This is a genomic window from Pseudoalteromonas sp. SG43-3, from assembly GCF_014164385.1.
Lineage (GTDB): Bacteria > Pseudomonadota > Gammaproteobacteria > Enterobacterales > Alteromonadaceae > Pseudoalteromonas > Pseudoalteromonas distincta.
This window is the reverse complement of record NZ_JACJFC010000002.1, coordinates 173,015-351,042: the sequence shown is the minus strand read 5'-3', so window position 1 is coordinate 351,042 and position 178,028 is coordinate 173,015. Positions and strand designations below refer to the sequence as shown.

Here is a 178,028-nt window from a genome sequence, read left to right as displayed (position 1 = left end):
GAGGAGCCTTCAATCAATCGAACTACTGTATAAAAGGCTTTGGTTGCAGCCAAAGCTTGGGCCTCACATTACCCGAACTTGGTTAAAGTATTAATTAATTTATGGGTTTATTATCCATACAAGCAATTCAACAAGGACTAAAAACAGCGGGCTGTTTCGCTTCGCTTACATTTTAGCCCACTATTTTTAGCCTGTTAATATGGGCGTTAGTTGCCAAAAGGAATTGAGTATATGGAAATATTTCACGCCACAATAGAAGATGCAGAATGTTTACTAGAACTTCAGCGCGTAGCTTATCAATCAGAAGCTGAACTGCATAATGACTTTAATATCCCGCCTTTAACTCAAACGCTTGATGAACTGAAAGCAGACTTTGAGAAGAAAATCATTTTGAAAGTTGTTGATAACGGTAAGTTATTGGCAAGCGGTCAAGCTCGCTTAGAAGCTGGTAGTTGTCATATTGGACGCATGGCGGTATGGCCTGAACTGCATGGCCAGGGTGTTGGCTCTAAGTTGCTTTCTTCACTTGAAACTGTATTTCCAGAAGCTAATCGTGTCGAGCTTTTTACAGGGGAGTTTAGTGCTTCTAATTTAGCGATGTATAAACGCCGTGGTTATTCTGAGTTTAAAACGGCAAAGCTGGGTAAAACGAGAGTTGTATTCTTAGAACGCAATCTAAAAAGCAGCTAACAAGCTTTTATTAATGCCGAATATTTTCCCTTCATTCTATCTAGCCGGTATTTAGAATTAACAACCATCAGGTTTAATACCATTAGCATTAAACCTGACAGCTCAAACTCAACCAATCAACGTTAATTAGTCGGCATTAAATAAATCTCACGTACGCTGTTGCGCTGGTTTGCTTCAATAGCAAACAGTACAGCGTCGGCTACATCTTGTGGGTCGAGTTTATCGGGTTTTGCCTCATCAAAAAATGGGGTGTTTACCATGCCTGGTGCTATGGTTGTGCAGCGGCCATTCCATTCGCTCATTTCCTCAGCTAAGTTTTGTCCAAAGCCATAAGCAAACCATTTAGTTGCACCGTAAATCGAGCCGCCAATTGGCTTACGGCCAGCGGCAGAGCTGGTTAATATAAAGTGACCTTTGTTTTGGCGTAAATGCGGCAGGGTTAATTTTGCAGTCCACAGTAGGGCTTTAATGTTTATATCAATCATGGTTGACCACTCATCCGGCTCACCTTTTTCGGTGCCCGCGGTTGAAACGCCCATGCCTGCGTTAGCAAAGGCTACATCCAAACGGCCAAACTTTTCAATGCCTTTTGTTACTACGTTTTCAAGTGCGGTAAAGTCTGTGGCATCTGCAGCTACGCTAAGTGCGTTATTTGAGCCTAATGATTCAACTAATTTAGTTAATTTGTCTTCGCTTCTGGCGGTTAAAATGACTTTGTGGCCATTGTTAATCAGCGTTTTTGCGGTTGCTTCGCCAATACCGCTTGAAGCACCTGTAATGAGGACTATTTTTTCTTTCGCCATGATTATTTCTCCTATGTTTACATATTCAAAATTATGAGAATAGTTTTACTAATGAGTGGGTCTTAAATGTATTTCTCTGATGTTATTACGCTGATTTGCCTCAATGGCAAATAGCACAGCATCGGCAACATCTTGCGGGTATAACTTGTCAGGTCTTGCTTCATCAGTAAAAGGGGTATTTACAGCGCCAGGGGTGATGGTTGTACAACGCCCATCCCATTCACTAATTTCTTGTGCTAGGTTTTGAGAAAAACCGTAAGTAAACCACTTGCTTGCACCGTATATAGAGCCTTTAACAGCTCTGCGACCAGTTGCTGAGCTAGTAATAATAAAGTGTCCTTTGCTTTGGCGTAAATGCGGCATTGTTAGTTTTGCAGTCCACAGTAGGGCTTTAATGTTTATGTCGATCATGGTTGACCACTCATTGGGGTCGCCTTCTTCAACCCCTAAAGTGTCTAGCCCTTTACCTGCATTAGCAAAGGCAACATCTAAACGACCAAATTTTTCAATGCCTTTAGCAACTACGTTTTCAAGCGCGGTAAAGTAGGTTGCATCTGCGGCTACGCTAATGGCGTTATCTGAGCCCAATGACTCTACTAATTCAGTTAATTTATCTTCGCGTCTAGCGGTAAGTATTACTTTATGACCATTGTTAACCAGCATTTTTGCGGTTGCTTCACCAATACCACTTGAAGCGCCGGTTATGAGTACTATTTTCTCTTTTCCCATAGATAACCTCTTTTGTGAACCTTGAAAGCTTAAAATAACCATACCAATAAACGATTAACCTATATTGAATAGGCGCTATAAATTAGCCGTAAATAGGTGGGCTCTACGTATCAAAAACCATAGTTTTAACGGTATTTTTAAAGTTGAAATAAGTGATTAAAAAAGATAGGTTTAAATTTTTTATTCTATATACTCGCGCCACTTCTTTTGAAGTCGGTTTTTATTAGATTTAACCATTATTTTGCTGAGTTTCAGCCACATTTATCGGAACAAACATGAAAGATAAGCTTTTAGCGTTTTGGCAAAGCCATTCAGAAACAATCATCACTTTAGGGTACAAAGTGATTTTAGCGTTGGTGATTTTAGTTGCGAGTGCCTTAATTGCACGCTCGGTTAAAAAAGCGATTAAAAACTCTAAATCGCCATTAAAAAGAGTAGATAGTACGCTACTCCCGCTTTTATCGAGTATTGCTGGTTATTTAGTTTATATAATTGGCGGGCTATTTATTTTAGATATTTTTGGCGTTAATACGGCAAGCTTAATTGCGCTAATGGGCGCTGCGGGTTTAGCGATTGGTTTAGCCCTTAAAAATACGCTGAGCAATATTGCTGCGGGTATTATGCTGCTAATACTCAGACCTTTTAAAATAGGCGACTTTGTTGATGCCAGTGGCACACTTGGTACTGTGAGTGAAATAAACCTATTTACCACTATTTTTAAAACCACCGACGGTCTTTATATAGCATCGCCTAACGGCAAAGTGTGGGGTGGTAATATTAAAAACTTTACCCGTAACGGCAAAAGACGAATGGACATAGTGGTGGGTATTTCGTATGCCGACTCTATTGATGTTGGCTTAAATGTGCTTAAAGAATTAGCCGCATCAGAGAGCCGATTACTTGCAGAACCTGCTCCTAAAGTAATGGTGACATCAATAGGCGAAAGCGCAGTAAACATTCAATTACGTGCGTGGGCTGTTAATGGTGATTATTGGCAAACCGTGTGGGATTTAAATAAACGTGTTAAAGAAGCAATTGAAGGCGCTGGGCTGAGTATTCCGTTTCCGCAGCGTACGCTGCATATATCTGAGTCTATGGCATCGGCCATAACTGTTAACAAAGATACTTAAATATGTATTAACATAAACACAAATAAAAATAGCGAGTCTTGGCTCGCTATTTTTGTATTCGTCTTTGTGTAGGCTGAGGTATTAACCTTCTAATTGAAAGTCGTACACTGAACCTAAATTAAGTAATTGCGTTAGCTCATCAAGTGCTTGGTAGCTTTCGGTGAGTAGGGCTGAGTCTGCAAAGTCACTTGCGCCTAATTTGTCGCGGTAGTTACGTTTTGCCCAGTCACACAGTTGTGTGTATTTAGTATCAGTTAAAATAACCTCTGGGTTTACTGCTGCAAGTTCTTGTTCGTTAAGGGCTACACGTAAACGCAAGCAAGCTGGGCCGCCGCCATTTTGCATACTTTGGCGTAAATCAAAAAACTGTACTTGGTTTACTGGGTTATCAGCCATGATCATTTCTTCAATGTAGGCGTTAACTGCGCTGTTGCGTTTACACTCTTGTGGTGCCACTAACAGCATTGAACCATCTTCAAGGCTCACTAACTGGCTATTAAATAAGTAACTACTTACAGCATCGGTAATGCTTACTTTATCGGTAGGTACTTCAATAATATAAAATTCTTTATTGCCCACATACGCTTCGCGAATATCTTGCAGTGCCAAAGCTTGGTTTAAAAATGCTTGCTGGTGGCACAGTAATACGTTGGCGTTACCTACTGCAATTACATCGTTATGAAACACGCCTTGATCTATTACGTCTGGATTTTGCTGTAGTAAAATTTGGCTTGAATCTTTTAAGTTATGTAAGCGACAAATTGCTTCTGAGGCTTCGAGTGTTTGCCTTGCAGGAAATTTAGCTGGTTTTGGTAATTGGCTGTTAAACGCGCTGGCACCAAATACAAACATTTCAAGGCCTTGCTCGCCGTGGCTGTCACAAAAACGAGTATGGTTTGCTGCACCTTCGTCGCCAAAAAAGCCTTGGTCGGGTAAATGGGTATGATGCGCAAAGTATTTGTCGTTATTAAACATCGCTTTTAATAAGCGCGTAGTGGTTGCAGGCTCTAATGAACGATGAAACTTATTATTTAAATTAGCTGAAGTAAAATGTACTTTGCCGTCGGTTGTATCAGGAGATGGCGATACCGTAGCTGCATTTGCTGTCCACATTGCTGACGCTGAATAACACGCGCGTAATAAAATAGGATCAGCTTTAAATGCTTTGTGAATTACTTGTGCATCATTACCGGTAAAGCCTAAGCGGCGCAGTACGTTTAAGTCGGGGCGCGCATGAGGGGCAAATACACCTTGAGTTAGGCCTTTGTCGTGCATGGCTTTCATTTTTTCAAGGCCTTGAAGCACTGCCTCTTGAGGATTTGAAAAGCTTGCTGCGTTATTTAACGAGGCAACATTACCATACGATAAACCAGCGTAGTTGTGAGTAGGGCCAACTAAGCCATCAAAATTAACTTCCAAAGCGTGCATACACGTTCCAACTAAAAATTTTCAATAGGATGCAACAATACAACGCATTAGGGCTGCTTGCAAAGTTATAAACGCAGTGTTTTTACTAATTTTTTCGACGTTTTTAAATGTGGAGTTTATTACAAGGGGGTTGTTTTAATATTGAACGATTAATTTGAAGTTTAAATAAAATGTACACATAAATTTCATAGTGTGCAAAAGCTTAGCCTAAAGTAGGTTTATACATTTAAGCTTTATGCCAAGCCTTTACACAATACGATGTTACTTAACATAGACGCGCTCTTTATCAGCGGTGGTATGGGTATTTGTTGGATCATTAACTTGCCAAACGCTAATATCTAAACGCCATAAAAGGTAAAGGGTATGGTATAAGTTGAACATGGTTTTTCCTTGGTATTTTCACTGAACACATCAGTTTATTGGAAGAAGTATGCCAACATTAACTTGAATATTTTATGAATAGAAATCAGGTATTTAGTATTTAAGTGTAAATACGTACTAAAGGATTAGCACCAAAGCGGTGAAGTATTTTTAAAATATGCACCAGTGTGGTGTGTTTTTAACAAAAAGCCCTGCAACTATTAGGTCACTTAAATGTGCAAGGCTTTTTAAAAAATACAGTCACTCAAAAAGCAAATTAGCGGCCTACTTTTCCTTTTACTAAAGGCTCGAACGACATTACTTTAAACTTACCGTGGCTTTGATTTTTGCCATTATTAAGTACAGGCGAATTATGTAAGTCGTCAACGGTAAAGTATATTTTATTATCGGCTCCGTAGCTAAAGCCATCAGGCCAGCTCAAACGTTCGTCTTTAAATAATACTTCGTAGTCGCCAGTGGGTTTAACTACGCCAATTGCGCCATTGGTTATGTCGGTTACATATATGTTACCGCCGCCATCAACAATAATACCATCTGAAATTGGCTTAGTGCCGTAACGCGTAACTTTGTCTTCAAGCGCTTTAGCCGAAAGGCTCTCGTTATTTATATCGCTGGTGGCAATGCGGTAAACCGACGTACCCGACATTGAGCCAAAGTAAAGCCAGTCTTCGTTAGGGTCAAGCGTAATAGGGTTAACACCTAAGCGGGCTGGTTGTCCGCCAAGGCTCATTATGCGCCCATCAATAACCATATCGATATTTTCGGCGGTGGTGTAATGGCTATTTTGTAACACTCTGCGTGCGACACCTGTTTTAAGGTTTACCGTAATAATAGCGGCTTGGCTGCCTTGGGCTGTGTCGGCAATGTATACAACGCCATGTTTATTATCGATGACTAAATCGTTTAAAAACGAGGTGTCGGTAATGGTTGGTTTAGCCAGATAAATGATTTTATGTAGTTGCTCTTTGTTTGTATCCCAACCTACTAAGCGCCCAGCGTGATCGGGCCCTGAGGTGTCGAGCATCCATAATACACCATCGCTTGATACGTTTATGCCAAGTACGTCGTAAAAACCTTTACCGTTATTGTACGCGTATGCCCACTCTTCATTAGGATAGGGCTTAGTTGTACCATCGCTTAAAAGCTCCATAATTTTTTGCTTTTGGCCAAAAAAGCCATGCACAGATAAAAACTTTCTGCCCGATGGGGTAATAGCAATGTTGCCCGGAGGGTGCTGCGCATCAAATGTGGCTACTGTTTTTAAATCAGCATTTTGATTATCGGTATTAGCAGATACGGCGTTGCTACCTAAAAGAGCCGTGCTACACGCCGCTGCTAATAGTAGTTTTTTAATATGAGTCATTTTTAAAACCTTTTAAAACACGTTTATTGTTTAAAAATTAAGAGCCTAATCGGCTAAGTCGTTTACTACTAAATCGAGCAGCTGCATCAACTGTTTCGCTTGTGTTGCATCTACACTATCAAATTTACATAAAATATTTTTAGGAATATCGGCTGCTTTTAACTTAAGTGATTGGCCATGCTTGGTTAGCTGAACTAGGCGTTTGCGTTTGTCGTGCTCATCTTTAATAACAGCCAGTAATGATTTGTCGCTCATTTTTTTGAGTATTTGGGTCATTGCACCGCCATCTATCGCGGTTTTATCTATTAGCTCTGCAATTGTTATTTCGTCTTGCTCCCACAGCGCCATCATTACTACGTATTGCGGATAAGTTAAATTTAGCTCGTTTAAAGGCTCGCGATACGCACGCGCAATGCTGTTAGATGCCATGTATAACCGATGACATAACTGATTCTTTAACTTTAATTGCTCAAACGACATAACTTTATCCTTCATTTCGATACATGGCATTTTAATTTGCATGCAAAGTATTTGCAATCTCTAATTACTTGCTCTATTATTTTGCACACAAACTAAATTGATTGATATTTTTAAACTTTGGAGTTCATTATGAATGTATTACAAAACGTAGCTTACACAGCAAAAGCAACTGCAACTGGCGGCCGTGAAGGCGTAGCTAAATCTGATGATGGTCGTTTAGATGTAAATTTATCAACACCTAAAGGTTTAGGCGGAGACGACGGACAAGGCACTAACCCAGAGCAATTATTTGCCGCAGGGTATGCAGCATGTTTTATTGGCGCACTTAAATTTGTTGCAGGTAGCGAAAAAATAGAATTACCAAGCGACACGCATATTAACTCACAAGTGTCTATTGGTGCTATTGAAGGCGGTTTTGGTATTGCAGTAAAACTTGCTGTATCACTAGGTGATATGGATAAAGCTGCAGCGCAGGAGCTTGTAGATAAAGCGCACCAAGTATGTCCATATTCAAACGCAACACGTGGCAATATTGAAGTAGAGCTTTCAGTTATTTAATTAATTGCTAAGTTAACTAATACTGTAATAGCCCAGTGGTTTTGCCACTGGGCTTTTTTGTGCGTGGAGTTTAATAAAAATGAGTCGTTAAATAAACATACAAAAAATCATATATTCACTATTCCATATATTCTGTTTTTGTTTTATTGTATGTGCAATAAAACTGCGAGGACAATATGGAACAATTCAACCCACTTCAATTTTATAAATGCCTAGCGGACGATACGCGTTTAAAAGCAATGCTGCTCATTAGCCATCAAGAAGAGCTATGTGTATGCGAACTGGTTACTGCACTTGAGCTAAGCCAGCCTAAAGTGTCTCGACATTTAGCGCAGTTAAGACAATGCGGATTGTTGAGCGACCGTAAACAAAATCAATGGGTTTATTACAGTATTAATAAAGCCCTACCAGAGTGGGCTAAAAATGTATTAATGCAAACGCTTACTGCTAACCCTTCATTTTATGAAAACGATTTAACGCGCTTAAATGTTATGGGTAATCGCCCTGAACGTATTACTAGCTGCTGTAACTAACTTATTAAAGGTATTTAATTATGACTATTAAAGTAGGTATTAACGGTTTTGGCCGTATGGGACGTTTAACACTGCGTGCAGCAGTTGATTGGCCAGAAATAGAGTTTATTAAAGTAAATGATGTAGCGGGTGATGCTAAAACCCACGCACATTTAATTGAGTTTGACTCAGTACACGGGCGCTTAGCACAACAGGTTTCTAGTGATGATAATAGCTTTAGTGTGGGTAAACACACTATTGCAGTTACCAACAACAAAACCATAAACGAAACTGATTGGTCAGATTGCGATGTAGTAATAGAAGCCAGCGGTAAAATGAAAACCACAGAGCTGTTAAATCAATATTTAGCACAAGGTGTTAAGCGTGTTGTGGTAACAGCACCTGTAAAAGAAGACGGTATTTTAAATGTAGTTATGGGTGTAAACGATGATCTTTATAACCCAAGTGAGCATAAAATTGTTACAGCCGCCTCGTGTACTACTAACTGTTTAGCGCCAATAGTAAAAGTACTGCAAGAAAAAGTGGGTATTAAGCACGGCTCAATGACAACGATTCACGACATTACTAATACTCAAACGATTATTGATGCCCCTCATAAAGATTTACGCCGTGCGCGTTCATGCGGTACAAGTTTAATACCTACTACAACCGGTAGTGCAACGGCTATTACTCATATTTTCCCTGAGCTAAAAGGTAAATTAAACGGCCATGCTGTACGTGTACCGTTAACTAATGCATCCATTACTGACTGTGTTTTTGAGCTGGAGCGAGGTGTTACACAAAGTGAAGTAAACACGTGGTTTAAAGATGCTGCAAATAATGAGCTAAAAGACATTCTAGGCTACGAAGAAAGACCGCTTGTATCTATAGATTACAAAACAGATCCGCGCAGCTGCACCATAGATGCCCTTTCTACTATGGTAATTAACAACACTCAACTTAAATTATACGCTTGGTATGATAACGAGTGGGGTTATGCAAACCGTACTGCTGAGCTAATGCTTAAAGTTGCAAAAAGTGATTTAGTTTAATCTCATTTAAAAGGTTTAACGCTATGTTTGCGCAGTTGGCTAACTTACCGAGCTCTATAAAACAATATTTAATAATTACTGGTAACTATTGGGCATTTACTTTAACCGACGGTGCACTACGCATGTTGGTGGTGCTGTATTTTCATCAGTTAGGTTATGGTGCATTTGCAATAGCCATGTTGTTTTTGTTTTATGAAATTTTTGGTGTGATCACTAATTTAGTCGGAGGTTGGCTTGGCGCGCATTTAGGGTTGAACAAAACCATGAATGTAGGGCTTGGGCTACAACTTGTCGCTTTAGCTATGCTTTGCGTGCCAGGGGATTGGCTAACCGTTGCCTATGTTATGGCAGCGCAAGCACTGAGTGGCATAGCAAAAGACTTAAATAAAATGAGTGCAAAGAGCGCCATTAAGTATTTAGTACCACAAAACGATGCAGGGCAAAGCCAATTATATAAATGGATTGCCATACTTACCGGCTCTAAAAATGCTTTAAAAGGGGTGGGCTTTTTTTTAGGCGGCTTATTACTAACTGTATTTGGTTTTGTGGGGGCATTAATAAGTCTAATTATTTTACTTAGTGTTGCGTGGGTTATTAGTTTAATTTTTTTAAAAGGCGATATTGGTAAAGCTAAAAACAAACCTAAGTTTAAAGAATTATTTTCTAAATCGCGGGCAATTAACTTACTTAGCGCAGCGCGTTTATGCTTGTTTGCAGCGCGCGATGTATGGTTTGTAGTTGCACTACCTGTTTACTTAGCCGCTCAGTTTAACTGGGATCATTGGTGGGTCAGCGGTTTTATGGCTTCGTGGGTAATTGCTTATGGGCTGGTGCAATCGCAAGCACCGCGAATAACTGGGCAAGGTGATTCAACTTCACATTCGGTCAAAAAAGCATACTGGTGGGTTGCTTTATTAAGTGGTGTAACTGGCATTTTGGCGTTGTTGATGCAATTGGATATAGCGGTACATTTTACGCTTGTAATAGGCTTACTTATTTTTGGTGGAGTATTTGCTGTAAATTCATCGCTGCATAGTTACTTAATAGTAAGTTTTGCTAAAAATGATGGGGTGTCACTAGACGTTGGCTTTTATTATATGGCCAATGCGATAGGGCGTTTGCTTGGTACGGTGCTTTCTGGTTGGGTTTTTCAAGTATATGGGCTTAGTGCGTGTTTATGGGTAAGTGTGTGTTTATTAGTTTTAGCCGCAATTACAACAGCACGGTTAGCTAAACTTTAAAAAACCCAACGTATTGTATTAAATTCAATTTGTTTAACGATATTCATAGCTTCGTTGGTTAGATCTACTAAACTGTATCAGTAGTTTTAATTTAAAGGGTGTAATGAATGCGAGAAATATCGTTAGCAAAAAAGTTACTCTGGCTTAGTGTCGGTAGTATATTTATAACTGTACTAGTGTTATCAGGCGTTTTGTGGTGGCAGTTATCATCAAGTAATAAGCAGTTAGCGACTAAATCTGAAGAGTACATTACTGTAGAAGTAGAAGAAAAGCTTAATGCTCATGCAGCTGGATACGGAGAAAAAATTGCAGGCTTTATTAATGAAGCTTACCGCATTCCTTATTCATTAGCGGCTTTATTAGGTGACGCAGCCAAAAGCGAAACCCTGAGCCGCGATACAGTAGTAAGTATTAACCGCTCGATGTTAGAGCAAAATACTCTGCTTTCTTCTATATATTCGCAATTTGAGCCTAATGCTTTTGATGGGCAAGATTCGAGCTTTAAACAAGGTTACAAACATTCGGTTAATGGTAATGGCACCTTAGAGGTGTATATTACTCGCGACCAAAACGGCGTAATTGAACAGCAAAAAGTAGCTAATGCTGCCGATAAATATATTACCTCTTTAAATGAATTTGGTATTCGTGAAGCGCATTGGTATTTGTGTGCAAAAGACACGCTTAAGCCTTGTATTATGGAACCGTATTTATACGAAATCCCATCGGGCGACTCAGTAATGCTAACTTCGTTAACTGTGCCTATTTTAAAGTCAGGTCAGTTTATTGGTTTAGCTGGCGTTGATTTAACGCTCCCAACTTTTCAAGGCTTAACCGAAAAGCTGTCGAGCGAGCTTTACAACGGCCAAGCAAAAGTAACACTTTTAAGTGATATAGGTTTAATTGTAGGCAGCAGTCACTATAAATCTAAATTAGGCCGCCCATTTAAAGAAGCGGTTAGTAGCAACACTTACAGTGAGCTGGTTAAATTTAAAGGCCAACATGGTCTCTTTAAAACGCCTAGGGAGTATTTAGTTAACTACCCAATTAATATAAAACTAGCTAACACTCAGTGGTCATTAATCATAGAAGTACCTACAGAACTAGCACTTGCAGGGCCTGAAGCGCTAGAAAAAAACATGCAAGAAACAGCAACATCACTCAGATTTATTATTTTAATAACAGGCTTAGTAATTGCTGTGGTTGCTTTTGTTATTATGAAATTAGTAATAGCAGGTGTAATAGCGCCGCTACAACAAATTCAACAGCGGGTTGATAACCTCGCAAGTTCTGAAGGTGATTTAACACATACATTGCATGTTGATAGTCACGCAGAGCTTATTGCATTAGCTGGTGGGTTTAATCGATTTTTAGCAAAGCTACGTGATTTAATTTCTGAGCTTAAAACGGTGTCTGATCAAACCAAGCAGCAAGGCGAAATAGCACAACACATAGCTATTGATACAAAGCATAATGTGCAATCTCAATTTCAAGAAATTGAAAGTGTGGTAACGGCTATGAACGAAATGAGCGCAACAGCACTTGAAGTCGCCAGAGCATCAGAGCAATCAGCCCAACAAGCCGATGAAATAAATAGCTTGGTAGTAAGCAGTGAGTCGAGCTTGTCATCAGCGATGACGCAAGTTAAAACGATGTCTGAAGAAATTAAAGAAGCTAACCAAGCCGTTGAAAAAGTTGCTTCGCGTAGTAAAGACATTACGCAAATATTAGATGTAATTCGTACTATTTCAGAACAAACAAATTTACTTGCACTTAACGCTGCTATTGAAGCTGCGCGCGCTGGTGAACATGGGCGCGGCTTTGCCGTTGTTGCCGATGAAGTACGTGCACTTGCTTCTAAAACGCGTTCATCAACAGATGACATAAGCCAACTAATTGATAGTTTATTATCTGAAGTAGGTAACGCATCTACCGTTATTGAAAAAGGCGTAGTACGTGCACAAAATGCCGTTGATGAAACATCAGTAGCTTTTGATGCTCTGCACAGTGTTGTTGTTAAAGTTGATGAAATAACCAATCAAATTACACATATTGCCACCGCTGCTGAAGAGCAAAGTTTAGTAACTGAAGAAATAAACCGTAATTTAACGCTTATCTCTGATGCCGCATCGCAACTTGCTGACTTATCTACACAAGCAGGGGATAGCAGCGAAGCGCTTAATGCACTCGTTGCCCAGCAAGATAATGAACTTAATAAGCTTAAAACGTAACTTACAAATTAAGTTTTAAGCACAAAAAAATGGCCAGTTAATACTGGCCATTTTTATTTAGTAGAATAAATGTAACTTGTTGAGAATGCTCGATAACTGCTATTTATAACTTTTTAATCAACATAAACATTTGGTTGATCATTGGCTCAGCAAATTGCTCTACATTAGGACGATTAAAATAACCGCGTAAACCTGTAAATTGCACTTGAAAAAAGCGCGCATATTCAACAGCGGTCAACGTGTTACTTAACTCACCTTTGTTTATTGCCTGGTTAAATAATTGCGTTAAATAAGCTTCAAATTGAGCCGTTAAATCTAAGCTTAGCTCATACAGGTTTGAATCTTTTTCTGCAAACTCGCTGTTTGCTTTAACTAGCATACAAATAGCGCTTGGGCTGCAATCTTTTGTTTTAATTACCACGTTTTCAACAAACGCACGTAATCCACCAAGTACTGTATCGGCACTTGATAAAAACCCTTCTATTTGGGTTTTCATTTGTACGGTGTAATCTTTCAGCGATTCGCAATATAGACCTTCTTTAGAGCCAAACGCAGAGTAAATACTACCTGGGCGCATATTAACGGCTTCTTGTAAGTCACGCGTTGAGGTTGCATGAAAACCTTTTTGCCAAAATAGCTGACTAGCAACGCGAACTACATTCTCGCGTTCAAATTTAACCTTATTAGCCATATCATTCTCAATCAATTTGAACATTTGCTCAATTTTAACTTGAACGGTCGCTCAAAATCAAATACTATGTGTCTCGAAGTTACTTAAAACTATTAATTATTAGGAGCTAACCATGGCCGAATTTACTTTATACACTCAAGAAAACGCACCAGAAGAAGCAAAACCGTTACTAGCTGATTCAGTAGCAGCATTTGGTATGCTTCCTAACTTACATGCAGTAATGGCTGAAGCACCAACATTACTTAAAGGTTACCAAGTACTGCATGAGTTGTTTCAAAAAACATCATTCAATGCAGAAGAGCTAACAGTAGTATGGCAATCAATTAACGTAGAGCACGACTGTCATTACTGTGTTCCTGCTCACAGTGGTATTGCAGCGGCAATGAAGGTTGATCAAGGTATTGTTGACGCACTTGTTAACAAAACACCACTTGAAAACCCTAAGCTAGAAACTCTTCGTGAAACTACACTCGCAATGACACGTGAACGTGGCGTGATCAGCGATGAGCAAATCGAAAAATTCTTTGCCGCAGGTTACGCTAAGCAGCAACTACTTGAAATTATTGTAGGCTTGTCTCAAAAAGTAATGAGCAACTACACTAATCACCTTGCTGATACACCAGTAGACGCTGCATTTAAAAAATACGTAAAATAAATACGGTTTTATAAATGACAAAAGGCAGCCTAGGCTGCCTTTTTTGTACTTTTAAATCACAGCTATTTAAACTTAACCGTTTTTGTACTGCGTGTATAAATACGTTGTTCGGGCTTTGTCCACTCACCCTTTTTTAAATAAGAGGTCGATACAATAAATTTATCGTCTTTTAGTTCACTCATCGATTTAACCTTTGTAATACCATCTTGGCTACCAGTTACATCTTCATAAGCTACAAATTGAGTGGGGCTGAGGACTTTCATAGTCCCTTTTGTATAAAACCCTGCTGTTGTGAAATAGTAAAATACCAAAGACTCTTTTTTACTGTCGTAAAAAATCATCGACTCGCCGCCATACTCACCTTCATTAATAGAGTGCTTGGTATGTATCGCTTTACCGTTTAAAGCACGCTCCCAACGGCCAACATCTTGTATTCTTTTAGCACCTTCAGGTACTTTAAAGTCAGCCTGCCAAGTTCCTAAATAGGGCTTAAATACGGCAAGTTCTTTATCAAGGTTGGTGGATGTATCGGATGCATAGCTACTAAATGTTAATAAGCATAAGACTAAGAATATCGCTTTAAAATATGTCATAATTTGGCTCTTGTTTTTGTAATACCAATGCCAAGTATAGGCGATAATTAATTGATAAAGAAAATATTAATCACATTCTCATTACTTTATTTAGCCGCCATTTGGCAGGCTTACCTACTGCAATACTTACCTGTTTATATACCTATATATGTACCTGGTTATATAAGTGTATTAAGTGCTATAACCTTTTTTATGTACGCGTGGGATAAGCGACAAGCTAAACGCTCTTCACATACAAAAGTAAACCGCACACCAGAGCGCACACTGCAACTACTTGCATTATTTGGAGGATGGCCGGGGGCATTACTTGCTCAACAATTACTTCGTCATAAATCGCAAAAGCGGCGTTTTATAGTGGTGTTGTGGTTATGTATTTTAATAAATGTAGGGGCTGTGGGGAGTTTATTATATTATTTGGGGTAGTTTAAAATTATGCCTTTAATACATGTGAAATGTTTAAAGGCATAATTAAAGTTTAGATACTGGACTAGTTAGCCGCTTCAGTTGCTGCTACTTCATCTAAATTTACTGTTAAAATTGTCTTTTTATCGACTACAACCCACTTGCGGTAAGTTAAGTAACCTGGCTTGCTTACTTCAACGTCGTACTTACCTTCTTTAAGTTCAATGGCATCTTGGTACACAGGCGCAATGTTCATAATGCGTACGCGTGCATCACTAGGGTTAGTGATTACAGTTAATGAAATAGGTGCTACAGCTTCGACAATTTCTTCTTGTACTTGAACTGCTTCTTCTTTTGCAAGTTGCTGCGTTTCATCTACAGACGATGTAGTTGAACAACCACTTAGTATTAGTAATGCCGCTAGTGCGCTTATCTTTTTCATAGGTACTCCATAAACTCATTTAAATAGTGATAATTACGAAAAATCTTGGAGGAGTTTATGCAAAATGATCGCTCAACCCGTCGTCCTTGACCTTCGTTTGTTAAAACAAAACGTTTGTTAGTTTAATATATTTTTAGTTATTTGGTGATGCTCTCGCAATAAATAGTTTTTAAAGCATTACATTATCAAGAGACTGAGTAATAGCTTCGCTTCTTTCAACTAGTTGCTCTGCTGTACGGTACATCTTTCTTTTCATTAACGTATTTGCCATAGTGATATAACGTCTAGATAATTCTTGTTTTAAAGAAACGAGTAATGAAAAGTCTTTAGGTAATGTTGCAGACTCGGTATTGATTAATTCTTCAAAATCTAATAAATCTCTGTACTCTTCAATCGTCTCTAGTTTTTGTGTGTATCTATCAAATCTAGGACCGTAAAATACGACGGCATCTTCAGTAGGAAAATCAGCTGGTTCACCTAGGTTTACTTTCTTTTGGTAAAGCGTTAAAGCATCTATCGCCGACTCTCTTTTTAGAAGGTCTGCAAAGCCAAGTTCATTTTTTTGATTATTGGTGAAAATAGCTTTACCAACATTAAGTAAAGATTTTTGCGTGATAACATCATCTTCTTCAATCGCTTTATCTAAGGCAAGTTTATAGTTATCAAAATGCACTTCAGACGGGCGATAAACGTAGGTGCTATCGACTACACTTAAATCATTGATTAATTGTGGAATACTATTATTGTCCAGTTCACTATAGCGAGATTGCTCAAGTAACAAATCAATACGAGAAGTAATATCTGAGATTATTGATTGACGCTCTCTTAAAATGCTTTCGAGTTGTACCGATAGCTTTTCTGAATCTGGGTAATACTCCAAGGCTTTACTATAAACATTAATTGTTTCATCAAAGTCTTTAAACTTGTTAGCGCTTGTATTGATTTGATTCGCTCTGTAATCAAAACTTTGTAGAATATTAGCTTGATTAGATCTTAATAATCCCTGTTTTAATACCTCGTATTGAGGTGGAATTTCTGCAAGCTTGTTTAGAATCTCCGGCCCATCCCAAGACATCCATGTTTCTACTTGTTGGTTAATTGCTTTTGCATTATCTAATTTTGCTTCAAGCTGCTTTATATTATTTGTATTTGATAGATAGTACTGACCAGCCAAAAGGGCTAACACAACAGTACTGGCTGCAAGTGCTATTGCCGGTTTAAAGTTACTTTGAAGCTTATCTAAAACAGGCTTTAACGAATCAGTTCTTTTTGCTGCATCTAAAGAAATTGCTTTATTAAGTGTGCCCCATAACCATAAAGGGCAGTTACTAGGACGTTTTGCCGATGTATCTTTAGGGAGTGTGTCTGCTGCAACACGATTATATGGATGTTTGCTACTTAATAACTCTAGGGCAATACACGCATAAGAAAAAACGTCATCTTTAACGGATGCTGCAGCACCTTTTAATTGTTCAGGACTTGCATAGGTTGGCGTATAACCACCTACAGTGCCTAGGCTTGATTCACTATTAACTGCATAGGCATCTTCAATGGTTTTGTGTTTAGCAATACCAAAGTCAAGTACCTTGAGGCTACCATTTGAATCGAAGATTATATTCGATGGCTTTAAATCGTTATGAATGACGCCACGAGAATGGGCATAAATTAAAGCATCGGCAAGTTGATTAAGAATCACGCTCGCTTTTTTGAAAACCATTCCAGAGGGTTTGTTGCGTTTAATTATTTGCTCTAGCGTTTCGCCTTCTACTAATTCCATGGTTACGTAATGTAAACCGTTATCAGAACCTGCAGAATATACTTTTACAATATTTGGATGGGAGAGCTGTTGTGTTTTAGTTGTTTCATCCTTAAGAAGTGAAATAGCTTCTTCAGAATGAGAAAACTCTTCTAATAATACTTTAATCGCTACGAAAACTTCAGGACGACTCGCACTTTCTAAAAATAAATCTCTGGCTCGGTAAATGTAACACATGCCACCTTGGCCAATAAGTTCTTCAACTAAGTAGCGATCCGAAACTTTTTTACCAATAAGGTTTAATTTATTTATTGCTTTTGACGTGCGAAGATTTGAGTCAAGCGAAGCTATCTGCGTTTTATCATTAGAACTGTTGACACCGCTCATTATAAATCCTTTTATTGTGTATATTAAAATAATCGCAAAGGTGAGTTTTTTATTTTTATCAATTCTCCCTTTGATAAGCGTTGTATTTTTACAAAAATTAGCCAACTTAGCAATGTTTCTAAAGCAGAACTTTCGTACAAAACTTTAAAAAATTAAGGGCTTTTATATTAATTATTGAAATATCGTTTATTTACTGTTTATTTTTATAAACAGTGTAAGCCTACAGGCATTGTTTTATAACACTTCTAGGGGCTTAAAATGAATAAAATGTAATGCTAATTATTAAATAGCAATTTTTTAAATGGGAACATACAAAATATCTTTTGTAAGCTTTGAAAGGGCTTTTTTATAGAGGTTTTGTTTAATTTAATTTATTTAAATTTGAGCTTTTGTATGGTTGAGTATATTTTTATATATTAATTTCAATGTTGACAATAGTTTCTCTTCTACTTTATCCTAATGAGAATGTAGATTTATGGGACTAACTTATCAAATGGAACTGATACTAAACATCACTAGTTATCATAGACTCTCTCCAGAAATTGAAGCAACTAAAACAGTAAAAGACTCTCTAATATTTGGCCGTTCAGAAGCATGTGATTGGCATTTTCCTGATCCTGAAAAAATCATTTCTAGTAAGCACGGACGCATAGTTAAAGAGGGCGACTCTTTTTATGTTTACGATACATCTACAAATGGTACTTTTGTAAATTTTGGTGTAGCTCCATTAGGTCAAGGCAATAAACAACGCTTGTCAAATAGTGATACGATCACTGTGGGTGATTTTCAGATAGAGGTAAAATTAGCTACTAATGAAAAAACAGCTGACACCGATTATGGTAATTTAAGCGCTGCAGCTAGTATTAGCAAAGAGCCAGAAAGCTCTTATCAGCATCCTACGGAGCATTTTTCTGAGCCAGAACAGTACTTTAATGAATCAATAATGGATGAGTCTATGCCTGCAGTTTCTATGACTCAGGCCAGTGACCTTAATTCAGCTAACCAAATACCGGAAAACTGGGATGAGCTTGCTCACTTAATGAACCCAGAAGCTGTAACTCAACAAGCACCCGTTGTAAGTAAACCACAACAAAAACCAACTGTTGAGCAGCAAACTTCAGTTAATACACCAGTACTAGATACGCCTGTAACTAAACCTCAAGCAGTAAAACCTCTTCATAAACCAGTAGTGCAAAAAAATCCAACATCGCTTAGTGAAGATACCGCTTTAACTGATGCCTTTTTAAACGGACTGGGGGTTAAAGCTGAGTTACAAAACTCATTAAACTCACAAGAACTTTGGTTTGAAATGGGCCAAGGGTTAAATCTATTACTGACCGAGTTGATGGAGTCTCTTCGCCAAAGAGCGCTTGTAAAAAACCAATTGCGTTTAAACCAAACGATGTTTCAAACTCAACAAAATAACCCAATTAAGTTTTCGGCAGATATTGATGACGTTATTCAGAATTTATTCATCAGAAATAGTGCAAGCTTCCTGTCGTCTCAAGAATCAATCAAAGAAAGCTTTGTTGATACGCGAAGACATGAACATGCTTTATTAGCAGGAGCTGACGGCGTATTAAAAGGGATGTTAGAGCAAGTTTCTCCCCAACATATAAATCAACAAATAAATGATAATTCTAACGTATTAAAAATCATCCCTGGTCAAACAGAGGCTAAGTGCTGGAAGCTATACAAAAATTTATATGATGAGTTATCTCATGATGTAAATAGTAAGGGAGCTATGGCGTTGTCAGATGATTTCTTAAAAGCATACAACGATAGAATTAAAGAATCGTTCTAGAAAGGAAAGTAGATAATGAACAAATTTAAGCTCTTTTTAATGAGTTTCAGTTTACTGTTTTTAGCCATGGGTTGTTCAACTGTTAATAAGTTTGTGCCTCCTTCTACGGATCTAAAAATTAATGTGTCTAAAAATGTAAATCCAGACACGTCAGATAGACCTTCACCGGTAGTAATGAAAATTTTTGAGCTTAGCTCGAGAACAATTTTTGATACTCAGGATTTCTTTAGCCTGTATGAAACACCTGAAAAACTATTAGGCCCAGACTTATTAAAAAAAGATGAATTAGAATTACAGCCAAACTCTGTTCAAGAATATAAAATGAGCTTAAACCGCAATACACGATATGTTGGTGTTGTTGTCGCGTACAGAAATATCGATCAAGCACGATGGAGAGCTGTAATCGAAGTTGACCCAACTGGCTATGACGATATAGATGTAAATGTTGAAGCAATTGCTACATACATGAGAGAGCAGTAAAAAAGGATTTGTACAATGAGTGATAACACTCGTGTTGCCTGGACCGAAGGAATGTTCTTAAGGCCGCAACACTTTCAGCAGTCAGATAAGCATTTTTCGCATTTAATTAAGCAAATTTGTAATGGGAATTTAGCAGATCCTTGGGGCATACTTGATATAAGTATCGATACTCAGCTATTAAGCTCAGGCCAATTTGCTATTGAGTCATTGTCAGCTATTACCCCTGATTTGCTACCTATCGATATGCCTCAATCTACCTCTTTGCCTGAGCCTTTAGTGGTGGGCAAAGATGTTTATGATGAAATAATTTATTTAGCGGTTCCTGCACTAAAAGCCAGTGGTATTAATATTTCATCTTTAGATGAGGATATTGTTACGCGTTATAAACTAAACGACTTATCTGTAAGTGATGACTCTTTAGGTGCACAAGCTCAAGAAATTATTCAAGTAGCTAAGGTATTTAGTAAGCTAGTATTGTCATCAGACGACCATGCAGGCTATATATTATTGCCACTTGCACGCATTGTTGAAGTTAGCAGTGAAGGTCAAATTAAGCTCGATCCAAAGTATATACCAGCATCGTTAAAAGTCGGTCAGTGTAAGCCATTACTTGGTTTAGTGAGAGAGATTGGCTCAATGATCAAGCAGCGCTCAGAGAGTATTGCTGTTAGATTGTGCCAAGGTTATGCGGGAAGTACCTCTGTAGCTGATTTTATTATGCTGCAAACATTAAACAAGTATGACGCTGTTTTTGAAAACTTATTATCAGTTAATAATCTTCATCCAAGCGTTCTTTATACTCGCCTAATAGAGCTTGCTGGTGAGTTATCTACTTTTAGTACAGTAAACAAAAGAGTGCCTAAATTACCTAAGTACGATCATAAAAACTTAGGCCCGGTATTTAGTGAAGTAATAAACTTTTTATACCAATCTTTAAGTCATGTAATTGAGCAAACTGCTACGGAAATAAAGTTAGAGCAAAGCAAGTTTGGTATTTCTTTTGGTGCGCTCAAAGACAAATCAGTACTTAGCTCAGGTCAATTTGTATTGGCTATTAAAGCCAGTGTTCCTCACGAGGAGCTTCGTAAGATATTACCTTCTCAAATTAAAATTGGTAGTGTTGAGACAATCCGAGATTTAGTAAATAATCAAATCCCAGGTATTACAATCAGTAACTTACCAACGGCACCGCGTCAAATTCCTTACCATGCAGGTTTTCATTATTTTGAATTAAATAAACATGGCGAGCATTGGGCAAAACTTCATTCAAGTGGTGGTATTGCTATTCACTTGTCAGGAAATTACCCCGAGTTACAACTAAGCCTGTGGGCAATAAGAACTTAACTTTTAAAAGGAAGAGTTTCAATGGACGAAACCATTATAAAACCACGTCCTGGTCGATTAGGGCGTGATGCCTCAAATAATCCTCAAGTAGATAATGATCCAGACAAAACAGTCATGTCTGTTGAGCCTGTTGCAAGTAGTATTCCTAGTAATGCAAAGGTTTCTATATTTAGAAACCCATTAATGGAAGCCGCAACAGACTGTTTCTCTTTGGTTATTTCAATTAGAAAATCAGTTGAGATGACTAACTTAGCTGCGTTAAAGCATCGATGTGTAGAGGCTATCAAACGTTTTGAAGTCGAACTACGTAATCAAAATTTATCAAAAGATGTAATCAAAAACTCTCGTTATTGTTTATGTGCAATTTTAGATGAATCAGTTTTAAACTCTAAATGGAGTTCTATGGAATGGGCTGACGAAAGCTTGCTTTCGACATTTCATAAAGAAACTTTTGGCGGTGAGTACTTTTATACTTTACTTGATAATGCATTGGCCCAGCCTGAGCAACACAAAGCCTTTTTAGAGCTGCAATACCACTGTTTAAATTTAGGTTTTAAAGGTAAGTACAGACTAGATACTGTGGGTGACAATAAAGTAGAAGAATACCGCTCACAAATGTACCACTTATTAAATCAATTAGATGGGCCAATCAATAATAAGCTTTCTCCTAACTGGAAACAAAGAGTAGCCGCTGGCGTAGAATTAAGAAATCAGGTGCCATTGTGGGTTATTTTTTCTGTTTTAGGCTTACTTTTACTTACCGTTTATTTATTTATAAATATGAAGCTAAATGATGATGTTATGGCTGTTAGTGACAAGCTTGCTATCATTCATCCTGTAGCTGAAGACCAAGCAGTAGATAAAAAAGATCAGCAGTTACTTGTACTAGAGCAGCTATTACAAACTGAGATTCAAATGGGGATTGTGACGATAAAGAAAAATATCGATAGGATCAGAATCTCTATTAATAGTGAGAGCCTTTTTAATCAAGGTGACTCTAAATTATTACCTTCATTTCAGCCTATTTTAGAAAAACTAGCGTTAAGCCTTGAAGGAACTAAAGGACGTATTTTAATAACCGGCCATACAGATGACACACCAATTAGAACTGATAAGTACCCTTCTAATTGGCACCTTTCTTTAGCGCGCGCAACTCAAGTTGCAAACTCTATGGCTAAAAGTACAAACCTCAGTGGGCGTTTATGGCCCGAAGGTAAGGGCGCAGCAGAGCCTATTGCCAGTAATTCAGATTCAGCTTCTCGGTCATTAAACCGACGAATTGAAATCGATTTATTATTTTAAGAGGCTGAAATGAGTTTTTCACAAAAAATAAAAAAAGTGACCTACGCACTTACATCTCGTACGGCAATGCTAATTATCGGCTTTTTAGCTTTATCATTATTAATTTGGTTTGGCGGCCCATTAATCGCGATAGCTGACTATGTACCACTACAAAGTATTGCAGCAAGACTGTTTACTATTATATTGGTTTTATTGGTTTTCTCTGTGTCTAAAATTTATCGTCTTGTGCAACAAAGCAAACGAGACGAAAAAATGGCTGATGAGTTAATTGATAGTAATAACGATACAAATAGCTCTGAAGTAAATGAAGAAATTACTACGCTTAAAACGCGAATGAACGAAGCTATCGATCTTTTAAAAGACGTAAAGCTGTTCAAAGGTAAAAATATTTACCAGTTGCCATGGTACATAATGATAGGCCCACCAGGGGCTGGTAAAACTACCGTTATTCATAACTCAGGACTTGATTACCCGCTAAAAGACAAGCTAGGTGTTGACTTGGTTCATGGTGTTGGCGGTACTCGTAATTGTGATTGGTGGTTTACCAATAAAGCAGTTTTAATTGATACAGCTGGGCGCTACACAACGCAAAGCAGCCATGCAAAGCATGATTCACGTGCATGGGAAGGCTTTTTAGGATTACTTCGTAAGTACCGTCCACTTAGGCCTATTAATGGTGTAATGATCAGTATGGGTATTTCTGAGCTTATGAGCCAGACCAAAACTGAGAGAAACCTACATGCTCGCGCTATCAAACAGCGCTTACAAGAGCTGCAAAGCCAATTAGGTATGACCTTTCCTGTTTACGTTATTTTTTCTAAAGTTGATTTAATTGAAGGTTTTAGAGAGTTTTTTGGCGAATTAACAGAAGAAGAGTGTGAGCAGGTTTGGGGCGTAACCTTTGAACTTGATTTAGATAAAGACACACAAGTAGATGCTTTCAACAAAGAATTTCACTCATTAATTTCTAAATTAACTGAAATGTTAAATCGTAGATTAATTAATGAAAGAAACGAAGAAATTCGCGCTAAGATATTTGAATTCCCTAGGCAGCTTCGTGTTTTACAAGGTGTAGGAGATGCTTTTTTAAAAGAAATATTCACTCCTAATGCATACGAAGAACTACCAATGTTTCGTGGTGTTTACCTCACAAGTGCAACGCAAGAAGGTACGCCATCTAGTTTTTTAAACGAAGCAAACGCAGGCGAATCTGGATACATTAACCAATCTAAAAGCTTTTTTATAAAGAATGTATTAGAAGGTGTAATTTTTCCAGAGCAAAACTTAGCAAGTACTAACAAACATCATGACAAGCAAAATAAATGGCTTCGTGTTGGTAGCATAACGCTTGCATGCATAGCTTTACTTGGTTTTTCAACATCGTGGTACTTTAGTTTTGCTTGGAATAGTAACTTAATTTCAGAGACTGAAGATGCGATTGCAACGTACCAAGAGCTTGATACAGCCTCATTTGACCGTAATAACTTACTAGTACTAAACGATAGATTAAAGGCTCTTAGAAACTTACCTGCAAGCAACCCTGAACTTGTTAATACACAAGAGTCTAAATCAATTGGGTTTGATAAACTAAATGAAATAAAAATGGCTTCTACACAAGCCTACGACCGTTCATTACAAACGTATTTAGAACCGTTTATTGCAAGTACCTTAATTAAAGAAATGGAAGCTCATCCTGAGCACTTAAGTTATTTATACGAAACACTGAAGTGTTACCTCATGTTGTTTCAGCCTGAATACTTTGAAAGTGAAGATATAACGGTTTGGTTTAACGCTTATTTAGAGCGTAACTTACCAGGCGATAAAAATATGCAAACCAGAGTAGAGCTGATGGAGCATGTAGCTACATTACTTGAAAATGGTGTAAGCCAAATTGAAATTGATAATCAAGCAGTGCGTGTTGCGCGAGCTGAGCTAACTAAGCTACCAATTGCTGAGCGAGCATATCAAAGATTACAAGCCGACTTCCTAGATAGTAGTATTCCGCCATTTAGGCTTACAGACATTATTAGTTTTGAAAGTGCGCAAAAATTTACTTTTAGAAATGACGGTGAGCTTACGCGAAGTATCCCTGGCTTATATACATTTAATGGTTTTCACGGCATTTTTAATGTTGAGAAAAGTAAAATGCTTGGCAATTTAATGGCAAGTAGCTGGGTGTATGGTGAAGAGGCAACGGGCACTTACGATATTTCTAAAGATGAGATTGAGAAGAAACTAGAGCAGCGATACTTTCAAGATTATATCTATTATTGGCAATCATTTATTGATGATCTGAGCCTGAATCAATATAGCTCTCCGGCTGAGGGAGTTAATATTACTGATGCCTTAGCAGGCTCTGAAGCGCCTATTAAAAATATTATCACTGCAGTACAAAAAAATGTGCAGCTAACTAAATTACCAGTATCTGATAACCAAAAGGCTGCAGGTAAAGTTGCAGCAAATGCTGCTGAAATAGCTATGCAAACCAAAGCTAATCGTATCAAGCGATTTTTACCTGACGAAGCCCCTAAATTTGATATTAAATTACCGGGTCACCAAGTTGAAGAAGCCTTTGAAGATGTAATAAAAATTGATGCTCAACAATTAGATAATATTCAGAAAAACCTAAGAGAGTTAAACGTTTACTTAACCAAACTTGATAGAGGCGATCAGTTAAAGTCGTCAATTAAAGACCAAATTAGCGGTAAAAGTAAGCCTAGCTTTATTCGTCAGCTTGAGTTTCAAAGTCGAGATTTACCTTACCCGTTTAATAGTTGGCTGTTAGATATAAGTAGAGATACTAGTAACATAACTAAAAATAGTGCCAACAGACATTTAAACGAGATGTGGAAAAGTAAGGTGCTACGCGAATATAACGCTGCAATTGTTGGCCGTTATCCGTTTTCTCCATACGCAGATAAAGAAGTGAATATGAAAGATTTCACTCGATTTTTCGGCCCAGGTGGAACAATTGATAGCTTTTTCACCAACTATATTGCGCCAAGTGTAGATATGAGTTCAACGCCATGGAAATTTGAAAAAGATATAGGTATTAGCCGAGATACATTAGCGATGTTTGAACTGGCAAATCAAATTCAAACAGTCTTTTTTGATGGCGGAAGTGCAACACCAAGAATTGAGTTTGGCTTAAAACCATTAGAATTAGACCGTACCATCTCTAGCTTTATGCTGGAAATTGATGGTCAGTCAATGACTTACAGGCATGGTCCACTTAGGGTAACAAATTTTGTATGGCCTGGAGCAAGTGGCCAGAGTAAAACACGAGTTGTATTTACTCCTCCAAATGGTGGTCGTTCTATAAATACAACTTACCAAGGTGAATGGTCGCTATATCGCATGTTAGACGAGTTAAGTGCTAAAAGATCAAAAACACGTGAAGACTTAGAGTTACATTTTTCACTCATGGGAAACAATGCGAAAGTCGAGTTATTGCCTAAATCAATCAGGCATCCATTTTGGAATAAAAGTGTAGAGAAGTTTTCATGTCCGACCCGATTATAAATATTGGTTATCTTGGCAAGGTACCTAGTTTAGGTGATTTTGTACAAGATAGCGTTTCGAAAGAATTTTCAGAGCATTGGGAGCAGTGGCTGCAAGCAGCCATTGCAGTGAGTAAAGAACAGCTAGGTGAAGTATGGCAAGATAATTACTTAATTGGACCAGTATGGCACTTTGCATTATCGCCAAACATTGTTGGTGACAAAGGCGTTATGGGGACTCTATTACCGAGTATGGACGCAGTAGGTAGGCACTATCCCTTCACAGTTGCTAGCACATTAGAATTTGCACCTATTGATGTTTTAAACTCAGGTGTGTTTTCTTTAGAGTATGAAGACACTGTACTAAAAGTGCTTGATAGTTCGGTTGATTTATTTTCTTGGCGTAAAGAGGTTGCTAAGTCTCTAAGCTCTATAGCAGGAGTTAAAAAGCAGGTTAGTTTTTTAAATTCTGTAGATAAAAATAAAAGTGCAGAAGCATTTGAGTTCTCAGGTGATGAGTTATCAAGTCAAGCCCTCCAAGATGCAATGCATGCTCTTTTGTTAAAAAAACACGGTGATTACAGCGTTTGGTGGACACATGGCTCTTATAATATAAAACCTATGGTACTCATAACGCCTGGCTTGCCTGCGGTAAATCAAGTTGCAGCAATGTTAGATGGAAGGTGGAAACACTGGGAATGGAACTTTACACAGGTAAAAAATAGTGATTAGCAAGTTTAGTACAAGTTATGCAATTACCCACCGAGGCGCTGTGAGGCAGCTTAACGAAGATGCGCATGTAGAGATAAATAACCATAACTTATGGGTTGTCGCAGATGGGATGGGAGGTCACGAAGCAGGTGAAGTTGCCAGTCAGCTTGTTGTAGATGTAATAAGAGCAAAAGTTGAAGAGCTACCACTTGAGAAGCTTGAAGTATCTCACATAGTTGAAGCCATTGAAGATGCGAATAGGCAATTAAACGAATATAGTGCCCAATATTTAGGTAGCAAAACCGCAGGAAGTACAGTTACTGCCTTATTTCTTAAAAATAATAAGTACTATGTTTTGTGGGTTGGTGATAGCCGAGCTTATATGCTTCGAGATGGTCAACTTAAGCAGATATCGAGAGATCACAGTCAAGTAAACGATTTAATTGATGAAGGTATTATTTCAGTAGAAGAAGCCAAGACACATCCATTATCAAATGTAATCACAAGAGCTGTGGGTGTAACTGCGGATGTAAAAGTAGACGTTATTCAAAATGAAGTAAAAACGGGCGATATATTTTTACTTTGTTCAGATGGGCTCACCGGAGAGTTGTCTGATGAGGACATATGTTTATCGCTAGAGCCTAGTAGCATTATTGATTCTGGTATGGCGCTTATGCATTCATCATTAGTTAGAGGTGCAAGAGATAATGTGACCTGTATCTTAATTAAGTACGATGAAGGATACGCTGGTCATAAATCAGAAACATTCAACATTCAAGATGAAGCTACTATCCCGCTTTTTTCTAAATAACGATTTTAAGTTAAAAAATTTGGTTTGTATTTTATATTTGAGTTTTTACTTTAATTACATCTATTAATTAATAAGTATATTAAATTTTAATTGTTTATATAAAGGCAATAATTAAGGTTTAAACTCAATTGTAACTAGGCTTGTAATTTATTATAAAGAATGTAATATGAAATCCGCTCCGCTTTATTGGAGTTTTATGGATAATTATTAGGACGACGGAATGTTTTTATTTGAAGAGTATATTTCCCCTATTTCAGACACCGAGGTTGCAGGTATTGATCCTCGCTCAGATGTCTCGCCTACGTCGACTTATTACGCCTTAAAAGATTTAAGAAACCAGCTTCGCGCAGCAGAAAGAAATGCATTAGTGGATGAAGAAGGTATTTCCTCACTAGCAAGAGATTGGCTTCCTTTATTAGAGCAATGTAGCAAAGCAATAAAAACACAAAGCAAAGATATCGAATATTTAGCTTGGTTTATTGAAGCACTTTGTCGAATTCATGGCTTCAAAGGCTTAGCTTTTGGTTTTAAAGTTGCTCATAACTTGCTCGACAATTATTTTGATGAATTATACCCGTCACTCGATGACGATGATGAAGTGTCAGACAAAGTATCTGCATTGGTTGGCCTTAATGGTTCAGCAGGCGAAGGTACATTAATAATCCCGATAAAAAGTATCTATCTGACCGATAGCGCCAGTATGGAGTCATATTCTTTTTGGGAATATCAGCAAGGCTATGATATTTCTCGTTTAACAGATGAGAAAAGAGAGAAAAAGCTTAATTTAGGTGCTGTTGACTATGAGCTCATTGAAAGAAGTGCTGCAGAAACAAGTACTGAATTCTTTGTTACTTTAAAACAAGACATTGAAAACGCGATTGAGCAATTTGCTTTATTAAGCGAAGTATTGGATAGAGTAACTGGACAGCCACAGCCAACATCAAATATAAAACAAGCATTAGCAGTTAGTCTTGCTGCTGTTGAGCATGTTGCTGCAGATAAGCTTGAAGCTGCTGATAAGGCAAAAGCTGCATTAAACGAAGTGCAAGAAGTGGTTCAAAGTGAAGACGACGACGGTCAAAGTGTTACAGAGCAAGTTGTAAAAGTTAATCACGAAATTAACTCAAGAGAAAGTGCGATTAATAAACTCAAAGAAATCGCTACTTTTTTTAGAAAAACAGAGCCGCACTCACCTATGTCGTACACCATAGAACAAGTAATTCGATGGAGCGAATTGTCGCTGCCTGAATTATTAAATGAATTAATTACAGATAGTGATGCTAGAACTGGGTACTTTAAGTTGTCTGGCATTAAAATCAGCGAAACTGAAACATAAGTAAAAGGAGTTCTCTATGAGTATCCATGATAAATTAAAACGAGTTCGTAAGCCTCGCGTACACATCACTTATGATGTGGAAACTGAAGGCACTGCAGTAAAAAAAGAATTACCATTTGTTGTTGGTGTTATGGGCGACTTCTCTGGTGATAACACAGAAGCATTAAAACCACTTAAAGATAGACGATTTGTGCAAATAGATCGTGAAAACTTTAATGACGTTTTAAAGCGCATGAGCCCTTCACTAAAATTATTAGTTGATAATACGCTTAATGATGATGGTTCTGAATTTGAAGTAAAACTTAACTTTAAATCGATTGATGACTTTGAACCAGCAGCTGTTGTAAATCAGGTTGAGCCATTACGTAAATTAATGGAAACACGTAACAAGTTACGCGATTTAATGACTAAGATTGACCGCTCTGAAGAATTAGAAAACGTGCTTGAAGAAGTACTAAGCAACACAGCAAGCTTAGATACAATCGCAAAAGAGCTTAAAATAGAGGAGACTGAAAAATGAGTACAGAGCAACTAAGTACTGAATTAGAGTCTACCTCAGAAGCAACGTCTTCACTATTAGAGCAAGCTATTGGCGCAACTAAGCAAACCGATGCAAGCCGTGCAGAAGAGTTACTTAAAACACTGACAGAAGAAGCCTTAAAAGGGACTGTTCAGTGGAACAAAAACATGACAGTGACGTTTAATGAAGCAATTCAATTAATCGATCAAAAGATCTCAAAACAGCTAAGTGTAGTAATGCACAGCGAAGAGTTTCAAAAGTTAGAAGGCTCTTGGCGTGGATTGCACCATTTAGTAATGAATTCTGAGACAAGCTCTACACTTAAAATTCGTATGCTAAATATGAAGAAAAAAGAACTTCATAAAGATTTGAGCAAAGCTGTTGAGTTTGACCAAAGCCAAACATTCAAAAAAATCTATGAGTCTGAGTTTGGTACTCCAGGTGGCGAACCATACGGTACTATCGTTGGTGACTTTGAGTTTACTAACCACCCTGAAGATGTTGAAACATTAAGCCTAATGTCTAATGTTGCAGCCGCTGGTTTCTGTCCATTTATTTCAGCTTCATCGCCATCATTATTTGGTTTTGATAACTGGGAAGAGCTAACCAAACCACGTGATTTAGAAAAAGTATTTGAATCTCTAGAGTACACTAAGTGGCGTTCATTCAGAGACAGCGATGATTCGCGTTTTGTTTCATTAACTATGCCTCGTTTCTTATCTCGCCTACCTTATGGTGCGGCTTCTAAACCAGTTGAAGAATTTAACTATGAAGAGTTTGAAGTTGAACCAAAAGATGGCCGTTCAGTAAGTACTGATAACAGTGATTACTGTTGGAGTAATGCAGCCTACGCTATGGCAACAAATATGACCAAAGCATTTGCTCAATACGGTTTCTGTACTGCAATACGTGGTGCTGAAGGCGGCGGTAAAGTAGAAGGTCTTCCTACGCATATCTTCACAAGTGATGATGGCGATCCAGATCTTAAATGCCCAACTGAAATTGGCATTACAGATCGTCGTGAAGCTGAATTAAGCAAGTTAGGTTTCTTGCCTCTTTGTCATTACAAAAATACAGATTATGCAGTATTTTTTGGTGGACAAAGCTGTCAAAAACCACAAATTTATTCAACTCCAGATGCCACAGCTAATGCGGCAATATCTGCACGTCTACCTTACCTTATGGCAACGTCTCGCTTTGCTCATTACCTAAAAGTAATGGCGCGTGATAAAATTGGTAGCTTTATGGAAGCTGAAGACGTTGAGTCTTGGTTAAACCGCTGGATCCTTTCGTATGTAAATGCGACTGAGGGTGGTGGTCAAGATATCAGAGCACGTTATCCTCTAGCAGATGCAAAAGTATCAGTTAAGGAAATTCCAGGTCAACCAGGTGCATATAATGCAGTTGCATGGTTACGACCTTGGCTACAAATGGAAGAGCTTACTTCTTCTTTACGCCTTGTAGCTAAAATTCCAGAGATCGGTTAATTAACTGATCTTTAGCGTTAAGGATAATGCAGTAGAATGAATCACGAAGAGTTTTCATTTATAAATCAAGACTTCGCTTTTGTACAAAAAGCGCAGTCTAGAATAAGTGATAATGAGGCTTTACTCGATAGGTTTTTAAACGAAAAAAACCCAGATAAAGCCTTGTTGTTATGGCTTGAAGGCTCTTCAGATTCACCTATATCTTGGACTAAAGAATCACTTGGTCCTTATTTACAGCGCGTAATTGTTGAACTCGATCAACTCATTTCAGAACAATTAAACCTCATAATTCATAATGATAGATTTCAAAAGTTAGAAGCCAGTTGGCGTAATCTTTGGTGGCTGATACTTCAAAGCGAACAATACGACAAAGAAAATAAAGTAAAAATAAAAGTATTGAACTGCGATTGGGCAACACTCTCTAAAGATGTAAACAAAGCTATTGATTTTGACCAAAGCCTATTTTTTCAACTACTTTATCAAAGTGAGTTTGATAGCGCAGGTGGCGAGCCATTTGGTGTAGTAGTGGGTGATTATGAAATTAGTAACATGTGCTCAGCAGGCACAATTTATAATGACATAGACACAATAAAAGAAATATCTAGAACCGCTGCCGCTGCTTTCTCTCCATTTATTTGCTCAGCTTCTCCTAACTTATTTGGTGCAGATAACTTTTCTGATTTAGGCTATTACGCAGACTTATTTGACCAGTTTGAACAACCCGAATACGCTAAATGGCAGAGCTTTCGAGCGATGGAAGAATCTCGTTTTATTGGGCTTACGCTTCCTCATGTATTAGTTAGACCGCCATATAGCAATGATGGAAAACGTCATCAAGATTTTTACTTTAAAGAACAAATTAAAGACCCTGAAAGCGATATGCTTTGGGGCAATGCAGCATATCAATTTGTATCTACCTTAATAAGAGCATATTGCGATAGTGGCTGGTTTGGGCACATTCGCGGTATTGAGCCGGGTAAAATTTCAAAGGGTCTGGTTACAGGGCTTGCGAGAGACAGTTTTGCAAACGACACTTATCAAAAAGAAGCAAAGCCACCGCTAAACTTATTAGTAACAAGCAAATTTGAAAAGCAATTTTCTGAACTTGGCTTTATTCCAGCATCATCAGTGACTAATACAGAACACATTGTTTTTTATAGTAATGCATCGGTTCAAAAAACCAAAAACTATGAATCAAGCGCCGCTAATATTAATGCGCGCTTATCTTCAATGCTGCAATATATTTTGTGTGTATCTCGTTTTGCTCACTATTTAAAGCTATTAGCTCGAGACCGTGTCGGCTCTTATAACACGGCACAAGCTTGTGAGCGAGACCTACAAGCGTGGATAAATAATTATACAACGGCTTCAGATTCCTCCTCCGAGCATATAAGAAGTAAGTACCCGTTAAGTAATGCCAGAATAAAAGTCAGTGAAAATAAAGCCAATCCAGGGCATTACTTTTCTGTTTTACAATTACAGCCACATTTTCAATTAGATCAGATGATCTCCAGTATTAAATTAATTACAGAGCTCAGTCCTCATCATAAAATAAAGGAATAGTCATGAAAAAAATACATAGCTTAATTCGCGAGGGGAAACTTACTGATGCATTATCTTGTTGTGCTACAGAGCTTCAAGATGAGCCATTAAACTTTGATATCAGGAGTATTTACGCCGAATTACTTTGCATAAATGGTGAACTTGAAAAAGCCGATAAACAGCTAGATTTCATGGTACAAAAAAATCCAGAATTTGCAGTAGGTGCAGTAAATTTAAGGCACTTAATTCGTGCTCAGCAATCTCGTGTAGATTTTTATCAAGGTAAAGGCATTCCTAAGTTATTTCATGATGCGAATGAGTTAGACACACTATTTTTGAAAATGCATGTTGCTCTGTTAGAAGGCTCAACTGACGAAGCAGCTCAGTTAGCTCAAGAGATGGAGTCTTTAAGAGTTAGCACAGACGAGGCATCAACAAGAGATCTTGATGATTGCTTAAACCCGTACCTAGAGGTTTTAGGTACTAATGGTGAGTTTTATCTAGCAAACTTTAACGAAATTGAATCGTTAAAAATGGAGCCAGTAGAATCTTTATTAGAAAGTATTTGGTTACGTGTTGAAATTACAATTAAAGATGGTCCATCAGGTACAGCTCATTTACCACTTGTTTATATTAACTCTGAATCGGAGCTTGAAAAGCTAGGTCAAGTGTCTGACTGGGTTGAGTTAAAAGATGAATTTATTATCGGTAAGGGCATGAAAATGCTGTTTGTTGATGATGAGGCTATCACCATCCCAAATTTAAAAATAAGCTCACTTGAAACAGCATAATTTAAGCTTAAGCAACCATGATAGAGCATAAACAGCAGCTTCAAGCATCCATTATAGATAGGCTCATTGACGATGAGCCCGACTTCCAGGATGCGCCATCACGTACCGAAGGCATCACTATTAGTGAGCTTAGAAAAAACGTGCGCAGAGATATTGAAGCTTTGCTAAATGCTCGAATTCAATGGCATACATGGCCAACTCAATACACCGAGCTGGCTACTTCATGTTTGTCTTATGGTTTACCTGACTTTTCGAGTATGTCTGTAAGCTCTCACGAAGGGCGCGCATTACTGTGCGAAACCGTCAGAAATACAATTTTAAAGTTTGAGCCACGGTTTCTTGAAGTAGAAGTGTTTACAGATGAAGAAGTACCTTTAAACAGAGTATTAAATTTAAGAATAAATGCGCTTTTATACGCCGACCCTGAGCCAGAGTTTATTAGTTTTGATTCAGAAGTAGAGCCCGTGAACTTGGGTATGAAAATTATTGAGGCATCATTATGAACGATGAGTTATTGAAGTATTACAATCGTGAATTAGCATTTGTGCGTCATTTAGGTAAAGACTTTGCTGAAAAATATCCAAAAGTTGCAGGGCGTTTAAAGTTAAGTGAAGATCATATTGAAGACCCTCATGTCTCAAGATTAATAGAATCTTTTGCATTTTTAACTGCCAATATTAGGCAAAAGCTCGACGATAGTTTCCCGGAGTTAACGGATGCTTTGCTAGGGCAAATGCTACCAGATTACCAAGCGCCAATCCCATCAATGTCAGTTGTTAAGCTCGAAGCTGAGAACTTATCTACGGCAGGGGTGGTTATACCAAAGGCAAGTGAAGTAGAAACTAACGTTGACTCAATGAAGCAATGTAAATTTCAAACGTGTTATGAAACCTACCTTTGGCCTGTTGAAATAACAAATGTGCAATTTGATAATAGCCCATTTGTAGCGCCGAAGCCTCGCTGGCAAGAAAAAGCAAAATCTATTTTCAAAATAGAATTAACAGGTGAGTATAAAGGGGTTTCGCTTGCAGAAACTGGCCTTGAAAAATTACGGATTTTTATCAATGGCCAATGGCATCATACACTTAAAGTTTACGAACTACTGTTCAAACATAGTATTGGTATTGCTATAGACAATGGCGATGAAGGTATTAGATATCTGTCAAAAAACCAATTAAAAGCAGTGGGCTTTGATTCTAACGAGGCTGTGGTTCCTTATTCGCAGCGCTCATCTGCAGGATATCGTTTGCTCGTCGAAAATTTTACTTTTCCTGAGAAGTTTAGGTTTTTTGAGCTTGAAGGCATTCTTTCATCACTGCCTAAGCAATCTAATAAATGTAGTATTTATATTTACCTAGATACTGAATCTACTGAGCTTGAAAAGCAAGTAGATAAAGATATGTTCTTATTAGGCTGTACACCAATAATAAACTTATTTGAACAAGAGCTTGAGCCAATACGACCTGAGATCAGTGAATATGAATATCAGTTAACACCGCGTTATATGGACTCGGAAATATCAGAAGTAATTGGTATATCAGAAGTTATTGCATTTGATCATAAAGGCAATAAACAAATTGTTTCGCCTTTTTATGGTCAAACACATCCTAAATATCATGGACATGATGATTTGTTTTGGCATATTCGTCGAGAAACTGCTTCTTGGGCTGGCGGTTATGTAGAGTCAGGAACCGAAACATTTTTATCGTTAGTTGATGCTACTTTTGAAAATAGTGCGATGGAATATGGTGACGGAAACTCTGTACTTACTGTGCGCGCAAATTGTAGTAATCGCAACCTACCAGCAAGCATGCCATTTGGTGATGACGAACTTGGTTTATTAATGCCTGAGCGCGGCGATGTAATTAAAAAAATTAGATGTTTAACGCCATTTACTCATGCAGTGAGACCTGTATTAGCTGATGCAACACGGTGGCAGTTAGTTAATCATTTAACGCTTGATACCTTTAGTGGTGAAGACGCATGTAATAAGCTTAAAGAAGTTTTGCGTTTATACGATTTTAGAGCATCACCACAAACTAAAGGCATGATAGATAATATTTATAGAGTGGTAATAGAGCCTTCAACTGCCCGTGTGATTCAAAAAGGTAAAGTAAGCTTTGCAACAGGCAGCGAAATTGAAATTACATTTGCTAACGATGATTTTTCTGGCAGCGGCATGTTCTTCTTTGCATCAATACTTGATCACTTTTTTGCTCAATTTGCAGCAATAAATAGCTACACGCGTTTAAGTTTAAGGCTTAAAGAGCAAGAACAAATTTATTATCAATGGCCTGCAAGAGTGGGTGACTGTCCGTTATTATGATAAAGCAAATAATCTCACAAGCTTCTCAAATTGACTTTTACAAAGCTGTTTTCATAATTGAAAATCAGCTAAAAAAGCGTGGCTTAGATTATCGACATGTCGGTTACGACAGTAATCCAAAGCAAGAGTTGATTAAGTTTACAGCTACCCAAAAGTTTGGTTATCCAGGTAATGCAATTACCAAATTAGAAGAAACTGGTTTTGAAGACGGTATGCATAAAGTAACTATGCAGGTTTCTTTTATGGGGCTGACGGGTTGTTCAGGCGCTTTACCCCAGTTTTATAGTGAACTTGTGATGCAGCGTTTACGCTATAAAGATACAACCATGCGTGACTTTTACGACATGTTTAATCATCGTTTAGTCTCACTGTATTACCGCGCTTGGAAAAAATATAAGCCTTCACTTAATCACGTTAATAAAGAAAAAAACAAAGACCCATACACACAAATACTCGGTTTATTAAGTGGTGGCTATAACGAGCACCAACTGCATTTTTCAGGTTTATATAGCCGTAAAATTAGAAATGCATTTGATTTAAAAAATGTACTTTCGTCATACCTAGGTTGTGATGTATCAATCAAACAAATGGTTGGCCAATGGCACGAGTTAAAAGAGCAAGAACAAACCCGTTTAGCCAGCCAGGCATTATATGAAGGCCAGCACGCCCGTTTAGGTGTTGATACCATGATTGGAAATAAAGTATGGGACGTATCTTCTAATATCGAAATCCACATAAAATCAGATGATCCAGATAAAGCAAAACAACTTTTGCCCAAAGGTCCGCTTTTCGAAATAGCTAATCAAATAACAAAAGACTATGTAGGAAATGCTATTAACTTTCGCTTGGTCATTGAGTCAAATTTTCAAAATTTAGGTGCCGCTAAACTTTCAAAAAATGAGTGTCAGTTAGGCGCTAATAGCTTCTTATCTGTACAAGATAACAAATTAAAATCTAACCCTACTAAGTTATCGTTTAAGGGATAATTAAAATTAAAAGGAAAAAAGTATGTCTTCGATGACACTGAATAAACTAGTTGAAAAACTGAGTCCTGATTGCAGAAAAAGCCTAGAAGGTGCTGTTGCTATATGTAATAGTCGCAGTCATTTCACGGTTGAACTTGAGCATTGGTTACTTGCAATGATTGAGCAGCAATTAGATGATGTTAGACTAATTTTTGGCTCGTTCGATATAGATATTGATAAAGTTCAACAGGATTTAAATCAATCATTAGAGTCGTTTAAAACGGGTAGTGAGTCATCTCCTAGTTTGTCAGTGCATGTTACGAGTCTTCTTAAGCAATCTTGGTTAAGTACCAGCATTGAGTTTACAGATAATCAAATTCGTAGTGCATACGTTATTTATACCCTTACTAAAGACGATACATTATCTAGCTTAGTAACACGTTGTAGTAAGTTATTTAATAAAATAGAGCCTGGTCAATTGCTTCATGCATGGCCTGAAATAGTTGCGCAATCTCAAGAGCGCAACCATTCAGTACAAAATGCGTCAACTCAAGCAAATGTTGGTTCTAAAACTCCAAGTTTAGATCAATTTACTGTTGATTTAACTGCCCAAGCACTCGCTGGAAAAATAGACCCTATTCTTGGTCGTGATTTCGAAATTCGTCAAATGGTTGATATTTTAACCAGACGCCGCCAAAACAACCCAATTTTAACTGGTGAAGCGGGCGTAGGTAAAACAGCTGTTGTTGAAGGGCTAGCATTAAGAATTGCTCAAAAAGACGTACCTGCTGTATTACAAAATGTAAAAATTCACAGCTTAGATTTAGCACTATTACAAGCTGGTGCAGGTATGAAAGGGGAATTTGAAAATCGCCTTAAATCGCTTATCAATGAAGTAAAAAATGCGGTAAATCCGGTTATTTTATTTATTGATGAAGCACATACCATGATTGGTAGCGGTGGTGCAGCGGGTCAAAATGATGCGGCAAATCTATTAAAGCCTGCTTTAGCGCGTGGTGAATTACGCACAATAGCTGCAACTACTTGGGCTGAATACAAAAAGTTTTTTGAGAAAGACGCCGCATTAACACGCCGATTCCAAGTTGTAAAAGTTGAAGAGCCAACCCCTGAAAAAGCGGTGGCAATGTTACGAGGCTTAGTGCCTGTAATGGAAAAACACCACAAAGTGTTTATATCTGAGCAAGCACTTGAAGGCGCGGTGCATTTATCACATCGTTACATTACTGCAAGGCAGCTCCCAGACAAAGCCGTTGCATTACTAGATACAGCTTGTGCACGTGTTGCAATGAGCCAAGCATCTACTCCAAATACTATAGAGCAGCTTGTAAATCGCTTAAGCGAAATAGAAACACAAGTAAAAATGCTTAACAGAGAGCAAAAAACGGGCTTAGATCATTCACAGCAACTAGACACATTAAAAGCAGAGCTAATTACAATTGAAGAGCGATTAGCGCCGTTAAATGAGCAATTTAGTACTGAAAAAGAAATTGTGGCTGAGCTTAATCTAGCTTTAGAGCTTATTAACTCTCAAGATGAAGAGTCATCACAAGAGATACTCGATAAGCTAAGACTTAGTAAAGAGAAGCTAGCCTCTTTTGAACATAATATGGTTCATTGGCAGGTTAACGAAGAGCTTATAGCGCAAGTTATTTCAGATTGGACAGGGATACCTGTTGGCAAAATGCATGAAGATGAAATACATGGCATTTTAAATTTAGCACAGCAAATGAAGCAACGAGTTGTAGGGCAAGACCACTCTCTTGATTTAATAGCTAAAGTTGTTCAAACATCTCGTGCTCAGCTAGCAGATGAAAGCCGTCCTAACGGTATATTTATGTTAGCAGGGCCAAGCGGTGTGGGTAAAACAGAAACTGCACTTTCGCTAGCCCAAGAAGTGTATGGTAGTGAAGAAAACGTCACGGTAATTAACATGTCAGAGTTTAAAGAAGAACATAAAGTTTCTTTATTACTTGGCTCTCCTCCAGGGTATGTAGGTTACGGTGAAGGAGGAATATTAACCGAGGCAGTAAGAAGAAAGCCATATAGTGTTGTACTTTTGGATGAGATGGAAAAAGCACACCCAGGCGTACAAGATATTTTTTATCAAGTGTTTGATAAAGGTACAATTAAAGACGGTGAAGGCCGCGATATCGACTTTAAAAACACAATCATTATTATGACCTCAAACGTGGGCACAGATACCACAATGAGCTTGTTTGAAGACGAAGAAAGTAAACCAAGCATCAAAGGTTTATTAAAGGCATTACAAGATGATTTACTTGCTTCATTTAAACCGGCATTTTTAGGTCGTATTAATGTAATACCTTACATTCCGTTAAGTGACGATATTCTTACTGAAATTGCCGCTATTCAAATAAATAAAATAATTAAACGTGTTAAAAAACACTACAATGCCGAGTTAATTTATAATGACGATGTAATTGAATATATTATTGCTAATTGCCAAAATGCAGGCTCAGGTGCACGTAATATTCACACTATACTTCAAAATAGAGTGCTGCCATTGTTGTCTGAGGTTTTACTTTCTAGCATGATTGACGACAAAGAAATTAATAGTATATCGCTATTAGTAAAAGATAATGAATTTGAACTAGAGCTGAATTAAAGGTTAATTAAAGTTAATTTGAAATAACTTGTTATTAAGGTTGTTTCTTTAGTTTGAGGGCATTATAATTTTGGTGCCTGATATCACTACATGGAATTTTTGAGACATTGTCTTCATCTAAGGAAAGGAATCAGAAGGCCTTTTCATTGCTGTATTAAAGATAATGGTTTCAAAGGAATTTTGGTATATACCAAAGTAAAGAATCCAGTATTAATGGATAACATTGTTTAATAAAAAGGAGCATTATCAAATGCAAGCAAATACATATTTAAAATACGGTTCAATCAAAGGCGAAACTACTGCTGAGTCTTTCAAAGATTTAATTACAGTTTTATCTCTTGATTGGAATGTAAGTCGCGAAATTAGCTCAGCTACTGGTACAGCGATGGACCGTGAGTCAAGCTCTACTCGCCTTGGTGACGTAACAATCACTAAACTTCAAGATAAAGCATCTCCGGATCTTTTCAAAGAAGCGACAATCGGTAAAGGTTTACCAGCTGTTTTCCATATCACTAAGCAAGGTGATAAGGTTGAAGAAATCATGAAAATCGAACTTACAGATGCAATGATTTCTAGCTACTCAGTTTCAGTACAAAATGATCGTCCAATCGAAACAATCACTATCAGCTACACAGAAATGATGATGACTGTTACTCCAACAGACGACAAAAATAACATTACTGCTCCTCTTGTATACGGTTACAGCGGTGTTAAAGGTCAACAAATGTAATATTTGTTACCTTATAATGGCTCTGGGCATTGCTCAGAGCTTTTTTTGATCTTTAGGACGGGAAAAGCAAGGAATGCAAAAAGCAACACAAGATAAAAACGTAATTCAAATTAGCACCCCTGTTGGTAAAGATGCCCTCTATTTAACTCGCTTTGTTGCCCAAGAGGCAATGTCTGATTTGTTTGTTATGTCGGCCAATATGTACACTATTGGTAAACAAATCGCGCACGAAGACTTAGTGGGTAAACCTGTATCTATTAAAGTAAAAAATGCAGATGGCGGTGGTGAGCGTTACTACCACGGCATTGTTAGTCATTTGGTTTCAAATGGCAGCCGTACGGCTGATGTTGACGAGCAAAAAAATTATATAGATTATCAAGCGACGATAGTTCCATTCGCAGCTTCAATGCGCAATCGTAAAAATAGCCGCATTTTTCAAAAGAAAACAATTAAAGAAATTTTTGCTGATTTATTTGGCCAACACAATGTTGCCTTTAGCGATAAAACCAGTAAAACCTACCCTAAATATGAATATTGTGTTCAGTATCAAGAGTCTGATTTTGATTTTATTCAGCGCTTATTCCAACAAGAAGGTATATTTTACTTTTTTGAACACTCAAACAGTAACCATACGCTTGTATTAGCTGATGATATTACGGCTTACGAAGTATGTAATGAAGGCAAAGTTGTATTTTCAACTGGCCATTTAAGCGAATCACACGTATCGCGCTGGCAAGGTGGCTTAAGCATTGCCCCTGGTAGTTTTAAACGTGTTGGTTACGATTTTAAACAGCCATCACGATACCCAGATGGCGAGCAAGCAAACGCTGAACTTCCTACTCAATCGGTCTCTGAAATTTTTGAATACACGGGCGAGCAAGAGTGCCACCCGCGCGCTGCTAATCTAGCGTCTGTGCAGCTAGAGTCATTGCAAAGAGACATGAAGCTTTCTAGTGGGCGCAGTGATTGCCGCTCATTTACTGTAGGTAAGTTATTTAGTTTTAAAAAGCACGAAGACCCTCGTCTTGAAGGTAAAACATTTGTTATTACCTCTATGATGACTTCAATTACAGTACCCAACCAATCAGGTTCGCAGCAGTCATCGGTAGAAGAAGTTTATTCAAATCACTTTGAATGTGTCCCAAAAGAAATCCCTTACAGAGCACAAATAAATAAGAAAAAGCCTGTAATAAACGGGGTCCAAACGGCAATCGTAACTGGCGATAGCGCTGATGAAATTATGATTGACCAATATGGTCGTGTAAAAGTGCAATTTGATTGGGACAGAGAAGGCAAAAAAGATTCTAAAAGTTCGTGTTGGATCCGCGTTGCCCAAAACTGGGCTGGTAAAAAGTGGGGGGCTTTTTTCTTCCCTCGCGTTGGCCAAGAAGTACTTGTGGATTTTATAAATGGCGACCCAGATCAACCTATAATAAGTGGGGCCGTGTATAACGCAGACTTAATGCCTCCGTATGCATTACCGGCAGAAAAAACGCAAAGCGGCATAAAAACGCGTTCTACAAAAGAAGGCGGAGCAGATAATTTTAACGAGCTTAGGTTTGAAGATAAAAAAGGCAGTGAGCTGGTTTATCTTCAAGCAGAAAAAGACAAGCAGCTCTATGTTAAAAACGATCAAAACGATAAGACAGATCACGACCACAACATTGAAATTGGCAACGACAGAAAAACAGATATTGCTAACAACGACACCCTTAATGTTGCTAAAAATCGTATTGCCGAAATGGGTAAAAACGATACTTTAAAAGTAGGTAAAACATTAAATATAGAAGCGGGTGATGAAATAGTTATTAAAACAGGCTCTGCACAAATAAAAATGAGCAGTAATGGTAATATAACTATTGAAGGCACTAATATAAATATTAAAGGTAGTAATGTTAAAGTTGACGGCAGTGCTATTACTTTATCAGCTGGAATGATTAAATTAAATTAGTGCAAATATGGAAATAATAAATAGCTTTCATTCAGGACTTAGAAACGGCATTAATAATAACGGATATGTTGTATATTGCCGTTATGGGCTTGCGCATTTAATATGTTTGCCAATTAATAGGCCAGACGATCCATTGCTAAATCCAGCATTAAGTCACCTAAAAGCAATGAATGGTTATTACGCTGGCCAGTTTTTAAATAATTTACACCCAGTATTAAATAGTGAAGATGTTGTGTCGGGATTATACCAATATGCTATGCAAAGCCCTGTTGCACTTTCAGATTATTCTCAAAGTGAATTAATAGAGTGTTTATCTCTATTAGTGGCGCACAGCAAGTTATTAATTATCCCTTTATTTGATTAGTTTTATTTAAAAATATAAACAGACAAGGAGTCTTTATGGGCAAGCCCGCAGCTACAATTGGTCACATGCATGTGTGTCCCAAAACAACCGGCACAGTGCCGCATGTAGGCGGCCCTGTAGTTATTGGTTCAACTAATGTCTTAATTGGTGGAATGCCTGCTGCGCGCAAAGGCGACATGATGGTGTGTATTGGCCCACCAGATAGTATTAAATCGGGTTCTGGCTCGGTTAAAATTAACGGTAAGCCTGCAGCTAGAATGGGCGATGACAGCTCCCACGGCGGTAAAATTGTTGTTGGCAACCCTACAGTATTAATAGGTGGCTAACCTTGCTATCTACATACCTAAGTAATCATAAAGCGCAACTGCTAGCAATTAGTGAAGCACAATATTGCCCTTTTACATGCGTAGGTTTTATTAAAACGCTTAAAACAAAGCTATTAGAAGCATGTTGGTTAACGGCTAAGAAAAATAACGTCCCACAAAAATTTAGCCAGCCAGATTTAGTGCAATTAATCACTTTTTTACAAAGTGACCCCAATATTGATTCCACTGCACAAGCATGCGTTGAGGTAATGGCTAATTTGCCTCAAAACATTAACTTAGCGTTTATTAACGCTTTAATGAACGAGCCTACCTTACATAGCCTAACTAAATTAATTATTTATAAAGTTCTGTTACAGCAACACAGCTTGAATTTAATCGCTTATATTGACTTAAAAACTTTGTGCTTTGCATTAACCACTGACAAAGAGTCACTTGAGCATTTACAGCCAGCGTTGGAGCAAAATTTATTAATAAGTAGCCAAGCCAAAAATACCGAAGTAATAAATACGTTTAAACACTTATGCAATGCTGGGCTTATTAATTCTCCGTTAATGTCGCTTTTTTTATTATCACTCAGTTGGGAACAGGTGAATGTAGTTGGCAACCATGCAAGCAACACTTTAACGGTTGACCAAACTATGCAGGTATTACTGCAAAGTAGCTTTGCAAAATTAATTCCATTAGCTAATACTTTTTTAAATAAAGTTGAAGAACCACATACCATTATTGCTTTAATAAGGCGCTTGCTCGGCGATAAGCTTGATTTATTAGTGAGCTTTGAAACACAACTGCAAGCATGGCAAGGTGATGAGTTATCGTGTAGTGAATTTAAGCGTCAGTTACACACTAACTGGCCAAAGTTTGAGGGCGAGCTTTCATCTTCGCGCTTAGTAGCAGGTAAAGCGCTAAATACTAAGTTAAATGCTATAGAAATGTCTGCTATGGATAGCTATAGCCAAGCTGTATTTAACTTATATAACTACTACCAACACGCTAATGCTAAAAAGTTAGCTGCGGAGGCCGTGTTGTGAGTGCTTTTAATATTAATATGGAGTGTTTTTTAGCGCCATTTTCTCAAGACATAGATGAGCTTTTATACGGCGAAGAGTCTGCATCAAATGAGTTTAAAGAATGGCAATCGTGGAATGCATGCATTTACGATTGCATATTAAAAGCAAAAGAATTATTTGCAAAAGTTGAAGACTTACAAGCACCTTTAGTTTGGTTGCTTCCTGCGCTTGAATACCAAGGCGAGCTTAAGCAACTTTTGGCAAATAGTTTAAAACAGTTATTTCCACAGCATGTAAGTCATATTTTGTTTTATGGTGCTACAGGCGCTAATACAATGATCGAACTTGTGCAAAAAAATCAGTGGAAAAAGGTTAACGTACTTGCAGTAGACGCTACACACAAAGCAAATATAAACGGTGAATATGCCTATCAAGGTGTTGGTGGTGCATTTGCAACTGTTACAGCGGTTAAAACTGGTTGGATGCAACAAAGCCACGAACTGGCTCCATCTGTAGATTTTATAAAGCATAACCAATTAAGTGGGATTTTTTCTAACATTGCGCTTAATAGTAAAAAACAAATAGATTTTATATGTGCGCCAGGTAATGGCGTAAACCACGAAAGCGATGTGTGGTTAACAAATTTACAATTGCTCAGTAATTTAATTAGTGAGCATACACATTATGAATTACCTAATTACAAATTAGGTAAAATTGGTGCGCTTGAAGGACTCGTTAATTTATATCAATTGACCTCAAGCCCGGCTATTGTAAATCACTTTAAACATGCGTTAGTGATTTCTCAAGAACAATCAAAATACCAGGCCGCAGCATCATACTTATGGATAAGTGAGGAAGTACACAACTAATGCAAAGTAATACAGTTGTTTTACAAGGAACAAGTTACCCCATTTGCCTCGTTGCTGGTAAAGGCCAAACGCCCTCTGGCTATGCACCTGCAGTAGCAAACACGGCACAAAGTGCTAAACAGCAAATAGCTGAAATTGGTGGTGCGCTAACTGGCGATGCTGCCAAACGCCTCGACGTAATTAACTTATTAAATAGCGCAGGCGTTAGCTGCCCACGCAGCGCCTCTGCCCGCGAAACCGCAAGTGCACTTACCCAAGCTTTAATAGCTGGCGCTGTAACGTGTTATCACCAAAAAGCAAAGTCATCTATTCAAGTTAGTGATAACACCAATAGTGGAGCAGCTGGCAAAAAGTCGAGCAAAAAATCAAGCTCAACAGCATCAGGGAAAAGCGCATCGCAAGCACCCGCTAAAAACACTGGCGGTGCAAGTAATAACACCGCAAGCGAAGAGCCCATTACAAATCAAGAGTGCCGTTCAGATCCGGTATCAATGCTGTCGGGCGAAGAAATCCTCCCGCTTATCGACTTTACATTGGCGGGCAGCCGCCAATTAGTGTGGCGACGTTTGTATCGCTCATCTCATGCTGATGTATGCACAACAATGGGTAATGGATGGCGCCATGACTTTATGGCAAGCCTTACTGAGCATTACTTGCCGCCGCCAAAAGTGGGCCCTAAGCAAAAAGGCACCTACTGGTTAGAGTACCAAGACGAGCATGGCGCTAAACATAAATTTGAAAAGGTAAAACCTGGCCAATCGAGCTATCAGTTAAGTAGTAACCTTGCGCTACATTACCAAACAAATGGTAAGCAAGTACTTGTAACGCCAGACGACCAACACCTTACCTTTAAACCAGGCGAAAGCGCATGGTTGCTTGAAAAAATAATTAACGAAAAAGGCCAAAGCATCGCGTTTTATTACGATGCGAAAGAGCGCCTACACCGTATAGAAGTAAACAAAGTACGTGGCTGTATAATTAGCTACAACGCGCAAGGTTTATTAAGCAAAATAGCAGCGTACTGCACCGATAAGAACAACAAACAGCAATTGCTATCGCCATTGCTTGCAAGCTATGAGTACGACGAAAACAAAAACCTTGTTCAGTCTACTAATCAGCAAAACGAAACTGAGCGCTACGCGTATAACGCCGCTAATTTATTAACAAAGCGTACCCGAGCCAGTGGCTTTAGCCATCATTTTGAGTGGGATAGCTACTCACCCAGCGCTAAATGTATAAAGCAGTGGGGCGATAACAACACCTATACTTACCAGTTTGAATACAACCTTGAGCGCGGTGAAACAACCTGTATAGACTCTCGCGGCCACAAAGAGCACTTTGTACATAACGCACAAGGTAAATTGGTAAAACATACCGACCCTAACGGCAATGTTTGGCAATATACATACAATGCACAAGGCCAAAAACTCAGTGAAATAAAGCCCGATAGCAGCACAACGCGCTATAGCTACACACCTTTCGGCCAATTAGAAACAATAACGCAGCCAGATGGTAGCCAAACCCATTTTGCTTACAACCAACTTGGGCAACGTGTATTAACTACCCTACCTGATGGCCAAACCATTACGCGTAAATACAGTGTGGCTGGCTTATTACAAAGCGAAACCTTTGGCGATGGCCGCACCACATTATACAGCTACGATAAGCTCGGCCAGTTAACCCAGCATATTAATAAAAATGGTCAAATCACCAAATTTATTTGGAACGAGCAAGGCGAGCTTTTAGCAAAACACCATAACGATGAGTTAATACGTTACAGCTACGACAGCCTAGGCCGCGTAAATGCCACACTTAACAACGCAGGCTTACTCACTCAATATAAATACAATGAGCACGGCCAGCTTACGCAAACCATTGCCTTTGATGAAAAAGAGCCTGAAAATAAACAGCATCAAAATTTTAGCTACGACGAAGCAGGGCGATTAATTAGCTCGCAAAACAGCAAAGGCGATACCACAGAGCAACATTTTGAAGGGCTAAGCCAACCGCATTGTGTTATTCAGCCCGATGGCAGCGCATTGCATTTAACGTACGACAAAGAGCGGAACTTAACAGCCATCGAGCGAAGCGACGGCCACGTATACCGCATAAGTTACGACGCGAACGAAAATCCAACACAAATAACCGGGTTTGATGGCACGCTACAGCAATATAAATACGATGCCTGTAACCGCTTAACTTCAGTAACGCAAAGCAACAAACGCCACGTAAAAATAGAGCGCGACAGCCTAGGCCGTGTAACTGCGCAGCATGCAAGCCTTGCCAGTGACTCACATATCATTAATAACGCCAATTACTACAGCTACACAAAGCAAGGTAAAATTGCGCGTGCACATAATGCGCAATCAACACTTAAACAAACGTTTGATAAAGGCGGGCGATTATTGTGTGCTGAGCAAGTTAATAACCAGCAACAAGCGCATACCTTAAAGTACAGTTACGACGAATACGGCAGAAGACAAACCCTTACGCTGCCAGACTCAACCACGCTTAAATATAGCTACAACCAGTTTGGCCAGCTAAGCGGCATTAACTTATTGCAAACCAACAACAAAGAGGTTGAACTTGCAAAGCCGCTTGTAACATTAAGCTACGACAGCCAAGGTAATATTAAAACCCAGCAGTTTGGTAACAGTATTACCCTTACTCAACAGTGTGATGTATTCAACCGTTTAACGCAGCAACAGCTTACACAACCAGCGCAAGCATTATTTGATACCTGTACGTACAAATACGATAGCGTCAACCAGCTGATTGCCCGTAAAAACGAAGGCGTAAGCAGCCAAAATATCAATTTTGAATACAACAGCTTGGGGCAATTAATACAACAAACTTTAGCAAGCTCACGTACTGATACAACCACACACTACCAGTGGGATAGCTTTGGTAACCCTCAAAGCCAAACAGTAAAATCAAACACAAGCGATACAGACACTAAAGATACAAGCACGTGTGATAAAGAAGCTAGCGATATAGCTAGCGGCAACCAAGGTGCAAAACATAAGGCTGCCAGTAATGAGCATACAGCCAGCTTTTCTATTGATTTAACACGCGCCACGCATAGCGAATACAAAGAGTTAGCGCCAAATAATAGTAAAAATAGTAGCAACGCTGACTCAGTAATAAACAATGAAGGCAATAACAACACCACAATAAACAGTGCCACCGACGCAGACCGCCTAACACAATTTGGCGACAGCGACTTTTACTACGACGAGTTTGGTAACCAAATACGCGAAACCGGCAAAGGCATTAAAACCCGCCGTGAATACAATGCGTTTAATCAGTTAAGCTGTTTTAACAACAACGGCACGCTCACCCAATACGACTACGACCCACTGGGGCGTCGTATCGCCAAGCACACCGAGCACGGTAAAATTGACTACATTTGGGATAACGACCAGTTAATCGGCGAATGCCAACACGGTGAATATACCTGGTACATTAACCTGCCAAATCAATTTCACCCAGTTGCGCTGATTAAACAAGGCGAGGTGTACTACTACCACCTAGACCAACTTAACACCCCACGCTTTGTAACCAATAACAAAGCAGAAGTCGTATGGAAAAACCAAGCCGATGTGTATGGTTATGAAGAGCCAGAAGCCGAGCCTGACACTAATAAAGAAAACACCTTCACCCAGCCAATCTGTTTTCAAGGGCAATATTTAGATGAAGAGAGTGGCCTGCATTATAACCGTTATCGCTACTACAGCCCCAAACAGCAACGTTTTATAAACCAAGACCCAATTGGCTTAGTGGGTGGTATAAATCACTATCAATATGCACCAAATCCGGTGAATTGGGTGGATCCGTTTGGGTTGTTGTGTAAAGAGGGTGAAGAAAGGCTTGATAGAATGCTTTCTAATTTAGTTTCTTCAGGTGGTATTGATGAAGCTACAAAAAATAAAATTCTAGAAATTGCGATTGCAAGTGCAGTTATTAACGACCTACAAAAATCGACTCTTAAATATACAGCAGAGGGTGCTAAATATAGAAAAGAGCATGTATATGATATTGCAGGCCTTGATGAAGATAATGGCTTAATTAAACTCAATAAAATGAGTACATCAGGTGAAGTTATTAGTACAGAGGTTATAAGCACAGCACAATTTGCTGAACAGCATATTATTAACAGTGAGCGCGTAAAGCTCAACCCGGATTCAAAACCAACTAAATATCACAAACGTACTGTGGGTGAAGTTGAGATGGCTAGGAAAGCTTTTCCGCCTAAAAGAAGTGAATATATTCGGAAGTACGCATCAGAAGCTCTGAATGATGATAATCACGAGGCACATAATCATTTTGAAGAGACGACTCTTAAAAAAATGGCATTTTCAGGTAAAGTTCCTCCAGGGTATAATGTACATCATAAAAAGCCTATATTCAGGTGCGAAGCGGCAGAAAACCCAAATGATTTAAATAATTTGCAAATATTATCAGATAGTTATCACACTGAAAATAATAAAGAGTTACATTGGTATGCTGATGGCCAGAGTCCATATGATTCTAGTGGGAATGGTCCAAATCTATCGAATACAGACTAATAGGAATTACTATGTTTAAAGATCTTACAGCCATTATGGATAAAGCTGCAAAAAAAGAAAATTTCACAAGTCGTCAAGGCGGGGCTGAGGAGTTTGAAGTCAAAGAGTTAGAAGACACTTTTAATATTACTTTACCTGCAGACTATAAATTTTATCTATTAAAGTATGGTTATACAGTCTGGTTTGGTGAAATTATTTGTGGATTTGTCGATAAAGGGGCGCTGTTTGAGGGAGATGCCGATGTTATACCTACTACGCAACATTATAAAAAGTTATACAATGATGATAACAACTATATCTCCGTTTCACCTACAGGAGTAGTGATTGGTTCATATGACGGTGGTGGTTATTATTTTTTATTTTCGCAAGAATCTGAGCGTGCTGGTGAAGTTGGGCTATTTCTAACTGAGACATATGGACAAGAAGTGTCTAAGTTTAAGAGCTTTACAGATTACCTATCTTTTCTTGTAACTGGCACCCCTGAACCTGAATCTGTTGAAGTGGATTACGATGAAATAATGAACATAATTGAAGACTAATTATGGTACTCAATTATAAAAGCAGAGGTTTAGAACCACTATGTTTGGTTTAATAAAAAAATACAGTGTGCACATGTGCTCTGAAGTTAAAGGGATTATTACTTTAAACGGCAATCCCGTTGAAGGTGTTTTAATTAATCGTAGCCTCAAATTTGCACATAAAATTGAAAAAGAAGATCAGGTTATTACAGCTTCCGATGGCGCGTTTAATATGCCAGAAGTTGTTGTTGAGTCAAAAATACCCGGTGATATGTTTTCCCATGAAGTTACTTATCAACTTATTACTGCAATTCATGGCGGTGAAGAGTATGAGCTTTGGAATAGTGAGCTACGTGGAATTGATGAGCCCGACGAGTACAAACAAAAGCTAAGCAGTCTAAACGCTGATTTAGTATCACCTAATGTAGATTTTATATTTCCTAACCATGCTCATGAAAATTTAGATTTTTATGGCTCGACTATTTGTAGATGGGAAAGTGACTTTGAAATCTATGAAACTGAAGACGACGATACGGATTACTTTAAAGATTTTAAATAATAAAAGGATTTTACATGAAAATTTTATCTCCTAGCATAGCGGCACAACTGGCTGATTTTGCGTACAAAAGCATTGCGGTTTCGGCGGCTGGTGAACAGTCAAAAAAAATAAAATCGAATCCAATTATTAGTAAGCATTTTGCATTTGATTCAAAAACATCAACACTAACAGGTGTAAGTGGCACAACAGCAGAGCATGTATTGAACCAATCTACTGGTTTTGGCTTTTTTGGTGTAGGCAAAGGTACTGGTAACCATGGGGGCGAGATTGTCATAGCAATACGCGGTACTGCTGGGCTTGCTGATGCGTTAACAGATTTACACTGTGGTGTTACCGTTGGTCCAAACTGGACTCCGGTGCATTCTGGATTTAATCGTACTTTTGAAACTATTAAACCGCAGCTAGCAGCAATATTGAGTAAGGCAGGTGGGCGCCCTGTTCACTGTATTGGCCATAGCCTTGGTGGTGCTTTAGCAACGTTAGCAGCAAATTGGATTAAAGCTCAATATAAGGTGCCTGTAAAACTTTATACTTTTGGATCTCCAAGGGTGGGTCTTAACCCTTTCGCAATTAAAACAGAGACAAGATTAGATGGCATTTATAGGGCTGTTCATCGTAGCGACCCTGTAGCTATGGTTCCTGTTTGGCCGTTTGTACATGCGGGGAGCGAATATAGGCTAAGTACGTGTGTTTCATTAACGGGTGCGGCGCATAAAATGGCAGGTAATGCGCCAGGTTATATTAACACTGCAGCTAGTTACCCTGACTATAAAAGTATGCAGAAAGGCTCTATATCTAACTTAACGATGACACGTCTAAAGTACTATAACCGCCATCATGCTTCTTTTAATGCACATTGGTCTGAAAAAATCACAAGTGCCCTTATCACTTTATTACGTGAGAGCGGTAAGTTAGCAAGTATTATGGGTCAAATAGGCACATCAGGTGTTTTAACTATTTATGATTTATTAGCTCGGTCAATTGTAGAGATTTCTCAAATGTCGATTAAGTTTGCTGAAGATAGTAAAGGGCTAATTGGGCATATACTTAACTTTGTAGGAAAGCCATTTGTTGCCGTTGATATAACTTATGCAGGTGTAAAAAAAGCTTTAACTTGGATGTTAGAAAAACTCAAAACACTAGTAATTGCTGCGGTAAAAGTTTCACCTCATATCGCACTGGGTTAGTAATTAAATTAAGGCTCAGGTAACTACTGAGCCATTTTTATAAAAACCAGTAACAGTCAGTAAATGTAAAATATCTAGTTTAAAAGCCCTTTGAAGTTATTAAACATAAGGAAATACAGTGAATAAAATAAACACGGATGTAAATTATAAAACAATGGCCGGTAATGCACGCTTAGTGATGCTCGGTGAATCAAGCCATAGCACTGCTGGTTATAAGTATGAAGCAATAAAGGCAATCAAACAGCTAAAAGCTGCTGGTTTTACGCATTTTGCAATCGAAATGCTACCAAGAGCTATGCAAGAGAAAATAGACTTTTATCAGCGCACAGGTAAAGGCTTTGATGTTATACAGCAGTATTTTAATAAGTATTGGACCCATGGCTATTTAACACCTCATGCGTATGGTGAACTTGTTAAGGCTGCGCGCGATATTGGAATGAAAATAGTCGCGCTCGACGTGTTAGTTGAAACAATGGATATAATGGATAGTGTATGCTCTTCACAGAAGGGTATAGGAGGCGATTGCTTTGATACTCATACTTATAGAAACGCACTTTGGGCAGTTAATTTAGCTACTATATTAAACCGTTCAAGTCAGAATAGAGTTGTTGCTTTTATGCATCGTTTTCATGCTGTACTAAATGCAGCAGACCAGCCTGGTGTAGATGTATTTCTTAAAGATCACAATATTTTCAATGTACGCTTTATCGACTTTATTGGAGGGTTAAGTTGCATAAGTGATAGACGTTGCTCAGGTGACTCGAATCAGGATAACCCCCTAAAAGAGCTTTATTTTTATCGAGAAGGCTACCCGTACGAATCATCTGTTAAATCTTTTCAAGTGCACATACCTGAAAAGCGTGTGAATAGTGATGGTTCACTACAATGGTAAAAATAATATCAATAATTATCTTTACTTGGTGTTTTGTATTTTCTTCGGTTTTGAGAGCATCACTTTTTCCTAATATAGATATTAACTCCCCAAACCTAACTGTAGAGAAGGCCGCTAAGCAATGCCAAAAAAGCTTAATGCATGCACCTGAACAATTAGAAGCATGGTGTGAAAAAGCATATAGTCTTGGTGATTGGGAGGCTTTATATTACATAGGCGTACACACCGGAGATGGTACTCGTTATTTGGAGGAACTTAATTCTCGTATTGCAAATAACGAGTATAGTGCTTTAAAAAAACTTGCTTGGATATACCGAAGTGGCCACTTCGTAAAAAAGGATTTAAGAGAATCTGCACGATTATATGAATTGTATTTACTGCATGATAATGAAATAAACTTTCAAACTGTTTCGGCACATTTTGAACTATCCACTATTTACCAAAGACTTGGTATGTGGAATAAAGTAATTACCCATACTGATTACGTTATAAATTATGCAAACAGAGCTGATTGGGAGCATCGCGCTAAATATATACAAAAGCAAGCCAAAGCCTCGTTAGCTGAAAATTAAACTTTAAATGTATTTATCTAGAAATATAAAGGAGCTATGAACGCCTAAGCTAAGGCGCTATAGAAATGATATGGAACAACAAAACCAACAAACATTAACTAACCTTGTTTACGATATATATGAAGACCCAACTTTAATAGAAGAGCATCAAGTGCTTATAAACCCTTTGTTGAGCGATTTAGTTGCCACTGCGCCAGCTGGGTTTGAGGGTATGGCGACGATGATTAATACCCATATTTCTAATGGGTTTAAATTCAAAAATCCTAAAATACAAAAATTTGAACTTGAGTCAGGACTTTTAAAACTTAAAACGTATTTTCAAAAAATAAACCTTTAATACCTACCTCTCTTTATTATTGAACACCCACATTATAATGCAGCACAAGTGCTGCATTAATTCTTTCTCATCAAGGATGATCTATGAGCCTTATCACCACGAGTATTTTAATGCTGTTTTTACAGCCTTTATTTGTATATTTAGCTCTTTTTAAAGAGTCAGATCGGAGTACTCCAAGCCGTTCATTAGATAACGAAGATGCTATGTATCTTTTTATAGCACCAGGGTTAGCTATATTTTATTCTGATAACTTTTGGCAGGCGTTACTTTATTTAGGAAGTGTATGCCTGTTAGGTTTAATGCTTGCCATTATTGTAAAAAGCAAAGCTAAAAAACGATTAACAAGAGATGACGCTATCGGGTTTACTATTGCCAGCTTTTTATTTTTTTGGATTATAAAATTAATTATTGGTGGGTTAGGATATTTTTTTAGCGAAAATGCCGCGAATGCTTCAGCGCCTGTCATAGGTGAACAAACTTATTCATCAACTACAGGTGAGCTTTTAAACTGGGGGTATTTATATTATCAGTTTTGGCCAACGCTATACTTTTTACTCTTTATGTTAGCCACATTAGTTATAAAAATAATAGAGAGCCGATTTAATAAACATTCATTTTCAGGCTTGCTCTTAATATTGGGCGCAGTTTTGGCAGGTGTATCACCGTTATTTGGGCATGCTTTTATTTTAGGCGTTATCGCAAACTTTTTTATATTTTTTGTTGTGTGCACGGCATGTATAGAAATTGATAAAAGGAGCGATCCTTCAGCGGGTGCTATTAGTTTTATATATGGTTTTTTGCTTGTGGGCGGTATCGCGTTTAGTAGTATTGGCAAATTAATATATACGCTATTTTATAATTAAATTAGGATTGTTTTTTGATTAAAAAACATGCAATATAATTGTACCTAATTAGTATGTTCCCCTACTTTTTTTTAATATAAATATGGTTGGTGTAATTAATTGGCCATAAACATTAAGTAGCTTATAGCTAGGTCTTGGGAGAGTGTTTGCTTTGTTTTTATCGCGTTTAAAAATTTTTGTGTTGGTAATAGCCTCTATTGCCGTTGTTTTTTTTACTACATCACAGGCTTGTGCGGATATGTTTGGTTTTTTTAATAAACAAGAATTTTATTTATCGGCTCCAGTAAAGGGGCAGTTATTAGATAATGGGCAGCCAGTTGCAAACACTAAAGTAATGCGCTCACTCACCTATGGCGATGAATACGTTGACGAAACCACAACAGACGAACACGGTTATTTTACTTTTACAGAAAAAACAATAAAGACAGGTAAGCCCTCTAATATGTTTGATAACGACTCGTTGGTTCAACATATTTATTTAGAAAACGGCACGCCAGAAGGAATTGTTTTATGGTACACGCTTGTTTCAATTCATGAAAAAAGTGACACACTTAAAGAGCTTCTTGCACACTTGAAGTGCGATATTTCTAAAGAGCCGCAAACATACGATATTCCAATTAAAGAAGATACCAGCCACGCTTTTGCGATTTACACATCATGTAAACTTTAACTATTAATTTAAAGGGAACTTATATGAATACTTTGACACCCACTCAAGCCGTACAATTAGCTAACCTTGCTTATAAAGCAAAAAGCATTAAAACCACTAACTTACTTCATCGTTCACTTCATGCATCTTTGCGCGACAATTTTAACTTTTCAGTTAACCCTGGCGCAGTACAAGGTGTAACGGGAGGTTTTTTCTCCCATTTATTTAATTTAAGTACGGGTTTTGCTTTAGTAGGGCATGGGCTTGGCGATTATCAGGGGGATTCAGTTATAACAATTCGAGGTACTAACTCGCTAAGAGATGGCTTAACTGATGGCCATTTTGGTTTAAGTGGAGGCTCAAATGGCAGTATGGTGCATGCTGGATTTAATAAGACCTTTTACAGTATGAAGCCCGCGTTACAGGAGTTTGTTGAAGCTAATATTAAAGATAAAGTAACCGATTGTATTCATTTAGTTGGCCACAGCTTAGGTGGTGCATTAGCGACGCTTTCTGCCGATTGGATTAGAGCTGAATATTCAATACCTGTAAAGCTATATACGTTTGGCTCACCGCGCGTTGGGCTTGAAAACTTCTCTCGGGCTGCTACATCAAGAATTGATAAAATTTATCGCTGTACTCATGGTGCAGACCCAGTTGCTAAGGTACCTTTGTGGCCGTTCTCGCATGCGCCTTATAGCGGTCAAGAAATACGCTTAGATAATGGGCAAGGTTTAAAAGGTGCTGCGCATACCCTCAATGGTACGCCTGGCTATATAAACACAGCCAATAGTAATAATTGGAACAACTTAACCATTCAAGCTAATCATTTTTTGAGTACCCCTGTACGTTTGAAGTTTGAAGACAGAAATCAAGCATCATTTACCTCACATTGGGCAGATAAACTAGGGGCTGCGTTAGTCACACTTTTAAAAGATGCCGGCTATTACAGTGCAGTTGCTGCCCAAGCTGCTATTGGTACTGGCCTCACTTTTTACGATATGTTGGCGCGTACTTTAGATAAAATAGCTAAAGCGTCAGCCTCGTTTGCAACACAAACCTTAGGTTTATTAGGGCATATGTTAGTGTTTGCAGGCAAAGTAATTAGTAAAGCGGTGGAGCTTACATATAGCTTTATAAAATCTGTATTCGACTCAACCCTAGGCGCTTTATACCGAGCGGCGAGAGAGGGGCTAAGTGGCTTAGATTAATTCTAATCTAGCCTTCAATCTCGCTCTAACAAAATAGCACCACTTTGGTTTTCGCCTAAGTGGTCGTTTTTGTTATAAATAGGGCATTTACTCATAGATAAGCACCCACAGCCAATACATCCATCAACGCGATCGCGCAAACGCTGCATATACGCTATTCGCTCGTCCAGCTGTGCTTGCCATTGCTTTGAAAGGGCTGCCCAGTCTTTTTGCGTAGGTGTGCGCTGATCAGGTAATGTTGCCAGTGTTTGTTTAATTTCATCAAGGGTTATTCCCATTGCTTGTGCGGCTTTTATTACCGCTATACGGCGCAGTACATCTTTTTTATAGCGGCGTTGATTGCCGCCATTTCGCCAGCTACGTATTAGTCCTTTTGTTTCGTAAAAATGTAGGGTTGATACTTTTACGCCGCTACGCTTTGCTACATAACCCACGGTTAAGTTGGCCTCAGTTAGTTTTTTTTGATCTATTGGCATTATTTTTAATTTCCGTTTGACCTCAATATAACTTGAGGTTTTAAGCTTCTTTCAACATTAAAAAAGGAGCTAACTAAATGCAACAAAAACTTGAGCGTAGCACTGTTATTATTTATTCAAGCGCACGCAAAAATGGTAATACACAGGCGCACGTTAATGGATTTGCAGAGCAAAATAATGTGTGTGTAATATGCTTAGATGATTATAAAATTGCGCCGTATTGCTATAACAAAAACTATAAAAATGATGATTTTTACGCTGTGTTTGAAGCACTTTTAAAATACGATCATTGGGTGTTCGCGTCGCCTGTTTATTGGTATAGCATTACGGTACAAATGAAATTATTTATCGATAGAATAACCGATTATATGGACGATGAAGTATTAAAACCTAAGCTTCGTAATTTACGCAGTAAGCATTTTTCAGTGCTTTCTAATGCGTCATCAAGTGAAGCCCCCGCCTGTTTTGTAGAGCAGTTTAAAAATACGTTTAGTTATTTAGGTATGCAGTTTATTAACCACAGCCATAAAAGTACCCAAAAGGTTGCTTAAATTGCAGCCTTTTTTGGTTGTCTCTGGTAGTTTAGTAATAATCTTAAAAAACACAGGATTGTTTTATGAAATATTTACTATTGTTAGTGCTGCTTTTTAGCCCTTTAATATATGCAACAGAGCAACCAATTAAGGGGTATGGTAATTATTACAATGTCCCCGAGCATGATGAAATTAATGACGCTACGGTATTTAAAATAGCATTTGATGTTGCTGATGGCGCTGAAAAAGGCGCGCAAAATAATTCAATAAATTCGCTAGCGCGTTTTATTAACATGCATGTGGCGCATGGCGTAAAGCCTGAAAACATACAACTTGCATTAGTTGTGCACGGTAGCGCAAGTGTTGATGTGTTAGCTAATAGCGAATATAAAAAACGCTTTAACGCTGACAATAAAAACCAAGCGTTAATTGATCAGCTACTAGCAAACAACACTAAAGTGTATGTTTGCGGGCAATCTGCTACTCACTTTAAAGTAACGCCAGCGCTTTTAATTGAGGGTGTAAAAATGTCGCTTTCAGCTATGACCGCTCACGCACAACTTCAACAGCAAGGCTATACGCTCAACCCATTTTAATGACTCAAATAATAAAAAATATTCTCTGCTTTGGGGATTCAAATACATGGGGCTTAAACCCTGTAACGGGTAAACGTTTTGATGAAAATACCCGTTGGACATCACTTTTAAATAAAAACTTAGGGTGTGGTTTTAACGTAATAGAGGCAGGGCAACCTAATCGTACGTTAGTGCATAATCCCCCGTTTGACGGTGTGCTTAATGGTGTTAGCTATTTAAAGCCTTATTTGGATAAGCATGATCTCGACTTTATTATTATAGCTCTTGGTACAAACGATCTTAAAAAACGTTTTAATTTAACACCTACTTTAATAGCAGATGGCTTGAATGATTTAATTAACTCAATACACATTTATTATCAGCAAGGTAGTACTTTAAAATCTCCTAAGATTATTATTGCTAGCCCACCTAAAATAAGAATTACCGAGCAGTATTCACGTATTTATGAAGAGGCTGATACAAAAGTAACAAAGCTCTCTAGTGCATTTAAAAGCGTTGCAGCTAATAATAAGTGCGCTTTTATTGATTTTAACTCGTTCATTAACATAACAGATGGTGATGGGATTCATTTTGATGATATCCAACATTTGGCAATAGGCTTTAAAATAGCGCAATTGGTTCAAAACTCACTCAATAATTGTTAAATCTATCTGTGTGAATTTAATGCGACTTATGCAATCATCTAATAAAGTAGTGATATAAATTAACAACTTCGAGATGCTATGAAAAAGTACCAACAAAGATCTATTATAGCCGTTCTAACCGGAGTGTTAGTTTTTATAACTGGCTGTATTATTTTACTCAATTTTGCAGCGCAGCAATTAACAGCACAAACAAAGTCAGATGCTGAGTATATTCTCACTCATGTAGAAGGTGCAATTGCAGAGAGGCGTCGAATACTTACCCCATTAAATAAGCTTGCGTTTAAACAGTGTGACAACACAACTCTTCTTGAGATGCGCCGCGCTTTATTTGACGCAAAATATGTAATTGATATAGGTTTTTTTAAAGATAATCAGCTAGTTTGTACTACGGGTGCAGGCTTATTAAGTAAACCAATTAACGACAAACAGCCTGACTTTATTCGAGATGATGAACAGGTGAGGGTTCGTTTTGAGCCAGAGCTTTATCTATTATTATTTAGTGAGCGCCCTATGGAGGTAATTATAGTCAGACAAGGGGACTATAATTTAATTATGCAGAGTACTCCCTTTACCAACATTGGCATTACTGTGCCAGATTGGGAAGTTGTTTATAAAACACCAAATACTTTGCATCATTTAGCAGGTAAAGAGGATCTCTACCTTCAAGTAAAAAACAATGTTTTCTTTCCTTACGAAACTAATTTAGTTTGCAGTTCTGCAAGTAGCCAATATTGTGTGGTAGTGCACTTACCTTGGAGTCTGTTTTTTTCTAATAACCACTTATTATTAATAATTTCGTTAATTTTAACCTGTTTAGCGGGAATATCGAGTGCGTTAATAGTTGATGCAAGAATTGCTGCACGTCGCTCTATTAATCAGCGTATTCGTAAAGGACTCAAAAAGGGATCATTTTATTGGACTTACCAGCCTATTATTTGTTTGCAAAGTGGCAAGCTGATTGGTTGCGAGGTACTTGCACGTTTTGAAGATAAGTACGGTGTTTTATTTCCAGATGAGTTTATTCCGGTTATTAGAAAAAACAATTTAACCTGGACTTTTACTGAGGCCATGATTGCCACCACAATCAAAGAGTTAACTTCTATAGAGGTATTGCCTGAAGGCTTTAAAGTGTCGCTTAATATATTTCCGTGTGATGTAGAGCTGGGTAACGTGTCGTTGCTGCCACAAATTAAAGAGCTTACCAATTCACGCTTTATTATTTGTTTAGAGATAACGGAAGACGAATACCTTGATACAAGCATCGCGCATGCTCATTTTAGAACCTTGGTTGAATCGGGATTTAACTTATCATTAGATGACTTTGGTACGGGTTATTCAAATTTAAGAAACTTACAAAATTTGAGCTTTCATCAACTTAAAATTGATCGTACGTTTGTTCAAGATATAACAACTGAGGGCTTAAAAGCCTCTATGATCCCAAATATTATGGAACTTGTGCATAAGTTTAATTATACCTGTGTAGCAGAAGGTATTGAAACCACTGAGCAAGAAGCCATTTTAAAAACAGCGGGTGTGCATTACGGACAAGGCTGGAAATACGGTAAGCCCATGGCTGCGTCTAAATTTAAAAATTATATAACTAATCAGCATTTTTAGATCTCAGCTGCCATACTAAACGTATCGGTATGAAATTTATAAATATTAGGTTTATTATGATCAAATTAATATTAAGTGCTTTTGCACTTTTACTACTTAGCGCATGTACAACACAGTACCCAAACCAGCAATTAACAGGTAAGCAGTTCCCAAGCATTAGTGGCGAAAGCTTAGAGCAAACTATGGTGACTATACCAAGTGATTTTAAAGCAGATAAAACACTACTGCTCATTGGGTACAAGCAAGACAGCCAGTTTGATATAGACCGTTGGTTAATTGGTTTAGATATGGCGGGCGTAACGCTCCCTACATACGAACTACCAACCATTGCCGGCATGGCACCACGTATGTTTAGCACATTTATAGACAGCGGTATGCGCAAAGGCATCCCTAAAGAATTATGGGGTGGGGTAATCACTATTTATAAAGATGGCGAGACAGTTCAAAAGTTTACAGGTAATCAAAGCCCAAATAACTCTCGTGTGGTACTTATAAATAGCAGCGGCGAAATTTTATATTTTTATGATCGAGGTTTTTCGGTTGATGCGTTAAATAAATTAAAAGCGAATATTGAGTAGCCTTTAAATTTATTTGTTGAGGTTAATTAAAGTGAAAGGGAGCGAATGCTCCCTTTATATTGTATTTTATTTAAAACGCGTAACTTACACTAAAGCGCGTTGTACGAGGCATAATGTAACGACCATTTGGTGCATCAGCATTACGTGGATCGCCTTCTGTAATGCCTTGCTCATCCGTTAAGTTATCTATTGCTACTTGAAGCTTGATGCCTTCCATTGGTTCTAATATTAAACCTAAATCAACTTTTTCGTAGCCATCGAGTGTTACAGTGTTTTCGTTATTGCCAAAGCGATCATCAACCGCTGAAAGCGTACCGTATAAAGTTGCATACATACCTTGTAGCTCAAAATCGTAACTTGGCGTTATACGTACTTGCCATTTTGGTTGGCGCTGCGACTGGTTACCATCGTTTGTTGGGCTCTCTGTAATTTCAGCATTTTGTAATGTCGTATTTAAATTAACAGAAAAACCAGAATCATGATTAAAGTTGTAATCAAGCTCTATACCGTATGCTTCGTTTGTTAAAATTTCTGCTGGTACGCCAGGTCGTCTTACAAATGTGTCGCCTTTAACTTCATTTACAAATACGGTTGCATAAAAGTCGGTTGATTCAGTAATTAACTTATAGCCAAGCTCGCCTTGAGTTATTTCTTTAATAAGCTTTTCGCCGCCTTCGTAAGCATCAAAGTTATCTCTAAAGTCATCAAAGTAAGGCATTTTATAACCACGGTTAACACGGGCAAACACACCCATATCATCATTAATTGAATAGTTTAACCCTGTAGTCCACGATGTTTTACTTTCATCATAGCTAACGGTTTTAGTAATAATACCGTCAAGGCCCTCATCTACACTGTATTCTACTTCGTGGTTTTCTTGACGTACGCCAACATCAAGTGTAAACGCATCAGCAAATTTGTATTCACCGGTGACATAAAACGCGTTAGTGCGCGCATCACCTGTTGAGCTTATGTCGTAGTTAAAATCACAACCATCGGTGTTTTGATTACATTCAATCCCAGCCAATGCTTCGCCACCTGATTCAAGTACATGGTATGCAGTGTTACCTAAGCTCCACCAATCTTTTGCTGAAGTACTTGCAGTGTAATATCCAAAGGTTGTTGATAGGTCGCCAAATTTTTTCGAAAAAGCTAAATCATTAGTAAATGAGCTGATTTCTTTAAGTACTACCCATCGACCAAGTTGTTGGACTGGGGTATCGCTTGCGTATTCAGTGTTTGTAACTGCTCCAAATGCAGTTTGGCCGTTATCAGCAACTGCTCCAACCGTTGTTGCTGAGCCACTAGGTACTAAACCGTAGGTATTTGCATCGCCTTTGGTAATGTTAAAGCGATCTGAAAAATGCCAACCACCTTTTAGCTCTAGCTTAATACTACCGCCCGAAACATGGCCGTCCCATCCTCGGCCATCACCTAGGTCAATATCAAGTGCTTGTGCATCGGGGCCTGTAAATATTGTTGCTTGACGATTTAGCGTACCAAGTTGCGTATATTCTGCGTCAATACCATCAACATTAAGGGGGGTTGGTAAGTACCATGCACCGTGATCGTCTGTTTGGCGGGTATAAAAGTTAAGCTCACCGTTGTCTAAATCTTTAGTAATGTTGATTGTAAATTGGCTACCCTTTTCAGAAGTAAAGCCCGCATCACGAATACCCGGTGAGCTTTTTACGTAACCGCCAACCATAAAGTATAAATCGTCAGTAATTTCACCACTCATCACAGCATCAACTCGCTGTAAGTCGTAATCAGAAGTTGTGTATTTAAATAAGCCTTCTGTTTCTTCGCCACCACGTTTTAATCTAAAATTGGTTGTTAATCCTGGTTGTCCGTTAGATAAAACAGGATTAGGTCCACCACGCAGGGCTTCTACTGTCTCAATGGTTTCATCAATACGAAACATTGATGAGTTCTCTAAAAATGACAATGTTGAAGCAGGATAAATAGGTGAGCCTTCAATACTGAGTGTTAAAAATGGGGCATCACCACCACCAGGAAAACCACGAACAAATACATTAGCGCCCGATTCACCACCTGAGCTTTCTACCCAAACACCAGGTATTGCTTTAAACAAGTCAGCGGTGCTTTTTGGAGACAGTTTAATAATTTGTTCACTATCGATATTAGTTACCGCATAGCTGGCATCAATTTTTCTAACTCCAACACCCGTAGGTGTTCCCGATACCACAATGCGCTCAACTTTCTGTTTTTCTTGTGTTTGCTCTGCTGCAAATGCGCATTGAGTGCTAAGCGCTAAAGTAATTGCACACGCTAATGTACTTTTTGCTTTATTGATTTTCATGTGTGTGATCCCGTTTTTAGTGTATTAAACAGTGTATTTCAGCAGCCTTTTTACTAAAAATCATTGTAAATAGGCTGTGTATATTGAAACCTTAGAGATAAATGCAAACGTTTGCAATATTTATTTGTAAATTATTTATGAATTTATATAGTTTATTTATTGAGCTTATTTATATGTTAAACACTTTTTAGGTCGTTGTTCGCGCCAGCAAAAAATAATAATGCTATATTGTCAGCGAGTTAGATAATTGTATTGATCAGTGGTAAGCGACTATTTAGGAAGATCATGAATAACAAAAAAATTAAATTAACTGATTTAGCGAAACTAGCAGGCGTGTCTACCTCTACAGTTTCGCGTGCGCTTAATGATAACCCGCTAATTAAGCAAGAAACCCGCGATAAACTTCAGCGCTTAGCTAAAGAGCATAATTTTAGCCTTAATACGGCTGCAAGTCGGTTGCGGACACAAAAAACCAATGTAGTTGCGGTTATAATTAACCTTGACGAACAAACAGAGCAGTCGATTAGCGATCCGTTTTTACTTAAAGTAGTGAGCGAAATTAATCTTGCACTTAATCAGCAAGGGTTAGAGCTTTTACTATCTAATTCAATCATGGCGCAAGACGATTGGGCTAATTATTTTATTAATAGCCGCCGTGCAGACGGTATTATTGTTGTAGGTCAAGGTAAAAACCAAATCAATATAGAAAATGCAGCTAACGCAGGTATTCCGCTGGTGGTATGGGGAGACCCTAAAACACCTAGCAACTACCCCATTGTAGGAAGTGACAATTACTTGGGAGGCTTGCAAGCAACAACGCATTTAATAGAGCACGGAGCTAAAAACATTGTATTTTTAGGCGACCCAGAACATGGTGAAATTAGTGAGCGTCATAGAGGGTACTCTGCCGCATTAGCATCCCATAAATTAGAGCAACATGTTGTATCTATTGATATTACAAGTAGCTCAGCATATCAATCAATTAACCAATTACTGCGTGAAAAAGGCCTTTATTTTGATGCTATAGTTGCATGTAGTGATATGGTTGCCTTAGGTGCCATGAAAGCCTTAAAAGAGCGTTATGTAAGCATTCCTAATGATGTCGCTCTAGTAGGTTTTGATGATATTGCTATGGCCGACATTAGCCACCCTTCATTATCAACTATCCGACAAAACACACAGTACGCAGCCACGCTATTAGTTCAAAAATTGATGCAGCAACTAGCTGGTGAAAAAGTTGAATCACAAGTAATTGATATTGAACTGATTACCCGCCAATCAAGTAAAAGATAGTTTATAAATCATGTTGAGTTAATGTTAAATTTAAAATGCAAACGATTGCATTAGGGGCTATTCTAAACTAAACTCAAACCTCACTGATATAAACACACACTGTGTATGCACTCGTTATGTGCATACAATAAAGGTCGTTATAGCGTTTAAATAACGCTGTAAAGCGAGGACAATTATGAGTAAAACAAAAGTCACACTGGCAATTGCAGCAAGTTACTTTATTTTCGCTATTTTGTTAAATAGCGTGGGCACCGTTATTTTGCAGGCAATAAATACCCTTGGGGTAAGTAAAACAGAAGCTTCAGTGCTTGAGGGGTTTAAAGATTTATCCATTGCGATAATGTCATTTGTAGTGGCTTCGTTTATTCCTCGCCTAGGCTATAAACTGGCTATGCTTGGGGCACTTACTGTTGTTGCCCTTGCTTGTGTAAGTACGGCTTTAATTAGTGACTTTTATGCGTTTAAAATTTTATTTGCCGCCATTGGTTGTGGCTTTGCTGTGGTTAAAGTGTCGGTTTACTCTATTATCGGCCAAGTGACAGATGATGCAAATAGCCACTCTTCATTGTTAAACACCATTGAGGGCATTTTCATGGTTGGTGTGTTAAGTGGCTATTGGATTTTTACTGCTTTTATAGATCCAAACGATTCAACCGCGTGGCTCAACGTTTATTACTTACTAGCAGCTCTAGCCCTAATCGTTATAGCGAGCGTAATTGCTGCGCCTATAAAGCCCGCCATTATAAGTAAAACTAAACGCTCTGGTTGGTTCGATTTTATCGCCATGCTTAAGCTAACATATCAACCGTTGGTACTCATATTTATAATTAGTGCTTTTTTATACGTATTAATTGAGCAGGGCGTCGGTACTTGGCTACCCACATTCAATAATGAAGTTTTAAAACTTCCTATAGCTATTAGTATTCAGCTGGCCAGTATTTTTGCTGCGGCACTTGCATTTGGGCGCTTAGTAGCAGGGCAAGTACTTAAACACATTCACTGGTTTGTTGTATTGAGCAGTTGTTTAATTGCGATGGCCGGCCTCATACTTATTACCCTACCGCTTACTGAGAATGTTACTGAAAATACAGTAATTAGCTTATTTGATGCACCACTTGCTGCATTTATTTTACCGTTAATTGGCTTTTTCATGGCGCCTATTTATCCGGTACTTAACTCAGTTATTCTCAGCGCTCTTGAAAAACATCGTCATGCCGCTATGACTGGTTTAATTGTAGTTTTTTCAGCACTTGGTGGAACAACAGGCTCAATAATAACTGGTTATGTATTTGAGCACTTTAGTGGCCAGCATGCGTTTTACCTTTCTTTGGTTCCCATTAGTTTGATTTTTATTAGCGTGATTTTTTTCAAAAAACGAACCGACGCTATCTCACAACACGCAACAACAGCTTAACAGTAAGGAAAGTTATGAGTTTTTTTGACAGCCAATTATTTAAAGATGTTCAAATGCAGCATGTATTTAGCGACTGTAAAACATTCGCAGATGCAATTGCGCGTGTTAATTGGCAAAGTGCATGTAAAAGCTATGAACAATTAGCGCCTTTAACTAATACGCAGCTTAGTGAGTTTGTAAACGCACACTTTATTACTTCCCCAGTGCTAGCAATGGGCACTGAGGCTGATACGTCATCGGTTAAACATTATATAGACTCGTTATGGAGTGGCCTTAGAAGAGAGGCGGATACCCCGAAGCAAGATTCATTACTAGCACTAAAGCACAGCTATATTGTGCCTGGCGGGCGCTTTCAAGAGATTTACTATTGGGATAGTTATTTTACAGCATTGGGCTTAATCGATGCAGATAAAGGTGATGTAGTTGAAGATATGCTACTTAACTTTGTAGATTTAATTAACGATTATGGTTGTATTCCAAATGGTAACCGTCGCTATTATTTATCACGCTCGCAGCCACCGGTTTTAGCACTCATGGTCGAGTTATTATGGGAACATACGCATAGCAAATCACTCAATACGCAATGGCTTGCTATGTGTGTTGCAGCACTTGAAAAAGAATATATATTTTGGATGCAAGACGCGCAGTTGCTTTCGAGTGATTTATTGGGCTCAAAGCGGGTAGTAAGAATGCCTTGTGGTGGTGTTTTAAATCGTTATTGGGACGATGTAAGTGAGCCAAGAGCAGAGTCATTGCGTGAAGATTTAGCGCTAGCGGAAGGGTTGGCGAAGGAGAAAAAATCTGATTTTTATCGTAATATTCGCGCTGCATGTGAGTCGGGTTGGGACTTTAGTTCTCGTTGGCTTGGTGAGTCTAATTTACTAAGCTCTATTCAAACAACTGATATTGTTCCTATAGATTTAAACTGCCTTATGTATAACTTAGAGAATCAATTAAGCAAATTCTTTCAATTGCTCGGCAATAGTGAACAAGCAGAGCATTACCAATTACTTGCCAGCAATCGCAAGGCACTTATTAATGCTTACCTTTGGAATGAACCAACCGGTTTTTTTGTTGATTATAACTGCCGTATAACGACTCAATCTCCAATACTTAGTGCGGCGGCAACTACTGCTTTATTTGTTAATTTAGCCAGTAATGAGCAAGCAATCAAGGTAGCTACAATATTAGCCAATGAATTTTTAAAAGAGGGTGGCATTGTTACAACTATTACTCAAACGCCTCAGCAGTGGGATAGTCCAAATGGTTGGGCTCCACTCCAATGGCTTGCGGTAAAAGGGCTTAATAACTACGGTATTACTCAATTGAGTATACATATAATGCAAAATTGGGTAAATATGGTTGAGCAAAATTTTGCAGTAAATAAGTGCTTACTCGAAAAATACAATGTGTGCACACCAGCGGTTTTAGCCGGTGGTGGTGAATATCAAGTACAGCAGGGTTTTGGTTGGACTAATGGCGTAACGACTCGATTTTATAAATTACTAAACTACTAATCCGATCTGTTATTTATCTTACAAAATCAATTGTAAAATAAAAGTAATGCAGGTTATGTATTGATTTAATAGGTTTTTATCTGTTTTAGGATGAGAAACGATAACTTTATTTTAATACCAAAATCTCATTGTAAGTTGTATTTGATTTAGGTAATGTAGTGTAAATGTTTCAAGGACGAAATTTATGCCCCATAAAAACTCAGTATTCGTAAAAACTACATTTCAATCATCTTTTCATTCACACAACTACACAGCTATTTTAAGAACACTACAGGCCTTGTTTGGTGATATTAAAATGGACGATGTTATTCCTAAAGCTGAGCAGCGTGCAAATTATGATTTGTTTTTAATAGATGGTGCTAAAAGCAAATGGCAAGATCTCATTCCCGCAGACCTTATTTGTTTAGCTAAACACCATAGTGTTGTTATCTTTAATGTTGATAAAGAAGATGTGTGCGAGCAAAACTTATTGCTTAACCATTTTAATGGCGTTTTTTATAAATCTGATGCGCCAGAAGATATTTTTAAAGGGTTAGTTCGTGTTGATACTGGCGAGCTTTGGTTTACGCGTAAAGTAATTTCAAAAGCTTTTAACGATATTTTAGCCGTGGCATCATCATTTAATAACCTACATGACGACATTGAATTAAAGCAGGACGATTACGAGCATTTAACAAAGCGAGAAAAGTCCGTTATTCATTTAATTGCACAAGGTGCGAGTAACAATACAATTGCTGATAAGCTCAATATTAGCGACCACACTGTAAAAACACATTTGTACAGTGCGTTTAAAAAAACTAACTCACGTAACAGGGTGGAGCTTGCGAATTGGGCTCAGCGCTACGTTTCTGTTTTATTACCAATGGCTAAATAAATAGCATATATAATCTCAATTTCTCCCATAAAAAAGGCTACTGTTAGTAGCCTTTTTTATTTGTTATGACGGCCTGTGTAATTAGCTCACTTTTTTAGCCCATAAGCCTTTATCAATGCCTTTTGTTATAAGGTCTGTCAGTGCTTTTTCTATTGCCTGAGTTACACAAATACTCATAGGTTCGTTGTCACTAAAGCCGGCTTCAGCTTCAGCTAGACGTTTGTAGCTTACGTATCTAAAAAAGCCTGCACGCATCTCTTGGCTTAATACTTTTTTGCTGGTGGCCACACTAAGCAACACTTGACCTGTACGAACATCCACAGCGCGTAGATAAATTGAAATAGCATCTTCACGGTAAAGCTCAGATGCGCCTATACCAAAGTATTCCATACCTAACCCACCCGTTTTCACATTGGTGTCATAGCTTATAATACCGCCCTCTAAAATGATTTTAGCTGTGGTAAGTGGAGGTAACTCAGCCTGGTTAGGGTTATCAGTTTGGCCTGCACGAATGATTTTTCGCTCAGTTAAAATGTTTTGTAAACCTTCACGCTCAACAGGTGTAAACCAATCAGATTCATGCAGTGCTTGTACGAGTATTGAATTAGCACCTTGAGTAACGGCAGTCGAAAACGAACTAACGTTAGTTTGTGGTTTATATTGACCTGTTTGGTCTCTAAATGAGTAGACCGATACCGGAATGCTGCCAACAGGTTTTGGTAAGTTTTTTAAGTCTGCAAATAATTCAGTTGGCTCTAGGCTAATTGCTTTTTGCTGTGATGGTGGAATAAGCTTACCTAAACTTGTACAGCCGCTCAAACTCAGTAATGTTATTGTTATTAGTAGTTTATACATTATCCAAACCTCGGTACTTCAATGATCACAACAGAGTCATCTAATATGTTTGTTATTTTTACTGTAATAGAATCGGTTGTGCTGGTTATAACTTCAATTTGATAATCGCCACTCATAAAAATTGAGTCTTGGTCAAAAAGACTGTCTTCAATGTCTTCACCAAACGCCATATCTGTAATTTCTCTTACCATGCGGTTTAAGTAAGTGCGCTCTAAAGAGTCTTGAAATTGTTCAGCATAACCTTTTTCGATTACCGGAGCCTTGTGCTTATTTTGAGCCTGTGCTTTGCTCAGCAGCATATTAGCATTGAGTGGATTACCACCAAAGCTTGGATTTATTGGGGTGTAAATTATTTCAGTCGCGGAAGCTGAAAAGCTTAATATTGTTATTATTATAAGGGCTATTTTTTTCATTTTACCATCCATCTTTAGCCATATCTGGTGTTGATGCAGCCATGTTTGAGCGAGCCATTGCATCTATTACTGTATAAACAGCTTGCTCAACACGTTCATCGAGGGGTTCTAATCTGCGACCTAAATAAGTCGCGTAAACGAGTTGATTATTCATTATTAAAGAAAGTTGTGTACCCGCTTTTGGTATTACGGTTTCTTTTATTTCAATATTAAAACCAGCTGTTGAAGGGAGATCTCGCCAGTAGTTTGAAAATTCATAATAAAATTGATGACCAAAGCGGCTAATACTTCTATCAAGTAATAAGCCATCTATTTCTAGTTCATCCGCAGCATGAGTTGCCCCAGAAAAACATAGGAAAAGTGTGAGTAGGTAACGATTAAAGTTAATATTTTTTTTCATAATTTAAAAAGGGGAGAGGATCGCTCTCCCCACCTCAACAATTACATTTGAGTAATTGTTGCTGCGTTTCCATCACCAATTTGGGTAACAGATACAGTGCTGTCAAAGCCAATTACTGAGCCTTCAACAATATTGTCGTTACCAATTTGAGTAACACTAAACGATACGTTTTCACCACCAACTAAAAATGCTGATTGTTCAACGCCAGTAACCCAGTTACCTTCACCTGTTTGTGAAATATCAATGCTGTGGTTATTGCCTTCAACCATCATATCAATAAGGTTTAACGTGCCACTTTGTGCAATATCAATTTGGTTATTATTACTATCTAAAATGCCAGCAAGGGTAACAATTGCTTCATTTTGAGAGCCGTCTTGAGCAATATCGATGTCATTATCGTTAGATGTAAGCGTTACATCTGGGTATGAAGATTGAACAAGTACGGCATTTTCATCGCCAGCTTGTACTAAATCAACATCATTGCCAGAGCCGTTAAAGTTAGCTAAGTGAATCGAGTTTAAATCACCTATTTGGGCTGATGTAAATTCATTGTCTGAACCAATTACACCCATGTAGGCTTCGTTTAAATCACCGTTTTGCATTGAAGTTAGTTCGTTGTTGTCACCAATTAAATCGGCTGTCATTAAGTTTTCAGCGCCAACTTGTGTTGCTGAAACCTCATTATTAGAACCTTCAAATAAGTTTGATTCAATTGTGTTAAGTGAACCTTCTTGATCTAAATCTATTTGGTTGTCGTCCCCAATTACAGTTGCAAACGTTACCGCATTAGTTAAGCCATCTTGCTCAATTTCAATTTCATTTGCATCACCAGAAATTGCACTAAATGCTACAGCATTACGATCACCTACTTGTTCAACTTCAAGCTCGTTGTCATTGCCTTGTAAACTACTTACTTTAAAGGTACTCCAATAACCGTCTTGAACTAAATCAAGAGTATTTTCGTCGCCTGTAAGCATCGTAATTTCTGCTTCATGCCATTCACCGGTTTGCAGTGAGGTAATTTCATTTGCGTTACCTTGCATATCCATGTTGTAGAACCAGTGACCACCAGTGCCTTGTTCAACATCAATGATATTATCATCACCAGTTACAATATTAATCGCTTCATTATTTACAAAAAAGCCTTGGCCAAATTGTGAAACAAATAACATATTATTATTACCAGTCACTTCAGAGATAAAACCATTAGCAACGCCATCTTGGCTGTATACTTGTAAGTTGTTGTCACCTGTGGTGATTACTTCAGCATAATTACCAAATTGGCTCTGCACAACTTCAGTTTCGTTATTATTACCGGTTGTTGTTACAAGCATGGTGTTGCTATCACCATCTTGTGTAAGTAGTGCAGTATTTTCATTAAAAGTTTGGATAAGAGTCATTGAGTTTTCAACACTTGCTACAGAAACGTTGGTAGCAAGTTCTGAGCTTGATGCTGATTTGTTGTTAGTATCTGCATAAGAAGCAAAGCTAGTACCCATTGCAATTGCAACTGCGCAGCTTAAAAGTGATTTGTTCAACTTCATTATTTTCTCCTTGAAATATTAAAACCAAACACCTTAAATTTTATAGGTTTTATAAGGTATTTGCTGTGTCAGCATGCCGTGCCGATATAATGTTTTGTGATCCGCTTGAAAAGCTCTTAAAGTAAAATTTTTCGATGTAGTTAATAATTATCACTAAACGCTTTGTCATTATTTTTAACTTACGTTTAATAACTGTTAATTATTAAGTACCCAATTACTGTATTCCTCAAATGTATTTTCTGAAATCATCATTTTTTACCAATTTTTTAATTTTTATTTTTCAGTGGGTTATGGTGCGGTTGTTGAGGTTTTTTATTAATTCAATCTAAAAGCAGTAAAAATCTCCGACCCTTTATTAGGTAAATGGCTTTGCGTGAATTTCATTAAAAGGTCTGTCTTTAGTGTTTTTTTTATACTTTAACTGGTCAAAATTGTTGGTTTTAACAACGTTTTTATTTTTTAACTTGTTAAATGATTAGTTTGGTTGTTTCCTTAGGGTATGCCATGTGATCCCTTGTACTCGAAATAGTGAAAGAACGTGCTTAGAGCATCTAAGCTAACCCAAAAAAAACTATGGATAGAACAATGAAAACAAAATTATCTATTATTACTCTTGCCTTACTTCCGTGCTTAGCAGCTGCAAAAGTTCCTGATGTGGGTGTAAAGCAATCTGTAACTGCTAGCAGTGATTCTATAATTGTTAAATATAAAAGTAATGCAACGAAAGAAATGCGTAAGCAGGCTCGTTCATTAGTTAAAGCTAAAATTACTGATCTAAATAAAGATGAACTTGATGACAGCTATACGTCTTTACTTTCAGGTCGCTTAGCTAAGTTTAAAGTGTCGGGAATGAGCACTAAAGACGCAATTGCGCTTTTAAAGTCTCATCAAGCTATTGAATATGTAGAGCCTGATTACCAAGTAAGCATTGCACGTACGCCAGATGATCCTCGTTTTGATGAGCTTTGGGGTTTGAACAACGAGGGTCAAACGGGTGGTACAGCAGACGCTGATATTGATGCAGTAGAAGCATGGGATATTTCGACAGGTAGCCGCGATGTAGTGGTAGGTGTAATCGATACGGGTATTGATTACAGCCACAGTGATTTAGCTAGCAATATGTGGGTAAATAGCAGCGAAATACCAGGAGATGGTATTGATAATGATGGTAACGGTTTTATAGATGACGTGCATGGTATAAATGCCATTACTGACAGTGGCGACCCTATGGATGACGAAGGCCATGGTACACACGTTTCAGGTACTATTGGCGCAAGTGGTGGCAATGGTATTGGTGTTGTAGGTGTTAACCATGAAGTATCACTTGTTGGTTGTAAGTTTTTAGATGCTGCGGGTAATGGCTCAACATCAGACGCTATTAAGTGTATTGATTACATGGTTAGCCTTAAAAACTCAGGCGTTAACTTACGCGTATTAAATAATAGCTGGGGTGGTGGCGGTTACAGCCAAGCACTAGCAGATGCAATTGCATCAAGCGAAGCGGCGGATTTACTCTTTGTAGCCGCAGCTGGTAACGATACTATTGATAACGATGTTAACCCGCATTACCCATCTAACTACGAAAACGCAAGTGTATTATCGGTTGCAAGTACGGATCAAACCGATGGTATTTCATGGTTTTCACATTATGGTTTAACAAGCGTTGATATGGGCGCGCCGGGTAGTGCTATTTTATCAACTACACCAGGTGAGAGCTATGCATCTTACTCAGGCACATCTATGGCAACGCCACATGTAGCAGGTGCTGCAGCGTTAGTATTGTCAATTAATCCTGAGCTTAGCACTCAAGAGCTGAAAGATTTACTAATGAACTCTGGCGATGCAAATGCTGCGCTACAAGGTGTAACGGTTGCAGGTACTCGTCTTAATGTTAACCAAGCGCTTATTGATGCAGACCCTACACCTGGCTTTAAAATATCAGCCGATCCACTTACGCAACAAATTGAAGCAGGCCAAGCTACTAACTACACATTTACAATTGGTTCAATTGCCGAATGGGATGAAGAAGTAACGCTTGAGTTATCAACAACATTAGGCGGCGCTTATTTATCATCGCTTACAGCGCGCCCAGGCGATGAAGTAATGCTAAATGTTGAAACCGATACTAACACTCAGTGGGGCGAATACGAGCTTACTGTAACAGCTACAGCTGGTGATATTGTTAAAGAGCAGTCAGTTAAATTAATGGTTCAACCTGTTGGCTTAAACGACTTTACTTACAGCAGTAACACAAGTGTTGATATTCCTGATAACTCGCCAGTAGGTGCAGTGTCAGTAATTAATGTTCCTGATGACTTAACAGTATTTGGTACTACTGCTGATGTAGATATTTCGCATACTTACTCAGGCGACTTAGTGGTTAAGTTAGTATCTGCTCAAGGCACACAAGTAACGCTACAAAGCAATGTGGGTGGTTCAAACGACGACATAGTTAGAAGCTTTACTTCTGAATCATTTAACGGCGAAGTTGCTACAGGCGATTGGACACTACAAGTAGAAGATACTGCTGCAGCCGATACCGGCACAATTAATGGCTGGTCATTAACGCTAAGCGCTATTGGCGAAGTTAGCCCACAACCACCACGTGCTAGTTTTGACGTTGAGACACAAGGCTTAACAGTTAACTTTATTGATTCAAGCACTGATTCAAATAACGATATTACACAGTGGAGCTGGAGCTTTGGCGATGGTGCAACATCATCTGATCAAAACCCTATGCATGTGTATGCAGCATCAGGTAATTACGATGTAGAACTAACGGTAACAGACAGTGAAGGCAATACAAGTACATCAACTCAAACGGTTGTTGTAAGTGATGTAGAGCTAGAAATCACCTTAAAACGTGCTAATAAGTCTCGCCTCGATACTATGCGTGTAGAGCTTAGTTGGGAAAGTGTTGGCGCTGAATCACTAAGTGTTTACCGTAATGGTGAGCTTGTAGATACTACTGCTGACCGAGGTCGTTACCGCGACTACGTACGTGGTGCTACATTACCATCGTACGATTACCAATTATGTGTAACTGAAAATGTATGTTCTAACATCATTACGGTTTCATTTAACTAACTACTCCTAAAGTGACTTTAAGCCCAGCATTGCTGGGCTTTTTTTATGTTTTAAAAAAATATAAACTATGCTTTTTTATACGGATGGGTTTTAAGCCAGTGCTCGGCTATTTGCTCACGTGTGGCAAACCAAACCTGATCATGCGAGCGAGCATATTCTAAAAACCGTGCTAATGCTTTTATTCTTCCTGGTCTGCCAATTAGGCGGCAATGCAAACCTATCGACATCATCTTTGGGGCGTTTTCACCTTGTGGGTCGCCTTCCTCGTATAGTGTATCGAATGCATCTTTTAAGTAATTATAAAACTGATCCCCCGCATTAAAACCCTGCACGGCAGCAAAGCGCATGTCGTTTACATCAAGCGTGTAGGGCACTATTAACTGTGGTTTACCTTCTTTAATACTGTAAAAAGGTAGGTCGTCGCTGTAATCGTCGGCATCATATAAAAACGAGCCATTTTCTACCACAAGGGCTGCTGTGTTAGGGCTTGTGCGCCCTGTGTACCAGCCTTTGGGCTTTTTACCGGTAAGCGTTTGAATGATCTCAATGGCTTGTTGCATATGCTCGCGTTCGGTTTGCTTATCTATATTTTGATAATTAATCCAGCGCAGGCCATGGCTTGCAATCTCGTGGCCCGCTTTAACAAAGGCTTTAGCTACATCGGGGTGGCGCTCAAGGGCCATCGCCACTGCAAAAATGGTGACCGGTATATCGTATTTTTTAAATAAACGCAGTAGCCTCCACACGCCAGCGCGTGAGCCATATTCGTAAATAGACTCCATGCTTATATGGCGGTCTTCAACATGCGGGGCACTGACTATTTCTGATAAAAAAGTTTCGGCCGCTGCATCACCATGTAATACACAATTTTCGCCGCCTTCTTCGTAATTTAATACCACTTGCACGGCAATACGTGCTTTATTGGGCCAATTTGCATGGGGTACATCTGGACCATAACCAATTAAATTGCGCGGGTAGTTTTTAAATTGCTCGCTCATTTTATTGCTCCTTTTTAAGTGCTGAGAGCCAAGCGCCTAGCGTTTCGCGCTCTGTGTCTGTCATTTTGGTCATATTGGCCAGTGGCATATCTTTGGTTATAACCGCGCGGGTATGAATAAGCGTGCTGGATTTTTTTACATCACTAATAGAGTCGAGTTTAAAGCCTAGCGGCGCGGTTTGAAAAAGCTCAGAGGTGGGTGTTTCGCTGTGACACTGTGTACAGTGCTTGCTAATTATATCCCACGTTTGTGCGTCGGTAATACTTGTTTGTAAAGGCGCGCTTTCGCCTGCATTTGTTGGTGTACTGGGCCAAGGGGCTATGGCGAGCATAAGAGCAAAAAAAGCTGCAATACCGCTTACAAGTACTGAGGGTTTATTAATACCTTGATGTTTTAAGTTAAAATAATGGCGTATCCACATACCAATACCAAACAGCGCAATTAAAATAAGCCAGCCAAAGTTGTGGCTGTAGGTATAAGGAAAGTGGTTGCTCAGCATTATAAATACCACAGGTAACGTGGCGTAGTTATTATGAATAGAACACAGCTTTGCCTTTAAACCTGGCGCTGAATCAGGGATTCTACCAGCTTCTACTTCACTTACCATATAGCGTTGGCCTGGCATAATAATGTGATACACATTGCCAACCATACAAGTACCAATAAGTGCACCTACATGAATATACACAGCGCGGTCGCTAAATAATTGATCAACCCCAAAAGTCCACAGAGCTAATAAACCAATAACTACAGCAATAAACACTTTGCCGTTTTCGACCAGTGAGGTTTTACACAATAAACGATAAACACCATAACCTAAGCCAATAAAACCAAGGGATGCGCCAATAGCTGCAAATTTACTTAGCTCACTTTTACTGTTATCAATTAAATACACATCGGCGCCAACATAATAAAGTAAGCTAAATAGTAATATACCGGTGATCCACGTTGTGTAGGCTTCCCACTTAAACCAGTGCAAAGTATGCGGCATTTGTTCAGGGCCATTTTGATACTTAGCCACTTCGTAAAAGCCACCACCATGCACGGCCCATAAATCGCCTTTTATGCCTTTATCTATTTTCCACTGCGGTGGTGCTTGTAGGTTGTTATCAAGCCATGCAAAATAAAATGAAGCGCCAATCCATGCTATACCAGCAATAACATGAAAATAACGCAGTACTAAATGAGCAAGCTCAAATAAATAGTTTTCCATAACGGTTAAGCCTCTTCTAATACCGGTGAGCGGGTGTCTGAAAATTGATTGTTATCATCGCGCTTATACACACTTTTACCCATAATGTAGGTCTGCTCAACGCAGCGGTCGTCGCCTAACATCATCATTGCAAATAATTTTTCATGCAGGGTTTTGGCATGCTGTATTCTAAATTTTAAAAATGGGGTTGCTGAACAATCCATTACAATAAAATCGGCTTCACAACCGGCTTCAAAATTACCAATTGTCCCTTCTAAATCGAGCGTTCTAGCACCGCCGAGTGTTGCTAAATACAACCCTTTAAATGCTGAAAACTTTTGACCTTGTAATTGCTGAATTTTGTACGCTTCGTTACCTGTTTGTAGCATAGAAAAGCTTGTTCCCGCGCCTACATCGGTACCCATGCCTACGTTTATGCCGTGCTCTTCACAGGCTTTTAAATTTAAAAGTCCTGATCCTAAAAATAGGTTTGAGGTAGGGCAGTGCGATATTGCCGCATTGTTATCTGCAAGGCAGCATAGCTCGCGCTCAGATAAATGAATACTATGGGCAAATACTGAGCGTTTACGTACCATTTTTGCTTGCTCGTACACGCCTAAGTAATCTTCGGCTTCTGGAAATAGTCCTTTTACCCATTCGCACTCGTCTTTGTTTTCAGATAAGTGTGTATGCAGGTAGGTGTCTGGGTATTCTTCAAGCAACTGAGTACATTTTTGAAGTTGCTCAGGGGTTGATGTGGGGGCAAAACGCGGTGTAACTGCGTAGCTTAACCTATCAATATTGTGCCATTTTTCGATGAGGGCTTTAGATTCGTCATAACTTGTTTGCGCGCAATCAGATAAGTCGTCAGGGCAGTTACGGTCCATCATTACTTTACCGGCAATCATGCGTAAATTGCGTTTTTGTGATTCTTTAAAAAACGCATCAACCGATTGCGGATGCACAGTGCCAAATACAAGGGCAGTGGTTGTGCCATTGCGCAGCAGCTCGTCTAAAAAGCGGTTAGATATCTCTTTTGAATAATGCTCACAGGTAAACTTTTTTTCGGTTGGGAAGGCGTATTCGGTGAGCCAACTTAAAAGCTGCTCGCCATACGCGCCTACCATTTCGGTTTGCGGCAAATGTATGTGTGTGTCAATCATACCAGGCATAACGAGCTTACCATCGTGGCGGATAACACGCGCTGATTTATCAATTGTAGGCAGTATGTCTTGCTCATAGCCAAGCTTAACTACTTTGCCGTGCTTGATAACTAATGCGCCTTTTTCAAAAAAACGATGGGCGTTTTCGCCAGCAATGGCAGGGTCGTCAACAAAGTCGAGTATATCGGCACAAACTACTGTTAAGTTATTATTGTTTTGCGTGCTCATTATTAGCTACCTCTGTATGTAGAGTAGCCAAACGGGCTAAGCAACAACGGAATATGGTGATGTTTAGTATCTTGTAATCTAAACGTTATTTGCGCCTCTGGGTAAAACGCAGGGGTAGGTTGGTTTTGGTAATAACTATCTAAATCAAATACTAGCTTATAGGTTGCAAATTCTACTTCTGTATTTAGCCAATCGGTAATTCGCCCATCGGAATCGGTTTTGCCTTGGGTTAGTTGTACCCATTCGTTATTTGTAAGTTTAAATAGCTTAACAGCAACATTTGCTGCTGGTTTTCCGGTGCTTGTATCAAGTATATGGGTAGTTATAGGGCTTTTGCTCATAGCAGTGACTCCAATCTTATTTTTGTTATTTTGGCTTGTTCGCCCGCGGCTATATTTAGCTCTGTACTGCGGGTGTTGTGTATGCGCTGCTCTATGAGTTCGAGCATTTGTTCGGCCGTTTTACCGGTGGCGCACACAATAAAAATAAAGCCAAACTTGTTCAGGTACTCTTTATTGAGGGCAATCATTTTGGTAAGTACGGCTTCGTTTGCTTTGCTCATACCCGATTGCTCATGCCCCGCTTTTTGTGCGGTAGCAGCGTATTTTTTGCTAAGGGTTGATAAGTCGCCTATTTGCGGGTGGCCTTCAAAGGCAGCTAAATAGTCGCTTTCGCCAAGGTTATCCCATGTGCTTTGTGCGCATTCAAACAGCTGCTGAGCACTTTTAAATGGCATTGCTTTTACCATGCCCGCCACCCAGTTAGGGGCCGCGCAGCAATGCTCAAGTGCTTGTTTTACTTGTGCATCATTTAGCGTATTTATTTGTAAACTACTCATGCGTTTACTTCCTCTTGCGTGGTGCTAATTAAGGCATTTTTTAGTGTGCGCCATTGCAAGCCTTGGCGTTTTGGCTCTTGGGTTTGCATAGCCTGATAAAGGCCAATTAGCTGTCCACTAATCGAAATAGCCACTTCCATTGGTAATTTGCCCGAAATGTTATTAAGCCCAACAGGGCAGGTCATTTGCTGTATTTGAACGGCTGTAAAATCGCGATGTGCTAGGCGTTGCTTAAAGCGTTTGGCTTTAGTGTCAGAGCCAATTACACCAAGCCAATTGGCATCGGCGCGTTTAATAATGGCTTGGGTGAGTGCAAAGTCGAGCTGGTGGTTATGGGTCAATATTAAGTAGTTGTTAGCTTTAGGCGCACGTTTTACTTGCTCTGTTGGTTCTTCATCAACCACTTTTACTACGTTATTTGGAATAGCCTGTGGGAATACATCGGCGCGGCTATCTATCCAGCGTATGCGCATAGGTAGTTGTGCCAATATACCAATAAGCGCCTGTGCTACGTGGCCTGCGCCATAAATGTCTAAGGTAAAGCGCTCGCATTGCATGCATTCAAGCATAACGGTGGCAACCCCGCCGCAGCACTGGCCTAAATTTGCACCTAGGTTAAATTGCTCAATTACTTGGGCGGCTTCGCCTTTGGAAAGTAGTTCGCGGGCTTTTTCTATTACTACGTACTCAAGATGGCCACCGCCAAGGGTGTCGTAAATATGCTCGCCGCTTATTACCATTTTAGAGCCTGTGCCGCGTGGGGTTGAGCCATTGGTGCCAAGTACCGTGGCAATTACATAGTTAGTGCCGCTTTGTTCGTGCTCGTTTATAGCCTGCGCCCAATTTTGCGTATGAAAACCCTGAAACGACTCATTTAAATTAGTCATGTTGATGCTCCTTAAACCAGCTAGCGGTTTGCTCAATTGCACTCAATACTCGCTCTGGGGTTGCGGGTGTATCCAGTGGGGCGGTGTATTTATAATCAGCCACACTACTTATTGCATTACGAATAGCGCTCCATACACTAAAGGCCAGCATAAATGGCGGCTCGCCTACGGCTTTTGATCTAAACACGGTGGTTTCTGGATTTGCTGAGTTATAAAGATTGACGTTAAACTCGGCAGGGGTATCGCCAATGGCTGGTATTTTGTAGTTGGCTGGGCCAAAGCTTGCAAGCTGGCCTTTATCATTCCATTGTAAGTCTTCGGTTGTTAGCCAGCCCATACCTTGCACAAAGGCGCCTTCAATTTGCCCTATATCAAGTGCTGGGTTAATTGAGCTGCCTACATCATGCAGTATATCAACGCGAGTTACCGTGTTTTCGCCCGTAAGCGTATCTACTTCTACTTCACTCAGTGCAACGCCGTGTGCGTAGTAAAAAAATGGGCGGCCTTCGCCTTTGGCTCTGTCGTAATGAATTTTGGGTGTGGCGTAATAACCGGTAGATGAAAGCGATATACGATTCATGTAAGCAAGATTTGCAAGTTCGCTAAAGCTAATTTCCCCTTTACTAAAAGTAATGAGGTTATCTTTAAATGTAATACTTTGGCTGTCTACTTCAAAGTGCTCGGTAATAAAATCAATTAAGCGCTCTTTTATTGTGTTTACTGCATTTAGCGCCGCCATGCCGTTTAAGTCGGTACCACTTGAGGCCGCTGTTGGTGAAGTGTTTGGCACCTTGTCGGTACGCGTAGCACTAATACTTACCGCGTTAAAATCGACCCCAAAGCCATGGGCTACAATTTGCGCAATTTTGGTATTCAGCCCTTGGCCCATTTCGGTGCCGCCGTGGTTTAAATGTATAGAGCCATCGCTATATACATGCACTAATGCACCGGCTTGGTTTAAGTGTTGTACAGTAAACGATATACCGTATTTAACCGGCGTCATCGCAAGGCCTTTTTTTATAATAGGTGACGATACGTTAAATGCTTTAATAGCCTCTTTACGTGCCCAGTAGTCACCCGACTCCTCAAGCTGAGCAATCATATCTATTAAAATATGTTGCTCTACGGTTTGATGGTACGGCGTGGTATCGCGGCCTTTTTTGTATAAATTAAGTTTTCGGATCTCAAGTGGATCTTTACCTAATTTGGCGGCTATATCGTCCATTATTAGCTCGCCCATAATCATGCCTTGCGGGCCACCAAATCCTCTAAATGCGGTATGGCTTACGGTATTTACTTTACAGCGATTACCCTTAATTGTGGCGGCTGGGTAGTAGTAGGCGTTATCGACATGAAACATGGCGCGGTCTACAATTGCATCTGATAAATCAGGCGAGTAGCCACAAAATCCGTTTACGGTAATGTCGGCACCTTCTATTAAACCATTTTCGTCAAAACCAACATGATAGTGATTATAAAACGGGTGGCGCTTACCGGTTAATTTAAAATCGTCGCTACGGGCTAGGCGCATTTTTACTGCGCAGCCAAGGTGGTAAACCGCAAGAGCTGCAAGGCATGCCCATGGTGCGCCTTGGGTTTCTTTGCCGCCAAAAGCACCGCCCATACGGCGGGTTTCTACGTTTACAAAGCTAAATGGCTTTTTTAAAATTTTAGCGACTAAGTGTTGCACCTCAGTAGGGTGTTGCGTAGAGCACTGAACATGAATGCCCCCGTCATTATCAGGTTGCGCCAGCGCAATTTGGCCTTCTAAATAAAAGTGTTCTTGCCCGCCTATGCTTATTTCGCCTTTAAGCTGGTGGGTTGCGTCATTAATGGCGTTTTCGCTGTTACCACGGTTAAGTGAATGGGGCGGCCTTACCCAATGCTCTTTGCTAATGGCTTCTTTAATATCAAGTATTGGCGTAGTTTGCTCGCACTCTATAACCACCAAGCGTGCCGCGCGGCGCGCTATTTCATAGGTGTCGGCAACGACAATTAATACAGGTTGCCCGTGGTATTGAATTTCATGGCTGGTCAGCAGTACATCACCAGGAAATACCGGGCCAATATCTAATTTACCCGGAACATCTTCGGCCGATAAAATACGTTTAACGCCTTCAACTGCCAGTGCGAGACTGGTATCTATTGATTTAATAAAGCCGCTTGTAACAGGGGCGAGCACTGGGTAGGCATGCAGGCAACCGTAAGGCTCAGGGTTATCGTCGGCAAAATTTGCACTGCCACAAACTTGTTTAATAGCGCTTTCGTGATATTTAGATTCTCCAACGCTACCACCTTGCGCTTTTAGTTTATCCATTTCAAAGTGACGCATGTGAGATCCTCGTAATGGCAATGTTGTTATTGTTGCGTGCTTGTGGCTCACAAAACTCAATACCAATGCGTTGTAATAAGTTTTTGCTTACCGTGGTGCGGTAATGCGCACTGCTTCTTACATCGCTCATGGGCGTAAAGTCATCGTTAATAGCCGTTGCTGCGTCTATAAAACTACTTACTTGTAATGATTGAGATATCAGCTTTTGCTCAATATGCTGCGCGCGCTTAGGAATAGCAGCCATACCGCCCATAGCGCAGCGGGCTTGAGTAATCATGTTTTGTGAATGCTCTATAGCAAGCACCAAACAAACGGTAGATATATCGTCTTCAAAGCGTTTTGATATTTTATGACATGCCAGTTTTAGCGACTCTGGGCGCTTTGGAATGGTGAACTTACTAATTACTTCATCGCTTTTAAGAACCGTTTTTTTGTAATCAATGAAGTAGTCGGCAACTTTAATAGTGCGCGTACCAGCGCTGCTTAATAAATCCATTGATGCATTAAGAGCGATTAAAAGGGGAGCGGGATCGCCAATAGGAGAGGCATTCCCTATGCTGCCACCAAGCGTGCCGCTGTTACGTACTTGGCTTGATCCTAAGCGTTCAAATAGCTCTTTTGACTCTGGGTAATGGTTATAAAATACTTCAACAAATTGGCTATAAGGTAGTGCTGCACCAATGTGTAACTCACCGTTATTATCTGCCAAGGTGCAAAGGTCCTTTACTTGGCTAAGGGAGATAATTACATCTGGTAAGAGCATGTTTTGGCTAAGCTCAATGGCAAAGTCGGTGCCACCAGCAACTAAATGTGCATAAGGATAAAGCGCTTTTAGCTCAACAAGTTGCTGGGCAGTTTGTGGTAAGTAAAATTTACGAGGACCATTTTTTAAAAATGGAATATCGTCATCATATTGCGTATTAAGTGATGCTTTAAATTGAGCGGCCATTGCTGAGTACGGTTCAGCTTTACGCTCATAGCTATAGGCTTTTTCGGCTGCAAGTAATATAGGGCTATAACCTGTACAACGGCATAAGTTACCGCCAAGTGCATGAATAACCGCTTTTTTACCAGGGTACGTTGGCTCATTAATATAAAGAGCCAACAAACTCATTATTATACCAGGCGTACAAAAACCACACTGCGAACCATGGCACTCCACCAGTGCACGTTGTACGGGGTGTAAATCGGTTAAGTTTGGGTATAAGCCAGTAGTCACAGCCTCTACCGTTACTATATGTTTTGCATGCGCATTACCTAATAACAATAAACAGCTGTTCATTGTTTTGTATTGCCAACTAGTTTGCCCGTTTGCATTTATATGCTCTTCACCCACTAAAATTGTGCACGCGCCACAGTCGCCAGTTGCACACCCTTCTTTGGTGCCCACTTTCCCTTTTTTGGTGCGTAGCCAGTCCAAAATGGTGAGACTTGGCGAACATTCTTGTACTTCAATTGGCGTGTTATTTAATAAAAATTGAATCACACAGACCCCCTTAATTTTTATAAAGCCCTGATACATAAAGGCTTGGCGTATGTTTTTTCTTGTTGTTTGCGCACGGGTAAGAAAAATACTTTTTCATCTTGGTAAGTATATTGCAGTTACCATGCCATTGTTGACCGGTTGGTCAGTTGGTGTTTTGAGTAGGCTAAATTGCTCATTAAGTACAAATAGGCCCTAATAATGAATAATAAATACCGCCTTACTATGCAGGGAATGACAAAGCAGTATCCCGGATGTATAGCCAATAATGACGTAACCTTAAAAATTAAGCATGGTGAAGTGCATGCCTTATTAGGTGAAAACGGTGCGGGTAAAAGCACATTAATGAAAATGCTTTATGGTGTGATTAAACCTGACCAAGGGGACATGTTTTTTAATGGCCGTATAATGAATATAAAAGAGCCTGCTGATGCGCGTGATTTAGGCATTGGAATGGTGTTTCAGCACTTTTCGTTATTTGAAACACTTACGGTCGCCCAAAATATTGAACTAGCGTTAGGTGATTTAGCTGGGCATAGCAGCACGCTTGCGGGTCGAATTACGAAAACATCAACACGTTATGGTATGCCATTAGACCCCCATAGACTGGTATCAACACTTTCAACTGGCGAGCGCCAACGAGTAGAAATTGTTAGATGCTTATTATTAGATATTCAGTTACTTATTTTAGACGAACCCACTTCAGTACTTACTCCACAAGAAGTCGATGCATTATTTAAAACCCTAAAGTCACTTAAAAAAGAAGGCTGCTCTGTGCTGTTTATTAGCCATAAACTGCACGAAGTGATTGAGCTATGTGACAGTGCGACCATTTTGAGAGGCGGGAAAGTAAGCGGGCATTTTATTCCTAAAAACGAAACTAGTGAGTCAATTGCTAAGCTGATGGTAGGCGACAACACGCCAATTAGTAACCAAACTCGCAGAGCTTTGGGTACTGCGGATTTTTTAACCGTTAATAATCTAACCACCGCCGCACAAGCATTATTTGAAACACCCCTTAAAAACATTAACTTTGCAGTACAGCAAGGCGAAATAGTGGGGATTGCGGGTGTTGCAGGCAACGGACAAGAAGAGTTATTAAAAGTGCTTTCGGGGGAACAAATTCAAGCTAGTAGTAGCGCCATTAAATTTAAAAATACCGTAGTTGATGCACTGTGCCCGCTAAAAAGGCGCCGCCTTGGGCTTGCATGTGTGCCAGAGGATAGGCTTGGGCGAGGAGCCGTGCCCACTATGGATTTGGCACAAAATGCATTGCTTACTAGTTTTGATAGTGGACTAGTTAAAAATGGCTTTTTAGTAAAACAAAAAATTACTGAGCTTGCTAATAAAATCATTACAAAATACAAGGTTAAAACGCCAAGTTTTCGCACTCATGCAGCTAGCCTTTCAGGTGGTAATTTACAAAAATTTATTATTGGTCGCGAGGTAGAGCAAAATCCAAAACTACTCGTTATGTCGCACCCTACTTGGGGTGTAGATATAGGTGCACAGGTGGCGATACATGAAGCTATTTTAAAGCTTCGCGACGAAGGGTGTGCGGTACTCGTTATTTCAGAAGATTTAGACGAACTTTATAAAATTTGCGACCGCATTGGCGCAATTTGTGATGGCAAACTGTCTCCTATTTTAAATACCGATACCGTACCGCTTGTGCAGTTAGGGCAGTGGATGGCTGGCGACTTTAGCGATGTTTTTAATAACCAGCCTAAAGTACACACACCACAAGGGGCACTCGTATGATTAAGTTAGAACCACGTGTTGAACGCTCACCAGCGTGGAGCTATCTCTCTCCTGTTTTAGCTATTTTACTCACATTAATAACCAGTTACGTGGTGTTTGCCTTATTAGGGCATGATCCTCTAAATGCCCTGTATACATTGCTTATAGCACCTGTTGCCGATTGGTATGGTGTAACAGAGCTACTTGTAATGACCATTCCTATTTTGCTATGCGCCTATGGCTTAGCGCTTTGTTATAGAGCATCGGTTTGGAATATAGGCGCAGAAGGGCAACTGCTTATTGGTGGTGTATGTGCAAGTGCTGTAGCCGTTAACTTTGTTGACTCAACAAGTGCTTTTGCAATGCCACTTACATTATTCGCTGGTATTGCTGGTGGCATGTTGTGGGCGGGGCTTGCTGCTTTTATGAAGCTGCGTTTAAACACCAATGAAATTTTAGTCACCATAATGCTCAACTACATAGCAGTAAATGTATTGCTGTGGGCTGTTCATGGGCCACTCAAAGATCCTCACGGTTATAACTTTCCTGAAAGTGCATTGTTTGGCGATAGCACGTTATTGCCTGTTTTATTCGACGGTACTCGATTGCACTTAGGCCTGGCGTTTGCGTTATTAGCGCTATGCGCCACATGGGTTTTTATTAGTAAAACCTTTATAGGCTTTCAAATACAAGTACTTGGGCTTGATGCATCCGCGGCCAAAATGGCGGGTTACAAGCGAGCATTATTAATTGCCGGAGTGCTAGTTATTAGCGGGGGCTTGGCGGGGCTTGCTGGAGCGGGCGAAGTAGCTGGGCCTATTGGGCAGCTGGTTCCGCAAATATCACCCGGTTATGGCTATGCCGCCATTATTGTTGCTTTTTTAGGGCGACTGCACCCATTAGGAATTACGTTTGCGGGTTTATTAATGGGGCTTATTTATATGGGAGGTGAGCTTGCGCAAATTAACATGGGATTACCTAACGCTATAACCGGTATTTTTCAGGGGTTAATGCTGTTTTATTTACTCTCGTGCGATGTGCTTATTACTTATCGCCTTAGATTTTCGCTGCCATTTAAACAACAAAAAGCGCAGCCAATACATATTGCACAGGAGTCTTAAATCATGGAATTAGATGTAATTACTAATATTTTATACGCCACTATTCGTACAGGCACCCCCTTATTGCTGGTGGCGCTGGGTGAAATGGTATGCGAAAAAAGCGGCACCTTAAATTTAGGGCAAGAAGGCATGATGCTCTTAGGCGCGGTGGCAGGGTTTATAACTATGTACCAATGCGACAACCTATTTATTGGTTTTACTGTAGCAGCTTTGGTCGGGGTTATGGCCTCACTTATTTTTGCTTTTGTAGCACTTAATTTAAATGCTAGCCAAGTAGCGGCAGGTTTAGCGCTGACTATTTTTGGTACAGGCCTTTCGGCATTTTTAGGTGCTGACTATGAGGGAAAAACCATTAACGCGTTACCTACTTTAGCAATTGCAGGGTTTGAGCATATTCCGGTTTTAGGCAAAGCGCTATTTTCGCAAGACGCCATTGTGTATTTAAGTTGGGGTTTAGTGCTTGGTGCGTATTTGTTTTTTAAATACCACAGAGCAGGGCTTGCAGTACGAGCTATTGGCGAAAACCCAAGTGTGGGTAATAACTTAGGATTACCTGTAATGCGTACACGTTATTTAGCCGTAATGTTTGGCGGCGCACTGGCTGGCATTGCGGGCGCATATTTGTCGTTGGCTTATACACCACTTTGGACTCAAAACATGACGGCAGGGCGAGGTTGGATAGCCCTTGCTTTAGTGGTGTTTGCAAGCTGGCGTATTGAGCGCGTAATGCTTGGCGCTTATTTATTTGGCTTTGCCAGCATTATGCACTTAGTGGCACAGGCTTTTGGGTGGGCTGTGGAGTCTAACTTACTGGCCATGTTGCCTTATGGTGCAACGCTTATAGTACTGATTATGCTCAGCAAAAATAAACAAAAATTAAAAATGTACGAACCCATGTGGCTAGGTAAGCCTTGGCACAAGGGTCATTAAATTAATTACAAAATCAATAAGGTAAATCACCTGCTTCAACAGGATATTAAAAATATAACACGGAGAATAACAATGAAAAAACTTATAACAGCACTCGGGGTTGCATTGAGCTTAGGCATAAGCGCATCTGCTATTGCAAAAGATAGCGTAAAAGTTGGCTTTGTATATGTAAGCCCCATAGGTGAGGCCGGTTGGACGTATACACACGATGTAAGCCGCCACTACCTTGAAGAAAAGTTTGGCGACAAAATAGAAACCACTTTTGTCGAAAGCGTACCAGAAGGGGCGGATGCAGAGCGTGTTATTACGCAACTGGCTAAAAGCGGGCACGATTTAATATTTACCACGTCGTTTGGCTACATGAACCCAACACTTAAAGTGGCTAAACGATTTCCTAATGTAAAGTTTGAGCATGCCACAGGCTATAAACGCGCAAAAAACGTAAGCACTTACTTTGATCGCATTTACGAAGGACGCTACCTAACAGGTGTTATTGCAGGGCACATGAGTAAAACCGACAGTATTGGTTATATTGCTGCGTTTCCTATTCCGGAGGTAATACGCGGTATAAATGCATTTACGCTTGGCTTGCGCTCAGTAAAGCCGAATGCAAAAGTAAAAGTAGTGTGGGTTAATAGCTGGTTTGATCCGGGTAAAGAGCGTGAAGCTGCCGATAGCCTAATAGATCAAGGCGTTGATATTATTACTCAACATACTGATTCGCCTGCACCACTTCAAGCAGCGCAAGCCGCTGGTATTTACGCTATTGGCTATCACTCAGATATGAGCGGATACGGTAAAAAAGCACATTTAACGGCAGCGGTTCATCACTGGGATGAATTTTATGCAGATCGCGTACAGCAAGTACTTGACGATAAGTGGCAATCGCAAGATATATGGAAAGGGATAGGCTCAGGGATGACTCGCTTGGCGCCGCTAAGTAAAGATATTCCAAGTGATGTAGTGAGTGAAGTAAATGCTATTTCAGAGAAAATTGGTAAAGGTGAATTTCATCCATTTACTGGCCCTATAAAAAATCAGCAAGGTGAGCTGATTATTGATGCGGGTAAAACAATAGACGACAAAACGTTGTTGGGTATGGATTTTTATGTTGAGGGCGTTGAAGGGCAGCTTAAATAAGCGGTTAACGCAATAACAATGAGTTAATCACTTAGACAAATACAGTGGCTAACTCGCAAAACGTAGAGGTTTATATGTCAATAAATACAAGCTCGTCTGACGATATTATATATGCAGTTGATGACAAACCAGGCGTAACTGAATCATTTTTTGCCGCACTACAGCACGTACTCGCAAGCTTTGTAGGTATTATTACACCCACGCTTATTATTGGCGGTGTGCTTGGTTTAGCTGCTGAAATACCTTATTTAATTAGTATGGCATTATTTGTATCTGGTGTGGGCACGGTTATACAAGCGCGGCGTGTTGGCCCTGTGGGTTCAGGATTAATATGTGTGCAAGGTACAAGCTTTGCCTTTTTAGGGACTATTTTAGCAACAGGCTTTACCGTTAAAGCCACCGGAGGCAATAACGACGAGGTCCTTGCCACTATATTTGCAGTGTGCTTTTTGGCCGCTTTTGTTGAAGTATTTATTAGTTTTTTTATTAGTAAATTAGGCAAAATAATTAAGCCAGTAGTTACTGGTGTGGTCATCACTACTATTGGTATTTACCTAATTAAAGTAGGTATGACTGATATAGGTGGTGGGCAATGGCTACTTACTAATATGCCTGAAAAATTTGCTTCAACGAGCAACTTAATTGTTGGTTTTTCGGTTGTGGCTTTAGTGGTGCTGCTCAATGCAAGTAAAAACCAATGGGTGAGGCTAACGGCTGTGGTAGTTGCAATGATACTTGGCTGGTTACTTGCGTTTGTATTAGGTATCGCTAATTTTAAATTAGGTGAATTTGATTTAATTGCCATCCCACTGCCCTTTAAATACGGCTTTAATGTTGATTTTGGTGCACTCATAGCCTTTGGTTTTTTATACCTTATTACTGCAATTGAATCGACAGGCGATATTACTGCCAATTGTGCGGTTTCTAAGTTACCTGTTAGAGGGCCTAGCTACTTAGCACGTATTCGCGGCGGTATTTTAGGTGATGGCGTTAACTCGATGATCGCCGCCTTATTTAATACTTTTCCTAATACTACTTTTAGTCAAAACAACGGCGTTATTCAGCTAACTGGAGTTGCCAGCAGGCATATAGGCCTGTGGATAGGCAGTATTTTAATCATTCTTGGTTTGTTTCCTGTGATTGGTGCTGTATTACAAAATATACCTAAACCTGTTTTGGGCGGTGCAACGCTTGTAATGTTTGGCACCGTTGCCGCCGCGGGCGTAAAAATACTCGCAAGCGAAAAAATAAATCGCAGAAGTTTACTTATTATTGCGGTGAGTTTGGGGCTCGGGCTAGGTGTTAGTTTTGTACCGGAGTTGTTTGCAAACGCACCTAAGTTAGTTACTGCCATATTTGGTAGTGCAGTGACGGTGTCGGGTATCACCGCAATAATAATGACGTTGGTACTACCAGAAAATTACTCAGCAAGTACGGATCATCTTAACTAAACTAATAAAAATCATAAAAGGGATTAACAATGAAAATCAAAACAATAAAAAAATTAGCATTAGTAACTGCAATTGCAATGTGCTCTACAGGTGTATCGGCTAAAGAGCTTTGGTCTGATTTTAGTATTACCGCAATGACAGGAGCCGACTACCTAGAGCCGTTTTCAGGTACTGAAGATGATAGAAGTGTTGTTACTATAGAGCATGCATCGGGACATACTTGGGGCAGTACGTTCTTCTTTATGGATAGGCTAAGTAATCCCGATGAAGTGTACGGTGAGCTAAACATAAACCCTACTCTTTACAAGCCACAAAATAGCTTTGTTAAAGAGGTGTTTTTAGGCCTACAAACAGAGTATGGCTCGGGAGATACGGATCAAAATAACTATTTATTAGGGGGCGGTGTATCACTTGATGTACCTGGCTTTCAATATTTTAATGTGGCTTATTATCGTCGTTTTCAAGATGATATAGGTATTCAACGTGAAGATAATAACCAAATAACAGTCACGTGGGGCTACAACAAAGGTAACTTTAGATACGATGGCTTTTTAGATATTGTAGATAGCACCGACACAATGTTTGGTAAAAGTGAAGGTGGCTTTAACTTTACCTCGCAGATTAAATACAATATTGCCCCTATGCTCGGCTTAGATACAGGCCGCCTTGATGTGGGTATTGAGTATGTTTATTGGAAAAATAAATTTGGTGTAGATGGGCAAACCGAACATAATCCAAACTTGCTAGTTAAATGGCATTTTTAACAGCAAATTGAATGGTATTTAATTAATAATTAAAGGCTACTTTTTAGTAGCTTTTTTATTTGATTATTTTAAATAATTGAATAGCTTAAATTAGTTGTGTTAAATTACTTTTTAATAACACTATATGGATTTTTTGCATGGATTCTGAAATTGATTTTTCTACCTACACTTTAGATGAGCTTTACTCATCAGCGAGAGCTATAGATCGCGAAGCCTACCCAGAACGAGCAAAAGAAATAGACGACTTAATTAAAACGCGAGAAGCACAGAGCCCATCTGAAATTATTGTATCAAAATTAGCAGGAGAAAAAGCAACGCGCTCAGATAGGCTAGTGGCTGCTATTGTTGATGGCGTTTTAGGTGTTGTTTGTTTTATACCTGTATTCATGCTCGTAGGGTTTGATAATTTAAGCCAACCAACACTTACTTTATCTGCAGGTTTGCTAGGTTATGGCATATTAAGCACGTTAGTGCTTCATGGTTACCTTATGTACCAACGCGGACAAACAATTGGTAAATCTTTAATGTCTATCCGTATTGAAAATTTAGATGGTACACAAGCAAGCTTTACTACAATTTACTTTAAACGCATGCTTTGTATGCAACTATTATCACTTGTCCCTTCGGTAGGTCAGTTTATAGCTGGTTTTGTTAATCCATTATTTATATTTGGAAAAGATAAACGATGTTTACATGATCATTTAGCGGGAACAAAAGTGAGTTATGTAGATTAATCAGGATATTAATTATGGCAGCTTTGCCCGGATTTAAGTTTGATTAGCAAAAGTTACAAAATGGCGTATTTCACTAAATTGGTAATATAATTAAAAAACCTTACCGATTTTTTTGACTAGTAACCAAGGATGATTATGAAAAACAACACACAACTAATTTTAGCACTAGCGGCCTCTTTAATTTGTTACTCAACATATATTGTATTGATAGATAAACCTTTTAGTTTGCAAGCGCTTAACCTGTTTTTATTTCCCGTTATTTTATATTTTGTGTTTATTCGTTCGCGTAATGTTGAGCAAAGCCCGTTAAAGGCTGTACGCGTTGAGGGGCAAATATTATACGTTTATAAGCAAGTGTTTAATATTAACGATATTAACAAAGTCGTCATCGACAAAACTAAGAGGCACGGTGTATTTGCACTACCGTATAATCAAGTTGATGGTAAAACAACTGAGTTTATTTTCAATAAAGATGCGTTTGAATCTTTAAAATCCTACCTTTTACAAAACATTCCAAATGTAAAAATTATTGAATAAAGTAAAGAAGTAACAATGAATTTAAAGAGCATATATTATTCATTGGGTTTCTTACTGCGGCGAAAATCAATGAGGTGATAAATGAGAATATTTAGGAAAACAAACGAGTTTGATAAACTGTCGAGGCGTTACGCATGTATTAAATGTGGTACTTGGGTGAGCATAAAAGCCCAAAACTGTATGCAGTGCCAGCATAGTTTTACCAATAATGATAAAAGCTCAATGCAAACACTCTATAATCAAAATAAAGAACAAAACTGGCAACATGCAATATTGCCTATTATTTTTGTAATATTGGTAATAGCTTTATTGTTCATTTAATTTCTGCTTAAAATTTAAAAGTGCTCGACTGCAACTCTGTAACAAAATCCCTCTGTACTTTCACGTGTAAAAACTACCCATAATTAAAATAATTACTCTTGTTAATCCTTCACTAAATATCACATAGCTAACGTTTTTTAATAAATGAAATAAGCTTATAAATTTCAGTCACTTAAATTGTGGGTTTATTTATATTTACTCAGTTTTTTGGCACGTAAGTTGATACAGCTCCTAATAAACTTTAAAAAGGAATTACCATGACTGCTGAATACTTTATGGTACTAGGGTTACTCGGTGTTGCATTTTTTGCTGTTGCAGGGGCATTGCTTGGGTATGAAAAAAACATTAGTGGCTTTGGCGTCGTAGTGGTTGCAACCGTTACTGCACTAGGGGGCGGTACCCTCAGAGATATACTTTTAAACAAACCAGTATTTTGGATTGCTACCCCAGAGTATTTATATTCAACCTATGGGGCCGTTATAGCAACAATTGCATTTATTCGATATTTACCGCGCGTTAATAATTACTACTTTTTATTAGTAGACGCTGTGGGTATGGCGTTATTTAATATTATGGGGATAGAAAAAGCACTCATTAATGGCTCTGGTATGGTGGTCGCAATTACCATGGGTATCACTACAGGTATATTTGGTGGTTTAATACGTGACGTAATTTGCCGTGAGGTACCAACTGTTATGCGCAGCGAACCATACGCCTCTGCGTGTTTAGCGGGTGGTGCAGTCTATGCTGCTTTATTTAGCCTTAATGTAGATTACATTTGGTGTATTTTAGGCTCATTTTTCACGACTATCTTTTTAAGATTAGGCTCTTTGCATTGGGGTTGGCATTTAACTATTTTCAGAAAAAAAGACTTCAGAGATCAAAGCGACTAATTTTAGCTACGAGTAGCTCGCGTTTGCATGTGGTACTCGTAATTATCCTCATCCGTTATAGTAAAACCCAGCCGCTTATAAAGTCCTAATGCTGGGTTGTTTTTAAGCACGGTGAGTTTAATGGGTTTTGACTGCGTATTTGTAATAACTTGTTCAATAACCGCTTTCCCATACCCTTTATTTTGGTGCAATGGATGTATTTGTAATTGCATTATTTCAACGTATTGAGCGTGTGTTTGGTATTTTAAAGTACCAATTGGTACCTCATTTATAACTATAAGATGGGAGCAGTCATATTGATCATTAAGCCTTAAAACATGCTGTTGATCTGTTAAAAATAACCCGGCATTTTCTAAGTGTTCAACCATAGTCAGCTTTCTGAGGCTTAATAAGTAGTCTCGGTCTGAATATGCTGCCTTTATGAATTTAAAAACCATAGTGCTCCCTTGCAACAGCCTCAATGTTTATATTTGTAGAACTAACTAAAATAAGTGCGCAGTATTAAATGTGCAAGCCAAACTAACAAAGGCAACACTACCAATACCCAAGTGCTTTCCACCAAAGCCCGCCAATAATTCCCCATACACTTAAATTAATAACGCTCATTATAAGGCCCATTACCCACCAGTCTTTTAACGATACATAGCCTGAGCCAAACACTATGGGTGATGTGCCTGTTGCGTAATGCGTTAACGACATCATGAGTGATGAGGCGCCAGCTAACAGTAAACCTAAAAATAAAGGCGGAGCGCCAAGCGCTAAACCTGCGGCGTAAAATGCGGCAAACATAGCAGTAATATGTGCAGTAGTACTCGCAAAAAAGTAATGAGCGTAAAAATACACAGCTACCAATATAATAGCCGATACAATCCAGTCAAAGCCCAGTTGCGCAATATTGCTCTCAACAAGTGTTGAAAACCACGTTACCAAACCTAGTTTATTTAAAAAAGTGGCCATCATTACTAATGCTGAAAACCAAACAACGGTATCCCACGCAGACTTTTCTTTAAGTACATCGTCCCAGCTTAATACACCAGTCACTAATAAAACCGACAGACCCAAAAAAGCCACTGCGGTTGTATTAACTGCGTAGTCAGCCCCTAAAATCATTGCAGGTACGCCGGCCCATAAAACAAGCAGCATAGCAAAAACACCCACCATTATTTTTTCGCCATAACTCATTGGGCCCATTTCAGTTAATTTAGATTCTGCGTAGGTTTTAGCGTCGGGCGTACTTTTAACTTCAGGTGGGTAAATGGCATAAACAACCAAAGGCACAAGGGCAATACATAGCAAACCAGGAACAAGCGCTGCGAGCGCCCATGTACTCCAAGTAATACTAATATTTGCACCAGTAGCATCTGCAATAAGTTTTACAATTAGCGGGTTAGGAGCCGTGGCGGTAATAAACATAGCTGATGTAATAGGGTTTATATGGTAACTCACTAAAGCAAGGTAGTGGCCAATTTTACGAGAGGTGCCTTCCTCAGGGGATGAGCCAAAGCTTGTTGCTATAGACTTCATTATTGGGTGAATAATAGCGCCGCCTCGCGCGGTATTACTTGGCGTCACAGGCGCTATAACAAGTTCAGAAAGTGCGAGTGCATAGCCAATACCAACTGTTTTTTTACCAAAAAAAGAAATAAAATTATAGCCAATACGATTTCCCAAACCGGTTTTAGCTAACCCCCGAGAAATAATAATAGCAATACCAATCAGCCAAATTAATGAGTTAGAAAAACCACTTAATGCATCTTTAATAGCACCAGATGGACTGTCATTAGTTACGCCAGTTAACGCAACAGAGGTTATAGCTAAAATAGCAATAGCGCCGATAGGCATTGCTTTACCAATAATGGCAACTACAGTACCAATAAATAAAGCGAGCAAATGCCATGCGTTTTCTGTAACACCTTGCGGAGGCGGTACAGCAAACCAAAGTAATAAAACAATGGCTATAGAAATCAGTCCAGAGGTAATTCGAATATCAGTACCTTTCATTAAAATGTCCCTAAGTTTTAGAAATGCATGCATTCAGTGTATTGAAAAGGCAACGTTATTCTACTCCATTTAATAATAAAAAAGATGACGCACATCATATGAAAATTAAACTTATTTAATTTTATTAATAAAGAGGTAATAAACCATAAACTAAATGAATAATTAAGTTACCCGATGAGAGCTTACGTTGTGCTTAATCAACTCTTATATTTTTAAGAGTTAGCTTGAATTGTTTTATCGACTAGCAAGGTCTTTGTAAGTCTTAACGAATACTTGGAAATACAATGAACTTAAAATTAACCAACAACGTGATTACTTTTTTATTAGCGAGTAGCTTTTTGTTACTTGGCTTATCGTTTGCGTTAGGAGCAAACCCTAATACGTTAACGGCTACATTTAGCTTTTACGGCGTTGATTCGCTAATGTCTGTATCTGCGTTAGGTTTAATTAGTGGCTCATTTATGATTGCCTTAGCGTTTGCCACCGTGCTCGCTCGCCTTAAATTAATGAAACCTACACCAGCACTTTTACTTGCAGCAATTATAAGTTTAGTTGCATTACTTACCTTGTTTGCCAGTAACCGTTGGATGGCTCAACTTGGCGGCTTTCCAATCATTGGTAGTGGGCAGGGCATAATTAAATACTTTGCTGTAGTGCCTTTGTATTTGTTTTTATTTTATAAAGACAAACTTACCGACAAACAACACGTACTTTTAAACTTTATACCTGTTGCCATGGTTTTATTGTGGATTGGCGGCATGAAGTTTTATGAGTTTGAAGCAAAAGGCATTGTAAGTTTAGTAGAAACTTCACCGTTTATGTCGTGGTTATACACGGTATTTAGCGTACAAGGCGCGTCTAACATGATTGGCGGGTTTGATGTATTATTTGCTGTGTTATTGGGCTTAGGGCTATTTTTAAATAATAAAAAGCTAATTATTATAAGTGGCTTAGCGTGTTTAAGTGTATTTATGATGACCCAAACATTCTTAATTACCGCCACCGGTGCATTTAGTTCTTCCACTTTATTGGAGCGTTTAGGGCAATTTGTAATTAAAGATTTGTGGTATATAGCCAACCTTGTTGTTATTGCTTTTTTAATGATTTTTAAGCCGACTAAATAAAGAGAGCGTTATGATCAGTTGCAACCAATACGACTACATCGAAATTGCTTGTATGCACCATTTAAGCATTAAGCTTATATTAAAAAATGGTGATGGTGTATGCGGGATAGCAACTGACACAAAACGCAATGCTAATAGAGACGAATGCATAGTTGTTAATGTAAATAGCGAGTTGAAACTCATTGTGCTAACTACAATCAGCGTACTTAAAGCGCATGAGAAAAACCCATACTTTGACCATGTGAATTTTGAAGTAAATGCCTCACTCATTCGTTTTTATCATAAATAAAGCTCTATTTTTGTTTTGTCCAATAACATTATTAAACACCGTTTTGGCGAAAAATTACAAAGGGTTTTTTGTAACATATTTAATTACTTGTTTACACTGAAGTTGTTTAGTGGAATTATTGAACACTGTAATATACGCCGTTTTGGGGTGCTATAAATCCCCAAAGTGGTGCTCAATAAGCTGTTAGGTGTTTAAGGATAAGCATGAAAAAGTATCTACCTTTAATCATATTAATAATCTCTGGTTGTGTTGGTATGAAAACTTATAAAGGTGTCATAGTCCAATATAGCGATGTAAGCAAAAACTCTGATGGGACGTATTCAATTGAGGTTCTTGGTCATACCGATCTTAATGAAACAGATATGGTCGAATTGGTAGAGCTCAAAGGAAAAGAGTTATGCAAATCTAGTGATATATACGTAAAAAAATATAAAATGGGTACTTATGGCTCGCATAGTCAGTTTGGTTCTGTCTACCCACCAAAGATTAACGCAACAATTGACTGTAGTGTAAACAATGCATAACAGGCTGTTAAACAAGGATAAAAATAGTTGGCTTTGTTCCTTTGTTGCTAATTTAACTAACTATTTTCTGCCTGTTAACAGGCTCTTTATATAACTACGTGAGGAGAGATGATGAACAAGGAAACTATAGGGAAATACGTCGCAGTTTTGGGATTATTGCTTTTCTGGGCACCTCTTTGGGGAATTGTTGATTCGTATTTAATTATGTCCTCTTCATTTCAAGAGATAACGCTGTTTGGAAGTAATGAACCTAAAATATCACAAGAAGAAATGTCATCAACAGCTTTGTCTACAGTAACAGGGTTCATCTTATTTTTAGTTGCACTTTGCTTTTTAACATTTTCCGTTGTGGGCTTAAACTATCGAACTGAGTGGCTTTTTTGGGCACTAATAATCTATTCAACATTGTTACTCTTCATGTTCCCTGTTGGTACAGTGTTAGGTGTAACTCTGCTGGCAGCGCTAGTTTTGAACAGGAAAAAATTTGGACTTGACGGTGACCTTACATAACAAAACCATTAACCGGATTTGTGCAAGAGCGCCACAAATCTGGTTATGGCAGGCGTTAGCTTTCTAAGAGGGTTTCGAGTTGAGAACAATATTTAGCTTTATTTTAGCCTCTTTAGTTGTTGCATTTTTAGCGCCAATGGCAATTGAAATGAAATTTACTATTATTCCTTTTGGTATATTTATTTGGACGATAATAGTTGTTCTAATTTTAGTTCCAGTAACAGCATTTCCAATTTATAAATTTATCACTAAAAGTTGTGGTTATTCGCTAAATACAGTGCTCAAATCTTCAGTTATATCTACTTGCTTAGTTTCTTTCTTTTTTGTTTTCCCTTCAGGTTTAGATAGCTCAATTATTAATGGTAAGGTATTGGTCGAAAATGGTTCAATTACGTTAATAGGTTATGGATATAGCTTTTTACAATTGTTTTTATTTTCTATAGTAGGCCTTGTTGCTGGTATTGTATTTTACGTTTCAAAAATAGAGTTAAACAAAAGCTAAAGAATTAGGATGAAATTCATTCTAACTTTTACATAAATAATAAATTAAAGCAGCGGGTTAAGTGAGTTTTATAAAAATGAATCACGCAAAAAGCTGAGCTACAATGAAAGAAAGAGTAAAAAGACACTCACACTAAATTATCCAGTAATAGCCTCCAAAACATCAATTAAAACAACAGTTAACAATTTTTTATATTCCACGTGAAATACAGTAATAGATTGAACCTAAATAGGAACTCAGCTATGGTTTGTTTACCAATAAAAACAAATAAAAAACGAGTTGATCTACAGGCTTGTTATATTTCACGGAGGATTTAGGTTGTCATTTCCGACTTTAGAGACAAATCGCTTAAGGTTAGATCAATTATCAAAAGAAGATTCAAATAGTTTGTTTGAGTTGTTCTCGGACAATTCAGTTGTAGAATATTATGATTTAGAGGCGTTTACTGAACTGTCACAAGCCAGCCATTTAATTGAGTTTTTTAACGCTCGTTTTAAAGAAAACTCAGGTATTCGTTGGGCTATTCGCCTAAAAGAAACAGATCAACTTATAGGTACTTGCGGCTTTAATACTTGGAGCCCTAAAATGAAAAATGCTGTTATTGGATATGATTTACTGCCTAAATATTGGGGTAAGGGTTTTTCCACTGAAGCAGTTCATCGAATAGTTAAAGCCGCATTTTCAGGTGACCTATCTTGCGGTAAACTTAATCGTATTCAAGGCGATACTGTTCTTGGAAACTCTGCATCTGAGTCACTCCTTTTAAAAGTTGGGTTCAAAGAGGAAGGTATAAGGCGTCAAAGTGGTTACTGGAAAAATCAGTTTCACGATCTTAAATGCTTTGGGTTAATTCAGTCCGAGTACTCTGAAATACGCCAAGTTAGGATAATAACAAACAGTTAGCACACCAAATTTCCAGTAATACCTTCCAAAACGTCAATTAAAGCAACAGCTAACAATTTTTTATATTCCACGTGAAATACAGTAACGATTGAACCAAAATAGGAACTCAGCTATGGTTTGTTTATCAAAAAAATAAAAAACGAGTTAATCTACAGGCTCGTTAAGATTAAAGAAACTAATTAATTGAATCTGACTGTTAGAGCTATTCTACAGCCTCGTTGTATTGCTAAAGGATTATCGTGAAATATTCTAGGATTGTACTCTTTTCAGTAGGCTTGTATTTATTGCTAGTTGCTTTATCAACAATAGCAACAAAGATTGTTGGCTTTGATGAAATGACTCAAAGTACCTCATTAACTTTTACTTATTACGTCCTCGGGTTTGTAACCTCTTTAATCGTTTATTGTTACCTAGGCTATAAGCAAACAGTGAGTCCGTATAAACAAGCCTTTTTAGTTGCGGCGGTTTATTGGTTTATTGATCTAAGTGTCGGTGCCTTACTATACATTTTATTAGAAATATCAATGGATCCTCTGATATATTTAATTTCAGCTTTGCTGCATGTTATTGCTGTTTTATTAGGTACATTACTTGGTATTCAATTACGTCGAAAATAGTTGAGCGTAAATAAACAAATCGTAAAGCAGAGCAAAAACAGCTGGTTTTTGCTTTTTCGCCCTAACCTTAGATAACAACCTTACGGCCTATTTATTCGGCATAAGTAAAAAAGGAATTTAAATTTGCTATTCGATTGGTTTAGCTCTGAAAAGCCAAATGTTTATTTGGGATCGTTAGCTGTAGCTAATAACAGCCATTTTTCTAAGGTAGAGTCGTTTTTTTATATAACGGGCGATTCACTACAAGATCATATGCACAAGAAGCTTGAAGATATTTTTTGTCTTCACAGTATTTCGTCTATTAAAGAGCCTAAAAAGTCAGATATTGGTTTAGATGTTGTTATAGTTACTTTGCATGGTGGTGATGCATTCACTATAGATTTTGATACAGCTATTATTCCGCTATTTTGGCGACCAAAAGTTAAGTTAGTATCGCGTTTGTATAATATTAAACACAATAAGACGATTAAAACGTTCAGCGTTTCTAAATCTGTTACGTGGCGCGAATTCATAGCTAAAAAATTTAGCTTAAGAGGCTTTTTTCGTTGGGGTCCTTTGTACCATAACGAAGACATGGAAATACTGTTGTATAAAGCATGCTACGAGTTATTAAATAAAATGCGAAAGGCTATTTAACCAGTAGCCAATAAGAATAATTAAAATAAGATAAAATAAAAATACATTTTGCTCTTGGTGAACATTATTACAAACAAAAGAGGAACTCAGCTATGGTTTGTTTATCAATAAAAATAAATAAAAAACGAGTTAACCTACAGGCTCATTATTTTTCGAACATCGAGGATATTTATGGAAATTGAATATATTTGGGGTGTTTTAGCGGTTATTGCAGTTTTATTTATATTAATATTTGGTAACTCAATACCTAAGCATGGCAGCGTAACCGAAGGTGATGTTATTGTTGCTTTAAAATCAGGTCATAAAGTTAGAGCAATAAAATATTATAGATCTGTTCATGGTGTAAGTTTGAAAGAAGCTAAAGATGCTATTGAAAAATTAACTTCAAAAACATAAAAACATGCCCTGAAGTGAGGGCCAAATAAAACTCAGCCATTAATTGCAAGTTTTAAAAGGGGTGAGCCTCTTCGTTTTCCACCACCTAAATACAACCCTTATCCATTTGAATACCAGCGATCTAATAATAAATTGGGCTATCCCACTTATTTTCACTTCAGCGATATCATCAAACGCGCGCGAATCCCTTAAAACCAATTCTCGTAAAAACAAATTAATTATGGGAGGTTCTGTAGTCAAATAACGATACTTTAGTAAACGCTAGTTCATATTACGTCACGTAATATCCATACAGAACTTTAAGTTAAACATACGCTCGTGCAGCATTCCCATTTTTATTTGACTCAATTTATTGGATATTCTTTTTATGAAATTAAAGTTATTTATCGCAATTATTTTTAGCACTTCGATGTCGTCTTACGCGACAGAAGCAGTAGATAAAACGGAGTTTTCATTCGAAGACTTAAAAGCCCTAGCAAAAGCCTCAGCCGAAAAGCCCTATACGCCAACTAAGGTGCCAGCGCCGGAGTTAATCGATAAAATTACGTATGACGAACACTGGAAAATACGCTTTAAAGAAGATGAAACCTTATACCCAAGTGGAAAAAAGGCGCCCGTACAATTATTTTACCCTGGTCGATATTTTCCTGAGCCAGTAAGTATTTACATCAGAGACGATAAAAATCAGGTTCAAAATGTACCTTTTAGTAATGATATTTTTGATATGCCTGATGACAGCCCAGCTCACGATCTCCCAGAAGGGTTTGGATTTGCAGGCTTTAGAATAATGCGCCCAGATATGAAACCCGATTGGATATCTTTTTTAGGCGCGTCTTATTTTCGTACCGACGGGCCAGAGGGGCAATATGGACTGTCGGCTCGAGGTATTGCAATTAATACGGGTATGAATCAGCCAGAAGAATTTCCGCGCTTTTCTGCATTTTGGATTGGCCCCGCAGAGAAAAAAGGTGAAAGTGTGTCTGTTTGGGCATTGCTTGAAGGGCCTTCTATCACTGGTGCTTATCGATTTGGTTTAAGTAAAGATAACAAAGAAGCCAAAGGCCATATTACCTCTGTAACGGCTAATTTGTATATGCGCGCCGATGTTGAACGCTTAGGCGTAGCACCGTTAACCAGTATGTATTGGTACTCACAAAAAGATAAAACAGAAGCTAAAGATTGGCGCCCAGAAATTCACGATAGCGATGGCCTTGCGATTCACACAGGATCGGGTCAATACGTTTGGCGCCCATTAAATAATCCTCAGTCGGTGTCAACCAATAGCTTTATTGATGAGAACCCAAAAGGGTTTGGTTTAATCCAAAGAGATCGTGACTTTAATAACTACCAAGACGACGGCGTATTTTACAATAAGCGTTCATCAGCGTGGATTAAACCTACTGGCGATTGGGGCAAAGGCGCAGTTCAGTTAATCGAAATTCCTACAAAAGATGAAACGTTCGACAATATTGTTGCCTACTGGGTGCCCGAAAAAGAGACGCGCAAAGGCGACGAGTTTACCTTTTCTTATGATATTGAATGGCGTCCACTCGATCCAAAATCAAAAACGCTTGCAAGCGTTGTAAATACTCGCCAAGGCTTAGGCGGAATTCCCGGCCAGCCTATTCCTGAAGGCGTTAACAAGATGGTGATTGATTTTGAAGGTCCAGTATTTAAAGGCTTAGATAACAAAAGTGGTATAAAGCCGATTGTTGAAGCCAGCAACGGTGAAATATTAGAACCTATTGGAGTTTATCCGGTAGTTGGTACAAACCAATGGCGATTAGCGTTTGACTACAAACAAGCTAACAACAATCCGGTGAACATACGCGCGTATTTAGTTGATAAAAATGATGAAGCTATAACTGAAACATGGGTAAGTGATGCAAAGGTAACGATTAAATAAGACCTTAAATAAGCATTAAAGTAAAACGGGTGGCTATATTTTGATTTTCTGTCAATTATAGCCACCATAATGTCTATTAAAACGCCAATCAAAACACCATTAAAACTCCCTTTTATATCCCACGTAAAATATAGTAATCGATTGAATCAAAATATGAACTCGGCTATGGTTTGTTTATCAATAAATATAAAAAAACGAGTTAACCTGCAGCTTATTAGCTGTTTCGAGGGATTGTATGTTTTTTTTGAGTAAATTATTTTGTTGGGAGCGAGGCCGACAAAAATCAGGCTACGATAAAATGTTGATTTGTGGTGCTACGTGGCCAATTAAATTTGATACATATTTGCTTAAATTCCCACAAGGAAGTGAAATAGCACCACACACAGACAAAGTTGAATCTGGTAAACACTATCGGTTGAATATAGTGCTTAAAAAAGCAGATTTGGGTGGTGAGTTTATTTGTAGTAATCCGATATTTGAAACAAAGCGGGTTAAGCTATTCCGCCCTGATGTAAGTGAGCATCAGGTATCAAAAGTTATAAAAGGTAATAGATATTTACTCAGCATTGGGTGGATAAAAGGGAGCGCTAAATGCTAGATTTAAGACCTAATTGTGAATGTTGTGATAAGAATCTACCTGCAAAGTCCACAGAGGCTTTTATTTGTTCATTTGAATGCACATTTTGTTCTGGCTGTGCTCAAACGTTATTAAATAACGTGTGCCCAAACTGCTCAGGTAATTTGGTTCAGCGGCCAATTCGCCCTTTGGCTGCACTAAAAAATTACCCAGCATCGACTAAACGGGTATTAAAAAAAAGTGTTTGTGCGCCAAGCACATAAGAACACAAAGTATAATAATTACATTTCTGGGTATGGAGATCTGATGAGAAAATCCTTTGAATTTACTATTAAGTCAATCAAAGTTAAAATAATTAACACTTGGTTTAGTGGTGCTAAATTATATGTGAATGGTGACTTACGAGATACTGACAAAACTTTGTTAGCTATTAGGAATAATACTTTACTATCTGCAAATTTAGGTGAGTTGGGTGTTCTAGAAATCAAGCCATTATCGGGTTTAATTACCGTCGAAATGGATGCATATTTGGTTAATGGTACAAACATTCAACATGTATATAGCTCACATAAACGCCTTAGCCTAAAAGAGCAAAGGACAGCCCGATAAAGCTACTTTAAATAACGTATATTCCTGCATTTACCTGCCTTCAGTAATAACCTCCAAATGACTTTGAGGAGGTTTAAGCCCCTAAGCATACCAAGTTAATATACTTGGTTTACTCGATTACCTTAAATCACTCACACTCTTTCACATAAAGTAAAAGCGCGCTGTACATTACACTGAGTGCCTTTGTTACATCGCTGTCGATAACCGCTTCTGCTGGGTGATGGCTTATACCGCCAGGGCTGCGTATAAACAACATGCCAACGGGGCAAATTGGAGCGATTGCCATTGCATCGTGCCCTGCGCCTGAGGCAAGTGAAGGCGATGCTTGGTTATTGAGTTTACATGCGCTTGAAAACAAATGCTGAATAGTGGTGTCGCACGCTACGGCATCGGCGGCATGCGTCCATTGCCAATCAAGCGTTAAATTGCGTTTGCTTGCTATAGATTGAGCGCTGTTTTGTATGACGCTTAGTAAGTTAGCGAGATCGGTGTCGCTTTGTGCGCGTGCGTCTAGGCTTATGGTTGTTTTGCCTGCAATCACGTTTGTAGCCCCAGGGCGAGACTGTATTTGCCCTACGGTGGCTACTTCGCCATTACTCGCACTTTTTGCTAGTTTTTCAATTTCGGTTACTAATTCAGCGCAGCCTGCTAGTGAATCCTGCCTCAAGTTCATTGGCGTTGTACCCGCATGACCGCTTTGCCCTGTTAGGGTAAGCATGGCGCGTTTTGCTCCTGCGATTGCAGTTACAACCCCTAACGCCTGATTAACCGATTCGAGTACAGGACCTTGTTCAATATGAGTTTCCCAGTAACCTAGTAATTCGTTTTTGTTTAGTGCGGCCTTTGCGTAGTCGTTAGGGTTTAGGCCAAAGTCGAGCATGGCTTGGCGCATAGTTATGCCGTTTGTGTCTTCAATGTTTAGCCACTGTGGGTCAAATTCGTTAGCGAGGGCTTTTGAGCCAATTAAAGTGGTGGCAAAGCGGGTGCCTTCTTCATCGCAAAAGCCCACTACATCTAAATGAAAGGGCAGGTCGAGCTTTAACTTATGTGCAAGCGCTGCAATTTCTATCCCCAGTAGTACACCTAAAATACCATCAAACGCACCTGCATTTGGAACGGTGTCGAGGTGCGATCCTATAATTAAACGTTTAGCATGGGGGTTTGATGATTTTAGTCGCCCCCAAAGGTTGCCCACTTCGTCTTGCCACGATTGCATGCCTGCCTCAACCATCCACGATGCAGTAACGGCGTTACACTCTTTGTGCTCTTTTGATAAGTACACGCGGTGAATACCGCCTTGCATTTGCGATAGTGCGCTGAGGGTTTTACAGCGAGATAAAGCGCGTGTTGCGTATTCATCAGCAAGTTCTTTGTCTAATAAAGGGCTGTGTTGTGGGCTTACAATCGTCATGCTAAATCCTTTTTTTATTTATAGTGAGCAAGGGCGGCAATGGCGGCTTCGCCTTTAGGGCCTTTGTAACCGTTGGCATGTAAGCAGGCATCTAGGCTTGCCAATGTTTGTAATACGGCATCTTTACGGGCGTTGTAACCCATGGTGCCAATACGCCAAATTTTGCCATGCAGCGGGCCAAACGAGGTGCCAATTTCTATTCCAAAATCGGTTAGCATTTGCCCGCGTACGTGATCGGCATTAATGCCCTCGGGTATATACACACCCAGTACGTTGTTCATTTTATGCGTTAAATCGCCAAATACATTTAAGCCCAGTGCTTGAATGCCTGTTAGCATGGCATCGCCATGTAATTTGTGGCGCGCTACGCAGTTATCCACGCCTTCTTCAATAACAATGCGGGCGCATTCTGAGGCGCAATACAGCATGCTGGTGGCTTCGGTATGATGATTAAGGCGCTCTTCCCCCCAGTAATTCATGATCATACCTAAATCAAAGTAGTTTGAGCGTACAAAGGGCTCGGTGCCGTCGGTATGCTCCGCTGTACGAATACCCGCCTCTACTTTTTTACGTTTTTGGATCCAATCAGCGCATTTGTCGCTCAGTGTTAATGGCGCTGATCCAGAAGGTCCGCCTAAACACTTTTGCAGACCTACAGAAAGTGCATCGAGTTTCCATTCATCGGCAGGAAGTTCGTTACCCACAATGGAGGCGGTAGCATCACAATAAAATAGTACATCGTGCTTTTGGCAAATATCGCCAATATGCTCAAGAGGTTGGTTCATGGTGGTGGATGTATCGCCTTGTACCATAGCAAGTACATGGGGTTTTACATCAACAATGGCTTTTTCGATTTGTTCTGGCGTAAACACTTCGCCCCACGGTACTTCTATTGTGTGCACCTTTGCGCCAACGCGTTCTGCTATTTCAGCAAGTAGGTGGCCAAAGCGCCCCATAATTGGCACAAGGACTTTATCGCCTGGGCGTAAAATTGAGCATAATACGGCTTCAATCCCTGCGCGCGATGTGCCATCTATTAGCATGGTCCATTCGTTTTTGGTTTTAAAAATTTCGCGGTAACGTGCCATGGTTTCGTTCATAAAACCGGTCATTACTGGGTCGTATTGGCCTATAAGCTGCGCCGACATAGCACGTAAAACACGAGGGTCGGCATTAATTGGGCCTGGTCCCATTAATAAACGCTGTGGTGGGTTTAAGGTTTGAACTTGCGTGTTATTAAACATATTTTAGGCTCCCAGAGTCTGAATAAGCATGCGTATGCCGGTTATCATTAAGACAACGGCAAAGGCGCGTTTTAGTTGTTTTTGATCCAGCTTGCTACCAATTTTTACGCCAATAGGCGCAAATAAAATAGTCAACGGAATAATAAGAAAAAAGGCAGGGAGGTTAACCAACCCCCACGTACCTAGGGGAGCATCGGTTGGCGTTGTGCCAATACTTAATAAGGTAATAACGCCTGGTAGTGCAATCAATAAACCAAAAACGGCCGCAGTACCTACTGCAACATGGGCGCGTACATTAAATGCGTTTAGCATAGGTACGCCAATAGTGCCGCCACCTATGCCAATCATTACCGACAAACCACCTACAAGACTTGCCATAACGCCTTGACCAAATTTTCCTGGCAGTTGTTTTACAAGCGCGGGTGCGCCGGCTCTAAATAGCATGTTTAAACTGACTAAAATAGCAATACAGGCAAACATAAGTACCAGTGCATTACCGCGTATTGAGTGCGCTAAGTAGCTGCCTACAACGGCCATAACTAAAATAAATGGTGCCCAGTATTTTATTAGCGCAAGGTCAATATTCCCTTTGCTATGATGCGAGCGAATAGATGAAAGCGAAGTAGGTACTATGGTTGCAAGTGATGTAGCGGTGGCTATCATCATTGCCGACTCTGGGCTTACGCCAAAACCTTGCAGTAAAAAATACAGCACAGGGACGATAACAATACCGCCGCCTACACCAAAAAGTCCTGCTAAAATACCGGCAAAAATACCGGTTGCTATTAAGGCTACTATAATTGGCCATTGATTTATTATTTCTGACATTGTGTTCCTGCTGTAGTTACTGTTGCACGTCCATCTGAACGAGGATCTGTTGCAGCTTCAAGGCTTGTAGGTGTATCTAAAATAGCCCCAGCGTGCCCCATCATTTCGTTATTATTATCAACGCTTACCCAATCGTGGTCACGTTGATTTAATTCATGTTCTATATGAAAAACTAACTCTTTTTCAATTTTTAAATTTGTACTCGTATCGCCCCATGTGCGTCCAAGTAACCAACGAGGGTCGCTAATTGCTTGTTTTATTGATTTATTTCGCCACGCGTAGCCTGCAAAAACAGCGGCTTGAGTTTGTGGCTGCCCTTCACCGCCCATTGTTCCGTAAGCAAGTCGACGACCATCGCTAAACTTTGCCAGTGCTGGGTTAAGTGTATGAGCGGGCTTTTTATTTGGCGCAAGGGCGTTGGTATTATTACTCGCATCAATATCTTCATTGTTTAAACTAAAGCTTAAACCACGGTTATTCCACACAAAGCCGCCTTCACTCATTAATATTCCGCTGCCAAATTCCCAGTAAATACTTTGGATAAAGCTGACTAATTGCCCGTTTTTATCTCTGGCTGCCATCCATACAGTATCGCCAGGCTCTGCGTTAAATGGCCATTTTTTGGCTTTACTCATATCAATATTATTAGCAAGTTCGCTTAAGCGATTATCGGTTAGTGCGTTTTTATAATCGTCTCCTAATTCTTCAGGGTCAGCCCAAAGGGTAGGGCGATGGGTAAAGCTTTGTTTAGTTGCTTCAACAATTAAATGTGTCCAGTCGGCATCGGTTTTAGCTAAATGCTTTAACTTATTTACGGCACCAATTATTTGTAGTGAATGCACGCCTTGTGTTGGCGCGGGTAAGTTGTAGCAATTAATACCACTGAGGTTTGCATTTAGCGCAGTAACTACCTCGGCTTTAGTATTTGCAATGTCACCTGCGGTAATTGTGCTGCCTGCTTTTGCTAAGTCGGCGGCAAATGAGTTGGCAAGTGCGCCTTCATAAAATGCGTTTAAACCATGCTTTGCTAGGTATTCAAACGTTGCTGCAAGTTTAGGGTTTTTAAAATGCTGGCCTTCTTGTAAGGGCTTGCCATTGGGTATGTAGAGGTTTTTAAACGCGTCATTGGTATTGTTAGCAGTGGCTAGCTTTTCGCAGCCTGCTTGCAAGCTTTTTGTAACTGTAAAGCCCTCGCGCGCAAGCTCAATAGCGGGTGCTAAAATTTGTGACAGTGGTAGTGCTGCGTGCTCATCTAGTTCAAGCGCCTTTTGCCAACCGCGAATTGTACCCGCTTGAGTCAGTGCGCTTAACCCGCCGCGCTCTGGTATTTGCGCGAGCGAGTTATAGGGCGTTGTATTAGTTGCTGCACGGCCGCAGGCGTCAATAGCGGTAGGCGTTTTTTGGTTTGGGTTATCGATAAGCCAAAAGCTGTCGCCACCAATTGAGTTCATATGTGGATATACAACGCTAATAGCAGCGGCAGCCGCTACCATAGCCTCGGTAGCTGTACCGCCTTGTTTTAGTATATTTATACCCGCCTCAGTGGCCGAAAAATGAGACGCGGTAAATGCAATGTTGTGTGTGGTCATGCCGGTGTGTCCTGTTTAAAGTGTGCAGCTAGGTGCTTAACGCAAGCAAGTAGGCTTTTATCGTTACCGTGGCTCATCATTAATGAAAAACCATACGGATGATCATTTGCTAAATCAGCCAGCGGTAAATGCACTTGCGCTGAGCCACTAAGCCCTGCAATTGCCGAAAGCGTAATAATTTGCATGCGTAAGGCGCTTGTGTCGGCGCCTAATTTAGGTGCGGTTGTGGGGGTGGTTGGCAAAAATAAACAGCTGTTTGTATTTAGGTTTTTAGCTATTAGTGTTTGCCATTGGGTTTGTACTTTTAGTGCTTCTTGTTCTTCTTGAACAGTTAGGGCAAGCGCCATATTAAAACGTGCCGCAATTGCTGGAGCAAACTGGGGAAGTTGCCCCGGCAATTGAAGCCAGTCTTTATGCGTTTTTGCGATTGCTCGCCCTTGCAGTACTCTAAAACTATCAGCAAGTTCATTTAATAAGCTGCTGTTAGGTAGTTCAAATTCTTTATGGTGCTTAAAATTAGGCTTGGTTTTTTCAAGCAATTGTTTAAGTGGGGCTTGTAAAACAGGGTCAACGAGTTCAAATAACGGCTCGCAAATAACTAAGGTATCAACGTTATTAATAGCTTGATTTGGTAGCAGTACATTACCTACATCGCTTAATAGCTCGGCGCTTTGGGTAAGCCAACCTATGGTATCAAAAGGCGGAGCCAACGGTATTAGGCCGTCTTTTTCAATCACGTTATGGCTTGGCCTTATGCCATATAAACCACAATAGCTGGCGGGTATTCTAATTGAGCCGCCGGTGTCGGTGCCTAAGCCAATATCAGCTAAGTTAGCAGCAACTGCAGCAGCAGACCCCATACTCGAACCACCGCAAGCATGCCCTTTTAATTTAGGATTTTGCGCAGCGCCATAATGTATATTATTACCCTCTAAGCTATAAGCCAGCTCGTCAGTATGGGTAAAGCCTATAAAGTTACAACCAGCGGTCATGAGCTTATTAACCGAGCTTGCCGTATTTTGAGCCGGTTTAGCTGTTTTAAACCAGTGTGGGTTGCCTGCGCTGTTACGCTCGCCCTTTACTGCAAATACATCTTTTACAGCTAAGCGATTGTTTGCAAGCACGCCAGACTGGCTTGTTTGCCACAGGGTAGGACCGTGATTGCAAAATATACCTTTGTTGTTTTTTTTATCACTCATTTGCAGCTCATTATTATAAAACTGACCAAGTACTTACTTATTAAGTTAAGAGTGATTAAAAAGCGGGCTGGTTATTATTATTATGAATACCAATTTTATTAAATCATGATCATTTTATCGGATTAAATAGCGCACTCACTGCGTCATTTTCTTCGCGTTATAATAGATCACTTATTTAATGCAATTGCTAAAGCTCCGCTTTTTAATCGGTAGTTTTGATTTTATAGTACTTAGACTAAGCAAGAGGAATGCCATAAATTAAAATCCTGTCCAACTGGTCAGGTTTTGTTGGATTGTATGAGATTTGCAAATGTGGGCTGTAGAAATAGTGAGATTAAAATGAGCTAAAACAAACCAACTTGGTGCGTAGGTGCACCAAGTTGGTCTCTATTTATATGGTTTTGAGTGCTAAATAAGGGGCGTTTTACTGATGATTAAACCGTTAATATCGGCGTAAACCCAATTGTTAGGTTCAATAGTGGTGCTAAGCATGGTAACAGCTTGGTTTTTATCACCAAAGCCGCGCTTTAAGGTACTACGCGGTGTAGAGCCTAGCGCCATTACAGGTAAGTTCATCGTGGCGAGTATTTCTATATCTCGGCAACAGCCATTTATTATTACGCCTTCCCAGCCATTATTTAGGGCACGCTCAGCCATAATATCGCCTATAAACGCAAAGCGTTTGCTCGCAAACCCGTTTATAACCAATACTTTACCTTCACCATTTTCATGCAATATATCGGCGGCAAAAGAGTTGTCTTCTGGGCAGGTAACGGTAACTACTTTGCCATAAAACGTGGTTTTTTTACCAAAGTGATAAAGGCCGCTGTCTGCTACTTGCACGTTATCGCGATGATCGTCAAATAAATCGGGTGTAGTAAAGGATGTCATGGGTTAAGTCTCACTTTGCTCAGGTATTTTAAGACCAATACCTTTTAAAATTATGTGGGCAATTGATTGCGTAATTTGTGCCACATCGGTTTCGTCGTACTCTAATTTGTTCATTACGAGTAAAACCTCAGCCTGAAAGTCGGCGTAATATTGCGTGGTAGACCAAATAGTAAAGAGCAAATGGTAGGGATCAACCTTATCCATTTTATCAGCGTCCATCCATGCTTGAAGTACATCAACCTTTTGTTTAACCCAAGGGCGGGTATTGGTTCTAAAGTAGTTTTGTAAATAGGGTGCACCGCGCAGTATTTCACTGGCAAATAAGCGAGATTGCATTGGCTGATTTACGGCCAGTATTACTTTGCTTTTAATATAGTTATAAAGCACGGTAGCTGGATCGTCGTTAATTGTGACGTTATCGAGCCCTAAGTTCCAATTAGCTATTATGCGGTCAATCACAGACTCGTACAGACCATCCTTACTTTTAAAGTAATACAAAATATTAGCTTTTGGCACCTGCGCTTCTTTAGCAACCATGCTCATACTTGCTCCGTCGTAACCTAATTGCGAAAACAATTGCTCGGCGGCATCTAAAATTAGTTTTTGGTTTTTCTCGCGTGTGACTTCTTTTTTATTTGGCTTTATTTGTGTGGTCATTATAAAGTTTGCGTGTTTAACGTATTGATTGATTGTAGCTTTACTGACCAAAAGGTCAATTACTAAAAAGGGTGAATGCTAAAAACAAATGAGAGGTTTAAGCTATTAACTTTAGGGTCTGTTGATCTTTGCGGATTAAAATTTGTTCAAACTAGGGGCTATTTAATCGCGGCGCGAGATTTGTAACCTAGTGGGCTAAGTAAAAACCGAGCAACAAAGAGTAAGTAGCCCCTAGGAAGAACCCTTTGGGCAGCGCCTGTTTGGCATTAATGCTACGTTATCGCCCATTAATGGGGAATAACCACACTATATAGGCTCTGCCTTGCCTAAATACCAAACAGACTGCTGCAAATTCAACCTTGAAAGAACAACAGACCCTTATTGTTTAATTAAATAATTACTGTTAGTTTAGTTTCAAATTTACGAGTAGTACTTTTGGATTGGCAAATGGATTTTATAAGCAAAAATAAATACACGCTTTATGGAGTCGCGGCCATATTACTGTGGAGTTGCTTAGTTGCATTACTACGGGATATTTCTGAGTTGTTTAGCCCCATTGGTGGTGCGGCGGCTATGTATTCTGTCAGTGCGATATTTTTAATTTTGGTTATGGGAGTGCCCAAGTTTAGTGGTTTTTCGAAACGTTACTTGGTAATAGGTACTTTATTATTTGTATCGTACGAAATTTGCTTGGCGCTTTCTATTGGTATGGCAAATAGCCGTCATCAGGCAATGGAAATGGCGGTTATTAATTATTTATGGCCCACGCTGACTATACTGCTCTCTATTATTATTGGTCGTAAAAAAGTAAGTTTCTGGGTTTACCCAAGCATGATCATTGCTTTTTTAGGCGTTGCTTGGTGTATTACGGGCGATCAAAAAATGTCGGTCGATACGCTTGTTACTAACTTTGCTGATAATCCTGCTACTTATTTAATGGCATTAGCTGCAGCGTTTATATGGGCTATTTATTGCGTAGTTACGCAAAAGCTGAGTAATGGTAAAAATGCTATTACGTTATTTTTTACTGTCACGGCAATGAGTTTGTGGGCGCAATATGGTTTTAGTAATGAAGCGCCATTAACGTTTTCACTGGGCTCAAGCATAACGTTGCTATTAGCTGGTGTAGTAGTGGGGAGCGGTTATGCACTGTGGAATCAAGCTATTATTGGCGGTAACTTAATGCTTTTGGGAACACTTTCGTACTTTACACCGGTGTTTTCTACTATTATTTCGGCGTTGTATTTATCTATTACGCTGAGTGCTTCGTTTTGGCAGGGGGTTGTACTGGTAACAGTGGGCTCGCTAATTTGCTACTTTGTAACGCGAGAAAAGCCTAAACAACCTCAAATAGCGTCTGCAACATAAGACTAATTTTATTAAAAATAAGCCCTATTATTTTAGGGCTTTTTGTTGCGTGCAGATTATTTTGCATTATTTACCTGCGCTAGTAACTCTATAACTTTTTGTTGACCAAATGTTTGTGCAAATTGCTCTGCTGTTTGACCGGCTTTGTTTTGATGCGCGTTGTCGCAATCAAGTGATACGAGTGTTTTAGCTATACTAAATTCACCTCTAAAAATAGCGGCCATTAGCGCTGTGTTGCCACGGTTATCTTCTAGACAGGCATTAGCGCCTAAGTGTAAAAGTGTGTTAACCGTGTTTTTATTACCATGGTAAGTAGCAATCATTAACGCGGTGTAGCCTTTATTGTTGTAGCTGTCGATAGGAATACCGGCATCTACAAATTGCTCTATTACAGCTGTGTCGTTTGTGCGTGCTGCGGCAAAGTAATAAGCAAATAAACTATCGTATTGAGTTTTTGCAGAATGTTGGGTTTCAGATTGAGTACTGGGTGTTTGTGTATCTGATGTATTTTGAGCGTAAACGCTACTGGTAAAGCTCAGAAATAGAGCGACTATAATTAATAAATTACGCATAACAATTGTCTCTTATAAAAGAGGAAGGGTTTATTCCTTCCTCATGATTGTGGTTTAAATAGCTATTTAGTTGGGACTAATTGCTTTTAACTAGTTGCCTATAAGTTAGCGGCTAGTTGTTTAACCATTTTAAGGTCGCCGTTTACAGCTTTAGTTAAGCGTGTACCGTACTCACTATCAGCTTTGTAAAAGTGGCTAAGCATTTTGTGTTTAACACTGCTGTTTTGCACTTTGCCTAAATCGCCTGCTAGGTTATTAATTAGGTTTGTACGTTCTTGCTTGCTAAAACCACGGTATATAACACCAGCTTGCGCGAAGTTTTGCTGCTTTTTAATCGCAGCTTGTTGTACAAAGCCTTTTAGCTCTGTGTTACTTCTACGTGCAATTGGGTTTTCAGCTACGTTTTCTTGGCTTGGCTGGTAGTTCACATTGCTTGTAGTGTTACCAATATTCATTGCGCCGTCTTGGTTGTAGTTAACCACTTCAACTTTTGCACGGTTAATTGGCAGTTGCTGGTGGTTAGCACCTAGGCGGTACATTTGTGTATCAGCGTAAGAAAACATACGACCTTGTAATAGTCTGTCTTCTGATGGCTCAATACCTGGAATAATGTTTGCCGGTGCCATTGCTACTTGTTCCGTAGATTGGAAGAAGTTAGTTGGCATACGGTTTAGGGTCATTGTTCCTACTTTAGTTTCTTTAATGTCTAACCACATTTTTGTTGCATCTAACGGGTTGTAATCAAAGTCATCAAGCTGCGATGGATCAAGCGTTTTAATGTACAGATCCCATTTAGGGAAATTGCCTTTGCCAATTTCGCTGTAAAGGTCGCGTGTTAAGTGTTGGAAGTCTTGGCTTTGCACTTTAGCTACTTCTTTTGCGTCAAGGTTATCAATACCTTGTTGGCTTACCCAATGAAACTTAACGTATTTAACATCGCCCGATTTGTTAATCATTTTGTATGCATGTACACCCCAACCGTCCATTTTACGAAGACTTGCTGGTGTACCGTAGTCGCTGTAAACCCACGTTAGCATTTGTGTAGAACCTGGTTCGTGCGAGAAAAAGTCAAATACGCGGTTAGGATCTTGAATATTATCAACCGGAGATGGTTTTAAAGAGTGAACCATGTCTGGAAATTTAATCGCATCGCGAATAAAGAACACCGGTAAGTTGTTACCTACTAAATCCCAGTTACCTTGGTCTGTGTAAAACTTAGTTGCAAAGCCACGTGGGTCACGCAGTGTTTCTGGGCTGCCTTTTGAGTGAATTACCGATGAAAAACGAACAAATACGTCTGTTTCTTTACCAGCTTTTGCAAACGGTGCTGCAATTGTTAAATCATCTAGCTCTTTTGATGCTACAAACACACCGTGTGCGCCAGTACCACGAGCATGCACAACACGCTCAGGAATACGCTCACGTGCAAAGCGTTGCAGTTTTTGAATTAGTTGCACGTCTTCTAGTAATACACTGCCACGTTCGCCAGCAGTAATTGAATTTTGGTTATCGCCAACAGCTGCGCCGTTATCTTTAGTAAGAGTTGTTGCTGCGCTTGCCGGTAATGCCATTGCAAGTGCCAGTGCAGTTAGTGTTAATTTTGTTTTGTTTATTTGAGTATTCATTGTCGACCTCATCTATTTAAAAGTGCCGGCAGTGGTGCAGGCTGTTAATCTGTTAACGATAGTATTAATTTTATTAACTTCGGTAAAACTGATTAATTAGATTGATGTAATTTGTAAAACAGATGAGATGAATTTGCAGATACACTTTTTACATTAATGTAATTTTTTTACTACGACCTTAGTCGCAATATGCTTTTATAAAATTTATTAAATACAAAGGTTTTTAGTTTTATCTGGCGGTATTTTCACCAAGCTGGTGCGTTTTATACTTACAGTGTGTTGACATATTCGCACAATAAAGGGAATATGCTCAACCAGTGAGCTTATGCCCATTACTGAGTTGCACTAAAAAGTTGCACAATATTAATCGCGCTTAACTCGTTATACTTAAATTAGCTAAACCAAACAGTGTTAATAAGGTGACAAGATGAATACTAATATTGAGCTAGTGATATTTGATTGTGATGGCGTTGTTATTGATAGCGAAATTTTAAGCGCACAAGTACTCATTAATATGCTTGTTGAAAAAGGCGTTGAGATTGACCGCGCTTATGTACAGCAACACTTTTTAGGCTGCAACTTTAAAACAGTAAGCCAAAAAATAGCGGATGCATTTAATGTCACTCTTCCTGAAAGCTTTGAAGGTGACTACCGCGAGGCACTATTAAACGAATTTGAAACCGGACTAACCACGACTGATGGTATAGAAGACGTACTTAACAATTTAGCTGTGCCTATTTGTATAGCTACAAGCAGTAGCCCAGCACGCACCGCAAAAGCGTTGAGCGTAGTGAGTTTAAGTAAGTACTTTAGCGATACGGTTTTTACCAGCAGCGAAGTTAAGCGTGGTAAACCGGCGCCTGATTTATTTTTACATGCAGCTAAGCAAATGGGTGTAAAGCCAGAGCATTGCTTAGTAATTGAAGACAGTAAAGCCGGCGTAAATGCAGGAATTGACGCCAATATGCAAGTACTGCATTACAGCGGTGGGCAACATATGCAAGGCTCTGTTAATCATGTACACAGTGCTTACCCAAATGTTGATCATTTAACGCATTGGCAAGATTTTTTTAGTGCATACCCTGCACTTAAAAAGCAGTAAACACGCAGCTTTTTAAATAAACAAAGTTTTAAACGCGATTTGCTCGCCTTACACACTGACAGGCAAGCAAACGCAAAATATAAATGTAGATGGTTTTGCTTTACTAAAAATAAAACAAAACATGGCAAAAGATCATGCGTTTATAAGCCAAATTATAAAAGGCAAAGTATGTAGGTACTATGCCAATCTGCTTAAATATAGAGTGATTTAACTTGTTAAATTATTCAAATAGTTATGCAGATTGGTATCAAATGCTTTGCTGTTAACAATAGGAAATACCATGGCAACGAGTCCACACACACAAACATTTAAAGATGTAAACGAAGAGCAACTTCCTGTTGCTAATAATAAGCTTCACGGCTGGAAGCATTTTGCAGGGCTATACGCCGGCGAACATGTTGCGGCTACTGAATTTGTTATTGGTGCAACGTTTGTTGCATTAGGCGCTTCAACCATCGACATTCTACTGGGTTTATTAATAGGTAACCTGTTAGCAATGTGTTCTTGGTGGCTGATTACTGCACCCATTGCAGTAGAAACCCGCTTAAGTTTATATAACTACTTAAACAAAATTGCTGGTAACTCAATGACCAAGCTCTATAACTGGGCTAACGTGGTTATTTTTAGTGTTATATCGGCCGCGATGATCACGGTATCCTCCACCGCCGTGCGGTTTTTGTTTGATATACCTGCGCAACTTGATTGGTATCCAAATAGCTTTTGGTTTGTAGCCATTGTTTTAGCTGTTGGCTCCATTGTTGTATTTGTTGCGATGTATGGCTTTTCTACGGTTGCTGACTTTTCAAAGCTGTGTGCGCCGTGGCTATTTGTTATATTTATTGCAGGCTCGTTTGCGTTATTCCCAGAGCTTTCAAATCACGTATTAGGTTCTACCTCTTTAACTAGCTTTAGCGACTTTATGACCATAGGTGACTCCTCCATATGGACGGGCACCAATGCCGATGGTGAAAAGGGCATTGGCCTATTAGAAGTGATTGGCTTTGCATGGGCTGCTAACTCAATAACTCACTTTGGTTTAATCGACATGGCTATTTTTAGATTTGCTAAACGCAAAAGCTATGGTTTGTTTTCTGGTGTGGGCATGTTTTTTGGTCATTACTTAGCGTGGATCTCTGCCGGTATTATGGGCGCAGGTGTTGCGGTATTACTTAAAACAACTATTTCATCACTTGATCCGGGCGATGTTGCATACCATGCATTAGGTTGGACTGGTTTTGTTATTGTAATTATTGCCGGTTGGACTACAGCTAACGCAAACCTTTACCGTGCAGGCCTTGCAGCGCAATCTATATTTGTTAATCAATCACGTGAACGCACCACCGCTATTGTAGGTGTTGTAACCGTAATTATTGCGTGTTTCCCGTTTGTATTTTCTCAAATGCTTCCGCTACTTACATACGCAGGCTTATTAGTTGTACCAGTAGGCGGCATTGTGTTTGCTGAGCATGTGTTATTTCCTAAAATTGGCCTAACACGTTACTGGGCTAAATATAAAAATATTACCCGCAGCGTACCGGCTATAGCATCTTGGGCGTTAGCACTTGTGTTTGGCTTTGGCTTAAACGCAATTGATGTAATGTCGTTTTACTACTTGTTTATTCCTACATGGATTTTCACCATTGTTGTTTACACGCTTTTAGCTAAAAAATACGGCGCTGGTGACGACTACACACAAGAAATTGCAGCAGAAAAACAAGAGCAACGTGATATTAAAGAATATCAAGCAGCTGAGGCTAAAGACATTCCAAAGCCAGTAATTGACAGCTCTGTATTTACAAAAGTACTTAACGCAGTTTCTACGGTTTCACTGGTTATTATTTTCATATTTGCCAGCCAAGTGATGTTTTTCAGTGAAACTATGAGTATGTACAGCGCTAATAAATCGCAATTCGAAATAGCCTGTTTTATTTGTACTGTTATTTATTTTGTTACTGCGTACTGGTCGTTAAAACGCCATAAAGTACTCAACACAGCATCGTAATACAGTATCGTAATTTATATTTTATTTTTGTTTAGTAAGGTCGCACCATGACGCAACATCAACACACTGACGCTCTAGTTACAGGGCTAAACCAACAAAGCTTGGCTCAATTACCAAGCCATGTTGATACACCAACCTACGACCGTAGCGCAGTTAAAGCCGGTATTGTTCATATTGGCGTGGGCGGTTTTCATCGTGCTCATCAAGCGGTATATGTTAACGAGCTTTTAAAAACCCCAGGCTCTGAGCAATGGGGCATATGTGGTGTTGGTCTTTTAGAGGGTAACCGTGGTCTGCGTGATATTTTAAAGCAGCAAGATTACCTTTATACGCTTACTGTTAGACACCCAGACGGTACAATAGATAACAAAGTAATTGGCTCAATGATCGACTTTTTGTTTGCTCCAGAGGACAAACAAGCGGTAATTAATAAGTTAGCGCACAGCGATACTAAAATTGTGTCGCTTACTATTACCGAAGGCGGCTACAACTTTAACCCTGCAACGGGTGAGTTTGATTACAGTAATCCAGATATTATTAACGACATTAATAACCCGAACGACCCAATTACAGCGTTTGGTTACATTACTGCTGCGTTAAAACTGCGTAAAGAGCAAGGTTTAGGCGCATTTACAGTGCAGTCGTGCGATAACATTCAGCACAACGGTAACGTAACACGCAAAATGCTTTTAGCCTTTGCTACAGAGCAAGACAAAAACCTAAGTGAGTGGATTGAGCAAAACGTATCGTTTCCAAATGCGATGGTTGACCGTATTACACCGGTATCTAAAAAGAGTGATATTGATTACGTGGTTGATGCATATGGTGTTAGCGACGAGTGGCCAATTACCTGTGAGTCGTTTACACAATGGGTAATAGAGGACACATTTAGTGACTCTCGTCCAAATTGGGATGTTGTTGGTGCACAGTTTGTTACTGATGTAACGCCTTATGAAACCATGAAAATACGTTTACTTAATGCAGGGCATTCTGTGCTTGGTTTATTAGGTTCAATCCATGGCTATGGCACTATTGACGAAACGGTATCGGATGAATTATTTGCCACATACCTACGTGCTTTTATGGATAAAGAAGTAACCCCAAATCTTGAACCACTTGAAGGCATTGACCTTGAAAGTTACAAAGATACGTTAATAGAGCGTTTTGCTAATCCTAATATTAAAGACAGCCTAGCGCGTATCTGTAGTGAAAGCTCAGCTAAACTGCCTAAGTTTTTAATTGCCACAATTAACGAAAACCTAGTACAAGGTCGCGATGTGTCACTGGCAACGCTTGTTATTGCAACTTGGTGTTTATACAGCGATAAAGGTTTAAGTGAAAACGGCGAAAAGCTTGAAATTCAAGATGCGATGCACAAAGAGCTTAATTCTTACGCGCAAGAGACTCAAACTAGCCCGATTGCATTTTTAAAGTTAACGAGCTTGTTTGGCAAGCTTGAGCATAACGAAACGTTTACTGCTGAATATAAAAAGTCGATTGCTGCGTTGTATGCACCTAATAGTAAAATTAAAGCCATTATGCAGGCTGTACTTGATCAAAAGAGTAACTAATTATGAGCATTTTAATTAATCATAAATCAGGCGAAAACGTAAGTGTTAGCTGCTTTGGCGAAGTGCTGTGGGATTGTTTTGATTCAGGTAAGCGCTTAGGTGGCGCGCCACTTAACATGTGTGTACGTATTAACTCACTAGGCATTAAAGCCGATATGATCAGCGCTGTTGGTAACGACGAGTTAGGCGCTGAGTTACTTGGCGAAATTACTAGCAAAGGCGTAAGCTGCGAATACATTGCTATCAATAGTGATAAAAAAACTAGCACGGTTGAGGTAACGCTCGACAGTGGTGGCTCTGCAAGTTATGAAATAGTGGCAGATACTGCGTGGGATAATATAGCGCTTACCGATGAGTTACTTAGTAAAGTTAAAAGTAGCGATGTATTTGTATTTGGCAGCCTAATTGGGCGAAGCGAAGCGTCTTTAGCAACGTTAAATCAACTCGTTGATGTAGCAAACTTTAAAGTATTTGACGTAAACCTACGTGCACCGCATTACAAGCTAGAAACACTTGTAGATTTAATGAATAAAGCAGACTTTATTAAATTAAACGATGAAGAGCTATACGAAATAGCAAAAGCGATGGGTTGTAAGTTTCATTCGCTTGAACAAAATTTAGCGTTTATAGCACAGCAAACAAATACCGATTACTTATGTGTAACTAAAGGCAGCCACGGTGCTTTATTAACAATCAAAGGCGAAAATTTTTATAATTCAGGTTATTTAATTAGCGTAATTGACACTGTTGGCGCAGGGGATTCGTTTTTAGGTTCGTTAATTTATCAGCTTTGTAGCAACGACGACGCGCAATATGCCGTTGACTTTGCATGTGCCGTTGGAGCAATGGTCGCCGAAAGTTCTGGTGCAACACCTACTTTAACGCATCAACAAATTAGTGAGTTTATGAACCCACTTTAAAAAAACATTGTGTGTGAAAGCGGTTATACGTAAAAGTTTAACCGCTTTTTTTGTGCCTAAAATAAGACATAGGCGATAAGTGAGTGTTAAGTGCGCAGGTTGCGTAAATAGTGGCTTATATCGATTATTGTATTAGCTAAACGTCTTATTGTTTGAGGGTTAAAGCTTTGTTATCGTTCGTCGATTATTCACGGATTGAAAAGGCGGGGCGACACACAATGCGCTCTATAACTAAAATACAAAAAGAGAAACGTGCTTTATGATCATCTTTTTTATCTGCCTCACTATTTTAATACTGGGCTATAAGTTTTACAGCCCATTTGTTGAAAAACAAGCCGGTTTGGATTCAACTGCTGACACACCACAAAAACGCTTTAGCGAAGGTGTTGATTACGTAGCTATTCACCCTGTACGAGCATTTTTAATTCAGTTTTTAAACATTGCTGGCGTAGGTCCAATATTTGGCCCAATTTTAGGTGCTTTATACGGACCAGTTGCACTAGTATGGATTGTACTTGGTAATGTTTTAGGTGGCGCTGTACACGACTTCTTCTCAGGTGTAATGAGTATAAAAGAAGACGGTAAAAGCCTACCAGAAATCGCAGGCCATTATTACAACGTCGTATTTAAAGGCTTTATGCTTGTATTTACTGCCATGCTACTGTTTTTTGTAGGTGTAGTATTTATTATGAGCCCTGCAGGTTTGCTAAGTAACCTTGATTTTTTTGAAGGTACAATACTGGCAAACAACACCTTTTGGGTACTTGCTATTTTAGCGTATTACTTTTTAGCTACCTTGCTACCAATTGATAAAATTATCACTAAGTTTTACCCAATTTTTGGTGCGCTAATGATTGTAATGACAGTGGCAATTGCTATTTCATTACTTATTAATGCGCCGCACTTACCTGTACCAAGTGACTTTTTAGCTTACTTTGAAGCTGATCACGCACATGACTTTTTAGAGCCAAACCCAGATGGATTACCAACATGGCCATTGTTATTTATAACAATTACCTGTGGTGCTATTAGTGGTTTTCACTCTACTCAAGCGCCTATTATTGCGCGCTGTTTAACTAACGAAAAATACGTACGTCCAGTTTATTACGGCGCTATGATGTGTGAAGGTATTGTAGGTTGTGTATGGGCACTTGCTGGTATTGCAGCGTTCCCAGATGGTTACGCAGGCTTAAAAGCATTGCTTGACCAAGGTGGTCCAGGCTTAGTTGTTAACCATGTAGCTAACAGTTACTTAGGCGTATTTGGCGGTATAATGGCAATTATTGCAGTAGCCGTATTCCCAATTACTTCTGGTGATACAGCGTTCCGCTCATTACGTTTAACTGTTGTTGATGCGTTTAATATTCCACAAAGCTTACGTAATCGCTTACTAGTGGCGGTGCCTATACTTGCTATAGCGTACTTTATGACGAAGCTCGATTTCTCATTAATTTGGCGCTACTTTGCATTTTCAAACATGCTGCTTTCTACAAGCGTATTATGGCTTGCCACTAAGTACTTGTTTGACCGTGGTACATTCCATTGGATTGCCAGTGTTCCTGCTGTTATAGCAACAGCGGTAACGGTTTCTTATATTGGCACTGCAGCAATTGGTCTTAACTTATCAAGCGATTTAGGTAAACCTATTGGCGCTGTAGTAACAGTGATTGGCTTAATTGTTTTAGCAATTGTGCACTCTAAGCATAAAGTTAAACCAACAGCGGTTTAATAATCACATAAGTTATTTCAAGCATTAAAAAAGCGAGCTATTGATAATCAATAGCTCGCTTTTTTTGTGTACTAAATTTAGGTATTACTGAGTTGCAAGTTCAAAGTAACTATTATCGTCGAGCGTTTTGCTTATCATCATAGCGCCCTCAAGCAGGCTCACTGTTTGAATAGCTGCTTGAGCGGGGTTAGGCTCACCATTAGTTAAGTGTGCAGCGCTAAGCCATGTTAGGTTTTGATTAAAAAAGCGTTTTACTTCAAGGCGTACTTTATCTGGAAGGCTATCGCTTTCGGCTCCTAGTAACCCACATAAACACATTTTTTTATCGGTTACTAATGCACGTCTAAAAAGCTGAGTGTACACATCAATAGGATTTTTACCGCTTGCTTTAAGCTCGCTTGGCTCGCCTAACGCAGCTAAAAAAGAATTAGTATATTGATGAGCAAGCTCAGCACCTAAATCGGCCTTAGTCGCAAAGTGATAGTGCACACTGGCGCTTTTAATGCCGACTTCGCAGGCTAGCTCTCTAAAACTAAAATTACTGTACCCGCCAAGTCGCACCTTGTTTTCAGCGGCTTTTAATAAAGCTTCTTTTTTACTCATTTTTAATATTTCCTATCTGCAGTAATACCAGTTTTATTAAAAACATGATCATTGTATCGCATTAAATAACTCACTAACTGCGTTAAAAATATTCATACAGAATAACTGCATATCATAATTTTCGCCTTGTTATTGCGCTATTTTCCTAGCGCAATAATGGATCACTTATTTAATGCAATTGGTACAGCAAAATTATCGACCAGTAGGTAGTTATTTACAAGCGTTTTTACTTTTAAGCAACCCCCTAATTTTATTATGAATTAAGTTAAATCCTATAAATCAGAAAAATTTAAACGTTGACTTAAATTTAGTTTAATATTATAAATTACCTATCGATAGGTAGATTCCGCCATTGGCTCACTTTTAAACAATAAAGATAGAGATTGCTATGAAAATTTATGATGTAGAAAACTTTCCAAATCCACTTCGTGTTCGTATCGCTTTAGCTGAAAAAAATGCCACTTCAAATGTTGAGTTTGTACCTGTTGATTTATTAAATGGTGAACACAGAACAAAAGCCTTTTTAGCTAAAAATCCATTAGCAGGTGTACCCGTATTAGAGCTAGATGACGGCACGTTTATATCAGAAAGTACCGCTATTACTGAGTATATTGATACCGCATTTGAAGGCCCATCTTTAATGGGTGAAACCGCAAAAGAGCGTGCAGTAATTAACATGATGCAAAAGCGTGCAGAATCTATGGTTCTTGACGCTGTGGCAACTTACTTTCATCATGCAACTGATGGCTTAGGTCCTGAGCTTGAAACATATCAAAATGTGGCTTGGGGTGAAAAACAAGGCGAAAAAGCGCGCCAAGGGTTTAGCTATTTTAATGATGTACTAGCGCAATCGGCGTTTGTTGGCGGCGAGCAGTTTAGTATTGCTGATATTACATTGTATGCTGGGATGGTATTTGCTGGATTTGCACAAATAGCAATCCCGAATGAGTTAACCCATTTAGTTGCATGGCAAGAAAAAGTAGCAAAACGCCCAAGTGTTGCAGCTTAATTAGGTTATTAGTTTAAAATTTAAGTGAAGTTACGCTTAGGAGCCAAATATGAAAATAGCTGCCGATTTTAGTAAACGAGTTGTGGTACATAGCGAATCACTTCCGTGGGTTGCATCGCCAATGGCGGGCGTTGATAGGCGAGCGCTCGATAGAGTGGGCGACGAAGTTGCTCGCGCAACGACCATTGTTCGTTATGCACCTGGGAGTGAATTTTCGCCGCATGTACATACAGGCGGTGAAGAGTTTGTTGTGCTTGAAGGGGTATTTCAAGATGAGCATGGTGACTTTGCGGCAGGTTCTTATATCCGTAATCCACCGCAATCAAAGCATAAGCCGGGGTCTGAAAATGGCTGCGTTATATTTGTAAAGTTATGGCAGTTTCAACCAGATGACCGAACGCACGTGCGTTTACAAACAAACTTGATGCAAAGTACGGTGCATCCTAGTTTTAAAAATGTTGCCGTAACCCCTTTATACAAAGACGACTTTGAAGAGGTAAGCTTGTTTCACTTTAAGCCCAACGCCTGCATGGTTATAAACGCAAAAGGCGGAGCTGAGCTGCTAGTACTTGAAGGCTCATTTGATGAGCAAGCAGATACCCTTATAAAAAACAGTTGGTTAAGAGTGCCTATTAATAGCTCCGTTAACGTTAAAGCGGGAAGTAATGGTGCAAAAGTATGGCTTAAAACGGGTCATTTGACTGACGTAGAAAACCAGATATCTCGCGTACAAAATGCGTAATTGAGTCGTTTATTTGAGACTATTTAATGATCTAGCTCAGGACTATTTATTGATTTAGTTCAGGACTAATTAATTTTAGAAGGTGTACTTTTACCACTCAGCCTATTTAAGGAGAGCAGTAATGGTACACACAACACATGGTTTATCGATTGGTCTTGAACGTGCAGGAAGAGAGTTTTTTTTAAAACTTAAAGCCGTTGGTACGCTTACTCACGACGACTACAAAATAATTACCCCAATGATAAACTCAGCTCTTGGCGAAGTTAAGCATCCAGTGGTGAATGCATTAATAGACGGTAGTGAACTTGAAGGTTGGGAATTACGTGCAGCGTGGGACGACCTCAAGCTAGGTGTTAAACACTCTGAAGAATTTAAAAAAGTAGCTATTTACGGTAATAAAGAGTGGCAAGCTCGAATGGCCAAAATCGGTAACTGGTTTATATCGGGTGAGGTTCAATACTTTGAAAATGCTACCGCAGCTATAGATTGGCTAGACGAATAATAAATCTCTTCTTTCAAAAAAATAGCGCTTACAAAGCGCTATTTCAACTCTTAAATAAAGGACTTATAGCGAACGTTTAATAGTTTTCGCTTATTGTTAAGTATCAATTTTATCAAAATACGTTACTAAGCTATCAATAAATGAACGAAGTGCAAGTGACTGATGTTTCCTAGAGCGGTAAATACCGTATATGCTCAAAGTTTGTGGTTTAAGGTGTGGTAGTAAATGTATTAACTTTCCATTATTTATATATTTCTGCGCAGCAAACTTAGGTTGTAGAGTTATTCCTTGATTATTAAGAGCAGCTTTTAACAGTAAGCTCGAATCATTAGCACTGAAGTTACCAGCAATCGCTACAGATACGGGTTTTTCAGGGTGTGAAAAATGCCACATACTTTTTTCAAACCGTGAATAGTTTAAACAGTTATGGCGACTCAAATCATCCGTAGTTATAGGCTTAGAGTTTTTTTCTAAATATTCTGGGCTTGCACATAATACTGAATGGCATTTCCCAAGTGGGCGAGCAATTATATTAGGATCTAAGTCATTGGTAATTCTAACTGCTAAATCTATTCGCTCTTCTACCAAATTTGTAACGTGATTACTAATTTGTACATCAATACTGACTTCGGGATGAGCGTGCAAGAATTGTTGCAACATATTTGGTAGTACATCATGTGCTAAAAAAGGCGAGCACGACAACCTAATTTGCCCGTTTAATCTGTTATTACTTTCTATTGGCGCACTGATGTTTTGGGCGATGGCAATGAGCTCTCGGCTATGATTAAGTACTTTTTCACCCTCTGACGTGAGTGTTATTTTTCTTGTTGACCGATGGAGTAGTTGGGTATTTGCCCCCTTTTCCATTTGATTCAAATACCGTGTAACCATAGATCTAGACATATCTAAAGCACGGGCAGCACCGGCTAGACTTTTCTGCTCTACAATTTTTATAAATACATCAGCTGCAATAATTCTATCCATTCACTTTGCCTATATGTTCGATTTATGCAACAGATAGTTGCATTCTGCCTAGTTTTTAATTCTTAAATTGCAACATACAATAGCCTCATCTTAACGAAATAACAAACAGGCTACTGAGAATGAAAAAAGTTAAACACGTATTAGCAGCAACAGCTTTATTAGCAAGCACATTAATGCAACCGGTATTAGCGCAAAGTGAATTAGTTGTTGATGTATATAACCCACAAGACAAAAGTATTTTTGCTGTTTCATCAAGCATTATAAGTGGTGATAACGAAGTGTTATTAGTGGATGCCCAATTTCAGCGTAATGATGCACAAGCATTGGTTGAAAAAATAAAAGCGAGCGGTAAAACATTAACAGCTGTTTATATTAGTCACAGCGACCCTGATTTTTACTTTGGTTTAGATGTAATTAAAGCTGCTTTTCCAAAAGCAAAGTTATTAGCGACTAAATCAACAGTAGAGAATATTAAACGCTCAATGCAAGGAAAGTTAAATTATTGGGGGCCTATTTTAAAGAGCAATGCACCTAAAGAACTTATTTTGCCAGAAGTAATGCTATCAAATAGCCTAACTATAGATGGGAAAGAAATTATTATTAAAAATTTACAGCATGATCCAAAGCATACTTACCTTTGGATCCCTTCTATAAAAACAGTGCTGGGTGGGGTTGTAGTATTTGATCAAATGCATGTGTGGTTGGCCGATTCGAGTACTGCTGCAGAGCGTCAAACTTGGCAGTCAACATTAGATAACATCGAGAATTTAAAACCACAGACTGTTATTCCAGGTCATTTTTTACAGGGCAGTAAACAAGACCTTTCTGGTGTGTCATTCATGAAAGGATACTTAAATAAAGCGGATAGCGCTGCAAAAAATGCAAAAAACTCAACTGAATTTGTAGAGATAATGACTCAAGCTTACCCTGATTTAGGTGCAAGAAGCATCTTAGAGTTGGGCTCAAAAGTGGTTATGGGTGAGATGCAATGGCACTAAGTGCCCTTGCGTTAAGCAATTATTTAGATAGGAAATATTAATGAAAAACGTAACGTTACATATAATTGTTGACCCTTTATGTGGTTGGACTTACGGCAGCGTGCCCTTGATCACCGCTGCTGAAAATATTGATGGTTTAATTGTAAAAGTACACAGTGGAGGTATGCTAACAGGTGATAATGTCAAACCTGTGACTCCTGCATGGCGTGAATTTGCACTTAAAAACGACAGTGTCATAGCGAAGAAAACCGGTCAGGTATTTGGTAGTAACTATACTGATGGGCTTTTAAAAACCAACGATATTATACTCAACTCGGCTCCGGCTATTACCGCTATATTGGCAGCGCAAGAGCTTGGTATATCAGGTGGGGAAATGCTTAATAGTATTCAACATGCTTATTATGCTCAGGGTAAAAACATTATGCAGCTGCATGTACTGACTGATATTGCATTGGAGCTGGGTTTAAACAAGGCCTTATTTGAAACCCACTTTAATGCGCTAGAAGGCGGTGCAACAGATCAACATATAGCACAAAGCCGAGGCTTATTGCACGATATTCATGGGCAAGGCTTTCCTAGTGCAGCATTTGAATTTAACACAGGTAAGTGGCAAAAAGCCGATATAGCCCATTATTATGGAAAAACTGAGCAGTGGGTTACCTACTTACAGCAATCAGTTGCGCTAGTATAGTGTGATGAAATTTCTAAATAATAAAGCTGTTTATATTACAGCTTTATTGAGCTTCCTTTTTATAGTGCAAGGGTGTGCAAAAATGAACAACATAGACATAATTAAAAGTACGTATGAAGGCAAAACATCACAAGAGAATGGGCAAAATTTAGTTGCTCATGCAAGTGATACTATTACTTGGAAAGAGGCTGACGGTTTTGCTTATGCTGGTACATACCATGGTATGAATGACATTACTGAACATGTTTTTCAAAAGCTTGCAAGCGAGTGGTATAACTACACGTTTACGCCACAAAACTACTTATCCCAAGATGATACTGTTGTAGTGTATGGCACGTACTCTGGTACTTATATTAAAACGGGTAAAAAAATGCAAGCTAGGGTCGCGCATATTTGGCAGCTTAAAAATCAAAAAATAACGCACTTTGAACAAATAGTGGATAGTAAAATGGTGTTTGATGCTATGCAGTAACTACGCGTTACTGCATATATTTGAACTTAAAAAACATTAGGTCTATTAAAGTACATCAGCCAGCACAGGTAATGCCGGAAATGCCCCTTTAGCTAAACACGCTTTAGAGCCACATTTAAGAGCAAAGTGCAGAGCGCCTTTTACGCTCGCTTTATCATTTAGTTTATCTGCTAGTGGTAAATCACTTCCTAAGTTATTTAAGTAGTATAAAACCCCCGCTATAAATGCATCACCTGCGCTTGTTGTATCTACGGCGTTTATTTTTGGTGCCGATTCGTTAAGTGTAAATGCGCTGTGGTAAACCGTGGCAGGCTCTGGTCCATCGGTTAAAAACACCAGTTTTACTCCGGTATTTAATAGCATTTGAATGTAATCATCGCTCGTTGTATCGCTATGCTGAGCTAAAAAATTAAGTTCGTCACGCGAGAGTTTTACTATGTCACAATAGGTGTAACAGGCTTTTACATTGCTTGCTATATCGTTTGTGTTTTCCCACAAGCTGTAGCGTAAATTCACATCAAAACTGACGAGCTTATTATTCGCTTTTGCAAGTTCTAGCGCTTTAACCGTTGTGTTGGCAATTGCTGATTCGGTTAATGTGTTTGAACAAAAGTGTAGTGTGCTTATTTCTTGCCAATTTATATGCGCTAAATGCGCCTGCGTTAATAGTACATCGGCTGTGTTATGGCGATAAAAGCCAAAACTACGCTCGCCGGTTTCATCAAGGCTTACTATAACCATGGCGGTTTGTGAGCCTGCAATGGTAAATAAATAGTCTGTATTTACATTGTATTGCGCTAATGCATTACTTAATTGATTGGCAAAATGATCGTCCCCTTTACCACCACAAAATGCAGCCTCTGCGCCGAGTTTTGCGTAGCCAACAGCTACATTGGCAGGCGCGCCACCTGGTATAGGTAAATAGGCTGAGTTATTAGCATCTTGTGGCAGCATATCAATTAATAGCTCGCCTAAGCACAGGAGTTTAGTCATTTGGAATATCCTAAAAAGCCTAGCAAGGCTAGGCTAAAAAACGTGAAGGGTGTTATTTATTCATACTTTAAAAGGCGCTACAGTGACTACTCACCGCAGCGCAATACACACATTTAGTTAAAAGCGTATTTTAAAGTTACCGACGTTGTGCGGCCGTTAATAGTACGGGCACGAATAATGTTATTTTCAGGTACTGAACCTTCTTCGGCTTCTGTAATACCTACTGTATCGAAGAGGTTATTCACATTAAGCGCAATATTAAGGTTTTCAGATAAGTCATAGCTTACAAAGCCATTTACCTGTGTGTAGCCGTCAAATTGTAGATCGTTATTATCTTGAGCGTATGCATCGGTAGTACCAATGAAACTTACCCCTGCAGCGCCTTTTTCATAGTTGTAACGTGCCATTAATGAGTAAATTAAATCGGCTTGACGACGTGGCGTATTACCTACAACATCTGGGTTAAGCGCATCTTTTGCTATTTCTGCATCGGTCCAAGTTAAATTACCGCGAAAATCCCATGCATCAATAAAGTAAGTAGATTCTATTTCAATCCCTTTTGCTTCGTATTCACGGTCAAAAAACGTTTGTGATGTTGCTTCAAAATTTTGCTCTTCAGTTTCGGCAAAAAACGCAGTAGCAAACACTGATAATGAATCAAAGCGCTTTTTAACACCAAACTCAAACTGGTTTACTTCATCAACAGCGTCTTCTTTTGCAACAGAGCCGTCGGCGCGTACTTTACCAAATAAAAGACGGTCAGCATTTGCACGCCCACCTTTACTAATACGTGCAAACGTAGCAAGGCTTGGGTCAATTTGATAATTAGCACCAATTGAATAAGAAGAATAGTTCCAGTCATAGTTTACTGGACTTGCGTTGGCAATATCAATACCTGCAACGTTTTGCTCAGGGATTGATATTTCTCCGTCGCGGTTCATATCTACAGTTGATGTTACGGCACCTGCATAGTTACCGCGAGCTTCGCCACTGTCGTAACGGGCACTTGCATCAATGCTTACGTCGCCTAATTTAGTAGAGAATGCAACGTATGGTGCACGGGTGTCGTACTCTGTGTCGTAATCACGTTGGCAACAGTTTCCCCAGTAAGGTGTGCCATATGCATATAAACCATTTTCTGAAAATTCAGTACCGTCAGCTGCAGTAACATTTAATAATGCAGCATTGTCGCCTTTAAGCTCCATAAGGTATGAATTCCATAACCACGACATAGCAATGTTTTGTGTTGACGCGTAATAACCAAAGGTAATGCTGGTGTCATCATCAAACGATTTAGTTAGTTTAAAGTCGTTAACTAATGAATCGAAGTCGTTCATTGTTACGTCAAACGTATGAATTCGCATAGCAAGGTCGTCGTTAAATGCAGCGCCCGTGTTTGCGTTACTGAGTGTTGCGCCTACACCACCAATGCTCTGTGCAATAGATGATGCGCTGCCAACCTCTGCAGGAATAAGCGAGTTAAAGTTGCCGCTTATTGATGATTTACGAAAACGGTTTTCGATACGCCAATCGTTATCTAAATCAAATACAGCTTCAAAACCAACAGAGTCAACCTTTGGATTCATACCATCGCGAATATCGCCGCTACTGATTTGGTTTTCACCATTTAAACGTACTGTTTTAGTAAATAACGCTGAGTGAGGTGTGTCTGATTGCGCATCAAAGCCAGCAATAGAGTCACCATTTGAGTACATTGGCATAGGAAGGTAGCCAACACTCTTATCGTCTAAGTGTTTGTAATAAAGGCGAACGTAACCGTTGTCGAAATCTTTAGTAAGATTAGCTTTTATTTGGCCACCTTTATTAGACGTGTAACCTGTTTCGCGCGGGCCTTCGCCTTGTCGAACAAAGCCACCAACATGAAAACGCACGCTATCGGTTAAGTAAGTGCCGTATTCAAAGTCTGTACGAACGCTGTCGTAATCTAAGCCAAGTGTTGTAGATACACTGCCAGATTCGTTTTCGCCATTTTTAGAGATAAAGTTAATAATGCCACCAGGTGCATTACTTGCGGCAGTAGATGCTGAGCCACCACGAATCGATTCGATAGTTTGCACAGTGTTATCTAATCGCATAAAAATATCTGAATTACCAAAAGCGATATCACCGTATTGCAGTACAGGTAAACCATCTTCTTGTAATTGTAAAAATTTTGCACCGCCTGAAGCAACTGGCAGGCCACGAACAGCAATATTTGCATTACCTTCGCCACCTGTCGATTCTGCTCGGATACCAGGAATGATTCTAAAAGCCTCGGCTGTTGAGCGAGGAGTAGACACCTGAACTTGTTCAAGTGATACGCTACTAACTGAAACGCTTGAAGCCATGATTGTTGTTCGACGTGGTACGCCGGTTACAACTATTGTTTCAAGACCTTTGTTTTGTGATGCTTCAGGTTTTGCTTGGTCTGTTTCTTGTGCGTTAACGCCTTGACTTACGGCAAGTGCTAAAGCGCTGAGTAAATATAAAGGTGTATTGTGTGTTGTCATGTGAACGCCTCGTTGTGTTGATCCCAGTAGGATTTGTTATTTTCACTTAATCGATTAAGTAAAAATAACAAATATTTTACAATAAGCAAATTATTTTGTGTTTAATTTGCTCTTTTATTATTCATATGTTGATTTTAAAAGTATTTTTTATTGTATTGAGATACAAATTTATTAAGCTGTTGGGTTATTTTCTTGTAAAGCACTCATTGATGGGTCGCGTAAATAATTGAACAACATAGCTACAAATAAAATCACGGCAAACCCTGTTGCTAAGTAAAAGCCATAGCGCACATGGCCAAAGTAATCGCTGATCATACCCATAAATAAAGGAGCTAAAGCAGCCGATAATGCGGTAAAAAATAATATAACGCCGGCTACGGCTCCATGGCGCTCAGCAGGAAAACACGATATACCTTTAGAGTTTAAAGTTGGATAAACCATAGACATAAATAAACCTGAAAGAGGTAGTAACCCTACAGCCCAGTCAACGCCACCAATAAGTGTACCCACATAACAAAGCGCAATACCTAAGCTTAAATAAGCCATAACACCTTGCCAGCTATAACGATTTAGTAACCATACGGCAATAAAACGACCTGCAGCACGTAGTATAAAAAATATAGTAAGTGCATAAGTGGCAAGGAGTGGCCAAGAGCCTGTGTAGTCCTTTAATAGCGTTGGCATCCATACATAAATAGCCACTTCAGTCGCTACATAAAGTGCAATAGCTAAAGAAAAGCCAAGTGCATAAGGGTTTTTTACCATTTTCATGGTCGTGGCCAAAGAGGCTGGCTTTTCAGTTGTTTTAACTACGTCAGGGTAGTCTGCGCGCCATGCTAATAAAGCAAGGATTAAACACATTACGCCCGCGGTAATATACAGGTATGTCCAACTAACGTTTTGCACTAATAAAACACCAACTAGGGCAGGGCCTACAATAGCGCCAATGCCAAAAAAGCCCTCAACCTTGTTCATAGTTTTAGTATGGTCGTCGTTACTATGTGAAATATCGCCAAGCAATGCCAGTGCGCCGGTTTTAAATAAACCAATGGCCAGGCCTATGCAGCAAAGCAATACTAAAAAGAAAGTAAAACTGGTGCTAAATGCAAATAAAAAACAACTCGCGGAAAATATTAATAGACCTAGCATAATGGTTTTTTTACGGCCAAGGCTGTCAGCTAAAAAGCCTAAAAATAATCCACTAAAGGCAATGAGTGCCATAGGAGCGTAATGAAATGCACTAGCTTGAGTCATGCTCAAACCGAAATCTTTTATAAGTTCGGGGATTATCATGCCGACTGCGTCAGAGGTCATGGCAAACATAAAAAACATCATGTATGTAAGCCAGCGTATTTGTTGCAGTGGGTCGCTGCTTACGTGAGTGTGTGATTTTGTCATGTGTTTATTCCTCGTTAAATTCTCTATTAATACTTCGTAAGTCAGTCAGTTGCTTACTGTAGTATTACGTGAGACACGAAATTTGTATGTAAAATTATTAAAAATTACTTGTAAATTCTTACTCGCTAGTTAAAGATATATCTTAATCGATTAAGTTTCAACACGGTAATCACACAATGATGAAGAATAAAGTTCAATTGATCACATATGCTGATCGAATCACTGGCCAAAATATAGGCGCGCTAACCACACTTTTAAACGGCCCTTTAAAAGGCGTATTTGGTGGTGTGCACTTATTGCCATTTTACAATCCTATTGATGGCAGCGATGCTGGCTTTGACCCTATTGATCATAGTGAAGTTGATTCTAGAATAGGCACTTGGGAAGACATACAAGTATTAGGTAAAGATCTCGACTTAATGGCTGACCTAATTGTTAACCATGTATCGGCGCAGTCTTTTCAGTTTCAAGATGTATTAGCTAAAGGTAAGCAATCAGAATTTTGGGATTTGTTTTTAACCAAAGATGATGTATTTCCAAATGGTATGAGCGAAGCTGAGCAAAAAGCAATTTACCGCCCACGCCCAGGTAGTTGCTTTACGCCAATGCAGTGCGGCGACGGCCAAACGTACGACTTTTGGACCACTTTTACCGATAACCAAATTGATATAAACGTAAAAGTAGAAGCCGGTGTTGCGTATTTAAATAACGTACTTACTAAATTTTCGGCTAACAATGTAAATATTATTCGTTTAGATGCGGCGGGTTACGCCATTAAGCAAGCTGGCACTAACTGCTTTATGCTTGATGAAACGTTTGGCTACCTAGATAACTTATCTAAGCAAGCAAACGATTTAGGCATGGAAACCATTGCAGAAATTCATAGCCATTATCAAACTCAGGTAGAAGTGGCAAAACGCGTAAATATGGTTTACGACTTTGCGTTACCACCGCTTATTTTACACAGCTTATTTAACAACGATGTAGATGCACTACTCAAATGGTTACAAATTTCGCCACGTAATTGCTTAACCGTACTTGATACACACGACGGTATTGGCATTATTGACGCAGGTCCAATGGGCGACAAACCAGGGCTATTAAATGCACAGCAGATTGATAACCTAGTAGAAACTATGCACGCCAACAGCAACAACCAAAGCCGCCAAGCTACGGGCGCTGCAGCGAGTAATGTCGACTTATATCAAGTTAACTGTACGTACTACAACGCATTAGGTGCTAAAGACTTTGATTACTTACTGTCGCGTGCAATTCAATTTTTTGCTCCAGGTGTACCACAAGTGTATTACGGCGGCTTATTTGCCTGTGAAAATGATATGGAGCTATTAGCTAATACAAATGTTGGCCGTGATATTAACCGCCCATATTTAGATGCAAATATAATCGACAAAGCCTTAAATAAGCCTGTAGTAAAAGGTTTAATTGAATTAATTAAAATTCGCAATTCACACCCTGCATTTGCAGGTGAATTTAGCGCCCAAGGTGAAGGCAGTATGTGTTGTTTATCGTGGCAACTAGATGAGCAAACTATTTCACTTACTGTTGATTTTAAATTACGCCATGCACTTATTACGCAGGTAAATGGTGATGAAGAAACAACGATTAACTTAAATTCATTTTTAGCTTAATGTTATAAAAGTAATTTACAAACGCCATGTAAAGCAAAAGCCAAGCTTAAGTAGCTTGGCTTTTTAACACATAAAACTATTACAAGGTTTGTAAGCTAACTACTCGCACCAATCTCTAATTCGTAACTGACTTCCTGAGTTTTTTCTTCTTTAGAAATAAATAATTCAGCGGCTATAACGCCTTTTTCTTGGCTGTTTTGATGAATGGTGGTGAGGCGAGGCACAAACCGGGCTGCTTCATCAATACCATCAAAGCCCACAATACGCAGTTCTTCACCTATTTTTATGCCTTGTTTTATTGCTTCTCGCATTGTGGCAAGGGCAATTAAATCACTCATACAAATAATAACGTTAGGGCGAGGGGAGGCACTTAAAACCTCTTTAGCAGCAATATTAGCAAAACGCTCGCTGCTTTCAGGAATGTTCCAAATACGATCGTCAGCCACCGTAATATTTGCCTCGCTTAAAGCGCGTTGATAACCACGTAAACGTTGATGCGAAATAGATTGTCCGGTTTCAAATTCGTGATGCTCATACACGCGGCATAATACGTTTTCATCAAGTAACCTAAGCCCTAATATAGCCACTTTATCGTTTTGATTATGTAGTACGTGTTTAGCAATTTCGTAACTTGCTTGCTCGTTATTAATATTTACAGAGGCATTGCGAGCAATATCAAAATCAATTGTCACTACATGTTTAGACACTGTTTTTAACTGCTCTACTAACGCGTTATTACGAGGGCGGCCATAACAAATAAAGCCATCTACAAAGTCGACCACGTTGTTAAGGTTATCGCTATTACCTGAAAACAATAAAACATTAATGCCATTTTTTTCAAGCACCGAGGTAACACCGCGCATAAAGCTGCTAGCTACAGGGTCCGACACCATGTATTCCACACTATCGGGCAGCACTAAAGCGACAATATTAAATGTGCCGTTACGCAATGATTGCGCGGCCTTATTAGGCCCGTAATAGCCCAAAGTTTTACACGCTGCAAGAATATCGTCTCGGCGTTTAGCCGATAGCTGATCAGGGCGATTAAACGCATTAGATACTGTCGCGTTAGAAACACCTAACTCTTTAGCAATACTTTTTAGGGTCCAGCGGGTTTGCTTACTCATACCAATTCTTTACTCAATACTCATGTTAATAAACTAACATATTCAGGGCGTTAGCAAAGTAAAAAAATAAGATTTTAGGGCTAATGTCGGCATTCTTTAGGCGCAATGCCAAAGGTTTGTTTAAATAGGCGACTAAAGTGGCTCGCGCTATTAAATCCAACATCAAAGCACACTTGGCTAATTGCATGGCCTTGTAGTAATTGAGTACGCGCTTTTTTTAGTCTTAACTGTTGCTGCCAAAGGGCTGGGGTAGTGCCAAATGCGAGTTTAAATTGATGATAAAACTTACTTCGGCTCATACATGCTATTTTGCATAAGGTATTTATGTCGAGCGTTTCACTTAAGTGTTCTTCAATATAAAGCAGGGCATCGCTCACTTTTGTTTTAAGGCGTGGCTTATCGCAGCTAGCTAGCAATAGCTCGCGGCTTTGTTGTTGTAATAAACGGGTGATCAATTCGTTCAACGACAAATCAATCAAGTAATGTCGCTGTGCGCCTTGCTCACTAAATAAATGCACCATGCGCTCTAATAATTGCTGCGTTTGAATATTATGTTGGGTATGCACTAACTGAGGTACATATTCAAATAAGCCATCGTGTGCAAAATTTTGCTGCATGTTTAGTGCATTCGCCACGCTCGTTATTTTATCTGTGCTAATTTCAATGGCTAAACAGGTGGTTGGGGCGTGCATTGATGCTTGTGGAAAATCAATTAAAACACCTTGCTCTGGCGCTAATACAAACGACTCGTGTGGTAAAAATACTTTATGGTATTGGCTCCTTTCTACGTGCATTACCTTTTTGCCGCTTAGCATGGCACAAAACAGCAGCTCGTTTGAGTGCAGTGCTACCTTTTGCGCGCTTTGATACGTGTCGTAAATACTCAACTCACTGCTATCTGCAGCGAATGTGACTTTATTTTCTATTAATACATCAAGTTGTTGGCGTTTTTTGTTTAACTGAGATGTGTGCATATCAATCCTTTAGGTTTTATTAGTTTGGACTCACAGACAACTTTTGTGGACAGCTAATCAAGTTTTTAGGTACTTGTTAGTTTAATGTCAATCAACATTGATTAAATATAAAGCATTTTGTTTTATATAAATGTTCGACCTTTAGCTAACAACAATAAAGAGAGCACACACATGATATATGCAAATCCAGGTAGCGATGGCGCACTCGTAAACTTTAAACAACAATACGGGAACTACATTGGCGGAGAGTGGGTGAAGCCAGTAAATGGCCAATACTTTGATAATATAAGCCCAGTAAACGGTAAGGTATTTTGCCAAATACCGCGTTCAGACAAAGACGACATAGAGCTGGCTCTCGATAAAGCGCATGCAGTGCGAGAGCAATGGGGCACAACGTCGGTGACCGACCGAAGTAACATACTGCTAAAAATAGCCGACCGAATTGAGCAAAACCTAGAGTTACTAGCTGTTGCCGAAACATGGGATAACGGTAAAGCAATTCGTGAAACACTCGCTGCTGATATTCCGCTAGCGGCAGATCACTTTCGCTACTTTGCAGGGTGCCTACGATCGCAAGACGGCACTATAGGTGAAATAGACGCAACCACCGTTGCGTATCATTTTCACGAGCCACTAGGTGTGGTTGGGCAAATTATTCCGTGGAATTTCCCTATTTTAATGGCCGCCTGGAAACTAGCGCCAGCACTTGCTGCAGGTAACTGTGTAATTTTAAAACCGGCTGAGCAAACACCAGCTTCTATTTTAGTTTTAATGGAGATAATTGGCGATTTACTCCCTGCGGGCGTATTAAATATAGTAAACGGCTTTGGTAAAGAAGCGGGTGAAGCACTGGCAACAAGCAAGCGTATCGCTAAAATTGCATTTACGGGTTCAACGCCTGTGGGCTCACATATTTTGAAATGCGCTGCTGAAAATATTATTCCTTCAACGGTCGAGCTCGGTGGTAAATCGCCCAATATATTTTTTAATGATGTAATGGAAAAAGACGATGCTTTTTTATCAAAAGCTATAGAAGGCGCCGTACTTGCTTACTTTAACCAGGGCGAAGTATGTACCTGTCCATCAAGATTATTTATTCAAGAAGATATATACGAGCAGTTTATTGAGCGGATACTCGAACGTACCCAACAAATTAAACGCGGCAATCCACTCGACAGCGAAACCATGGTGGGCGCTCAAGCTTCAAAAGCACAGTTTGATAAAATACTTAGTTACATAGACATAGGCAAAAAAGAAGGCGCTGAAGTACTCACCGGCGGCAACGTAGAGCAGCTAAATGACGATTTAAACGGCGGTTATTACATACAACCTACACTGCTTAAAGGTACAAACGACATGCGTGTATTCCAAGAAGAGATTTTTGGCCCTGTTATTTCTATGTCGACCTTTAAAGATGAAGCCGAAGCACTTGAACTTGCCAACAGCTCAGAATTTGGCTTAGGCGCAGGGGTGTGGAGTAGAAACATGAACCGTGCTTATCGCATGGGTCGTAAAATAGAAGCAGGGCGAGTGTGGACCAACTGCTATCACATGTACCCAGCACATGCTGCATTCGGTGGTTATAAAAAATCAGGAATAGGGCGCGAAACGCACAAACTGGCACTTGATCACTACCAACAAACTAAAAATTTATTAGTGAGCTACAGCGAAGACCCGCTCGGCTTTTTCTAATAAAGCAATTCAAACTTAAACACAACAACCATTAAGTAATGAGGGCGCTGCATATTTGCAGCGCTTTTATTCACATTGCTCACAACGCTACTTTAAGCGTGTTGTAATATATAAGTACAATACCAGCCGGGTTCAAAACGTTAAAACCTAAGCGTTTTAATAACTCATTACCTGCGTTAAAAACGATTTTACGATATTAACTTTTTATAAAAGTTGCTCTAAAAATGTGCAGTGATTTATGCATTGTCGGATATTACTGCTCTCCCCCATTTTGGTGTGTTACAGCATTAACGGAGATTTCTTTGTAGTTAACTAATTGTTTACAGGTGGTTATTTGCTGGCTAAGATAAATGCATTGTAATATAGGGACATTTGTCGGTTTATAAAACGACAAATGTCGTAGACAAAGTTGTTATATTTTAAGGAAACAAATTTGAATTCTGAAAACAGTGAGCTTCTCTATCCGATTGAGTCTAGAAAAGATGGAAATAAAATCATCTATGATGTTATCGATGTAGATGGAAAAGTTATGAAATCGTTTAGCACCAAGGATGAAGCTAAATCTTACTCGATAAAGCAGCAAGATATCGCTCAAAAAAATGAAATAGAGCGTATTGAAGAATTTATCAAAGGAAAGACGGACTCAAAAAAACAGGTTAAAAAAAGCCGCTCAGAGAAGCTTGGTAAAAAAATATAACAATCACTTTAAGCCGCTCGCAGGCTCGCTGGGACAGTAACGCATGGGCTCTGTCGCTTCGCTCGGATTCTAGCCCATGCGTTACTGCCCCTTATGTGGGTGTTAGGCAATACAATCTGGAGAGCACTGGATGCCGGAAAATAAAATAGCCAGAAAGGAAAGCGAAATATTTAAAGAACTAGAAGTTCTTTGCCAATCTACCGGTTACATCCACGCAATCGCATATTTCTGTTTTCGAGATAACACCATCAGATACGCTGATGAAGTGAAGCCTGAAGATGTATTGCAACAATTCTCAATGGAGCGTTTGGTAAGAACAGAAATATCTACACTAATTGGACTGGCAAGTAAAAAGAATATAGATGCAACAATACCTTCGCCAGAAGTGATGCAAGAATATATTAGCGGAACAGATGCTTTACTTCAGGAGTTGCATCATTCCATGATGCCACCAATGCAAGAGATATTTGACCCAAATAAAATTGGTGATGCTGACTTTAACCCTTTCAATTCTGGCGCTGTATTAAGAGAGTCAATTTTTTATGGGGGTGAATCAGCATACCACTTTCAGTATAGAGATCTAGCTGAAGATAAGTACAGAAAAGATAACGCATGGCTAATTGAAAACAAAGGCTATTCACTTGAGCAAGTCATGTCTGTTGTATCAGCAATTCAGGTGTTGCAGAACGACAAGATTAATGATGCTCTTGTTGGTTTAGCAAATAAACATCCAAACGAATGGACTTTCTTTGAAGCTTATACCTTTTCCTTGAGAGAAATAGCCGCTAAGTCCGGATTGGATGTTGAGGCTTGTAGGTGTGTTATTGAATCTTTTGTTTCGCCAATTGAACAAAACGACTTCATATCCTTAGATGACTTTAATCCAATAAATGCCTATCCAATAATAAAGCTTGAAGAAGATAAATACTTACTGTTTCAAAATTACAGTTTGGTAGAAGCGTTATACGAAACGCCGTTTTTTTGGTTCAATTCGGATGCGGCGTACAGAAGTATTGCGATGGGACATCGCGGCGAATTTACAGAAGAATTTTCAAGCAGAAGGCTTGTGCGAGTTTTCGGAGAAAAACGAGTTTTTCAGAATGTTGATATTGTTGATGCGAAGCGCAATAAAGTTGGTGAAATAGACGTTCTTGTAGTGTTTGCAAATAGAGCAATAGTATTGCAGGCAAAGTCAAAGAAACTGACTATAGCTGCCCGCAAAGGGAACGACTTATCTCTAAAAGATGACTTTAAAAAAGCCGTTCAAGATGCATATGACCAAGCCTTTTCATGTTCAAATTATTTATCTGACAATAACTATAAGCTCTTAGACGAAAAGGGTAATGAAATAACCATCAGAAGAGAATTTAAAGAAATCTACCCCTTCTGCGTGGTATCTGATCATTATCCCGCTTTGTCATTTCAAGCTAGGCAGTTCCTCAAGCAAAATCCTACCGATTTGATTAAACCAGCATTTGTGATGGATGTTTTCTTCTTGGATGTTGCAACAGAGATGCTAAGGTCTCCTTTGCACTTCCTAAGCTACGTCAACAGAAGAACGCTGTATGGCGATAAAATATTATCCACTCACGAGCTAACGATCTTGTCATACCATCTAAAACAAAATCTCTGGATGGATGGTGAATACACAATGATGCAGCTAGGAGATGACATTTGCGCTGACTTAGATCTTGCAATGATGACGAGACGAGATGGCATTCCTGGCAGTGAGACTCCAGATGGGATATTAACAAAGTACGAAGGAACGCACTTCGACAGATTGGTTAAAGACATTGAATTGCGTGAACATTCAGGCACTGTAGATTTCGGTTTTATGCTGTTGACACTTAGTGGCGACACAATCGAAATGATTAATGACGGAATATCGAAGTTAGTTGAATTGGGGAAAAAAGATGGTAAACATCATGATTTAACACTTGGCATAAGTGAAGGAAGTACGGGGCTTACTATTCACTGCAACAATGACTCAGATTCCGAGGCTGCGAAGCGGTTAGATCGTCATTGTGAGGTCAGGAAATATGAGCAGAAGGCTGACCAATGGTTCGGTGTATGCATTGGCACCAGTTCCCAAAGGTTGAGATTTGGTGTTAGTAAAGAGTTTAAATGGGAACAGTCTGATGAAATGGACAAGGCGACTAAGGGTCTTCCTAAGCCTCAGTCATTGAAAGGAAAAAGTAAGGTTAATTTTAACACAGTAACTAGAAAATCTAAGAAGATTGGGCGTAATGAAAAGTGCCCATGTGGTACTGGGAAAAAACACAAGAAGTGCTGCTTAAAATAGGGAGCTTGCCCCGACTATGCCTAACAAAAAGCTGCACGCGGATAAATTACTCGCTACGCTCCCAATTTACCGGTGAGCTTGGCGTTGAGGCTGTAGAAGAATTAACAAGATGTAGAAGAATTAACAATAAACCCATCCAAACTTTGCGTTTTTTGATGCCCAGATTCTAATGGGTTAAATAAAGTAGGTGTCATCATAATTTGCTTTTTAGGTACAAACTAATTGCCTTAAAGCATAAAGCTATATAACTTACTAAAGTGAATACATTTTATTGACGTACATTAATTAGCAGGAACGCCGAATGAACAATAAAATACTCAAATCATCTACCGCTACGTATCAAAGTGGTGTTGCAAAAGCCGATGGTAAATTTTATGTAACGCAAGGTGAAGTACGTTTTGAGCCATACAATGAAAGTGCTGGTTTAGGGCCTTATACTTTTACACGAAGCGCAATCGTAAAAATTGAAAAGTCAGCAGGGACAGGCGCAGGCATTTTACCACTAACAAGCGATGCCATAACAATCACTTTAGATAATGAAGATACTTATGACTTTATTTTAGCAAACCCCGATGAATGGATTCGTCTACTCAAGCATTAAGCAATCTCTAGAGCTGGCATTTAGGTAAAAATAAACGAAGCACCCATCTTAACTTTGCAGTTTAGTAAAATATGCATTAGATTTTTGCCTAAAAAATAGACTAGTTGTTTTGTGGTAATTGCAATTAGGCTTGGTTAAAACAAAATACAATCACTGTATTATGCGCTACATGGGGCAGGAGACTTTTACCAACCCGATGTGGCATATAACGGCATTGATTGGACAACTGATGTATTGCTTGAGCAAATAAAAACGTTATAAAAAAAGCCGCTTGTTGAAACAAGCGGCTTAACTATTCTAACTAGGGAATAGTTTAAAACGTGTAACGGGCACCAATTGAGTAGCGTGGGCCGTACTGATTAGCAAATAAAAACTGCTCTTCGTAACGGCCGTAGCCTTCTTCGGTGGCATTATTTAAGTTTATGCCATCAAAAAATACGGTTACGTTTTCGTTTACATCGTAGTTTACGCTCATATCCCACTGGCCATACGCTTTAGCATATTGCGGAGGCGCATCAGCTGAACCTTGTGCTTGGCCAACACCAATTAGGTATGAGTCGCGCCATGCGTAAGTAATTTTAACAGATAGGCCATCTTTTTCGTAAAAGCCTTGGAAGTTAGCTGAGTCACTTAAGCCTGTAAGCGGTGCTTGTTGATCAAGGCTTTCGCTATCAAATTCAACGTCGCCATCTACAAATGTCGCGTTAACACCTACACCAAAACCGGTTTCACCAATTAAGTGCTGAACAGCTACTTCAAAACCATCTACCGATTTACTGTCGGTGTTTTGTGGTTGGCTAATATTCCATGTAATTAGCGGATCGTCGCTGTTTGGTTCAATAACGCCATTTGCATTGCCGTAACCGCTGGCAATCATTTGTGCAAAAATAGCGTCGGTTGTTGCTTGCTCACCACGTGATTCAATATCGCTTACGGCTTGTAAGTAACGAGGGCCGTTTAAAATATCGTGCAAGCCATCAATAGTGGTTTGCGTAATGGTGGTTTGAATAAAGTTATCAACATCTTTTTTAAAGTATCCAACAGACGCGTAGCTACCTTCTGCGTAGTAATACTCAAGTGATAAATCAAGGTTTGTTGATTCAAACGGCAATAAGTTTGTATTACCTTGGCTACCTGTACGAGAACCCGGTTTTGGGCTGCCTGTTAAACTACGGCCACCGGCTAAATTACCTAGTGGTGCACGCGACATTGTTTTACCCCAAGATACGCGAGCTACTACGTCTTCAGTTAAATCAACACTTACGTCGATTGAAGGTAGTAAAACATCGTAATCACCTTGTTGTTCTAAGAAGTTATCATCGCCGCCCGCAGCGTATTGCATGATCCACTCAGAAGCGCTGATCCAATTAACTTGATCTTCAACGCGTTGACGTACAGTACTGGTTACATCTGTTTGCTCATAGCGTAGGCCTGCATTTACTTTTACGTAGTAGTTACTTACGTCAAATTCCCAGCTTGATTGAACATAAAAGCTATTAGTGATTTCTTCTACGTAGCTTTCGCTGTCAATACCATCCATATATGCATTTGCGGCGTATGCATCGCCGCCTGTTACATCTGCTGTTAAGTAAGCAATTTGGCGCGCAACAGCTTCGTCAAAATCGTAGGTATAGTAGTAACCAGGTTGTAAGTCACTGCCGCCCCCTTCAAATTGATCTAAAAGGCCCGATGTATCGTGACGGGTAAACATGCCGTCTGGGAATATTTCTGTATATGATGGGTTAAAGCCTGGACCACCTACTAAACCACTCCACGCGGTGTAACCACCGGTGTTTTGTTCTGTACGTGATGCGCCAAATTTAACTTTAACTAAACCAATGTCATAACTTTCGTTATACCATGTTGTATGTAGCTGTAATTGTTCAATGTTTGATTCACCCGGTGAGTGAGTAAATTGACTAAAGTTTGAATCAATTTCGCCAGGCGTTAATTCACTTGTGCCATTTAACCAATTAACTTGTGCACTGGGTACTTCGCCTGTGCGGTAATCATAAATTTTATTAGCTAGCTGATCAGAACCTAAAATTACTTGGCCGGCACTTCCCAGCCCATTGTCGGCGCCGTTATCGGTTTCGTTTTTAGAGTCGTGGTAATCAAGCTCTACGTGCCACGTGGCGCTAATTTCCCAATCTAGGTTTAAACCAAGTGAGCGCGCTTTTACTTCTGTAGTGCCTTTGTTGGCTGTAAACGAGGCATCGTTACCGCTAATATCAGCATAAACAGCCGTACCATTTTCATCAAGCTCGTAGCCATTAATATTGCTACCAAAGTCGTTCCAAATACCCCAACCAATACTTTGAGAACCTGTAACTGCTTTACTTGCAGTGTAATCAAGTGTTGCTACAAAGCCATCTACCGGTGCATATTGAAAGGTAACTTGTCCGTTTGTACGTTCACGTTCTACATCTTCAATAGAGTAGTTCATGTCTTTAGGGAAATAGTAGTTACCTGCAGGGTCTGTGCGGTTATCAACGACGTTGCTGCTATCTAATTCAGGTAAGTCTACGTTTGCCTGCCAGCCTTGAATATTTGCACTTTGTTTTTGAAAGTCACGCTCTTGGTGCGAAAACGAAAAACCAAAGCCAAAAGTGTCATCTACAAAAGTATTACTGTAAACAGTAGAAAACTCTGGTGTTACGTCATCACCAGCTTCGTTTGACGAGTCGTGATTTGCTTTAACGGTTGCTGAAAAGTTTTGACCCGGCTTTTGAAAAGGGCGCGCAGTAGAAATATTAACTGTTGCACCTAAGCCACCGCTTGGCACGTCTGCACGTGCTGTTTTAAAAACTTCAAGGGCACTTACGCCCTCAGAGGCAACGTTTTCAAGGTTGTACGAACGTGTATAACCTGTGCCCGGCATTTGGCGGCCATTTAAGGTTATTAAGTTAAACTCAGGGCCAAAACCACGTACTGTAATTTGGCTACCTTCACCGTTTGCGCGACTAACCGATACACCGGTAATACGTTGTAATGATTCTGCTAAGTTGGTATCTGGGAATTTACCCATTTCTTCAGACGAAATGGCATCTACAATACCAGAAGAGTCGCGTTTCATATCCATAGAACGAATAAGTGAACCACGAATACCTTTTACTTCAATAACTTCTACATCAGATGAAACGCTTGTTTGTGCTTCTGCCGCAATAGCTGTGTTTAATGTGCTCGCAGCAATGATGAGAGACACAGAAGCCGCAAGTTGGCTCTTTTTAAAATTGAATGTGTTCATAATAGCTCTGCTTTATAAAATGTTGTTGTGTAGCAATAGGCGCTAAGCGCCTATTGGTGTGTGTTTTATGGATTTGCAATAATCACGTTGTCTATACGGTAAAGCGCGCCATCGCCCATGTCCCAGCTAGGAAAAACCATAATTACGTTTAATGCGCTAATGTCTAAGCCTGCATCAAACAATTGCTGAAGAGGGAAGGTGTATGTTTGCCATTCGCCCGTTACAGGTGCCTGGCCTTCAACACTGCTTGATAAAGCAAGCTCTACGGCACTCGATGTACCAATTGATTCAATTTTAAATAGCCACTGAGCGTCAATATCTGAAGGGGCTGATACAACTTTCATATCAAATTGAACTACACCATTTTCAAGTATTGCAGAGGCATCAAACGATACGTCTTCATCAGCTATAAAGCCCATTACTGTAGCAGTAGAACCAATGCTAAATTGCGCTACTGCGCCATGCGCGTCATCATCGGTTTCTGTTGTTGGTGTAGAGCCACCACAACAATCCCAAATACTCCACTGATCGGCAGCTGCATCTTTAAATACAGTAAGCTCACCCGTTGCAGCTGGCGCTGCATTTGGATTATAAATCTTAACGTTATCTACACGGTAAACAGAGCCTTCACCTGCACCCCACGCTGGGAAAATCATCAGTACATCTATAGTACTTACATCTAAGCCAGCAGCTGCAAGATCAGACAATTTAAATGTATATGTTTGCCACTCGCCAGTAACTGGCGCTACGCCTTCAACACTTGCCGTTAACTCAAGCTCTACTGCAGAGTCGCCGCCATTTGACTCAACTTTAAACAACCACGGTGTAGCTGGGTCGCTAGGAGTAGAGGTTACTTTTAAATCAAATTGAATAACGCCTTCATCTAAAATGCTACTAGCGTCAAACGATTCGCCTGCGCCTCCTGACGATGTGCGGCTATTAAAGCCCATCACAGTAGGCTCTGCACCAATGCTAAACTCTGCAGTTAGACCATGTTCTTCATCATCCATAGCTTCAACAGGGGTTGAGCCACCACAACAATCCCACATTGGCCATGCTAGATTTTGCTCATCAGTAAAAATAGTAAGTTCAGGTGATACGCCTAAGTTATCTTGAGTAATCTCAACATCGTCAATTAAATAAACAGCGCCTTCACCTGCGCCCCATGTTGGAAACACCATGATCACATCAATTGCACTGATATCTAAATCTGCAGCATCTAAATCTTTTAGTAAAAATGTATAAGTTTGCCATTGGCCAACAACAGGGCTTACGCCTTCAACACTGTCTGTGATCGGCATTTCTACTGCGCTAGAACCTTCATTACTTTCAAGTTTTACAAGCCAAGCTGCATCAGCTGTGCCTGGTGCATTTGTTACTTTCATTTTAAAGCGAACGTAACCTTCATCCAGCATTGGAGATGCATCAAACGGGCTGGCTTTTCCTGCTTCGTCAGTAATAAAAATCTCACGGCTAATAAAGCCCATTACAGTGGGTTCTGCACCTACTACAAATTCAACTACATCACCTTGGGTTTCATCTGCAACAATAGCGGGAGTAGAACCACCACAACAATCCCATGCAGGCCAATTTGGATTAAATGACTCACCAAAAATAGTTAGCGGTGTTGCAATGCCTGTCGAAGGTGGGCTAGGAATTGGTGCATCGCCTTCAAGCAAAGCATCATCTAGGCTATTGTAACCTGGGCGAATAGTTTCACAGCCTTTACCTGTTTCAGGGTTTGATGCACATTGATAAACACGTACGTAATCAATAGCAAAGGTTTGGCCGTTTTCAAATGCGCTAGCGTCTACACCTAAATCATTTACGTTTTCAGGCCAGTCACCGCCTACTGCTAGGTTTAGCAATAAGTGAAAGTCTTTATCAAATGGTGCGCTATCCCAATGCGTTGTAAGTTCGCCAGAACCTTGTTCAAAGTATTCTGCAAACCAACCACGATGTTTTAGGCCTACAGCCTCACCACTTGCATTAGTACGAACTTCTGATTGACGCTGAGTTGCATAAAGGTAACCGTCTACGTACCAGCGAATTTCACCTTCTTGCCATTCAACAGCATACGTGTGGAAATCATCTGCTGGATTAGTATCTTCAGGGAATTTGTATTCTTTACCTGTATAGCTGTTATCTGGCCACGCGCGTCCGTAATGAAGTGTGCCGTGGATACTAGACTCTATACCGCCGTCTTCATCTGGTGTTTTAAGGTTTACTGATTCTAAAACATCTATTTCGCCAGAACGAGGCCAAGTGCCGTAAACTTCATCAGTTGGCAGCATCCAAAATGCTGGCCAGCTACCTTGTCCTGATGGAAGTTTGGCGCGCACTTCAAAGCGACCATATGTAAAGTCGGCGTTGTAACGCGTATTTAAGCGCGCTGAAGTGTAAGGTTTTTCTGCACCCTCTTCAGCGGGTAGGGCAACAATGTTTAACACACCGTCTGCAATAAATGCATTTTGCTCACTGTCGGTGTAACACTGTTTCTCGTTGTTACCACCGCCATCGCAGTTTAATTCATAGTTCCATTTGTTTGTATCAATGGCTGAGCCTTCAAACTCGTCGCTCCAAACCATTTGCCAATCTGATACTGGCTCAGAGGCATCTACATTTTCAAAATTTGATTTAGTGGCAGAGTCACCACCACAGCCAGCTAACGTAACTAAAGAGATAGCGGCAAGTATACGTGTAATGTGCGTTGTTTCAATGTTCATAACTGAACCCCGGTTTCAACAGATTATTGTCAGATTAATTGTTTTTTGAGCTTTGTTCTTCATACTGTAAGCGCTTACATTTTAGATTGTGTTTTGTAAGCGCTTACAAATGATATTGTGGAGTACGCAAATGGTCAACATATTTGTTTATTTTATTTACAATTAGTTTACGGTAAGACCAGTTTACCAATTTTAGATTGTATATAAATTGCAGTTTATACAATTAGTTATGTTGTTTGTGTTTTTTGATGAGAGCGTGAGCGGAATATTTTTTACGTCAAAAAAGTAGGAAAGGACTTAACAATTAAAAGGTTAGTTACAGGTATATTTATAGTATTTAAGGAGTATTTTGTTTATACCAATCTACATAAAAGCAATTTTAAGTGGATTGGTATTGTATGAGATAAAATATGCTTGTTTTTACTTGTTTTTAAAAGGCATTGTAAGTAACCCCAAAAGGGACGCATTTTGGTTTTGGCTTGGGTATTCTTTTAAACCAATATTTATATCTGCGTCGGTTTTTTTAGCTTTACCTTTGTAACTACCAAATAATTTATCCCACCAAATTACACTGAAACCATAGTTTGAGTTGGTTTCACTAACCACTTGGCTATGGTGAATTCGATGCAAAATTTGCGTCATTAGTATTAAACGCAGTGGTTTTTCAATGGCATTAGGTAGGCGTATATTTGCATGATTAAATAATGCTAAACCATTAAGTGCTATTTCAAATATAAGTACCGCAATGGCAGGTACGCCAAGAGCTGTTACTGCAATGAGTTTTATAAGTATGCTCAGCACAATTTCGATAGGGTGAAAGCGCAAGCCCGTACTTGTATCAACATGTGCATCGGCGTGGTGTACACGGTGCAAGCGCCATAAAATAGGCACTTGATGAAATAATCTATGCTGCCAATAAATTAATATATCGAGTAAAAGTATGCTCAATATAATAATTAAACTGCTTGGTAGGGCTATTTGATTAAATAAGCCAATGCCGTGCTCTTGATTGTAAAGTGCAACAGCGGTTAACCCAATAGGGACCACTAAGCGCGCAATAACTGATGAAGCAAACACTAATCCAAAATTAGCAAACCAACGTGTACTGCTTTTAATAGGTGCTTGGCGAGCAGGTTTTTGCCATTCAAGCAGCATCATTATAATTAAAATGCTAAAAAAGCAGCCGAGTCGCCACCATACTTCATTAGTCATCTATTACCTCAGAATTTGCACTGTTAGGCACGTTTTCAGCTGCTTTGTTAGCATCGGCTTCTTGTTGCTTAAGCGTGTGATAACCGCCATGTATACGGGTAAAAATAGTTATGCCACACGCAATAGCAAAAATGCTCGCCATAACAGCAAAGTGCTGCGGCCAAATACAAAATGCAATAAATAGCGCTATTGTTTCAGTGCCTTCGGTTAAGCCATTTAAGTAGTAAAATCTTTTGTATTTAAATTGCGGTTTTTCGAGTTTAAATTTTTCGGCGGCAATCGCAAAAGCTAAAAAGCTTGAGCCCGTACCAATAAAAGTGGCAAGTAATAACGAGCCCGCTATCGCGTTTTGCTCAGGGTTTGCCAAAATAAAGCCAAGCGGAATAGCCGCGTAAAATAAAAAGTCGAGTGTGATATCTAAAAAGCCACCCGCGCTTGAACTTTGGTTTGCATAACGTGCTAATGCGCCATCAAGTCCATCTAAAATTCGATTTAAAGCAATGGCCACTAATGCGCCGTACCACATTTCAAACGCCAGTAATGGCACGGCTAATAAGCCAACTAAAAAGCCAACTACGGTTAGCTGATCGGCGGTTATGCCGCGTTTATGCATAAGCATAACCACAGGTGTTAAAAGAGGCTTAATGACAGGGGTGATAAATTTGTCTAGCATGTTTATTGCCTTATGCGTTTAAAGCTATGTATTTAAAGTGCGCTACTTAAAGTAATGAGTTTGCCATTTGCAGCGTCGGCGTCGCTATGGTCATGAGTTACCATAATTGCAGGTAGCTTATGATCGCGTATTTGGCTAAACACGAGTTCGCGTGTATCAACACGCAGTTGGGTGTCGAGTTTGCTAAAGGGTTCGTCGAGTAAAATGGCTTTAGGTTCGCTCAGCAGCATACGTAATAATGCAACACGGGCTTGCTGCCCGCCCGATAAGTTATCGGGGTGACGATTGCCCATATCTTTAAGACCTACTTGCTCAAGTGCGTGTTCTATTTTTTCAAGGCGTTGTTTTCTATTGCCTTTTGGCATTGCAAAGGCAATGTTACCAGCAACAGTTAAATGCGAAAACAATAAAGCGTCTTGATAAAGCACTCCAATATGGCGCAAGTGTGGAGGGGTGTTATCGATATTTTGACCATTAAGCCACACCTCTCCATTGGCCTTAAAGCTACTTGGTAAAGTACCCGTAAGCCAATTTAATAAGCTTGATTTACCACTGCCTGATGGGCCCATAATAGTCAGAATTTCACCGCCATTAACTTGCTCGTTTAAGCTAAGTAACAGCTCATTTTGGCGATAAAGCTGACAATTTTTAATCTGTAACGATGACTGCATTAAAAAACCTTAACCCTGATAGTGTTAAACATGGGTGCTTTAAATATGTGCACTTTTAAATACGTGCACTTTTGAAAAAATATTTAGGTAAACCCCATGCCAGTATAAATCCAATAAGCGGCAACGCCATTTGCATAATAGCGTACACGGCACTGGTGCGTCTGCTTGCGCCATTGGCAAGCGTAACGGCTTCGGTTGTTATTGTGGTTATGCGCCCGCCACCAGCTAAAAGCGTGGGGAGGTATTGTCCAAAACTAATTGCTAAGCCCATTGCGGCTGCAATTAAAATAGGGGCAAACAACTGAGGTAGTTTTACTTTAAAAAACACCTTGCACGGCGCTGCGCCTAGGCTTGCTGCAACATGAGCAAAACGAGGATCTAAGCGCCTATAACTGCTCGCAAGTGACAAAAACACATAAGGCAACACAAACAGTAAATGCGTAAGTACCACATTAAAAAATGCGGCTTGGTTATTTACCAGTTGTTGTATCCATACTAGCCCAAACAAAAAGGCAATACTGGGTACTAATAACGGTAAGTAAATAATTAAACTGGTAAAACGAGAAATAGGTTTATCACTCAATTGCTCTGATTCTAAACACAATAAAGTAAGAATAATGGCAAATAATGTGGTTACTAAGCCGATTGCTAGCGTATTAAAAAGCGGGCTGCTCATTTGCATTAGCGCACTTTTAAAATGCAGTAGTGTAAATTGCTCAGGCATTGCATCTGGAAAGCGCCAAAAGCCTGCAACCGACCACATAACTAAACCAATAAGTGACAACAATATGAAGCTAATTACTAATGTGGTGAGTACGACCGTTATTTTTTGCCAATAAAATCCGCCGTATTCGCGCACCCCATTAGTGAGAGAGTCGCTAAATAACACTTTTACGGCCTTTTCTGCGCCAAGCCAGAGCGCTAATAACCCGCCTGTAACAGCCAGTTGTAATAAAGCACCTGCAGAGGCTTTAATGCGCAGGTTTAAATCAACATCGTTAAACCAATGCATTATTGCAACGGCCAACGTTGGTGGTGTATTTGGGCCTAAAATGAGTGGCATTTCTACACTGGCACTTGCATAGGCAAGCACGGCTAAAAGGGGTAAACGCAGCAGCGGATAAAGACTTGGCAGTATTACTTTAAAAAAGGCGGTCATTGGGCAATAACCCAAGTTAAGCGCAACCTTATGTTGTTGGCGTAATTTTTTGCCAAGCTCAGGTTGAGCAAGTACGCCCAGTGCCATTAATAATAAAAAGGGAAGCTCTTTGAGTGTTAAGCCTAAAATAATACTAATACCGAACGAATCATGCGGAAACATGCCGTTTGGTGCAAGTTCCCAGCCGCTTAACCAAGGCGACGCTAAGCGTGAAATCATACCTGAAGGGGCTATTAAAAACCCCACCGCAATAGCGGCTGCGGCATGAGGTATAACTAATATAGGGCTCAATAAACGCTGAATTTGGTTAAGCCACGGGCTGTTAAAAAACGCAGCTAAAATCATTAGGGTAATGATAAATGCAAGCAAAGTACTTATTAAGCCTGTTGCAACGCTTAAGGTAACCATTTGGGTAAGGCCAGGTGTTTGCCAAAGGGCATTAAAACCTTGCAAGCTAAACGTTGTTTGCTCAAGTACGGGCGCATAACCAAAGGCAGGCAGCAATACGCTAATTAAGCCACCAAGTACGGGTAATATAAGTAAAGCGAGTAAAAATCGCGGGCTAAATTTTACAATGCGCGTAAACATATCGGTGCTGCACTGCGTTGTTGCTTTGGTATTTACTGCTACACTTTTTGAAATGACGCTCATTGGCTTACTCCATAACGGGTTTGCCAACCTTGCATAATGGCGTTTACCCAGCTTGGATGAGGTTCGCTCAATGTGCGTTTAATACTGTTTAAAGGCAGTGCACTTGGATGCGGTTTAGCTGTTTTAAATAAGGCTTGCTGATCAGGTGTTAACGTTGATTGAATAAGTACGCTTTTATCGCCCCATATATGCGCTTTTTGTTTTTCAGCTTGCGCCTCAGGGCTCATTAAAAAATTAGCCACTAATTGCGCACTTTGCTGGTGGCTTGCATTGTAAGGGATTGCCACGAAATGGGTATTACTCAAACTGCCATCACTCATTGCGTAACTGCGAATGCTGTTTGGTAAATCATAGCGTTTTACAGCAGCGGGTACTTCTGGTGCTGAAAAAGTAAAGGCTAAACTCAGCTCTGTATCGTCCACAAGGCGGCGCATTTGAGCACCACTTTGCATAAAATGAGTGCCACCACGCCAAAGAGTTGGGTGTAATTTATCTAAAAAGTCCCACAGTGGGTTTAACACTTGCGCTGTATTTTTAGTTGTAGCTGGTTGGTTTAGCTGCGCTTTAATACTTTCGCTGCTTTGCTGATGCAGTACAACTAAGGCGTATTTTAAAAAGCTCATACCTAAAAAGTCAGGCGGCTTTGGGTAGCTAAAGCGACCAGGGTTTTGCGCGCTCCAGTTTAATAATTCGTTTAATGTCGTCGGCAATTTATTGTTTGCCTTACCATTTATTGCAATGCTGTCGTAATAAAATGTAAGTGACGCTTGCCCCCATGGAGCCTCCATACCATTGGTAGGTAAACCAAAGTCAAAGGTTACAGCAGGGTTGTTAGCCGGATCGGTTAATGCAAAGTAGGGGAGTTTATTAGCCCATTCTTTTAAAAGCAGAGAGTGCTCACTCATGGTGGCAAAGTTAGCCCCGTTGATCCACATTAAATCTACGCTGCCTTGGTTGTTATTGTTTGCTGATTTTTCGGCAAGTACACGGCTTACTGCTTCGCTGGTATCGCTTAATTTTACATGCACTAGGTTAATGTTGTACTTAGTTTTAACTTGCTGAGCTGCCCATTGAATATAGGCATTTATTTGCGCGTCGCCGCCCCATGCATAAAAGTATACATCTTGATTGCGACCAAGTGTTTGAACTTGTTGCCAGCGAGATCCCTGTTGTGTGTTAATTACTAAATTACTTTTACTATTTGAGTTAATAGCGGGATTAGCAAACGCAGTGCTCGAAAAAACAGCTAAATTTACGATTGCACAAACGCAAAACGCGACACAGCAAAAGCTGTATCGCGTCAGTGTTTGCCAAAACTTAATGGCGAACATTTAAATCCCAGTTGTAGTCTAAAAATTTAACTTTCATGTCATCATTCTTAAGTGCTTTTTGCTGAGCGGGTATCAGTTTAAGGGCATCAGGATACTGCAAGAAAAACTGCTGTAGCGTGTTTGCACCTCTAAAGCCTTTTTCAAAGTCATCGCCGTACCACTTAAATATTGAAGACACGCTTAGCGTATTTTCTTGAGCCATATTACGTGTCATATCAGATAAAAAGCGCACCGTTTGCTCTTGCAATTGGCTTTCTAAATCAGTGGCTGTATACGCTTCTTCTCGAAGCGCTGGACAACCAATACTCGCGCAATTTACCGCAAAGTGAATGCGTGGGTCGTTGTATTTACCGCTACCACGTATTAAACCATGCTCAATATCATCAAGGCTGCGAGTTTTGCCAAGTAATGGCACAAACTCTTTACTCCATGGTGAGCTAAAAAAGCTCCCTAAGTCTTTAATTGATTTAAGATCTGGGTACTTTGTCAATATAAGTTCAACAGTCCACGCATTATAAGCATTGATTAAAAAAGCGAGTTGCTTAGGCTTTTCCCATGCGTCAAATTCGCTTTGCGTTACAGCTGTTAACGAATCTAAATACGTTTTTAGCTGTGCATGCTCACGTTTTATGGCAGCGTAATCAACCTCAGTACTGTGATTATGGTTAATAGCGACAACATGCTTATTTAACAATGCATTCCAGCTATCGTGCATATTTTGGGCTTGGGCCGAAAATGACGTTGTAAACGATGTTACAACTAAAGCCGAACCAAGTAGTAATGCTTTTAGAGGTGTTTTAAACATAATTAACCTCGACGCCAAGTATGGTATTTTTCAAGCATGTTAAGCACTTTTTCAGGTGCATGAGCGCGTTTCCACTCGCCTGCTGCGTACTTATTACCTTCAGCCCAAGTAGGATAGCTGTGTATAGTACCGAGTATTTTATTAAGGCCTAAGCCGTGTTTCATTGCCAGTACAAACTCAGCAATCAAATCGCCAGCGTGTTCAGACACCACGGTAACACCGAGTATTTTGTCTTTGCCTTTGGGTGTAATCACTTTAATAAAGCCTTTTGTAGCGCTGTCGGTAATTGCGCGGTCTAGCTCTTCAAATTCAAAGCGAGTAATTTCGTAATCTATGCCTTTGTCTTTTGCGTCTTGCTCGTTTAAGCCAACACGTGCAACTTCTGGGTCAATAAACGTAGTCCACGGAATAACACGGTAATCTACTTTAAACTTTTTAAGGTTACCAAATAAGCCATTTACCGCTGCATACCAACCCTGGTGGGCTGCCACATGTGTAAACTGGTATGGACCTACAATATCGCCTGCTGCAAAAATATTTGGGTATAGCGTTTCCAAGTATTCGTTAGTTACAACAGTACGGTTTGTTTCTATGCCCAGCTCTTCAAGGCCATAACCTTTAAGGCGCGCACTTCTACCAACGGCACATAATAGCTCGTCATATTCAATATCTATTTCTTTGTCGTCATGCTTAACAACAATATATTTTTTACCATCGCGCGTTTCACAGCGAAGTGCTTGGTGCGATGTTAAAATATTAACGCCACTTTCGGTTAACGCTTCGTGAGCAAAAGTAGACACTTCAAGGTCTTCTTTGATCATGATGCGTTCGCTCATTTCAATTTGCGTAACACTTGAACCTAAGCGTGCAAAGCTTTGTGCTAATTCGCTACCAATTGGACCGCCACCTAGTACTACCAATTTTTTAGGTGCCTCATCCAGCTCTGCAAATTTATTCCACAATGTATCGCTTGTTACATAGCCTGTTTCTTCAATACCAGGTAGTGGCGGTACAAATGGGCGTGCGCCAGTTGCAATCACAATAGTACGAGCGGTGAGAGTTTGCGTGCCACCGTCGTTAAGTTTAATTTCTACAGTCCACGGGTCGATTAATTTACCGTAACCTTTTACAACATCTACGCCTAAGTCGGTGTAGCGCTCAACACTGTCGTGTGGTGCTACATCTGCAATTACTTTGTGTACACGTGCCATTACTTTTTTGAACGAAAACTGCGGTGTTGCGTTTTCTAGACCGTAGTTTTCACCGTGGCGAATTTGCTCTGCAATTTTAGCGCTTTTAATGACTGCTTTACTTGGAACACAACCATAGTTTAAACAGTCACCGCCCATTTCGCCCGCTTCAATAAGGGTTACTTTTGCTTTAACAGCAGCGGCTATATAACTTGTTACCAAACCACCTGCGCCTGCGCCAATAACAATCATGTTACGGTCGAATTTTTTAGGCTTAGTGTAGTTTTTGTATACGCGACGCTTTTTAAACACGTTTAAGATTCCTTTTGCAATGAATGGGAATATACCCAATAAAGCGAATGATAAGATTAAGTTGAATGATAAAATTCCAGATAAGCTTTCTATTTGCGCCAGTTGTGTACCTGCGTTAACAAATACAAATGTACCGGCGAGCATACCTGCTTGGCTTACCCAGTAGTAAGTCCAAGACTTTATTGAAGTAACACCCATTAGTAAGTTGATTAAAAAGAACGGAAACACCGGCACTAATCTAAGCGTAAATAAGTAAAATCCACCTTCTTTTTCAACGCCTGCATCAATGGCGGCTAATCGCTCAGGAAAACGTTGTTTAATAGTGTCACGTAGTAAGTAACGCGATACTAAAAAGGCAAGTGTTGCGCCAATAGTTGAGGCAAAAGATGCAACCAATAAGCCTTCAACTAAGCCAAACAATGCACCTGCGGCAAGTGTTAAAATAGCGGCGCCTGGTAAAGAGAGAGCAGTAACTACTACGTATAGTAAAAAGAACCCACCAATAACGAGTAACGGTGACTGCTCTTTGTATTGGTTAAACTGATCCATCGATCCTTTTAAGCCATCAAGCGTAAGTAGTTGGTGTAAGTCAAAATGAAAGAACAGGCCGACGGCGGCCGCTGCAATCAATAATAGAAATATTTTTTTAATCATGTTCTCTCTCTTAAAAACTATGCGTAAGGGTTAACTTGGCGTTAATTGGCAACTCAGGAAAAGCTAAAGTTGCACCAAAGTAACCGCCTTCAAATACTGGGCGCCAGTTTTTTTGATTCGTCACGTTGTTCACATCTAATCGTAACTTGGTATTAGGCGTAAAAGCATAGCTAGTATTTACGTTTAGGGTGTACTGATCACGAATTTTTACTGTCGCCAAAAAGTCTAATGGGTAACTCTTTGTATATAGACCTGAAAAACCCGTTTGCCATTTCGAATTAATTGAATAATTTCCGTTAAAGCTGAAAGATTGCTCAGGGATGCCCTGAACTTGGCGGTTTGAAGGTGCAAACGCGGTAAAGCTAGGTGCGCCAACACTGGTACCTGCAATAATATCTGGACGTGAGTTGTCAAATGCATCTGCTACTTGCGCTGAATCTTGGCTACTTGCAGAATTATCGTAGCGAGCGTCAATATAGCTGTAGCCGGCACTTAACCAATAAGGGTAAGCATCATAGAATACTTGGCTTTCAAAGCCGGTAGTACGAATGCCGGTATTACTACCATCGCGATTACGTAAACTACGACGTTGGCTAAACACTGCACCATCGGCGTACCAATCACTGTCGGTTGGTGCGTATTTTAAACCGAATTCAACTAAGGTATTTTCGGTTGAAAAGTTTTGCGCGCTAATCGTGTTGTCACCACCAAGAGACGTGCCGCCAGCCATGCTATTTGATGTGGCTTCGTTGTAACTTGCTGCACCATAAGTGGTGTAATCACCATTTAATCGGTAATTAAAGCTTACTTGCCCCGAATGTAGCTTATCGTTAATGCTATCGCTCGCTGCAATTTCACCCTCTGGTGCTATTGGGTCGTGCGCGTCTACGTCATAAAAATCAATGCGGTAGCCAACACTTGTATGAAACTTATCTGTCCAATCTGAATCTTGCTGAATAGCAAAACCCGTTTGCCATGAGCGCGAATCGGTAGTGTCTGATAAGTTAAAGTCGCCGCTGCCATCGTTATTAATATCGTACTGACCACCAGGGGATACAAATACACCTGGGCTAATTTCAATTAAACGCGCTTGTTGTGAATCAGTTAAAGGAATGCGGCGATTTGAAATTGGGCCAGTTAAATCAATAGGTAGGTCGGCTTCTGTTGTAAATTGGCTGTAGCCTAGCACGCGGTTGTAACGCACATCAAAAGCAAAAATTGTTTGCTGTTCGTTGCTCCATTGGTAAGTCAGTTCGGTACGGTTCTGCGCGGTATCGGCACCATCTATAATTTCAACAAAGCTATTTTGTGCAATTTCTTCGCGTTGTAAGTGCTGAAAATACGTAATGTTTTTTATTGATGCGTTGTTTGAAAGTTCACGCTTATAAATACTGTGTAGTAAATAAGTAGTGGCTTCGTTTTGATTGTCAGGGTCGGTAAGTACTGTACTACGGTCTATTTTTACTTGCCCAGTAGGTGAAACAATAGAACCTGCCGCTGGAACTGTACTGCCATTTACTTGCACGCCTTGGCCGGTAATATAAAGGCCATTATCTATTAGCGCTTGAGTAGGGCGGTTAATACCTGCGTTATCGGTAAATTCAACTTGGTATAACTCAAAGTTAATATCCCAGCTGCTCTTGTCATCAGGTAACACCCTAAGTGCTGCAAATAGGCTGTCGCTTTTCGTGCCCGAAAAGTCGTAGTAACTGCCGTTATCAATGTGTTCAGCGCTTACTCTAAAACCTACTTTGTCTTTTACTATAGGTGCACTGTAATCAACTAAAACGCTGTACTGATCCCATCGTCCTGCCGATACCGTTGCTTTGCCTTTACTGTCGTCAGTTGATGCTTTTTTAGAATGTAAGTTTACAAAACCACCGTTGCGTTGGCTTGAACCAAATAATACCGGTGGCGCGCCTTTTACTACATCTATTTGTTCTATAGAGTTGAACGATAACGGCACGCCAAAGCCATTATTACCTGCTTGGCGGCGTGTACCATCTTGGAAAAGCTCACCTAGTTGCCCACGAATAGTAGGTAAACTTGGTGCCCCAAAACCACTGGCTGAATAGGTATTAGGGCTTACTGCAAGTACGTCTTGTAAAGTCGTAATATTGAGTTGTTCTATTAACTCGCTTGAAATTGGTGTTACTGATCGGGCTATATCTCGTAGAGCTAAGTTGTCGCCAAAAGGGCCGTCTACAGTGGCATTTTTAACCGAAAGACCTTGAGATCTAATAACTTGGCCTGCCACCTCAATACGCTCAATTGCGCCTTCTTTTGCTGTTTTTGATTCTTCGGCTGCAAAAGCATTAAGTGGTGTATTTAATATGGTGGCTAGGGAAAGTGCTAAATATGCGTGTTTCAAACGTTTTCTCTCTACGGTTAAAATGTTGTTGGCGATAAAGACCGAAAGGATTAAAAATAACTTTCAGTAAAATTTTGATTCTTTTTGTTTTTTAGAACATAACAAAACAGATGCATTATAAAGATGGTAATTAAGTAGTATTGTTTTATTAGTTGATAAAATATTAATACAGCGATTGTACTAGACTGAATGTAAATATATGCTTTTAATAGAATTTTTAATTATAGACTACTTTCAACCTGCTAACATTTTAAAAGAGTTAACTTTTATGCAGCATTTTTAAATTACTTAAATAAGCTTCACTTTTAGTACTGCATGGCTTAACTAATGAATTTAATTAAAAATTTTTGAAATAAAAAATAACTTATACGGTCTAGGTTACTTCTACGTTTATTAATATTCATTTAAGGAAATTTTATGACAGGTTCAATGAATTCTGATGTGCAAAACCGTTTGCAGTGGTCACTTTTATCTTTGCGTTTAGGCGTGTTTATTGTAATGGTTATGTGGACATTCGATAAGTTTGTTAATCCTGGGCATAGCGCACGTATTTTTGAACATTTTTACGGTATTAGTGGCTCTACAGATATAGTGGCTTACATTATTGGTGCGGTGCAGTTAGTGCTTGTTTTAGCATTTTTAGCAGGTATTAAAAAGCGTATAACGTACGGTATCATTTTTGTAATGCATGGCTTATCTACGCTTTCTTCTTACAACCAGTACATAGATGGCTTTAATAACTTATTATTCTTTACTGCATGGCCAATGTGGGCTGCGTGTTTTGCACTTTACTTATTACGCGACCAAGACGTGAAATTTACTGTAAAGTAATAAAGTACATGCAAAAAAATTGGTTATAAGCCATAAGGCTTATAACCAATAAGTACACAGGGAGTGTGTGGAAGTCGGTTTGCGTGTTTACAACTAATGCATAGCGTCGTTGTATTGCTCAGCAAGGCTCTCTTTTTGCCCTTCGGTAAGTGCTTTACCCGCTAATTGAAACACTTCGTGTTCTTCTTCACTTAAATGATGATGTACCAAATGGTGTAGCTTTTTAGCTGCAACTAACCATGCAGACGAGCTCATTTCGGTATCTTCAAGTTGTTCAATTAATTCATCAATTTCGTGATGTTCAGCTACGCTGTGGCGCGCTTTTTCATGAGTTAAGTCATCAAACATAAGTGGGTTATAAAAGTAACGTTCTTCAAATTTTGCGTGATTTTCTAATTCTGTTTTTAGCTCATCCATTAGCGTGTGGCGCTGCTCTGTGTCGCCGTGTGTTTGAATAAGCGCATCTACCAATTCTCGTTGTTTGTCATGGTCATGACGTAGTGCTTCAAAAATATTCATAACTAGTCCTTTTACAATTTATTTGCTTATATCATTAACTAGCAAACTAAATGCCAAATATTAAGTTATTGTATTTTAATAAATTTAATTTAATCTTTATTTCTTTGGCTGCGATCACTGTAAATTTTACAGTGATATGAATGCAATAATTTCAGGCTTTCGCGCAGTTCAATTATAAAAGTGAGTATAAATCCCTACAGAACCTTACAAATATTTACTGGTTGTTTATTTTATTGCAGTGATAAAGTGTCAGTGTTATTTGGGTACAACCTATATATTACTCTCACACATAAATGCAGGTAGCACGTTAACTTAATAGGATAGTTTAAGGATGAACATAAAAAGCCCCGTCGCCGCATTATTGCTGTGCGCTTTACTGAGTGCATGTAGTACAGCCCCGCGTTCTGACCCTAACTTATGCATTGAAGAGGCTGAAATGGTTGATCGAAATGGCGCTCAAACAAGCTCACAAGTTTACAATCAATGCATTAGCGCACAAGTTAAAAAGGATGAAAAAAATAACACTTTTTTTGATGCCATCGGTACGTTCTTTTTTGAATTTTTTGTAATGGTGGTAGAAAAGTAAATAGGCTAACTTGCAACTGTAATTTAAAGTAAATAAGTTGCGTAAAAATAGGATTAGTTATGAAGCAATTATTGATAGCAATTCCACTTTTTTTATTACTAAGCGCTTGTGCGGCGAAGCCTTACGCAGGCTCGGCAAAATGTATGGAACAAGCAGATATTGCATACGAAACCGATACACTTAAAAATGAGACACTAGATAATGAATGCAAAGCTGCAAAAGTAAATACGCCTAATAAAGAGCTTGAGAATCATGGCTTGGTTGATAGAAGCCTTTTACAGCTAATCGTTAGCTTTTTAAATGGCGTATTTTAATAGTAAAAATATAATTAAATAAGGTATGTATGAGGGAAGAACTAAGAGCAAAAATAATTACCGTGTGCGATAAAAAAATAGCAGTTAAAGGCGAAAATGTAGGGCTTTCTTTTTATGCATTTTTTGCTAATAAAAACGACGACCCAGAGCTACTTATGGAAGCTGCTACTTGGTGGATACACACCCATAAATTAGATCATTTTGTAAAAGCACATAAAATTAAACAGATGGTTTTAGATGGACTTTAGTCAATTAACTGAGCAAGTACTTTTAGCTGTATTTAATCAACAACGACTTGGTTTCTTCCGTTTTCTTTTGCTTTATAAAGTAATTTATCTGCATGCTTAATAAGAACATCTAGTGTGTTTTTTAAAGGGCTACTTGCAGAGGCTCCCACACTAAAAGTGATTTTTGTATCACTAGGAAGGTCTTTTATATTACTACAATGCTCGGTAAACCTAGTGGCTAGCTGGTCAAATATATCTCGAATAGCTAGTTCGTCAACCGAATTTAGTGCAAACAACCATTCTTCGCCGCCGTAGCGGCCAAACTGATGATCACCACTTAGTGTTTCTTTTGCAGCCTTTACAAAGGAAATAAGAACTAAATCTCCAACATCGTGACCAAATTGGTCGTTAACTTTTTTAAAGTAGTCTAAGTCAACAATTGCTATCGTCATTTTACCTTCACTGAGCTTTGCTTCTGCGGCGCGCATTATTCCTCTGCGATTAGGGCTATTTGTTAGATAATCTGTTAATGAAATATCGTGATATTTTTGACGTTGTCGAGCTTGCCGATAAAATAAAAATAATGAAGCAATCACTAAAATAAACGCTATAGCAGCGCTAAGTCGCCAAATTATTTTTTGTTGGTACTCTTCTTTAGCTTGTAGTTCACTAATGTCTTTTGCGTACTCTAGTTGCTGTATTTTTTCTTCTTTTTCTTTTACTTCAAACTGTACCTGTAGTGTTTTTATATTACTTTCACTGGTAGCTTCGTAGTGTTTTTTTGTATAAAGGAGCTTTTGTTCAATTGCTTCAAAAGCCTCGTCAGTGTGGTTAAGGCGTCGTTTTAGCTCATAGCGTTTACTTAAAAAATCGGCTTTATAAATACTGCGGCTGAATTTATCTAAGTTTAAAAACACCTCATCGTTTGCTTCATTTGCTTGATCAAGTAAATCTAGTTTTATATATATGTCAGCTAACAAAATGAGCGATGCGAGTTGCATATCATAAACACCTGCAGAACGAGCAAGCTCAATGTTCTCTTTAGTTAAAGTTAAAGCTTTATCGTAGTTGGCTTGTAAGTACTCAATGCTAGCAATTGAGTACTGAGCAAAGGTTAAGCCTTTTTGCATATTAACTTTTTTGAAATAGAGCAATGCTTTGTCTAGGTATATTAAGGCATTTTTAGGTTTTTTAATCTCCAGCAATACATTGCCTAAACTCCAATATGCTTTTGAGGTAAAAAGCCCATCTTGTGTTTGCTCATATGCCGCAACCGCTTTTTTTGCATAATATACGGCTTTGTCTTTTTCGTTTAGATAATTGTATGCATCGGCTATTTTTCTAAAAAAGTATCCTTGAGATGCTGAATCGTCATCTTTTAATGCTAATTCTAACCCCTCTAGTGCAACATTTAGGGTCTTTTTCAATGCATCTGTATCGGTGTAATAGTAAGCAAGTGCTCGTAAAATAATAATTTTTTCTTTAGATGAATGCTGTTGCAAGCTCTCTTCTAATTTTGTGGCTAGCGTGTGTGCTGGAGCTGGGTTTGCATCCCTCGCTAGAGACTTGAGTTGTGATTCGAGAAATAATAAATACACACTTTTTTGGTTTGGTAACTCTTTGTTCTTTAAGTAATAGGATAAGTGAGTATTTAATGCTGCGTATTTTTCTTGTCTAAAAAGTAACTCCGCATACAAAGCGGCCGCTTCTAGATGAAGCTTTTCCCAATTTTGATCTTTGCTTATTTTAAACGCTTGAGTGAGTTTGTCTTCATTTTGAAGATAGTCTAATTCATTTAGTTTTATGTTATTGATGAGAGTTTGAGTCGTGTCAAAGTCTAGCGCATGTGAAGTTGCATTTAATGAATCGCCGTTAGCAGAGGCAAGTTTACTAAAAAGTAAAAATAAAAGGAGAACAATATACTTTGCCCATAAAGTATTACCTAAAATCTTTATTTGTGTATTGTTAGCCATGTTAATCCTTTGCTGATTTATTTTTATTATTGAAATACTTATTCACAGTGCTTAATAAACTTGGGTTTGAACAGTTTTTTTATACTTCTCATTGAAAAAATAAGACCACAAACGATATCAATTTAATTAATAAAAACAAACACATTATATAATATAGTCGCTGTAGTTATGTGTTTTATTAAAAATCAGCGGCTACTTCAAACTCTAATCGTTTAAGCGTAATAGGGTGAGTAAATGCTAAGTATTCTGCATGTAAATGTAATCGTTCGGCTTTTTGCCCGTAATGTGTGTCGCCTATAATTGGCATGTTTAAACCTAAGCTGTGCGCACAATGCACTCTTAATTGATGAGTTCGCCCTGTTTTAGGGTATAACTGTAATCGGGTAATATTGTTGTTACGCTCTAAAACCTGCCAGGTAGTAAGTGATGGCTTCCCGTGTGTGTAACACACCATTTGGCGCGGTTTATCATCAAAGTCGAGCACTAAGGGTAAATCAATTACTCCGCTATCCTCAGCTACGTTACCATTAACTAATGCGACATAACGTTTATCTATGGTGCGTTCAATAAACTGCTTTTGCAGTGCTTTGTGCACGCGTTTATTAAGCGCAATCATCAATAACCCAGAAGTCGACATATCTAATCTGTGTACAATTAGTGGCCCTGATGCCTCTGGAAACTGCGTTTTGATTCGCATATAAACTGAGTCATCAATATTAACGCCAGGTACCGATAAAAACTCAGCGGGCTTATTTACCACAAGTAAGTCGTCATCTTTATAAACAATACTTAAATCTTTACCCTGAGCTGGGTTGATAAGTAGCGGGTTATCTTCAACATCTAAACCCTTTAGCATGTGCCCAAGTATTGGTTGGCATTTACTGTAACAAGAAGGGTAGTAGTTTTTATGCTGCCTAATTGCTGATTTAGGCGCTGCTCCCCACCAAAACTCAGCCATAGCAAGTGGCTTTAAGTCATGTTTATAGGCGTATTGTAATAATTTAGGCGCTGCACAATCGCCAGCACCCGAAGGAGGAGTGTGCTCAGGTAATGCTGCGAATATGGCATTTAAGTCTGTAGTTTCACCATTTGCATTTAAAAACTGGTACTGAGCAAATAACTTTTTTTGTAAGCTTTTAGAAAGCGTTTTACGGCGCTTTTTTAAATGAGCAATTTCATCAGAAATATTGATGTGTGTTTGCTGCAGTGACTCGATTATATTTTGCCAATAGGCTTTAAGTGCCAGCAGTTGCTTTTTTTCTACGATGCTTTGCCCTGCAAGCTTATTTTTTAACTGCTCAAAATCACTTTCGCTAAGCTCTAATTCACCTTCGGTACGTTGTGTTTTTCGTTGCTGACGACCGGCTTGCATTACTGCCTGTTGAGCTAATAGCGCTTGCTGGTAGCTCTGTGTTGCATCATCAAGTTTGCTATTAACTTCATGCAGTTGTTCGCTATTTTCTAATTGCTCAATTTGAGCATTAATATCGTTAATTATTTTACTTTGAGCCAAATAGCTATCGTCTTGCAGCTGCATGCTAGAAACAGGCGGCACAAAGCTAATATTGCCTTTATCACCTTCAATTTGCCCCGAATAAGCGCTTAAAAAGCCTAATTGTTGCTTAGCATTTTGCACCACTAAAACCCCAAACATTTTACCTGCATTTTCTGCTTTTAAATGCGCTAACGTTTCAAGTTGTTGCTGTAATTGTTTAGTGGCTGCTACAGCTAATGGTTGCGGCTCGTAATAAAAAGGGAAAGTAAACTTTTCAGGAAGCGCGAGAGCATCAATATTTTGAGAAAATAATGTAAAGCAAGAAGCAGAATTTGACATAGAAGTATGAGAAAAGCATTCAGTAAAATAATTGAGCGCATAATAACATATTCATAGTTAAGCCACTAAAAATCTCGCACCCGCATATTCATAAACATTTTAAAGCGGACATTCATGTTTTATGTATCAGTATGAGGCGTAGCAAACCTAGGAGTATCGTTTGTTAGTAAAGTCTCAGTAGTAATATATCTATCATTATCAAAATATTTAAGCTTATCGATTCTCAATAATTGAGCGCATTTCGAAACGATGACTTACCTGATAGATCAGAGACGAAAAATCAATTTACAGAATAACTGAATATTTAGGAGTTCTATATTATGAGTCAAAATATCGCAAGTTTTATCACTAAAACCCTCGAACAAGCGGGCGTAAAACGTATTTGGGGAGTAACTGGCGATTCACTTAACGGCATTAGTGAAAGTCTGCGAAAAATGGGAACAATTGAATGGCTAGGAACGCGACATGAAGAAGTTGCCGCATTTGCAGCCGGTGGCGAAGCGCATTTATCAGGCGAGCTTGCGGTATGTGCGGGCTCTTGCGGGCCAGGTAATCTTCATTTAATTAATGGCTTATTTGATTGTCAGCGAAATAATGTACCAGTATTAGCAATTGCCGCACATATTCCTTCATCTGAAATTGGTAGTAGTTATTTTCAAGAAACCCATCCGCAAGAATTATTTAAAGAATGCAGTGTGTATTGTGAAATGGTGTCGAGCCCTGAGCAAATGCCGTACCTGCTAGAAACCGCAATGCGACAAGCAATATTAAACAAAGGCGTTAGTGTACTTGTGCTACCTGGCGACATTGCATTAAAAGATATGCCTAAAGCTATTAAGCCAAAATGGAACGTGCCAAAACCAGCAACTTATACCCCCGCTTTATCTGATATTGAAGCAATGGCGACTCATCTTAATAAAAGTAAAAAAGTAACCTTGTTATGCGGCGCTGGTTGTAAGGATGCCCACGACGAAATTGTTGCGCTAGCCGAAAAATTACAAGCACCGATAGTGCATGCTATGCGTGGTAAAGAATTTATTGAGTACGATAACCCTTACGATGTTGGCATGACCGGATTTATTGGTTTTGCGTCGGGGTATCATGCAATGCAAGAAGCCGATACGTTACTTATGATTGGTACTAGTTTTCCTTATCGTGCATTTTATCCCGAAAATACCACCATATTGCAAATCGATAATCAGGCCGTGTCACTCGGGCGACACGTACAAATTGACTCTGGCGTGTTAGGGGATACAAAAAATTCAGTGACCACTCTGCTTGATTATATTAAAGGTGAACGGAGCAGTTCGCACTTAGAAAAGAGTGTTGAACACTACAAAGAGTCTCGACAAGATCTCGATGAACTAGCCAGTGGCAAAACCTCGCAAAATTTAATTCACCCGCAATACCTAACGCGTTTACTCAACGAGCAAGCGGCTGACGATGCTGTTTTTACTTGTGATGTAGGTACGCCAACAGTGTGGGCTGCGCGTTATTTGTCAATGAATGGAAAGCGCCGCTTAATTGGATCGTTTAATCATGGCTCTATGGCAAATGCCATGTCGCAGGCAATGGGGGTTCAATCTGTAGATAGAGACCGCCAAGTCATTGCAATGTGTGGTGATGGTGGCTTTTCGATGTTAATGGGCGATTTAATCTCACTTAAGCAGCTTAATTTACCAATAAAGATTGTTGTTTATAATAATCACTCACTTAGTTTTGTGGCTATGGAAATGAAAGCCAGTGGGTTTTTATCAAGCGATACCGATTTAGAAAACCCAAGTTTTGCTAAAATTGCAGAGGCCTGTGGCTTAAAAGGGATTCATGTGGACGACCCTGAAAAATTACCATCGGCAATGAATGAGATGATGAACCACTCAGGACCTGTTGTTTTAGAAGTCGATACCGCAAAACAAGAGCTTTCAATGCCGCCGCAAATTAAATTAGAGCAAGCAAAAGGCTTTAGTGTTTACATGATGAAAGCGCTGATAAATGGCAAAGGTAATGAGATTATAGAGCTTGCCAAAACTAACTGGTCACGTTAGTTGAGTTACTTCCCTGTTGAGTATTTTGGCTCAATAGGGAAGTGTAAATTAGAAGTCGGATATGATTAAAATGTAAGGTTTTTTAGTATAGTGTTGGAATCACTACGATGCTTTTGAGCTCACTCAAGTGCGATGTAAAGAGCTAAAACACTTAGCATTGGCAGTATTGCTACTTGGTAGTTGATTGAGCTTAATGTTTCACTCGCTTTACTCAATCAAAGTAAAGCGAGCGCTCAGTATCACTTACAAACTCTTTTTAGGCGGTAGGGCGACGTTTGCAAATATTAGTCCTGCAACAAGCGACATAAATATTAAAAACGTTTGTTGGCCTATGTGTTCTGCGTATATAAAGTCTTGGCCTTCAATTAGTGAGTTTAAGCCAATATAGGTTTTGCTACCTGGTACTAATACAATTAAGCCTTGCATGGCCACAATAGAGGCTGGCGCATTAGCAACGCGGTTAAACAAGTTACTAAATATACCCACCGATAAAGCACCCACAAACGTACCTAACGTGTAATCAAGATACATAGCCGAGCCAATACTGGTGCCATACGCTATAAAGCCTGATGCAATAGACCAAACCGCATGCTTAAGTTTGGTTCTAAAAATCACGATTAAGCTGCTACAAAGTAAAAATATAGCCAGCCATGCGGTCCATTTTGGTAATGGCTCAGGTTGTACAAAGTCGGCTTGCCCAAAGAGTGCAAAGCCAATACCTATACCAATGAAACCACCAAAATACAGTTTAAACAACAGCATAAACGAGTCCATTACCCTTGCTGTGCCCGACACTAAATGCCGCGCTGCAAGCTCTGCTAAACCAAGCGCAAGTGCTAAACCGGGTATAAATACAATAATGGCCGAAAGTACTACCAAGCGTATATTTATTTCAGGCGTTATATACACGCTTACTGCACATGCAAGTACTGCTGATATTATGGCAACTAATGGCTCAAGCATGTGAGCTACGCGTTTTGAGCGACCAGACCAAAGCACAAACACATAAACGACTAAAGTAAGCAGCGATGACCAAATAACATCAGTCCAGCTAGTACCCATTAACATAGCAAACGCACCACCAGAAGTTGCAAAGGCAACGCCCGTTGTTAATTTATTATATGGGTTTGGCATCACAAAAATTGCGTCTAGCTGCGCATCAACTTCTTGTAAACTTAGCTTGTCGTCAAGCATTTGGTTTACAAGGTCGTCGGTGTCGGCAAGTGAGCCTAAATCGTGATCGCCAGGGTCTACACGTGCAACGTGGGTGTACTCATCTTCGTGGCCATCGGTCCAAATAACAAACGTTACAGAGGTTGGCGACATAACAAATGACGATTTAAGTCCTAAGTAAGTAGCCACTTCCATTAGGTGGGCTTCTAGGCGGTAGGCTGGGGTGCCATACTTGTGAAGCATTTTACCCAATTTAACGATAAATTTGCGTTTTTCTGTAAAGGTTGCAGTTTTCAAATCTTTTTGGACCAAATATTGCGATAACTAAGCTAAAAATATAGACAATACAGCTAAAACTGCCCACGTTTGATGGGCGCGATTTTAAACACTAATTGGTGTGTGTCTAGTCATTTTTAATCTAATTTTTTATTTTTTTCAGCTATCCATTGCGACATGTATTGAGTGCTGCGCATTGTATGATGTTTGAGCATTTGGCCTGTGAAGTTTTTTTCGCGATGAGCGCTTAAATCGCAACTTATTGAATCAATTTTTTTAATTAACGCTGCGCTTAATTGGGCTTTATCGTACAGCGTATTAAGGAGCGTGTTGCCATCTTGCTGCGCTTGTTCAAAGTCACTTTGATTGGTGTACATTTCAACAGCAGCATTGGCAAAATCGTCGGCGGTGTTGGCTATTTTACCAGGCCATGGTAAATCGTTATGCATGCCCTCTGCACCAATATAGGTGGTAACGCTAGGTGTTTGCATAATCATGGCTTCAAGTAATTTACCTTTAATGCCTGCACCAAAACGAAGTGGTGCTAAACATACGCGTGCGCTTTGCATTACATCAAACGCATTATCGGCCCAGCCTTTTATTAAAAACCCTGTTTTAGGGTTATTTAGTGCCGTGGCTTTTGGTGGTGGGTAAGAGCCATAAATATGTAGTTCTGCTTTTGGGAGTTGCTTGCGAATAAGTGGCCATATTTTTTGTAAATAAAGTACAGCATCCCAGTTTGGCGCGTGTCTAAAGTTACCTATAGTCATAAAGTGCTGGCGCTGCTCAAACGTTTTTGTACTTGTAGGCAGTGAGCTTAAGTCAACCATAAACGGTAAATGGTGTAATAAGCTTGGCTCTATTTTAAATACGCTGTTTAGCAGGCTCATTTCATAACTTGAAATAATTAAGCTCAGGTCGCAGCGTAAAATAGCGGCAATTTCGCGTTTTGCTATGTCTGAATGTAAATCGCTGGTTGTAAACTCGCGCTCACCTTTAAACGCTTCGTGGCGAGCATTACGTAGGCACTGTAAATCTTCGGTATCTAAAATTTTAATTGCGTGTGGGCAATGCTTATCGACGCGCCAGCCAAATTGTTCTTCCATCATAAAACGGTCAAACATGACTATATCTGGATTATAGGCTTTAACGTATTCGTCAAAGCTGTCGCAGTTTAATGCAATGCTTTGGCTGGTTATGCCGAAGTCGTCAAGGTTTACCATGTGATCTGTGCGCTGCGCGGGCGTTGCAAATTCAACGTCCCAGTTTTGCGCTCTAAATGCATTTAATAACGACATCATGTGCGTTCCCGCAGCAGACGAATTTGGCTCTGGCCATACGTAGCCAATTACCAGCACTTTTTTCATTGGCTAGAATCTCTAATTTGTAAGTTTACATTTACCAGTGTTTTTACTGGCGGGGCTGTATTTTGTAGTAGCTCTTGCAGTATTAAAAGGCACCGCTTGGCTATATCGGTTGTACTTATAGCCACGGTGGTTAAGTGATTATTTATAACCGCGCTATTAGGAATATGGTGGCAACTCACTACTTTAATAGAGTGATGAGTTAATGAGTTAATAGCGGCAATAACACCTTGAGCAATAATATCGTTTGAACACACCACTGCGTTTAATGTGGGTTTGTGTTTATATGCTTCCATAAATGCATTTTTAGCGCTAAGGGCTGTGTTTACTGCGCAGTCAATGGGTGCTAATGGTGTAATGCTGTGCTGCGCGCATGCGGTATTAAAGCCACTTTGCAGTGCTTGTGAATCACTTAAAGTAAGTTCACTGCCTATAAATGCTATGTTTGTCACGCCTTGTGCGAGTAAATGCATACTGGCTACGTGGCTGGCTTTTTTATAGTCGGGTAATACACACGGAGCTGCGCTAAAGGGCACTTCACTCATTAAGGTAATTACTTTGTGTTGCGCGCTGAGCGCATCAAGCCATTTGGGGCAAGTATTAGCAACGGGGCAAATAATAAATGCAGCCGCGTTGTATTCTTTTAAGTTTTTAACTGCGTTTGCTTGTAGCTCAAGGCTATTATTACTGCTTACAATCATGGCTTGTAAGCCATTGTCGTTTAACAAAAGTTCTAAGCTGGTAGCAAGGTGTGCCATAGCTGGGTTAGTTAAATCATTTATTACTATGGCCACTAAGTTAGAGCGTTTTGAGCGCATAGCAGCGGCATCACGATTATAAACGTACCCTAGCTCATCTATCGCTTTGAGTATTTTTTGTTTACTTTTATTGCCCACTTTATCGCTTTGGGTAAGTACCAAAGATACGGTTGATTTTGATACACCAGCACGCTCTGCAACATCAAAAATAGTGACTGATTTGGCTTTGTTATGCATTGTATTTTAAGTACCGCAGTGGTGAATAAATAGCGCTGTAGTTTAGCTTAATCAGCACTATTAAGTCATCTTTTAGAGGTGTTTAACTTACCTTAATACTTTATGAACAAAGCAAAACGTGTTTATATACGCCTATAAGAGTAAAAAATAACAAAAGGATAAAAACATGAGCGCTTTTAGGCTGTTAGTTGCCTTTATTTGTTGTGCGGCATTAGTACCAACAAGTTACGCCGAGCAGGGCTATCAAACCCCATCACCCGAACTTGCAGCATTGGTTGATGCTAAGTTAGCACCCACTAGTTACTTATCGAGCGATGGCCAGTGGTTAGCGCTTTTTGAACGCAAACGTGTAGTAACCCTTGATGAACTTGCAAAAGAAGAGCTTAAGCTTGCTGGTATTAAGCTAAACCCCGCTAATTTTTCGCGCTCTCGTGTGAGTGCCAAATTTAGTGCCGTGGAGCTAAAGCATGTTCAAAGCGGGTCGGTTATCAGTATTAATAACTTACCTAATGGCATTATTCGCTCACCTAAATGGTCATCTAATAGTCAATATTTAGCCTTTATTGTTGAGCAATCAGCCCAAGCCAATTTATGGCTTTACAGCGTTGAAACCAAACAAGCAAAAGAGTTAACTAGCGCTGCATTAAATTCGGTACTAACTGCATCACCATATAAATGGCTGCCAGATAGCAGCGCCATTGTTGCAAACCTCGCTGTTAACTTTGGCAAGCCAAGGCTTGAAAATAACAGCCAAAATGTAGTGCCTGTTATTCAACAAAGTACTGGCGAAAAAGCGCCTGCACGTACTTACCAAAATTTATTAACAAGCCCGTTTGATGAATCACAATTTAAATTTTACGGCCAAGGGCAATTGGCTTACGTAACGCTTGATGGTAATACTCAAGCAATAGGTAGCCCTTCTTTATTTAAATCATTTTCGGTATCACCTGATTCTACCAATATATTAGTCGCCGGTATTAATGAGCCGTTTTCGTATCAAGTGCCTTACAGCCGCTTTGCAAGCACGTGGCAAATATGGGGCATGCGCGGCTATGCATTAGCAGAGCTGGCAAAACAACCACTTGCCGATAACATTCCACAAGGTTACGACAGCGTACGCACAGGCCGCCGTAATTTTGAATGGCGAGCCGATCAGGGCGCTGAAGTTATTTGGGCCGAGGCGCAAGATGGCGGCGACATGAAAACTGACGTTGAGCATCATGATTATGTATACAGCTTGCGTGCACCATTTAAACGCGAGCCTAAATTATTTGCCAAAGTAGAACGCCGTTATGCAGGAATGGAGTGGGGCAACGAAAACGTAGCAATGCTGACAGACTGGCGCTTTAGCGATCGCCAAGTACGTACTTACATAGTACAGCCACGAAATGCCGACAGAAACCGCGTTTTGTTTTCAGAGCGTAGTTACAACGACGCGTATAAAGATCCAGGTAATGCAATTTACGAGCGCAACGATTTAGGCGCAAACGTGATTAAAATTGTAGGCGGGCGTTATATTTACCTGCGCGGTAATGGTGCTTCAGAGCAAGGTAATGTGCCGTTTTTAGATAGGTACGATGTTAAAACAAATAGCAGCAAGCGTTTATGGCAATCAGAAGCGCCATACTACGAGCGTGTACGCGCTCTGCTTGACGACGAAGGTGAGCGATTTATTACTATTCGTGAATCTAAAACTGAGCAACCTAACTTTTTTATACGCAATTTAGATAACGACACGCTAACGCAATTAACGACATTTGAGCATCCGTATCCTGCATTTAAAGGGGTAACTAAAGAGCAATTACGTTATAAACGCGACGACGGTGTTGAGCTTTCGGGTACGCTTTATTTACCACCAGGGTACGATAAAACACAAGGCCCGTTACCTGTACTTATGTGGGCTTACCCACTTGAATACAAAGATAAAGCCGTAGCATCGCAAGTTCGCGAATCGCCTTATGCGTTTACCTACATTGGTTATTGGGGCCCAATGCCTTACCTTGCTAAAGGGATTGCCGTGTTTGACGACCCTAAAATGCCAATAGTGGGTATTGATGGCAGCGAGCCAAACGATAACTTTAGAAAGCAGTTAGTATCAAGTGCGCAAGCAGCTGTTGATGTATTAGTTAAAAAAGGCATTGCCGATAAAAACAAAATTGCCATAGCAGGGCACTCATACGGTGCATTTATGGTTGCTAACTTATTGGCTCATAGTGATTTATTTAAAACAGGTATTGCCCGCAGTGGTGCGTATAACCGCACATTAACGCCGTTTGGTTTTCAAGGAGAAGAGCGTGATTTTTGGCAAGCACAAAGTGTGTACGCTAATATGTCGCCGTTTTTCCATGCTGAAAAAATTAACGAGCCAATGCTAATGATCCACGGCCAAGAAGACCCTAATTCGGGCACTTTCCCTATGCAAAGTGAGCGCATGTACGCAGCGCTTAAAGGCTTAGGTAAAGACGCTCGCTTAGTAATGCTCCCTTATGAAGCACATGGTTACCGTGCGCGTAAAAGCTTATTACATGTGTTGTGGGAACAAGAACAGTGGTTAGATAAGTATTTGTTAAATGATACAGCAGAGCCAGTAGAGGTTATTACTGACCCCGTGGTAAGTGCTGGTCAATAGTAATAAAAATGAGTAAGCAACAGCGCGGCTACTTATAGCCGCGTTTTTGCTTTTAATATGAGAGTAAATTAATGATTGATGTAGCAGCACTTGCGGTTTTTATTCCTACCTTCTTTTTTGTGTCGATAACGCCAGGTATGTGTATGATCCTTGCCATGACACTCGGTATGAGCATTGGCGTGCGCCGCACATTATGGATGATGATAGGTGAGCTGTTAGGTGTAGCAAGTGTTGCTATAGCTGCGGTATTAGGCGTTGCAAGCGTAATGCTAAATTACCCAGATGCGTTCGCTATTTTAAAGTGGGTAGGCGGTGCGTACTTAATTTATATTGGCGTTAACATGTGGCGAGCCAAAGGAAAAATGTCGGTCGATACCTCAAAACCAAGTGACGTAAGTAGGAAGTCGTTATTTACGCAAGGTTTTGTAACCGCAATTGCTAACCCTAAAGGGTGGGCGTTTATGATTTCACTACTGCCACCCTTTATAAGTGTTGAGCATGCTGTAGCCCCTCAGCTTTTAGTATTGCTTGGTGTTATAATGACCACCGAGTTTTTAAGTATGTTAGCTTACGCAACAGGCGGTAAAAGCTTACGTTTATTTTTAAGCCGTGGTGATAATATTAAATGGATGAACCGTATTGCTGGTAGCTTAATGGGGTTAGTTGGAATTTGGCTTATTTTTGGTTAGCTCAAAAAGTGGTTGATATTGTCAATTAATTTGTTATAGTTGATTTTGTCATCTATTTAACGCTTAAGGCATGCCCAAAAATGAGTACACCCGTATCAGCAAACCCAGTAATGGTTGAGCCTAAAAAAACACCTGTAATTTATAAAATACTGGTTATGGTAAGTATTATTACCTTAATTGGCGGTACTCTAACTGGCATTATGACTTATGTGAATGTGGGTGTTACAGAGCATTTTTATGCAGATTGGTTTACCTCATTTATAAGTGCAGTATTGGTTATGGCGCCTGTTGGTTTTGTAATGATGACCTTAATGCATAAGCTAGTTAATAAGTTATTGCCTAGTAGTAGCGAGCTAAAACGTAATTTAGTGATTAGTGTTTTTATGGCGCTGATCATGGAGTCGGTGATGGCGTTTGTTACCGCTACTAATAATATTGGCTATGCAGATATGCGTGTATTTGTAACTGGATGGGCTGAAGGGTTATTAGCCGCATTACCAATAGGTTTAACTATAATGCTGATAATGTCGGTTAAGGTAAAACCTAAAATAGAACGCTTTTTAAAAAGCTAATAACAAAAAAGAGCCATTGGCTCTTTTTTGTTATTTAGTGTTTACCTGCTCTTTAAATTGCACGATTCAAAAAAGGTGCTGTTCGGCTTATTTTAGATTGGGCTACCTCTGTAGGTTTCCCTTGCGCTACAATTAAGCCGCCTTCTTCGCCAGCACCGGGTCCTACATCAATAACCCAGTCACTATTGCGGGCTACTTGCATATCGTGTTCAACCATAATGACGGTATTGCCAGCATCAACTAATTTATTTAACTGCGACATTAACATTGATACATCCGATGGATGCAGGCCTGTAGTTGGCTCATCAAGAATATAAAGTGTGTTACCGCGCTGCGTACGTTGCAGCTCCGTTGCTAATTTAATACGCTGCGCTTCACCGCCCGAAAGCTCAGTGGCAGGTTGCCCTAAACGTAAATACCCAAGACCTACTTGCATAAGTGCATCGAGTGATCGCAGTATTGCAGGCTCATTTTCAAAAAAGGTATATGCCGATTCAACCGTTAAATTTAGAATATCGCTGATGTTTTTATCACGATATGTAACCTCAAGTGTTTGCTCGTTATAACGTTTGCCATGACACACTTGGCAAGGTGAATAAACGCTAGGTAAAAACAGCAGCTCTATACTCACAAAGCCAACGCCTTCACAGTTTTTACAGCGACCTTTAGCAACATTAAACGAAAAGCGACCAGCATCGTAACGGCGCTCTTTCGCTTTTTGGGTAGAAGCAAATAGTTTACGCACATGATCAAATAAACCCGTATAGGTAGCTAAGTTTGAACGAGGGGTACGGCCAATCGCTTTTTGATTTACGGTAATCAGGCGGCTTATATTATTTATTCCTTCAATGATTTTTCCGCTGGTGTGTGTTTGCAGTTCTTGTTCGAGTAAGTCGGCTTCGTCGGTGGGGGCTTCCGGTATTACTTTTTGCCCAAGTGCTTCGTAAACAAGTTCTACTAACGCTTGGCTTACTAGGCTTGATTTACCCGAGCCCGAAACCCCAGTAACGGTTGTCATAACACCCAGTGGAAATTCTGCATTGAGTTTTTTAAGATTGTTACGCTCAATATCAGCTAATTTTAACCACGCTTTTGGCTGACTTTGCTCCTTTTTTTGCGCGCTGTTTTGAGTAGACTCTTGACTGGCGTTTTTAGCAAAAAGGTGGCGGGCAGTGTGCGAATTTTTTACTTTGCTTAACCCTTCAACAGGGCCGCTGTAAATAATGTTGCCACCATGCACACCGGCATCAGGGCCTACATCAACAATCCAATCGGCATGTTTAACAACGCTAACATCGTGTTCAACAACAAATACAGAATTGCCAGCCGCTATTAGCTCATCAAGCGCTTTTAAAAGTGCTTGAGTGTCTGCAGGGTGTAAACCCGCTGAAGGTTCATCTAACACGTAAACTACCCCAAATAATTTAGAGCGAATTTGTGTGGCAAGTCGCAACCGTTGTAGCTCTCCGGGTGAGAGCGTTGGCGTTGTACGCTCAAGCGACAAGTATCCTAAACCAAGCATGGTTAGTGCTTCAATACGGGTGAGTATATCGCTGGCAATGCGCTGCGTAACAATGGCTTGCTCTGGATTTTTTGTATTTTTATTTACTTTGGTATTGGCGGCGTTACTTAGTTTTTTAGCAAGCTCGTTTAATGTAAGTTGAGATAGATCGCCAATATCAAGCCCTGCAAATTTAACACTTAACGATGCTTGTTTTAATTTTTTACCTTGGCAAGTAGGGCACTGCGATATTTGCATAAACTGCGATACGCGCTTTTTAGTACGCGGGCTTTGGGTAGTAGCAAAAGACTGTAAAACAAAGCGTTTAGCGCTTGAAAAAGTTCCCATGTAGCTTGGATCTTCGTTATTTTTTATCGCATTCTGTGTTTGCTCATAGGTGTAATCTGGGTATACCGGCACAGTAGGTGTTTCGTCGGTAAATAAAATCCAATCCCGTGCTTTTTTAGAAAGTTTGTTCCAAGGTGTGTCTATGTCATAACCAAGCGAGGTAAGTATACGGCTTAGGTTTTTACCTTGCCATGCTGGTGGCCACGCTTCAATGGCGCGCTGGCGAATAGTTTTTGTATCGTCTGGCACAAGTAGCTTTTCGGTTACTTCAAACACTCGGCCTATTCCTGAGCATTCTGGGCACGCACCTTGTGGCGTATTCGGCGAAAACGCATCAGCATAAAGTATACCTTGGTCTTTTGGGTATTCACCTGCGCGTGAGTAAAGCATACGTAGCGCGTTAGAAATAGTTGTTATGCTGCCAACGGATGAGCGAACCGACGGTGCGCCGCGTTGCTGCTGCAAAGCAACGGCAGGCGGTAGCCCTTCAATAGAATCAACATCGGGCTCATCAACTTGATCTATCAACCTTCGGGCGTAAGGCGATACTGAATCAAGATAACGGTGCTGCGACTCAGCAAACAGCGTTCCAAACGCAAGCGACGACTTTCCAGAGCCCGATATTCCTGTAAAAACAACCAATGCGTTACGAGGTAAATCAACGTCTACATTTTTTAAGTTGTGAACGCGTGCCCCTCTTACTTGAATGCTATTACTGGGATCAGATAAATCCATTGTTGAGTTTTTATGTGTGCTTGCCATACGTTTATACTCCTGTTTAATCGCGCTTTTTACTTTAAGTTAGCTTTAATTATTTACTCTTATCACTCGTTATTACCTCAAAGTAGCGCAAGCACACTGAATGAGCGCTTAGTCTGTAGTGGCGCAGCCAAAGCGCTGGATAAAATTGTGATGATTGTTTGTTTACATAATAGGTATGGAATGCGAATATAATTTAAACAGTTATTGTTATGTAATTTATTAGGTAATTTACTAGGTATTTTACTAGGTAATAAAAAGGAACTCACAGTGAAGAAAGCCTTAGTGATCATTTTATTGGTGCTTTCGTGGGCAAGCCAAGCCGACTCTATCAAAGCGCTAAATGTTGACCGTGCAGTACCAAATAGCATGCACTTATCGTTTGCAAACGATAGCAACATAACCCCTAAAAAAGGGGATTTTAAAATCGTTAATTATGTATTAATGAGCAATGAAGAGGGCGAACGCTGGGCTGTTATAACGCTAACTAACTTATCGTCGGGCAATCGAGAATTAGGCGAGGAGCACTTACTTGC

General features: G+C 39.5%; 157 protein-coding genes (1 of these 157 cut by a window edge). 99 read left to right on the top strand and 58 right to left on the bottom strand.

Translation table 11 applies throughout. The features are described 5' to 3' along the window. Positions 1-231 precede the first annotated feature (231 nt). Positions 232-690 carry a GNAT family N-acetyltransferase gene (locus tag H5157_RS03380; RefSeq protein WP_182692573.1) on the top strand — a complete coding sequence of 153 codons (459 nt, stop codon included), beginning with the start codon at positions 232-234 and terminating at the stop codon, positions 688-690. Positions 691-812: 122 nt separating this feature from the next. Here the strand turns inward: H5157_RS03380 and H5157_RS03375 are convergent, their stop codons facing one another. After that, on the bottom strand, positions 813-1,493 hold the full coding sequence (locus H5157_RS03375) for an SDR family oxidoreductase (protein ID WP_182724136.1): 681 nt from the start codon (positions 1,491-1,493) through the stop codon (positions 813-815). A gap of 48 nt (positions 1,494-1,541) precedes the next feature. After that, positions 1,542-2,222, bottom strand: a complete 681-nt coding sequence (locus H5157_RS03370; protein ID WP_182724135.1) for an SDR family oxidoreductase — start codon at positions 2,220-2,222, stop codon at positions 1,542-1,544. 275 nt (positions 2,223-2,497) lie between these two features. On the opposite strand from H5157_RS03370, the gene H5157_RS03365 reads away from it, so the two are divergent. Continuing rightward, complete coding sequence (locus H5157_RS03365; protein ID WP_182724134.1) at positions 2,498-3,352, top strand: mechanosensitive ion channel family protein; 855 nt, start codon at positions 2,498-2,500, stop codon at positions 3,350-3,352. A gap of 81 nt (positions 3,353-3,433) precedes the next feature. Here H5157_RS03365 and astB read toward each other — a convergent pair whose 3' ends face one another. From astB to H5157_RS03350, 3 genes are all read right to left on the bottom strand, one after another. Next, positions 3,434-4,780, bottom strand: coding sequence for an N-succinylarginine dihydrolase (astB, locus tag H5157_RS03360; protein ID WP_004334492.1), 1,347 nt, complete (start codon positions 4,778-4,780; stop codon positions 3,434-3,436). 637 nt (positions 4,781-5,417) lie between these two features. Then, a complete protein-coding gene (locus tag H5157_RS03355; protein ID WP_182724133.1) occupies positions 5,418-6,524 on the bottom strand; it encodes an L-dopachrome tautomerase-related protein in 1,107 nt (368 codons plus the stop codon). 45 nt (positions 6,525-6,569) lie between these two features. Further along, positions 6,570-7,004 (bottom strand): MarR family winged helix-turn-helix transcriptional regulator, encoded by a 435-nt coding sequence (locus H5157_RS03350; protein ID WP_182724132.1) that lies wholly within the window; start codon positions 7,002-7,004, stop codon positions 6,570-6,572. Positions 7,005-7,133: 129 nt separating this feature from the next. On the opposite strand from H5157_RS03350, the gene H5157_RS03345 reads away from it, so the two are divergent. From H5157_RS03345 to H5157_RS03325, 5 genes are all read left to right on the top strand, one after another. After that, complete coding sequence (locus tag H5157_RS03345; RefSeq protein ID WP_182696515.1) at positions 7,134-7,562, top strand: organic hydroperoxide resistance protein; 429 nt, start codon at positions 7,134-7,136, stop codon at positions 7,560-7,562. 176 nt (positions 7,563-7,738) lie between these two features. Next, positions 7,739-8,095, top strand: coding sequence for a metalloregulator ArsR/SmtB family transcription factor (locus H5157_RS03340; RefSeq protein ID WP_138490261.1), 357 nt, complete (start codon positions 7,739-7,741; stop codon positions 8,093-8,095). Between the two features lie 20 nt (positions 8,096-8,115). Further along, positions 8,116-9,126, top strand: a complete 1,011-nt coding sequence (locus H5157_RS03335; RefSeq protein ID WP_024598475.1) for an ArsJ-associated glyceraldehyde-3-phosphate dehydrogenase — start codon at positions 8,116-8,118, stop codon at positions 9,124-9,126. Positions 9,127-9,149: 23 nt separating this feature from the next. Continuing rightward, complete coding sequence (arsJ, locus tag H5157_RS03330) at positions 9,150-10,367, top strand: organoarsenical effux MFS transporter ArsJ (protein WP_182724131.1); 1,218 nt, start codon at positions 9,150-9,152, stop codon at positions 10,365-10,367. Positions 10,368-10,474: 107 nt separating this feature from the next. After that, positions 10,475-12,595 (top strand): methyl-accepting chemotaxis protein, encoded by a 2,121-nt coding sequence (locus tag H5157_RS03325; RefSeq protein ID WP_182724130.1) that lies wholly within the window; start codon positions 10,475-10,477, stop codon positions 12,593-12,595. 103 nt (positions 12,596-12,698) lie between these two features. Here H5157_RS03325 and H5157_RS03320 read toward each other — a convergent pair whose 3' ends face one another. Then, entirely contained in the window at positions 12,699-13,286 is a 588-nt protein-coding gene (locus H5157_RS03320; protein WP_004334521.1) for a TetR/AcrR family transcriptional regulator, read from the bottom strand. Between the two features lie 112 nt (positions 13,287-13,398). Here H5157_RS03320 and H5157_RS03315 point away from each other — a divergent pair, with 112 nt between their 5' ends. Beyond that, the gene (locus tag H5157_RS03315; protein ID WP_024595406.1) at positions 13,399-13,941 is read left to right on the top strand and encodes a carboxymuconolactone decarboxylase family protein; all 543 of its coding nucleotides are present in this window, start codon (positions 13,399-13,401) and stop codon (positions 13,939-13,941) included. Positions 13,942-14,003: 62 nt separating this feature from the next. Here the strand turns inward: H5157_RS03315 and H5157_RS03310 are convergent, their stop codons facing one another. Further along, the gene (locus H5157_RS03310; protein WP_182724129.1) at positions 14,004-14,534 is read right to left on the bottom strand and encodes a hypothetical protein; all 531 of its coding nucleotides are present in this window, start codon (positions 14,532-14,534) and stop codon (positions 14,004-14,006) included. Positions 14,535-14,585: 51 nt separating this feature from the next. Here H5157_RS03310 and H5157_RS03305 point away from each other — a divergent pair, with 51 nt between their 5' ends. After that, positions 14,586-14,957, top strand: a complete 372-nt coding sequence (locus H5157_RS03305) for a DUF1294 domain-containing protein (RefSeq protein ID WP_182724128.1) — start codon at positions 14,586-14,588, stop codon at positions 14,955-14,957. A gap of 64 nt (positions 14,958-15,021) precedes the next feature. Here the strand turns inward: H5157_RS03305 and H5157_RS03300 are convergent, their stop codons facing one another. Both H5157_RS03300 and H5157_RS03295 read right to left on the bottom strand, forming a co-directional pair. After that, complete coding sequence (locus H5157_RS03300; RefSeq protein WP_024595403.1) at positions 15,022-15,378, bottom strand: PEGA domain-containing protein; 357 nt, start codon at positions 15,376-15,378, stop codon at positions 15,022-15,024. Positions 15,379-15,547: 169 nt separating this feature from the next. Then, positions 15,548-17,521, bottom strand: a complete 1,974-nt coding sequence (locus tag H5157_RS03295) for a serine/threonine-protein kinase (protein ID WP_024595402.1) — start codon at positions 17,519-17,521, stop codon at positions 15,548-15,550. Positions 17,522-18,014: 493 nt separating this feature from the next. Between H5157_RS03295 and tagH the strand changes: the two genes are divergently transcribed. The 32 genes from tagH (at position 18,015) to H5157_RS03135 (ending at position 55,693) form a co-directional block, all read left to right on the top strand. Beyond that, the gene (gene tagH, locus H5157_RS03290) at positions 18,015-19,325 is read left to right on the top strand and encodes a type VI secretion system-associated FHA domain protein TagH (protein ID WP_182724127.1); all 1,311 of its coding nucleotides are present in this window, start codon (positions 18,015-18,017) and stop codon (positions 19,323-19,325) included. Between the two features lie 15 nt (positions 19,326-19,340). Next, positions 19,341-19,805, top strand: coding sequence for a type VI secretion system lipoprotein TssJ (tssJ, locus tag H5157_RS03285; RefSeq protein WP_182671924.1), 465 nt, complete (start codon positions 19,341-19,343; stop codon positions 19,803-19,805). A gap of 15 nt (positions 19,806-19,820) precedes the next feature. Continuing rightward, complete coding sequence (gene tssK, locus H5157_RS03280) at positions 19,821-21,149, top strand: type VI secretion system baseplate subunit TssK (protein WP_024595399.1); 1,329 nt, start codon at positions 19,821-19,823, stop codon at positions 21,147-21,149. Between the two features lie 21 nt (positions 21,150-21,170). Continuing rightward, entirely contained in the window at positions 21,171-22,451 is a 1,281-nt protein-coding gene (gene tssL, locus H5157_RS03275) for a type VI secretion system protein TssL, long form (protein ID WP_024603626.1), read from the top strand. 9 nt (positions 22,452-22,460) lie between these two features. Beyond that, positions 22,461-25,973, top strand: a complete 3,513-nt coding sequence (tssM, locus tag H5157_RS03270) for a type VI secretion system membrane subunit TssM (protein WP_182724126.1) — start codon at positions 22,461-22,463, stop codon at positions 25,971-25,973. Then, on the top strand, positions 25,955-26,683 hold the full coding sequence (gene tagF / locus H5157_RS03265) for a type VI secretion system-associated protein TagF (RefSeq protein ID WP_024595080.1): 729 nt from the start codon (positions 25,955-25,957) through the stop codon (positions 26,681-26,683). The genes tssM and tagF overlap by 19 nt, the downstream gene beginning before the upstream one ends. Further along, positions 26,676-27,473: a PP2C family serine/threonine-protein phosphatase gene (locus H5157_RS03260; protein WP_024595081.1), complete on the top strand. Its 798-nt coding sequence runs from the start codon at positions 26,676-26,678 to the stop codon at positions 27,471-27,473. Before tagF ends, H5157_RS03260 begins: the two co-directional genes overlap by 8 nt. A 220-nt stretch (positions 27,474-27,693) precedes the next feature. After that, positions 27,694-28,809, top strand: coding sequence for a type VI secretion system protein TssA (gene tssA / locus H5157_RS03255; RefSeq protein ID WP_154902980.1), 1,116 nt, complete (start codon positions 27,694-27,696; stop codon positions 28,807-28,809). Positions 28,810-28,825: 16 nt separating this feature from the next. Next, positions 28,826-29,329 (top strand): type VI secretion system contractile sheath small subunit, encoded by a 504-nt coding sequence (tssB, locus tag H5157_RS03250; protein WP_024594566.1) that lies wholly within the window; start codon positions 28,826-28,828, stop codon positions 29,327-29,329. Beyond that, a complete protein-coding gene (gene tssC, locus H5157_RS03245) occupies positions 29,326-30,816 on the top strand; it encodes a type VI secretion system contractile sheath large subunit (RefSeq protein ID WP_024594567.1) in 1,491 nt (496 codons plus the stop codon). The genes tssB and tssC (H5157_RS03245) overlap by 4 nt, the downstream gene beginning before the upstream one ends. Before the next feature lie 36 nt (positions 30,817-30,852). Next, a complete protein-coding gene (gene tssC, locus H5157_RS03240) occupies positions 30,853-32,379 on the top strand; it encodes a type VI secretion system contractile sheath large subunit (RefSeq protein WP_182724125.1) in 1,527 nt (508 codons plus the stop codon). A 2-nt stretch (positions 32,380-32,381) separates the two neighbouring features. Then, on the top strand, positions 32,382-33,149 hold the full coding sequence (locus tag H5157_RS03235) for a type VI secretion system accessory protein TagJ (RefSeq protein WP_182711776.1): 768 nt from the start codon (positions 32,382-32,384) through the stop codon (positions 33,147-33,149). Between the two features lie 17 nt (positions 33,150-33,166). Next, positions 33,167-33,652 carry a type VI secretion system baseplate subunit TssE gene (gene tssE / locus H5157_RS03230; protein ID WP_024594570.1) on the top strand — a complete coding sequence of 162 codons (486 nt, stop codon included), beginning with the start codon at positions 33,167-33,169 and terminating at the stop codon, positions 33,650-33,652. Further along, positions 33,649-35,475, top strand: coding sequence for a type VI secretion system baseplate subunit TssF (gene tssF / locus H5157_RS03225; RefSeq protein WP_182711775.1), 1,827 nt, complete (start codon positions 33,649-33,651; stop codon positions 35,473-35,475). Before tssE ends, tssF begins: the two co-directional genes overlap by 4 nt. Then, positions 35,472-36,461 (top strand): type VI secretion system baseplate subunit TssG, encoded by a 990-nt coding sequence (gene tssG / locus H5157_RS03220; protein WP_024594572.1) that lies wholly within the window; start codon positions 35,472-35,474, stop codon positions 36,459-36,461. The genes tssF and tssG overlap by 4 nt, the downstream gene beginning before the upstream one ends. Positions 36,462-36,483: 22 nt before the next feature. After that, entirely contained in the window at positions 36,484-39,087 is a 2,604-nt protein-coding gene (gene tssH, locus H5157_RS03215; RefSeq protein WP_182716264.1) for a type VI secretion system ATPase TssH, read from the top strand. A 250-nt stretch (positions 39,088-39,337) separates the two neighbouring features. Continuing rightward, entirely contained in the window at positions 39,338-39,817 is a 480-nt protein-coding gene (locus tag H5157_RS03210) for a type VI secretion system tube protein Hcp (protein WP_024594574.1), read from the top strand. A gap of 73 nt (positions 39,818-39,890) precedes the next feature. Next, the gene (locus tag H5157_RS03205) at positions 39,891-41,768 is read left to right on the top strand and encodes a type VI secretion system Vgr family protein (RefSeq protein ID WP_182711773.1); all 1,878 of its coding nucleotides are present in this window, start codon (positions 39,891-39,893) and stop codon (positions 41,766-41,768) included. 7 nt (positions 41,769-41,775) lie between these two features. Next, positions 41,776-42,132 (top strand): hypothetical protein, encoded by a 357-nt coding sequence (locus H5157_RS03200; RefSeq protein ID WP_182671935.1) that lies wholly within the window; start codon positions 41,776-41,778, stop codon positions 42,130-42,132. A gap of 35 nt (positions 42,133-42,167) precedes the next feature. Next, positions 42,168-42,458: a PAAR domain-containing protein gene (locus H5157_RS03195; RefSeq protein WP_024595244.1), complete on the top strand. Its 291-nt coding sequence runs from the start codon at positions 42,168-42,170 to the stop codon at positions 42,456-42,458. 2 nt (positions 42,459-42,460) lie between these two features. After that, positions 42,461-43,489, top strand: a complete 1,029-nt coding sequence (locus H5157_RS03190) for a hypothetical protein (protein WP_182724124.1) — start codon at positions 42,461-42,463, stop codon at positions 43,487-43,489. Beyond that, positions 43,486-44,337, top strand: coding sequence for a hypothetical protein (locus tag H5157_RS03185; protein ID WP_182724123.1), 852 nt, complete (start codon positions 43,486-43,488; stop codon positions 44,335-44,337). The genes H5157_RS03190 and H5157_RS03185 overlap by 4 nt, the downstream gene beginning before the upstream one ends. Beyond that, the gene (locus H5157_RS03180) at positions 44,337-48,905 is read left to right on the top strand and encodes an RHS repeat-associated core domain-containing protein (protein ID WP_182724122.1); all 4,569 of its coding nucleotides are present in this window, start codon (positions 44,337-44,339) and stop codon (positions 48,903-48,905) included. Before H5157_RS03185 ends, H5157_RS03180 begins: the two co-directional genes overlap by 1 nt. Positions 48,906-48,916: 11 nt before the next feature. After that, positions 48,917-49,444, top strand: coding sequence for an SMI1/KNR4 family protein (locus tag H5157_RS03175; protein ID WP_182724121.1), 528 nt, complete (start codon positions 48,917-48,919; stop codon positions 49,442-49,444). Positions 49,445-49,484: 40 nt separating this feature from the next. Next, positions 49,485-49,982, top strand: a complete 498-nt coding sequence (locus H5157_RS03170) for a DUF6795 domain-containing protein (RefSeq protein WP_182724120.1) — start codon at positions 49,485-49,487, stop codon at positions 49,980-49,982. Between the two features lie 14 nt (positions 49,983-49,996). Then, complete coding sequence (locus H5157_RS03165) at positions 49,997-51,169, top strand: lipase family protein (RefSeq protein WP_182724119.1); 1,173 nt, start codon at positions 49,997-49,999, stop codon at positions 51,167-51,169. A gap of 118 nt (positions 51,170-51,287) precedes the next feature. After that, entirely contained in the window at positions 51,288-52,061 is a 774-nt protein-coding gene (locus H5157_RS03160; protein ID WP_182724118.1) for a ChaN family lipoprotein, read from the top strand. Continuing rightward, complete coding sequence (locus H5157_RS03155; protein WP_259399342.1) at positions 52,055-52,633, top strand: hypothetical protein; 579 nt, start codon at positions 52,055-52,057, stop codon at positions 52,631-52,633. The genes H5157_RS03160 and H5157_RS03155 overlap by 7 nt, the downstream gene beginning before the upstream one ends. 70 nt (positions 52,634-52,703) lie before the next feature. After that, complete coding sequence (locus H5157_RS03150; RefSeq protein WP_182724117.1) at positions 52,704-52,970, top strand: hypothetical protein; 267 nt, start codon at positions 52,704-52,706, stop codon at positions 52,968-52,970. A gap of 83 nt (positions 52,971-53,053) precedes the next feature. Further along, complete coding sequence (locus H5157_RS03145) at positions 53,054-53,833, top strand: hypothetical protein (RefSeq protein ID WP_182724116.1); 780 nt, start codon at positions 53,054-53,056, stop codon at positions 53,831-53,833. A gap of 238 nt (positions 53,834-54,071) precedes the next feature. Beyond that, positions 54,072-54,503: a DUF4198 domain-containing protein gene (locus tag H5157_RS03140; RefSeq protein WP_253188801.1), complete on the top strand. Its 432-nt coding sequence runs from the start codon at positions 54,072-54,074 to the stop codon at positions 54,501-54,503. A gap of 23 nt (positions 54,504-54,526) precedes the next feature. Next, a complete protein-coding gene (locus tag H5157_RS03135) occupies positions 54,527-55,693 on the top strand; it encodes a lipase family protein (protein WP_076924320.1) in 1,167 nt (388 codons plus the stop codon). Between the two features lie 14 nt (positions 55,694-55,707). Here H5157_RS03135 and soxR read toward each other — a convergent pair whose 3' ends face one another. Continuing rightward, a complete protein-coding gene (soxR, locus tag H5157_RS03130; RefSeq protein WP_024595605.1) occupies positions 55,708-56,169 on the bottom strand; it encodes a redox-sensitive transcriptional activator SoxR in 462 nt (153 codons plus the stop codon). A gap of 77 nt (positions 56,170-56,246) precedes the next feature. On the opposite strand from soxR, the gene H5157_RS03125 reads away from it, so the two are divergent. The 5 genes from H5157_RS03125 to H5157_RS03105 all read left to right on the top strand — a co-directional run bounded on the left by H5157_RS03125 (position 56,247) and on the right by H5157_RS03105 (position 60,137). Next, positions 56,247-56,720 carry a flavodoxin family protein gene (locus H5157_RS03125; protein WP_182724115.1) on the top strand — a complete coding sequence of 158 codons (474 nt, stop codon included), beginning with the start codon at positions 56,247-56,249 and terminating at the stop codon, positions 56,718-56,720. A gap of 65 nt (positions 56,721-56,785) precedes the next feature. Then, the gene (locus H5157_RS03120; RefSeq protein ID WP_182724114.1) at positions 56,786-57,298 is read left to right on the top strand and encodes a DsrE family protein; all 513 of its coding nucleotides are present in this window, start codon (positions 56,786-56,788) and stop codon (positions 57,296-57,298) included. 8 nt (positions 57,299-57,306) lie between these two features. Then, on the top strand, positions 57,307-57,942 hold the full coding sequence (locus H5157_RS03115; protein WP_024595602.1) for an SGNH/GDSL hydrolase family protein: 636 nt from the start codon (positions 57,307-57,309) through the stop codon (positions 57,940-57,942). Positions 57,943-58,020: 78 nt separating this feature from the next. Next, positions 58,021-59,559 carry an EAL domain-containing protein gene (locus tag H5157_RS03110; protein WP_182724113.1) on the top strand — a complete coding sequence of 513 codons (1,539 nt, stop codon included), beginning with the start codon at positions 58,021-58,023 and terminating at the stop codon, positions 59,557-59,559. A 56-nt stretch (positions 59,560-59,615) separates the two neighbouring features. Further along, positions 59,616-60,137, top strand: coding sequence for a hypothetical protein (locus H5157_RS03105; protein WP_182724112.1), 522 nt, complete (start codon positions 59,616-59,618; stop codon positions 60,135-60,137). A 70-nt stretch (positions 60,138-60,207) separates the two neighbouring features. Here the strand turns inward: H5157_RS03105 and H5157_RS03100 are convergent, their stop codons facing one another. Beyond that, positions 60,208-62,460 (bottom strand): TonB-dependent receptor, encoded by a 2,253-nt coding sequence (locus H5157_RS03100; protein ID WP_182724111.1) that lies wholly within the window; start codon positions 62,458-62,460, stop codon positions 60,208-60,210. A gap of 285 nt (positions 62,461-62,745) precedes the next feature. Between H5157_RS03100 and H5157_RS03095 the strand changes: the two genes are divergently transcribed. The 4 genes from H5157_RS03095 to H5157_RS03080 all read left to right on the top strand — a co-directional run bounded on the left by H5157_RS03095 (position 62,746) and on the right by H5157_RS03080 (position 67,558). After that, entirely contained in the window at positions 62,746-63,753 is a 1,008-nt protein-coding gene (locus tag H5157_RS03095; RefSeq protein WP_182693045.1) for a LacI family DNA-binding transcriptional regulator, read from the top strand. 175 nt (positions 63,754-63,928) lie between these two features. Next, positions 63,929-65,167: a sugar MFS transporter gene (locus H5157_RS03090; RefSeq protein ID WP_182693046.1), complete on the top strand. Its 1,239-nt coding sequence runs from the start codon at positions 63,929-63,931 to the stop codon at positions 65,165-65,167. Between the two features lie 14 nt (positions 65,168-65,181). Beyond that, on the top strand, positions 65,182-66,684 hold the full coding sequence (locus H5157_RS03085) for a trehalase family glycosidase (protein ID WP_182724110.1): 1,503 nt from the start codon (positions 65,182-65,184) through the stop codon (positions 66,682-66,684). 184 nt (positions 66,685-66,868) lie between these two features. Then, entirely contained in the window at positions 66,869-67,558 is a 690-nt protein-coding gene (locus H5157_RS03080; protein ID WP_182724109.1) for a LuxR C-terminal-related transcriptional regulator, read from the top strand. 81 nt (positions 67,559-67,639) lie between these two features. Here H5157_RS03080 and H5157_RS03075 read toward each other — a convergent pair whose 3' ends face one another. The 4 genes from H5157_RS03075 to H5157_RS03060 are packed head-to-tail and all read right to left on the bottom strand — an operon-like array spanning position 67,640 to position 70,770. Next, positions 67,640-68,413, bottom strand: a complete 774-nt coding sequence (locus H5157_RS03075) for a CsgG/HfaB family protein (protein ID WP_182724108.1) — start codon at positions 68,411-68,413, stop codon at positions 67,640-67,642. Next, on the bottom strand, positions 68,413-68,838 hold the full coding sequence (locus H5157_RS03070) for a curli assembly protein CsgF (RefSeq protein ID WP_182693048.1): 426 nt from the start codon (positions 68,836-68,838) through the stop codon (positions 68,413-68,415). Before H5157_RS03070 ends, H5157_RS03075 begins: the two co-directional genes overlap by 1 nt. Next, the gene (locus H5157_RS03065) at positions 68,828-69,226 is read right to left on the bottom strand and encodes a curli production assembly/transport protein CsgE (RefSeq protein WP_024595596.1); all 399 of its coding nucleotides are present in this window, start codon (positions 69,224-69,226) and stop codon (positions 68,828-68,830) included. Before H5157_RS03065 ends, H5157_RS03070 begins: the two co-directional genes overlap by 11 nt. Positions 69,227-69,267: 41 nt before the next feature. Then, complete coding sequence (locus H5157_RS03060; protein WP_024595595.1) at positions 69,268-70,770, bottom strand: curlin; 1,503 nt, start codon at positions 70,768-70,770, stop codon at positions 69,268-69,270. A 585-nt stretch (positions 70,771-71,355) separates the two neighbouring features. On the opposite strand from H5157_RS03060, the gene H5157_RS03055 reads away from it, so the two are divergent. Next, positions 71,356-73,857 carry a S8 family serine peptidase gene (locus tag H5157_RS03055; protein WP_182724107.1) on the top strand — a complete coding sequence of 834 codons (2,502 nt, stop codon included), beginning with the start codon at positions 71,356-71,358 and terminating at the stop codon, positions 73,855-73,857. A 65-nt stretch (positions 73,858-73,922) separates the two neighbouring features. Here H5157_RS03055 and puuE read toward each other — a convergent pair whose 3' ends face one another. The 8 genes from puuE to xdhA are packed head-to-tail and all read right to left on the bottom strand — an operon-like array spanning position 73,923 to position 82,981. Next, entirely contained in the window at positions 73,923-74,855 is a 933-nt protein-coding gene (gene puuE, locus H5157_RS03050) for an allantoinase PuuE (RefSeq protein ID WP_182716246.1), read from the bottom strand. A gap of 1 nt (position 74,856) precedes the next feature. Beyond that, complete coding sequence (locus tag H5157_RS03045; RefSeq protein WP_182724106.1) at positions 74,857-76,068, bottom strand: urate hydroxylase PuuD; 1,212 nt, start codon at positions 76,066-76,068, stop codon at positions 74,857-74,859. Positions 76,069-76,073: 5 nt separating this feature from the next. After that, positions 76,074-77,438, bottom strand: a complete 1,365-nt coding sequence (gene guaD / locus H5157_RS03040; RefSeq protein WP_024595279.1) for a guanine deaminase — start codon at positions 77,436-77,438, stop codon at positions 76,074-76,076. A 2-nt stretch (positions 77,439-77,440) separates the two neighbouring features. Beyond that, on the bottom strand, positions 77,441-77,779 hold the full coding sequence (gene uraH, locus H5157_RS03035) for a hydroxyisourate hydrolase (RefSeq protein ID WP_024595278.1): 339 nt from the start codon (positions 77,777-77,779) through the stop codon (positions 77,441-77,443). Next, on the bottom strand, positions 77,776-78,276 hold the full coding sequence (gene uraD, locus H5157_RS03030) for a 2-oxo-4-hydroxy-4-carboxy-5-ureidoimidazoline decarboxylase (protein ID WP_024606698.1): 501 nt from the start codon (positions 78,274-78,276) through the stop codon (positions 77,776-77,778). The genes uraH and uraD overlap by 4 nt, the downstream gene beginning before the upstream one ends. Next, complete coding sequence (gene xdhC / locus H5157_RS03025; protein ID WP_182724105.1) at positions 78,273-79,163, bottom strand: xanthine dehydrogenase accessory protein XdhC; 891 nt, start codon at positions 79,161-79,163, stop codon at positions 78,273-78,275. The genes uraD and xdhC overlap by 4 nt, the downstream gene beginning before the upstream one ends. Further along, a complete protein-coding gene (xdhB, locus tag H5157_RS03020) occupies positions 79,156-81,495 on the bottom strand; it encodes a xanthine dehydrogenase molybdopterin binding subunit (protein WP_182724104.1) in 2,340 nt (779 codons plus the stop codon). Before xdhB ends, xdhC begins: the two co-directional genes overlap by 8 nt. Continuing rightward, a complete protein-coding gene (gene xdhA / locus H5157_RS03015) occupies positions 81,482-82,981 on the bottom strand; it encodes a xanthine dehydrogenase small subunit (RefSeq protein WP_182724103.1) in 1,500 nt (499 codons plus the stop codon). The genes xdhB and xdhA overlap by 14 nt, the downstream gene beginning before the upstream one ends. Before the next feature lie 198 nt (positions 82,982-83,179). Between xdhA and H5157_RS03010 the strand changes: the two genes are divergently transcribed. The 9 genes from H5157_RS03010 to H5157_RS02970 all read left to right on the top strand — a co-directional run bounded on the left by H5157_RS03010 (position 83,180) and on the right by H5157_RS02970 (position 92,609). After that, positions 83,180-84,739: an ABC transporter ATP-binding protein gene (locus tag H5157_RS03010; RefSeq protein WP_182724102.1), complete on the top strand. Its 1,560-nt coding sequence runs from the start codon at positions 83,180-83,182 to the stop codon at positions 84,737-84,739. Next, complete coding sequence (locus tag H5157_RS03005) at positions 84,736-85,839, top strand: ABC transporter permease (RefSeq protein ID WP_182724101.1); 1,104 nt, start codon at positions 84,736-84,738, stop codon at positions 85,837-85,839. The genes H5157_RS03010 and H5157_RS03005 overlap by 4 nt, the downstream gene beginning before the upstream one ends. A gap of 3 nt (positions 85,840-85,842) precedes the next feature. Next, a complete protein-coding gene (locus tag H5157_RS03000; RefSeq protein WP_024591976.1) occupies positions 85,843-86,769 on the top strand; it encodes an ABC transporter permease in 927 nt (308 codons plus the stop codon). A 72-nt stretch (positions 86,770-86,841) separates the two neighbouring features. Beyond that, positions 86,842-87,909: a BMP family ABC transporter substrate-binding protein gene (locus H5157_RS02995; protein WP_182724100.1), complete on the top strand. Its 1,068-nt coding sequence runs from the start codon at positions 86,842-86,844 to the stop codon at positions 87,907-87,909. 74 nt (positions 87,910-87,983) lie between these two features. Continuing rightward, positions 87,984-89,360: a uracil-xanthine permease family protein gene (locus H5157_RS02990; RefSeq protein ID WP_182724099.1), complete on the top strand. Its 1,377-nt coding sequence runs from the start codon at positions 87,984-87,986 to the stop codon at positions 89,358-89,360. Positions 89,361-89,389: 29 nt separating this feature from the next. After that, positions 89,390-90,124 (top strand): DUF5020 family protein, encoded by a 735-nt coding sequence (locus H5157_RS02985; RefSeq protein WP_182675000.1) that lies wholly within the window; start codon positions 89,390-89,392, stop codon positions 90,122-90,124. A 137-nt stretch (positions 90,125-90,261) separates the two neighbouring features. Beyond that, the gene (locus H5157_RS02980; protein WP_182724098.1) at positions 90,262-90,858 is read left to right on the top strand and encodes an RDD family protein; all 597 of its coding nucleotides are present in this window, start codon (positions 90,262-90,264) and stop codon (positions 90,856-90,858) included. 135 nt (positions 90,859-90,993) lie between these two features. Further along, positions 90,994-91,395, top strand: coding sequence for a hypothetical protein (locus H5157_RS02975; protein ID WP_024595034.1), 402 nt, complete (start codon positions 90,994-90,996; stop codon positions 91,393-91,395). A gap of 578 nt (positions 91,396-91,973) precedes the next feature. After that, a complete protein-coding gene (locus H5157_RS02970; RefSeq protein WP_004334621.1) occupies positions 91,974-92,609 on the top strand; it encodes a trimeric intracellular cation channel family protein in 636 nt (211 codons plus the stop codon). Between the two features lie 2 nt (positions 92,610-92,611). Here H5157_RS02970 and H5157_RS02965 read toward each other — a convergent pair whose 3' ends face one another. Together H5157_RS02965 and H5157_RS02960 are read right to left on the bottom strand one after the other, a co-directional pair. After that, positions 92,612-93,046, bottom strand: a complete 435-nt coding sequence (locus H5157_RS02965; RefSeq protein ID WP_182724097.1) for an N-acetyltransferase — start codon at positions 93,044-93,046, stop codon at positions 92,612-92,614. Between the two features lie 97 nt (positions 93,047-93,143). Then, positions 93,144-94,610 carry a DASS family sodium-coupled anion symporter gene (locus H5157_RS02960; protein ID WP_182724096.1) on the bottom strand — a complete coding sequence of 489 codons (1,467 nt, stop codon included), beginning with the start codon at positions 94,608-94,610 and terminating at the stop codon, positions 93,144-93,146. Positions 94,611-94,894: 284 nt separating this feature from the next. On the opposite strand from H5157_RS02960, the gene H5157_RS02955 reads away from it, so the two are divergent. The 13 genes from H5157_RS02955 to H5157_RS02895 all read left to right on the top strand — a co-directional run bounded on the left by H5157_RS02955 (position 94,895) and on the right by H5157_RS02895 (position 103,203). Further along, positions 94,895-95,734: a DUF417 family protein gene (locus tag H5157_RS02955; RefSeq protein WP_182724095.1), complete on the top strand. Its 840-nt coding sequence runs from the start codon at positions 94,895-94,897 to the stop codon at positions 95,732-95,734. 10 nt (positions 95,735-95,744) lie between these two features. Then, positions 95,745-96,023 carry a Rho-binding antiterminator gene (locus tag H5157_RS02950; RefSeq protein ID WP_182724094.1) on the top strand — a complete coding sequence of 93 codons (279 nt, stop codon included), beginning with the start codon at positions 95,745-95,747 and terminating at the stop codon, positions 96,021-96,023. A gap of 203 nt (positions 96,024-96,226) precedes the next feature. Beyond that, positions 96,227-96,547: a hypothetical protein gene (locus H5157_RS02945; protein WP_024596161.1), complete on the top strand. Its 321-nt coding sequence runs from the start codon at positions 96,227-96,229 to the stop codon at positions 96,545-96,547. Positions 96,548-96,658: 111 nt separating this feature from the next. Further along, complete coding sequence (locus tag H5157_RS02940) at positions 96,659-97,057, top strand: hypothetical protein (protein ID WP_182724093.1); 399 nt, start codon at positions 96,659-96,661, stop codon at positions 97,055-97,057. A gap of 79 nt (positions 97,058-97,136) precedes the next feature. Next, the gene (locus H5157_RS02935; RefSeq protein WP_182724092.1) at positions 97,137-97,559 is read left to right on the top strand and encodes a hypothetical protein; all 423 of its coding nucleotides are present in this window, start codon (positions 97,137-97,139) and stop codon (positions 97,557-97,559) included. A gap of 318 nt (positions 97,560-97,877) precedes the next feature. Beyond that, positions 97,878-98,462: a GNAT family N-acetyltransferase gene (locus H5157_RS02930; RefSeq protein ID WP_024596159.1), complete on the top strand. Its 585-nt coding sequence runs from the start codon at positions 97,878-97,880 to the stop codon at positions 98,460-98,462. A gap of 239 nt (positions 98,463-98,701) precedes the next feature. Further along, the gene (locus tag H5157_RS02925; RefSeq protein ID WP_310736822.1) at positions 98,702-99,079 is read left to right on the top strand and encodes a hypothetical protein; all 378 of its coding nucleotides are present in this window, start codon (positions 98,702-98,704) and stop codon (positions 99,077-99,079) included. Between the two features lie 123 nt (positions 99,080-99,202). After that, positions 99,203-99,715 (top strand): hypothetical protein, encoded by a 513-nt coding sequence (locus tag H5157_RS02920; RefSeq protein WP_024596157.1) that lies wholly within the window; start codon positions 99,203-99,205, stop codon positions 99,713-99,715. Between the two features lie 171 nt (positions 99,716-99,886). Beyond that, positions 99,887-100,111, top strand: coding sequence for a ribosomal protein L7/L12 (locus H5157_RS02915; RefSeq protein WP_007378552.1), 225 nt, complete (start codon positions 99,887-99,889; stop codon positions 100,109-100,111). 367 nt (positions 100,112-100,478) lie between these two features. Beyond that, positions 100,479-102,017 (top strand): glucan biosynthesis protein, encoded by a 1,539-nt coding sequence (locus H5157_RS02910; RefSeq protein WP_182724091.1) that lies wholly within the window; start codon positions 100,479-100,481, stop codon positions 102,015-102,017. A 235-nt stretch (positions 102,018-102,252) separates the two neighbouring features. Further along, positions 102,253-102,615 (top strand): 2OG-Fe(II) oxygenase, encoded by a 363-nt coding sequence (locus H5157_RS02905; protein WP_149593221.1) that lies wholly within the window; start codon positions 102,253-102,255, stop codon positions 102,613-102,615. Continuing rightward, a complete protein-coding gene (locus tag H5157_RS02900; RefSeq protein ID WP_182692416.1) occupies positions 102,609-102,857 on the top strand; it encodes a DUF1272 domain-containing protein in 249 nt (82 codons plus the stop codon). The genes H5157_RS02905 and H5157_RS02900 overlap by 7 nt, the downstream gene beginning before the upstream one ends. Before the next feature lie 43 nt (positions 102,858-102,900). After that, on the top strand, positions 102,901-103,203 hold the full coding sequence (locus H5157_RS02895) for a hypothetical protein (RefSeq protein WP_182724090.1): 303 nt from the start codon (positions 102,901-102,903) through the stop codon (positions 103,201-103,203). A 127-nt stretch (positions 103,204-103,330) separates the two neighbouring features. Here H5157_RS02895 and H5157_RS02890 read toward each other — a convergent pair whose 3' ends face one another. The 7 genes from H5157_RS02890 to H5157_RS02860 all read right to left on the bottom strand — a co-directional run bounded on the left by H5157_RS02890 (position 103,331) and on the right by H5157_RS02860 (position 111,022). After that, positions 103,331-104,614, bottom strand: a complete 1,284-nt coding sequence (locus H5157_RS02890) for an allantoate amidohydrolase (protein WP_182724089.1) — start codon at positions 104,612-104,614, stop codon at positions 103,331-103,333. Between the two features lie 14 nt (positions 104,615-104,628). Beyond that, complete coding sequence (locus H5157_RS02885; protein ID WP_024596152.1) at positions 104,629-105,858, bottom strand: alanine--glyoxylate aminotransferase family protein; 1,230 nt, start codon at positions 105,856-105,858, stop codon at positions 104,629-104,631. A gap of 3 nt (positions 105,859-105,861) precedes the next feature. Then, entirely contained in the window at positions 105,862-106,686 is an 825-nt protein-coding gene (locus H5157_RS02880; RefSeq protein ID WP_182711738.1) for a sulfite exporter TauE/SafE family protein, read from the bottom strand. Continuing rightward, positions 106,674-108,275, bottom strand: coding sequence for a gamma-glutamyltransferase family protein (locus H5157_RS02875; protein WP_182724088.1), 1,602 nt, complete (start codon positions 108,273-108,275; stop codon positions 106,674-106,676). Before H5157_RS02875 ends, H5157_RS02880 begins: the two co-directional genes overlap by 13 nt. Beyond that, on the bottom strand, positions 108,272-109,474 hold the full coding sequence (locus tag H5157_RS02870) for an amidase family protein (protein ID WP_182724087.1): 1,203 nt from the start codon (positions 109,472-109,474) through the stop codon (positions 108,272-108,274). The genes H5157_RS02875 and H5157_RS02870 overlap by 4 nt, the downstream gene beginning before the upstream one ends. Before the next feature lie 408 nt (positions 109,475-109,882). Further along, positions 109,883-110,365 (bottom strand): putative 4-hydroxy-4-methyl-2-oxoglutarate aldolase, encoded by a 483-nt coding sequence (locus H5157_RS02865; RefSeq protein WP_182692420.1) that lies wholly within the window; start codon positions 110,363-110,365, stop codon positions 109,883-109,885. Between the two features lie 3 nt (positions 110,366-110,368). Beyond that, entirely contained in the window at positions 110,369-111,022 is a 654-nt protein-coding gene (locus H5157_RS02860) for a TetR/AcrR family transcriptional regulator (RefSeq protein ID WP_004334664.1), read from the bottom strand. Positions 111,023-111,469: 447 nt separating this feature from the next. Between H5157_RS02860 and yddG the strand changes: the two genes are divergently transcribed. Further along, a complete protein-coding gene (gene yddG / locus H5157_RS02855) occupies positions 111,470-112,390 on the top strand; it encodes an aromatic amino acid DMT transporter YddG (protein WP_182724086.1) in 921 nt (306 codons plus the stop codon). Between the two features lie 56 nt (positions 112,391-112,446). Here yddG and H5157_RS02850 read toward each other — a convergent pair whose 3' ends face one another. Next, complete coding sequence (locus tag H5157_RS02850; protein ID WP_004334678.1) at positions 112,447-112,962, bottom strand: ankyrin repeat domain-containing protein; 516 nt, start codon at positions 112,960-112,962, stop codon at positions 112,447-112,449. Positions 112,963-113,060: 98 nt separating this feature from the next. Then, positions 113,061-114,587 (bottom strand): catalase, encoded by a 1,527-nt coding sequence (locus tag H5157_RS02845; protein WP_182716834.1) that lies wholly within the window; start codon positions 114,585-114,587, stop codon positions 113,061-113,063. A gap of 427 nt (positions 114,588-115,014) precedes the next feature. Here H5157_RS02845 and H5157_RS02840 point away from each other — a divergent pair, with 427 nt between their 5' ends. From H5157_RS02840 to H5157_RS02820, 5 genes are all read left to right on the top strand, one after another. After that, positions 115,015-115,689, top strand: a complete 675-nt coding sequence (locus H5157_RS02840) for an HAD family phosphatase (RefSeq protein ID WP_149593207.1) — start codon at positions 115,015-115,017, stop codon at positions 115,687-115,689. A gap of 280 nt (positions 115,690-115,969) precedes the next feature. Continuing rightward, positions 115,970-117,691 carry a cytosine permease gene (locus H5157_RS02835; protein ID WP_004334683.1) on the top strand — a complete coding sequence of 574 codons (1,722 nt, stop codon included), beginning with the start codon at positions 115,970-115,972 and terminating at the stop codon, positions 117,689-117,691. Positions 117,692-117,738: 47 nt separating this feature from the next. Beyond that, positions 117,739-119,262 carry a mannitol dehydrogenase family protein gene (locus tag H5157_RS02830; RefSeq protein ID WP_182724085.1) on the top strand — a complete coding sequence of 508 codons (1,524 nt, stop codon included), beginning with the start codon at positions 117,739-117,741 and terminating at the stop codon, positions 119,260-119,262. Positions 119,263-119,264: 2 nt separating this feature from the next. Beyond that, complete coding sequence (locus H5157_RS02825) at positions 119,265-120,182, top strand: carbohydrate kinase (protein WP_007584308.1); 918 nt, start codon at positions 119,265-119,267, stop codon at positions 120,180-120,182. A 259-nt stretch (positions 120,183-120,441) separates the two neighbouring features. Beyond that, a complete protein-coding gene (locus H5157_RS02820) occupies positions 120,442-121,911 on the top strand; it encodes a carbon starvation protein A (RefSeq protein WP_004334688.1) in 1,470 nt (489 codons plus the stop codon). Positions 121,912-121,995: 84 nt separating this feature from the next. Here H5157_RS02820 and H5157_RS02815 read toward each other — a convergent pair whose 3' ends face one another. After that, positions 121,996-122,514, bottom strand: coding sequence for a TetR/AcrR family transcriptional regulator (locus H5157_RS02815; RefSeq protein ID WP_182694099.1), 519 nt, complete (start codon positions 122,512-122,514; stop codon positions 121,996-121,998). 388 nt (positions 122,515-122,902) lie between these two features. Here H5157_RS02815 and H5157_RS02810 point away from each other — a divergent pair, with 388 nt between their 5' ends. The 3 genes from H5157_RS02810 to H5157_RS02800 all read left to right on the top strand — a co-directional run bounded on the left by H5157_RS02810 (position 122,903) and on the right by H5157_RS02800 (position 124,767). Beyond that, the gene (locus H5157_RS02810) at positions 122,903-123,523 is read left to right on the top strand and encodes a glutathione S-transferase family protein (RefSeq protein ID WP_182673696.1); all 621 of its coding nucleotides are present in this window, start codon (positions 122,903-122,905) and stop codon (positions 123,521-123,523) included. 49 nt (positions 123,524-123,572) lie between these two features. Further along, positions 123,573-124,265 (top strand): cupin domain-containing protein, encoded by a 693-nt coding sequence (locus tag H5157_RS02805; RefSeq protein WP_182724084.1) that lies wholly within the window; start codon positions 123,573-123,575, stop codon positions 124,263-124,265. 121 nt (positions 124,266-124,386) lie between these two features. Then, positions 124,387-124,767, top strand: coding sequence for an STAS/SEC14 domain-containing protein (locus tag H5157_RS02800; protein WP_182724083.1), 381 nt, complete (start codon positions 124,387-124,389; stop codon positions 124,765-124,767). A 96-nt stretch (positions 124,768-124,863) separates the two neighbouring features. Here the strand turns inward: H5157_RS02800 and H5157_RS02795 are convergent, their stop codons facing one another. After that, entirely contained in the window at positions 124,864-125,751 is an 888-nt protein-coding gene (locus tag H5157_RS02795; RefSeq protein WP_182724082.1) for a LysR family transcriptional regulator, read from the bottom strand. Between the two features lie 119 nt (positions 125,752-125,870). On the opposite strand from H5157_RS02795, the gene H5157_RS02790 reads away from it, so the two are divergent. The 3 genes from H5157_RS02790 (at position 125,871) to H5157_RS02780 (ending at position 127,912) form a co-directional block, all read left to right on the top strand. Beyond that, positions 125,871-126,749: an MBL fold metallo-hydrolase gene (locus tag H5157_RS02790; RefSeq protein WP_024595728.1), complete on the top strand. Its 879-nt coding sequence runs from the start codon at positions 125,871-125,873 to the stop codon at positions 126,747-126,749. Between the two features lie 40 nt (positions 126,750-126,789). Further along, positions 126,790-127,440 carry a DsbA family protein gene (locus tag H5157_RS02785; RefSeq protein ID WP_182695368.1) on the top strand — a complete coding sequence of 217 codons (651 nt, stop codon included), beginning with the start codon at positions 126,790-126,792 and terminating at the stop codon, positions 127,438-127,440. An 82-nt stretch (positions 127,441-127,522) separates the two neighbouring features. Beyond that, positions 127,523-127,912 (top strand): nuclear transport factor 2 family protein, encoded by a 390-nt coding sequence (locus H5157_RS02780; RefSeq protein ID WP_149603532.1) that lies wholly within the window; start codon positions 127,523-127,525, stop codon positions 127,910-127,912. Positions 127,913-127,957: 45 nt separating this feature from the next. Here the strand turns inward: H5157_RS02780 and H5157_RS02775 are convergent, their stop codons facing one another. The 3 genes from H5157_RS02775 to H5157_RS02765 all read right to left on the bottom strand — a co-directional run bounded on the left by H5157_RS02775 (position 127,958) and on the right by H5157_RS02765 (position 132,813). Then, the gene (locus H5157_RS02775) at positions 127,958-128,905 is read right to left on the bottom strand and encodes a carbohydrate kinase (protein ID WP_039488389.1); all 948 of its coding nucleotides are present in this window, start codon (positions 128,903-128,905) and stop codon (positions 127,958-127,960) included. 113 nt (positions 128,906-129,018) lie between these two features. Beyond that, complete coding sequence (locus tag H5157_RS02770) at positions 129,019-131,415, bottom strand: TonB-dependent receptor domain-containing protein (RefSeq protein ID WP_182724081.1); 2,397 nt, start codon at positions 131,413-131,415, stop codon at positions 129,019-129,021. Between the two features lie 171 nt (positions 131,416-131,586). Next, on the bottom strand, positions 131,587-132,813 hold the full coding sequence (locus H5157_RS02765) for a sugar MFS transporter (RefSeq protein WP_039488390.1): 1,227 nt from the start codon (positions 132,811-132,813) through the stop codon (positions 131,587-131,589). Between the two features lie 176 nt (positions 132,814-132,989). Between H5157_RS02765 and gtfA the strand changes: the two genes are divergently transcribed. Beyond that, positions 132,990-134,462, top strand: coding sequence for a sucrose phosphorylase (gene gtfA / locus H5157_RS02760; protein ID WP_182724080.1), 1,473 nt, complete (start codon positions 132,990-132,992; stop codon positions 134,460-134,462). 95 nt (positions 134,463-134,557) lie between these two features. Here the strand turns inward: gtfA and H5157_RS02755 are convergent, their stop codons facing one another. Next, positions 134,558-135,589: a LacI family DNA-binding transcriptional regulator gene (locus H5157_RS02755; protein WP_024591929.1), complete on the bottom strand. Its 1,032-nt coding sequence runs from the start codon at positions 135,587-135,589 to the stop codon at positions 134,558-134,560. Positions 135,590-135,669: 80 nt separating this feature from the next. Then, positions 135,670-136,563, bottom strand: a complete 894-nt coding sequence (locus H5157_RS02750) for an AraC family transcriptional regulator (protein ID WP_024596981.1) — start codon at positions 136,561-136,563, stop codon at positions 135,670-135,672. A gap of 171 nt (positions 136,564-136,734) precedes the next feature. Here H5157_RS02750 and H5157_RS02745 point away from each other — a divergent pair, with 171 nt between their 5' ends. From H5157_RS02745 to H5157_RS02730, 4 genes are all read left to right on the top strand, one after another. Next, complete coding sequence (locus tag H5157_RS02745) at positions 136,735-138,255, top strand: aldehyde dehydrogenase family protein (RefSeq protein WP_182724079.1); 1,521 nt, start codon at positions 136,735-136,737, stop codon at positions 138,253-138,255. A 433-nt stretch (positions 138,256-138,688) separates the two neighbouring features. After that, entirely contained in the window at positions 138,689-138,952 is a 264-nt protein-coding gene (locus tag H5157_RS02740) for a hypothetical protein (protein WP_024596980.1), read from the top strand. Positions 138,953-139,082: 130 nt separating this feature from the next. Then, positions 139,083-141,254, top strand: coding sequence for an SEC-C metal-binding domain-containing protein (locus H5157_RS02735; protein ID WP_182724078.1), 2,172 nt, complete (start codon positions 139,083-139,085; stop codon positions 141,252-141,254). 301 nt (positions 141,255-141,555) lie between these two features. Continuing rightward, entirely contained in the window at positions 141,556-141,855 is a 300-nt protein-coding gene (locus H5157_RS02730) for a hypothetical protein (RefSeq protein ID WP_024596978.1), read from the top strand. A gap of 313 nt (positions 141,856-142,168) precedes the next feature. Here H5157_RS02730 and H5157_RS02725 read toward each other — a convergent pair whose 3' ends face one another. The 10 genes from H5157_RS02725 to H5157_RS02680 form a co-directional block, all read right to left on the bottom strand. Beyond that, the gene (locus tag H5157_RS02725; RefSeq protein ID WP_182724077.1) at positions 142,169-145,102 is read right to left on the bottom strand and encodes a TonB-dependent receptor; all 2,934 of its coding nucleotides are present in this window, start codon (positions 145,100-145,102) and stop codon (positions 142,169-142,171) included. Positions 145,103-145,167: 65 nt separating this feature from the next. After that, on the bottom strand, positions 145,168-147,828 hold the full coding sequence (locus H5157_RS02720; protein ID WP_182724076.1) for a glycoside hydrolase family 16 protein: 2,661 nt from the start codon (positions 147,826-147,828) through the stop codon (positions 145,168-145,170). Between the two features lie 420 nt (positions 147,829-148,248). Then, positions 148,249-149,040 carry a sterol desaturase family protein gene (locus H5157_RS02715; protein WP_182724075.1) on the bottom strand — a complete coding sequence of 264 codons (792 nt, stop codon included), beginning with the start codon at positions 149,038-149,040 and terminating at the stop codon, positions 148,249-148,251. Next, positions 149,033-149,713: a CDP-alcohol phosphatidyltransferase family protein gene (locus H5157_RS02710; protein WP_182724074.1), complete on the bottom strand. Its 681-nt coding sequence runs from the start codon at positions 149,711-149,713 to the stop codon at positions 149,033-149,035. Before H5157_RS02710 ends, H5157_RS02715 begins: the two co-directional genes overlap by 8 nt. Before the next feature lie 32 nt (positions 149,714-149,745). Further along, positions 149,746-150,384, bottom strand: coding sequence for an ATP-binding cassette domain-containing protein (locus H5157_RS02705; RefSeq protein ID WP_182724073.1), 639 nt, complete (start codon positions 150,382-150,384; stop codon positions 149,746-149,748). 55 nt (positions 150,385-150,439) lie between these two features. After that, positions 150,440-152,194, bottom strand: a complete 1,755-nt coding sequence (locus H5157_RS02700) for an ABC transporter permease (protein WP_182724072.1) — start codon at positions 152,192-152,194, stop codon at positions 150,440-150,442. Further along, complete coding sequence (locus H5157_RS02695) at positions 152,191-153,525, bottom strand: ABC transporter substrate-binding protein (protein WP_182724071.1); 1,335 nt, start codon at positions 153,523-153,525, stop codon at positions 152,191-152,193. The genes H5157_RS02700 and H5157_RS02695 overlap by 4 nt, the downstream gene beginning before the upstream one ends. Next, on the bottom strand, positions 153,512-154,330 hold the full coding sequence (locus tag H5157_RS02690) for a DUF547 domain-containing protein (protein WP_076924242.1): 819 nt from the start codon (positions 154,328-154,330) through the stop codon (positions 153,512-153,514). Before H5157_RS02690 ends, H5157_RS02695 begins: the two co-directional genes overlap by 14 nt. A gap of 2 nt (positions 154,331-154,332) precedes the next feature. Continuing rightward, the gene (locus H5157_RS02685) at positions 154,333-156,486 is read right to left on the bottom strand and encodes an FAD-dependent oxidoreductase (RefSeq protein WP_182711711.1); all 2,154 of its coding nucleotides are present in this window, start codon (positions 156,484-156,486) and stop codon (positions 154,333-154,335) included. A gap of 10 nt (positions 156,487-156,496) precedes the next feature. Next, positions 156,497-158,857: a TonB-dependent siderophore receptor gene (locus H5157_RS02680; RefSeq protein WP_182724070.1), complete on the bottom strand. Its 2,361-nt coding sequence runs from the start codon at positions 158,855-158,857 to the stop codon at positions 156,497-156,499. Positions 158,858-159,274: 417 nt separating this feature from the next. Between H5157_RS02680 and H5157_RS02675 the strand changes: the two genes are divergently transcribed. Further along, on the top strand, positions 159,275-159,688 hold the full coding sequence (locus H5157_RS02675; RefSeq protein ID WP_002960120.1) for a hypothetical protein: 414 nt from the start codon (positions 159,275-159,277) through the stop codon (positions 159,686-159,688). Positions 159,689-159,781: 93 nt separating this feature from the next. Here H5157_RS02675 and H5157_RS02670 read toward each other — a convergent pair whose 3' ends face one another. After that, entirely contained in the window at positions 159,782-160,207 is a 426-nt protein-coding gene (locus H5157_RS02670; RefSeq protein WP_008134499.1) for a hemerythrin domain-containing protein, read from the bottom strand. Between the two features lie 331 nt (positions 160,208-160,538). On the opposite strand from H5157_RS02670, the gene H5157_RS02665 reads away from it, so the two are divergent. From H5157_RS02665 to H5157_RS02655, 3 genes are read left to right on the top strand one after another with little or no spacing between them, the layout of a single operon-like run. After that, positions 160,539-160,793 (top strand): hypothetical protein, encoded by a 255-nt coding sequence (locus H5157_RS02665; RefSeq protein ID WP_182724069.1) that lies wholly within the window; start codon positions 160,539-160,541, stop codon positions 160,791-160,793. Positions 160,794-160,852: 59 nt separating this feature from the next. Beyond that, positions 160,853-161,107 (top strand): hypothetical protein, encoded by a 255-nt coding sequence (locus tag H5157_RS02660; protein WP_096794392.1) that lies wholly within the window; start codon positions 160,853-160,855, stop codon positions 161,105-161,107. Positions 161,108-161,136: 29 nt separating this feature from the next. Beyond that, on the top strand, positions 161,137-161,355 hold the full coding sequence (locus H5157_RS02655; protein ID WP_024591904.1) for a DUF6500 family protein: 219 nt from the start codon (positions 161,137-161,139) through the stop codon (positions 161,353-161,355). Between the two features lie 32 nt (positions 161,356-161,387). On the opposite strand, the gene H5157_RS02650 is transcribed toward H5157_RS02655, so the two are convergent. After that, positions 161,388-163,307: a GGDEF domain-containing protein gene (locus H5157_RS02650; RefSeq protein WP_182724068.1), complete on the bottom strand. Its 1,920-nt coding sequence runs from the start codon at positions 163,305-163,307 to the stop codon at positions 161,388-161,390. 178 nt (positions 163,308-163,485) lie between these two features. Then, complete coding sequence (locus tag H5157_RS02645) at positions 163,486-165,141, bottom strand: RluA family pseudouridine synthase (protein ID WP_182724067.1); 1,656 nt, start codon at positions 165,139-165,141, stop codon at positions 163,486-163,488. Positions 165,142-165,461: 320 nt separating this feature from the next. Between H5157_RS02645 and poxB the strand changes: the two genes are divergently transcribed. Then, entirely contained in the window at positions 165,462-167,186 is a 1,725-nt protein-coding gene (poxB, locus tag H5157_RS02640) for a ubiquinone-dependent pyruvate dehydrogenase (protein ID WP_182724066.1), read from the top strand. 243 nt (positions 167,187-167,429) lie between these two features. Here poxB and H5157_RS02635 read toward each other — a convergent pair whose 3' ends face one another. The 3 genes from H5157_RS02635 to H5157_RS02625 all read right to left on the bottom strand — a co-directional run bounded on the left by H5157_RS02635 (position 167,430) and on the right by H5157_RS02625 (position 170,994). Continuing rightward, on the bottom strand, positions 167,430-168,656 hold the full coding sequence (locus H5157_RS02635; RefSeq protein WP_076924234.1) for a threonine/serine exporter ThrE family protein: 1,227 nt from the start codon (positions 168,654-168,656) through the stop codon (positions 167,430-167,432). A 116-nt stretch (positions 168,657-168,772) separates the two neighbouring features. After that, the gene (locus tag H5157_RS02630) at positions 168,773-170,002 is read right to left on the bottom strand and encodes a glycosyltransferase family 4 protein (RefSeq protein ID WP_182724065.1); all 1,230 of its coding nucleotides are present in this window, start codon (positions 170,000-170,002) and stop codon (positions 168,773-168,775) included. Continuing rightward, positions 169,999-170,994, bottom strand: a complete 996-nt coding sequence (locus H5157_RS02625; protein ID WP_182724064.1) for a LacI family DNA-binding transcriptional regulator — start codon at positions 170,992-170,994, stop codon at positions 169,999-170,001. The genes H5157_RS02630 and H5157_RS02625 overlap by 4 nt, the downstream gene beginning before the upstream one ends. Positions 170,995-171,160: 166 nt before the next feature. On the opposite strand from H5157_RS02625, the gene H5157_RS02620 reads away from it, so the two are divergent. From H5157_RS02620 to H5157_RS02610, 3 genes are all read left to right on the top strand, one after another. After that, positions 171,161-173,623, top strand: coding sequence for a prolyl oligopeptidase family serine peptidase (locus H5157_RS02620; protein ID WP_182724063.1), 2,463 nt, complete (start codon positions 171,161-171,163; stop codon positions 173,621-173,623). Positions 173,624-173,694: 71 nt separating this feature from the next. Beyond that, on the top strand, positions 173,695-174,312 hold the full coding sequence (locus tag H5157_RS02615; RefSeq protein WP_182724062.1) for a LysE family translocator: 618 nt from the start codon (positions 173,695-173,697) through the stop codon (positions 174,310-174,312). A gap of 80 nt (positions 174,313-174,392) precedes the next feature. Further along, positions 174,393-174,884: a DUF2798 domain-containing protein gene (locus tag H5157_RS02610; RefSeq protein ID WP_182724061.1), complete on the top strand. Its 492-nt coding sequence runs from the start codon at positions 174,393-174,395 to the stop codon at positions 174,882-174,884. Between the two features lie 52 nt (positions 174,885-174,936). Here the strand turns inward: H5157_RS02610 and uvrA are convergent, their stop codons facing one another. Next, a complete protein-coding gene (gene uvrA, locus H5157_RS02605; RefSeq protein WP_182724060.1) occupies positions 174,937-177,495 on the bottom strand; it encodes an excinuclease ABC subunit UvrA in 2,559 nt (852 codons plus the stop codon). A 267-nt stretch (positions 177,496-177,762) separates the two neighbouring features. Here uvrA and H5157_RS02600 point away from each other — a divergent pair, with 267 nt between their 5' ends. Further along, positions 177,763-178,028 carry the 5' portion of a hypothetical protein gene (locus H5157_RS02600; protein ID WP_024597346.1) on the top strand. The gene runs 139 nt beyond the window's last position, so only the first 266 of its 405 coding nucleotides appear in the window; the start codon lies at positions 177,763-177,765; its stop codon lies off the right edge, out of view.

Bases quoted from the DNA above. Each gene is read 5' to 3' on its own strand.
- tssF (WP_182711775.1), top strand. From the start codon at position 33,649: ATGAACGATGAGTTATTGAAGTATTACAATCGTGAATTAGCATTTGTG.
- H5157_RS02705 (WP_182724073.1), bottom strand. From the start codon at position 150,384: ATGCAGTCATCGTTACAGATTAAAAATTGTCAGCTTTATCGCCAAAAT.
- yddG (WP_182724086.1), top strand. From the start codon at position 111,470: ATGGATTTTATAAGCAAAAATAAATACACGCTTTATGGAGTCGCGGCC.
- H5157_RS02995 (WP_182724100.1), top strand. From the start codon at position 86,842: ATGAAAAAACTTATAACAGCACTCGGGGTTGCATTGAGCTTAGGCATA.
- H5157_RS03145 (WP_182724116.1), top strand. From the start codon at position 53,054: ATGAGCCTTATCACCACGAGTATTTTAATGCTGTTTTTACAGCCTTTA.
- poxB (WP_182724066.1), top strand. From the start codon at position 165,462: ATGAGTCAAAATATCGCAAGTTTTATCACTAAAACCCTCGAACAAGCG.
- H5157_RS03300 (WP_024595403.1), bottom strand. From the start codon at position 15,378: ATGAAAAAGATAAGCGCACTAGCGGCATTACTAATACTAAGTGGTTGT.
- H5157_RS03340 (WP_138490261.1), top strand. From the start codon at position 7,739: ATGGAACAATTCAACCCACTTCAATTTTATAAATGCCTAGCGGACGAT.
- xdhC (WP_182724105.1), bottom strand. From the start codon at position 79,163: ATGACTAATTTAAATGAGTCGTTTCAGGGTTTTCATACGCAAAATTGG.
- H5157_RS02980 (WP_182724098.1), top strand. From the start codon at position 90,262: ATGGATTCTGAAATTGATTTTTCTACCTACACTTTAGATGAGCTTTAC.
- H5157_RS02650 (WP_182724068.1), bottom strand. From the start codon at position 163,307: ATGGCTAACAATACACAAATAAAGATTTTAGGTAATACTTTATGGGCA.
- H5157_RS02665 (WP_182724069.1), top strand. From the start codon at position 160,539: ATGAACATAAAAAGCCCCGTCGCCGCATTATTGCTGTGCGCTTTACTG.
- H5157_RS03155 (WP_259399342.1), top strand. From the start codon at position 52,055: ATGGTAAAAATAATATCAATAATTATCTTTACTTGGTGTTTTGTATTT.
- H5157_RS02865 (WP_182692420.1), bottom strand. From the start codon at position 110,365: ATGACATCCTTTACTACACCCGATTTATTTGACGATCATCGCGATAAC.
- H5157_RS02695 (WP_182724071.1), bottom strand. From the start codon at position 153,525: ATGTTCGCCATTAAGTTTTGGCAAACACTGACGCGATACAGCTTTTGC.
- H5157_RS03080 (WP_182724109.1), top strand. From the start codon at position 66,869: ATGCCCCATAAAAACTCAGTATTCGTAAAAACTACATTTCAATCATCT.
- H5157_RS02915 (WP_007378552.1), top strand. From the start codon at position 99,887: ATGGAAATTGAATATATTTGGGGTGTTTTAGCGGTTATTGCAGTTTTA.
- guaD (WP_024595279.1), bottom strand. From the start codon at position 77,438: ATGAGCACGCAAAACAATAATAACTTAACAGTAGTTTGTGCCGATATA.
- H5157_RS03370 (WP_182724135.1), bottom strand. From the start codon at position 2,222: ATGGGAAAAGAGAAAATAGTACTCATAACCGGCGCTTCAAGTGGTATT.
- gtfA (WP_182724080.1), top strand. From the start codon at position 132,990: ATGATGAAGAATAAAGTTCAATTGATCACATATGCTGATCGAATCACT.
- H5157_RS02630 (WP_182724065.1), bottom strand. From the start codon at position 170,002: ATGAAAAAAGTGCTGGTAATTGGCTACGTATGGCCAGAGCCAAATTCG.
- tssC (WP_024594567.1), top strand. From the start codon at position 29,326: ATGAGTACAGAGCAACTAAGTACTGAATTAGAGTCTACCTCAGAAGCA.
- H5157_RS02730 (WP_024596978.1), top strand. From the start codon at position 141,556: ATGAACAATAAAATACTCAAATCATCTACCGCTACGTATCAAAGTGGT.
- H5157_RS03355 (WP_182724133.1), bottom strand. From the start codon at position 6,524: ATGACTCATATTAAAAAACTACTATTAGCAGCGGCGTGTAGCACGGCT.
- H5157_RS03175 (WP_182724121.1), top strand. From the start codon at position 48,917: ATGTTTAAAGATCTTACAGCCATTATGGATAAAGCTGCAAAAAAAGAA.
- H5157_RS02785 (WP_182695368.1), top strand. From the start codon at position 126,790: ATGAAAAACGTAACGTTACATATAATTGTTGACCCTTTATGTGGTTGG.
- H5157_RS02850 (WP_004334678.1), bottom strand. From the start codon at position 112,962: ATGCGTAATTTATTAATTATAGTCGCTCTATTTCTGAGCTTTACCAGT.
- H5157_RS03345 (WP_182696515.1), top strand. From the start codon at position 7,134: ATGAATGTATTACAAAACGTAGCTTACACAGCAAAAGCAACTGCAACT.
- H5157_RS02885 (WP_024596152.1), bottom strand. From the start codon at position 105,858: ATGTTTAATAACACGCAAGTTCAAACCTTAAACCCACCACAGCGTTTA.
- uraH (WP_024595278.1), bottom strand. From the start codon at position 77,779: ATGAGCAAAAGCCCTATAACTACCCATATACTTGATACAAGCACCGGA.
- H5157_RS03235 (WP_182711776.1), top strand. From the start codon at position 32,382: ATGAAAAAAATACATAGCTTAATTCGCGAGGGGAAACTTACTGATGCA.
- tssH (WP_182716264.1), top strand. From the start codon at position 36,484: ATGTCTTCGATGACACTGAATAAACTAGTTGAAAAACTGAGTCCTGAT.
- H5157_RS02900 (WP_182692416.1), top strand. From the start codon at position 102,609: ATGCTAGATTTAAGACCTAATTGTGAATGTTGTGATAAGAATCTACCT.
- H5157_RS03075 (WP_182724108.1), bottom strand. From the start codon at position 68,413: ATGTATAAACTACTAATAACAATAACATTACTGAGTTTGAGCGGCTGT.
- tssJ (WP_182671924.1), top strand. From the start codon at position 19,341: ATGAACAAATTTAAGCTCTTTTTAATGAGTTTCAGTTTACTGTTTTTA.
- H5157_RS03065 (WP_024595596.1), bottom strand. From the start codon at position 69,226: ATGAAAAAAAATATTAACTTTAATCGTTACCTACTCACACTTTTCCTA.
- H5157_RS02710 (WP_182724074.1), bottom strand. From the start codon at position 149,713: ATGCTAGACAAATTTATCACCCCTGTCATTAAGCCTCTTTTAACACCT.
- H5157_RS02690 (WP_076924242.1), bottom strand. From the start codon at position 154,330: ATGTTTAAAACACCTCTAAAAGCATTACTACTTGGTTCGGCTTTAGTT.
- H5157_RS02805 (WP_182724084.1), top strand. From the start codon at position 123,573: ATGAAAATAGCTGCCGATTTTAGTAAACGAGTTGTGGTACATAGCGAA.
- H5157_RS02655 (WP_024591904.1), top strand. From the start codon at position 161,137: ATGAGGGAAGAACTAAGAGCAAAAATAATTACCGTGTGCGATAAAAAA.
- tssE (WP_024594570.1), top strand. From the start codon at position 33,167: ATGATAGAGCATAAACAGCAGCTTCAAGCATCCATTATAGATAGGCTC.
- H5157_RS02685 (WP_182711711.1), bottom strand. From the start codon at position 156,486: ATGATTAAAAAAATATTTCTATTATTGATTGCAGCGGCCGCCGTCGGC.
- H5157_RS02610 (WP_182724061.1), top strand. From the start codon at position 174,393: ATGAGTACACCCGTATCAGCAAACCCAGTAATGGTTGAGCCTAAAAAA.
- H5157_RS02990 (WP_182724099.1), top strand. From the start codon at position 87,984: ATGTCAATAAATACAAGCTCGTCTGACGATATTATATATGCAGTTGAT.
- H5157_RS02815 (WP_182694099.1), bottom strand. From the start codon at position 122,514: ATGAGTAAAAAAGAAGCTTTATTAAAAGCCGCTGAAAACAAGGTGCGA.
- tagH (WP_182724127.1), top strand. From the start codon at position 18,015: ATGGAACTGATACTAAACATCACTAGTTATCATAGACTCTCTCCAGAA.
- H5157_RS03140 (WP_253188801.1), top strand. From the start codon at position 54,072: ATGTTTGGTTTTTTTAATAAACAAGAATTTTATTTATCGGCTCCAGTA.
- H5157_RS03380 (WP_182692573.1), top strand. From the start codon at position 232: ATGGAAATATTTCACGCCACAATAGAAGATGCAGAATGTTTACTAGAA.
- tssB (WP_024594566.1), top strand. From the start codon at position 28,826: ATGAGTATCCATGATAAATTAAAACGAGTTCGTAAGCCTCGCGTACAC.
- H5157_RS03070 (WP_182693048.1), bottom strand. From the start codon at position 68,838: ATGGATGGTAAAATGAAAAAAATAGCCCTTATAATAATAACAATATTA.
- H5157_RS03170 (WP_182724120.1), top strand. From the start codon at position 49,485: ATGTTTGGTTTAATAAAAAAATACAGTGTGCACATGTGCTCTGAAGTT.
- H5157_RS03375 (WP_182724136.1), bottom strand. From the start codon at position 1,493: ATGGCGAAAGAAAAAATAGTCCTCATTACAGGTGCTTCAAGCGGTATT.
- H5157_RS02830 (WP_182724085.1), top strand. From the start codon at position 117,739: ATGACGCAACATCAACACACTGACGCTCTAGTTACAGGGCTAAACCAA.
- H5157_RS02765 (WP_039488390.1), bottom strand. From the start codon at position 132,813: ATGACAAAATCACACACTCACGTAAGCAGCGACCCACTGCAACAAATA.
- H5157_RS02770 (WP_182724081.1), bottom strand. From the start codon at position 131,415: ATGACAACACACAATACACCTTTATATTTACTCAGCGCTTTAGCACTT.
- H5157_RS02880 (WP_182711738.1), bottom strand. From the start codon at position 106,686: ATGTCAGAAATAATAAATCAATGGCCAATTATAGTAGCCTTAATAGCA.
- H5157_RS02905 (WP_149593221.1), top strand. From the start codon at position 102,253: ATGTTTTTTTTGAGTAAATTATTTTGTTGGGAGCGAGGCCGACAAAAA.
- H5157_RS02975 (WP_024595034.1), top strand. From the start codon at position 90,994: ATGAAAAACAACACACAACTAATTTTAGCACTAGCGGCCTCTTTAATT.
- H5157_RS02755 (WP_024591929.1), bottom strand. From the start codon at position 135,589: ATGAGTAAGCAAACCCGCTGGACCCTAAAAAGTATTGCTAAAGAGTTA.
- H5157_RS02700 (WP_182724072.1), bottom strand. From the start codon at position 152,194: ATGAGCGTCATTTCAAAAAGTGTAGCAGTAAATACCAAAGCAACAACG.
- H5157_RS03095 (WP_182693045.1), top strand. From the start codon at position 62,746: ATGAATAACAAAAAAATTAAATTAACTGATTTAGCGAAACTAGCAGGC.
- H5157_RS02895 (WP_182724090.1), top strand. From the start codon at position 102,901: ATGAGAAAATCCTTTGAATTTACTATTAAGTCAATCAAAGTTAAAATA.
- H5157_RS03125 (WP_182724115.1), top strand. From the start codon at position 56,247: ATGCAACAAAAACTTGAGCGTAGCACTGTTATTATTTATTCAAGCGCA.
- astB (WP_004334492.1), bottom strand. From the start codon at position 4,780: ATGCACGCTTTGGAAGTTAATTTTGATGGCTTAGTTGGCCCTACTCAC.
- tagF (WP_024595080.1), top strand. From the start codon at position 25,955: ATGTCCGACCCGATTATAAATATTGGTTATCTTGGCAAGGTACCTAGT.
- H5157_RS02670 (WP_008134499.1), bottom strand. From the start codon at position 160,207: ATGAATATTTTTGAAGCACTACGTCATGACCATGACAAACAACGAGAA.
- H5157_RS03335 (WP_024598475.1), top strand. From the start codon at position 8,116: ATGACTATTAAAGTAGGTATTAACGGTTTTGGCCGTATGGGACGTTTA.
- tssK (WP_024595399.1), top strand. From the start codon at position 19,821: ATGAGTGATAACACTCGTGTTGCCTGGACCGAAGGAATGTTCTTAAGG.
- H5157_RS02950 (WP_182724094.1), top strand. From the start codon at position 95,745: ATGATCAGTTGCAACCAATACGACTACATCGAAATTGCTTGTATGCAC.
- H5157_RS02780 (WP_149603532.1), top strand. From the start codon at position 127,523: ATGAACAACATAGACATAATTAAAAGTACGTATGAAGGCAAAACATCA.
- H5157_RS02960 (WP_182724096.1), bottom strand. From the start codon at position 94,610: ATGAAAGGTACTGATATTCGAATTACCTCTGGACTGATTTCTATAGCC.
- H5157_RS02645 (WP_182724067.1), bottom strand. From the start codon at position 165,141: ATGTCAAATTCTGCTTCTTGCTTTACATTATTTTCTCAAAATATTGAT.
- H5157_RS02675 (WP_002960120.1), top strand. From the start codon at position 159,275: ATGACAGGTTCAATGAATTCTGATGTGCAAAACCGTTTGCAGTGGTCA.
- H5157_RS02750 (WP_024596981.1), bottom strand. From the start codon at position 136,563: ATGCACACATCTCAGTTAAACAAAAAACGCCAACAACTTGATGTATTA.
- H5157_RS02775 (WP_039488389.1), bottom strand. From the start codon at position 128,905: ATGACTAAACTCCTGTGCTTAGGCGAGCTATTAATTGATATGCTGCCA.
- arsJ (WP_182724131.1), top strand. From the start codon at position 9,150: ATGTTTGCGCAGTTGGCTAACTTACCGAGCTCTATAAAACAATATTTA.
- tssA (WP_154902980.1), top strand. From the start codon at position 27,694: ATGTTTTTATTTGAAGAGTATATTTCCCCTATTTCAGACACCGAGGTT.
- H5157_RS03205 (WP_182711773.1), top strand. From the start codon at position 39,891: ATGCAAAAAGCAACACAAGATAAAAACGTAATTCAAATTAGCACCCCT.
- H5157_RS02890 (WP_182724089.1), bottom strand. From the start codon at position 104,614: ATGACGATTGTAAGCCCACAACACAGCCCTTTATTAGACAAAGAACTT.
- puuE (WP_182716246.1), bottom strand. From the start codon at position 74,855: ATGAGCGAGCAATTTAAAAACTACCCGCGCAATTTAATTGGTTATGGT.
- H5157_RS02870 (WP_182724087.1), bottom strand. From the start codon at position 109,474: ATGAGTGATAAAAAAAACAACAAAGGTATATTTTGCAATCACGGTCCT.
- xdhB (WP_182724104.1), bottom strand. From the start codon at position 81,495: ATGCGTCACTTTGAAATGGATAAACTAAAAGCGCAAGGTGGTAGCGTT.
- H5157_RS02845 (WP_182716834.1), bottom strand. From the start codon at position 114,587: ATGAATACTCAAATAAACAAAACAAAATTAACACTAACTGCACTGGCA.
- H5157_RS02715 (WP_182724075.1), bottom strand. From the start codon at position 149,040: ATGACTAATGAAGTATGGTGGCGACTCGGCTGCTTTTTTAGCATTTTA.
- H5157_RS03200 (WP_182671935.1), top strand. From the start codon at position 41,776: ATGGAAATAATAAATAGCTTTCATTCAGGACTTAGAAACGGCATTAAT.
- H5157_RS02955 (WP_182724095.1), top strand. From the start codon at position 94,895: ATGAACTTAAAATTAACCAACAACGTGATTACTTTTTTATTAGCGAGT.
- H5157_RS03085 (WP_182724110.1), top strand. From the start codon at position 65,182: ATGAGTTTTTTTGACAGCCAATTATTTAAAGATGTTCAAATGCAGCAT.
- H5157_RS03055 (WP_182724107.1), top strand. From the start codon at position 71,356: ATGAAAACAAAATTATCTATTATTACTCTTGCCTTACTTCCGTGCTTA.
- H5157_RS03295 (WP_024595402.1), bottom strand. From the start codon at position 17,521: ATGAGCGGTGTCAACAGTTCTAATGATAAAACGCAGATAGCTTCGCTT.
- H5157_RS03320 (WP_004334521.1), bottom strand. From the start codon at position 13,286: ATGGCTAATAAGGTTAAATTTGAACGCGAGAATGTAGTTCGCGTTGCT.
- H5157_RS02825 (WP_007584308.1), top strand. From the start codon at position 119,265: ATGAGCATTTTAATTAATCATAAATCAGGCGAAAACGTAAGTGTTAGC.
- H5157_RS02820 (WP_004334688.1), top strand. From the start codon at position 120,442: ATGATCATCTTTTTTATCTGCCTCACTATTTTAATACTGGGCTATAAG.
- H5157_RS03090 (WP_182693046.1), top strand. From the start codon at position 63,929: ATGAGTAAAACAAAAGTCACACTGGCAATTGCAGCAAGTTACTTTATT.
- H5157_RS02625 (WP_182724064.1), bottom strand. From the start codon at position 170,994: ATGCATAACAAAGCCAAATCAGTCACTATTTTTGATGTTGCAGAGCGT.
- H5157_RS03210 (WP_024594574.1), top strand. From the start codon at position 39,338: ATGCAAGCAAATACATATTTAAAATACGGTTCAATCAAAGGCGAAACT.
- H5157_RS03100 (WP_182724111.1), bottom strand. From the start codon at position 62,460: ATGAAAATCAATAAAGCAAAAAGTACATTAGCGTGTGCAATTACTTTA.
- H5157_RS02840 (WP_149593207.1), top strand. From the start codon at position 115,015: ATGAATACTAATATTGAGCTAGTGATATTTGATTGTGATGGCGTTGTT.
- H5157_RS02875 (WP_182724088.1), bottom strand. From the start codon at position 108,275: ATGACCACACACAACATTGCATTTACCGCGTCTCATTTTTCGGCCACT.
- H5157_RS02970 (WP_004334621.1), top strand. From the start codon at position 91,974: ATGACTGCTGAATACTTTATGGTACTAGGGTTACTCGGTGTTGCATTT.
- H5157_RS02795 (WP_182724082.1), bottom strand. From the start codon at position 125,751: ATGGATAGAATTATTGCAGCTGATGTATTTATAAAAATTGTAGAGCAG.
- H5157_RS03000 (WP_024591976.1), top strand. From the start codon at position 85,843: ATGGAATTAGATGTAATTACTAATATTTTATACGCCACTATTCGTACA.
- H5157_RS02615 (WP_182724062.1), top strand. From the start codon at position 173,695: ATGATTGATGTAGCAGCACTTGCGGTTTTTATTCCTACCTTCTTTTTT.
- tssM (WP_182724126.1), top strand. From the start codon at position 22,461: ATGAGTTTTTCACAAAAAATAAAAAAAGTGACCTACGCACTTACATCT.
- H5157_RS03180 (WP_182724122.1), top strand. From the start codon at position 44,337: ATGCAAAGTAATACAGTTGTTTTACAAGGAACAAGTTACCCCATTTGC.
- uvrA (WP_182724060.1), bottom strand. From the start codon at position 177,495: ATGGCAAGCACACATAAAAACTCAACAATGGATTTATCTGATCCCAGT.
- H5157_RS02745 (WP_182724079.1), top strand. From the start codon at position 136,735: ATGATATATGCAAATCCAGGTAGCGATGGCGCACTCGTAAACTTTAAA.
- H5157_RS02945 (WP_024596161.1), top strand. From the start codon at position 96,227: ATGAAAAAGTATCTACCTTTAATCATATTAATAATCTCTGGTTGTGTT.
- H5157_RS03005 (WP_182724101.1), top strand. From the start codon at position 84,736: ATGATTAAGTTAGAACCACGTGTTGAACGCTCACCAGCGTGGAGCTAT.
- tssG (WP_024594572.1), top strand. From the start codon at position 35,472: ATGATAAAGCAAATAATCTCACAAGCTTCTCAAATTGACTTTTACAAA.
- H5157_RS02660 (WP_096794392.1), top strand. From the start codon at position 160,853: ATGAAGCAATTATTGATAGCAATTCCACTTTTTTTATTACTAAGCGCT.
- H5157_RS02835 (WP_004334683.1), top strand. From the start codon at position 115,970: ATGGCAACGAGTCCACACACACAAACATTTAAAGATGTAAACGAAGAG.
- soxR (WP_024595605.1), bottom strand. From the start codon at position 56,169: ATGCCAATAGATCAAAAAAAACTAACTGAGGCCAACTTAACCGTGGGT.
- H5157_RS03195 (WP_024595244.1), top strand. From the start codon at position 42,168: ATGGGCAAGCCCGCAGCTACAATTGGTCACATGCATGTGTGTCCCAAA.
- tssC (WP_182724125.1), top strand. From the start codon at position 30,853: ATGAATCACGAAGAGTTTTCATTTATAAATCAAGACTTCGCTTTTGTA.
- H5157_RS02860 (WP_004334664.1), bottom strand. From the start codon at position 111,022: ATGACCACACAAATAAAGCCAAATAAAAAAGAAGTCACACGCGAGAAA.
- H5157_RS03350 (WP_182724132.1), bottom strand. From the start codon at position 7,004: ATGTCGTTTGAGCAATTAAAGTTAAAGAATCAGTTATGTCATCGGTTA.
- H5157_RS03120 (WP_182724114.1), top strand. From the start codon at position 56,786: ATGAAATATTTACTATTGTTAGTGCTGCTTTTTAGCCCTTTAATATAT.
- H5157_RS03365 (WP_182724134.1), top strand. From the start codon at position 2,498: ATGAAAGATAAGCTTTTAGCGTTTTGGCAAAGCCATTCAGAAACAATC.
- H5157_RS03045 (WP_182724106.1), bottom strand. From the start codon at position 76,068: ATGGAAAACTATTTATTTGAGCTTGCTCATTTAGTACTGCGTTATTTT.
- H5157_RS02810 (WP_182673696.1), top strand. From the start codon at position 122,903: ATGAAAATTTATGATGTAGAAAACTTTCCAAATCCACTTCGTGTTCGT.
- H5157_RS03165 (WP_182724119.1), top strand. From the start codon at position 49,997: ATGAAAATTTTATCTCCTAGCATAGCGGCACAACTGGCTGATTTTGCG.
- H5157_RS03135 (WP_076924320.1), top strand. From the start codon at position 54,527: ATGAATACTTTGACACCCACTCAAGCCGTACAATTAGCTAACCTTGCT.
- H5157_RS03110 (WP_182724113.1), top strand. From the start codon at position 58,021: ATGAAAAAGTACCAACAAAGATCTATTATAGCCGTTCTAACCGGAGTG.
- H5157_RS03060 (WP_024595595.1), bottom strand. From the start codon at position 70,770: ATGAAGTTGAACAAATCACTTTTAAGCTGCGCAGTTGCAATTGCAATG.
- H5157_RS02985 (WP_182675000.1), top strand. From the start codon at position 89,390: ATGAAAATCAAAACAATAAAAAAATTAGCATTAGTAACTGCAATTGCA.
- H5157_RS02735 (WP_182724078.1), top strand. From the start codon at position 139,083: ATGCCGGAAAATAAAATAGCCAGAAAGGAAAGCGAAATATTTAAAGAA.
- H5157_RS03315 (WP_024595406.1), top strand. From the start codon at position 13,399: ATGGCCGAATTTACTTTATACACTCAAGAAAACGCACCAGAAGAAGCA.
- H5157_RS02910 (WP_182724091.1), top strand. From the start codon at position 100,479: ATGAAATTAAAGTTATTTATCGCAATTATTTTTAGCACTTCGATGTCG.
- H5157_RS02965 (WP_182724097.1), bottom strand. From the start codon at position 93,046: ATGGTTTTTAAATTCATAAAGGCAGCATATTCAGACCGAGACTACTTA.
- H5157_RS03105 (WP_182724112.1), top strand. From the start codon at position 59,616: ATGATCAAATTAATATTAAGTGCTTTTGCACTTTTACTACTTAGCGCA.
- H5157_RS03010 (WP_182724102.1), top strand. From the start codon at position 83,180: ATGAATAATAAATACCGCCTTACTATGCAGGGAATGACAAAGCAGTAT.
- uraD (WP_024606698.1), bottom strand. From the start codon at position 78,276: ATGAGTAGTTTACAAATAAATACGCTAAATGATGCACAAGTAAAACAA.
- H5157_RS03325 (WP_182724130.1), top strand. From the start codon at position 10,475: ATGCGAGAAATATCGTTAGCAAAAAAGTTACTCTGGCTTAGTGTCGGT.
- H5157_RS02800 (WP_182724083.1), top strand. From the start codon at position 124,387: ATGGTACACACAACACATGGTTTATCGATTGGTCTTGAACGTGCAGGA.
- H5157_RS03150 (WP_182724117.1), top strand. From the start codon at position 52,704: ATGGAACAACAAAACCAACAAACATTAACTAACCTTGTTTACGATATA.
- H5157_RS02790 (WP_024595728.1), top strand. From the start codon at position 125,871: ATGAAAAAAGTTAAACACGTATTAGCAGCAACAGCTTTATTAGCAAGC.
- H5157_RS02725 (WP_182724077.1), bottom strand. From the start codon at position 145,102: ATGAACACATTCAATTTTAAAAAGAGCCAACTTGCGGCTTCTGTGTCT.
- H5157_RS02620 (WP_182724063.1), top strand. From the start codon at position 171,161: ATGAGCGCTTTTAGGCTGTTAGTTGCCTTTATTTGTTGTGCGGCATTA.
- H5157_RS02720 (WP_182724076.1), bottom strand. From the start codon at position 147,828: ATGAACATTGAAACAACGCACATTACACGTATACTTGCCGCTATCTCT.
- H5157_RS02940 (WP_182724093.1), top strand. From the start codon at position 96,659: ATGAACAAGGAAACTATAGGGAAATACGTCGCAGTTTTGGGATTATTG.
- H5157_RS03310 (WP_182724129.1), bottom strand. From the start codon at position 14,534: ATGACATATTTTAAAGCGATATTCTTAGTCTTATGCTTATTAACATTT.
- tssL (WP_024603626.1), top strand. From the start codon at position 21,171: ATGGACGAAACCATTATAAAACCACGTCCTGGTCGATTAGGGCGTGAT.